Raw genomic sequence first — 230,686 nt, forward strand, 5'->3', positions numbered from 1 at the left:
ACAATAACAGCGGTTCTATTGTGGGAGGGAACGGAGGTTCGGGAGGAAATACCGGCAGCGCCACGGCGGCAGCAGATACAACCAGTACCGAAATAAGAGGCGGAAGCGGCGGCACTGGTGGTATCGGCGGCAACGGCGTTATGGCGACGCAGGGTGCCACTATTACTAATACTGGCTCGATTACCGGCGGTAACGGAGCAACCGGAGGCCTAGCGGCAAACGCTAACACGACGGCCAATGACGCCGTGACGGGTATCGGCGGTAACGGCGGGCTTGCTTCCAGAGGCGGTAATGGCGTGTTGCTCAGCGACACCAGCTCCATCACTAACTCAGGCTCTATCATCGGTGGTAACGGTGGCAACGGTGGCAATGGCGGTGCCGTTGTAGCGGGTAACGGCGCGGGGGTGATTGGTAACGGTGCGGCGGCGGGAAATGGCGGCAGCGGTATTTCTGTTGTCGGCAGCGGAACCATTGTTAACCAGAGCAATGGCCGAATTGTTGGCGGCAACGGCGGTACCGGCGGCGGAGGTAACTCCAGCAGCTCCGGACAAAACCTCAGCGGCGGTGATGGCGGCATGGGCGGTAACGGCGGCAGCGGCGTGAGGCTGGTAAACGGCGGCAGCGTCAATAACTTTGGCGCCATTTCGGGCGGTGAGGGCAACCGAGGCGGCGGCAGCGGCAGTTTAGTCACCTCGCGCGGCGGTGACTCCGGCGCAGGTGGGATCGGTATTGAAATCATTAGTGCAGGTAGCGTTGTCAATGAAGCCTCAGGCACTGTAACCGGCGGCAGCGGCGGCGATGACTCGGCTGGCGGTGGCGGTACTGGCGGCATTGGTGGTGACGCCGTCTCTATTTCAGGTCAGGGTACAGTGACTAACCGGGGGCGTTTCACCGGAGGTCGCGGTGGTAACGGTGCAAACAGCAATACCGATGGGGGAACCGGTGCCCAAGGGGGCAGCGGTTTGGTCATTCAGGGGCAGGGACGCGTATTGAATGACGCCGGAGCCACCATTGTCGGCGGCGTAGGTGGTTCTGGCGGCGGCGGTAATCCAAACAACCGTGGAGGCGATGGTGGTGCAGGCGGTAACGCTGTATTCATCAGTAACGGCGGTACTCTTACTAACCACGGTCGCTTAGCGGGCGGTGACGGTAACCGAGGCGGTGGCGGTGGCGGTGCCAACGGAGGAGCAGGCGGCGTTGGTGTGAACATTGAATCCGGTGGCGGCAGCATTATTAATACGGGCACGATTTCTGGCGGCACCGGTGGCAATGCCGGTACGGCCGGTAACGTTAACGGTACTGGTGCAGTCGGGCTCGGTGGTATCGGCGTTTACGGGCACGATATCACTATTGTCAACAGCGGTACGCTACAGGGCGGGAGCGCCTTTGACGGCAGCAGCACGGCTCAAGCCGTTAAGTTTACCGGTGGCGTTAACTCCCTTGAGCTTCAGGCCGGATACCGGGTGCTGGGCAACGTTGAAGCCAATAACAGCAATGACACTCTGATTTTAGGCGGAGCCGTTAACGCTCGATTTGATGCCAGCAGCATTGGCGATACGGCACAGTATCGAGGCTTTACTGCCTACCATAAAACGGGGCGCAGCGTCTGGGCGCTAAATAACACAACCAGTGCTAAAACCCCTTGGACTCTCTATGCTGGCATTTTGCAGATTAAGCAGGACGCCAGTCTGGGAAGTGCAGACGGTCAGCTAACGTTTAACGGCGGTACGCTTCAGATGGCCGATGAGTTCAATTTTGACAGCACCCGTGCGATTGTTCTTGAAAGCGCAGGCGGAACGCTGGACACACAGACCTTCAATACAACTCTCTCTCAGGGCATCACAGGAAGCGGTGGGCTGACAAAACTAGGTACAGGGACCCTGACGTTAACCGGTAGCAGCAGCTATACAGGGCTCACCACGCTGGCAGAGGGCAGCTTAGACGTTGTCGGCTCACTGTCTGGCGCGGTATTGGCAAAATCGGCCACAGTGCTTTCCGGCAGCGGAAGCGTCGGCGCGACAACGTTGGAAAGCGGCAGCACACTCAACGTGGGCAGCCCGACACAGCCTGACAGTAGCGCTTCACAGTTCACGATCAACGGTGGGCTGACAAATAGCGGCACTATCAATACTGGCCGCAGTGCCCAAACGGCTGGAAACAAACTGTTTGTTAACGGTAACTATACTGGCAGCGCTAACAGTCAAATCAATCTCAATACCGTTCTGGGTGACGACAGCTCTTTGACCGATCGCGTTTATATTCAAGCCGATACGTCGGGAAATACGCTGGTTTCTGTCACTAACGTCGGCGGTAAAGGCGCTCATACCGATCAAGGCATCGAAGTCATTAGTGTCGGCGGTGCGTCAAACGCTACCTTTACGAAAAATGGGCGTATTGTTGCGGGACCTTTGGAATATAGCCTTGTGAAGAAAGGGCAAAACTGGTACCTGACCTCGCTGGATGAAGGCCCAACCACCGAGCCACCTACCGGCGGTAACGGAGGACGACCGGTTTATCGCCCAGAAGCGGGTGGGTACCTGACAAACCACGCCGCTTCTAACACTATTTTTAACCTCACGCTTGACGATCGAGAAGGCGCAACGGAATACAGCCATCCGCTGAGCAAGCGCTCAGCGACAGCAAGCACCTTCTGGCTGCGTCAGGAAGGAGGGCAAAATCGTTCTCGAACCGCAGAAGAGCAGATCCGCAGCGTTGCTAACCGCTATGTGGCACAAATGGGCAATGAGTTCTTACACGGCGACTATCGCGAAACGGGACGCTGGGGCGCTGGGCTGATGGCGGGATACGGTAACGTATCGGGTACATCACGGTCATCCATCAACGGCTATAAAACCCTCTCGGATATGGACGGCTATAGCGTCGGCGCTTACGGTACCTGGTATCAGGACGCCGTTAAGCGTACGGGGTTCTATGCCGACAGCTGGGTAATGTACAACTGGTTTGATAACAGAGTGAAGGGTGAAAGCCTGCCAAGTGAACACTATAAGAGCCGAGGCGTCACGGCATCGATAGAAAGCGGCTACGGCGTGTTGTTGCATGAAAGTGAAAGACAGTCTGTCTATCTGGAACCTCAGGCGCAGCTTATCTGGATGGGCGTAAAAAGCAGCACGCTTCACGAGGCTAACGGCACCCGCATTCAGGACAGCGGCCAGGGAAATCTTCAGTCACGCCTTGGCGTTCGCCTGTATATGCGCGGCCACCGTACCGAAGATGATGGAAAAGGGCGCGAGTTTAAGCCTTATGTCGAGGCTGACTGGCTGCACAATACCCACGATTTTGGTGTACGGATGAACGACACGCTGCTGACTCAGCACGGCGCTAAAAATATTGCCCAGCTTAAGCTAGGGGTACAGGGGCAGATAAACCCTGCGCTGAACGTTTGGAGCGGAACGGCGGTTCAGATCGGCGACAGCGGCTATAGTGACGTTTCCGCCATGGTGGGAATGAAGTACGGGTTTTAATCCGCATTAAACCACACAGCGTGTAAACCATTGGCCGCAGCCGTGTCTGCGGCCAATTTGTTATCAAGCGAAGGGGAAGGCGCGCTTTATTTCCACATGCATTCTTCATCTAGACGAACGTGTTCGACAAGAAAGTCAATAAACGCCCGAACCCGCAGCGGCATGTGCTGCCCTTGGCCGAGGAACATAGCGTGGATATCTTCCCTATCATCAGCCGTATAGTTATCCAGCACGGTTTGCAGACGCCCTTGCTCAATGTCGTCTTTAACGCGAAACATCGCCTGTCTTGTTAGCCCGGCATGCTGAATAGCCAGCAGACGCAGCGTTTCACCGTCGCTGGCCGACAGAGCGCCGGGGCCGCCAATATGCACGACTTCACCGTCGATAATAAATGGCCAGCCGCTTGTGGAGCGAGCATAGTTCACGTGCAGTAGACTGTGCTTTTCCAAATCGTGAGGATGCGCAGGTGTGCCTCTCTGTGCCAAATACTGGGGGGAAGCAACAATCGCCATCTTCGCGCTGCCGATTTTACGCGCTCTGAGGCTGGAGTCCTTCAATGGCCCGGCTCGAACGGCAATATCGGCTCGAGTGTCCAACATGTCGACCACGGTATCGGTTAGCACCGTTTCCAGCGTAATGTCAGGATAGAGAGAGGAAAATATCGGCAGCAGAGGTATAAGGAAATGGTGACCAAACGTCACGTTGGCGTTGATCCTCAGATGACCGCTTGGCGTCGCCTGCCGACTAGCGCCGTTTTCTGCATCATGCAGGTCTGAAAGAATGCCGATGCCGCGCTGGTAAAAAAATTGCCCTTCAGGCGTCAGCTGCAGTTTTCGCGTAGAGCGATTGAACAAGCGCGATCCAAGTCTGGTTTCCAAACGGGAAATCAACTTACTGACAGCAGAAGGCGTCATACTGTGATGCCTAGCCGCAGAAGAAAAACTGCCGCTTTTCACCACCTGAATAAACACCTCAAGCTCACCAAATCGATTCGTTTCCATTTTTATCTATGAATTATGTTCACAAGTGTTTTGCATATTTTCAGTCTAGTTATGTGTTGTGATCTCGTCCACACTTTTCCCATCATCCTCATGACTGGAAAATATTGAATTATGACTCATCCATCGCGCATTCACCCCGGCGTCTATGTGCTGGCGATTACCGCCTTTGCTATTGGCGTTGCAGAGTTTTTAGTGGTGGGTATTTTGCCCTCCATTTCTGCCGATCTGAATGTTCCTATTGCTACAACCGGTGGTCTGGTAGGCCTGTACGCACTGGCGTTGGCTATCGGCACACCTGCTATTGTGCTGGCTTTATCACGCTTTAATAAAAAGCGGGTGTTGCTGGTACTGGTAGCGATTTTTCTGCTAGGGAATCTGCTTTCTGCCGTTTCAAGCAGCTACGCGTCACTCTTAACAGGACGCATGGTTACCGCGCTGGCCCATGGCAGCTTCTTTGCGCTTGGGGCGACGGTGGCATCGAATCTGGCGCCTAAAGGGCAGGCCAGCAAGGCGATTGCCATTATGTTTGCCGGCCTGACGCTGGCGATGGTAGTGGGCGTTCCCCTTGGTAGTTATCTTGGCAACAGCATGGGATGGCGGCTGCCGTTTTTCTTCGTCAGTGGATTAGCGCTACTGGCGTTTCTGGCAACGCTGTTTTGGCTGCCGTCGCTGCCCGGAAAACAGGGCGGTAGCGTTTTTGAACAGCTGTCAGCCTTAGGCAATCCGTCTATCTGGGCAATGATGGCCGTGACCATTTTCGGCTTTGGCGCCAGTTTCTCTGCCTTTACTTTTATTACGCCTATCCTGACGGACATTACAGGCTTTTCTTCCTCAACCGCCAGCCTGCTGCTCGTGGTCTTCGGTGTAGCTACGCTGGTTGGCAATTTATTGGGAGGGCGACTCGCTGATACCCTTGGCTGGCACAAAGCACTGAGGCTGATGTTCATTCTTTTGGCTATCGTACTGGCAATATTGGCCTTATCTCTGCACGTTAAAATGGCGATGGTCGTAGTGCTCTTCCTGTGGGGGATTCTGGCCTTCGGCATGACGCCGGGATTTCAGGCGGGGATGTTGGCAACTGCGGAACGGCATACGCCAAAAGCTGTCGAGTTTGCTTCAGGTTTAAACATTTCTGCCTTTAATTTGGGCATTACGCTAGGGGAAATGGCCGGTAGTTCACTGGTTGTGCATCATCATATGGCGTTAACACCGTGGGCAGGAGTTGTGGCTGCCGTACTGGCGCATCTGCCGTTAATTTGGTTGATTGGGCGCAATCGGCAAGAGACGTTATGCCCAGAAGCCGCGTGCGAGGCGTAAATGCGATAACGGCGCTGCGATTTCTTCTCTTCACTCATTCTATGCTAATGATAGAGGGCAATAGGGAAGAGGCACAGCGCCGACTAAGCGATTACCAGTAGGCGATGTCATAGGCCATGCTGACTGGCCGCGTTGACGGTTGGTTGCTCTGTTCAACGATGCTTTCAATAGAAAGCCAGTTTCCATATTGATCGCTACTCAATGGTGTTTCTGTTAAAGAAACGCTGATTGGATTAGCGTCACTGCCATAGGTTGTTGTGACAACCTGTTTTGATAGCGTCCCTTCCTGATAAAAAAACTGTACTCTGTTCTTTTCCTCTTCATCACCATACATTGAGCTATAGCTTGCAGTTCTGACTATTTCGACGAGATGACCGTCACTGTCGTAACTAAAAGTGGATGCCACCTTTTTACTTTTACTTCGGATGATCTGATTTTTTTTATTGTAGAAAAAATGAGTGGTGTCACCATTGATGCCATGGCTAATAATGATTCTTCCCGTTTCATCCGTTAGGTAGTTTCTTGTCTCGCTTGTCCAACCTCTGTTTGTTTTCTGAATTGACTGCACTACCTTATGGTCTTGTCCATAAATGGTCAGTGTATTAACAGAGCCGTCTTTATCAAAATAAACCTCACGGAGAGTGTCCATATCTCCTTGTTTGTTAGCCATTTTAATCTTTGCACTCTTCGCGTTTTTAACACGAAGAAAGTTATCACCCTCACCAAGGATCGTACTGTTTGAATACAGGATATTTTCCTGAAGCAAAGCTTTTTCTTCTGCCGTGGCCTCTTTGGGCATAAAGATAGTGAAAATGAATATGCCGATGACTAAAAGGGGACAAACAACATAGGCAAGGTATCGCTTTTTCATTCTTTTTCCTTGATTTCATCAAAATAAAGTCCCTGAGACGTTCAGTATATACGAGTGGAAAAGCGTTTTCCTTAATGTCACTGTAGTCGTATTCATTTTGGTGACTCACTGTAAAAGTGCTATTTATTTTGAAGAGAGGTGGGTGAAAAATGACGTTTTAATACCGTTGTAAATAATTAGTTAAATGGATTATTTAATAATTATTATCAGCATACGTTTTCGTACGAATGAGATATTCGGGGGATTAGATCGTCTGGAATGAATAATTCGACATTTTTAGCTAAATAATGGATGAAAATGGATCTAATGGTTTAAATTTCCGTTATTGTCGATCTAATATGTTGCATGATCGATATCAATTGGCATAATTGGCCGCATATTAAAGTACTGATCTCGCTGGGTTTTTTAGCCTGATTGACGCTCACAATGCTATTTAATCACAAGATTTCTAATTGATTGTTATCATGTGGTTATTGCTAGCAACCCATTTAAATGGGTTGTAAATCCATTAATAAAGAGCATTGAGCTGTAAGGTGGTTGGCGAAAGAAATTAAGGCGAAACTTTCATCAAGTAACACTTTTGTTTTTGTTAATAATATTCATTTAAGTATTTATAACGGATTGTTACTTTTTTATTTAGAAATGATTAGTTTTTCTATCTAAACGAGTGAATAAGGATATTACCCTATGCGTAAAAAGAAAGGGATATTGAATTCGGTAAAAAAGCCGCTAGTTGTTCTCGTGGGCGCTCTCTGCTGTAGCGCTTATGCTCACGCTGAACCTCGCAACTTTGTTGATCAGGTGACCTGGCTAGGCGGCACGAGTACGGACTGGCATGACGCCACTAACTGGGACAGTGGATTACCCACGAGTAGCGGTGTCGTTATGATACGAGACGGCGCGACGGTCGATATCACCCAACCTACAGGCTTAGTCAAACAATTCTATAGCAACGATGCCACTCTCAACGTCACTGCTGGCGGTGTTCTTCTTGTCGATAAAACCAGTAGTCTGGGGTATGAAGCCAATACTAAAACTACAGTATTAGTCAGTGGAGCAGGAGCAACCATCAGTTCTAATGGCTCCACTGGTAGCGGGTGGTAGATTGGTAGACAGGGCGAAGGCCTGATTGTTGTTGAGAACGGCGGGCAGTTGCTCCACAAAGGCTCAAACGCGAACCCTATTCATCTTAGTGATGCTGTTGGCAGCAAAGGCACCATTATTGCCAAAGGCGCTGCATTCGATATTTCAGGCAATAAGATCGCGGCTATTGATACCGATGCACTGATGCGCGTTGGGCAATACGGGCAGGGTTCACTGCAAATTTTGGATGGCGCTTTGGCGCATATAGAAACGTTACACCTTGGCCACTATTTGGGCAGTGAAGGGCATGTCCTGGTGTCCGGTCAGGGCAGTACGCTGAATACGGATAATGAACTTAAAGTCGGTTTTGAAGGGCTGGGAACGCTGACCATTGAGAACGGCGGCGTGGTGAATACCGGCGGTTTTGCCGGAATTGGCAATACCTATGGCGATCCAACTGCGGCAAATTCCTGGGCTCTCGTTACCGGAGCAGGATCGACGTGGAACGTGAGTGACGGCTTCTGGCTTCACTACGGTTCCAGTGCGGGCACTCAGCATCGATTGGACATTCGCGATGGAGGGGCAGTGAATGTCACCGGATATTTTATTTTCAACAATTTCAATACAGACAGTGATGCCATTCTAACTGTTTCAGACAGAGGCTCGGTGTTAAACGTGAACGATCCTTCATCAGGGATCGGTATATCTATTGGTAATGGCAACAAAGGATTCATGAGCATCACCAATGAGGGATTGGTTCACTCATCCTCAGCCTATGTAGGTACGAATACAGCAGGTATAGGCGACACCCTAGTTAGTCTATAGGGTGTCGTTTTTTATTCTATGAAGGACGCCTGCCCACTGCGATAGCCAAAGTATATTTCAGTACAAATTAACAATTTTTGGTCTTATCATTTAGTCATTCTAAATTTCATTATGATTAAATGATGATTGATACCCTTGATCTCCAATTTTTACTCGCCATCAAAACGCAGGGCTCACTGGTCGGCGCAGCCAGATTCCTTAACGTTACGCCTTCGGCCGTGACCCAGCGATTACAGCAGCTAGAGGCTCGGTTAAATATTCACCTGATTGACCGCACCGCCAGGCGACTTCATTTTACTGATGAAGGGGAGCTATTGTGCAGAAAGGGGGTGGTTTTACTGGAGCAGCATAAGGCACTATTTGAAGAGATTATGCAGCAGCACGGTAAACTGGTTGGAACGCTCAAAATAAACGCACCGTTCGGGTTTGGCCGAAAGTATATTACGCCCGTAGTGGCTCAGTTTTATCGCCAGTATCCACAGGTAGAAGTGATATTAAAACTTTCAGAACAGCCACTGCTGGAAGAACAGGATCGCTTTGATCTGGTATTACACATTGGTGAACTTGATAATTCTAACCTGATTGCCCACACCATCGCGCCGAATCATCGTTTTATCTGTGCGGCACCGGCGTTAATTGAACGCTGTGGAATGCCTTCATCACCGCAAGACTTGTTAAAATACCCCAGCATTGCGCTATTGGAAAACAACGAAGACACCACCCTCTGGAGCTTTGAGCAGAAAAATAAAAAGCAAACCATCAGAATTTCACCCGTGCTCAGCAGCAACGATGGCGATGTAGTTTGTTCATGGGCTAAATCGGGATTAGGCATCATTATGCGATCCCAGTGGGACGTTGCTGAAGCGCTTTCGCAGGGGCAGTTAACTCGACTTCTGCCTCAGTGGTCGCTGCCAGATGCGCCCGTTGTGGCATTAACCCATCGGCGTAAGGGAATACCTGAACGTGTCCATGCTTTTATGTCCTTATTAAAAAAGCATTTTACTCCAAATCCACCGTGGTAAGAGAGTGCTGAAAAGGCTAAAGACATTTAAGTTTTTATTAACAAAACAGTTAATAGTGCTTAATTTACTCTTAATTATCCACTCTCTATACTCGCTATAGGTTCGGGTAGCATCGATAAAATTCAAAATGGCTATCTCTGGCCAAAATATTGATTCTTTTACGCTAACTGTAGGAGTGAGTTATGACCCAGTCCAATTCGGGCAGCCTAACGGCCGAAGCCTGCCAGCACAAACCTAAAATTATTCTCTTTGATTTGCTGACCGCGCTCATCGACTCTTGGGAAGTCTGGAACGACACTGCCGGCTCGGAAGCCATTGGGAAAAAGTGGCGCATGACGTATCTGGCGCTCACTTATGGCTGTGGCGCATATCGCCCCTACGAAACCCTAGTCAGAGAAGCTGCCATAGCTTCCGGTTTAGAGGGCGCTTTGGCAGATCGGCTCGATCACAACTGGAAAAATCTTCGCCCGTGGGAAGAGGTCGGTTCAGTACTTCGTACCTTGAAGCAGGACTATCAGTTAGGCGTTGTCACCAACTGCTCAGAACGTTTAGGGCATATGGCTGCCGATCTGGTTGGTGTTCCCTTTGATATTGTGGTCACCTCCGACCGCGCAGGCTTCTACAAGCCTGACCCGCGCCCCTATCAGCTGGCTCTCGATTTGGCGGGGGTTAATGCACAAGAGGCCATTTTTGTGGCTGGCTCCGCTTACGATCTGATTGGGACAGCTGCGGTAGGCATTCCAACATTCTGGCATAACCGAATTGGCCTAACTGCGCCGGAACATGCGCCAGCGCCGATAAAAGAGATGGCAACGTTAACTGCGTTACCCGATGCAATCAGAGACTATATTGGCGCGTAAATAGGATAAAGTAGGTCATTCACGCTTTTACCCAAGAGCAAAAGGAAAGCCTCTGTATGACCGCTAACTTCTTCACCGATTTTCCTACGGATGCACAGAATGGTGCATCCGAAACCTTTGAAACCGTAGTAGCTCAGCCTAATGTGCGTATTGAGCGCATTATTTCAACGGGGCAGTCCAGCCCGCCGAACTTCTGGTATTGCCAAGCGCAAAGTGAATGGGTGATGGTCGTTCAAGGCTGTGCTGGCTTACAGTTTGATGAACAGGACGACGTCCTTATCTTACGCACCGGCGATTTTGTTAATATTCCTGCTCAACGAAAGCATCGAGTGGCCTGGACCGACTCTAGCGGCCCAACGATTTGGCTGGCTGTGCACTATGGAAATATTGAAAAGAAGGGTGTGTTCTAGGATCGTGACAGGGCTACCGTCTTTTTCAGCCACTGAGCTAGCCAAAAGTACAGATGGTTTATTGGACTGGTTTAAAAACACGGGAGCCAAACGTCTGGTTATCCATCTCGATCTTGACGCGCTCGATCCTCACTGGTTTAGATCGCTACTCTTTGCGCGCCCTGTACCTGAGGGGGAAGTTGCCTTACCCGGTGTACCTCATGGGCATCTACGGATAGAGACGCTGATTAAGATGCTGGAAGATATCGCTATGATTTCAGAGATCGTCGGTATCACTATTGCGGAACATACGCCCTGGGATGCGATAGCGCTTAAACAGATGTTGGAAAAACTGCCGCTAATGCGGTAGCTGGTTAAAAAAGCCAAATAGAAAAGGGAAGGCATTATGCCTTCCCTTGGTTTTTACATCAGACTAGAGCAGGAGATTAGAACCTGTACTTCACCCCCAGCGTCACGGCTGTGTCGCTGTAGCCCTTGTCGCCCAGCTGCTGCGCCACGTTAGTCCAGACGTTCAGGTTGCGGTTTAGCTGGCCTTCAGCACCCAGCTTCAGCTCGCCCACGTTGCGGCTACCCGCCTGACGAACAGTCACCCCGTCAAGGCGTGCCCCCGCCAGCTCGCTGTTGTACAGCCAGTTGGCTTCAGCATAGACCGTGAACAGCTTGTCGGTGCCCTTGTCAGCGTCGCTCACGCCGTCGCGGGAGATTTTCATCCCCAGACGCGTCTGCACATTGTCGCTGCCGGCTGATGTAACCTTGGTGCCGTTCGCCTCACGGTGGTTATCCGCGGTGATACCCGTCCAGGTCACCTGACCCTGCGGCGTCAGGTAAACGCTGCCGTTTTCGCCATGGTAAATCGGCATCCGGTAGCCCGCTTCCACCGAGGCGCTAAAGCCGTCCATGTCATAGCTTTCGCTAGCCGCACCTTGACCTTTCACGGTCGCATCCAGCCAGCTGTACTGCACCCAGCTGTCCACGTAGATACCGTTCAGGGTGGTGGCGGCTGCGCTAGAACGGGTGGTCATGCTGTCCGGCTTGCCGCCCACCAGTACCAGACCGTTCTCGATATCAATCAGCCCAGCAGCAACGTTGTCTCCATCAATCTGCACCGTACCGGTACCACGCTTGATAACCGTCCCGCTGCCGTGGACGTCGTTGGTCAATGCCCACAGGGAACTGGTGTCTAATCGGTGTTGTCGACCGTGCCTAGCCTCAAGCGGTAGGGTTCTTATCGTTCCACACTATTAATTGTCACCGCCTGAGAGGCTGCCTGATTAAAGCCGTTATCATCAATAAGCAGATACTGTAAGTCTAGCGTGCCGGTCGCGTTGCGCACAGCTGGGTGCTTAAACTCATATTCAGCCCGCTCAAAGGGCGGCGTCATCATATCCAGCTTTTGTTCGCTGGAATACTGCCTGCCAGAGATCTCCAGCTTAAGAGAAGCAAAAGAGGCAAAGTAGGGGGTTGGATTGGTACAGCGGATAACCAGCATATCTCCGCGACGAAACAGTGAAAATTGTAATTTACCTGCCCAGTCCTGTGGTTTTTCTTTCAGGCTTTTTGGGCGATAGAAAATCTTCATCTGAGTATTCATGGTCATTTTCACTTTGGGTGAAGATGCTGACTGTGCAGATTTGGTGGGAGGAACCTCATACAGGTTGAGCCAAAACACTGACTCACGATCGGTCGGTAAAGGGTGCTGGTTATAGATAATGCGCAGTCCCTGCATGGTATTTGGCTGCATACGAAATACCGCCGGCAAGGCAATATAGGGCGCATTGGCTTTTTCTGGGGTTCCGTCTATTTCACCGTTATCAACCCATGTTTGAACCATGACCGGATAGGGATTCGTGTTCGCCAGCATCAGGCTTTGCTCAGTAGTCCCTTCTTGATAAATAATGCGTGTTGACGACGGCATAATGCCTGCATTAGCCGGCGCTAATCCATAAACAGATCCCAGACCTAACAGAAGTACCAAGCCATATTTCTTCATGTGATTTACTCTGTCACTGTACTTTCACCAGCACATAGGCTGTAGCGTCCACTTTTCCGGCAGTGACCGTTTCTCCCGGTAGCTTTTCCAGCGTGGCCTGAAGGGTCGTGGTGTAGTTGTTATAACCGCTAGCGCTGCTACCGCTGTTGCTGGCTCCGGCTAATACCGGATACCATCCGGCACTGTCACCGCTTGGGCAACCGGAAGAGGTACAGGCATTCCAGCCAAGAAAATTCATTCTGACGCCGGTGCTGGCATTTTGTATTCTGATCCCTACACCGGTAGCGATTGAACTGTCAGTACCATAGCCGCGGGATAACAGATAGCTGACGCCTCCGCTGCTGTTAACTAAGCCTAGCTGCTGGGCGATGTTATAGCCTTCCAGAGACGTTTGTAATCCCATTGCGGTATTGCCGCTTGCTACACCAGAAACCGCCGCGTTACTGCATTCAACCGTAATATTCAGATTGCTTTGAACGGTCTCTCCGTTATTGAGCTGTGCTGCGGAGATCGTTGGGAAAAGCACCAACGGTGTCACATTGCGGGCGACGCAGGTTGCCGTATAGCTAATGGTTGACTGCGGTGCCGTTCCCATCCCCATCGCGTTCCAACGGCCAGTTCCCCAAGTACCGTACTCATCTGCGCTGTCTGTTCCGGGCGTTTGTGCCGCAATACCGGGGCCTGCAAACAGAATATAACCATTAGGCTGAATACAAGTATAGGTTGATGCCCCGGTGGTTGAGGCCATACCAGTGAGAGGGTTAGAGGCGGAATAGCCGCAGTAGTTACTTTTCCCTCTCCCCGGCAGTGTACTGATTTTAATTAAATCAGCGCGTACTGGGCTGAGGTCTCTCACTCGAATATTGATTTTGTTCCCAACAACTTCATAGCTAGTCAACGGCGCTGATTGCCAGGTGCGACTGAAAACAATACCTGAGTTTAAGTGAGTCAACTTAATCGCGACATAGGGAATATAGGTGGCGTAATATCCTGGATAGCCATCGTTAGTACCCTGTTCATAATACCCACCAACTCGATCGTCGCCGTTGGTAGCAAAAACTTCATAGATATCGTCTTTATCCGCAAGATCGCACTGATAGAGCACTTTATTGGGATCGGGGTATCTTGTTGCCGTAGTAAAATTAACCACTGAACTCCCCAATGGAGTGCCAACTGGCTGCAGGTAGTTATCAGTGATATTGATTTTACCCAGACCTAAGCCAAGCCCGCAGCTATCACACCCTGAATCAATATAGGGGGTAACTCTTGTACACTGAGCTTCAGATAGGTTTGACCACAGGACAGCGAGCAATGTGACCACAATAAGAGGGTATCTGGTAAATAGATAACGATGATTTTTCATAGTGGCTATTACTCTACTTAGAATCTGCTATTGGCACTGGCTGGTTAATACTATCAGCGGCCTGTCAGTATCCTGCCCTGATAGATCGTAGTGTAATCGGCACTGTTGGCCGGATTCTGTTCCCCAGCGGACAGTAAGATATCCATCAGTACTGTCTGAGCGAAGGTAAGCCTGATTACCCTGACCGACCATACCGATTATTGTATTCTGCTCGCTATACACATCAGCCCCCATAGGGATTGGCTCACGGCCTTCTGGCTGCTGTACGGTAATCAGCAGAGCGTATCCAGATACGGTTTTAAAATTCACTTTCACGGTAGCACCGGCGTAGGGAGCAATGCGCTTTTGGGCATCCCGCAGTTCGCTACGGCTGTCCATTCCTTCGGGATCCAAAGCAATCGTGTTGTAGCGATAGGGGGTCAATGCAGGGACTAGCGCATAGCCAAACGTATCGATCTTGGCGCCTTGCCCGCCCACTACGCTGGCGCCTTTGGCGCCTTTGGCCTCAACCAGTGCAAACGTATCTCCTACATAGGGACCTAGCGTGATACCCCCACTATGTAGCGCCATAGCCCCCTGAACGGAACCTGAAGCCTGCCAGTAGTCACTGGCGGTCGATGCAGAGGCCCCAAGTGTGGCAACGGAGGTGCGGGTCTGCAAGTTGCCATTCCACACGGTCTGGTGCTGGCGGCTGTCGGTTGAGACATTGAGACCATAGCTAATATCGCGCTGTTCTCCCAAAGTTCCGGATAGCGATGTTTGATAAGAGGTTCCCGAGTTGCCTGAGCGATTTAATGTTCCGGTAAGTATTGGCGCATAAGAACTGCGGCCGAGCGGAATTGAGATAGAAAAGGCGGTGTTAGTTTCAGACGTGCTCTTGTTATCGTACTGACTGTAGCTATAGCCGTCGTTATTCGTGTAGGGATTATTATAAAAACCACCGTTATGCGTTCGGGCGACTGACAGGTTAAACGACACGCCATTCTGGAAAACTTTAGAATAGCCAAGCTGTAGCTGTTTATCCCGCGCTTTTCCATTACGATAGTTTTGAGTTGAAGCAGAAAGATAGACATTGCCGGCCCAGTCGAGAGATTGGTTAATAGAACCTTCAAGGCGAGACTTCTGCATATAGGTTGATGACTCCCAGTCATCTCCCGATTTAGCCGACTGTCGAATGCCCAAGACATCGTTTAATTCACGATAGCCATTAGTGGAATATTGATATCCGCCAATGGAGAAGGTCGTACTGGTTGGACTGTAGGTTTTACTGTAGGAAAGGTGGAGCATCCAGCCGGATTGATCGTCGCTATTTGGTAGCTGTGCGCGAGAATAGGTGGTATCGAGCCCAAAAGCGCCTAGCTGACTGGTATAAACGCCCCCAAGCATGGCTGCCTGATAGCCATCGGCTAAACGGAACGCGCTGTTAGCGGTTATGGCATTACTAATACCGCGGCGATAGCTGGCTTCACCAAACAGATCGCTATCCCCAACGTATCGCGTTTTACCGACCAACAGAGAATAGCGTGAAATATTCGGTCGCAGTGACTCCGCTACAGCAGAAAAGGGCACTTTGAACGTACTGACGCTGCCATCGGCCTCCGTCACGCTAACGTCCAGATCGCCGGCATAGTTAGTGGCGTTTAAATCATTAATTTCAAAAGGCCCCGGCGCTACCGTTGACTGGTAGATAATATTTTCACCCTGGCGAATAATGACATTGGCATTGGTTTTGGCAATACCGTGTACCGATGGGGCATAGCCACGCTGTGATTCCGGCAGCATACGATCGTCAGACGCCAGTTCTAGTCCCCGATAGCCTAAACCGGAAAAATAGCGCCCGCTGGTAAAGCCTTCACCAACCATAACTTCACTGCCTAACGGAGCTATAGCTCGTTGAACATAGCGACGAGTTGTCGTAAAACGGCTGTCCTGACCTGTTTGGCTGTTATAAAAAGACTGTTGACGGTAGCGCCATAACCCTAGATTCGCACCCGCATTAATATTGACGTAAGTCGAGTCAAGATCCTTGGTGGCACTGTTTTTATAGGCGACGTGATACTGATTCAAGCTGTAGTTAATAAAACCAATAGTTTCTCCACTGGAAAGGGAGTCCGGGCTGATATATCCCCGCGGGCGATGGTTCATTAATTTTTTCGGTATGTTTAAATTCAGGCGTAACTCAGAAAACTGAAACTGGCTACCCGCGCCGTCAACCTGCTGTTCGAGAATAACGCAGCGACGTTCATCTGCACTATCCTGTGAGTTCGTGCTTATAGCTGAATCATAAACCCCGGTTTGAATTAGAAGCTCTCTAGATAGACAGGGTAATACTTTGTTATTGGTAGCATTAACAAAAGTCACATTATTGCTGCCAACAAACTCATTGTTGAGATAGATATCTACCTGATACTGCCCTGGGGCAATACTCTCCGCTTTGTTAAAGCGGGATATGTCTGGTATCGCTAAATGACTGCCCTTGAACAGAGATTCATCAAAGCTGTATTCATCGGCATTAATATCCACTGGTGGAACATTGGCATATGACGCATGTGTATATACCAACCCTGTTATCATCGATAGCAGTAGGCCACGATGTTTGAGCCAGTAAGTATATTGAGTGAAATAGTCCATCGTTTGTGTTGTTGAACAATCAGAACTGGTACTTCGTTTTAATTTCAACGCCGTAATCATTAACCAGCTTGTATTGAAGAATCGATGAACGATTAACACTAATAGACGATCTTATCGGCCAGGATACCTCTGATTTAGGGGCAACCATGGTGACATCCGGTACATTGACCGATTTACCTGCTGTTGTGATAGTGGCCTGAGTAAAACTGGCGTGATAGGCAGTAGGGTTATTGACCACCAGATGCGTTTTCCCTTGAATTTTTTTCACAGAGAAAGTGAGCTCATCACTGATTTTATCCGATGAACCGGGTAATGAATCAGGGCGATAAAAAACCTTGAGGCGATTGGAGACTAAAAGCAGTAACTTGTTTTTATCTTTATCTGATGACTTAACTGACGGGATCTGCTGAAAGTTAAAATAGAATACTGATTCGCGATCCTGCGGTAATCCAGATCCGGTAAATACCAGTCTGACGGCCTGACCCGAATTGGGTTCCATACGAAACACTTGTGGTGTGGCGACAAAAGGCGCATCGGCCGTTGATGGATTTGAACGTGGGTTATTTGTATCCAGCCAGATCTGTACCACATTAGGGTAGGGATCCTGATTGGTAAACTGCAGGGTTTTCTCTTTAGCTGAAGCGGAATAGATGATGCGGTTACCATTCATAATAACGCTGGCATAGCTATATTGGCTAACGACCAGGGTACACAGTAATAATGCGCTGCTGCGCTTTAGTAACTTGTAGAGTAACGACATTGCTTTGCTTCCAGTCAAGAAGTTCCTTGGTATTAACTCCGGGGACTATATTGAGAATAACACTGAAGGCGGCTCTCGCTATTTTCCCCGAAACTAATATTTGACGATCCGTTATGGATAAGTGATAGCGTATTGCGCGCTAGTAATCACCGAACCTGCGGATATAGAGCCACTCTCAGCATAGTACTTTGCAGTTAGCTCTTGAGATGTAGAGGTCGCACCGCTGGCCAATGTCATTTCTGATGTGGTAGCAAATCCAGAAGTGAAATCAAGAGGGGTAGAACCATCGGAGTCTAGCAGTCTAATGGAGACGTCAGTCGCACTGCCAGTATTGCCCAAGTTACCGTTGCTGGTCACGTTGTAACCCACAAAAACGGTTTTAACCGTTGTTGCGCTACTTTCTGACGTACAGCCGGTCAGATTTACCGTAAACGTCGTTTCACCAGCAGTTAGCCCCTGAGTTGATAATGAGCTGGCGGGAACAGTAGGTAGTAATACGATAGGATTACTTGAAACACCGTTGATGTCGACAGCACAGGTTTGAGTGCTGACTTCACCCATAAATTTAACGGTATTATTGGCGTTAGCGGCTGTTACGTATGAGAGTGAAAGTGTGGCTAAAGCGATAACTGTTATTTTTTTCATATTTGAAATCCTTTTACTTAGGCTGCTAATAATTTATTGATTAAATATGAGGTGGCTTCATTTTTAATATTAAAAGTAAAACCAATCTGTTTTTCTTGAAAAAAACAGATATTTCCCTTTAGTTTAATAGGGGATTAAGTCCACAGCATCTTTCAACAATTATTACATTGTCAATGGGTGTGATGGTGTTGGTAAAAAATAGTACACTAGGGTGATATGATGGGTCAAGGACTCTAATGTGTTGATACTGCATCACATGTAATATTCCCACCCAACAAGAGTGTCAATAGCCTTATTGTACATTTTATGGCAGGGGGATTAATATCCTACAGTCTTGTGCCAAATGTGTTTTTCACTCTTATATAGATAGACCTAATGATGATATAAATTTTCTAAATAATTTCTATATTTATTATCTTTTACCTAACATTATGATTTTGCTGAGTAATTTTAGTGAGACTTTTCATCAATAAACCTCTCTATTTCAATAGGAAATCGCCTGGCTTGATGCGCAATGAAAGCGTTGAAAAATAGGGCGATCGTGCCGAGAGGGCTCAGTTTAATCAATATCATGATAGTATTGCTTTAATACATCAAATGGGATAATAGACCAAGGCGCATATTTACAGTGACTATATCTGGCGACAGGCTTGGCCCCTACGTATAGTCCTTTATTAGTGAGATACCAGTTGCCAAATATCCAAAATTCGGGATTAGCATAGTCACAGTCGTTGGTAACCTTCATATGCTGTGGGTAGAGTCGCTGAAAAATCTCAACCAGTGTGGGGGCATATATTTGCTTTAGATAATCATCGCGCTGCATAGCGCTATTAGGCTGTTTGATTTCGGGTGTTACCCAAAAAATACGCTCAATCGGAACTTGCTCACCCGTTTTGGGATCGAGCGTAACGCCTAACGTGTTGGTATAGAGCGTGTCGCCACGCGGCGCACCGTCGAACAGACACTTATAGTGCAGGCTTAGGCCGTAGCTGACCCATTTTTCATTAAAGAAATAGGAAGAAACGGTCCAGCCTTTTGCACCCGAAAGCCCGTCATTACCGACACACTGAAGAACATCGTGTATAGCAATATAGTGCCGTATTTCCAGCTCCCGATTTAGCGTTGTCAGCACATCAGCAGGGTAGCCAGATATCACGCGAAACATTGTTAGCTCGGTATACGGATCGCTGTACCATTGGATGAAGTATTTCCCATTTACCGTCTCTTTTTTTCCGGGTATCAAGGCTACGTCGGCGAAGCGCAGCTTTTCATAGTCGCTGGATTTTGCGAAATCCAGAAGAGGGAGCGGATTTTTTACAGTTGAAGGCTGTACTTGGGTCAGCGTAACGGACAGCGGCTCTCCCGCTTTATTTTCGAATATTCCCTGATAGCCGTCTCCGTGGCGCTTTAACCAAAATTTATCGCCGGTTTCTTTAGAAGTAAGAGTTATATCATCATTTTTTGATGTTTCTGTACCTTTGGTTTCATGCCCTATCAGTAAGATATCCTGCTTAATGCGGGTATAAAAATATCGCCCTTGAATAGTTTCTGGGTCTCTGAAAGCAAAATGCATCACAACCGGATAGCGCCCAATGTAGCCTTGATATACATCCGCAAAGGCAAAGGGCTGGAAGGAAAAACAGCCACAAATAGCGAGAAGCATGAATACCGTACGTTCGATCATCGTAATAGTCCGTTATTTGAAACGTTCAGTGTGCTTTAGCAGATTAGAAGCGTGAAGCCAAATCTCTAAAAGCGGCTAACACATTTTAATCATGAAAAGCAGTGATAACCAGCACAATCAGAGGCCGGTGACTTTACCTCTAAGTAGGTGTTTTGGGGAATGAGCAATAATATATTCTATTTTTATAATTGTGATCATGTTAATTATTCCATAACAAATTCAACTCATTAATTTGATGGTCAACCTTTAAGGAAATTAGTGTTTTTTTCATTTAAAACCTCATTGGATACAGTATCAGTTCGATTAATAATTTGATCTAGAATAGATATTGCCGTATATTGGCAACGCTTTTATATCTTGGATTAATGATGCATTAGAAACGGATGTCGTTATGTTCTATTACAAAAAATTGTTTATTGCTATTGGGTTAGCTACAACACCGTTAGCTAGTCATTCAGCCTATGCGGCACCTCCGTATTATAATGATGTAGGAGAATTCAGCAGCGGATTATGGGACTGGAACAATAAAGGAAACGTCATTGGTGGTGGGGATGGAAACAGTGGCGAACTCACTTTACAGGGTTCTGCCAGTTACAATAATGCATTCACTGTTGGATATAATGGCGGTAATGGCACGCTAACAATTAAAGACAATGCTGCATTCATTGGTGATATTACCCACTTTAGTGTAGGAACGGCCGAGAGCCAAATAACGCAATCTAATGAAACAACCGGTGTTCTAAATCTCATCGGCAACAATATTGGACTCATTAACGCGACGGTATTGAAAGTTGGCGACACCTCAGTATATGACAGATATACTCAGCGAGATAAGAGTGTTACAGGAATACTAAATATTCTTGATGGCGCCCGCGTAAGCGTTGGCCCAGTATCCGGTTCACCTGGAAACGCTATGGGGGGTATTGTTTTGGGCCGGCAGCGGAAACTCCGCCAATAAAGGTATAATTAATATCAATGGAAAGAACAGCTCTCTTCATGTAAGAAATGAGATTATTGAGTCTAGTCCTTATATAGAAGATGGCGTCGTTGATGGTAATGTCTATTTGGGATATCTTGGCGATGCTGATGTCAATATATCTAATGGCGGCTCATTCATCACCGGTCGAATGATCGCATCGTTTGCCAGAAAAAATGATGATATTAATAGTTTAGTCAAAACGCCTACCGTCAATATCAACGTTACGGGTTCAGGCAGTAAGTTAGGCATTCAAAGCTTATTAGCGTTGGCTTCCAGTGAAGGCGGTAATGTTTTCAGTATCGACTTTCATGCCCAAACTAAAGGCGTGGGAACTGCGGTTCTAACCGTTGAGGACGGGGCCGAGGTTTACTTTGAGGGCAAAGCCTATATGGCCGCGGACGGATTTGGTGAGAGAACGTCAGGCCTATTCCTAGCGAGTGATTTAGGTTCTTCCGCCACCGTAAACCTCAATTCAGGCGGTACTATTTCCATCTCTGATAGCAGCCTATCTCCGACCAAAGACGGGATTGTCGCGGGCGATGGCTCATATGACTTCAATCTTAATGGTGGAACGCTTCGCGTTAATTCATGCGAGTACTGTGATAATAAACTCACCACCGCCGTTAACATGAATGTACTTTCTGAATCGGTACTGGAGGCAGATACCGACAAGAAAATGATGCTTAACGGTAATCTTGTAGGAAATGGCGGGCTGGTTAAGACCGGTGAGGGAACGGTTATTTTTTTCCGGTGAGAATAATTATACCGGAGGAACACGTGTAGAAGCCGGGGAGCTGAGATCGAATGCTTCCAAAGCCTTTGTTGATAATACGACTTATATCGTCAATGGTGGTCGATTAAATCTTAATCATCACGACCTCATTATGTCATCGCTCTCCGGCTCAGGCGGCGTAGTTGATGTCACGTCTGCAGACCTCACGATAAACCAAAATAATAACAGCTACTTTGCGGGCCAATTTGATGGCTCAGGGACGATTGCTAAGTCGGGAACGGCTCAATTAGCCCTTAGCGGCGATAGCCGTAACTATAGCGGAATAACCACTATTTACAGCGGTAACCTTGATTCAACCAACGCATTAGGCGGGCAGATAATCGTTAAACCTAACGCTCTGCTTTCTGCTACAGGATACTTGGGAGAGACTACGACAACGCCTGGCAGTACCCTTTTTGTAGGGAGCTTGTACCACGCCAATCAGCCAAGTTTATCAGCCCTGACCATTGATAATCATTTCAGCAATCAGGGAAATACCTATGTAGGTAGAGTAAACAACGACGCAAAATCGCTGGTAGGGAACCGGCTTTTGGTTAACGGCAACTATCAGGGGGGTGGTTCGCTTCACTTTAATACCGTTGCCGGTGATGATAATTCTGTCACCGATCGTATGACGATAATGGGTAATACCTCAGGAGAAACCAGCGTTTACGTTACTAACGTCGGCGGTATGGGGGATTACACAGAGAAAGGTATTGAATTGATTAGCGTCCGCGGCCAATCTGACGGCGTTTTCAATCAGGCTGGGCGTATTACCGCTGGAGCATATGAGTACTTCCTCAATAGAGGAAACGCGGAGAAGGGTGCTGATAGTAAAAACTGGTACCTGACTAACTATCGGCCAAATCCAAATCCAGCTCCAGAGACTTCTGAACCCACGATCAGGCCTGAAGCTGGCGGCTATATTCACAATATCGCTTCGTCTAATATGCTTTTTGTTCATCGCCTGCACGATCGTTTGGGTGAAACCTATTATACCGATGCACTTACTGGTGAAGAAAAGGTTACCAGCATGTGGATGCGTAACGTTGGCGGGCACACTCGTTCAAGAGACAGCAGCGGCCAGCTCAAAACCCAGGCTAACCGCTACATTCTCCATTTAGGCGGCGATGTGGCTCAGTGGAGCAACGATGGTCAGGATCGTTGGCACATCGGCGTTATGGGAGGGTATGCCAACAGCCACAGCAACACACGCTCATCAATAACAGACTACCGGGCGGATAGCTCTGTAAGCGGTTACAGTCTCGGCGGATATGGCACCTGGCAACAGAATAAGGGCGAAAATACGGGAGCCTATGTAGATACCTGGGCCCTGTATAGCTGGTTCGATAACCAGGTTAAAGGGCAGGGGCTGGCAGCAGAATCCTATAAGTCTAAAGGCGTTACCGCTTCTCTTGAAACGGGCTATACCTTTAAAACCGGTGAATATAGAGACAGTAAAGATGAAATCAACGAATGGTTTGTGCAGCCTCAGGCACAAATAGTTTGGATGGGCGTTAAGGCTGATTCATTCGCTGAAACTAACGGCACTCGAATTCACAGCAAAGGCGCGGGCAATATTCAGACTCGCTTAGGCGTTCGTACTTTTATTAAAGGGCATCATCAGTCTGATGAAGGTAAAGAGCGCGAGTTTGAGCCGTTTGTAGAAGCAAACTGGATACACAACACTAAAAAATTCAGTACGGAAATGGGAAATAGGCGCATCACTCAGGCTGGTGCTGATAACGTCGCCGAACTTAAGCTGGGCGTCGAAGGCCAGATAAATCGTCATTTCAACATGTGGGGAAACGTCGGCGTTCAGGTTGGTGACAGTGGATATAGCGATACAGCGTTCATGCTAGGCATTAAATATAACTTCGGGCAATCCTCAAAATAGCAGTCCGTAACGCAAAAAAAGCTGCCTAAGGCTTATGGTCTTTGGCAGCTTTTTTATTTCATCATTTAGGCCAAGAGTCTGTCTTGCATCGTGTCTGGAAGAAGTTAACGCGATGGCTGCCCTATGCTGATATCTCAGACAAAGGAGTGAATATCACTCAGCTGGAAAACAGCGTTCCTTCATACTAGAAATAATAAAAATCTTCATTTGTTAATATTCCATTAAAAAATAACGCGTTCGCCTTATAAAAAGACGTTATTTCTTACACCAAAAAATAAAAATATTTTATTGAAAATTCACTATTGCTCGATATTTTAGATCGCATCAAATATAAAAATATTTTATTGTAAAATCGCTATTGACCGATATTTTAGATCGTATACCATGGCAATAGATCAGGGAGAAAGGCAAAAATTAGTTCCCCATGGAAGGGTGACAATCACCGTTTCAACGCATAACTCCCCCAGCTAAAACCCAGAAGCCCTATTTTTTTAGCCTAAGAAACACTGTTTTTACACGTCAAAATGGAGAATATTTCAATGATGAAAAAAAAATGGAAGAAAGTCGTACCGATAATGCTAGGGAGCTCATTTCTTTGCAGCCCAGTCATGGGCGCAACGGAGTTAACCGATCGTATCTATACCACCAGCATGAGCAATGTTATTACCGGCGGTAGCTATACCGTAAGCAACGGCGACGTTCTTCTGGACTCCAGCGGCTATACGGGGCCTCTGGATGGCAGGAAACCTGTCATTAGTACGCTAAATGGGGACGTCAATATTGATATTAGCGAAGGTAATACATTAACCATAAAAGGTCTCAATAATAGAGGCGCGCTTGAGGCCGATGGAAGTAGTCTTCACGGGACGATAACCTTTAACGGCGGCAACCTGATTGTCAGTAATGAAGCGAATAATACGGCTGAAAATACTTATGGACTCTATGCCAACAACGGAGGTCAGCTTGATTTTAACAACGATGGAAATAATAAAATCAATTTGACCGTTTATATGCCGGGGGCTAACCGAGTTCAGGGTGGGTCTGCTGGTATCTATGTCGATAATAGTCTATTCAATTTTGATGGGGGGAACCTTACTGTCGATATTGATGGTGATAGACTTGCGGCTACAAGCTGGGCGGGTATAAGTACTCACCGTGGAAGCCATTTTATTTTTAATGGAGAAGATTTTACTGTCAACATGGGCAGTAATCGCGCAGAAGGCCTGAGTCGGCATGGCTTAAGGATTGAAACTAGTAGGTTTGACCTTGATGGGAAAAACTTTACTGTGAAGCTAGAGGGCAATCCGGATAGTGGCCTAATTCAGAATCAGGTAGGGATGTTTATCTACGACGGGAGCACCGTAGATATTCATGCTACCGAGCAAATTCTCATTGAGTCCGATGGCTATGCGTTACATATGGGTAAGTATGTACAATATGATCCGATTAATACGGCGAAATTTGAAGCTGATACCATTATTATAAAAAGTCGGGGTGGTATCCATGCTGGAAATCATGCCTATGCGGAAGGCATTTATGACGGTATTCGAAACACGCTCGAATTTACTGGCCATATGCTAATTGAATCCATAGCCCGAGGTGGAAACGATGATACATATCTACTGGAATCTAACGGTCAGGCTATTAGCGTTGTGGGGACGGATCTTACGTTTAACAGCAATCGCGGCGTGACGGTTTATAGTGAAAACCTTACGCCTCAAGGCGTTGATCCTTACGTTATCGGCTATTTAGATCCAAATGATCCCGTACCTTACTGGCTGCGCGCTATTACTCTTCGCAAAGATACGCAGCTAACGGCGAATACGGATTTCGCCGTAACGGTTAATGGCGGTTATAATAATACGGGATTATATGTTGGGGAGAGTCAGGCTAAATTTAATGGCAAAACCAGTATTACGGTGATGAATGGCATAGATACCGCGCGGGGAATATTTAGCTTCGGTGGATATTACGATAGACCGACCATCGCAGAATTTTATGATGACTTAACTATTTCATTAGCGGGCACTCAGGCTGATTACATTGCCGGTATAGAGGCTGAATCAGGCGGTAAAGTCGATATTAAAAAAGGACTATTCCTGAATGATAACGACAATATTTATTGGTCACTCAATGCCTATGATACAGGTAGCCAAATTGATGTTAACTCAGCGGGTACCGGCATGGTACAGGTCGTAGGTGATATCAGCGCTTATGACGGTGGTATAATTAATATAAAAATGAATACCCCGAACTCCTATCTAACGGCTACCAGCTATGCGAATGACAGCTACGGTGGCACGATCAACATGAACATTGCCAATGACGCTGTGTGGAACATGACGGGGAACTCTACCGTCACCAGCCTGACGACGGATCGCGGTCACGTTAACTTTATGGCACCGAGCAACAGTGGGGGGTTTAAAACCCTAACCGTTCATGGCGACTATGCTGGCAGCGGACTTTTGACGATGAACACCGTGCTGGGAGGCGATGATTCTGCCACTGATAAACTTATCGTTGAGGGCAGCACCACCGCGGGCACCACGGGCCTTATCGTTAACAACTACAACGGCACCGGCGAGCAGACCGTCAACGGCATTGAAATCATTACCGTTGCCGGCGAGTCAAACGGCGTCTTTGAGTTAAGAAACCGTGTGGTTGGCGGCGCCTATGAGTACAGCGTGACAAAAACGGGTAAAAACTGGTATCTGACTAATGCGTTAATCCCGCCGACACCGGAACCAGAGCCTGAACCTAACCCTAATCCAAACCCAACGCCAGATCCTGAACCCAATCCAACGCCGGATCCTGAGCCAACCCCGACTCCAACACCGGAGCCGGGAGGAGAGGGTGATGCTATCAGAGTGATCCGCCCTGAGACCGGCGCCTATATCGCCAACCTGGCGGCGGCCAACGCGCTGTTTGTGACTCGCCTGCACGATAGACTGGGGGAAACGCAGTATACCGATTTTTTAACAGGTGAAACCAAAGTCACCAGCCTGTGGTTACGTCAGGAAGGCGGTCATAACCGCAGCCGCACCCAGTCCGGCCAGGGGAAAACGCGGTTAAACCGCTATGTTGCGCAGATTGGCGGCGATCTGGCTCAGTGGAGCAATAACGGCCTCGACCGCTTCCATCTTGGCGCAATGGCTAGCTACGGCCGCGTTAATGGCAAGACCGACGCTAAGTACTCCGCCTACAGCGCTAAAAACAAAGTGGACGGCTATGCACTAGGCCTTTACGGTACCTGGTATGCCAACCAGGAAGACAAGTCCGGGCTGCATATCGACAGCTGGGTGCAGTACGCCTGGTTTGACAATACCGTTCAAGGCGACGGTCTGGCGTCAGAAAGCTATGACTCCAAGGGCTGGTTAGCCTCTGTTGAAGCCGGCTACAGCTTTAAGATGGGTGAAAACGAGCGCGCCAGCTACTGGCTGCAGCCTAAAGCGCAGCTAACCTGGATGGGCGTTCATGCTGATGCGCATCGTGAAGTAAACGGCACTAAAGTGACGGGTAAAGGCGATAACCTCTCTACGCGGTTAGGCCTGCGCGCCTATGCCCAAGGCCACAGCAGCGTTGATGATAATACCGGACGAGTCTTCCAGCCGTTTGTCGAAGCCAACTGGATTTATAACAGTAAAAACTTTGGCGTAACCATGAACGACGTTTCTGACTACCAGGCCGGCACGCGCAATATTGGCGAAATTAAAGTCGGTGTGGAAGGGCACTTAAACAAAAAACTAAACGTATGGACCAACGTTGCTCAGCAAATGGGCGACAGCGGCTATAGCGATACTCAGGCCATCGTTGGCGTTAAGTACAGTTTCTAACCGCACTTAATGAGGCTACTCCAAGAGGTTTTGGAGTAGCCTCATTCTTTAGATAAAAGCCTATCTTTCTATCTATAGCTACGCAAACCGTATGTTCTATAAGGTTCCTTATTAACATCTGGAATTAAAGACCATTACATCAGCACTGTAGGGAAAGGAAATATAAAAAGTGAGCTGGCCAACAGCGCACATAAATACATGAGGAATGAAAATTTTTTAAGTTCAGATATCGGATAGACGGTTCGCTACCGCGATATCAACGCCAAAGACAGCTGAGCCTTTAAATGAATGGAAACTCAAAAATGTATTAATGAATAAGGAACATAAGTGATGTTTAATAAAAGAATTGACTGTCGCTATTGTCAACAAACGGAATTTGTAAAAAAACACGGTGTCGCACGCTCTGGCTATCAACGCTACTATTGTAGCTCATGCAGGCGAACCTTTCAGGCAAAATATATTTATACCATTAATAAGAAAGAGGAAACGCAGAGCAGTCATGAAGTAAATAAACAGCAGCTAAAGTATAGCGACACTGCTGCGTTAACAATTTAGTCCCTATATATTTGAGGAAAATAGCAATGAAAAAAGAATTAAAATTTCTGCTGGCAGGGTTAATTATGATACCTACACTATTATTAGCCGGCTGCGGTGGTGATGAAAATAAATGTGAAAACGGCAATGTGCTTGATGGAAAAATTTGCATAACGCTACCAGCCGATTTTACCAAAATGCCAGAAGAAATGCTTAAGCAGAAATATCCGATGGCTCAGCGCCCTAATGAAGTTTGGTATATTGAAAGTGAAAAGGGCAAAGTATCATTGGCATTCAGTCAAACGTCTCAGGCCATGCGTGAGACTCAACTTGAGGCTTTTGCACAGGCTATGAAAAATCAGATGAACGCCTTCTCGCCTAAAGTGACTACGGCCACCGTTAATGGTAAGAAGACTGCTTTATTGGAAATCATTACGCCTGACAATAGTAATGCAGGTGGCCCGGCTATTATTAGCATGATGCAGATGTCCTCAGTGAACGATAAATTGCTGATAACCACATTTAGCGTGACAGAGGATATTAAAGACAAGTATTACCAGGAAGGAAAAACTCTGTTAAACACTCTGAGCTGGTAGTAAGTCAGGTCCTGTTTCTCTATTTGGTATTGCAGGCTGGCCAAGTTAACCTATTGGACTAGCCTGCATGCCGATATGAAGCATTAGAGAGCGGGAGTAATAGTAGTATGACTGGAATAGTGAAGTTATGAGTGATTTTTGATTATTTAACATAATATACATTATGCGAACAAAGGCATCGGAAATTACAATCTGAGGTTTTACGGGATGACTTATGCGGTGAGTTTCCATAAACCCACCGCACGCCGATCTCTAAAAACCTGCTATTTCTCTTTTTGCACATTCAGTCAGCTTGCATATCGTCTGTCGCATATCTTGCTCGGTGGCGTCAGGATGGATGGCGCAGATGCGAAGAACCGTTTTTCCATTAAGGTCGGTTGTCAAAACTGTCGCATAGCCGTCTTGAAGAAGCCGCTGGGAAATTGCCTTGTTCAGAGAATCAATCTGTGGCTTTTCCCAGCCCTCTGGCACATAGCGAAAATTGACGATCGCCAGCTGCGCCGGGCTGATAATTTCCCATCCGCGATGCTGCTTGAGTTCATCCTCCGCCCAGCGCGCCAGTTGGAAGCCGTGTTCAATACCATTAGCCATGGCAACGCTGCCCACGGTTTGAAGCGTTAACCAGAGTTTGAGACCACGAGCCGGTCGCGTGAGTTCGACGCCCATATCCCAGAAGTTAACTTGTCCCTCATTGGTCTCGGTATCGCGCAAATATTCAGGACGAGTATGAAACGACGACATCAAATGCTCTCTGTTGCGAACGATAACAACGCCGCAGCCGTAGGTCTGGAACAGCCACTTGTGCCCATCCCAGCTGATACTATCTGCGCTCTCTATGCCTTTTAACAGATGTCGATAGCGCGGTGAAATGGCGACAGATGCGCCGTACGCACCGTCTACGTGCATCCACAGGTTCTCCCTGTCGCAAATGCTGCGAATAATGGGTAAAGGATCGATACTCCCCGTGTTTGTTGTACCGGCGCTTGCGATGACGGCGAATGGGACGAGTCCCGCCGCCCTATCTTTAGCAATGGCGTCAGCAAGATCCTGTATATCTAGCTGAAAATGCTCATTGCATTTGATGCGTCTAATTTGCTCGGGAAGAAATCCAATAATTTTCAACCCTTTGGAAACCGAGGAGTGAGTTTGTTCAGACACATAGGCAACTCCCTTTGAGCGTTTTCCGACAGGCAACTTTTGGTCTCGGGCAGCGACCATCGCGGTCAGGTTCGCCATTGAGCCGCCGGACACAAACAACCCGCCACAGGACTCAGGTAACCCGAGATGCCCCGCCAGCCACTGAATCAGCTGGAGCTCAATGCAGCTCGGCCCCGAACTTTCAAGCCAGTTTCCCGCATGGGGATTATATGTCGCAGTCAGAAAATCACCGATTGCCGAGATCGGAGAGCTGGGCCCGGGCACAAAGGCAAAGAAGCGTGGATGATCTGCCTGTGCCCTGTGGTAGTAAACTTTTTCTACCATTTCCTCAATAACTTCATCAAGCGGTCGACCCTGCATAGGCACCGTCATTGTGCGCAGTTCATCTAGCTCTTCACCCACAGCCATGCGTATAACGCGTGGCTGTGGTGTAGTGCGAGATCTCAAAACCTGAAGTGCAGCAGCCTCCAAAATGCGTTCATTTACCCGAGTGGGCGTATTGATATCAGCTTTCATAACCAGTCCATTTGCCATAGAATATTAATTGTTTTAATCAATTTCATTTATAAAAAAAAGATAAATATTAAATATGACTAAAAATATGAATAACATTCAAGAGGAAGCCCGATCGGCCGCAAAGCTGGATAGCGTAGACCGAACGCTATTAGGCCTTCTCTCTCAGGACTGTTCTCAAAGCTATGCGCAGCTTGGTGAAAAATTGCACCTTTCAGCTCCCGCGGTTCACGAGCGCGTTAAGCGCATGAAGCGTCAGGGCGTTATTTTAGCCTCGGTCGCCAAGCTCGATCCCATTTCTCTGGGACGTCCGCTGTTGTGCTTTATTCACGTCATGACGAATACCATTGCACGAACCCGCGACATCGCCGCACAGACCAATCTGCCTGACGTAGAGGAAATACACACCGTGGCCGGAGACTACGGTTTGCTGATGAAGGTAAGGACGCGCGATATGAAATCACTGGAGGAGCTATTGGCAACGATCCACCGTGTTGACGGTGTTTCCGGTACGCGCACGCAAATGGTGCTGTCAACACTAATGGAGCGCGGTCCGAATGCGGAATTGACAGATTAGTAACCAGTTTACTAAACGTTTTTCTCTGCTGACTGAATTAGCGAGCAAAAATTAAACCGAGCAGAGGATTTTAATTGCCCCCTGCTCTATTTTTTAATACGCCTGTCAGGAGAGGCGATCAGCCATACCGCAAAACAGATGGCACAGGCACCAACAATAAATCCTTCGCCGATTTTCTCACCCAGCGCCAGATATCCCCACAGGCAGGCAAAAGGAGGAATAAGAAACGTGACTGTCAGCGTCTTCAGAGGGCCAATGTCTGCAATCAGTTTAAAATATAGAATATAGGCAACTGCAGTACAAAGCAGACCGACTGCAATAATACTTCCCCACGCATAGGGTTGAAGCCAGTCTATTTGTGGCTCTGAAGCAAAAGTCCAGCCAAAGAAAGGCAGTAAAAATAGTGTTGCTCCGGCCTGACTACCAAAGGCGACAGTGCGGGGATCGAGCCCACCCTGTTCAGTGATCCAGCGCTTTGTGAGAAAACCAGCAAGACCATAGCACCCAGTAGCAACCAGACAGGCCAGCGTTCCTTTGAGCAGGTTATGCATTGAGTCAGTGCTGCCTAAGCTGCTAATAATAATAATTCCCACTAGGCCCAGAACAATACCACTCAGTTTCTTTATCGTCAGAGTTTCTTTGAAGAAAACTGCACCAATAAGTGCTCCCATCATTGGTGCAGTTGCGTTAAAAACGGCGGAATAGCCCGCTGGCAACCATCGAGCAGCAATACAGTACATCAGAAATGGCAGCCCTGAATTAATGACGCCAAGCTGTAAGACTGCGGGCAGTTTTCCCCTGAAGGAAAAGAGTGAGCGGTAAAATAAGAGGATCGCCGCCAGTCCAATAAAACCAAAAAAGACCCTGAGAAAGGCCGTATTGACGGATCCGAATGCGGGAACGGCGACTTTCATAAATAAAAAACTTGCTCCCCATATTGCTGCAAGCAGGAGAAGTCGAACACAGTCAACAGTACGCATTTCTAATTTCCATCTGACAAAAGCGGATTAACATTGAATATAGCCGTTTGTATTTACGGTATATTTTTATACTATGTTACACGCTTCCACATTCCGTTTCTTGTTTTTAAAGTATCTTACTAGAGTTTACTCCTATGCTAACTTCAGGCAATAAAAAAGCCACTCCGCTGCTTTGGAGTGGCTTTCGCTTATAAACAGCTAACGCATACGGTTAGAAGCTGTATTTAATACCAAGAATAGCCTGTGTATCACTGTAGCCCTTATCACCCATCTGCTGAGCCACGCTGCTCCACAGGTTCAGGTTTTTACTTAAGTGCCCTTCCACACCGACTTTAATTTCGCCAATATTGCGCGTGCCGGCCTGGGAGTCAGACGTATCGTTCATCGTCACGCCAAAGCTCTTGCTGTTGTGGATCCAGTTGGCTTCCACAAACGGCTGGAAGACTCGACCAGTGCTATCGTCAACGCTGCTGTGGCCCTGGGCATAGGCGCGCAGGCCTAACCGCGTAGAGAGGTTATCGCCTTTACCCGTCACTTTAGTGCCGTTTTCTTCACGATGCGCATCAGCATGAACGCCCATCCAGGTTAGCTGCGCTTTAGGCTGCAGCCAGTAGCTGGCGCGCTCGTTTTCACCCATCTTAAAGCTGTAGCCGGCTTCAACAGAGGCCAACCACCCCTTGGAATTATACTTTTCAGACGCCAGACCGTCGCCCTGAACGGTATTGTCAAACCAGGCGTACTGCACCCAGCTGTCAATGTGCAGTCCGGACTTGTCTGCCTGATTGGCGTACCAGGTTTGCCTAACGTCATGACTCACACGCTTAAGTATTCGCCTCTTACCTGTAAATCCATAGCATCACCCTTCGCTATTCAGAAACCGTCTCGTGGCAATATGGCCATATCGTTTGGCCACATTGCCCATTCACGTCAATCTAAACGCGATATTAGCCGTGCCATATTTTCCTGCTCCCAGACCTCTATTTGCGAGTTGATAAAGGATTCAGAATCTGTTTTAAACGCCATTCCCGTCGCTTCAACAAAGTGAAGGTCTTTAATACCAATGACCTCTAACACCGCCCGCAAATACGGCCTAAAAAAGTCCGGCTGTATCGGTGGCTCTCTAAACATTGCACCACCTGAAGTTACCGCGCAGATAACCGGGCGATCGGCGAGTAAGCCAACTTTCCCTGTCTCTGTAGACTTAAAGGTGACATCGTTGCGAACAACGTGATCTATCCAATTCTTTAAAACGGCGGGGAGCCCAAAGTTGTGCACCGGAGTAGCAATAATAACCAAATTGGCCGCCTGCAGTTCCTTAATCAGATCGTCTGAATGTAATAGCTGCTCGCCAAAGCGAGCCTGAGCAAGCTCCGCGGGTATTAACAAAGATTCTGCATAAGCGGGCGACACTGCTGGCAAAAGCTGTTCAGCCAAATTCCGCGTTACCAGCGACACACGGTTGCCGAGCTGTTCCGTTAATCGGGATAACAGGTTGTCCCCCAAACTATGACTAGTCGACTGCTCACGGCGAGGACTGCATTTGATATAGAGAATATTTATAGGTGACATCGTAACTTCCTTATAGGCTATGTCGAATGCTTTACTGTGACGGCTAAACGAAAGGCGCCAGCGGATCGGCAATGCTCAAAACAACATCGCGATCGGCTTTGGGCGGATAAATAAGCTCATTAGTAATGGCAATTTTTATCTTCTTCGCTTCCTGCCTAACGCAGTTAACCTTCTGTTCCCAGCCTTCGGTATACACCGCACCCCATGCGCCTAAATCAAGGCAGGTCACATAGTTTTCCTGACGATACGCCAAGGGGGCAACACCCAACAGATCCGCAGCTACGTTATGCCCGGCAAACTTCCCTAAGGGAATGGCGTGCTGGCAGGTCATCAATGCAAGATTGTTTTTATCGTCCGTCAGGGCGTGAGCAACATCTCCAGTTGCATAGATATCACGCTGCCCGATAACCCGAAGGTTTTCATCAACTTTCAGGCGACCTTTGTCGTCACGCGGAGCTTCAATGTGCGCCGTCAGCGGACTGGCTTCAACCCCAACAGTCCAAATAACGGTTTTTGACTCAATAAAAGTCCCGTCTTTTAAAAGAACCCCTTCAGGCTCGATACGTTCAATACTGGCATTCAACAGCCATTTAACGCCAAGCTCTTCTGAGGCTTCCTTAATTACAGCCTGCATCTCAGCGCTGTAGCTGCTGCCAATACTCGCCCCTCTATCGATAACAATGACTTCAACTTCACAGCCTAATGCGGCTTTCAGTCTAGTCGGCAGCTCCATTGCCATTTCGATACCGGTAAAACCACCTCCGCAAACAACAACGCGATTTCTTGCTGCAGAATCCGGCTGTGAGGGTAAATCTTGTAAATGTCTTTCCAAGACCGCAGCGGACTCAAGCTGATCGAGGTTAAAGGTATGCTCTTTGATGCCAGGGACCAGATCTTGCTTAACGCGACTACCGCTGGCAATGACCAGACGATCGTAGTTTAACTGCCCTGCTTTACCTTCACAGTCCCGGTAAACAACCCGCTTCTGCGCTGAGTCAATCTGTTCCGCCGTTCCCTGAAAGAATTGGACACCAACAGAGTGATACAACGGCAACAGCGGACTCACCATTTGTCTTGCATTTTCTTCGTAAAGCCGAGGGCGAACACACAGTTCTGGCTTAGGCGCCAAAACGATAACATCAATGTCGTCCCTGTTATGTAAATGAATAAGTCTTGCCGCACTCAGCGCTGACCACATACCTGCAAACCCAGAACCGATAATGACTATTTTTTCTTTCATGATGTTTTCACTGTGGTGATGTTAATGGGCATCGCTTCTATGCCATGCCCTACGAATAGTGTGTGAAAACTATATCAGACGACTTTAACTAAGACAATATTAGTCTTAGTTAAGAAGTGAGAATTATCTAATACATTGAATAAAAATAAATTATAGTTAAAACATGTGAAATAACTCAGCATCCATTTATCCTAGATAGAAGAATTGCTATGATATTGAGATGTAAAATGAGGAATTAAAAATGGCCTTTTATAGTTCTGGCGTTGAATACGGCATTCACAGTTTAACCTGTATGATTGATGCAAAAGGCAATCGGCGTGAAATGACTGTCCGCGAAATTGCGCAACTACAGGGCGTGCCTTTTGACTATCTGTCAAAGATTTTTACCAAGCTCTCTAAGGCCGGTTTGATTGTTAGTACTGAAGGCAAAGGAGGTGGAGTTCAACTGGCTCGCTCACCGGAGCTTATCACCCTGCTAGATATTGCACTGGCCATTGATGATAAAAAGTCCATTTTTCAATGCAAAGAAGTGAGAGAACGCTTCGCCGTTTTTAATGATTCCCCACCTAAATGGGCCTGCTCGGGCGTTTGCGGAATACACGCCGTGATGAAAATGGCGCAGGATCGTATGGAAGAAGCGCTGGCGCAGTACTCTATTCTCGACATATCCCGCAGTATCTATGTAAAAGCGCCAGATAATTTCGCGATTGAAGTAGATGAATGGATCGATAAAAAGAGACAGCAGAGTTAAGCTCTGTTATCACAAAGCCAGCGATAAACAGACCGCTTCGGCTGCGACAGCGTTAATATCTTGTGCCACCTTTAGTGACATTGTCACAAAAAGCGAGAAATAACCGATGTCAGCACAAAATGAACTCAATCAGCTAAATGAAAAAGCGGATCCTATCCGCTATCTGCGGGCAACTTTGGAAGACTATGCAGATATTCTCACCGTCGCTGAACCTTTTTACCCTGAATCTAACGGACAGAATCAGGATCGGGGCTTTCTCGATAAGCGATTTACAGCCCCCATGCTGGCCTCAATTAACGACCGCTTAGGGCTGTTGATTGCTAAGGATCAGAATCAGACTCTGCTTGGATTCTTAGGATTGTCCCCCTTTTCTGCCGGTTCACCGTCTCCCGTTGTTGACGCTATGCTAAAAGCACTGTCAATCTCCCGCGCGCCTTTACCTTTCATATTTGGCCCAGTTTGCGTAGCGGAAAGCGCCAGTGGGCGTGGCGTTTTTAAAGGCCTTTACGCAGAAATGTGGCACTTTTTGCCCTCAACGCTTTACCAGACCGGCTTTGCCTTTATCAATGAAAAAAATCAAAAATCTCTCGATGTGCACCGAAACGCTCTGGGGGCTGAAGTCGTTGATTCATTTTCACACAGCAGTGAACGCTATTTTGTCATTCGCTATATCAGACCTGCATAACGGATCTGGCTCGGCCAGACAGTATAGTCATGTATTAACAATAAAAACCTGTAATATCAATTCACTATACTTTTTACATACAACTAAGCAGCATAATAAATACTATTTTGCTATAAGTAGTCACATCAATTAACTGATAAACTGCTCTCATCACGATTTTGCGTTTACCGATTGAACAATAAAAATTTTTCTGAGGTTGGGAATGAACATACCACTAATTATTAACGTCCTTGTTTTCGCAGTGCTTCTTATACTGCTGGCGCAAACGCGCCGCACGCAGTGGAGTCTGGCGAAAAAGGTTCTGCTTGGTCTTGTTATCGGTGTCCTGTTTGGGCTTGGACTTCAGTTTGTTTACGGCGTAGACAGTCCGGTTTTAAAAGAGTCTATCTCTTGGTTTAACATCGTTGGTAACGGCTACGTACAGCTGCTGCAGATGATCGTTATGCCTCTGGTTTTTGTCTCTATTCTCAGCGCGGTCGCCAAGCTGCATAACGCCTCTTCTCTGGGCAAAATCAGCTTTTTAACTATCGGGATCCTGCTGTTTACCACCATGATAGCCGCCTTTATCGGCATTATGATCACTCTGGCGTTCGGGCTGACGGCTGACGGTCTGGTTCAGGGCGCTCAAGAGACGGCTCGACTGGGAGCCATTGAATCGAACTATATAGGGAAAGTCGCTAACCTGAGTACGCCTCAGCTTATTCTTTCTTTTATTCCCAAAAACCCGTTTGCTGACCTGACCGGCGCTAACCCGACGTCGATCATCAGCGTGGTGATTTTCGCCGCCTTCCTGGGCGTGGCTTCTCTGCAGCTGCTTAAAGACGACGAAGTCAAGGGCCAGCGCGTGCTGACCGCCATTGACACTTTGCAGTCTTGGGTCATGAAGCTGGTGCGTTTAGTCATCAAACTGACCCCTTACGGCGTACTGGCGCTGATGACTAAGGTTGTAGCCTCATCAAACATTCAGGATCTGATCAAGCTAGGTAGCTTTATCGTCGCCTCTTATATCGCTTTGGGGTTGATGTTTGTTGTACACGGTATTCTGCTGAGCTTCACTGGCATTAATCCACTCAGATTCTTCCGTAAAGTGCTACCGGTGTTAACCTTTGCCTTTACCAGTCGCTCAAGCGCAGCCAGTATTCCGATGAATATCGAGGCACAAACCCGTCGACTGGGTGTTCCAGAAACCATCGCGAGCTTCTCTGCGTCATTTGGAGCAACTATCGGTCAGAACGGCTGTGCGGGTATCTATCCTGCTATGCTGGCGGTCATGGTGGCGCCGACCGTTGGTATTAACCCCTTTGACCCAATGTGGATCCTGACTCTGGTTGCCATTGTTACCGTGAGTTCTGCTGGCGTGGCAGGCGTTGGCGGCGGTGCGACCTTTGCCGCCCTTATCGTCCTACCGATTATGGGGCTGCCGGTCACTCTGGTTGCGCTGCTGATTTCCGTTGAGCCGCTGATCGATATGGGTCGTACTGCGTTAAACGTGAATGGCGCCATGACAGCGGGTACCATTACCAGCCAGCTGCTGCGGCAAACGGATAAAGACGTCCTTGAGTCCGATGAGGACGAAGCGTTAGCCCATCGCTAATTGCTTCGCTTAATATGTAAAGAAATGCAGCCAAGTCGGCTGCATTTTTTTCGTTTCATTACCAACCGCTTCACTCAAAGTACACACGTCTCTGCTAGTCTTAACTGCATATGGCAACAAGAATTGAGGAGCCTGTAATGAAAAAATCTCTCGCTATCACCCTCGCCACCCTTTTCACTGTCGCTCCACTGGCCGCGCTGGCCAATAACTGTGAAGAGATAAAGGCCGATATTGCACAGAAAATCGTTAGTAACGGCGTACCTGAAGATGGCTTTACGCTATCAACCCTACCGGTAGGCCAGAACGTTCCTGAGGGCGCGAAATCTGTAGGCGGCTGCGACAAAGGTCAGCAGCAGATTATCTATAGTCGTACCGCGCGCTTAACCGACGCTCAGCCTGACCAAACGCCAAAGGTCGAAGATACTGAGCATCCTGAACTTCAACCTCAAACCGAGCCCCAGACTGAACCGCAAACGCAGCCCTAGTCGTGCATACTAATGGCAGTATTACGCTATATAAATGCACGGCGAGATAGAAATGAATGAGAGAATAATTTGCATCTGTGACAATGTCACAAAAATTGTGTAAAAAAAGTTAAATCACCGTCATCCCTTCTGCTGCAAGGGATGACGCCACATCTCCCCTCCGCGTTAGCCACATTTATTCACGCCATAATTTGGACGTCTGGTTAGTATGATGTTATACCTTAAAAACCACGATAAGCCGAAGAAATGCTATTTCTCGTATTTTTATTGATATTTTTTGCTAGATAAACCCGCTTTTTTCACTGTTTAAACCAGCCTTTTTACAGGCTGCCGCTGTCTGAATCCACGAATTGATTTGTCCAAGCGCTTTTCATTCACACTGTTTTCCCGGAGGAAACATGCATAAATCGGCGTTAACAAAACGCGCACTGTTTGGGGGCTGCTGTTTATTGCCGTCATTGCCCTTATCGCTTACGGCATTGGCATCAATGCATTAAAGCAGCATCAGGAAGATTTGCTCTATCTTGGGCAGCGCCACCTTTATCTGGTTGCCTGTTCCATGCTTCTTGCACTGCTTGTTGGGCTTCCTAGCGGTATCCTTTTAAGCCGACGCTTTGCTGCTCGCTGGGCTGAGTCTGCGATGCAGATCTTTAATATTGGCAATACACTGCCGCCGCTGGCCGTTTTGGCGCTAGCTATGGTTGTCGTGGGCATTGGTGATAAACCTGCCATTTTCGCTCTGTTTTTGGCATCTCTGCTGCCCATCGTTCGCAATACCTATTCCGGACTCAAGGCGATTCCCCCTTCATTAATTGAGGCGGCCGACAGCATCGGCATGACGCCAGTACAGAGATTAATGAAAGTGGAGTTGCCCAATGCACTGCCGGTCATTATGACAGGAGTCCGCATTGCGGCCGCCATCAATGTGGGTACAGTTCCGCTAACGTTCCTTATTGGCGCCAGCAGCTACGGTGAGCTGATTTTTCCCGGCATTTATCTCAATGATGCGACGCTTCTTTTTCTTGGCGCAACGGCAACGGCCTCTGTAGCCCTGCTGCTGGATACGCTTCTTGCTGCACTGAGTTATGTACTTAGCCCTCAGTTAGCCAGATAAACAACAAACGGAATACCTCTATGATGACCTATATACTCCAAACGCGATTAATGCGTTGGCTACGCCCTGCGGCTTTCAGTACGCTTTGCGCAAGTTTGCTTTATTCCGCCACGACTTTTGCCGCTCCTTTGGTACTCGCCAGCAAGAACTTTACTGAGCAGCACATCCTGTCAGCTATTACAGTTCAATATCTGGCCACCAAAGGCATTGAAGTCACGCCAAAAACCGATCTGGCCTCCACGATTATCCGTACCGCTATGTTAAACAAGCAGGTGGATATGGCCTGGGAATATACCGGCACGTCGCTGATTGTTTATAACCAGATAAAAGAACCGATGTCGGCAGAAAAGGCCTACCAAACGGTAAAAACGCTGGATGGAAAAAAAGGCATCGTCTGGCTTGAACCGGCCGAGATGAACAATACCTATGCCTTTGCCATGCAAAGAGTGCGGGCGGAAAAAGAGAATATCCAGACCCTTTCTCAACTGGTGGAACGCCTTAATCAAATGCAGCAAGGTGATAAAAAGCACCTCTGGATGATCGGCTTTGACCCAGAGTTTGTGAACCGCTCAGACGGCCTAGCCCCTATGCAGCAAAAATATGGCTTAACGCTGGAACGCCCTCAAATCCGCCAGATGGATCCTGGTCTTGTGTATAACGCTATTCGCGATGGCTTTGTCGACGCAGGGCTAATTTATACCACTGACGGGCGAGTCAAAGGCTTCGATTTACAGGTGTTAGAAGACGATAAGGGATACTTTCCAAGTTACGCTGTCACTCCAACGGTCAGAGCTGACGTACTGGAAAAAACGCCAGGCTTAGCGGAGGCCTTAAACACACTCTCTCGCCTACTGAATAACGACGTTATTTCCACGCTCAATGCCAAAGTGGATATCGAACACCAGTCTGCTGAACGCGTCGCGACGCAGTTCCTGCAAGACAACGGCTTACTTTAAGGAGGCGACCATTGGAAACTCTGTCATATATGTGGCAAGACGCTGGCTACATTGCTGGGCTTACCGGTCAACACCTGCTGCTAGTCAGCATGGCCGTTGGAATGGCGATACTTATTGGTGTACCGCTGGGGGTGTTGATAGTACGCCACAAGTGGCTGGCTTCACCGGTATTAAGCCTAGCTACCGTGGTACTGACAATCCCATCCATTGCCCTGTTTGGATTGATGATCCCCCTTTTCTCGGCCATCGGTCAGGGGATCGGTGCCGTGCCGGCGGTAACGGCTGTCTTCCTCTACTCACTGCTGCCCATTGTGCGCAATACCCACGTTGCTCTCAGCAATTTGCCCGCGGGCCTGCGAGAGGCCGGTCGAGGAATTGGTATGACCTTTTGGCAGCGCCTGCGCTGGGTTGAAATCCCTATGGCTCTGCCCGTTATTTTTGGCGGCGTCAGAACCGCCGTTGTCATGAATATTGGCGTGATGGCCATTGCAGCCGTAATCGGTGCCGGTGGGCTTGGCCTGCTACTGCTGCACGGCATTAGCCGAAGCGACCCTCGCCTGCTGATTGCCGGTGCCGTCATGATTAGCGTATTGGCCATCGCGATGGATTGGCTACTACATCGCCTACAGATTGCCTTAACGCCTAAAGGAGTACGATAAGTGATTACATTAGAAAACCTGACTAAAGCCTTTAAGCAGAAAAACGGCCAAACCTTCAACGCCGTTAATAACGTTAACCTGCACGTTCCTGAAGGGGAAATGTGCGTGCTGTTAGGCCCTTCCGGCTGCGGTAAAACCACAACGTTAAAAATGGTCAACCGTCTGATCAAACCCACCAGCGGTCGCATTCTTATCGATGGTGAAGACACGTCGGGTATGGATACGGTTACCCTACGCCGCAACATTGGCTATGTGATCCAGCAAATTGGCCTGTTTCCCAACATGACGATTGAAGAAAACATCACCATTGTGCCCCGCATGCTGGGCTGGGACAGTAAGGCCTGCAAAGAGCGGGCTGCCGAACTGATGAACATGGTTGCCCTCGACCCTGGTCGCTTTTTGAAGCGCTATCCTAAAGAGATGTCCGGCGGTCAGCAGCAGCGCATCGGCGTGATCCGCGCGCTGGCCGCGGATCCTCCGGTTTTGCTGATGGATGAACCCTTTGGTGCTGTGGATCCTATTAACCGAGAGTCAATTCAAAACGAGTTTCAGGAAATGCAGCGTACGCTGAAAAAGACCGTCATGCTGGTAAGCCACGATATCGATGAGGCATTAAAGCTCGGTGACCGCATTGCCATCTTCCGCAAAGGGCAAATCGTTCAGTGCGCTACGCCAGATGAGCTGTTGGCCAAGCCGTCTGACGAATTTGTTGGCTCTTTTGTCGGGCAAGACCGTACGTTAAAGCGCCTGCTGCTGGTACAGGCTGGAGACGTGACCGACATGCAGGAAACGCTAACGGTTCGTCGTTCAACACCGCTGAGTGAAGCCTTCGCCATCATGGACGACAACGATATGCGCTCTATCGTTGTCGTAAACGATGATGAAAAGCCGCTGGGATTTGTTAAGCGCCGCGAGGCTCGAGGGGCTGACGGTGTGTGTGCAGAATTAACTCACCCGATCACCATAACCGCACGAGCAGAAGATAACCTGCGCATCGTGCTCTCTAAGCTTTATGAGCACAACCTTGTCTGGATGCCGATTGTGGATGAAGAAGGCCGCTACAGCGGTGAAATCTCTCAGGACTACATTGCTAACTACCTGAGCTCTGGGCGAACGCGCCGCAAAATTGCAACCCTTTCGTCATAATTAAGTGACGCGGTCACGTAATAAATGAAAAAGCGGCGCCTGTTTAGCGCCGCTTCAATTTTTCAGACTTAAAACGCCTGAGAGTTGGTGCACATCATCTCGTCTGTGTCGACCACGCCAAAACAGACAATGTCGTCTTTAAGCGGTAAAGGAAATCCATAAGTAGGCTTACCATTCAGCGTCGTTTCTTTAGTGTCGGGATCCATTTTGATCTCAACAACGTTACCGTTACTCCACTCCCACGTGCTAAAGAAGTAAGTATCGCTTGCAGCACAGGTCGTCACTTTACAGGCACTTTGGCTCTTCAGCTCGCCGCTTTTGTAATAGGAACACTGAGCCTGAACGTCTTCAGCACAGCCTGCCTTTGCAGCCGAGCTGAAAGTAAACAGAATAAGACCCCAAAAAATCGCTTTATGCATCGTTATTGATTCCATTCAGATGACAAATAGTCAACATGAAAACGGCGCTACAGCGCCGTTTATCTTCAACAGGTTAATCTAACTCTCAGGACGCCTTAACCACTTTCAACGGATTAAAGCTCTGCGTAACCGGCATCAGTTCAATTCGGTTAACATTAACGTGAGCTGGGAGAGTGGCAATCCAGAATACGCTTTCAGCAATGTCGTCCGCCGTAAGAGGATTAGCGCCGTCATATAGGCTAGCAGCCTTTTCGTCATCGCCTTTAAACCGCACATTAGAAAATTCCGTTGTGCCACACAGACCCGGCTCTACGTCGGTCACGCGAACGGCCGTTCCCGATAAATCAGCGCGCAGGTTTAGGCTAAACTGTTTTACAAACGCCTTGGTTGCTCCGTACACGTTACCGCCGGGGTACGGATAAGTACCTGCAATGGAGCCCAAATTAATGACGTGCCCGCGGTTGCGCTTAACCATCTGTGGCAAAATAGCGTGCGTGACGGAGGCCAGTGCGGTGACGTTCGTGTTAATCATTGTGGTCCAGTCCTGGAACTGTGCCTGATGCGCAGGCTCCAAACCTAGCGCCAGCCCTGCGTTGTTTACCAACAGGTCGATATCCTTGAACTCGTTGGGCAGTTGGCTCAACGTTTCCAGCAGCTTTTCCCGGTCACACACGTCAAGCTCAACCGGCAAAAAATGTTCACCCAGCTCAGTCTTAAGCTGCTGCAGGCGTTCAGCACGGCGCGCAACGCCAATCACGCGATGACCCTCTTTCACAAACCGCCTAACGATAGCTTGACCAAATCCGGCCGACGCACCGGTCACGAAAACAATCATGGCATCTCCTTTCATCTATTGAGCGCAGGGTTAACAGGAAAAATCACAACGATTTTTAGAGCGTACCACATTAATCAGGCTGGCACACCGTACACTAGTCGCACTGAATAAGGCTAAGATCGATAAAGCCGCTGAGGTCACGCTCTTCAGGGCGGGCAAGATAGGGTAACTCACCGATGCAGGGAGCAGAAATGTTCTGTTTTAACGCAGCGATAGTCTCTGCATAGTAGGCTAAGCCGGGGTTGATACGGTTAGCGACCCAACCGGCAATTTTCAGCCCGTCACGCTCTATGGCTTCGGCGGTTAAGATCGCATGGTTGATACACCCTAACTGAATGCCAACGACTAAAATCACCGGCATTTTTTCCTCAATCACCCATTCAGACAAAGGGCGCATGCCGTTAAGTAAAAAGCGCCATCCGCCAATACCTTCAACAATCACACAGTCGCTTTGAGCCTGTAACCGATGCAAACCCAGAGTCAGGTTTTCATAATCCAACGGGCTTTCGCCATAGGTTAATGCGGCATGGTGTTCGATAATGACGGGGTTGACATCTTTATAGGTAACGGCAACAGAAGACGAGGCCTGTAATACCAGCGCATCCTGGTTTCTCATGCCCTCTTCGGTTTCATGTGAGGCAATGGCTATGGGCTTATATCCGGCAACGCGCTTACCCTGTTTGATAAAAGCCTGTAACAGAGCGCGGGAAACAACAGTTTTACCCACTTCGGTACATGTCCCTGTTACAAAAAATCGATTTGGCATAAAGGCAGTCGCTCCGGAACCTACAATAAATAAATGGGCATCTGTAGATAGAGGTCTATCGAAAAAGGCGCCGCTAAACATCCTGCAGAACCGCCTTGAGCTGGCAGAGGCGTCACTGTATCAATGTCAAAAGTCTAGGCGATGCCCTGCTGCAATAGATTGCGTTAGCTCAATATTTAATGAATAAAGGGAAATTCATCGGGAAAACAAATCGTTGATAGCATCAAAGATCGCTATCCTTGAAGCAGCCCTAAAAGAAGAGAACCGTCATAGAGCGCCATTTTTACCAACGCAGAGGCAGGCATCGTACTGACGTTCACAAAGCGCGTCGGTTCAATGCGTAGAGAAAGGCTATAGTCCGGCATCGCGTGGTTTCGGATACTCTCTTCAAGAGCCGGATAAAGAATCGAAGAGGCTTTATTTAGCGGCGAGCCAATCAGGATTTTTTCCGGGTTAAACACATTAACCATCACAGCGGCAATTTTCCCTACGCGCAGCCCTACCTGCTGGACGATCTCTTTTGCCAGAGCGTCGTTCGCGTTGGCATAGCGACACAGGTTATCAATACTTAACGAGGAGAAGTTCAGCAGTGACTCAGGATGACTTTCCCGCAGCTCACCTGTGCGCGCTAGAATGCTGCCCATGCTGACCAGCGTCTCTAGGCATCCATGGTGGCCGCAGTAGCAGGCTTTATCGCAGCCCTCAACGCGCGTATGGCCGATTTCGATACGACGACTTGAGTCAGCGTGCAGAATGCGTCCACCGCTAATTACCGATGCACCAACCGTATCATCAATCACGATCTGAATAACGTTCTGGCAGTTCATGGCTGCGCCGTAAAGGGCTTCGCTCATTGTCCAGGCAACAATATCCTGCTGTACGTAAACAGGCAGTCCGGTTCGCTGGCTCAGGCTCGATGCCAAAGGCACTCTCTCTTCGTCATAAAACGGCAGTTTTTGCACCGTACCAGTCGCTGTATCAATCAGTCCCGGCACTGTGATAGCAATTGAGGTCAAACGCCCCAGCAGCGGCTGATGTCGCTCGAAGAAAGCCTCGATTTCAGCAGTAAAGCGCGTAAGCCAAGGTGCCGTTTTATCTACCGGAAAAGGGATCTGTTCTTCAATAACGAGATTGTTACTTAAGTCCTGAAGCGCCAGAGACAGGGAGCCGTAATGAATGCGCACACCGAGATAGTGCCAGCCTGAGGTATCCAACTCCACGCCGACAGCGGGTCGCCCTCGGCTGCCCGGTTCGCTCACTTCAGTTTCTTTGACCAGATGAGCATCCTGAAGCTCACGCACAATCTTGGTGATGCTGGCGGGTGCTAGTTGAGAGATCTTAGACAGCGAGATGCGTGAAATAGGGCCAAACATATCGATCAGACGATATACGGTTCCCGCATTCGCCTGCTTAATGTGGTCAATATGACCCGGTTGCCCTTCTCTATTCACTCTGCTGCCTCTTTTGAAATCCGCGAAATAATTGCTTTAGCTGCCGGAATTTATTCAACAAGCTATGTATAATTGTTGATATAAAAGCGCGAATCGTCGAATGTTGACTGCTGCAACACAAAGAATAACGCGGCTGGACTTTCAAGCCCAACGGCTGTGGATTATCGTTTAAGCCACTCCGTTTGTCATCCCTATCGGAGCTGAATTTCCCGCCGCAGGCCAATTTACTAAGGAACTGCCGTGGAACCCCGTGAGTCTGAATCTGAAGAAGATGCAGAGACAATGAGTGAATCTCAAATCAAGCAAGAGCCACCAGCCCAGACCACCACTAAAAACAGCCTCCGACGAACGCCCTTTATCGTGCGAGGAACGCCTGGGTTCGCCCGCGTTACCGCCGCGCTGTTCTCTGCAGGGCTTGCGACGTTTGCCCTGCTCTACTGCGTTCAGCCTATTCTGCCGATTTTATCCGCTGACTTTAACATCTCCCCCGCCAGCAGTAGCCTGTCGCTGTCTTTATCAACCGCGATGCTGGCCGTTGGCCTGTTGTTTACCGGCCCTATTTCGGATGCCGTTGGCCGCAAGCCGGTGATGGTAACGGCTCTGCTTTTAGCGGCGCTGTTTACTATCGCCAGTACGCTTACCACCAGCTGGCACGGCATCCTCATCACTCGCGCTCTAGTTGGCCTTTCGCTAAGCGGCGTGGCTGCTGTCGCTATGTCCTATCTGAGCGAGGAAATCGATCCGCAGTACGTTGCCTTTGCAATGGGGCTTTACATCAGCGGCAACTCTATTGGCGGCATGAGCGGTCGTCTTTTAACTGGCGTATTGACTGACCTATTCTCATGGCGCATTACTCTTGGCATTATCGGCGCTGTTGCACTGATTGCCGCGCTGGTTTTCTGGCGTATTCTGCCGCCGTCTAAGCACTTTCGTCCTTCTTCGCTTAGGCCTAAAACACTACTGCTTAACTTTCGCCTCCACTGGCACGACCGCGGCCTGCCTCTGCTATTTGCGGAAGGCTTTCTGCTAATGGGGAGCTTCGTCACTCTGTTTAACTACATTGGCTATCGTCTGATGGAAGCACCCTACTATATAAGCCAAACTTTTGTCGGCTTCCTGTCTCTGGTGTATATAACCGGGACTTACAGTTCGCCAAAAGCGGGGGCTCTGACGTTTAAATATGGTCGTGGTCCGGTCTTTATGGCATCTGTTGGCTTAATGCTGCTGGGGCTTGTTATCAGCCTTTTTTCACCAATCTGGCTGATCCTTATTGGGCTGCTGGCGTTTTCCTGTGGTTTTTTTGCTGCCCACTCTGTGGCAAGCAGCTGGATTGGGCAGCGTGCGAAGCGCGCCAAAGGTCAGGCGTCGGCGCTGTATCTGTTTTTCTACTATGCAGGCTCCAGCGTGGCGGGTACCTCAGGCGGCTTTGTTTGGTATCACTACGGCTGGTCCGGACTTGTGCTGTTTTTATCCCTGATGCTGGCCTGTGCGCTGTTTATCAGCCGCTGGCTGTCGCTTTTGCCCTCTGTCGGCAAAAAGAAAACTACCTGATGAGGGATACATAACATGCCTAGTAAGAACAATAAGCCAAGCCTACTCTCACGGATATTGAATGGGGTGGTTCAAAATGTGAGAGAGCACCTGATGATCTATCTGGTTATCTGGCTTATTGTGATGGCGCTGGATGTTTACTTTATCTGGTTCTATGAGTAGCGTCTGTATCCATTACACTAACAGATTTGAACCGTCATAAATGGCCAAGACCAGATCGTCCAAGAGTGGTTCATCGCCGATCTGATTGATAATCAAATCTTTGGCGTCCAAGGTATAACAGAATGCCAGCGTCGTAGTCTGCTGTGCTTTAGCCAGTGAGAACGCCACGCTATCGGATAAAAACTCAATGGCTGTCACCGTTGAGCCAACGATCTTAGCGCGGTCTTCATCTCCATCCTGAAAAGGCTTTCCGTTAAGTCGTGTATGCCTTTCACTGCTCCATAGACAAAAAATTATCCATGAGGGTGTTTCATCCTCATCACAATCCAGCTGAATGCCTAGAAATCCTGCCCCGCCCATTCCGTAAGTGCCAAAATAGGTTTCCAAACCGATAATTTTGCGACCCGTGTATTTCTCCTGCTCATCACACAAACGCAGCGGCATACCAATCAGGCTGATATCCCCTTCGTCAGCGCCGATCGTTGGAACAGCGTCACTGGAAATAAAGCCTCGTGCAGCCCAGCGCTGTTGCTCTTCTGCATTACTGACAAAAGTAAAATTGGCCTCTACGGTTCCCAGTTTCAGATCCTCTAAATTACGCTGCATCATCTTATTATTCTCCCTGACTGATACACTCAACTTCGACGAAAAAGGCGCCCGAGGGCGCCTTCATCATACCGCTTAAGGGCGTTTATTTCTTCATGCTGCCGACCATGTCTTCCGGACGAACCCACTCATCAAACTGGGCCTCCGTCAGATAGCCTAATGCCAATGCAGAAGCCTTCAGCGTCAGCCCTTCTTTGTGGGCCTTCTTGGCAATTTCTGCCGCTTTATCGTAGCCAATGTGAGTATTCAATGCAGTAACCAACATTAGAGACTCATTAAGCAGTTGATCGATGCGCTTTCTTACTGGCTCAATGCCGCTGGCACAGTGAACGTTAAAGCTATTCATGCCGTCAGCCAGCAGGCGTACGGACTGAAGGAAGTTATCAATAATCATTGGACGATAGACGTTCAACTCAAAGTTACCAGAGGCTCCGCCAATGTTAATAGCTACATCATTCCCCATCACCTGCGCGCACAGCATAGTCATGGCTTCGCACTGCGTTGGGTTCACTTTACCCGGCATAATGGAACTGCCCGGCTCGTTTTCCGGAATGGCAATTTCACCAATGCCGCAGCGAGGCCCAGAGGCCAGCCAGCGCACGTCGTTGGCAATCTTCATCAGAGATGCCGCCAGCCCTTTCAGAGCACCGTGACTGTGTACCAGTGCATCACAGGTCGCTAAAGCTTCGAACTTGTTAGGGGCCGTCACAAACGGCTGACCAGTTAGCGATGCAATCTCTTTCGCCACACGAACGGCATACTCTGGATGGGTATTGAGCCCGGTTCCCACCGCCGTCCCACCAAGCGCCAGTTCGCACAGGTGAGGCAACGAGTCTTCAATATGCTTCAGGTTATAGGCCAGCATTGCTGCCCAGCCAGAGATCTCCTGCCCCAGCGTTAGCGGTGTGGCGTCCTGTAGGTGAGTTCGGCCGATTTTAACAATGTCATGATAGGCAGAGGCCTTGTCTGCCAATACTTTATGCAGCGCTTTCAGTTCGGGGAGAAGGTGTTCACGAACGGCAATAACTGCCGCAACGTGCATTCCTGTAGGAAAGACGTCGTTAGAACTTTGGCTTTTATTCACATCGTCGTTGGGGTGAACCAGCCGGTCATTACCACGTTTTCCACCGAGGATCTCGCTGGCGCGGTTTGCCAGCACCTCATTCATGTTCATATTCGTCTGTGTACCGGAACCGGTTTGCCAGATAGCCAGAGGAAACTCGTTAGGGTGTTTATCCGCCAGCACCTCATCCGCCGCGCTGATAATCGCCTTGCCCTTTTTCTCATCCAGCAGCCCCAGCTGCATGTTAACCACTGCCGCAGAGCGTTTAACCTGAGCGAGGGCGTGAATAAGCGCTTTGGGCATTTTTTCCTGAGAAATGCGAAAATGCTCCAGTGAACGCTGGGTCTGAGCACCCCACAGGCTGTTCTCAGGAACCTCGATTGGGCCCATAGAGTCTTTTTCTGTACGCATAGCAACCATGACTTTCTCCTGATATCGATACAATAAGAACGGCGAGTTACGTTATACTTTACTCGCAGCGCTATACATCATCCCTTAACTATAGCGATGATTCTGTGACACTATCGCCGATAATGAGGATGAGACTCATTAATATCATTGAAGTAATACATTAGCCATTCTTATGTATTCTTCCCGACTGAGTCACAAAGCGCTTTTAACCCTAATTTTTGCCATTAGCCAGGCAGGCTTTGGTCATTCACTCAATAAACGATAAGGACTGCATCATGAAGAAATCGCTAGTTGCTATTGGAATACTGGCCGTTTTAGGGGGCGCCTGGGTTGGCGGTGCCTGGTATACGGGAAAACAAATCCAGTCTCAAATTGAAACTTCCATGGCTCAGGTGCAGACGCGGCTGGGAACATTAGACAGTCAGGTTGAGCTAAAGATGTCTGACTATCAGCGCGGTGTTTTCTCTTCTGTAGCCACTTACACCGTAACAGTAACAGAACGCGGTCAGCCCAGCACAATCTCTTTTTTACAAACCATCAGCCATGGCCCCTTCCCTTTGGACAAGTTTAGCCTGTCACCTAAGCTGGCCTATTCACAAATATCACTGATGGAGCAGGCTTCACTAAAAGAGTTGTTTACGCTCACAGAGGGCAAGTCTCCTATTACGGCAACCAGTTTGACCAGCTACAGCGGCGATAGCGATTTCAATATTTCTCTGCTCCCCCTGAAAGAAAAAAATGAAGGCGATATGGCATTTAGCGGCGCAACTTTTGACGGTCAGTTGCGCGTTGACGGTGGTAATAAAACCCTCACGTTCACTGGCTCACCTCTTGAACTCAGCGAGAACAACACCGCTTTCCGCTACGATGCACTAAAGCTCAATGTAGTGGTGGATAAAGACGATCGGTTTACCGTAGACGGAAGCTTGGGCAAAACTGTCATGACAGCGCCCAGTGACGATGAAGAGGCTTCTCAGGAACAGCTGCAGTGGGATGAGCTGACCATCAACAGTCAGGGCAAGTCCGGCTCTTTTGGTATGAATATGGGGCAAAGCGACGTTTCGCTGAAAAATATCAATATCAGTAGAAACGGCGAGCTCTATTCAACGTTGACGGGTTTAACGTTCAGCAGTAGCGCCCAAGAGAACGGTAAGTTTATTAACCAAACCGTGGATATAGCTCTTGATGCCCTTAGCGTTGAAGGCAAAAATCTAGGGTCTGGTTCAGCCAAAATCAAACTCGACAACTTTGATGGCAAGTCGCTGCAATACTTCAATCGCAACTCCAGCAACCTTATCTATATGATATATGGTGGAGGGACTAATCCAGTTCCCGTTCAGGAAATGAACGCAAATTTGATGTCCTTCTTAGGGGGCAATCCAACTATCAGTATCACTCCCTTTATCTGGAAAAACGATAAAGGCGAGAGCCAGCTGGATGCGTCAATTACGCTAATGACACCAAACGCCATCGATCCTGAGGCAGATCCTATTCAACAGTTTGTAGGACTCACTAAGTCATTCAGCAGTACCGTTACGCTTTCTGTCCCTATGATGATTGAACAAACTAGACTCACCAGCGAGCTTGAAGGCAACATTTCACAAGAAGATGCACAGGCTCAGGCATCTGAGTCTATTCAGCAGCTGATTAGTATGGGCGTAAGCCAGAAAATTCTGACCAAAACGGATGAAAATACTGCCACATTTTCATTCAACTACGCCGATGCGATGGTGGATTTAAACGGACAAAAGATGCCAATCAGGGACTTTCTTACCCTTTTCTTTGGCCCTGGTTCAAACTAGTTCATTCCGTAATCAAACGATGAAAAAATGAACGTTTCCGCTTGAAATAAATTGTTTCAAGCGGAAACGTGTCAGCATCTAAATATATTTAATTTTTTTAATTATTTTCAATTTAATATCAATGTATTAATTCAATAAACCTACCAGTTTACTCAAGAATTTTTGTTCAAATTCATAAGTTTCTTCAGCGTTTTTACTATTGTTTACCCTTCTTTCCTGTGATAAACACCATAACCATAATAAAAGTGATGGTTAACCCGATTGCAATAGCATTCCAGTCTAATGGAACATAACAGGAAGCGCTTATGAACCGCTTTGTCATTGCCGATGCGAAAGAGTGCATTGGATGCCGCGTTTGTGAAGTCGCCTGCGTGATGACTCACAACGGCGGAAAACATCCGGAAGTTCCGGAGCTTTATCTCCCCCGAATTAAAGTGATTAAGACCGCCGCCGTTAAAACGGCAGTCACCTGTCGACACTGCGAAGATGCACCCTGTGCACAAGTTTGCCCTAGCGGTGCGTTGGTTCAGGCCAACGACAGTATCCAGTTAAATAAAGATAAATGTATTGGCTGTAAAACCTGCGTTTTGGCCTGCCCCTTTGGCGCTATTGGTATGGTAGAAGAAAGCGTAACATTGACCAGCAGCGACTCAGGCCTTCGCACTACTGCGCACAAATGCGATCTCTGTATCGACGACGCAAAGAGCCCAGCCTGCGTAACGGCTTGCCCGGCGAAAGCCCTCAGGGTTGTCAGCGGTGAAACCATGCTGGAGCAGCAAAAGCAGAAGCTGAAGCTTGCCGCTATGCGTGAAGATCCAACAGGAGCCAAGCGTACTGTGGCTGTAGCACCCAGACCTTTGCTCGATCGACTATCAGGCCAAGTCACTGTCCCTCGCGGTGATGCGCATAAAATTGCACTGGCAGCGCGCAAGACAGAGTTTGTCGAAATCTATAAGCGTTTTACGCCGGAGCAGGTTGAAAGCCAGGGCGATCGCTGCATTTCCTGCGGTAATCACGCTTTCTGCGAATGGACGTGTCCGCTTCACAATCGAATCCCTCACTGGATTACTCTGGCTAAGCAGGGGCGAATTATTGAAGCCGCTGAGCTTTCTCACCAAACCAGCAGTCTGCCGGAAATTTGCGGTCGCGTATGCCCACAGGATCGCCTGTGTGAAGGCAGCTGTACGCTGAGCTCACTGGGTGGCGTCACCGTCGGCAATATTGAACGCTATATTACCGATACCGCTTTTGAAATGGGATGGCGGCCTAATCTCTCCCACGTTAAACCACTGGGTAAAAAAGTGGCCATTATTGGTGCCGGCCCCGCAGGCCTCGCCTGTGCTGACATTTTAGCGCGCAACGGTGTTGAAGCGGTGGTCTTTGACCGACACCCTGAAATCGGCGGTATGTTAACCTTCGGCATTCCTTCGTTTAAGCTTGATAAAGACGTTATGGTCAACCGTCGCCATATCTTCACTGAGATGGGCATCACCTTTCACCTCAATACAGAAATCGGTAAGGACGTCGAGTTTAGCCAGCTGGTTAACGACTATGACGCGGTGTTTGTTGGCGTTGGCACCTATCAGTTTATGCGCGCTGGATTAGATAACGAAGACTCACCCGGCGTTTATGACGCTCTACCGTTCCTGATCGCAAACACGAAAAAGGTTATGCGACTACCCGAGCTTAAAGAAGAACCCTATATCGATCTGTCTGGCAAACGAGTTGTAGTACTAGGCGGCGGCGACACAGCGATGGACTGCCTTCGCACTTCTGTGCGTCAGGGAGCCAGCGAAGTAACCTGTGCCTACCGTCGTGATGAAGCCAACATGCCGGGTTCAAAGAAAGAGGTTAAAAACGCGCGTGAAGAAGGCGTTGAGTTTATGTTCAACGTGCAGCCTATTGCCCTTGAGCTTGATGAAAACGGCTGCGTGTGCGGCGTTCGTCTGGTTAGAACTGAAATGGGCGAGCCTGACGCAGCGGGTCGTCGTCGGCCAAAAATCATCAACGGGTCTGAGTTTGTTCAGCCGACCGATGCTGTTATCAAAGCGTTCGGCTTTAAGCCTCATTCAATGCCTTGGCTAGCCGATGCTGATGTTGAAATTGACGACTATGGCGTTATCCTTGCGCCCCACTTAAAGCAGTTCGCCTGTCAAACCAGCAATCCGAAAGTGTTTGCCGGTGGAGACGTCGTTCGCGGTGCAGATCTGGTAGTAACGGCGATAGCCGACGGTAGGAAAGCGGCACGTAGCATTGTCAGCTACCTTACCGATGATGAGGAATGCCAGCAGGATCAAGTAGCGTAGTTAATTATCAAATTTCTACAAAATAAAACTCAATAAGGGCGCCAATGTTGACGCCCTTATTATTTTTACCGTTCGCCCCGACTTTCCAGAACGCGCTCAACGGTATCGACAATGGCCTGCGTTTGCGGGTCAATTTCAATGTTGACCGAATCACCCAGTCGCTTTGCGCCCAATGTCGTTCTCTCTAGCGTTTCCGGTATCAGGTGTACACAAAATCGCCCTTTCGACACTTCACCAATAGTCAGACTAATGCCGTCAATGCCGATAAATCCTTTGTAGAGTACATATTTCATCAGTGCGTCAGGCATCTTGAACCAGATCTGGCGGTTATTTTCCGATGTCAGAATTTTGACGATCTCCGCCTGACAGATGATATGGCCGGACATCAGGTGGCCGCCGATCTCATCACCAAAACTGGCTGCTCGTTCAATATTGACGCTGTCGCCGACCTTCAGATTGCCCAGATTTGTCACTCGCAGCGTTTCTTTCATCAGGTCAAAGCTAACGGTGTCTTTTTCTATTGCCGTAACCGTCAGACAGCAGCCGTTGTGGGCGACAGAAGCTCCGAGCTCAAGACCTGGAAGCAGCGCCTTCGGTAATTTCATTTTATGAACACGAAAGTTGGCTTTTTCTTCGATGGCGACAACGGACGCTGTCCCCTGAACAATACCGGTAAACATAAGCAAACCTCAGAACTAGAAAATAAACATGACATTGTCTTCAGGCAGTTTGACGCAAATTGTGTGAAAAACCAAATGCAGTTTTCACTCCTCTCCTGTTGGCTTTACCCAGCGTTGACAGGTAGAATCGTTATCCCACGCATTACGATGCCGCCGCAGAGTGACACTGTCGCGCCATTGATTCTTCGTTTTCAAAATATAGATAAGGTATATACGTGCAGAATTACATTAAAGAAGCGCGTAGTCTGTTGGTATTGGCTCTTCCCGTTATCGCGGCACAGTTCTCCCAAACGGCTATGGGCGTTGTTGACACCATTATGGCCGGCGACTACAGCGCCACCGACATGGCGGCCGTTGCTGTGGCTACCTCAATCTGGATCCCGGCAATTCTCTTTGGCCAAGGATTGTTAATGGCCCTGACGCCGATCGTCGCACAGCTAAACGGCAGCGGCCGGCGAGACAAAATAGCGCATCAGGTGCGGCAGTCTGTCTGGCTTGCGTTGTTTATCTCTTTATTGGTTATTGTGGTGCTGTATAACAGCCACTACATCATTGAGAACATGCATAACGTCGATCCGGCTTTGGCGAGTATTACGGTCAGATTCCTGCGCGTTATCATGTGGGGTGCTCCAGCCTACCTGCTGTTTCAGGTGTTCAGAAGCCAGTGTGACGGCTTATCAAAAACCAAGCCAAGTATGGTGATCGGATTTATTGGTCTAATGGTCAATATTCCTATTAACTACGTCATGATCCACGGTAAGTTCGGTTTTCCCGAGCTGGGTGGTGTTGGCTGTGCGGTGGCGACCGCATCGGTTTACTGGGTCATGTTTATTGGTCTGCGCCTGTACGTCTATACGGCGCGCTCACAGAAAGACATTAACGCCCATCGTAGGTTTGAGCTGCCCCGCTGGTCGACGTTAAAACGGCTGATAGGCCTTGGGCTTCCTGTCGCGCTGGCGCTATTTTTTGAGGTAACGCTGTTTGCCGTCGTGGCGCTGCTGGTCTCCCCCTTGGGTGTTGTGTCTGTCGCTGGTCACCAAATTGCGCTGAACTTCAGCAGCCTGGTTTTCGTTATTCCTCTGTCGCTGGGGGTTGCTACCTCTATTCGCATAGGTTTTAGTCTGGGGCAAAAAAAGGTGGATGAGGCTCAAACCGCTGCCTATACAGGGCTGGTTCTGGGACTTTTCTTCTCGGCTATCACAGCAATGTTGACGATTACTTTCCGTCACCCTATCGCCCTGTTGTATAACGACACACCTGCAGTTGTCATGATGGCTACCCAGCTTATGCTGCTGGCGGCGATCTATCAGTGTTCCGATGCGGTTCAGGTTATTGGCAGCGGTGTACTGCGTGGATATAAAGACACTCGCTCAATTTTCTTTATTACCTTTACCGCCTACTGGATTATTGGCCTCCCCATTGGCTATCTGCTGGCTCTTACAGATGTTGTCGTTCCCCGAATGGGGCCTGCCGGTTTCTGGACTGGCTTTATTATTGGCCTAACGGCCTCGGCGATTATGATGATGTCGCGCATGCGCTGGCTACAAAAGCAGCCTGAAGCCCTAATTTTAAAGCGCGTACAGAGATAGACAAATGACGGTGAACGCAGTGGCTTGAATAAAAAAACGGCGGACTGAACAGTAACTCATCAATTGAACGGGTTATTACAAGAAAATCGTTTTTTTCCCTTGCCAGTAAATGCGTTCACCGTTAATATTCGTCCGCACTGTTAGTGCAGCCCTTAAGAAGTTAGTTGTGCGTCCGTAGCTCAGTTGGTTAGAGCACCACCTTGACATGGTGGGGGTCGGTGGTTCGAGTCCACTCGGACGCACCAAATTAACTCATCTCATGATCCTCGTTTATCTCAATCATATTTCCAGTATCCTTATTTATTATTTAAATAACACATTTGCATCCCAATAAAAGACGTTCTTTTTACACCCTATTATTCCCAAAAAAGCCCATGTACTCAGCCTTTTAGACATTTCTACTAAATTCTTTCACTCTTTTCCTGATAATTTCGACATTTATCCATTTTCTTCCTGCATCATTCCCCTCTATAATAGGCAAATCCGTCAGGTGAAAGGTTTCAGCAAAACATCTAGAATCGGTTCCTGCTTCTCTGGAAGCCGCAGCAGAATGCGGATTTCTGGCAAAACGGGGGATGTTTCGCAATACTTAAGGTATTTCCAGCCGAAAGTGTCGGCCTTCACCATCTTCTCTCACAACCTATCGGTAGAAAGCGTCATTATGAAGAAAACTAAAATTGTCTGTACCATTGGCCCGAAAACTGAATCAGAAGAAGTGCTGGGTAAGCTCCTGAAGGCGGGAATGAACGTCATGCGCTTAAACTTCTCTCATGGTGATTATGAAGAGCACGGTCAGCGCATCAAAAATCTCCGTGCCGTTCAGGAAAAAACCGGCATGAAGGCAGCCATCCTACTGGACACGAAAGGTCCTGAAATTCGTACCGTTAAGCTGGAAGGCGGCAACGACGTTTCTCTGGTGGCGGGCCAAACCTTTACTTTTACCACTGACCTCAGCGTTATTGGTAACAAAGATCGCGTCGCGGTCACCTACAGCGGCTTTGCCGAAGACCTGAAGGTCGGAAATACTGTTCTGGTGGACGACGGCCTGATCGGTATGGAAGTTATCGAAATCAAAAAAGGCGAAGTTGTTTGTAAAGTGCTGAACAACGGCGACCTGGGCGAAAACAAAGGCGTTAACCTGCCGAACGTTTCTATCCAGCTTCCTGCCCTGTCTGAAAAAGACAAAAAAGATCTGGTTTTCGGCTGTGAACAAAACGTTGATTTCGTTGCCGCCTCTTTTATCCGTAAGCGCTCTGACGTACTGGACATCCGTGCCCACCTTAAGGCGCACGGCGGTGAACACATTCAGATCATCTCAAAGATTGAGAATCAGGAAGGCCTGAACAACTTTGATGAAATTCTGGAAGCGTCTGACGGCATCATGGTTGCTCGCGGTGACCTCGGTGTAGAAATTCCGGTTGAAGAAGTTATCTTCGCGCAGAAGATGATGATCGAAAAATGCGTCAAGGCGCGCAAAGTCGTTATCACTGCAACCCAGATGCTGGATTCCATGATCAAGAATCCGCGCCCTACCCGCGCGGAAGCCGGTGACGTTGCAAACGCCATTCTGGACGGCACCGATGCCGTTATGCTGTCAGGGGAAAGCGCCAAGGGTAAGTATCCGCTGGAAGCCGTTACCATTATGGCAACCATCTGCGATCGTACCGATCGCGTAATGCCTTGCCGCGTAGACGCGCTTACCACCACTGGCAAGCTGCGCATTACTGAAGCCGTTTGCCGCGGTGCTGTTGAAACGGCTGAAAAGCTAGACGCGACAGTCATCGTTGTGGCAACTGAAGGCGGTAAATCAGCTAAAGCCGTGCGTAAATACTTCCCGACTGCGCCAATTCTGGCTCTGACAACAAACGAAACAACGGCTCGTCAGCTGCTACTCAGCAAAGGCACTACGACGCAAATCGTTAGCCAAATCACTTCTACTGATGATTTCTATCGCATTGGTAAAGAAGCGGCTCTGGCCAGCGGTTTAGCGAAGAAAGGCGACGTGATTGTGATGGTTTCTGGCGCACTGGTACCAAGTGGCACAACCAACACCGCCTCAGTCCATACAATTTAACGTTTCAGACTGATTTATCTTACAAAGAGGCACCGCTTTTACGGTGCCTCTTTCATTTTGCACACTCATAAATCTTCATTTGTACCAATGGTGTAGCCTCTACCTGTTGTCATCATCAGCCTTCCCTATGCTTTTGTTAACATTAGGTAAGCACTTTCCCCATAGTATAAAATATTTTGCTCATTCTTTGACCAATCGAGCTAAATACTTTGCCATAAGTTAAAAATTTATTCTCATTCTAAAAAGGTTTGTGTAATACTTATGGGGCTACATGCAAAAAGTTAACTCAAATTGAGGGTGTAAATATGAACCGTACTAAAGTGGTACTGGGTGCAGTAATTTTAGGTGCTACTCTGTTAGCTGGCTGTGCAAAAAGCACTGATACCGCAACTAACAGCAAGCTGACTCAACTGATCAGCGATGTTGCTGCTTTACGTTCTGATGTACAAGTTGCTAAAGATGAAGCAGCTCGTGCTAACCAGCGTTTAGACAACATGACTCGCGGTTACAAGAAGTAATAGCTTCTCTGTAAGGAAAATGGCGCACTTAGGTGCGCCATTTTTTTTACCTTCATAGCGATCTTACCAATACTCCAATAAACCCTTATTTCCTCTCTTTCCATTCTTTATTTTTACCAACAAGAAATTAAAACGCTGTATAGACAACGCCTTCTTTTATTAAAAAATATAGGCAGGATGAGCCACCCAAATAGAAATGCCCGAGCTGGCGCTAAATGGAGCTTTGCCGCGTTTATTTGTAATGAACGCTTAGCGTGACGACTTAATGTAAAAACGCATTTAATCGCGTTCTAGGCAGTAAATATAAAAAAACGCGGCCACCATAAGCGACCGCGTTTTTTATTTTCTATTGCTGAGTGAAAGATTAACGATTCACTCTCAGAGGAAGCCCTGAACGGCGAGTAATCTCAGCGCGCATTTTCTCTGAATCCGTCCCGGCTTCATTCATAAATTCAGCGGCAGCAGAGTGCAAAACGATAGGCATGGTCTGCGGATCGTCCTGTTCCGATCTGGACAAAGGTTGGTGCACTTCAATATATCTTTTACCGTTGGGCTCAACAGTCACTTTAACCGGTTCATTGATGATTTGAACGCGAGTTCCGCTGGGAACAGTATTAAACAGCGCTTCAATATCATTAGGTCGCAGTCGGATACAGCCGGAGCTGACCCTCATACCAATACCAAAGTCAGCATTGGTACCGTGGATCAGATACGTACCTCCTGCAGCAGCCAAACGGAGGGCAAACAGCCCCATCGGGTTATCCGGCCCTGCCGGCACAACGCCCGGCAGAGTAATACCCTGAGCAGCATAGTGTTTACGAATATTTGCCGTTGGCGTCCAGGTTGGGTTAGCCCTTTTCTCTGTGATGGCAGTTACCATAACCGGCGTTTCGCGCCCCAATTGGCCAATGCCAATTGGGTAAACAATCACGGTATTGGTACCTTTCGGGTAATAGTAAAGGCGCAGCTCGGACAGGTTAATCACAATCCCTTCACGGGGAGTATCCGGCAGGATCATCTGTAAAGGAATAATCAGCTCTGAACCCGGCTTCGGTAGTAAGGGATCAACATCAGGATTTGCTTCCAGCATGGCAATGAGGCCGATCTGGTAGTCAGCGGCAATGCGCTCTAGAGAGCGGCCATCGTTCGGGACGATAAGCACTCGATTTTCGCCGATAATACGACTATTGGACGGCGGTAGAGGATACTCCATCGCCTGAGCAAGCGTTGCCTGCCCGATAAACACTAACGCCGCAATGGCTTTACATACTGCAAAAACACGGTTCATGCTTAGTTCCTAACCTTCTGCTTATTGATCGGTCACTGGCAGGTTCCCAATATTGGGCTGAATGAATAACCGCCGCAATTTACTATTATGTAGCAAAATAAGGCCGCTACCTAGTTCCAGTGCGGCGCAAACGATAAAAAAATGCGGTTATTATCTATTAGTGACCTGATTTTTAAAGAAAAATAAATCATCAATTTATCGTGATAAAAATCTATCTCAATGATAACGATAATATTGTGTTCAAAGGCTCGCCAATGGATTAAGATAAGGAAATGTTAATTAAAAGTAAAACATTCTGGAGAAAACCATGACTCAGACAGTCACCATGAAAGGCAACCCGGTCACCGTAGCAGGCCAACTGCCAAAAACCGGCGAACAGGCCAAGCCATTTACCCTAACAGCAAACGATCTTTCCGACGTCAGTCTCGATACCTATCGCGGCAAACGCAAAATCCTGAACGTCTTTCCAAGCATTGATACTGGCGTTTGCGCCACGTCAGTAAGAACCTTCAACAAGCTGGCTGCCGAAGCGAACAATACTGTTGTACTGTGCATTTCTGCCGATCTGCCTTTTGCACAAACCCGCTTTTGCGGCGCTGAAGGGCTTAACAACGTTGTCACCCTATCCGCTTTTCGCAGCGCTGACTTTAAGCAAGACTACGGCGTTGAAGTGCTTGATGGTCCACTGAAAAGCTTAACCGCTCGCGCGGTAATTGTGCTTGATGAGAACGATCGCGTCCTGCACAGTGAACTGGTAAAAGAAATCGCTACAGAGCCAGACTACGACGCCGCACTGGCTGCGTTAAAATAGTCGTTGTTCAAAATTAAAGAAAAAGAAAGAGAGGAAGCTCATAGCATCCTCTCTTCGTTTTTACCCTACCGCTCAGACTGTTTCGCCCTGAGCTATTCGCCTTCTGCCGACTTGGCCGGTTGGCTTAATCCATACTCTCTCAGCTTGTTGGCTATCGCCGTGTGCGATACTCCCAGTCGCTTCGCCAGCTTACGCGTACTCGGGTAACTGCCATAAAGCTGAGTCAATACAGCGCTCTCAAAGCGTTTACATATTTCATCCAATGAACCGTCCATGATGTCGTTATTGAGCATCATTTCTGCTGTCACTTCCGGCAAAACGACATCCTTAGCCTGTAGCTCATTCCCTTCCATCTGCGTTACCGCACGGTAGAGAACGTTCTTTAGCTGCCTGACGTTGCCTGGCCAGCCGTACTGAGTTAACAGTGGCGTCAAATCCGATGACAGGCGAGGCCGAGAGATCCCTAACTGATCGGCAAACAGCGTCACAAACTGCTCTGTCAGCGGCATAATATCGGGTACTCGCTCCCGCAACGGCGGTAGCGTAAGCGTCAGAACGTTTAAACGATAATAAAGATCTTCACGAAAGACGCCCTGACTCACCAGATTAAACAGGCTCTTTTGCGTTGCGCAGATAACGCGAACATCAACGTGAACCTCTTTATCTTCACCAACCCGACGGAAAGTACCGTCGTTAAGAAATCGCAGCAGCTTGCTCTGCATCTTTGGTGACATTTCGCTGATGTTGTCCAGCAGAACCGTTCCACCACTCGCCTGTTCAAAAAAGCCCTTTTTCGCCTCCTGCTGAGCGCTTCCTGCATGACCGTACAGCTCACTTTCAACGACATCATCAGGCAGTGAAGCACAGCTCAAGGCCAAGAAAGGTTTATCGCGCCGCCCACTGCGTATGTGACACGCCTGCGCCAAGACGTCTTTTCCGGTTCCGGTATCGCCGATAATTAACAGCGGCGCATCCAATACCGCTAAGCGATTAGCCTGCTCAACCAGCGTTTTCATTTTACTGCTGACAGACACCATATGACTGAATGCCTGATTATCCACCACATTCTTGTTTTGCAGCTGTCGACCAATCTTAACCGCAGACTTTAATACCACAACGGCACCGGTAGGCGTTTTCTCTGGCTCATCCTCATCGCTTTGATAAAGCGGCATGATGTCCATCAGGTAGTCCTGACCGCGAATAATCACTCGTTCAGAGTGCGGAGAAATACACTCTTCTTCTAAATAGCGCAGGAAAGGATAGCCGTTAACCAGCGTTGAAGCGGGCTGTGCCACGACTTTCTCTTCACTTTGACCAAACAGCGCCAGAGCGGCCGGATTGATTAAATCAATGCGCCCTTTTAAATCGAGGGACATCACGGGCTCCGGCAGCGAGTCAAACAGCGCCTTCAGGGCTCTTAACCGCTGTTCAGAAGGCATATAGGAGACGGTGCGCACGTCGATAACGCCCTTAATACGCCGAATGCTGACCATCAGTGCGCTAAAAACGTCAAAATCAATGGAGGAAAAATTCAGATAAATCTTACCGCTGAGATCAAGCTCAATGCCGCGAAGATCGAGATGACGTTCAACCAGCAGATCGAGAAGCTCACGGGTTAATCCCAGTCTGTCTTCACAAAGGACTTCAAGACGCATGATAAAAGCCTTCTACTGTGGACGCTGTAATCGGATGAAGCGCTATCATACTCGCAGAAGGCGGCCAAATGAAGATAAGTGTCACAAAAAGTTGACAGACCTAACATCCTACAGCTCGCTGGACAAAATTACAGCTCTTCTCGCTTATTGATTTCACGGCCAGAGTAAAACGAATTTTTAGTTCCCTTTCGATGAAAACAGTGATTAATTAACGTTTCCATAATAAATAACTCATTGAGACACAGCATGAAAGACGCAACGCTTGCCCTACATCACGGATTCCAATGCGATCCTGTCACCAAGTCTGTCGCCGTTCCGGTTTATCAAACCGTGGCTTACGAGTTTGATAACGCTCAGCACGGCGCTGACCTATTTAATCTGGCGGTTCCGGGCAATATCTATACCCGCATAATGAACCCCACTAACGACATTCTGGAAAAGCGCCTAGCGGCCCTTGAAGGCGGTATCGCCGGGCTGGTGGTTTCCGCCGGCAGTGCGGCAATTACTTACGCTATTCAGACGCTGGCTTCTGCGGGGGACAACATTGTCAGTACACCACAGCTTTACGGTGGCACTTATACCCTTTTTGCTCACATGCTGCCGGGTTTCGGCGTTAAAGTGAAATTTGCTCGCGACGACTCACCGCAGGCTATTGCTGAACTGATCGATGAAAATACCAAGGCCGTTTACTGTGAGAGTATCGGCAACCCGGCGGGTAATATTGTCGATATTGAAGGTCTCGCTAACGTTGCTCATGAGCACGGTGTACCGCTGATTGTCGACAACACAGTCGCCTCTCCAGTGCTCTGTAAGCCCATTCAATTCGGTGCTGATATCGTCGTTCATTCAATTACTAAATACGTTGGCGGGCACGGTAACTCCCTCGGCGGCGTGATTATCGATTCCGGAAAATTCCCATGGACAGAGCATAAGGACCGTTTCCCTATGTTTAGCACGCCAGAGGCCGCCTATCACGGTGTGGTTTACTGCGAATCTTTTGGCCCTGCAGCCTTTATTGCCCGAGCTCGCACTGTACCTCTGCGCAACTGCGGTGCCGCTCTCTCCCCGATGAACGCTTTCCTGCTGTTACAAGGACTAGAAACGCTGTCGCTACGAATGGAACGTCACGTTGAAAACGCGCGCCGCGTCGCCGAATACCTTCGCGATCACGACAAAGTTGCCTGGGTCAGCTACGCAGGTCTGCCGGATCACCCTCACTATGCGCTAGCGCAAAAGTATATGAACGGTACGCCGTCAGCAATCCTCTCCTTTGGGCTGAAAGGCGGATACGAGGCTGGAGTACGCTTTTACGATGCGCTGAAAATATTCAAGCGCCTAGTGAATATTGGTGACGCCAAATCGCTGGCCTGTCATCCGGCTTCAACAACTCACCGTCAGATGTCTGAAGAGGAACAGCGCCAGGCTGGTGTGAAGCCGGAAATGATCCGCCTTTCTATCGGTATTGAGGCAATTGAAGACATCATTGAGGATCTGAATCAAGCATTGAGCGCCTGAGGATAGTCTGAAACCAACAAGAAAAAGGCCGCGCTTGCGGCCTTTTTGCTATTTTTCCGTTCCCCCTACTTTCGACAGCTTGCTTTTAAGCTGGCCGATAAGCTGAGTTCGAAAATCCCCCAAACGGGGCTTATCCCCATCCAACCAGGGCAGTGGTCGGCACAGCTCCATAGCTTTAATGCCGAGGCGCGCGGTCAACAGCCCCGCCCCGATGCCCTGAGCGGCTCGGGTAGACAGTCGTGCCGTAATGTCCTGAGATAGCCAGTCCATACCTACTTCACGGATAAGCTCACTGGCGCCCGCAAAGGCAATATTCAACAAAACCAGCTTAAACAGGCGAATACGGCTAAAGTAGCCAAGCTCAATGCCGTAGATATTGGCAATACGGTTAATCAGGCGAATATTGCGCCAGGCGATAAACGCCATATCCACTAGCGCCAGCGGACTAACGGCAATCATCAGCGCCGATTCCGCCGCTGAGCTGCTGATCTCCCGACGCGCCTGCTGATCCAGTACCGGCTGTACTAGCCCAGCGTAGAGCGTTATCACTTCCCGATCGTTTTGCGTTTCATGCAGGGAAGCCTGCCAGCGACGCAGAGCCGGATGATTGTTATCCAGCCCCGCCTGTTTGGCTAAGGTTTCACAAAACGCCCGACCTTTGCCAAGTCCGTGACTTTGCAGCAGCTCCCGCGCCGTATCCCGTTCCTGTGCCCGCTCCCTTAAGCGATAGAGCCGTCGCCACTCAGTGGCCACAGAGCCCACGCCCGCAATGACAATAATCGCGCCTGCACCGTAAGCACCCAACGTAATCCATTCCTGCTGGGCAATAGCGTCGGAAATGCGATAAATCCCCTGAGCTACGGCACTAATCCCAAACAGCCCAAGCCCCAGAGTCACCAGCCTGCGCCACAGGCTCTTCTTGGGTCGGAGAGCATTCGCAACGAGCCCTTCCGCTTCACCTTCTATATCTTCAGCTTCAATCTCGGGGGAAGTGGGATAAAAGCGCTCCGCCAGTTCGTCATCAAACTGTTGATGATGGCGCAGTTCGGGCTCTTTTTCGTCAACCAAAGGCCTGTCGAATTCGATTCGCCCCTTTATGGGTTGGTTCATCTTAGTTTGTCTCCTAACAGGAACTCCATGACCGCATCCAAACGAATGTGTGGCAGTGGCGTATCAACGCTCATTGGTTTAGGTCGGAACGCATCAAAATGGAAGCCTTGCGTTTGCCAGAAAGAGGGATCCGGCAGCCGAGCTGGAACCTCTCCCGGATAAACGGTCAGAAGCTGTCCGTCGTCTAATCGATACCCTTTCAAAGCGGGAATTTGGCTTCCCTGATGCTCAATCATACCGCTGTCAGTTGCCTGTACCGAAGCCAGCCCCACGCAGTCCATAGAAATGCCTTCAAAAGCCGCGTTTTGCCAAGCTTCCTGAACCAACTGCTGAAGCAGAGAAACCAGATTAGCGTGCTGATCCGGCGTGATGTGATCCGCCTTGCTGGCGGCAAACATCAGTCGGTCAATGCAGGGAGAGAACAGCCGACGAAACAGCGAACGCTGCCCGTAGTGAAAACTCTGCATCAGTTGCGACATCGCCAGGCGCATGTCGTTAAAGGCCTGTGGCCCGCTGTTTAGCGGCTGCAGGCAGTCCACCAGCACGATCTGACGGTCGAAGTTCAGAAAGTGATCTTTATAGAACCCCTTCACAACGTGCTGGCAGTAGTACTCATAACGCGCTTTCAGCATGCCAAAATTGGTATGCTTATCGGCCTGTGCCAGCCGAGGCTCATTTCTCTCGTCAATTTCAGGCCAGGGAAAAAATTGCAACACCGGTGCGCCCGCCAGTTCTCCGGGCAAAACAAATCGTCCCGGCTGAATAAAGTGCAGCCCTTCCTGTTTGCACTTTTGCAAATAGACCGCGTAGGCCTCAGAAATTTCCGCCAGCAGGTTCTCATCGACAGGACCCAGCGGATCGCATTTGCGACACAGCGCCAGCCAGGGTTCTGCCCATTCGGCTCTCTCCCCTTGGCGAACGTCGTTCATTTGTCGGCTCCAGTCCAGATAGCTTTGCTCAAGCATCGGTAGGTCTAACAGCCATTCCCCCGGATAGTCAACAATCTCTAAATAGAGCGTCGAATGAGTAGTGAAATGGCGCATCAGGGAGTCATTGGAGCGAAAGCGCAGCGCCAGACGAATTTCACTTACGCCTCGAGTAGGTACAGGCCAGGTCGGGGGTGTACCGTAAAGGGACGCCAGCCCTTCATCGTAGGCAAAGCGAGAAATACCGAAGTCTCTTTGAGGAATACGCTTAACGCCGAGAAGCCGCTCTTCGCGTACAGCAGAAAACAGCGGCAGCCTGGCACCGTTGTTAACATTAAGAAGTTGATTGACAAACGCGGTAATAAACGCCGTTTTGCCACTTCGGCTAAGCCCTGTAACCGCTAGCCTTAGGTGGCGATCCAGCCCCCGGTTAACCAGCGATTGAATTTCATTCTTCAGTCGTTTCATTAGACGCCTTCTTCATACGGCGAGCTGCCAGCGACATGCCTTTTCTCAGCAAAGGCTCGCCGAACAGAACCAGCGCGGCTCTCGCTGGCCGCCACATTTTTCGTTTCAATAAGAATGATAACACGAACGCGGGCCCATAGGATTTCCCCAAAAAGAACAGGATCCCCGCCAGCGCCTGAACGACCGCCTGACGTTTAAAAGTATGCGTCATTATTTATCTTCCTGAAAAGAACCGTGCCGGTGTCGCACAGTGAGCTAACCGGCACAGAGTAATGAAGCGCCGCCGGAAAGCTACAGGCGACGGAAACGGCTTTCGACTTGAAACGTCTCAGAGGTCATATAGCGCTCAAGCTCACGCAGACGGCGCTCGCTGGCCTCCAATTCTAAGGTAGCCTGATGGATACGCTGCCTGACTGGAATACGACTGTGCAGCGAAGCCTCAGCTACCGGCGCGCTGTCTAAAAAGAACACCATCGTAAAGTACACTACGACAGTAATGAAGAAGAAGCCAAAAAACAGCGCTAGTACCGCTAAAATGCGGACAACGACAACCGGAATGCCCAGATAGCGGGCAATCCCCGCGCAAACGCCGCTAATCATGCCCTCTTCAGGAATACGATATAGCTTATTGTTCATTAACGCTGCCTCCAGTTTGGATGGTCTTCGTCTAAAATGGATTCCAACGCCGCAATGCGTTCTTTCATGCGCTGCGCCTGTTCACTCAGCGCCATGAGGCGTTGCATATCCTGCGAGTTAAGCTGTCCGCCGTTACTCTGCTTATTGCGATAGTGCAGCCAAAGCCAGATCGGGACAATAAACAGAATAAACAGCGTCAACGGTACGGCAAGTAAACCCATTAGCCAGCTCATTGAAAATCCTTACGTTTAGTTGAAACAGTGGTCGCTTATCCTCATTAAGATAAGCGACCCAATCACCCGACTATCAGGCTTGGTTATCTTTGTTCATTTTGGCTTTCAGAGCAGCCAGTTCATTGTCAATCGCCTCATTAACCTTCAGTTCAGTAAACTGCTGGTTCAGGCTCTTCTCTTTGCCAAAGCCTACGCTCTGCGCTTCTGCTTCCATATGGTCGATACGGCGCTCAAACTGCTCAAAGCGAGCCATAGCGGCGTCGACTTTACCGCTGTCTAACTGACGGCGAACGTCGCGAGATGATGCAGCTGCCTGATGGCGCAGAGTCATCGCCTGCTGACGAGCGCGGGTTTCACTGAGTTTAGCTTCAAGCTCAGTAATATCACTGCGCATACGCTCCAGCGTTTCATTAACCAGCGTCAGCTCTGACTCCAGTACGGCAACCAGATCGGCCACTTTTTGCTTTTCAATCAGGGCAGCGCGCGCCAGATCTTCTTTATCCTTACGCAGAGCCAGTTCCGCTTTTTCCTGCCACTCAGCCATTTGCGCAGTAGCCTGCTCAATGCGGCGAGTCAGCTGCTTCTTCTCAGCCAGCGCTCTGGCGGAGGTTGAGCGAATTTCTACTAGCGTGTCTTCCATTTCCTGAATCATCAGGCGAACCATTTTTTCTGGATCTTCCGCTTTCTCCAACAGGCTGCTGATGTTGGCGTTTACGATGTCTGCAAAGCGAGAAAAAATACCCATGATTGTGTTCCTCTCTGTTTACGGTCATTAATTTCAGTATTGGCACTATGCCTTCCCTATGGCTATATCAAGAAGCGTGCCAAGTTTTCATTTCTTCATAATACATTGATTTTTAATTAAATATATTTTCACTTGCTATTGAGGCATAAAAAATGGTTTGATGAAAAAAACCAACTAATGGCGAATTTAACCATGGAAAACGGTATTGATAACCTTATCGGCCAATCCAACAGCTTTATTGAAGTGTTGGAGCAGGCCTCACAGGTCGCTCCGCTCACTAAGCCCGTTCTTATCATCGGAGAGCGCGGTACCGGTAAGGAGCTTATTGCCCATCGCCTGCACTACCTGTCTAAACGGTGGCAAGGTCCTTTTATTTCCCTAAACTGCGCCGCGCTGAGCGATACCCTGCTGGATTCAGAACTGTTCGGCCACGAAGCTGGCGCCTTTACTGGCGCACAAAAGCGACATCTTGGACGATTTGAACGCGCCGATGGCGGAACCCTGTTTCTCGACGAACTGGCAAACGCGCCGATGCTGGTGCAGGAAAAGCTGCTGCGCGTGATCGAATACGGTCAGTTAGAGCGTGTTGGCGGCACCCAGCCGCTGCAAGTCGATGTGCGCTTAGTCTGCGCAACCAATGAAAACCTTCCAGAGCTGGCGCGGCAGGGTAAATTCCGCGCTGACCTGCTGGACAGACTGGCGTTTGATGTCGTCAACCTGCCTCCGTTGCGAGAGCGCCGTCCTGACATCATGCTGCTAGCCGAGCACTTCGCCATTCAGATGTGCCGTGAGCTTGAACGCCCCTTCTTTCCCGGCTTTACGCCTCAGGCAGTAGACATTCTGATGAACTACCGATGGCCGGGAAACGTGCGCGAACTGAAAAACGTCGTTGAGCGTTCCGTTTATCGCCATGGCGCAACTGACGAACCTTTGGACACTATTATTATCGATCCTTTTAATCAGTCAGTCATTCCGCTGGAATCTCAGCCGACTTTAGAGCACTCTTCGGCTGAATCGATGCTCCCTGACCTGCCCGTTGACTTAAAGCAGTGGCTATCGCAGCAAGAGCAGGCGCTGGTGGATCAGGCGCTAGTTAAAACCCAGTACAACCAGCGGCAGGCCGCCCGACTGTTGTCTCTCAGCTATGATCAGCTTCGCGGCATTTTACGTAAGCGAGAGCTTTCTAAAGAAGAGCCGTTGGATTAAAAGTCAGCCAGAAAGCGTGTGCCTTCCTGTTAAGGATTGGGATGGCGGCTATACTCTTGTATAATTATCCACTAACTTCCATAAACCAAGATCTTCTAAGATATGCGTGGGTTAAAATTAGGGGCACTGATTTGTGCCAGCACAGCACTGTTCGTTCAGGCTGCGCCAAATGACATATCTCCACAGGAAAAGGCGCCGACGGTCGATATTCGTCAAAGCGGCTTCGTTTACTGCGTCAACGGCGTTATCGACAGCTTTAACCCGCAGATCGCCAACGGCGGCGTCTTGGTGGATACTATTGCCGCGCAGCTCTATGACCGGCTGCTCGATGTCGATCCCTACACCTATCGCTTAACCCCTGAACTGGCCGATCGTTGGGAAACGCTAAATAACGGCTCAGTTTACCGTTTTCATCTTCGCAAAGACGTCGCTTTTCAAACCACCCCCTGGTTTACGCCGACTCGGAAAATGAATGCCGATGACGTGGTTTTCAGCTTTAATCGGATCTTTAACCCAGAATCGCCTTACCATGCCGTTAACGGCGGTCGCTACCCCTATTTTGACAGTATGCAGTTTTCAAATACGGTCAGCGAAATCCGAAAGATCGATCCCTATACGGTTGAAATCCGGCTTAACCAGCCCGACGCTTCCTTTTTATGGCATTTAGCAACCCACTATGCTCCTGTTCTCTCTGAGGAGTATTCCCGTAACCTGCTGAAAATTGGCAAGCAGGAGCGCATTGACCGGCTGCCTGTCGGCACTGGGCCGTTTCTCTTAAACGAATATCATCCCGGCCAGTTTGTACGTCTACAGCGCAACCAAAACTATTGGCGGGGCCTTCCCCTGATGCCACAGGTGGTGATTGACTTGGGCGCAGGCGGAACCGGGCGCCTGTCTAAATTGTTGACCGGTCAGTGCGACGTTCTGGCCTATCCGGCAGCCAGTCAGCTGTCTATTTTGCGTGACGATCCGCGCCTGAGAATCTCTTTGCGTACTGGCATGAACGTAGCCTATTTAGCCTTCAACACCAGTAAACCACCGCTGAATGACAAGCGCGTGCGCCACGCTATTGCGCTATCTATTAATAATCCCCGATTGATGCAGTCTATTTATTACGGCACGGCAGAAACCGCGTCATCCATTCTGCCGCGCACTTCCTGGGCCTATGACAGCGAATCGGAAATTACCGAGTACAACATCGAAAAGGCCAAACAGCTGTTAAAAGAGGCTGGCGTAGACGACTTGCGGCTTCATCTCTGGGTTTCTACCGCTTCTCAGGCCTATAACCCCAGCCCGCTGAAAACCGCGGAGCTACTGCAGGCGGATCTGGCGCGTATTAATATTAAAGTGACGATTGTGCCTGTCGAGGGGCGGTTTCAGGAAAATCTCCTGAGCGATGAAAACCACGATCTGACACTAGCAGGTTGGGCAACCGACAGTAATGACCCAGACAGCTTTTTCCGGCCGCTGCTCAGCTGTGCCGGTATCGATTCACAGACAAACTATGCTCGCTGGTGCCACCCTGAATTCGACAGACTGCTCAGTCAGGGCGTTATGGAACAAGATCTCTCCGCGCGCATGGCCATTTATCGTCAGGCACAGAAAACGCTAGCAGAAGAAATGCCGGTTCTACCGTTAGCCTCATCTCTGCGCATTCAGGCCTATCGTTACGATCTCAAGGGTCTAGTTCTCAGCCCTTTGGGCAACGTCTCTTTTGCTGGCGTGTACCGTGAACCCACGCATAAGGAGCAGAAATGATTATTTATCTGCTTCGTCGACTGCTGCTGTCGCTGATCACACTGATGATTCTGGTGGTCGTTGGGTTTAGCGTTTCTTACTATACCCCGCATGCTCCTCTGGCTAGTGAAGGAGTATTTACTGCCTTTATTCACTATGTGAGCGCCCTTTTACGAGGCGACTTTGGCGTTTCCGCCATTAACGGTCAGTCAATTGGTGAACAGCTAAAGTTTGTTTTCCCTGCCACCCTTGAACTGTGCGTACTGGCCTTTGCCATTTCGTTAGGCTTAGGTATCCCATTGGGCATTACGGCGACAGTGTTTAAACACAAGTGGCCGGACAACATCATCACCACAATCTCTCTGTTTGGGTTTTCCATTCCGACGTTTTGGCTGGCTTTACTGCTTACACTACTGTTTTCTTTGAACCTTGGGCTACTGCCCGCATCCGGGCGTTACGATCTTCTCTATCAAATACCGCCAGTGACTGGCGTAGCCTTAATTGACGCCTGGATATCCGATTCACCCTACCGAGAACAAACGATCGTCAGCGTGCTAACCCATCTGATTCTTCCAGTGATCACGCTCTCGGTAGCGCCGACGACAGAGGTTATTCGACTCATGCGGCAAAGCGTACTGCAGATTATTGGTCAAAACTACATTAAGGCCGCCGCAACGCGTGGGCTTTCGCGCGTTACGATTATTCGTCGCCATGTGCTTCACAACGCCCTGCCAATTATCTTACCCAAACTGAGCCTTCAGTTTTCCACCATGCTTGCTCTGGCGATCGTTACAGAATCCGTCTTTAGCTGGCCGGGGCTGGGACGATGGCTGATTATTGCAATCCGACAGCAGGACTTCGCTGTCATCTCTGCAGGCATCATTATTATGGGAACTTTGGCCATTGTCGTTAACCTGCTGGCAGACGTTTTTAGCGCCATGACAAACCCTTTGAAAAATAAGGAGTGGTATGCTTTCCGATAACGTATACCGCGAAAAAAAGATGCCCAGCGCACTGAGCTACGTTTGGCACCATATTCATCGCGACCTTCTGGCAACCCTTGGCCTGTACGGCATGCTGCTATCAGTTGCCCTGTGCCTGTTTGGCAATACCCTATCACCCTATCAGCTCGATCAGCAGTTTCTCGGCTATCAGCTATTGCCGCCGTCTTGGTCTCGCCACGGTGATGTATCTTTCTTCTTGGGTACTGACGATTTGGGTCGAGACGTACTTAGCCGCCTACTAAACGGTGCGGCTCCAACGGTGGGCTCGGCGATTCTGGTCACGCTTGCAGCAGCGCTAGTTGGTACATTCATGGGCGTTCTAGCTGGTGTGAGCCGCGGAATTCGCTCGGCATTCCTCAATCACATTTTTGATATTCTGCTGGCGATCCCTTCACTGCTGATCGCCATTGTAGTGGTGGCATTTTTTGGCCCACGGCTGGAACACGCCATGTTTGCCGTTTGGCTGGCGCTGCTGCCGCGCATTGTTCATACCATCTACCGTGCCGTGCACGACGAACTGGAAAAAGAGTACGTCATCGCCTCCCGTCTGGATGGTGCATCAACGGGCTATATCTTATGGAACGGCATGCTGCCGAACATTGCGCCAGTTTTAGTGACTGAATTTACCCGCGCGCTCTCCATGGCCATCATGGACATTGCCGCGCTGGGATTCCTAGGCCTTGGCGCTCAACTGCCATCAACTGAATGGGGAACGATGCTGGGTGATTCACTTGAGTTGGTTTACGTCGCTCCTTGGTGCGTTATGCTTCCCGGCGTTGCGATTATGACAAGCGTGTTGCTGGTTAACCTGCTCGGTGAAGGGATCTACCGCGCAATCACAACGGGTGATGAATAATGCCGCTTCTCGATATCCGCAACCTAACCATTGAGATTGTGACACCGGAAGGCCCGGTAAAGGCCGTTGACCGCGTCAGTCTAACTCTGACTGAAGGAGAAATTCGCGGCCTCGTAGGCGAGTCTGGATCGGGGAAAAGCCTTATCGCCAAGGCCATTTGCGGCCTTAGCAAAGACAGCTGGCACATTACCGCCGATCGTTTTCGCCTTAACGACATTGATCTGTTGAAGCTATCCCCTCGCCAGCGTAGAAAGCTTGTAGGTCACAACGTATCAATGATCTTCCAAGAGCCGCAGTCCTGTCTCGATCCAATGGAAAAAGTCGGCAGACAAATCATTCAAGCCATTCCCGGCTGGACCTACCGAGGAAAATGGTGGCAGCGCTTTAACTGGCGAAAACACCGTGCCATTGAGCTGCTTCATCGTGTGGGTATCAAAGACCATAAGGACATCATGAACAGCTATCCTTATGAAATTACCGAAGGCGAATGCCAGAAAGTCATGATCGCCATTGCGCTAGCCAATCAGCCCCGACTCCTGATTGCCGATGAGCCGACCAACGCGATGGAGTCCACTACGCAGGCGCAGATTTTCCGCCTGCTGGCAGCCATGAACCAAAACAGCAATACCACTATTTTGCTTATCAGCCACGACTTACAGATGATGAGCAAGTGGGCAACTCGCATTAACGTAATGTACTGTGGTCAAACGGTAGAAAGCGCCCCCTGTGAAGAGCTGCTGACGGCGCCTCACCACCCCTATACTCAGGCGCTGATCCGCGCCATGCCGGACTTTGAGCGCGCTTTGCCTCATAAAAGCCGACTGAATACGCTTCCCGGCGTAATCCCGTCGCTGGAGCATCTTCCTATTGGCTGCCGCCTTGGCCCACGCTGCCCCTATGCGCAGAAAAAGTGCATTGAAACGCCGCGCCTTCGCGACGTCAAAGGTCACAAGTTTGCCTGCCACTTCCCCCTTAACTATGAGGAACCGTCCTGATGGATACGCTGCTTGAAGTTCGCAACCTGTCCAAAACGTTCCGCTACCGAACCGGGCTTTTTCGTCCTCACGAACTGGAGGCGGTAAAACCCATCAGCTTTACGCTGAAAGAAAGGCAAACACTGGCCATCATTGGTGAAAACGGCTCAGGTAAGTCAACGCTGGCGAAAATGATTTCTGGCATGATAAAGCCCACGTCTGGCGACATCATGATTGGCGACCACAAGCTGGAGTTCGGCGATTATCGCTATCGCAGTCAGCACATTCGCATGATTTTTCAGGATCCCAATACCTCATTTAATCCACGTCAGCGGATTGGGCAGCTGTTGGACATCCCCCTACGTTTGAACACTGAGCTGGAAGCCTCCGAGCGGGAAAGACGTATTAACCTGACGCTGCGTCAGGTTGGTCTCCTGCCTGAACATGCCTATTACTATCCGCAAATGCTGGCCTCAGGGCAAAAGCAGCGAGTTGCTTTGGCTCGAGCCCTGATCCTTCAGCCTAAAATCATCGTTGCCGATGAGGCTCTGGCGTCGCTGGATATGTCACTGCGTTCACAGTTAATCAACTTAATGATGGAACTTCAGGAAAAACACGGTATATCCTACATCTACGTCAGCCAGCATCTTGGCATGGTGAAACACGTTAGCGATCAGCTAATGGTTATGCAGCACGGTGAAGTGGTTGAACGCGGCAATACAGCGGAGGTTATCGCCTCTCCGCTGCACGACATTACTCGAAGAATGATCAACAGCCACTTTACTGAAGCACTGACTGCTGACCACTGGCGTAAAGACGTCACTCATCTTTAACCGTTTGTGCGGTCTTTTACCCTCGCTGAACACGCCAAGCAAACGCTGTGGGTAAGCGACTGCACGGCGAGGCGTGACAAAGGCGCGCAATTTTTGCAACAGGCGTGATAGAATCGCATCGTTTTATTAACAGAGATCGTATCGGACACACTCCGTCGGTCTATATTGACTACAAGGATCATAGCTATGGGTTTTCTAACCGGTAAACGTATTCTGGTAACCGGCGTTGCCAGTAACCGTTCAATCGCCTTTGGTATTGCGCAGGCAATGAAACGTGAAGGCGCTGAGCTGGCTTTGACATATCAGAATGACAGGCTGAAATCACGCGTGGAAGAGTTTGCTGCTGAGCTAGGCGCAAGCCTCGTTCTACCCTGCGACGTTGCAGAAGACGACAGCATCACTGCCCTGTTTTCTGAATTAGCAAAATCCTGGCCAAAGTTTGACGGTTTTGTTCACTCTATCGGCTATGCACCGGGCGACCAGCTTGACGGTGACTATGTCAACGCCGTGACTCGTGAAGGTTTTAAAATCGCCCACGACATCAGCTCTTACAGCTTTGTCGCTATGGCAAAAGCCTGCCGTGAAATGCTGAACCCTGGCGCGGCACTGCTGACGCTGTCCTACCTTGGCGCTGAGCGCGCAATCCCTAACTACAACGTTATGGGGCTAGCCAAAGCCTCTCTGGAAGCCAACGTTCGCTATATGGCTAACGCTATGGGCCCAGAAGGCGTTCGCGTCAACGCGATTTCCGCAGGCCCTATCCGCACACTTGCTGCTTCCGGCATCAAGGATTTCAAAAAGATGCTGTCCCATTGCGAAGCCGTTACGCCAATTCGCCGTACAGTGACCATTGAAGACGTCGGCAACTCAGCCGCCTTCCTGTGCTCTGACCTTTCTGCCGGTATTAGCGGCGAAGTGGTACACGTTGACGGCGGCTTTAACATTGCCGCGATGAACGAGTTAGAATTGAAATAATTGACGATCGGTCATCGAAAAAGCGGGCTTGTTTAAGCCCGCTTTTTTTTGACTTACAGATAGCGGCAAAGATAGGCCGTCGACTCACAAACCTGAACGGTAAACTCACTCTTTCCAGGAACGAGGAACGAATCACCCACGCCAAACACAACCCATTCAGTCGCCCCCGGCAGCATCACGTTCAATGAACCTGCAATCACTGTCATTTCCTCTGGCTGTGCGGTGCTGAAGTTATATTCCCCTGCTTCCATCACGCCAACGCTGGAACGACCAAGGCTGCCGTTCTCAAAGCCAATGGATTTTACTTTTCCTGCAAAATACTCGTTTACGCTCAGCATATTTTTACGGTCCATTCTCAAGGCCTGCGCTTGTTCTTCCGCCGTCTAAACGGGGAAACGTGCAAACCGGGTTAATTATTAATAAAGCAGCCTTTACGTTCAGCCTCCGCTGAGACGCACTTCACTTGTAGCATATTTTGCACCGTAGCTCACTCATCAATTTATTCAATTAGCTTGCCCCCACGCGGCCTTTTGTGTAAAAAAGGCCATCATTAAATGCCCATTCACTTATCGCGAAAAATATGTTTCAAAATAACCCGCTGCTTGCCCAGCTTAAACAGCAACTCCACGCTACTGCGCCTCGTGTAGAAGGCACCGTTAAGGCTACGGAGAAAGGCTTTGGCTTTCTAGAGGTCGACAACCAGAAAAGCTACTTTATTCCCCCTCCGCAGATGAAAAAAGTCACCCACGGGGACCGTATTGTTGCCACGCTGCACACGCAAAATGGTAAAGAGCAAGCTGAGCCGGAATCGCTGATCGAACCCTTTCTGAGCCGTTTTGTCGCCCGGGTTCAGAAAAAAGGCGAGCGTCTTTTTGTACAGTCCGATCATCCGATGCTAAAAGAAGCGTTTCCCGCCAAAGTGAAGAGCAGCATTGAAACGCCGCTTAACGAAGGTGACTGGGTGGTGGCGGAAATGAATGGTCATCCCCTTAACGGCGAACGCGGGTTTAGCGCACTAATTACAGAATTTATTACCTTTGCAGACGATCACTATGCGCCATGGTGGGTGACACTATCACGACACCAGCTTGAGCGAGATGCACCTCAATGGACACCTGAAGAGATTCAGGACAACGGCATCGTTCGGCGCGATATCAGCCAGCTGCACTTTGTTACTATCGACGGTGAGTCTACTCAGGATATGGACGACGCCCTTTTCGTCGAGCGTTTAGACGGTGATTCACTCAAGCTGTTTATCGCCATTGCCGATCCGACTGCCTACCTTAGCGTTGGCAGCGAATTAGACAAAATTGCCCAAACGCGCGCGTTTACCCACTACCTGCCCGGGTTTAACATCCCCATGCTGCCAAGGGATCTGTCAGACAATCTCTGTTCTCTTCACCCCAATGAGCGCCGCCCAGCGTTAGTCTGTCAGGTATCCATTTTAGCCGACGGCAGCCTGGGTGAAGACATTGAGTTCTTTAGCGCCTGGGTAACTTCGAAGGACAAGCTGGATTACGATCGCGTTTCCGACTGGCTAGAAGAAAAAAGTGGTTGGCAGCCTCAGAGCGAAGCTTCTGCCGAACAGATCAAACTGCTTCATCAGGTCGCTCTCCGACGCATTGCGTGGCGTACGCAACACGCACTCGTATTTAAAGACCGCCCCGACTATCGCTTTATTCTGGGAGAAAACGGTGCCGTTTTAGACATTATCACTGAGCATCGCCGCATGGCTAACCGCATTGTTGAAGAGTCCATGATTACGGCAAACATTTGTGCAGCCCAAGTGCTAAAGCAGAAGTTAGGCTACGGCATTTTCAATACCCACGCAGGTTTTGATCCCGCACAGGTTGAACAGGCTGTAGAGGTTTTAAAAAATAACAATGTTGTCTTTGATAAAGACGAACTGTTAACGCTGGACGGTTTTTGTCGTCTACGGCGCATTCTTGACGAACGGCCAACCTCCTATCTAGACAGTCGAATCAGGAAGTACCAAACCTACGCAGAAGTGAGCACAGAGCCCGCACCTCACTTTGGTCTGGGATTAGATGCCTATGCAACCTGGACATCCCCAATCAGAAAATATGGCGATATCATTAACCATCGTTTGCTGAAGGCGCTTATTCACGGCCAACCTTCCAGCGCTCCTGATAGCAGCGTTATGCAGCCGCTTGTCGATCGCCGACGCGCTAACCGCCTGTCTGAACGCGATGTCAGCGACTGGCTATACGCGCGCTTTCTTCAGGATAAAGCGGGAAGCGGTGTTTGCTATCAGGCAGAGATTATCGATATTTCACGCGGCGGAATGCGCGTAAAACTGTTAGAAAACGGTGCCGTTGCCTTTATTCCTGCCCCCTTTATTCATTCTGTGCGCGATGAGCTGATCTGTAGTCCTGAAAATGGCACCATTCAGCTAAAAGGTGAGCCGCTTTATCAGCAGGGAGATACCATTAGCGTTACCATTGAAGAGGTTCGCATCGAAACACGCTCAGTCATCGCCCGTCCAGCGCCATCGTTAGCCTAACAGCATCTAGCAACAACATGTCGCCGCTCTTGCCTATTCACTTAGGCTCGAACGGTGATTAACAGACAATAAAAAACCCGCGTCAAGCGGGTTTTTGGCTGCTGCAGAATGATCTCTTACAGTGCAACAACGTCTGCGGCAGACGGGCCACGTGGGCTGTCTTGGATAGAGAATTCAACGTGCTGGCCTTCTGCCAGAGTTTTGAATCCTTCAGCTGCGATAGCAGAAAAGTGAACAAACACATCCTTGCTACCATCAGTCGGGGTGATGAATCCAAAACCTTTGCTTTCGTTGAACCACTTAACGTGACCAGTTTTCTTAGACATTACGGAAATTCCTATTGATATTTAACCTGCCAAAAAAGGCATAAGCGACCAATTTAGACCGACTGTAAGGATAAAAAACGCTCGGCACTCACTATCGCTATTCGTACTATTTGCTCTAGTGAAACCGAATATGATTACCTAAAGTGGCTCTCATTAATGGGTCAATTTCATTACCTCACATCTATTAATTTTAGGCAAGGTGTTTTCAACCACACAATTAAAAATTAGATCGAGAGCACAGAAATTATGCAGACTTTTTTCTCGAAACGGTTAAGCAAAGATTACTTCATTTCATCTCCTCTCATATCGCTTCATTGGTGAGTAAATAGCTTTGTGATAAGAAATAAGCTCACCGTGCGCGCCGGTTTTTCTCGTGGTAAAATAGCCCCGACTTCCGCAAAGCGATATATGAATTCATGAGTGAGTTACAATATTTAAACGGCTATCCCGAAGCGATTCAACAACAGGTTTACGCACTGATAAGAAGAGAAAAACTGGGCGCCCACTTGTTAAAACGTTACCCTGAGCCTCATGGTTACACGACAGATAAGTCGTTATATCAGTATGCGACTTTAATAAAAAATGAATATATGAGAAATTCGTTGCCTTTGAACAAAGTCTGCTATGACAATAAAATCCACGTAATTAAACATGCATTGGGGATGCACACTTCGATATCTCGCGTTCAGGGAAATAAATTAAAGGCAAAATCTGAGATTAGAATATCAAATATTTTTAAGCAGGCTTCTGAGTCCTTATTAAAGATGATCGTAGTTCATGAATTAGCACACTTAAAAGAAAAGTCACACAACAAAGACTTTTACCAATTATGCTGCCATATGGAACCTGAGTATCATCAGCTAGAATTTGATGCAAGACTCTATTTAACCTATCTGGACAAGTTCGGCCCCCTTTATTGAATTATCAGTAAAGGCGTTAGCCGTTCATCATTCCTCATCCCAGAAAGCGGCGCGCCCTTTGCCTGAGTGCTTCTCCCTAATTTCCTGAGCAACCCGAGCAATAGCCTCCCCACTTCCAACACCCTCAGACATAAGCTGCTGGATTTTCTCAACTGCCTTTTGCTGCTCTTCATGGCTTAACGCCGGAAAATCTGCTGAAAACATAACCGCCCTTTTTACTATGACATTCTTGTTACTATTACACTAAAAGCTCACCGCGCCGGTTTGCCCAGTAAGTCCGATAAAATCAATACGCACCTGACGTGAAGACGATTATACTCTCCTTTTTGCATTTACGGCGATCCTTCTGGCAATGAGACCATGAATAACGACATTCTCAACCTTTTTATACAGCGCTTTCAACTGCGTGCTCTTCCTGAGCCACTTTCCGGTCGGCAAACCCGACAGGCGGCGGTATTGATCCCGATTGTTCGAAAAGAAAATCCATCTATCTTACTGACGCGCCGCTCAAGCTCGCTTCGCCACCATCCCGGGCAGATCGCTTTCCCCGGTGGAGCCGCAGATATTAGCGATCTAAGCCTTAGTACAACAGCACTAAGAGAGGCCAATGAAGAGATCGGCCTTAATCCGAAAGACGTCAGCATTCTTGGTCAACTCTCCCCTCAGGACAGCATTAGCGGTTATCGCGTTACGCCGATTATTGGCCTTCTTCCCAGTGGGCTACAGTTTAAACAAAATAGTGATGAAGTTGATTCGCTCTTTGAAGTTCCACTCACTCATATTCTACGTCTGCAGAATTACCGAACGCTCAGCGTCTATCGACGTGGTAAAGAAAGTAATATTTACGCAGTTCCCTATGAAGAACACTTTATTTGGGGGCTTACTGCCTCGATTCTTCGACAGTTGGCTATTCAGACTGAGTTTCCCGCCTAAAATAGTCCATTTTCCAGCAGCGCACGTCATGTAAATGAGAAGAAAACGATTGCTTTAGTAATCGTCTATTTATATAGCCAATTCCACACCAAAAAGACTATAATTAGCGCATATTGTAAAACTAAATTTCAGCCATATCTTTATACTTAGGTCAATTACCTAATTTGATGATATGCATCATGCCACTTTTTATTTAACTTTATAGCTGGTTAAAGCTGGCTTTATTGAGGAATCCCGCGTGATTAGCGTTTTCGACATGTTCAAAATTGGTATTGGCCCTTCCAGTTCACATACGGTTGGCCCAATGAAAGCGGGCAAAGAGTTTGTCGACGACCTCTGTCAGAACGGTATGCTAGGCAACGTAAATCGGATCGTGGTTGACGTTTACGGCTCGCTCTCTTTGACCGGTAAAGGGCACCATACCGATATTGCCATCATTCTGGGACTGACGGGAAACCGCCCAGATACAGTAGACATTGACAGTATTCCTCATTTTATTCAGCGAGTGAATGAAACAGAGCGCCTATCGCTGGCAAACGGCCAGCACGAGGTCGACTTTCCTCGCGAAGGCGGTATGGTTTTTCACAGTGAAAACCTTCCCCGTCATGAAAACGGCATGAAAATTACGGCTTTTGCCGGTAGCCGTGCGGTGTATTCCAAAATTTATTACTCCATCGGCGGCGGCTTTATTGTCGATGATGAGCATTTTGGTCAAAAAGATAAAAGCGAAATCAGCGTCCCTTATCCCTTTACTTCAGCTGAAGCACTGCTGACGCACTGCAAAAACTATGGTCTCTCTATCTCTGGTCTGGTTATGCAAAACGAGCTCGCCATACACAGCGTGCAGGAGATTCAGGACTACTTTGCTGCCGTGTGGCAAACAATGCAGGCCTGTATTGAGCGCGGAATGAATACCGAAGGCGTTTTGCCCGGTCCACTACAGGTACCTCGCCGCGCCGCTCCCCTTCGTAGAATGCTGCTTTCGTCAGACAAGCTCTCCAACGACCCAATGAACATTGTAGACTGGGTCAATATGTTCGCTCTGGCCGTCAATGAAGAAAACGCCGCAGGAGGTCGCGTCGTTACAGCGCCAACAAACGGCGCCTGTGGAATAGTTCCAGCCGTACTGGCCTATTACGACCGTTTCATTCAGCAGGTTACCCCTGAAGCCTACACTCGCTACTTTATGGCGGCCGGCGCCATTGGCACGCTGTATAAAATGAATGCCTCTATTTCCGGTGCGGAAGTTGGCTGTCAGGGAGAAGTTGGCGTAGCTTGCTCAATGGCAGCTGCGGGTCTCACCGAGCTACTGGGAGGCAGTCCCCAACAGGTTTGCGATGCAGCAGAGATCGGCATGGAGCATAACCTCGGACTAACGTGCGATCCTGTCGCGGGCCAAGTTCAAGTTCCCTGTATTGAACGAAACGCTATTGCGTCAGTAAAAGCGATTAACGCTTCTCGCATGGCGCTTCGCCGCACCAGTGAACCAAGGGTATCGCTGGATAAGGTAATAGAGACCATGTATGAAACCGGCAAGGACATGAACTCGAAATATCGCGAGACGTCGCGCGGGGGTTTGGCGATTAAGGTCGTCTCCTGCGATTAATCAGGTAATAACTGAATCGACCGATACTGAAACGGCGCTAAAGCGCCGTTTTTCTTTTTAGGTTTTTTTAAGCTTTTCGATAAAGCCGAATGTAAAAATCAGCCTCACACTCAAAAACCACTTTGCTTTTCAAATCGGCTATCAGCGCTTCACTTGCGCGCCAGGCAAAGGGCGTCATCAGTAGAAGATCTGCCGCATCCACTCCTGTTAACGTCATGAAATAGTGTATTCGTTGCTGGCTGACAAAGTCGAACCCGTTAATCTCTTCTTGTACATCATCGTGCGGCTTCGCTTCGCGATATATCACCTCTTTGAGCTGAAAAAGATGACGCGGTGCGGGAACCGCCGTAACAATGATACCCTGCTCTTTAACGGTTCTTTGCAGTTCCTCATCGTTACAGGGAGCGTAAATACGCAGTACGCCGTCAATATCACCGTCAGTAAACGGCAGGCGATAGCTGGACGCCACAGAAAAATGTATTCCCCTATAGCGCTTTGCAGCGGCCCGTATTGCCTCTTTTGAGATATCTAATCCATAGACAGACATCTCTCGATGAGCGCTTAGCGCCTCTGCGATAAAGTGGGTGTAATACCCTTCGCCACAGCCAATATCCAACAAAGATATCGAGCCTTCTTTAGGTAACGCCTCGTCTAATTGCCTCATAGCTGCTTCGCGTAAAGGCTGATAGTGTCCGCTGTCTAAAAAACGCCGTCTGGCTTGCATCATCATTGCATTATCACCAGGCAGTTTAGACTTCTTATGCTGTACGGGCATCAGGTTGACATAGCCTTCTTTAGCGCAGTCAAACTGATGGCGATTCTCGCACAGCCATACTCTGCCGTTCAGCCGAAGGGGCAAACGACAAAGAGGACACTGATAGTGCATAGGGTTCCCTAATAAGCGAATAAAAATAAATGCGTGTCGTATAACAAACAAGAAGGAAGTATACCATTAACGCGGCGTCAGACCGATGATGCGTTAACGTATCTCTTCCTTCATTGTGCTACACGTCAATTGACGAATTAAAACGCAATAACGTCTGCAGCCGATGGGCCTCTTGAGCTTTGTTGCGTGGAAAATTCAACGTGCTGGCCTTCAAGGAGTAGCTTCGTTGTCGTTGCTATTGCATGTCGATCAACGTAAACGTCTGAAGAGCCGTCCAGGGGGGAAATTAAACCAAAACCATGGTCTTTATCAAACCACTTAACATATCCAGTTCTTAAAGTCATTGTGATACCTCTTACTTCAAAATTAGTTTCAAATAGTTGCGTTCCTTTTACAGTGAGTTCTAAAAACGTCTGTACATGGAGTCACAGGCAGTTATTAATGTCAAAAAGCGCTACATAAAAAAAACCCGCATCATGATGCGGGCTTCTCGTGATAACGAAGTGGCTAATTACAGCGCAACAACGTCACCAGCGGCTGGACCGCGTGGGCTATCCTGAATGGTATATTCCACTTTCTGGCCTTCAGCCAGAGTTTTGAAACCTTCACTCATGATTGCAGAAAAATGTACGAATACGTCTTTACCACCATCATCTTGCTCAATAAAACCAAAACCTTTGCTTTCATTGAACCATTTAACTTTGCCAGTTTTCTTGGACATCTTTAACTTACCTTTAATTTAGTTAACCTGCCATACATCATAGGGTATAGGCATTACGGCCAGATTCTCAGAGTTTACTTATGGAGGCACTAAGAAGATGTTCATCTAACAAGCGAAATCAAACGATAACGGCTTTTAAGAGGGAACTAGCTTTACTCTAATGTCGTACACATAAATAGGTCTGCAACACAGGCCGATTCACATTTACTCATAATGCCCACCATAACGCAAGCCTTTTCTTGTCTCTTTTAAAGAAAAGGAATGTTGCTACCATTTCAATAAATTAATACAGGGACACTTCGCCAGCCGGGCGCGTTTTAAAACGTCGATGCAGCCACATATACAGCTCCGGCGCTTTGAGTATCTCGTTCTCAACCACTTTGTTCATAAACGCTGCGGCTTCAGTTGTGTCATCCATTGGAAAGCCCTCTGGAGGCTCTGTCACTAAAACAGTATACCCACTGCCGTCAGCGTGTCGTTTTGGTGTAAAAGGCAGGATAGCCGGGTTCGCCCGCCGCATCAGAATGCTGGTCCCAACAGTCGTTGCTGCATGAGGAACGGCAAAGAAAGGTGCGAACACACTATTACGAGGGCCGTAGTCATGATCGGGGGCATACCACAATATTTCCCCTTTCTTTAAAACAGACACCATTCCCTTCACGTCGCGCCGATCGATAAACGCTTTATTGGAGCGACTGCGCCCACGAAACTGAACCCAGTCCATCAGCTTATTGTTATGCGGCCGATAAACGCCAATTCCTGGATTGTACATACCATAAATGCGACCACCCAGTTCCAGCGTCAAGAAATGGATCCCAACAAGAAGAACGCCTCGTCCGCCCTCCCGGATCCTTGACATAATCTCGAGATTATCGACCTTACACCACTTCTTGATTCGACGATCTGACCAAAACCAGGCCATACCGGTTTCAAACAGCCCCATCCCGAGAGACTCAAAGTTTTCAACCAGCATTTTCTCTTTTTCTTTTTCGCTTAGCGCCGGGAAGCAAAGCTCAATATTTCGCCGAGCGATATAGCGGCGCCGCGAAAGAAATCGCATAGACAGCCGACCAATGCGGGTACCAATAAAATAAATAACCGGATAAGGCAGCTGTACAAGAAGATAGAGTGTCGTTAATCCAAACCATATATGCCAATATTTGGGCATTAAGAATGAATAATGAAAACGAGGAGGCTTAATCACTGACATATATTTGCTCAACAAACACCACAACGGAAACAGACTGATAAACCATTGTTCAAAGAGCGATTAATGGGCCAGTAAACATCAGCGAATTAAAATGCCATTGATACAACGCTATTTGTCCCCATTATGACAGATAAAAAAAATAAAAGTTCTTTTATTCGCACTTAACGCCAATCGCACTCACCTGCATTTTCGGCGCCCATGCTTACTATAACCTATTAATATTCAATAAACTACAGTGGTCAAACCACTGGGACAGCATGCCGAATGACACAGCATTACAGAAAGATAATCCAGAGGCAGTGGTGAAGATTCACCCGCTGCTTTTCCAATCCGCAAAGAATGTTCGCTATTTGCTCTTAATTCAAAATAGTCTCAACAATTTATCTCTGATGTAATATGCAACGAAAATAACGCTTGCGCACTATTATCCTTCCCCTTCATCAACAATGATTTACTGAAGGTCGTTAACACATAGACTATCAGTAAAAGTGCCACTCTGTCCGTTTTATTCTGACGTCTTTTTGTACAGTATTCTGATAATAATCCTGATTAAACAGTATGCCTCCCGCTATTACCGCAAATCACACGACTCAACCAGTGAATGATACAAAAGGTAGCTGATGTCTCTGAATGATCGCCCTTTCTTACTCAACTCCCCCATAATTTTTGTCAAGAAAACGATATCGTTTGCTTTTTTCCATCTGTCTTTATGACATAATTCACTCTTTGCGCTATACGCCTCGCCTCACATGATGAACAGACAGGATCGTAAAAAGAATGGCATCTAAACCCTCATTACAACCAATCAGCGATATCGCTTTGCGCTATGGCATTTCCGCCGAGCACCTTATTTCTTACGGCAGTGACGCCGCCAAAGTCAGTCTGGCCCTTTTAAACAGCCGTCCCACCAAGGGAAAGTTGATTCTAGTTTCCAGCATTACGCCAACACCGCTGGGAGAAGGCAAAACGGTGACCACTATTGGCCTAAGCCAAGGGCTTAACGCCATTGGGCGCGATGCCATTGCCTGTATTCGTCAGCCGAGTTTAGGCCCGGTTTTCGGTGTCAAGGGCGGTGCTGCGGGCGGCGGCAACTCGCAGGTTTTCCCGATGGAAAAGCTGAATCTCCACCTCACAGGAGACATTCACGCTATTACGGCTGCACATAATCTTGCGGCTGCGGCCTTGGATGCACGGCTGTACCATGAACAGCGATTAGGCGATGCCTTCACAGAACAAACCGGCCTGCCCCGTTTGAATATCGACGTTAACCATATTCTGTGGAAGCGCGTTGTTGACCACAACGACCGCGCTCTTCGTCACATTGAAGTCGGCGTTGGCGGCGGCGTTAACGGCGTTGAGCGTTCAGACGGCTACGATATTACCGCGGCTTCGGAGCTGATGGCGATTCTTGCTCTATCTGAAAACCTACAGGATATGCGCCAGCGTATTGGCCGAGTAATTTTAGCGCATAACACTCAGGGAATGCCGATTACTGCAGAAGCGCTGGAAGTAGCCGGTGCGATGACTGTTCTCATGAAGGACGCCATTCAGCCAACGCTAATGCAGACAGGTGAAAATACACCTGTTTTAATTCACGCTGGTCCATTCGCCAATATCGCTCACGGCAATTCGTCTGTCATAGCTGACCGCATTGCGCTGCAGTTTGCCGACTATGTGGTAACCGAGGCTGGTTTCGGCTCTGACATGGGAATGGAAAAGTTCTTTAACATTAAGTATCGACAGTCCGGCATCAAGCCGTCCTGTGTGGTACTGGTCGCAACGCTGCGCAGCCTGAAGGCCAATAGCGGTAAATACGACATCAAACCCGGTCAGCCTCTGCCGCCGGAAATTGCCGAGAGCAACGTTGAACTACTGGCTCTAGGCTGTAAAAACCTCGGCTGGCACATCAACAATGCTAAACGCTACGGCTTACCCGTCGTTATCGCCATTAACCGTTTCCCCACTGACTCAGTGCAAGAGTTGGACTACCTGCGAGAATTCGCCCTTTCCTGCGGTGCCGCTGGCGTTGAAATCAGTAAAGCATTCGCTGAGGGCGGCCAGGGAACGGCTGAACTGGCTCGCGCGGTTGTCGCTGCCAGCCAGAATGCAGACGATGTCAATCTGCTCTATCCGAATGAAGCGTCTCTTCGTGAAAAGCTTCAGGCTCTCGTTAATACCTATGGCGCTGACGACTTGAATCTGACCGCACAGGCAGAGGCCGAACTGGCTGAGCTAGAAAAGCAAGGCTTTGGCCATCTCCCACTGTGTATTGCCAAAACTCCGCTCTCGATCAGCGCCGACCCATCGCTGAAAAATGTGCCAACAGGCTTTTCCGTCACGATTTCCTCTCTGAGGGTCTCCGCCGGCGCAGGCTTTATCCGTGCCTACGCCGGCAATATTATGACCATGCCGGGGCTCGGAACCCTACCCGCATACCGCAATATTGATATCAACGACGCTGGAGAAACGGTTGGATTAAGCTAAAATATCGAACAGCCTTTAATCAATAGAAGGCTGTTTCGAATAACCCTACTCTTACTATGTTGTGATTAAGCCGCCAATTACCGATAATACAGCGGCTTTTTTTCTTTTAGGCATCAAGATGAGCGACTATTTGCTACTTTTTGTCGGCGCCGTTCTTGTCAATAACTTTGTTTTGGTTAAGTTTCTTGGCCTGTGCCCCTTTATGGGAGTCTCCAAAAAGCTGGAAACCGCAATTGGCATGGGGCTGGCAACCACCTTTGTCCTGACGTTAGCCTCAATCTGCGCATGGATGGTGGAAAACTACATTCTTTCCCCTCTGGGGATGGGGTACCTGCGCACGCTAGCCTTTATCTTTGTTATTGCGGTTGTTGTGCAGTTTACTGAACTGGTAGTTCGTAAAACCAGTCCGATACTCTATCGGCTGCTGGGCATCTTTTTGCCGCTAATTACGACAAACTGCGCCGTGCTGGGCGTTGCCCTGCTCAACGTTAATCAGTCTCACGGCTTTATGCAGTCAACTATTTACGGCTTTGGCGCTGCTGTTGGATTCTCTTTCGTTATGGTGCTGTTTGCAGCGCTGCGGGAGCGTTTAGCGCTGGCTGACGTCCCTGCTCCGTTTAAAGGCTCCTCCATCGCTCTGATTACCGCAGGGCTGATGTCGTTGGCGTTTATGGGCTTTACCGGTCTGGTGCGACTCTGATGGCTTCACTGTGGTCTAGTATTATAGCTCTGACGCTGCTAGCTCTGGTGTGCGGTGCCATATTGGGCTTTGCCGCGCGTCGATTCCGCGTAGAAGCCGATCCTATTGTCGATAACGTGGAAGCCTTGCTTCCCCAAAGCCAATGTGGTCAGTGCGGTTATCCCGGCTGTCGCCCGTATGCCGAAGCCGTTGCCAATCAGGGAGAAGCTATCAACAAGTGCGCTCCCGGTGGCGAAAGCGTTATGCTAAAGCTGGCCGATACGCTAGGTATCGAACCACAGCCCCTAGATCCCGATCAGGTAGAGCTCAACCCCGCGCGTAAAATCGCCATTATTGATGAAGATAACTGTATTGGCTGCACCAAGTGCATTCAGGCCTGCCCGGTTGATGCCATTGTCGGCTCAACGCGCGCCATGCACACCGTAATAACCGATCTGTGTACGGGCTGCGAACTCTGCATTGCCCCCTGTCCAACAGACTGCATTGCTATGCGCTCGCTTCCCGAAACGCCCGCCAACTGGAAGTGGAACTTGCAGTCGATACCCGTCAAGATCGTTGAGATACATTCACATGTTTGATCTGTTTGCCCGATTAAAAAAAGATGCCCTGTGGGATTTTAAGGGCGGCATTCATCCACCAGAGATGAAGGATCAAACACGCCACATTCCTGTTCGACGGCTACCGCTTCCAGACAGGCTTTGTATTCCTCTCCAGCAGCACGCGGGACCAGGGGGGGAACTGCTTGTCAAAGAGGGTGACTATGTTCTTAAGGGCCAGCCGCTGACCACGGGTAAAGGCCGCACTCTTCCTGTACACGCTTCAACGTCAGGCACGGTGACTAATATTGGGCTATATCCCAGCACTCATCCTTCCGCGCTCCCCGAGCGAAGCATTCTGCTGTCGCCAGATGGTCTAGACAAATGGGGCGATCGCTCTTCGCTGGTTAACTACCGCGACTGTTCACCGGAACAGCTCATTGCCCATATTCATCAGGCAGGCGTTGCCGGTCTTGGCGGCGCGGTCTTTCCGACGGCCAACAAAATCGGCGGCGGCCTGAATAAAACCCGCACGCTAATTATTAATGGCGCAGAGTGTGAACCTTATATCACCGCAGACGATCGTCTGATGCAAGAATATGCTGACGAACTGATTCAGGGATGTGAAATCCTGCGGCATATTCTACAGCCAGAAGTCATCCTGATTGCCGTAGAAGACAACAAGCCAGAGGCCATTAGCGCATTAAAAAATGCGTTACAGCGTCACCAAAATAGCGATACTGTTGTTCGTACAGTGCCCACCAAGTACCCTTCTGGTGGCGCACGTCAGCTGACAAAGATCCTGACAGGAAAAGAGGTGCCTCATCACGGGCGATCGTCTGACATAGGCGTGCTGATGCAAAACGTAGGCACGGTCTACGCTATCAAGCGCGCAGTAATTAACGGTGAACCTCTATTAGAAAGAATTATTACCCTTAGCGGCGATGCGATGTCACAGTGCGGTAACGTCTGGGCGCTGTTAGGTACACCTATATCCTTCCTGCTCCAGCAGGGAGGATATACCCTACAAACGCCACCGCGCGTTATTATGGGCGGGCCGCTGATGGGTTTTACCCTGCCCGACCTCAGCGTGCCAGTGACAAAAATGAGCAACTGCCTGATAGCGCCTACGCAAGAGGAAATGGCCTTACCGGAGCCAGAACAGGCCTGTATCCGCTGCAGCCAGTGTGCAGACGCATGCCCCGCAGGTCTATTGCCTCAGCAGCTTTACTGGTTTAGCCGCGGTAAAGAACATGAAAAGGCCCGCACTTATAACCTGTTTGACTGCATTGAGTGCGGCGCCTGTGCCTACGTGTGCCCAAGCCATATCCCTTTAGTGCAATACTATCGTCAGGAAAAAGCTGAAATCCGAGATTTGGACGAACAGGCCGAGCTTGCTAAGCAGGCAAAAATTCGTTTTGAAGCTAGGCAGGCTCGCCTTGAAAGAGAAAAACAGGCGCGTCTTCTGCGTCATAAGCAGGCGGAAACCAAGCCCAGCAAGCGCGATAGTGAACTGATTCAATCGGCTTTGGCTCGCGTGAAGAAGCGTCAAGAGGCCGCACAGGTGCCAACCTCTCTGGTTATTACCTCGATTCGTCAGGATGACCTATCGGATAATACGCGAAACAGCACACAGCACAGCGTTCTACACAACAAAAGCATCATTGCGGCCAAAAGCCTCAAAAAAGCCTCTTATAGCACGGCTGAAACGTCGACTCCTGCTAAAAGTGAGAAAGTCGATACTCAGACAGACGATCGTCAAGCCGCTTTAGCAGCGGCCATTGCCAGAGCGAAAGCCAAGAAGGCTCAGTTAGCTTCAGCAACAGCGACTGAATCCACAGCTGAACCTCAAACGTCGATACCTGAAAAGCCGCAGAACGACAGGCAGGCGGCGGTGGCGGCAGCTATTGCCCGAGCCCGTGCAAAGAAGGCTGCTCTTTCTGAGGCGAGTTCCAGTCTCGAGCCGACTCAGGAAAATACCGCTCCTCAGGAGCCAGAAATCGATGAACGAAAAGCCGCCGTCGCTGAGGCAATAGCCAGAGTGAAGGCGCGTAAAGCACAGCAGGCCGCCGCATTGACAACAGCGAGTGAAAAATAGATGTCGTTTCGTATCTCCAGCTCCCCCTTTTCCCATACTCAGCAGTCCACACAGCGGCTGATGATGTGGGTTGTTCTAGCCTGCCTGCCGGGCATTGCGGCACAGTGGTATTTCTTTGGCTATGGGACGCTGATCCAAATCGCACTGGCTATTCTGGTGGCCCTGTTGTCTGAAGGTTTGGTATTAAAATTGCGCCACCAGCCGGTTAAAGAGCGGCTTGCCGATAACTCTGCGCTACTCACTGCGCTGCTGTTGGCCATAAGTATTCCTCCTCTCGCTCCCTGGTGGATTATTACCATCGGCACGCTATCGGCCATTATCATAGCCAAACAGCTCTACGGCGGTCTGGGGCAAAATCCGTTTAACCCGGCCATGGTGGGCTATGTCATTCTGTTGATTTCATTTCCCGTTCAAATGAGCAGTTGGCTGCCACCTCAGCCGCTTCAGGCAACAACCGTCACTTTTATGGATACTCTAAGCCTGATTTTCACCGCTCATACGCCGGGCGGTAGCGATATATTCAGCCTAATGTTGGGCGTTGACGGCGTCAGTCAGGCAACACCGCTGGATACGTTAAAAACCGGGCTTCGCGGCGGCCAGTCAGCCAGTGACATTATGCAACTGCCCATCTATGACCTTTTGGGCGGTGTCGGATGGCAGTGGGTCAACGCGGGTTTTCTCTTCGGCGGCCTGATCCTTTTGGCTAAAAAAGTTATCCGCTGGCACCTGCCCGTTAGTTTCTTATGCGCTTTGGGTATCGCTTCATTACTGGGCTGGCTTATCGATCCCAGCCATAATGCCTCCCCCTGGTTTCACCTGTTTAGCGGTGCCACCATGCTGTGCGCATTCTTTATTATTACTGACCCAGTTACCGCCTCTACAACCAATAAGGGCCGAATAATTTTTGGGTTACTGGTTGGCGTGCTGGTGTGGCTGATTCGCAGCTATGGCGGCTACCCTGACGGCGTTGCCTTCTCGGTGCTGTTAGTCAACATGGCGGTTCCTCTTATCGATCACTATACCCAACCCCGCGTCTATGGGCATCGGTGAGGTTACGCTATGCTGAATACGATGAAAAAACACGGACTCACGCTGGCGCTTTACGCAGCACTGTCGACAGCGTTAACGTCAGGTGTTTACTTGCTGACAAAAAACATCATTGATGAACAGGCCGCACAACAGCAAAAAGCGCTGTTTGACGACCTGCTTCCGCCATCGATTTACGATAATACGCCACAAAGTGAATGTTACATTGTCACCAATGAAGTCTTAGGTAATACAACCCCTCATCGGCTCTATCTGGCCAGTAAAGACGGAATACCCGTCGCTGCGATAGCTGAAGCAACCGCACCGGATGGCTACTCCGGCGCCATCCGACTGATTGTCGCCGCTGACTTTAACGGTACGGTTTTAGGCGTTCGCACGCTGGAACATCACGAAACGCCAGGGCTAGGCGATAAGATAGAGCTGAGGATTTCTGATTGGATCACTCGCTTCTCTGGCCAAGTCGTAAACGGAGAGCAAGATCCCCGCTGGGCAGTACGTAAAGACGGCGGCGAATTCGATCAGTTTACAGGGGCAACCATTACCCCCCGAGCCGTTGTTAAGGCCGTGAAGCAAACTGCTCTGTACATCCAGCAGCACCACGTTCAGTTTAACGCCTTGCCTCATTGCGAGATGAAAAAATGAGTGAAATAAGAAATCTGTTGAGCCAAGGGCTTTGGAAAAACAACTCTGCTCTGGTTCAGCTGTTGGGGCTTTGCCCGCTGCTGGCCGTGTCCTCTACGGCAACCAACGCGCTGGGGCTTGGGCTGGCAACAACGCTAGTGCTGATCTGTACTAACGTCTCCGTATCTGCCCTACGCCGCTGGGTGCCTCAGGAAATACGTATACCCATTTATGTCATGATCATCGCCTCTGTCGTGACGGTTGTTGAACTACTAATTAACGCTTACGCCTATGGACTTTATCAGTCTCTGGGCATCTTTATTCCGCTTATCACGACTAACTGCATCGTTATTGGGCGCGCTGAAGCATTTGCAGCCCAAAACCCCGTCTCTCTTTCTGCAGTTGACGGCTTTGCCATGGGAATGGGCGCTACCGGCGCACTGTTTATTCTCGGCGCTGTGCGTGAAATCCTCGGCAACGGCACCTTGTTTGATGGTGCAGACGCCCTGCTTGGCAGTTGGGCAAAGGCGTTGCGCATTGAGGTTATTCATTTGGATAACGCCTTTCTTTTGGCTATTTTGCCTCCAGGGGCGTTTTTAGGGCTCGGTTTTCTTTTGGCTCTGAAATATGTTATTGATACCAAAGTTAAAGCCTATAAAAGAAAAGCCATTGCAGCACCTGCGCTGCAGGTTTCTTCACAGGAAGGCCACCACCCCGTTCAGTAAGGACACAAGGTTTGAATCAGGCAAAACGCATAGAGATCCTCACCCGCCTTCGGGACAACAACCCTAGGCCAACGACGGAGCTGAATTTTTCAAGCCCGTTTGAACTGCTTATTTCCGTTCTGCTGTCTGCACAGGCAACGGACGTTAGCGTTAACAAAGCAACGGCTAAACTCTATCCTATTGCCAATACCCCTGAGGCAATACTGGCGCTTGGCGTCGATGGCGTAAAAGAGTATATAAAGACGATCGGGCTATTTAACAGCAAAGCGGAAAACGTGATCAAAACCTGCCGCCTGCTGATCGAAAAACACGGTAGCCAGGTGCCAGAAGACCGAGAAGCCCTTGAAGCCCTCCCCGGTGTAGGTAGAAAAACCGCCAACGTTGTGCTGAACACAGCCTTCGGCTGGCCAACAATTGCCGTAGACACCCATATTTTTCGCGTTTGTAATCGCACCCGCTTTGCGCCGGGAAAAACCGTTGAGCTCGTGGAAGAAAAGCTGCTTAAAGTGGTTCCTGCCGAGTTTAAAGTTGACTGCCACCACTGGCTTATTCTTCACGGTCGCTATACATGTATTGCCCGTAAACCTCGATGTGGCTCCTGTCTGATAGAAGATCTATGCGAATACAAAGAAAAAACAGAGGACTAGCATTTTCAATGCCAATGAAGCGTTCTCTTCGCTGCCCCTAATGAGCGGCTTCACTACAGCAGGTTTTTATTTTCGACAAAATAGGTCACATCAGCACGATATGCAATCGCCTCTGCACAATATTGCCTGAAGGATATAGATAACATCATTGGCTCTTTATCCGCTTAATGAAGGCACTATTATGAATAAGTTTTTGGGGTTTATTGCTCTTAGTCTGATATCCCTATCCGTTCACGCTCAAGAATTTCGCTTAACCAGCCCAGACGTTAAAAGCGGCGTTCAACTCTCTCCGGCAGAGATTTTTCAAGGGTTCGGTTGTGAAGGTGGAAACCGCTCTCCGGTACTCACCTGGTCCGGCGCGCCAGAAGGCACTAAGAGTTTTGCAGTCACCGTTTACGATCCAGATGCCCCAACGGGCAGCGGCTGGTGGCACTGGACATTAGTCAATATCCCTGCGACGGTAAACACGCTTGAAGCTGATGCCGGAAACAAAAGCGGCTCACACCTCCCTCCCGGCGCAGTGCAGGGCAGAAATGACTATGGCGATGCGGCTTTTGGCGGGGCCTGCCCGCCAGAAGGAGACAAGCCGCATCGGTACTATTTTAAAGTATGGGCGCTAAAAACTGACAGCCTGCCTATCGATGCAAATGCAAGCGGCGCACTGGTTGGCTTTATGCTCAACGCCAATAAGCTGGCAACCGCGGAAATGGTTCCCGTATATAGCCGCTAACTCAAGGAGAAAAAAGCCGTGCAGGTTGACGATTTGGACATTTCCCATTTGCGTTTACACATCATTCGCGCCTATCAGGTGCAAGATCTTCGCGGTATTAAGATGATGATGCCTGCACTGTGCCGAATTCGACGCGGAACCAAAGTCGTTCAATGGGGGGAGCATATCGAAAGTGCCGACATTGAGCAGCTGATCCTCTTTCCTAGCGGCTATGATTTGCGCGTCGCCAATCTTCCGGTGGGCGGCCGCTATCTTGCTGAGATTATCTACTTGCCGCCGGATCTCATTGAACGCTTTAAACAGCGCTATCCCTCAGCGGCGACAGAGGCTAAAGAAGCCCGCTTCTGCGTTCCATTAAACGCCGAGCTGCTCTACTGCTGGGAACATATGTCCTCTGCGATTCAACAAAAGCTCTCCCCACCGCTGTTAGAACACGCCATTCAGGGCGTATTACTGTCGCTCAAAAACGCTGGCTGGATCGACATTCTCTTACAGGAACGTTTCGATTCCACATTAAGCCGGTGCCAAAAGCTGCTGATGCTCGATCCCGCAGCCTCTTGGACGGCAGAAAAAGCCGCCCAAAAACTGCATGTCGCAGCGTCAACTCTACGCCGACGGCTGGCCGCAGAGAAAAGCAGTTTCAGAGAAATTCTTGATGATATTCGGCTAGGCAACGCCCTTAACGCCATTCAGACGACTAACGCTCCCATAGGGGAAATAGCCCGTGAAAACGGCTATCTTTGCCCTTCTCGATTTACTGCTCGCTTTCATAAGCGATTTCACATTACGCCAAGAGCGCTACGGCAAACCATGAAGAACTCTCAGCCAAAAGCTGAAGTAATAATGGAGTAACCAGAAAATCTGGTCTTTTCAGTTTCACAACAAATATCAAACATTTTACCAACCAAGTGGCTTATACTGATAAAGCTGACTTCGTTTACTGTGACGTTCAAAGTCGATACCTATCTAGGCGACCAACATGGTAATCACCGAGCGTCAGCGCGAACTCTCTCACTAACGGATCGTGGAGTATCACAATGAAGCTATTTTATAAACCGGGCGCCTGTTCCCTGTCTCCGCACATTATTCTGAACGAAATAGGCTTGAACTATTCCGTTGAGAAGGTCGATCTGGCCACCAAAAAGACCGAGCACGGAGATGACTTCCTTCAGGTTAACCCTAAGGGGCAGGTGCCGACGCTTCAGCTCAACGACGGCAGTATCCTCACGGAAGGCGTCGCTATCGTACAATATTTAGCACATCGGGCGCCGGCCAAGCACCTGCTGCCGACCGTAGACACCATGGACTATTATCACGCTATTGAGTGGTTGAACTACATTTCAACAGAGCTTCATAAAGGATTTAGCCCACTGTTTAATCCACAAACCCCAGAAGATTTTAAGCTGGTGACCAAAGACAGGCTGTTCAAACAGTTTAGCTACGTCAACAGCGTGCTGGAAAAGCGTCCACATATTTTGGGAGCAACATTTAGCGTAGCCGATGCCTATCTGTTTACTGTCACTCGCTGGGCTGCGGCGGTAAAACTGGATCTGAGCAGTCTTAAAGCACTGACTGACTACATGACTCGGATCTCAGAACGCCCTGCCGTCAAGGCAGCGCTGAAGGCTGAAGGCCTGAAGTAAGCAAGCCGATCACCGCGTAAAAAAAACGGGCCTCTGAGGCTAATGCCAGTCAGTTAAGCAACTGACTGGCAGTTTTTCTCCAGGCTTTACTGTATTTTTTTGGCCTTTCCTTTACCACTCTCGGGAAGGCTCGTTCTCTTCTCACTGGTAGCCTTACCAGTTGCCCCATGCTTTCAAGATCACGCATTAGCTCTGGGATACGCCCCGGCGAAGCGCCCTGTAGTGTCATCAGCATCCTCATCACCATTCCGCATGACTCCGAGAAGCTCAGTTGATTTGGCCAGTAACCTTTCAGGCTTCCTGCCATTTTAATCATCTGATATCTCACAAGATTATAGGCCAGCAACACACCCCACAGCTCCTGCTCCACAAGCTCTGGCTTTTTACTTCTCAGCGTTAGCCTGCTCAGTTGCATCGTCTGTTTTATCTCCCGGTAACCCAGTTCGATTTCCCACCGATGGCTGTACAGGTCTGCCATCTCTCCACCCGGGAAGCGCATTGCATCCGTCATTGATGTCAGGAGATAGCAGGTTTTTCCTTTGCGGGTGAACGTCAGCAGTCGGGCCGTCATTTCTTCTCCCAGCTCCGGCCATTTTTTTCGTGCCTGTGGACTGGTTTTCAACCTTACCAGATGGTCGCCTTTACCCAACTTTCTCACTTCTTCGTATTGCGCACCCTTTCTCAGCGGTATCATCCAGTGCCGGTGCTCTCCCGCCTGATTCCAGGCATTCAACAGGCCAAGCGAGTAATAGCCTTTATCAAGCAGGGTCAGCGTATTATCGCCGGTCTGCTCTATCAGTTGCTCTGCGAGGACATTTTCACTCTCTTTCATCGTGCCGAAGGCGGCAGCAGTAAGCAGATGGCTGGTCAGTTCCATCTGGCAGACCATTTTTACCTGAGGATACATCCCCGGTTGTCCCGCAAAAGTCTGACGCGGGAAGGCGATATCATTTTCGGGTGTATCCTGCGTTCGCCAGACCACGCCATCCAGGGCTAGCAGAGTTAGACCGCACCAGTGCGGGTGTGTCGTGGCTCCATGCCAGAGCTGCGCGGTTTGTGTGAACACACGGCGAACAGCCTCGCTTCCCAGGCGCTGGCGGGCCTGGATTACGGCACTGGGGGCGACAAAGGGACGGTTGCCCGGCAGCATGATATCCAGCCGATTGACGATTTGGTGAAGCGGTTCTTTGCGTTCGAGAGCCATACCGACAATGCACCAGACCATCATTTCGAGCGGGAGACGACGTTTGCGCAGAGTGACGGAGCCAGATTCGGCAAGGCAGCGGGAAATCAGTTCGGGGTCCAGAAAGTCACCCAGTGAAGTCATAGGGTTACGCAAAGAGTCGTAACGAGATACCAAATCAAGAGCCTGTCCGATGTGCATAAAAAATCCGGAAACGAGTGAACATTTCCGGATTCTTACACAACTACTGGAGCGGTCAATCGATCCTTAACTGATCAGCATTAGCCTCTGAGGCCCGTTTTCGTAAAGATAACCCTACACGCGTTAAAGGTGAACGGCCTGAAAACGATGTTCAGGGGCTACGATTTTGTCCTGTGCCGCGACGATTTGCAGTTCGTACTCCCCTCTGCGCTGGGTTTCCAACATAATTTCATAAACGGCAGCGGTTACGTGTTCAAGAGCCTGTGGCAGAGGCGTTTCCTGCAAGAGATTCACCAGCATCAGGCCGCTGGTAATATCACCGACGCCTACCGGCTGACGCGGTCCAAAATCTACCAGAGGTCGGCTAATATGCCAGGCATCGTCTGCGGTCACCAGCGCCATCTCAAAGCAGTCGGCACGATAGCCAGCGCGACTGAGGTGCTTAACCAAAACAACCTTGGGCCCTTTTGCACACAGTTCGCGGGCAGCAGCAACCACTTCCTCAACGCTGGTTATCGTTTTTCCGCTAAGCTGCTCCAACTCCAGCAGGTTCGGTGCCATCATATCGCTGACGGGCAGCGCTTCTGCGCAGAAAAACTCCGCAACGCCCGGCGCGACGATACAGCCTTTTTCAGGATGCCCCATGACCGGATCGCAAAAATACCAGGCGTCTGGATTAACGGCCTTCACCTTTGCGACAACCTCAAGAATTGTCTTTCCCTGCTCTGGAGAGCCAATGTAGCCACTCAAAACAGCATTACAGCGAGCAAGCTGATGGATTTCATCAATACCGCGCGCAATTTCTGCTATGTGTGCGGCTGGCATCACACATCCGGTCCATTGGCGGTACTGTGTGTGGTTAGAAAACTGTACCGTATTCAGAGGCCAAACGTTCACGCCCATTCTACGCATAGGAAACTCAGCGGCAGCGTTTCCCGCATGGCCATAAACAACGTGAGACTGGATAGAAAGAATATTTTTCATAGTTAAAACGCATATATGAGTGAAAACGCAATGGGATCATTGTGTCAGAAATTGCTACTGCAACGCTATGTATCTGGCTAAAAAATTCGGCCGCTAGGCGGCCGAAAAAATGGAACAGATTGTTGCCGGTTATTTCCACACAATCAGGCAATAGTATTTTTTGCCTCTGCGCAGCAGCGTGTAGCGGTTGTACAGTCGATCGCTGTCGCCAAAAGCGTATTCAGGATTAGACTGTTTCTCACCGTTGATCGTCACGGCATTGGAGCTAATCATCGTTCTTGCCTGGCCGCGAGACGGTACCAGCTCTGCGCTCACCAGCGCCTGTTGCAGATCGGCACCTTTTTCCAGCTCAATCACAGGCATACCGTCCTGCGCGAGTTGAGCAAAGTCTTGCTCTGTCAGATCCGCAAGGTTACCGGAGAACAGACTGTCAGTAATGCGCTGTGCAGCCTGAAGCCCAGCTTCGCCGTGAACCAGCTTGGTCACTTTTTCTGCCAGAACATACTGAGCGCGAGGCGCTTTACCGCTATTCTTATCCTCTTCCTCTAGAGCATCAATCTCTTCCAGACTCATAAAGGTGAAGAATTTCAGGAAGCGATAAACGTCCGCATCGGCGGTGTTAATCCAGAACTGATAAAACTTATAGGGGCTGGTTTTGTTCGCATCAAGCCATACCGCGCCGCCTTCTGTCTTACCGAACTTGGTGCCGTCAGATTTGGTGATCAGCGGAACAGTAAAGCCATAGGCCTGCTTTTGGTGCAGACGACGAGTCAGATCGATACCGGAAGTAATATTGCCCCACTGGTCTGAACCACCAATTTGCAGCTCAACCCCTAACGACTCGTTCAGGCAGGCAAAATCGTAGGCTTGAAGCAGGTTATAGGAAAACTCGGTAAAAGAGATCCCGCTGTCGTCACGGTTCAGGCGCTGCTTAACAGCCTCTTTATTGATCATGGCATTCACAGAGAAGTGCTTGCCGATATCGCGCAGGAAAGTCAGCACTTTCATGCCGCCAAACCAGTCATAGTTGTTGGCCATTGCTGCGCTGTTTTCACCGCAGTCAAAATCCAAGAACGGCGAAACCTGTTGGCGGATCTTTTCTACCCACTCGGCGACGGTCTCTTCCGTATTGAGTTTGCGTTCTGCAGCCTTAAAGCTAGGGTCACCAATCAGACCGGTCGCTCCGCCAACCAGAGCAACTGGTCTGTGACCTGCCAGTTGGAAGCGCTTTAAGCACAGCAGCGGAACCAAGTGACCCAAATGCAAGCTATCGGCTGTCGGATCGAAGCCGCAATAGAGAGTAATTGGCCCTTGCGCCAACCGCTCCGCCAGCGCCTCTTCGTCCGTAAGCTGGGCAACCAGCCCACGCTCTTGCAGTTGTTCAATCAGGTTTTTCGCCATCGATAGATAACTCCGTTGTTATAGTCTTCTCGGCCTCTGGCCGCGTTGGTAATGACACCTATTTTGTGGAATGGGATAGCATAAACGTCGTCACGAATAATGACCAGCACTTAAGGCGCTAAACGGTCGATATTCCAATGCGTTTGCGTCCTTTGATATAAAAAGCGGTCGTGAAGCCGGTTTATTCGCCCCTGCCAAAATTCAATTTCTTCAATACTGACGCGAAATCCGCCCCAGAAGCTGGGCAGCGGTACTTCACCCTGCAAAAACTTCTGCTTAAGCTCAAGAAACTTGCCTTCCAGCACGCTGCGAGCAGAAATGCGGGATGACTGCTCAGATACCCAAGCGGCAATCTGGCTCTCTTTGGGGCGCGAATGGAAGTATTTCACAACTTCGGTTGGTGACAGTCGCTCTGCTTTGCCGGAGACAATGACCTGCCGTTCAAACATATGCCATGGGAATAAGAGACTTACCTGATTATTTTGAGTAATTTCTCTCGCCTTTCGGCTGCCCAAGTTGGTATAGAAAACAAATCCCTTCTCATCGTAGTGCTTAAGCAAGACGATGCGCTGGGAAGGTCGCCCATGGGCGTCTACCGTCGCGACGCACATAGCCGTAGGATCGGAGAGCTGTGCCTCACAGGCCTGCTTAAGCCAAAGTTCAAAAAGGGAAAGCGGATCTTCAGGCAGATCCTTTCTGCGTAAGCCGCTCAGCGCATATTCTCGACGCAAATCGGCGATATCGTGTGAAGTAGGCATGATCAAAAGGCCTGTCAGAGTGTGAAGTAAAGCCCTATCTTGCACCCACTCAAACAGGATTTCAAACGCCTGCAGGAAAAAGCAGTGCGCTAATAGATATTAACAATGGCAATTGAGCGCATACGGAGAAAACGCCCAGACTCAGATGCATTTATTTACTGATAATGTGTTCATAAAAATGAACGCCTTTATGCGGCGCAAAAAAATCCCGCCGGAGTGTGGCCTGTGCCGCTCCGGCGGGATGCAAAAACGTCACGCGCTCTTCTACTGATTACTTAATCAAACTGCACTCTCTCAGCTGGATCTCTTCTCCACGCATCACAATAGCGCCATCCCCTTTAGACCAAAAGGTGTATTCTCCATCGCTATATTTGGCGCCCGAAGCTGAAATGACCTGTACTAGGTGACGAGCTTGTCCATCCATCATCAGCACAACAGAATCACCACCGTTGTTCAAAGCAACTGACAGCGTCTTGGTTTCACACTGGTATTCCAGCGTTTGCTCTGCATTGTCCTGATTTGTTGATGAAGCACTGCATCCGGCCATCAGCGCAGCCGCTGCCATCACCATCATAATTCTTCTATTCATTGCATTTACCCTCGTTAAAAGCGTTTTTTAAACATAGTCGCTAAATCACGGGGTGTAAACGGCACCTAAAACAGTTTGTTGGGAAGCGCCCGTAACTTCAGGAAGATTTCCCGGTTCACCTGACAGCGTTCTCGCAGCCAGCCAGGCAAATGCAATCGCCTCCATATCATCGCCGCTGATGCCATAGCTGTCTGTTGTATCAATTATCGATTCTGGCAAAAGCGTTGCCAAGCGTTCCATAATTAATGGATTACGCGCCCCGCCTCCGCAAACCAATAGCCGATGACATGCTCCTGCGGCAACTACCTGCTCAGCAATCGTTTGTACGGTAAACTCCACCAGCGTTGCCTGTATATCCTGAGGCATTAGAGAAGGGAAAGCCGAAATCTGCTCATGTAGCCACTGAAGGTTAAAGCGCTCTCTGCCAGTACTTTTCGGAGGGGGAAGTTGAAAATAACGATCGGACATCAGTTTGGCCAACAGCACCTGATTAACTTGCCCTTCTTTAGCCCAGCGGGCATCTTTATCAAACGACAGCCCTTTCTGTTCCTGAATCCAGGCGTCCAGCAGCATGTTACCAGGGCCTGTGTCAAAACCGCTTACCGGTCTGCCGGGAATGAGTAAAGACAGGTTAGCGATCCCGCCAATATTCAAAATAAATCGCCGTTCTTTTTCATTCGCCAGCACGGCCTGATGAAACGCGGGCACCAGAGGAGCCCCTTGCCCACCATATGCCATGTCTTTACGTCGAAAGTCACCCACGGTGACAACACCAGTCATCGCGGCAATGCGGTTATTGTCACCCAACTGCATGGTGAACGGTAGTTCACCTTCTGGCTCATGCCAGACAGTTTGACCATGGCAGCCTATAGCGACGATCTCTTTTGGTGAAATACCCTGCTGGCACATCAGCCCTAATGCGGCATCAGCAAACAAAATGCCCAGACGTAAGTCTAAGCGTCCTAAGTGAGAAAGCGTGACGTCTTGCCCCTGACAGACAGACAAAACGTTTTGTCGTATGTCATCAGGCATAGGATGGAAATAGCTGGCTTTTTGAATCACAGCCCCATCAGAAATTGACACTAGCGCGACGTCAACACCGTCAAGACTGGTTCCTGACATAATCCCGATATAGTCACCCGCTCTCATAGGCTTACTCCTGCACGCTTTTGCCAACATAATGGCACTATTAAAGCAAAAACGAGCCAGAAATTACCATATAAAAGAGCGGAAAGAGTAAAACACTACTACATTTTAGCTGTTTGACATATCAGCGATGTTTTTCTCAAATTTTCGGATAATTTCGGCAAACAGCGCCAGTTCACTAGCGGGAATATCTCGCTCAATGCCCTTGCGTACTCCGTCCACAACAGTATTGACCTGTTCCAAAATCGGCTTGGCCTGCTCTGTCAGATTTATCTGCTTAGCGCGACGGTCACAAGGGCACGGCTCTCTTTTTACATAGCCCATGCCTTCCAGCTGATCCAGTGTACGGACCAGTGACGGTTGCTCAATACCAATCGCTTTTGCCAACTGAATTTGTGACTGATTTGGCGGCAACCCATTTAAATAATAAAGCGTTACCCAATGCGTTTGAGTCAGTCCTATTGGCTTAAGCTGAAGGTCAATAATGCTGCGCCAGCTGCGAACTAAACGCGCAATATCGGCCCCCAAGGTATAATCATTCTTCGGATTCATAAGATAACCTGATAGATAGTATAAAACATCGATAACATTAATACGTTTACAATTATTACGTTTTTATGGGAAAAGGGCTAATAATTAAATCATCATTTTACGATTAATCGTTGCTAATATGAATTAATTTACAATCAAAGCGGCATTAAATAAAGAAAAAAATGACACAAAATGCCTCTTTACTTGAAATGATATTTTAATGTATTAATTAAACTACATTTAATGTTAATTAATAAGAAATCTAAATAAGTGCCAGCGCCGAGCGTTGGCACTTATTTTAAAACCAAATACTAAAGCGTTTTATTTACTTTATCACTCCACATGCAGCCCTAGCACCACCGCCGCCAAGAGCCTGAGGGTGATCGCTATGGTTGTCACCACCGGCGTGAACCATCAGCGCAAGCCCCTTGATTTGCTCAATGGACTTCAAGCGAGGAGCCAGTACTGGATAGGTTGCTTTACCTTCGCTATCGACAAACAGGGCAGGTAAATCCCCCAAGTGGCCTGTCGCATCAAACGGCCCCATGTGCTTACCGGTTTTTTCTGGATCGAAATGGCCACCAGCGGCTAGCGCAGCTACCGATTTGCCGTCTTTCATTCCAGCATCGCAGCTGCCTTTTTCATGAACGTGGAATCCGTGTACGCCCGTAGGTAAGGACGCCAGGCTTGGCGTAAATAGCAAGCCATATTCCGTTTCCGTAATTGTAATGTGACCAACAGATTGCCCGACTCCCTCAGGGGAAACACTATTCACAGGAACATCTACTGTGGCGGCCTGAACGCCAGCGCAGGCTACAAGTGCAGCTAAAGCGGTTAAATAACGTTTCATTACCTTATCCTTTTAAAAGTGCTTAATCATATAAGCATTTCTATTATGGTTGATTTACTGCCCTTCGTGCAGTTTTCCTATTGGATAAAGTGATCCACATCACCCTAGTTCTTTGTATAGTAAGAAATTTATTAGAAAATAAGATATAAGCATCCAGAGATGATTAGAAAAGAGAAGGCTGATTTTGTGGGTTATCGTCTTTTTCTGGCGCTCTTCTGTTTTTTAAAGCGTTTCTTTGCCTACACAAACGTAGAACATTTCTTTTTTCATCATCGGCCATACTTGTCCATCGAAATCGCTCTTCTCTACTTCTAAGACAGCCCAAACAATACCCTCGACTGTCTGACTGACAGATCCCACGACATGGAGAGGGAATTGTAAAAAACTCTAACTGTTGTGGCATAGCGATCCGTATAAAAACATGAATAATTAAACAAGTGATTATTGTAAGTTAATAGAGGCTGCTTGACTAAAAAGCAAGCAGTTTATTGATATTTATTCTTATCATTAATACACATCGTCTATTAACAACAAGAATAATCGTTCATTTAGATGGGCTCTCGGGTATACTTCATTACGGCTATTATTATTGCATTTTTTGTATTACGAGGACTGCACATGCGTTTACTTCACACCATGATCCGCGTAGGTAACCTACAGCGCTCTATCGATTTTTATACTCAGGTTTTGGGCATGCGCCTGCTGCGCAGCAGTGAAAATACCGAATACAAATACTCTCTCGCCTTTGTAGGCTACAGCGACGAAAGCCAAGGCTCAGTCATCGAGCTCACCTATAACTGGGGTGTCGAAAGCTATGACATGGGCTCCGCGTTTGGTCACATCGCGCTAGGCGTCGACAACGTTGCACAGACCTGCGAGCAAATCCGCAGCGCCGGGGGCAAAGTCACTCGCGAAGCCGGTCCGGTAAAAGGCGGCACAACGATTATCGCCTTTGTTGAAGACCCCGACGGCTATAAGATCGAGCTGATAGAAAACAAACAGGCCAGCAGTGCCTTAGGTAACTGATCGCTATTGAATGCACCTCAACTATCAGGCGTTTAGCGCCTGATAGTTTCTTTATCCCTTCTACAGCGCTTAGCAAGTACTACACAACGAACGCTGACAAAGAGATTACCGAGCAACCTGCACCATTTTTTGGCATAATGCCCCTTTTTCATCGTCCGTAAAAACAGGAAAGTATGGCTGAGACAAAAAGACAAAACGGCTTAAGTGAACGCTTTCGCGGTTTCTATCCCGTCGTTATTGATGTAGAAACAGCGGGGTTTGACCCTCATACCAATGCCCTGCTGGAAATCGCCGCCTTTACCTTAAAAATGGATGAACAGGGCTGGTTAATGCCCGATCAGAGTCTGCACTTTCACGTAGAGCCTTTTGAAGGGGCAGTTCTTTCCCCTGAAGCCTTAGCCTTCAACGGGATCGACCCAAGCAATCCGCTTCGCGGTGCCGTCAGTGAATACGATGCACTACACGCCATTTTCAAGATGGTGCGTAAAGGCGTAAAAGATAGAGAATGCAATCGTGCAATCGTAGTCGCCCATAACGCAGCGTTTGATCACGGATTTCTAATGGCCGCAGCCGAGCGGGCCGGGTTGAAGCGCAATCCTTTCCACCCTTTTGCCACTTTTGATACCGCTGCGCTTAGTGGTCTGGTTCTGGGGCAAACGGTCTTGGCAAAGGCATGTATTACCGCCGGCATTCCCTTTGACAGCAAGCAGGCACACTCAGCCCTTTATGACACAGAAAGAACCACCCAACTTTTCTGTGAGCTAGTCAACCGTTGGAAAAAGCTGGGCGGATGGCCTCTGCCTCAAGAATAGGAAAAGACCAGTAACAGGCAATAAAAATGCCGACCTTCTAATAAGAGGGTCGGCGTTTTTATTTAGCGCGTTTAAGCGTTATTACGCGTTATCACTGCTGTCTTTAGCAGCTTCCTTCAATAGAGTCTGCAGTTCACCGCGCTGGTACATCTCAAGAATGATGTCACATCCGCCAATCAGCTCTCCGTTAACCCACAGCTGCGGGAACGTTGGCCAGTTGGCGTACTTGGGCAGCTCTGCGCGAATATCCGGATTCTGTAAAATATCGACATAGGCAAAGCGCTCACCGCACGCGGAAAGTGCCTGTACAGCCTGGGCGCTAAAACCGCAGCTTGGCAGTTTCGGTGAGCCTTTCATATAGAGCAGGATCGGATTTTCCGCGATTTGAGCCTGAATTTTTTCAACTGTGGTCATGATTTGCTTCCTTAAGCAGACATTGCGCATTGACGACTGAACTATTGTAGCCTTGAACACGATGGGAAAAAACACTACTTTTCACAGGGTTTATCCCTCCCTGCCGGATGTTGCCGCTTCTTATGCGACTGTTGCTCGTTTTCCTTCCAACACATCCTCAGTGCTTTTTCATTTTTTCTCTTTTAATATAAGAAAAAGTTGATAGAATTACGCATTATAACAAAGTTACAACATTTTATTTTCAAGTGAGTCATGATTTTTTGGCCTTCAGCTCATTGGGTCATTCAATCAATGAACTCTACTTTTACAAAAAGGAGCAAATAATGTCGTTTGAATTACCCGCACTTCCTTATGCTAAAAATGCCCTAGAACCCCATATCTCTGAAGAAACGCTGGAGTTTCACTACGGTAAACACCATAACACCTACGTTGTTAACCTCAACAATCTGGTGAAGGGCAGCGAGTTTGAAGGTAAATCACTGGAAGAGATCGTCATGAAATCCTCTGGCGGCGTGTTTAACAACGCGGCTCAGGTCTGGAACCATACCTTCTACTGGAACTGCCTAGCGCCGAATGCCGGTGGCGAACCAACGGGTGCGCTAGCTGACGCTATCAACAAAAACTTCGGCTCTTTTGCTGCTTTCAAAGAGCAGTTCACTGACAGCGCAGTGAAAAATTTCGGCGCTGGCTGGACTTGGCTGGTGAAAAAAGCCGACGGCAAGCTGGCCATCGTTAACACCTCAAACGCCGCTAACCCAATGACTGAAGGCGACAAGCCTCTTTTAACGGCAGACGTTTGGGAACACGCTTACTACATTGACTACCGCAACGCGCGTCCTAAGTATATGGAAAACTTCTGGGCGCTGGTTAACTGGGCGTTCGTCGCTAAAAACCTGGGCTAAATTGCCCTGCGTTAACGCATAAAACAAACGCAAGAAAGCTGAAACCGCCCGATTTAAAACGGGCGGTTTTTTTATTTGTCATCCGTAAAGTAGACAACCTCATGTGCCTCATAGGATGCAGGCACCTCCAGCTTATCCAGCATTCGGGTTAAAACAGGCTCCGCTACGGGATATTGACGATCTGCATTCTGCATTTTCCAGCGGACAAAAGGCACTTCGATATAGACAATCTTGACCCTTGCCCGATAGGCAGTAAACAGCGATATCAGCTGCTGACGGAGGGACTGCGTTAGGTTTGTCGCATTCCAGATAAACGCCCGATTCTGCCGAAGCAGCTGTCTTGCCTGCTCTTTTGCCTGCTGAACAACCCATCCGTTAGACGTCTTGTCTCCGGGATCAATTCGATGCTGACGGCGAATGTCGTCTAGACTGACCACCGGTAAATCACTGCCGTGCTGTTTTAGGTAGCAGTCCTTTCCCATTCCGGGAAGGCCACAAAGCAGCGTGACGTCACTTCCATAATCACCATAAGGCTGATAGTCAGGCTGCCCACCTTCTTTTGAGAAGTAGACGAATCGAGCCTCCGTTGACGGAAACGATCTAGCCTGCTGCCAGCACTCTTGCTCATGGCAGTACAACTCAAAGAGTTCGGTACGCTCCAGCAACGATGCTCGATCGCGACACTCTCGTCCTAACACGTCGGCTTTAGCCAACATCGTCAAAAGTACGGTATCGCAGCGCAATGAGGCAGCAAACAGCGCTTTCTGAGGATCCGGCTTATCCATAATCCACAGGGGTAATCCATGATAGCGAACCAGCGCCGCGATTTCCTCGCGCAGGGTAAACGGCGTGGGTACATCCTGAAACAGGATTTTTCTCGCACTCAGTTCCCCTTTTCTTGCATGACCCGGAGAAACAAAACGACCGTTTTCATCACGCCGAGTAGTGCTTCTTTTCTCAACGTCGTGCAGTGCAGCGGCTGTCCAAACAGTCTCTTGGCGCAGCGGAGAAAGCGTCTGATACTCCGGTAGCGATACCAGTGCGTTAAGCACACGCTGAGTGTGCTCAGCCACGTCTCCTTCCGCGTGATGCTCAGGATCCTGCATCACTCCGTGCATATCAGCAAAAAAAGGGAAATGCTGGGTCAAAAATAGCCACGACCTGTCTTCACTAAATCGCCAGTTCATGTTCCCCTCCCTGTGACTGACGCTCATAGTAAAGCGGTGCCCGTTTCCAGTTTCGCTTCCAGTGTACGTCTGTCTTAACGTGATTTTTTCTCACATATTTAAAAACGTTATTCATAAACGCATCTACGGGATATTCATCCCGATTGCGGCTAACGATCCCTTCCATCGAACAGAGGAGATTCATCTGCGTATCCCACGACAAAAAACGACTCGGCTCACTGGCCTTTTCAACAATCAATTGACCAAATTCCGCCTTACTATCGGTCGTGGCTATCTCTAGCTCAGGTACCAGAGGGAAATCAAACAGTGCAGCATAAAACTTCACTTCTTCCCAGCTCAGCCAGCAATCTTTACAACGCACGGCAAAAACGAAAAAGTCATGCTCCAAGTGACGATATTCAATGGAATGAATGGCGTATAAATTCTCGCCAAAAAATCTCAATATCGTTCAGATCATTTTTGATTAATGCCCAGCGCTGACGTATTTTTTGCGTCCAGGCCGACTGTGTCGGCGCCGCGTGGGAACGGGCAAAAACCCCGTATCTGTTCAAACAGTTATTTTCACCATCTAGCTTTTCGGTATGCACCAGTCCCTCTATGAGGGAAACGTCGCTCCACCACTGGTCATTAATTCGGTCGTCACTGGTTGTACCGGGTGAAAACGGATAGTGATAAGTTCTGCCATATTTTCTTGATTGTCCATTCATCGCGTTGACTCCTATGTCAAACACGTGCGGTTTCTCTATGCGACAACAGCGCCCGATGAGTAATGGTCAAAAAAGGCGGTCGAACCTGAAACAGGCGCACGTTTTATCTAATAGGTGAAAAAAGCGTAAAAATGGAGGAAATTAAACGCGGTATTGGTGAAGGCGCGCGCATATTAACAGGATTGGCGCAAGATTGACAAGAGAGGAAAGCGAACGCTCTCCTCTCTTTTTTCGTTTATGGCAGCTCGACGTGAAAGAGCTGACGAAAGTTATTCGTGGTTATTTCAGCCAGCGTTTCAAGCTCAACGCGCTTTAAAACGGCCAGATATTCAGCCACGTCCCTGACATAGGCAGGTCGATTCTCTTTTCCCCTGTGGGGCACCGGAGCCAGATAAGGAGAGTCAGTTTCAATCAGCATACGGTCTAACGGGACATAGCGAGCGGCTTCCCGTAGGGCATCCGCATTGCGAAACGTCACGATCCCAGAGAATGAAATATAAAAGCCAATATCCAACAGCTGCTTTGCCGTTTCGCAGTCTTCTGTAAAACAGTGCAGCACACCGCCACAGTCCCTAGCCCCTTCTTCTTTCAGAATGGCTAGCGTATCTTTACGAGCGTCACGAGTATGTACAATAACCGGTTTGTTCAGAACGTTGCCAACCTGAATATGCTGGCGAAAGCTGGCCTGCTGCTGAGGCAGGTTGTCCTGCTGATAGTAGTAGTCCAGCCCCGTTTCTCCCAGAGCAACAACGCGCGGATCCTCTGCGAGCGCTTTAAGCTGCTCTACCTTATACGCTTCCTTAAGGTCGAGCGGATGAACGCCACAGGAAAGAAAAACGTTAGGATAGTGGGCAACCCGTTCACGGAGTGCCTGAAAGCCGGAAAGCGTTGTAGAAACCGCCAGAAACGCATGAACATCGCGCTGTGCAGCTCCGGCCAGAACGCCATCCAAATCAGTGCCCTGCTTGTCAAAATCCAGAGCATCAAGATGGCAGTGTGAATCAACTAAATACATAAGAAAGGTAACTCGAGAAAACTGATCCTAAGCCGCTTCGCGTTCCGTTTGGCTTAGCATATTGGTTAATAAAAGCTCACGATTGATGCCTGCCACAGTCATTAACTGATATCGGCAGTCAAGCCAGCGCTGTACTGTCAGATTAATCAATAAAGGCGACATGATGGCAGACAGGCGCTGAATAGCCTCCAGTGCATCCTGATTGACCACAAAAGCGCTGGCTCCCTGCTGCTGCTTCATAACGTCCAACAGCAGCGACACCGCCCAATGGATACGTTCTTCAGCATTATCCTGATTAAGCAGCGGCAATAACGCTAGCAAGTCTCGGCGCTCAAAAGATAAAGCTAGCTCTTTACATAGTTCCGCACGCGCAGCCCAGTCTCCAGAAGCCAGCATTGCCTGAGCAACGGGCGGTGCACCGTTGCTTAAGCGAAGCGCGGTACGTAAAACGTTTACCTCTGAAGGTACATTCCCCTGCCTGCGCAGCCATTCAATACCAAAGGCTTCATCTGGGCAGGAAAGCTGCCAGTGCAGGCATCGACTGCGGACAGTCGGCAGCAGCGGTGCAGAATCAGGGCAGGACAAAAGAAAGTAAGTCTGCTTGGGAGGCTCTTCGAGAGTTTTTAGCAGCGCATTCGCCGCCGCCTCACTCAGCCGCTCAGCGCCGCGGATCCATGCGACCTTCGAACCACCCTGCTGAGACATGTTATAGAGCGTTTCAGTCAGCTGACGCACGGCTTCAACACCAATCGTAGCCTTCCCCTTTTCTGGTTCAACGACGTGCCAGTCAGGATGAGTTTCCGCCTTCATCATATGACAGCTGTGGCAGACTCCACAGGTTTTTTCTCCCTGAGGATTTTCACACATCAGCCAGTATCCTAACGCCTGGATCAGGGATTCATCCCCGCATCCAGGTACAGACTGCAGCAACAGAGCGTGATGGCGACGCTCTGATGTGTACTGGGCAACAAGCTGCCTATAGGCAGGCGTCAGCCACGGATACCAAATCACGCCTGACTCTCCAGCCACTTCGTTACTGCTAAACGAATATCGGCGGTTACTTTGTCCAACGGCTGAGAAGCATTAATAGTGACGATCGAGTTATCCTGCTGCGCCAACGCTAAATAGCGCGCCCGAGTGCGTTCAAAAAATGCTAAAGACTCTTTTTCAATGCGATCGAGCTCGCCCCGCGCTCGTGCCCGAGCCAAGCCCTGCTCTGGGGGAATATCCAGATACAGCGTTAAATCGGGTCGAAAATCGCCCAGCACCGCGTCTCTTAGCGTGGTCATCAGTCCGGCATCAATACCTCGCCCTCCTCCCTGGTAGGCTTGAGACGAAAGATCGTGGCGATCGCCAATAACCCACTCCCCACGCGCTAGCGCAGGTTTAATGACATTCTCAACCAGCTGGATCCGCGATGTATACATAATAAGCAGTTCAGCTTTATCCGTAATGGGCTCGTCATGAACACCCTCTTTAACCAGAGTGCGGAGCTTCTCTGCCAGAGGCGTTCCCCCAGGCTCGCGGGTAAATCGAACGTTTTCAATCCCCCAGCGCTTCAGTTCATCAACAACAGTGTCCCGTGCTGTTGTTTTACCCGCACCTTCAAGCCCTTCAATAACAATGAATTTCCCCGATTTCATTACTGTTTTCCCGCCCGCAAGGTTTGCAAATACTGGCGCACAGCCTGATTGTGACTCTGCAGATTAGTGGTAAATGTATGCCCGCCTTTACCGTCGGCAACAAAATAGAGATAGTTAGTTTTTGCCGGATGCGCGGCAGCCTTCAGCGATGCCTGACCAGGCATGGCGATCGGCGTAGGCGGCAAGCCGTCAATGGTATAGGTGTTATAGGCCGTTGGCGTTGTTAAATCTTTACGGGTGATATTGCCGTTATACTGGCTGCCCATTCCGTAAATAACTGTTGGGTCAGTTTGTAGCTTCATACCGATACGCATTCGGTTAACAAACACTGAAGCCACCTTGTCCCGCTCCGAATCCAACGCGGTCTCTTTTTCAATAATAGACGCCATGATCATCATTTCGTACGGCGTTTTATACGGAAGATTCTCTTCGCGCCCGTTCCAAACTTCATCAACGGTTTTCTTCATTTTCTCGTGGGCGCGTTTTAGTAATGCTCGATCGGTAGTTCCTGCCGTATAGTTGTAGGTGTCCGGATACAGCCATCCTTCCGGATGTGCCGGATCGTTAATCGCTAATACCTCGGCGACCTTCTCTTCACTGGCTCCTTCTAGCGTATGTTTTACATAAGGCGCCTGTGCCAACAGCGGGATCCAGTCCTGCATGCGGGTTCCTTCAATAAAACGGATCGAGAACTGCGCTTCTTTGCCTGATCGAAACAGCAGCAGCATGGCCTTAATATCCATCTCCGGCGTTAGCTGATAAGTTCCTGCTTTAAAACCGCCAAGATCGGGCTGAAGACGCAATAGCCACGGTAGCGCTTTAACGTCACTAACAACGCCTTTTTCTACCAGAAGATTACCCAATGCAGCCTGCCCCGTTCCTGAGGGCAGCGTAAAATAGATGGGTTCTTTTAGGCTTAGCGGCCTTTGTGCATAATTTTGCAGCCACTGATACCCGGCAAAGGCTCCGGCGGCTCCGGCCAGAACTGCAACAGCTAAAATCCCTATAAGTTTCTTTTTCATTGCCACGGTCGCTTTATCGAGATGTCATTTAAAAATGCGGTTACTGTATGACAGTATGGTGCCAAATTCTATAAGCAAAACGGCCCGGTGAATATACCGGGCCGCTCTCATTGTTACTCTAGCGCCACCAACTAGGCGGCTCACTCACTTATATTTTACGAAACAAAACCGAGCCGTTTGTTCCACCAAAGCCAAATGAGTTACACAGCGCGTATTCCATGCCTTTCACCTGACGAGCTTCGTGAGGCACAAAGTCTAGATCGCAGCCTTCGTCAGGATTATCCAGATTGATCGTAGGTGGAATAGCCTGATCGCGCAGCGCAAGGATAGAGAAAATAGACTCTACCGCACCAGCAGCGCCCAGAAGGTGACCCGTCATGGACTTAGTTGAGCTCACCATCACGCGTTTAGCATCTTCTTTAAAAATGCTTTTAACTGCCTGAGCCTCTGCTTTATCGCCCGCATTCGTTGACGTACCGTGCGCATTAACATAGCCAACCTGTGACGGTGTCACGCCTGCATCACGCAGCGCATTTTCCATCGCCAAGGCCGCGCCCGCACCGTCTTCCGGCGGTGACGTCATGTGGTAAGCGTCGCTACTCATGCCAAAGCCAACAACTTCAGCATAAATTTTAGCGCCGCGCTTCTTGGCGTGGTCGTATTCTTCCAGCACCAGAATGCCTGCACCGTCACCCAGCACAAAACCGTCACGGTCTTTATCCCAAGGGCGACTGGCCGCCTGAGGCGCATCATTACGGGTAGACAGAGCGCGCGCAGCGCCAAAGCCGCCAACGCCTAATGGCGTGCTCGCCTTCTCACCGCCGCCCGCAACCATCACATCGGCATCACCATAGGCAATGATGCGCGCCGCGTGACCAATGTTGTGGACACCAGATGTACAGGCCGTAGCAATGGAAATGCTTGGGCCTCTGAAGCCGAACATGATAGACAAGTGGCCTGCGATCATATTTACGATTGTCGAAGGCACAAAGAATGGGCTTACCTTACGCGGGCCGCCTGTCATTAATGCGCCGTGGTTCTCTTCAATCAGACCAAGACCACCAATGCCAGAACCGATAGCGGCACCGATACGCGGTGCGTTTTCCGGCGTGATCTCAATGCCTGAATCGGCAATGGCCTGCATGCCGGCAACAATGCCGTATTGGATAAAGGGATCCATTTTTCTCGCGTCTTTACGCGAGATAAACTCATCAGAGTTAAAACCTTTTACTAAGCCCGCAAAACGCGTAGCAAAACCGCTGGTATCGAAATGGTCAATAAGGCTGATACCGCTCTGCCCGGCAAGAAGAGCCTGCCATGTAGTCTCTACAGTGTTGCCGACAGGGGATAACATGCCCATTCCGGTCACTACAACTCGACGCTTAGACACGTTGAATCCTCCAGAGGGGGGAATGACTTGTTATTAGAAATGAGAAAACTTAGGCGGTCGAATGACCGCCTAGATAGATATGTCTGATTACGCGTTAGCAGCCGTGATGTAATCAATTGCCGCTTGAACAGTGGTAATCTTCTCTGCTTCTTCGTCTGGAATCTCAGTATCAAACTCTTCTTCCAGAGCCATAACCAGCTCAACAGTGTCAAGAGAGTCAGCGCCCAGGTCTTCTACGAAAGAAGCGCTGTTCTTAACTTCGTCTTCTTTAACACCCAGTTGCTCAATGATAATTTTCTTAACACGTTCTTCGATAGTGCTCATACTCTTAAATTTCCTATCAAAACTCGCTAACGCGATGGTTTTCGTAGTTTATTCAATGTTGAAAAAGATGCAACCAAATATAGGCTGGCGGAACAAAAATTTTGAACTATTTTGCTAAATTTAGCGCAAATCGAACAAAATTTCAGCGTTCCTTTACAGCATATACATGCCACCATTCACATGTAAGGTTTCACCCGTAATGTATCCAGCTTCATCAGAGGCTAAAAAAGCAGCAGCGCTGGCAATCTCTTTTGCGTCACCCAAACGGTTTGCGGGGACCTGTGACAAAATGCCTGACCGTTGTTCATCTGTCAATGCACGCGTCATGTCAGTCTCGATAAAACCGGGGGCGATGACGTTAACCGTAATACCTCTTGAAGCAACCTCACGCGCCAGCGATTTACTAAAGCCTATCACGCCAGCTTTAGCTGCGGCGTAGTTAGCCTGCCCTGCGTTACCCATTGTACCAACAACTGAGCCAATAGTAATTATGCGACCACAACGTTTTTTCATCATTGCGCGCATAACAGCTTTTGACAGACGGAAAATAGAGGTCAGATTGGTATCGATAATGTCTTGCCACTCTTCATCTTTCATCCGCATCAGCAGGTTATCACGCGTAATGCCTGCGTTGTTGATAAGGATATCAATATCGCCAAACTCCGCACGAATTGCTTCAAGCGCTGTTTCAATCGATGCAGAATCCGTGACGTTCAGCGCCATACCTTTGCCCTGCTCGCCCAAGTATTCGCTAATAGACTGGGCGCCGCTTTCCGACGTTGCTGTACCGATGACGCGAGCGCCTTCAGCAGCCAGCTTTTGTGCGATAGCCTTGCCGATACCACGGCTAGCGCCGGTAACAAGAGCGATTTTTCCTTCTAACTTCATGCAGTTCCCCTTTAGGATAAATTTGGTTTTGCTTACCCTTCAAGCGCGGCCTGTAAGCTGGCAGGATCGTTAACCGCTGCAGCGGTCAGACTGTCTACAATGCGCTTGGTCAAACCGGTCAATACTTTGCCCGGGCCCATTTCCAATAGGTGCGTCACGCCCTGCGAAGCCATAAATTCGACGCTTTCTGTCCAGCGGACAGGGTTGTAGAGCTGGCGGATCAGCGCGTCGCGAATCGCATCGCCGCTGGTTTCTGCCTTTACATCTACATTGTTGATTACTGCGATTTCAGGCGCACTGAACGTAATGTCTTTTAATGCCTGAGCCAGTCTGTCAGCGGCGGGCTTCATTAACGCACAGTGGGACGGAACGCTGACAGACAGCGGCAGCGCCCGCTTGGCACCTGCGGCTTTACAGGCTGCACCCGCGCGCTCAACGGCTTCTTTATTGCCCGCAATGACAACCTGCCCCGGAGAGTTGAAGTTCACTGGTGCAACAACCTGCCCCTGCGCAGACTCTTCACACGCCTTGGCGATTTCATCGTTACCGAGGCCGATAATCGCGTACATGGCTCCAGTGCCTTCAGGCACCGCATCCTGCATCAGCTTACCGCGCAGCTCAACTAGACGAACCGCATCTTTAAATGCCAGTACGCCTGCGCATACCAGCGCAGAATATTCTCCCAGACTGTGTCCCGCCAACATGGCAGGCGCTTTACCACCCTTCTGCTGCCATACGCGCCAGACAGCCACCGACGCCGTCAACAGCGCTGGCTGGGTTTGCCACGTTTTGTTCAATTCGGCTTCTGGCCCCTGCTGAACCAGCTGCCACAGATCGTAGCCAAGCGCTTCTGACGCTTCTGCAAACGTTTCTTTTACCAGAGGAAACTCTTCTGCCAGTGCGGCAAGCATGCCGACAGATTGAGAACCCTGTCCCGGAAAGACAACGGCAAATTGACTCATAGTTTTATTATTCCTAATGCTATTAGAATCGAATTAACGCTGAGCCCCAGGTGAAACCACCGCCGAAGGCCTCAAGTAGAATTAGCTGACCGCGCTGAATACGCCCATCCCTCACCGCCTCGTCCAGTGCGGACGGCACCGACGCAGCAGATGTGTTACCGTGGCGGTCGAGAGTGATAACCACTTTTTCCAGGCCCATACCCAGCTTTTTGGCGGTCGCAGAAATAATGCGAAGATTCGCCTGATGGGGAACTAGCCAGTCCAGCTCTGATTTATCGATACCGTTCGCTTCAAGCGTTTCATCAACAATGTGAGCCAGCTCGGTAACGGCGACTTTAAAGACGTCATTGCCTTTCATTGTCAGAAAATCTGGTTTGTTGGGATCGACGCGGTCGTGATTAGGTAGCGTCAGCAGTTCGCCATAGCGGCCGTCAGCGTGAAGATGGGTCGAAATGATGCCCGGCTCTTCAGAAGCGCCAATCACCATCGCACCAGCGCCGTCGCCAAACAGAATAATCGTCCCGCGATCGGTCGGATCCAGCGTACGGCTCAATGCGTCAGAACCAATAACCAGCGCCGTTTTTACAAAGCCGGTTTTAATAAACTGATCGGCGACGCTCAGAGCGTAGGCAAAGCCGGCACAGGCTGCCGCAACGTCAAATGCGGCGGCGTCCTTAATGCCCAAATAGTTCTGAATTTCGCAGGCCGCGCTGGGAAATGCGTTGCTTGACGAGGTAGTGGCAACAATAATCAGGCCAATATCATTTTTGTCGATACCCGCCATTTCAATCGCTCTGTCCGCAGCGTGACAGCCCATTGTTGCTACCGTTTCATCCGGCGCGGCGATGTGGCGCTGGCGAATGCCCGTGCGTGACACGATCCATTCGTCGCTCGTTTCCACGATTTTCTCTAAATCAGCATTGGTACGCACATGTACCGGCAGGTAGCTGCCGGTACCGAGAATTTTTGTATACATGAAATGTCATTCACTCTTTGGTAATACCGCCTGAAGACGAGCGGCAATTTGCATGGGAACGCTGCGTTCCACGGTCTGTATGGCCTGTTCTATGGCAACGGCAAACGCCTGTTGATTTGCCGCACCGTGACTTTTAATCACCGTACCGCGTAATCCTAACAGACAAGCCCCGTTATATCGATCGGGATTTAGATGACCGAAACGTTTAGATAAGCGTTTTTTAAACCAATAGCTAAAAAGCTTCATCCACCAGGTAGGTTTCCGCTTTCCTGAGGACAAGAGCGACAGGAAAACGCGAATCACTCCTTCCAGCGTCTTTAAGGTGACGTTACCAACAAAGCCGTCGCACACCAGCACGTCCGTCTTTCCAGTTAACAGGTCATTCCCCTCAAGATAGCCAATATAGTTTATTTGCTGAATATTCTTAAGAATAGAGGCAGCAGCTTGAATATTATCAAGCCCCTTCGTCTCTTCCTCACCAATATTCAGCAGCGCAACTCGTGGATTCGCCACCTGTAAAACTTCTTCCGCCATGACGGCACCCATGACAGCAAACTGCACCAGCATGTCACCATCGCACTCTACGTTCGCCCCAAGATCCAGAACGAGGGTTGCTCCCCCCTGCTGATTTGGGATTGCTGACACCAGCGCCGGGCGGTTTATTCCGTCAAGGGGCTTTAGCGTCAGCTTTGCTAGTCCCATCAGCGCCCCCGTATTTCCTGCGCTCACACATGCCATTGCCGAACCGTTTTTCACCAGTTCCAGCGCAATACGCATTGAAGTGCCGCGGCTATTGCGGATAGCTTGAGATGGCTTAGCGTCGTTTGCAATAACGAGGTCTGCGGGAACAATTTCAAGACGCGAGAGAATATCGGAAGAAGCGGATTTGAGCAGAGGCTCAATTTCAGAAGGTAAACCCACCAGTTTGATAGAAAGAGTTGGGTTAGAATCCAGCGCCTGCAGAGATGCAGGCACTGTGACGCAGGGACCGAAGTCCCCGCCCATAGCATCTAACGCAATGGTTAGACTTGCCAAGGTATCACCTAAAATTACTTAGCGATTACCTTGCGGCCACGATAGTAACCGTTCGCGGTAACGTGGTGACGCAGATGGGTTTCACCTGATGCTTTATCCACAGATACTGCAGCGGTAGTCAGTGCATCGTGAGAACGACGCATGCCACGTCTTGAACGGGTACTTTTGTTCTGTTGTACGGCCATCGACCTTACTCCTCGGTTACTTTTGCTTTAAACTGGCTAATACGGCAAATGGATTTGGCTTTTCCGCCTCAGGAGGCAGTTCGCCAAACGTCATGTCCGCGTCGGACACTTCACAGTGTTCATGTTCATGCACCGGCACGAGCGGCAAAGACAGAATGAGTTCATCCTCTGTCAGCGCCAGCAGATCGATTTCGCCAAACTCGTCGACGTCGACCGGCTCGTAACCTGCCGGTAATGCCTCTGCCTGCTCATCATTTTTGACCGGGCTGAAACAATACGTTGCCTGAACGGTGTATGCATAGGGCTGATTGCAGCGCTGGCAGAGGAGCGTCACGGGAACCGTTGCCTCTCCGCGCAGAACGACCAAGCGCTGGTTGTCGATAAAAAACGACAGCTCAGCCTCAATGTCACCATCCACGCTCGCTACCGACTCAGCCAAACGCGTAGCCTGCTCTGCGGTGTAAACACCGACATAGTCTAGACTTTTTTGCGCCGCGCGAAGCGAGTCGATAGTTAAGGGTAATTTTACCTTTTGCATAGGGCGCGCATATTATCGCTGTCACGGCTTTTAGTCAAAGGAAAAGCGTGCAGTAAACATGCTTTTTAACATATTAGGCTCTTTATATGACGCACAGTTTAAAATAGCCGCCAATATTTCTCCACGACTATTACTTCGTGGCTATTAATAGAAAGGCCTTTTTCTTTATACAAACGGAATCATCTAAATAGCCTATTTTATTTTTGGGCCTGATAAAATAAACCGAGTACACTGCCGTTTTACCTTTGTTTCGGAATCCCTATGGCCTCGCTTATCCTTGCCTCTACGTCCCCCTATCGTCAGTCTTTGCTGGCTAAACTGTCGCTCCCCTTCACAGCAATGGCGCCCGATGTTGACGAAACTCCCCTTCCCGGAGAGTCCGCAGAGAATTTAGTGGTAAGACTATCGAAACTCAAAGCTCAGGATATTGCGCGTCAGCATTCCCAATCGCTGGTCATTGGTTCAGATCAGGTGTGTGTTCTGAATGGGCGCATCACGGGCAAGCCCCTGACGCGTGAAAACGCAGTTGCTCAGCTGACTCAGGCTAGTGGAAGCGCGGTAACCTTCTATACAGGGCTTTGCCTTTATATACCGCAAACAAACGTCTACCGTACTCTTTGTGAAACCTTCATTGTTCACTTTCGTCTTCTTAGCCAGTCTGAAATAGTGGCCTATATAGAAAAAGAGCAGCCGCTGTATTGTGCAGGCAGTTTCAAGTCTGAGGGTTTAGGCATTACTCTATTTGACCGCTTGGAAGGTCGCGATCCCAATACTCTCGTTGGACTACCGTTGATTGCTCTCAATGAACTGCTAAGAGAGGCCGGAGTTAATCCTCTGCTTGAACATAAGTGACATTGTCACCTATATCTACCTTGGATAGAAAACGTAAGCAAAAAATAAGGCCGCATATCAGTCAGCGGCCTTTTTCATTAAAAATCATCTAGGTTATTTTGCGTTTCGCAACACAGATAAACAGTGGCGTAACGTCTCGTCCAGCGGTGCTTCAACACGCACTGTCTCTCCTGTCGACGGGTGTTCAAAACGCAGCGCCGCCGCGTGCAGAAATAGCCTATTCAATCCCGTGCCGGCTAACGTTGCATCAAACTCTCGATCGCCATAGCGGTCATCAAACGCAATAGGATGGCCCGCGTGCAGCGTATGAACACGAATTTGGTGAGTCCTTCCCGTCACCGGGCTGGCTTTAATCAGCGTCGCTAAAGCAAAACGTTCTTCAACCTTAAAGCGCGTTTCTGAAGGCTTACCTTCGGCGTCAACGCGAACAATACGCTCGCCGCTTTGCAGCACGTTTTTAAGCAGCGGTGCCTGCACCACTTTGCAGTGAGACTGCCACTGGCCGCGCACTAGCGCCAGATAGTCTTTTTGCATAGTTTTCAGTCTGAGCTGCTCATGGAGTGAGCGCAGCGCAGAGCGCTTTTTCGCGACTAAAAGTACCCCAGACGTTTCTCTGTCAAGGCGATGAACCAATTCAAGAAAGCGGGCATCTGGCCGCAGAGCTCGAAGACCTTCAATAGCGCCAAAACTTAGGCCGCTTCCACCGTGCACAGCAGTTCCTGAAGGCTTATTCAGCACGAGCAGGTGCTCATCCTCAAAAATAATGCAGTGTTCCAATGCTGCCACCTTCTCCAGTTTGGCAGAAACAGCGTTTTCAGCCCTTTCTGCCACTCTGACCGGAGGAATGCGCAACATGTCCCCCGCCTCCAGCTTATATTCTGGCTTAACGCGCTTTTTATTCACGCGCACTTCACCTTTACGCAGGATTCGATAAATCATACTTTTTGGCACGCCTTTTAGCTGTGCAATCAAAAAGTTATCCACGCGCTGACCGGCCGTGTCGGCTTCAATGGTGACGATTTGTACTGTAGCTTGATGTGTTTTCATGGCGTCGATTCTAGCACGATCGCTTTTTGCTAAAAACGCCCCTATAAAATTGTTTTATGACTACACTTAAACATGACCCTGTTTACGCCATAAAACGAACTGAATTTTGTTGTGGACAAAAAATATCCCCCGGCGCAGATCGTAATCTGCGCGCGGTTTTCAACATCTTTTCCACAACTTTATGCTTAAGTGCAAAAGTCACCTTGCCATAATGCCTTGGGCAGTTAATAATGTGGCTGATTTTCTGCCCTGCCTCCTCTAAATTGAGAATGACGGGCAAAAAATGATATTTGCAGATAGCTCAAACGGTGCGGCAATGGCGTAAGACACGGTGAGTATCAGGCAATAAGCGAGCTGCGACGAGCGGCTTGGATGGTTATAGCGAAAATCGGTTGGGTTCAAGACAGTCTAGCGTCAGCCGCCGTTTTTCCTGATAAAAAGCGCCGTTTTTTGCAAAGCAGAAACGGGCTTACCGAGATAATGCGCCCCTGTGCAGGCGACAGCCGTGAGGTTGACGATCCTGCGATAAGACTCGGGGCCGTCGGTTCACGCCATCTCTTGACACCTCTCTCGCAGACTCAGTGGACAATAGAACAATGAGTATCTTTTAATGAAAAGAATGTTGATTAACGCAACTCAACAGGAAGAGTTGCGCGTTGCTTTAGTTGATGGACAGCGTTTATATGACTTAGATATTGAAAGTCCTGGCCATGAACAAAAAAAGGCAAACATCTACAAAGGAAAAATTACCCGCGTAGAGCAGAGTCTCGAAGCTGCCTTCGTTGACTATGGTGCAGAGCGTCACGGTTTCCTCCCCTTCAAAGAAATTTCTCGCGAATACTTTTCATCCGGCGTCGGCGGCCGTCCTAATATCAAGGATGCCGTTCACGTAGGCCAAGAGGTGATCGTACAGGTAGACAAAGAAGAGCGTGGCAACAAAGGCGCGGCACTGACAACCTTTATTAGTCTGGCGGGCAGCTATCTGGTGCTCATGCCGAACAACCCGCGCGCTGGCGGCATCTCTCGCAGAATTGAAGGGGACGATCGCCAAGAGCTTAAAGAAGCGCTGGATTCTCTAGAAGTGCCTGACGGCATGGGGCTTATCGTTCGCACCGCGGGCGTTGGCAAATCTGCCGAAGCGCTACAGTGGGATCTGTCTTTCCGCTTAAAACACTGGGAAGCCATTAAAAAAGCTGCTGAAAGCCGCCCTGCTCCGTTCCTTATTCATCAAGAAAGCAACGTTATCGTTCGCGCCTTCCGCGACTATCTCCGCCCTGATATTGGCGAGATCTTGATTGACAACATCAAGATTCTTGACCTAGCCAAAGAGCACATCGCTGCGCTGGGTCGTCCGGACTTTAGCAGCAAGATTAAAGCCTATTCAGGCGAAGTTCCGCTGTTTAGCCACTATCAAATCGAATCTCAAATTGAATCAGCCTTCCAGCGCGAAGTTCGCCTGCCTTCCGGCGGTTCAATCGTTATCGATACGACCGAAGCGTTAACCGCCATCGACATCAACTCCGCCCGCTCAACTCGCGGCGGTGACATTGAAGAAACGGCGTTTAACACCAACCTGGAAGCGGCAGATGAAATTGCTCGCCAGCTTCGCTTGCGCGACTTGGGCGGCCTGATTGTCATCGACTACATCGATATGACACCGGTTCGCCATCAGCGCGAAGTTGAGAATCGCCTGCGTGAAGCCGTTCGTCAGGATCGCGCCCGTATCCAAATCGGCCGCATTTCCCGCTTTGGCCTGTTAGAAATGTCTCGGCAGCGTCTTAGCCCATCTCTGGGCGAGTCCAGCCACCATATCTGCCCGCGCTGTAGCGGTACAGGAACTATCCGCGACAACGAGTCTCTGTCTCTGTCTATCCTTCGCCTGATTGAAGAAGAAGCGCTGAAGGACAACACCAGAGAAGTTGACGCCATAGTTCCCGTTCAAATCGCCTCTTACCTGCTTAACGAGAAGCGCGAGTCCATCAACGCTATTGAACGCCGTTCCGGCGGCAAAGTGCGCGTTGTTGTTGTACCTAACGACAATATGGAAACACCGCACTACGAAGTTATTCGCAAAAAACCTGGCGAAGAAAGTCAGGTGCTCAGCTATATGCTGCCACAGCTTCACGAAAGCGAAATCGAATCTGAAGAAGAAACCTATTTGGAGCGTAAAGCTCCTGAGCAGCCAGCCTTAGCCAGTTTCTCTATGCCAGCTGTCAGCGCGCCTCCGGTAGAAACCAAGGCACCACAGGTACCTGCTAGCGCCCCTGCGACTCCTGGGCTGTTCAGCCGTCTGGTAAGCGGATTGAAAAACCTGCTCGCCTCTCCAGAACCGGAAAAACCGGCTGCTGAAGTAACAAAAGAAAAGTCCTCTTCTGACCGCCCCGATCGTCGCAACGGACGTCGCAATAACGGTCGTAAAGAACGCAGTGAGCGTGGAGAGCGCAGCGATCGCGGTGACCGTAACTCAGAGCGCCCAGCACGCGATTCAAATCAGGACACGCGCCGTAATAATCGTCAGTCTACGGCTCAGGATTCTGAAACCGAGAACACCGAAAACCGTCGCGAGACTCGCGCCGAGCGTCAGCGTCGTCGTAATGAAGAGAAACGTCAACAGCAGGCCCTGAATCAGCAGAACGACTCTGTTTCAGAAAGCACAGCTGAAGACGCAACCTCCGAAGAAGAAAGACCAGCAGCGCCAACTCAGCGTCGCCAGCGCCGTCAAATGTCACAGAAGGTTCGTACTTCTACGACAGAGCGCAGCGCAGACGTCAGTGAAAGCGCACCGAGTCAGCCGTCTTCCGGTGAAGAGATCAAGCTGCTTCCTCAGCCAAGCAAGGCCGAGCGGGAAAATGATGCTGCGTCCGAAGGTACAGAGAAAAACACCTTCAACAACGGCGCTGATAACAACGGCATGCCTCGCCGCTCACGTCGTTCACCTCGTCACCTGCGCGTCAGCGGTCAGCGCCGCCGTCGCTATCGTGATGAGAAATACCCTACCGCTTCACCAATGCCTTTAGCTGCCGCAGCCGCGTCACCTGAACTGGCGTCAGGTAAGGTCTTTATCAACTACGCTGCACTTATCGCTCAGCAAGAAGCTGCCGCTCAGGCCGAAGATCGTGAACAGCAGGCTATTACCCCTGTTGACATTACAGCGCCTGTAGAACAGACAGCTCCTGCTGTAGAGGTCGTTGCTGCCCCTATTGCTCAGGCCGTCACGACTGCCGTAGAGAGCGTAGAGGTAGAAGTACCGTCTCAGGTATCTTTCGCTAAAGTGGAAGTCGTTGAGCCAGCCGCTGAAATAGCAAATGCTGAACCTGCCTCTGTAGAAGCAGAACCTGCCATTGAGAAAAAGACGGACGTTCTTACCTCAATTTCCACGCCAGAACCTATTCGCGTACCTAGCGGCATAGAAACTCTGCAAAGCGAAAGCTATAGCAGCGCGTCAGCCCCTGCAGCATCTCCGGCTCCGGTGGTACAGGAAGAAAAGCCTACGCCAGTAGCTGTCGCTCAAGTGGAAACCAAGACAGAAGATGCACCTGTTCAGGAATTCGCTAGCCGTGCGCAAAACGTTGCAAGCGCTCCGGCCTTCAAGCCTGCTGCGGTGCCAATGGAGGATTATTCGCCAGCACCTGTAGCGCAAGCGCATGTGGCTTCCCCTGCCGTCGTTGAGGCTGACGAACAGAGTTCTAAAGCTTCTGCTGGCGGCCATGCAGCTACCAACCGCGCTGCTGCACCAGCGGCAAGGCCTGCGCCTATCGACGACTAATCGTCAAGCGTGATACAAAAAACCCGCCAGTTGGCGGGTTTTTTATTACTTATTTGCTTTGCTAGTTAAACGACGTTATTCAGCCAGCGGCATCGGCTTTTACACCTCAGGCAAACTTAGTGCACTTTATGCATCAAGTTAATAACCAGTGATTCCACCTTACCTTTAGTGAACTGAGCAAAAGAAGTAAAGTGTTCAGACTGATTGTGCAGATCCAGCGCTTCCTGTGAAGCCCAGCGCTCGATAAAGACATATACCATCGGATTGCGATTGTCCTGGTGCAGATCGTACTGATAGCAGCCCTCTTCGGCTCTGCTGCTGTCTACAATCTTTTTCAGCGCTTCCAACAGAGGAGCCTGAAAATCGCTCTTAATTGTCAGCGTAGCCACAATCGTAATTTCGCTCATTATAAGATTTCCTTTACCGTAAAAGTGAACTCTAGCCTATTTTCACTCCTAATGAACTTTTTAGCCAGCGCCTTCTCTTTCCTTCACCCATGAATTTTATTCTCCCTGCATAAAGTCATTGACACATCGCTTCCGATCCAGTTAACTAGTTCACAAATACTTGGAGGCAATCTATGATTTCAGCAACGTTACGCACTCAGTGTGCAGCAACATTAGTGTGGTGGCCCGATACGCTTTAGCGGGTCACTCGGCTTTCTGCTGTTATCAAGACGACAAAAAGAATGCCTAAAGCCCGCACCTCAGCGGGCTTTTTAGTGCCCGTCGTTTAGTGAAAAATGAAACAACTACGGTGACAAACGCAATGCCTACACAGAAACCTTTTTTACAGCTTATGACGGTCGACGCGCCTTACCGAAGCGATCCTACCGCCATTTTTAGTCAGCTTTGCCATCAGCGCCCGGCGACACTGCTGCTTGAATCAGCAGAAATAGACAGTAAACAGAATCTGAAAAGCCTACTGGTTATCGATAGCGCCATGCGCATCACAGCTGAAGGCCAGCGCGTTACGCTCCAAGCATTGACAGAAAACGGCGACCGACTGCTCACGCTGTTAGACGCTCAGCTGCATAGTGACATCGTTAAAAATCGCTCACCGCGCCTCAGAGAATTAGTTTATCCTCGCCCCGATCCTGTACAGGATGAAGACGCTCGCTTAAAAGCTCTTTCCGTTTTTGACGCGCTTCGCCAGCTTTTATCTCTGGTTCAGTCTCCCTCTGAATCGAAGGAGGCCATGCTGCTCGGCGGCCTGTTTGCTTACGATCTGGTTGCCGGATTTGAAGATTTACCACAGCTCGACTGCGATCGCCGCTGCCCTGACTACTGTTTTTATCTGGCGGAAACGCTGCTGATCCTCGATCACCAAAACCGGGCTTCTCGTCTACAGGCCAGCCTGTTTGTGCCACACATCGATGATGCAGAAAAAGAGCGCCTACAGCAGCGACTGGATGAGCTTCAGATACAGCTGCGTGAACCGCCGTCTGATATCCACGCTGTAGCCCTTGATAGCATGCAGCTTAACTGCGATCGCAGCGATGAAGCCTACGGCCAAATCGTTAGGGAACTCCAGCAGTCCATCCGGCAGGGCGACATTTTTCAGGTTGTCCCTTCCCGACGATTCACGCTTCCCTGTCCCTCACCGCTGGCCGCCTATCAGACGCTGAAAGAAAACAATCCTAGCCCCTACATGTTTTTTATGCAGGATAACGACTTTACGCTGTTTGGCGCCTCTCCTGAAAGCGCCCTGAAGTATGACGCAGACAGCCGTCAGATCGAAATCTATCCTATCGCTGGCACTCGCCCCCGCGGTCGCTTTCCCGACGGCTCGCTGGACAGCGATCTGGACAGTCGCTACGAGCTTGATATGCGTACCGACGGTAAAGAGCTGGCAGAACACATTATGCTGGTGGATCTGGCGCGAAACGATCTGGCACGCATCTGTGAACCGGGCAGCCGCTATGTCGCCGATCTGACCAAGGTCGATCGCTACTCTTTCGTCATGCACCTTGTTTCTCGGGTGGTTGGTACGCTTAGGCAAGATCTGGACGCCCTGCACGCCTATCAGGCCTGTATGAACATGGGCACTCTAAGCGGAGCGCCAAAGGTAAAGGCGATGCAGCTTATCGCACAGTATGAAGGGGTGCGACGCGGCAGCTACGGCGGCGCGGTAGGCTATTTCACCTCCCACGGCACGTTGGATACCTGTATTGTCATTCGCTCCGCCTATGTGGAAGACGGCATCGCCACCATACAGGCTGGTGCCGGAGTAGTGTTGGATTCTCATCCCCAATCTGAAGCCGATGAAACACGCAATAAAGCCAGAGCCGTACTGCGCGCTATCGCCAGCGCGCACCAGGTTAAGGAGATGTTCTAATGACCGATATCTTACTTCTCGACAACGTCGACTCATTTACCTACAACCTCGTCGACCAGCTTCGCGTTAGCGGTAATCGGGTGAGCATTTACAGAAACAGTCTGTCTGTCGACTTTATCCTTCAGCAAATAGGCCGGATGAGCCAGCCTATTCTGATGCTGTCTCCCGGGCCGGGAAAACCTTCCGAGGCGGGATGTATGCCCGCGCTGCTGCGACAGCTCAAGGGAAAGGTTCCTATTATCGGCATTTGCCTCGGCCATCAGGCTATTGTCGAAGCCTACGGCGGTAAGGTCGGGCAGTCAGGAGAAATACTGCACGGTAAATCGTCCCCCATTACTCACGATGAGCTAGCCATGTTTTCCGGCCTTCCCTCACCGCTGCCCGTTGCCCGCTATCACTCGCTGGTAGGCAGTGAGCTACCCGATGAGCTTATTGTCAACGCACACTACCGTCAGGCGGTTATGGCCGTTCGCCACGATGTACACAGAGTCTGCGGCTTTCAGTTTCATCCTGAGTCCATTTTAACGACGCAAGGCGCAAAACTGCTGGATCAAACTCTCGCTTGGGCAAAGGCGTGAGCCTATTCACCATAAAAACAAACTTTTCCTGATAAAAAGATTGACAACATCACTTTAAACTAGTTTACTAGTACAAAGAGACGCGATACTAGATTTCGCAATAACATTGAAGGTACTTATGATGACAGCACACACTTTACTGACTCGTTGGTGGCGACCTCTCCCTTAGCGGGCGGTCTATTTGCACCTGTTTGTCATCAAATAACGCAATAGCCAAAAAGCCCGCTCTCAGCGGGCTTTTTTGTGGGTGCTTCCCACAGTACGGTAGAAAACATAACCTAGAGCGGCGAAAGAACATGGAAACACAAGATACCAAGCAGTCAATCCTTAATAAGCTTTATCGCGCACAGGCGCTGACTCAGCAAGAAAGTCAGGCTTTGTTCAGCGCTATCGCCAGAGGCGAGTTAGAGTCTTCACAGCTGGCTGCTGCGCTGATCAGTATGAAAGTCCGTGGGGAGACGCCGGATGAAATCGCAGGCGCCGCCTCGGCCTTTCTCGCAGACGCTCAGCCTTTTCCCCGCCCCGACTATGACTTTGCCGACATTGTCGGTACCGGAGGCGACGGCACTAACAGTATCAATATTTCTACCGCTAGCGCCTTTGTCGCTGCATCTTGTGGAATAAAAATTGCTAAACACGGCAACCGCAGCGTCTCAAGCCGTTCAGGCTCTTCTGATCTGCTGGCGGCCATGGGTATCAAATTGGACTTACCGGCAGAAACCTCTCGCAAGGCGCTGGATGACCTCGGCGTTTGCTTTCTGTTTGCCCCTCAGTATCACTCAGGGTTTCGCCATGCGATGCCCGTTCGCCAGCAGCTAAAAACCCGCACACTGTTTAACGTGCTTGGCCCGCTCATCAATCCGGCTCGTCCGAAAAAAGCGCTGATTGGCGTCTATAGCCCTGAGCTAGTGCTTCCCATTGCAGAAACCCTTCGCGTGCTGGGCTACGAACAGGCTGCCGTTGTACACGGCGGCGGCATGGACGAAGTAGCCATCCACGCGCCGACAGAAGTCGCTGAACTGCGCGATGGTGAAATTAATCTGTACCGTTTAAGCCATCGCGATTTTGGCCTAGAACAGCACGCTCTGTCCGATCTGGAGGGCGGTACACCAGAAGAAAACCGTGACATTCTGTCTCGCCTGCTGCAGGGTAAAGGAAAAATGGCTCACGCCAGCGCAGTTGCCGCTAACGTTGCGGTTCTGATGCGACTGTTTGGGCAAGAGTGCTTAAAAGAAAACGCCGAAAAGGCCATGGACATCATTCACAGCGGCGTCGCCTATGACCGCGTTCAAGCGCTGGCAGCGAGAGGATAAATCATGCAGGAAACCGTATTAACGCGCATCGTAAACGATAAACACCAGTGGGTTGCTGAACGACGCCAAAAGCAGCCGCTGGAAAGCTTCCGGCATAAAATAGAGCCCAGCAGCCGCAGCTTTTATCAGGCGCTAACCGACAACAAGGCGGTGTTTATTCTGGAGTGCAAAAAGGCTTCCCCCTCAAAAGGGCTTATCCGTGAGCACTTCGATCCTCGAGCCATTGCCGAAAGCTACCGCCCCTTTGCATCCGCCATTTCAGTATTGACTGACGAGAAGTACTTTCAGGGCAGCTTCGACTACCTCACCTTAGTCAGCCGTCAGGTACATCAGCCCGTGCTGTGTAAAGACTTTATCATTGATGAATATCAGATTTATCTGGCGCGCTTTTACCGCGCAGATGCCATTCTGCTAATGCTGTCAGTGCTCGATGATAAACAGTACAAGCAGCTGTCCGCTGTCGCACATTCGCTCAATATGGGCGTTTTGACGGAGGTGAGTAATGAAGAGGAGCGCGTTCGCGCCGTTGCCCTTGAGGCTCGCGTCGTCGGCATCAACAACCGTGACTTACGCGATCTCTCTATCGACCTTAATCGCACGCGTACTATGGCGCCGAAGCTGCCGTCGTCCACTATTGTTATCAGCGAGTCCGGTATTCACACCTATCAGCAGGTGCGAGAGCTAAGCCAGTACGCTAACGGCTTCCTTATCGGCAGCGCGCTGATGTCTGAACCCGATTTGGATCTGGCCGTTCGCCGTGTGATCCTCGGCGCCAATAAAGTTTGCGGCTTAACTCGCCCAGAAGATGCCGAAGCCGCTTATCGCGCCGGAGCCGTTTACGGTGGGCTGATCTTTGTAGGTAAATCTCCCCGCTACGTCGATCTGGCGCAGGCTAATAAAATCGTTCAGGCGGCGCCGCTACAGTGGGTTGGCGTATTCAGCAACGCTAAACAGGAGAGCGTCCTGCTGGCCGTTGAACGCCTGGGGCTCAGCGCCGTTCAGCTTCACGGCCAAGAGGACGATAATTATATCGCCCTGTTGCGCCAAAGCCTGCCTTCAGGCTGCCAAATTTGGCGCGCCAAAAGCGTCAGCGGCTCGCTTCCCTCTTTGGCCGCACCCCACGTTGACCGTATCTTGCTGGATAACGGTGCGGGCGGCACTGGGCAAACGTTCGACTGGGCACTGCTAGCCGACCTACCGCTAGACAACGTCATGCTAGCCGGAGGGCTCACCCCCGATAACGCAGCTAAAGCGGCCGCACTAGGCTGTAGAGGGCTGGATTTTAATTCTGGTGTAGAAAGCGCTCCGGGGGAAAAGAGCGGCGATCGGATCCACGCAGCGTTTTCTGCCCTGCGTCATTACTAAACGTATTTTATTGATAACCTAATAGATTATAACGATTCGAGACGTCCCTGATGTCGACAACAAAAGGATATAGCATGACATTACTTAACCCTTATTTCGGCGAATTTGGCGGCATGTACGTTCCGCAAATTCTTATGCCGGCGCTACAGCAGCTTGAAGACGCCTTTGTTAAAGCACAAAGCGATCCTGAGTTTCAGGCAGAGTTTCACGACCTGTTAACCAACTATGCCGGTCGCCCTACGCCGTTAACCCTGTGCCGTAACCTGACCGCAGGCACTAAAACCAAGCTGTATCTTAAACGAGAAGACCTGCTTCACGGCGGCGCGCACAAGACAAACCAAGTGCTCGGACAGGCTTTGTTGGCTAAAAGAATGGGCAAAACGGAGATTATCGCAGAAACCGGTGCCGGCCAGCACGGCGTTGCCGCCGCACTTGCCAGCGCGCTACTCGGCCTGAAGTGCCGAGTATATATGGGTGCTAAAGACGTTCAGCGTCAGTCCCCTAACGTCTTCAGAATGCGTTTGATGGGCGCGGAAGTGATCCCTGTGCACAGCGGTTCTTCCACGCTGAAAGACGCCTGTAATGAGGCGCTGAGAGACTGGTCTGCCAACTATGATAAAGCACACTACCTGCTCGGTACCGCTGCGGGGCCGCATCCGTTTCCAACTATTGTCCGCGAGTTCCAGCGCATGATTGGCGAAGAAACCAAAGCGCAGATGAAAGAAAAAGAAGACTGCCTGCCCGATGCGGTGCTGGCCTGTATCGGCGGCGGCTCTAACGCTATCGGCATGTTCGCTGACTTTATCGACGAACCGAGCGTTAGGCTTATTGGCGTAGAGCCTGCCGGACTCGGTATTGAATCTGGGCAGCACGGCGCACCGCTGAAACACGGCCGCGTCGGCATCTACTTCGGCATGAAGTCACCGATGATGCAGACCGAAGAAGGTCAAATCGAAGAGTCTTACTCTATCTCTGCCGGGTTGGACTTTCCGTCCGTTGGGCCTCAGCACGCCTATCTGAACAGCATTGGGCGCGCAGAGTACGTTTCCATTACCGATGACGAAGCGCTCGACGCGTTCAAACAGCTTTCACGTCATGAAGGCATTATTCCCGCGCTGGAATCCTCCCACGCGCTGGCCTACGCGCTAAAAATGATTGCAGCAGAGCCTGAAAAAGAGCAAATCCTGGTGGTCAACCTGTCCGGCCGGGGAGATAAAGACATATTTACCGTTCACGACATTTTAAAAGCGCGGGGAGAAATCTGATGGAACGCTATCAACAACTGTTTAGTCAGCTGAAAAGCAAAGGAGAAGGCGCTTTTGTTCCCTTCGTCACGCTGGGCGATCCCTCCCCAGAGCTGTCGCTAAAAATTATCGACACACTGATCGAAGCAGGTGCCGACGCTCTAGAGCTTGGCATCCCGTTCTCCGACCCGCTGGCAGACGGCCCGACGATTCAGAGCGCGACGCTGCGCGCCTTTGCCTCTGGAGTGACGCCGTCACTTTGCTTTGACCTGCTGGCGCAGATCCGTGCACGCCATCCTGATATTCCTATTGGCCTGCTGATGTACGCCAATCTGGTGTTTACCCGCGGCATTGACGCCTTCTACGCGCGCTGTGCTGAGGTTGGCGTTGACTCAGTGTTAGTGGCCGACGTGCCGTTCGAAGAGTCTGAACCGTTTCGAACCGCTGCAATGTGTCACGGCATCGCGCCGATCTTTATCTGCCCTCCTAACGCCAGCGATGAATTGCTGCGTCAAATCGCTACACACGGGCGAGGCTACACTTATCTGCTTTCCCGTGCTGGGGTAACAGGTGCAGAAAACAAAGCCCATCAGCCCCTTGAACACCTGATTCAGGCTTTAAACGAATACCATGCCGCACCGGCGATTCAAGGCTTTGGTATCTCTGAAGCCGCTCAGGTCAAAGCGGCACTCGACAGCGGCGCTGCGGGGGCAATATCCGGCTCGGCCATTGTCAAAATCATTGAAGAGTACCACTCTCAGCCGGATGAGATGCTGCGCAGACTGGCTGACTTTGTCGCTCGACTGAAGGCAGCGACAAAAAAGTAATGAGTGCATAAGCTATATAAGTGCATACAGAAACGGGCGCATCAGCGCCCGTTCTTTCTTCTTTCTTCTTTCTTCATCCCTATACTTCTACGCCGTTCTATACATCTCTACGCCTTCTCTTGCACACTCACGACCGCAGCAGTAGGTATCACGAAGCTAAACTCACTGCCTTTACCGAGCTGGCTTTCGATTTCCAGTCGAGAGTCGTGGTGGTTAAGTGCGTGTTTTACAATAGCCAGTCCTAGGCCGCTACCGCCAGTCTGCCGAGAACGGGAAGCATCCACGCGGTAAAACCGCTCTGTTAAGTGAGAGATATGCTGTGGTTCAATGCCTGGCCCGCTGTCTTTCACGCTAAACCGTGCGCCTTTTGGCGTCAGCAGCCAGTCAACCTGAATCGCAGTGCCTTCCGGCGTGTGGTTTACCGCGTTATACACTAGGTTAGACATAGCGCTATAGAGCTGTTCCTGATTGCCATAAACACAGAGCCCCGGAGCAATATTAAAGCGAAACGACTGTCGACCTGCGCTTAACACTTCGGCCTCGCGCGCCAGCGTCTCCAGCATGGCCGGCACGTTGATCTTTTCCTTAGAGACACCGCGCGGCGCGGCTTCAATTCGAGACAGGGTCAGCAGTTGATTAACCAGAAGATCCATTCGCTCTGACTGCCCTTTCATGCTGGCCACCGCGCGCTGGCGAATTTCAGGACGCGTGTCCTCATCGTCCAGCATTTCTAAATATCCTCGAAGGACAGTCAGCGGCGTTTTCAGCTCATGGCTGGCGTTAGTAAAGAACTTCCGTCTAACTTCTTCCAACTGCCTCACCTGTGAAACGTCACGGGCGGAAATCAACATCTGCCCTTCGTCATAAGGCACAATGCGAAATTCAATGTAGCTACCGTTGTTAAATTGAAGCGTTAACGGCTGGTCAAACTGCCGTTGATTAACAAAGTCAGTAAACTGCGGATAGCGAATTAAATTGAGAATATGCTGACCGTTATCCTCCGGCCAGCGAAAGCCCAGTATGCTTTGCGCCAGACGGTTACACCAAAAAATATGCCCGCTCTCGGTGCTGAGGATAACCGCATCCGGCAGAGACTCCGCACCGCTGCGAAAGCGCTTAATGAGCGACGTCAGCTCTCGTCGACGCTGTCGATTTCGATGCTGCATTTGATAAAGCCCGTAAAACAGCGGTTCCCAGCTGCCTCTGCCGGACGGCGGCATAATGCTGCGATCCAACCACAGCCAGTGGGAAAGCTTCAGCAAATTATAAAAATGCCAGCAAAGAGCAAGGCTGACGGAAATCAGCAACAGCAGCGTCAAGTGACCAAAAAAAATGCTGAGTAACAGCGCAGGAAGGCAGAAAAGAAACAGCTCTACGATGATTTTTTTCCACGACAGGCGTTCTAGCACAGGCGGTGTCCTAATTAAAAGCGCGTTGAAAAACGATAGCCAGAGCCGCGAACGGTTTGCAGCATTTTGTCGTAGCCGCCGCTTTCCAGCGTTTTACGCAGCCGCCGGATAAACACGTCCACGGTTCTGTCCTCGACGTAAACATTAGTGCCCCACACGTGATTTAGCAGCTGTTCGCGACTATAAACTCGCTCAGGGTGGCTCATAAAAAAGTGGAGCAGTTTATATTCGGTGGGTCCCATATCGAGCGGAACTTCATCTACCATAACTCGATGGGAGGACGGATCGAGTACCAGTCCGTTAAACGCCAGCGGTTCATGCTCTGTCACCGGGGACGTTCTTCTCATGACGGCCTTGATGCGGGCAATCAACTCTTTAGGTGAAAACGGCTTAGTGACATAGTCGTCAGCGCCGGACTCCAGCCCCTGAACGCGGTCGTCCTCTTCCACTCGGGCGGTTAACATAATGATGGGGATACTGCGCGTTAGTGCTTCTCGCTTCATTGCCTTAATCAGCTGTATTCCCGAGCCTCCGGGCAGCATCCAGTCAAGAAGCACCAGATCGGGAAACGGCTCTTTTAGCTGAGCCTGTGCACTGGCTAAATCAGCGGCTTCAACCGTCTGGTAATCGTGCTGTTCCAGCACGAGAGAAATCATTTCCCTGATTGGCGCTTCGTCCTCTACAACCAGTATGCGTTTCATCATAGGGCGTTGTGCTCTTTCGCTGTTCGCTGTCATAAGCACCGTGCGGCGCTCAGGTTCATCATTGCACATCAGTATGATACAGATATATGACAGTTTTATGACGTTAACAACCGCCAGCGTCAGAATTCACCTGAAATAAGTGAAAAAGACCGCCATTTAACCCTTGGCTGCGTATAATGGCGCAGCAACGTGACTGATACTGAGAGGATTCATGCGCATTATTCACACGTCTGACTGGCATTTAGGGCAGTACTTCTTTACGAAAAGCCGAGCCGCAGAACATGAAGCCTTCTTAGACTGGCTGATTGAACGCGTTCTTATCCACTCTGTCGACGCCATTATCGTTGCCGGAGACGTGTTCGATACCGCATCGCCCCCCAGCTACGCCCGTGAACTTTATAATCAGTTTATCGTCAAACTTCAGCCTACAGGCTGTCGTCTGGTGGTGCTGGGTGGGAATCACGACGCCGTCGCCGTGCTTAACGAATCCCGATCGCTGCTGGCCTGCCTCAACGTTGACGTTATTGCTGGCGTAGCGGAAGATCCATCTCAGTCACTTTTAGTTCTCACTAACAGTGCCGATGAACCTTCCGCTCTACTGTGTGCCGTTCCGTTTATTCGTCAGCGTGACATTGTCACTAGTCAAGCCGGGCAGTCTGCGGAAGAAAAACAGCAGGGAATGCGTGCAGCAATTGCAGCCTACTATCAGCACCTCTACGAGCTAGCGCTAGAAAAAAGAGAGGCAATCGGCCGCCCTTTACCCATTATTCTCACTGGCCACTTAACGACGGTTGGCGCATCAACGTCGGATTCCGTCAGGGAGATCTATATCGGTACCCTTGATGCCTTTCCCGCACAGGATTTCCCCCCTGCTGACTATATTGCTCTGGGCCACATTCACCGACCGCAAAAGGTGGCGAACAGCGAGTATATTCGCTATTCGGGATCTCCGATCCCCCTTAGCTTCGACGAAGCTGGTCAGGAAAAAAGCGTCGTTTTGGTGGAGTTTACGCCCAACGAGTCGACCAGCATCGAGCTGCTGCCCGTTCCGGAATTTCAGCCGATGCGCTTAATCAGTGGTGATATCGATACCGTACTCAATCAGCTATCATCATTCGACTCTCATCGTGAAGAGCTGCCTACCTGGCTGGACATTGAGGTCGATACCGCCCTTTACCTAAGCGATCTGCAAAAGCGCATTCAGCTAATGGCTGACACTCTGCCAGTCGATGTACTACTGCTGCGGCGCAGTAAGTCGATGGCTCACCGCCATTTGGTGCGGCAGGAAAAAGAAACGCTGTCTGAGCTGACGGCAAGTGACGTTTTCGAGCGCAGGCTGGCGCAGGAACAGGCACAGTCTCCCGATGAAAACGCTGCGCTGCGCTATCCTCGGTTGAGGGAGATGTTTAACGGTATTCTAGAAGACGTCAGGCTCGAACGCGAACAGCGCGCCAAGGAGGAGATCAAGTGAAAATTCTCAGCCTGCGCCTCAAAAATATTAATTCCCTCAAGGGCGAGTGGAAAATCGACTTTACCCGCCCGCCCTTTTGCGACAACGCGCTGTTTGCCATTACGGGCCCAACCGGCGCAGGTAAAACCACCCTGCTGGACGCTATTTGTCTAGCTCTTTACCACAAAACGCCTCGGCTTACCGTTAGCCCAACGCAAAACGATTTGATGACAAACTACACGGCCGAGTCGCTGGCCGAAGTCGAATTCGACGTTCAGGGCGTTGGCTATCGCGCATTTTGGAGCCAGCGTCGAGCCAAAGGCCTAGCTGACGGCAACCTGCAGGCACCCAAAGTAGAGCTGGCCTACCTGAGCGACGGAAAAATCATTACTGATAAAGTTCGCGACAAGATTGACGCTATCGCGCAAATCACTGGTCTTGATTTTGGTCGCTTCACGAAGTCCATGATGCTCTCTCAGGGAGAGTTCGCCGCCTTTCTGAATGCTGAACCCAACGAACGAGCCGAGCTTTTAGAAGAGCTCACCGGTACAGAGATATATGGGCAGATATCCGAGCGGGTCTTTCTTCGCCATAAAGAAGCCAAAAGCGAGCTGGATACGCTGTACGCGCGATTTGACGGCGTTCGCACGCTGAATGACGACGAACTAAGCCAGCTACACCAGCAGGAACAGCACCTGCGCCATCAGGAAAAAACGCTAAGCCAAGATATCCAGCGCCTAACTAACGACACTCAATGGCTAGCTCAACACGATGACAACCAGCAGCAGTTAACCTCAGCACAGCAGCGGCTTACTGCCGCTCAAGAGGCACTCCGGCATCACACAGCAGAGCTAACCCGGCTACAGCACAGCGAGCCAGCAGAAAAGCTGATGCCGCTTTATCGTGAACGCCAGCGGCTTCGCGATGAAACCCTTACACTCACTCATAGTGTGGCTCAGCTGAAAACAGAAGCCGCCAGTCTTCACCAAGTCGCTGAGCAGAGCCAGCAGGCCTATGAACAAGAAGAAAAGGCGCTGGCTACCCTTCTTGCTGACCATGAGCAAACCCGGGCACTGATTGATGAGAGGGTTACTCCACTTGATCTGCGTATCTCAACTCGACGCCAAGAGCTAGAACAGTGGACGGCTCAAAAGACAGATTTAACTGTTCAGCATCAAAATGCCGTTTCCGCCCATGGGGCATTGATCTCGCGATGTGCGACCGTAGAGCAGCGGCAGCGCGAGCTGAACGACTACTTTACCCAATACAGCACCTACGCCCAGTGGGGTGAAAATCTCCCTCTCTGGCAAAGCCAGCTAGAAGATTTGGCTCAGCAGAGCGCCGAACAGGATCGACTCCATCAGGATATTCACCAACGCCGCCAAGAGCTGGCTACCGTAGAGCAATCCCTGACTCAGGCGGCAGAGGAGCAGCACCTTGAACAAGAACGCCTCATTGCTCAGCAGAGCGCCCTTGAAAGCCTACAGCAGCAGTATCAGGCCTTAACGCTTGATGACGACCTGCCCTCACTTCGACAACAGCGACTCGCTTTAGCCAGCGCGCGAGAAAAGGTTCGCGAGCTATCCCAGCTACAGCTTCGACATTCGGAAACACAGGCAAGACGCATCAGCCTTTGTGAGCGAAAGGCCCAGTTAGCAGCCAGTATCGAACAGCAAAGGGCTCAGCAGCAAACCTGTCAGCGAGCCCTTGACGATAAACAGGCTCATCTGGCAGATCTCGATACCCTTCACCAGCAGGAAAGCCTGCTGGCTCGCTTCGCTCAGGAGAGAGCCCAGCTTCAGTCTGGGAGCCCTTGCCCCCTTTGTGGCGCAACGGAACATCCTCTTGGTGCAGAAAGCGATCCGCTCGTTCACAGCAACAGCACAGAGCGGCTCGCCGTATTAAAAGCAGAAGTACAGCAGTTACATGACGACGCTATCCGCTTAATCAGCCAGATCCACGCGCAGGAAGAAGAGGCTCAAAGGCTACATGTTGAAACCGCCTCTCTGGACAGCCTTCTTGCCGATCTCCAGAACCAGTGGCTCACCCTCAGCCAAGAGTCAGAGGCAGCATTCAGCATTGATGATGAGCACGGCCTGATTGAAAGCCTTAACACACTACAACAGCGCGAACAGCTCCTCGATGAGCGCCTTCAGGCGCTGGAGCGGGGAGAAAAGGCGCTTCAACAGCACCAGTCACTGTTAAGCCAGCAAACTGCCAGCCTGAAAGAGGCTCAGCTGCGTGTAACGCTGCTGACGCAGGACGTTGCCCACAGCAAACAGCAGTGCCAGCAGTCGGAAGATCTATTCAAAGCATTAGAACACACCTACCAGCATCGACTGACACAGCTCCGCCAGCAGCTGGAAACATTTACACTGTCCCTGCCTTCTGCCGAAAATGCGACCTCATGGCTTACATTACGCAGAAACGAGTGGCAACAGTGGCAGACAAACCGTGCAGAATTCACTGCGGTGGAACAGCAGGCAGCAGCGATAAATGCCGAAATAAGCGGGCTACAGAGCCAGCTATCGCTTATAGCAACGCGCCTGCATGACGTCGAAGCTCAATACTGTACCTGCCGTGATAACGTTGAGCGCCTCATTCAAGAACGCCAGCAGATATTTGGCGAGCAATCAGTAACTCAAGCCTTACGCCAGATGGCTGAAGCGCGTTCTGAACGTGAACAGTCCTTAACGCAGCGCCGTCAACTCGCCCAGCGCAGTCACAGTGAGCGTCAGTCCCTTATTGGGCGACTGTCGGCTCTCGAACAGCAGTTCCAACAGCACCAAGAGCTGCAACAGCGGCAGGAACAGCATTTTCATCAAGCTATTGTAGACAGCGCGTTTAGCGATGAGTCCGCCTTTTTAGCAGCTTGCCTCAGCGATGAAGAACGGCAGTCACTCAGTTTGTTAAAAGAACGCCTGACAACGGAGCTCACTCAAGCCTCCGCCCTCGCTCAGTCAGCCGAACAGCGTCTTCAGCAGCATCTAACGGCTCGCCCGGCGCATCTTGCTCAGGATGAAACGCGTCAGGAACTTGCTCAGCGCATTACTCTACTTTCTCAAGAGCTTCGCGCTAACGGGGTTCTTCAGGGGGAAGTAAAGCAAAAACTGGCTGAAGATATTCTCTCCCGCGAACGTCAGGGAGAACTACAGAAGCTTATCGCCCACCATCAGCAATCCTTGGACGATTGGGCGATGCTCAATGCGCTTATTGGTGCCAGCGACGGTGCCAAGTTTCGCCGCTTTGCTCAGGGGTTAACGCTTGATCATCTGATATATCTGGCTAACCGCCAGCTCGACAGGCTTCACGGGCGCTATCAGCTTCAGCGAAAAGAGGACGGCGCACTGGAAATGCAGGTGATTGACACTTGGCAGGCAGACAGCGTGCGCGATACTCGCACCCTCTCTGGCGGGGAAAGCTTTCTAGTCAGTCTGGCTCTGGCGCTGGCGCTCTCCGATCTGGTTAGTCATAAAACCCGCATCGACTCACTGTTTCTTGACGAAGGATTTGGCACGCTGGACAGCGAAACCTTGGACATCGCGCTGGACGCGCTGGACAACCTCAATGCCAGTGGAAAAACCATAGGCGTCATTAGCCATGTTGATGCCATGAAAGAGCGGATCCCAGTACAAATCAACGTGAAGAAGATAAATGGACTCGGCGTCAGTAAATTGGATGACAGGTTCAAAAATTAGCGGATTACGCCAAACTCAACGGTAAAAGTGCGGCACCGCACGCCACGATTGGGTATGATGGTAACCATGTTTATACAGAGCGCTGCTCTCTTTGAAGAAAATGGAAATAAGTATGTTGTGGTTTAAAAACGTTATGATTTATCGCCTCAGCCGTGATGTGTCTCTGTCAGCGGATGAGATGGAAAAGCAGCTCAAACCGTTAACCTTCACCCCCTGCGGCAGCCAGGATATGGCAAAAACGGGATGGGTTTCTCCTTTGGGTTCAGACAGCGACGCTCTGACACACACCGCCGGTAACCAAATTCTTATCGTCGCTCGCAAAGAAGAAAAGATTCTGCCTGCGCCGGTCATTAAGCAGGCGCTTAACGCAAAAATTGCCCAGCTTGAAGCAGAACAGCACCGCAAGCTGAAAAAGACAGAAAAAGATGCTCTGAAAGACGAAGTCTTGCACACTCTCCTGCCTCGCGCCTTTAGCCGCTTTAACCAGACCAGCCTGTGGATCGATACGGTAAACGGCCTGATCATGATCGACGCCGCCAGTGCCAAGCGCGCTGAAGATACGCTAGCGCTGCTGCGCAAGAGCCTTGGCTCACTGCCGGTTGTCCCACTCACGATGGAAAGCCCGATCGAACTGACGCTAACTGAATGGGTCCGTTCAGGATCGCTACCTGCTGGATTTACGCTACAGGATGAAGCCGAACTCAAAGCACTGCTTGAAGGCGGCGGCGTGATCCGCTGCAAAGCACAGGAGCTGGTCAGTGATGAAATCGCCGCCCACATTGAAGCGGGCAAATTGGTCACCAAACTGGCTTTGGACTGGCGCGAGCGCATCGAATTTATGCTGGCTGACGACGGCAGCCTGAAGCGCATCAAGTTTACTGAAACGGTCAAAGAGCAAAATCAGGACATTGATAAAGACGATCGCGCAGCCCGCTTTGACGCCGACTTCTCCCTTATGACGGGTGAAACTATGTCATTAATTAATGAACTCATTGAAGCATTAGGCGGAGAGCGTAAAGAATAACCGTATTTTTAAAATGGATTTAACACACTATGTTAACGCCGTTAAAAAATGCAATCAGTTAAAAATGGCAGGATAAATATATTTCTATCGCCGGCAGGAGTGGTAAACTACCCTCTTGCCGGTGTTGCATTATAATCAACATAATATGACATGCTTGTTCTAATATTACCGGTAGCTAAAATTTTTAAATGACTTAAATATAGTTTAAAAACCAATTTAAAAAGAGTGAGCGGGGTGAGCGTTTGCATAATTATATCATTAACGACCGGGTTCTTTTTAATACCCACACCGGTACGTTAAGCCGCCTTGACGACCCGCGGCAGATAAGCACGCTCGATAACCATACCAAGCGCCTGTTTCTGCACCTGATAGACAGTGGCTATCAGATTATTCCTTTCGAACAGCTGGCACAGGATATTCATCGCCAGCCTTCAGCTGAAACGACAGCGCTTCTGGTACATATGTTGGAAGGCATTTCCGAATCGTTTCAACACATTAACGAAATGGAACCCGTGCTCACGGCATACTCTTATGGAGCACAGCTTTCAACTGACGTTGAACTCAAGGTTGTAGCCAGCTACAGAACCTTTAATAATGATAGTCAGGAAAAGCCCTATATTGCAAAAAGGCCGTTAATTAATGCCACGCTGCTGTCAGAAAATACCAGCGTAAAAACAACGCCTAAAAATACCGTTGACCGCATCCTTTGGTACTACATCCGCGCGGCTCTACTAGTATCACTGTTTATTCTCCTGCTTTACGGCGCGCTGTCGCTGTTTACCAGCAAACCCAACTACTACGCTGACTATCACTATCAGGGCGACTACCGCAGCTGCCGCGTATTTATCCATAACCAAAAGCCGACGGATCTGGAACATCTTAAGATGCGCATCGATGAACTAGATATCGACTGTAGTTCGCCTAAAAACGTCTACTCCAGCTTCCCTGCTGACGACAGGCGAGAATCCTTTCAGGTTTGTCATGGCGATCCAGATAAAGATCGTACTCCCTGTCTTAACTACTATGTGGTGAAGGTAAAATGAAGCGTCGTTTAATCTTAACGCTCTCCGCTGCGTTCGGTGCAACGCTGGTGCTAGCAGCCTGCATTTATCTATTTTATGTTCGTCAACAGGAGTCGTTTAGCTGTGCCTCTCACACTACCTATCTTTTTGAGAAGTCAGATAAAAGCAACGAAGCGCTGATGATCTCCAGCATGAAATTTCGCTTTAAAAATGGCAAAGGCAAAAACGTCATGACTGGATATATAGAAACAAACGGCCAGCGATACACTATCGATAGAACAATTTCATTTGATTACTATAGAAATAAAAATAACGACTTCACGTTAAATACTACTAATGTTCTGCGCACCTCTCACGATACGCTGCCAAAAGATTTAGGAGAGCGTTATCTCTACCGTTTCAGCACAGAACTCCATGAATCTACCTATTTGCATATGATAGAAATGAGCAGTGGTAAAAGGCTTTTTTCCAGCGGAACGCTGCCCTATTTTATTTGTGAATAAGAAACAAAAGAGTAGTATTTTTAACGCGTAAAGAAAGTTAACGGAAAATTAACTTTTCATGACACAAGCTCCATATTTCTTTCATTCTTTTTATTAGCCTACGCTTTATACTAAGCGGCATTTCTCTCAGTGACGATGCGTCGCTGAAAATTGCTTTCCGTCATTCAGACGTTAAGCTACGGAGAATAGCTCACCGGACAGAGCTATTATGGTGAAGATTCCACATGACAAAATCCTCTATCAGTCTATCGCGCCCTTTAATTGTTACGATCGTTGTAGTCTGTACCGTTGGCGCGTTCTTTTTTTTCAAGCCCTTTTCCAGTGGTGAAGCCCCTGCGGTGACAAAATCTGGCAGCGCAAAAGCGCCAGCGCCTACCGGGCGACGTAATATGCCCATGCCGCCAGTTCAGGCGGCTACCGCATCGATACAGGACGTTCCTCGCTACCTGAGCGGCCTCGGCACTGTCACCGCGTCTAATACCGTTGTGGTTCGCAACCGAGTAGATGGTCAAATAATCGCAATTCACTTTACTGAGGGTCAGAACGTCAATGAAGGAGACCTGCTGGTTGAAATAGACCCGCGTCCTTTCGACATCCAGCGCGTTCAGGCTGAAGGCCAACTGCAAACGCTGCAGGCCACCTTGGCAAACGCCAAGCGCGATCTGGCGCGCTATCAGTCTCTGATAAAAACCAACATGATTTCGCGACAGCAGCTGGATGAACAGTCCTCACTGGTTAAGCAAACAGAAGGCAGCATCAAGGCCGCCCAAGGCACTTTGGACAACGCCAACCTTCAGCTTACCTACAGCAAAGTAACTGCGCCGATTTCAGGCCGCGTAGGTCTGCGTCAGGTTGACGTCGGCAACTATGTCTCCAGTGGAGACAGTACTGGTTTGGTCGTTATTACCCAAACAAAGCCTATCGACGTTTTATTCTCACTTCCAGAAGCCTCCCTCGACAATATCCTCCCCGCATATCGAGATGGCAAAGTACTGACCGTCGAGTCTTGGGATCGAGAAAATAAACGTCTTATTGCCACGGGAACACTCCTCAGTCTAGATAACCAAATTGATACCGCCACAGGTACCCTGCGCCTGAAAGCACGCTTTGATAACCAAGATGAACGCCTGTTTCCCAACCAGTTTGTCAATACAAAGATCCAGGTCGACACGCTGAAAGATGCGCTGATTATTCCCGCAGCGGCCGTACAAACCGGCAACGGGGAGAATTTTGTCTGGGTTCTCAGCGACGAAAATAAAGTGAAAAAACAAACCGTGACCATCGGCCTTCGCTACGGCGAACTGAGCGTTATTAACAGCGGCCTGTCGTCAGGGCAGCGAGTAGTGACTGACGGTGTCGATCGCCTTAAAGAAGACGTTCAGGTTGAGATTGTTACACCGGGAACGCCTAAAGAGAGTTCTCGCCGCGGGCAGAAGGCCAAATGAACGCAGAGCGCGCTCTTCCTTCAGGCGGAGGCCCGTCTCGCCTCTTTATTTTACGACCGGTGGCGACCACGCTACTGATGGTTGCCGTGCTGCTGGCGGGCATTTTGGGCTATCAAAAGCTGCCCGTTTCAGCACTGCCTGAAGTTGACTACCCTACCATTCAGGTCATTACCCTCTACCCCGGAGCTGGTCCTGACGTTACAACATCGGCCATTACTGCGCCGCTAGAGCAGCAGCTTGGGCAAATGTCTGGCTTAAAGCAGATGTCTTCACAGAGCTCGGGTGGGGCATCGGTTATTACCCTACAGTTTCAGCTCGATTTAGCGCTGGACGTCGCAGAACAGGAAGTTCAGGCCGCTATCAACGCGGCCACCAACCTGCTGCCTAACGATCTGCCCTATCCGCCGATTTATAGCAAGGTTAACCCTGCCGATGCCCCTATCCTGACGCTTGCTGTGACGTCAGATGCGGTTCCGATGTCGCAGGTGCGCGATATGGTAGAAACGCGCGTTGCACAAAAGATTTCTCAGGTGTCCGGCGTCGGGCTAGTGAGCCTGTCCGGCGGTGAACGCCCCGCCGTCAGGGTTAAGCTCAACCCACAGGCAATAGCGGCCTACGGTCTGGACAGCGAAACCGTTAGAAGCGCCATTACCAGTGCCAACGTTAACTCAGCAAAGGGCAGCCTCGACGGCCCAACCCGTTCTGCAACACTGTCCGCTAACGATCAGATGTGCTCGCCAGAGGACTACCGTCAGCTCATTGTCTTCTATAAAGACGGCTCACCCATTCGGCTAAAAGACATCGCTACTGTTGAAGACGGCGCGGAAAATACCCAACTGGCCGCCTGGGCGAATCAAAAACAGGCCATTATCCTTAACATCCAGCGTCAGCCGGGTGCTAACGTGATTACCGCTGCTGATAACATTCGCCAGCTGCTGCCCCAGCTAACAGACAGCCTGCCGCACTCCGTTAACGTTCAGATCTTGACCGACAGAACCGTTACCATTCGCACGTCCATTAACGACGTTCAACTGGAGCTTTTGCTGGCTGTTGCTCTGGTAGTGATGGTGATCTATCTGTTTTTACGTAATTTGCCGGCAACGATCATTCCCAGCGTCGCAGTGCCTCTTTCCCTGATAGGCACCTTTGCCGTTATCTACTTTCTCGGTTTTTCCATTAATAACCTGACGCTGATGGCGCTGATCATTGCCGCAGGCTTTGTCGTTGATGACGCCATTGTGGTGATCGAAAACGTTTCTCGCTATATCGAGCAGGGGGAAAAACCTCTTAATGCAGCGCTCAAAGGGGCAGGAGAAATAGGCTTTACGATTATTTCTCTTACTGTCTCACTGATAGCCGTGCTTATCCCACTGCTGTTTATGGGAGACGTGGTCGGCAGGCTGTTTCACGAGTTTGCCTTAACGCTGGCGATAGCGATCCTGATTTCCGGCGTTGTCTCCCTAACCCTGACGCCAATGATGTGCGCTCGCCTGCTAAGCCATGAGTCACTTCGCAAGCAAAACCGCTTTTCTCTGGCCTCAGAGCGCTTTTTTAACCGAGTTGTTGAAGGCTACGGACGCTACCTGACCGTAGTATTAAAACATCCAATAACGACCCTTGGCGTCGCAATAGGCACTCTAGCGCTGACCGTGGTTCTTTATCTAGCGATTCCTAAAGGCTTTTTCCCCCTACAGGACAACGGCCTGATACAGGGAACAGTAGAAGCGCCTCAGTCTATTTCGTTTACCGCCATGGCCAAGCGCCAGCAGGAAGTCACCGCGCTTTTGCTGAACGATCCTGACGTTGAGAGCGTCTCCTCATTTATCGGCGTGGACGGGAACAACGCCACCCTCAACAGCGGCAGGCTACAAATAAACCTAACGCCGCTGAGCCAGCGTGACGCACGCGCGCCGGAAATTATTGAACGCCTGTTAAATAAAGCAGCCACCGTCCCCGGTATTACTCTCTATCTACAGCCAGTACAGGACTTAACCATTGAAGACCGAGTGAGCAGAACGCAGTATCAGTTCACTCTTCAGGCCATGTCGCAAGAGCAGTTGACACAGTGGGTGCCAATTTTGCTTGAACGACTTAAGCAGGTGCCTGAACTGGCAGACGTCACCAGCGACTGGCAGGATCGCGGCCTGATGGCCTACGTCAACGTTAATCGCGATGATGCCAGCCGACTGGGCATTGACATGAGTGCTATCGACAACGCGCTGTATAACGCCTTTGGCCAGCGCCTGATTTCAACGATCTACACCCAGTCCAACCAGTACCGCGTCGTACTGGAACAGCAAGTCGATAAATCTCGCGTCATGGAGGCGTTTAACGATATCTACATCAAGAACGCCAGCGGGCAACCCATTCGATTAACCAATATCGCCACCGTTGAAGAGCGCTTTGCCCCTCTTTCCGTTAACCGAATTGCCCAGTTCCCGGCAGCTACCGTCTCGTTTAACCTTTCTCCCGGTATCTCACTGGGTGAAGCGACTCGCGCTATTACTGAGGCCGAGCAAGATCTTGACTTTCCAAGTGACATTGTCACTCAATTTCAAGGCGCTACCCTCGCGTTTCAGGCCTCGTTGATCAGCACGCTGTGGCTGATCCTTGCGGCAATAGTCACAATGTATATCGTATTGGGAGTGCTGTACGAAAGCTTTATTCATCCGGTGACTATCCTCTCCACGCTGCCCAGTGCGGGGGTTGGTGCCCTGCTGGCGCTGATGCTGTTTGGTCAGGAGCTGGATATTATCGCCATCATCGGCATTATTTTGCTGATAGGCATCGTCAAGAAAAACGCCATCATGATGATTGACTTCGCGCTGGCTGCTGAGCGAGAAGAAGGCAAAACCCCCTATGAAGCTATCTATCAGGCATGCCTGCTGCGCTTTCGGCCTATCCTGATGACCACCATGGCGGCTCTGCTCGGCGCTTTGCCACTGATGCTCAGTCAGGGCATCGGCGCTGAACTCAGGCAGCCGCTGGGCATCTGTATGGTGGGCGGCCTGCTGGTCAGTCAGGTTCTGACGCTGTTTACTACGCCGGTCATTTACCTTCTGTTTGACCGCCTGAGCCGAAATAATCGCCGTTCGATAACCGCCCGTCGTGAACCAGACGAGGTGGTATCGTGAGGTTTTATGCCCTGTTTATTCAGCGGCCGGTGGCAACCACCCTGCTAACGCTGGCTATTGTGCTCAGCGGGCTGCTGGGCTTTCGGCTATTACCAGTCTCTCCTCTACCACAAATAGACTTTCCGGTTATTTCCGTCAGCGCTTCACTGCCGGGCGCCTCACCGGAAACGATGGCAACCTCAGTAGCAACACCGCTGGAAAGGGCTCTAGGCTCTATTTCCGGCGTGAATGAAATGACCTCCAGCAGCTCACTGGGCAGCACCCGCATTATTTTGCAGTTCGATATGGATCGCGATATCAACGGCGCGGCCAGAGACGTACAGGCCGCTATCAACGCCGCCCAAAGCCTGCTTCCCAGCGGTATGCCTTCACGCCCCACCTACCGTAAGGCGAATCCGTCTGACGCCCCTATTGTCATTCTAACGCTCACCTCAGACGTCTATTCTCCCGGTGAGCTGTATGACTACGCTTCCACACAGCTGGCCCAGAAGATTTCACAGCTTGAGGGTGTGGGCGACGTCAGCGTCGGCGGCAGTTCTTTGCCCGCAGTCAGGGTAGAACTCAACCCGCAGGCGCTGTTTAATCAGGGGGTATCTCTGGATGACGTCAGAACCGCCATCAGTAAAGCTAACGTTCGCCGCCCACAGGGATTTTTAAACCTTGATGCACAGAACTGGCAAATTCAAACCAACGATGAGATCAAGGTTGCCGAAGGCTACCGCTCGCTGATTATTCACTATCAAAACGGGACGCCCGTTAGGCTACAGGACGTTGCCGACGTCGCTGACTCCGTACAGGACGTGCGCACCGCCGGGATGGCCAACGGTGTGCCCGCTATTCTGATCATGGTTCGCCGAGCGGCAGACGCCAACATTATCGAAACCGTCGATCGCATACGGGCAGAACTGCCGGAGCTTCAGTCCGCTCTTCCCAGCGCCATTACGCTATCGATTGCCCAAGACCGCTCCCCTACAATCCGCGCTTCTCTCAGTGAAGTAGAGCGCGCACTGGCGATTTCTATCGCTCTGGTGATCCTCGTCGTGCTGCTGTTCCTGCGGGAAGGCCGCGCTACGCTTATCCCTGCCGTCGCCGTGCCCGTTTCGCTTATTGGCACCTGCGCCGCTATGTACCTGCTGGGATTCAGCCTGAATAACCTGTCGCTGATGGCCTTGACTATCGCCACCGGCTTTGTCGTCGACGACGCCATTGTGGTACTTGAAAACGTCTCACGTCATATTGAAAACGGCCTGAAGCCCTTTGATGCCGCCCTCAAAGGCGTTAGCGAAGTGGGCTTTACTGTTCTGTCCATGAGCCTGTCTCTCGTTGCGGTGTTTATCCCTCTGCTGTTTATGAGCGGCCTGCCCGGGCGGTTGTTTAGCGAATTCGCCGTCTCGCTGTCAGTCGCTATTGGCATTTCGCTGGTTGTCTCCCTAACGCTAACGCCCATGATGTGCGCCCGCTTACTGAAAGCCCGCTCGCCTCAGCGCGAACGCGGATTCGGACGCTTTCTACGCGCGATTCAGGTGGGTTACGCGCGCTCTCTGGTGTGGATGCTCAACCGCGCTCCGCTGGTGCTGACGCTGTTTATCGCCACCGTGGCTCTGAACGTTTGGCTGTATATGAACGTGCCAAAAACCTTTTTCCCCGAACAGGACACAGGGCGCCTGATGGGCTTCGTTCAGGCTGACCAAAGCATCTCCTTTCAGGCGATGAAGCAAAAAATGAGCACTTTTATGAAAATTGTCAGCAGCGATCCAGACGTTGACAACGTGACGGGATTTACCGGCGGTTCACGCACAAACAGCGGCTCAATGTTTATTTCCTTAAAGCCCCTCGGCGAGCGCAAAGCCAGTGCCCAACAAACCATCGCCCGCCTACGGGGCAAGCTGTCGCAAGAGCCGGGAGCCAGCCTGTTTTTGATGGCTGTTCAGGACGTTCGCGTTGGCGGCAGGCAGGCTAACGCCAGCTATCAGTACACGCTGCTGTCCGACGATCTTTCTTCGCTCCGCCAGTGGGAATCCCGCATTCGCACGGCGCTGTCACAGTTGCCGGAGCTGGCGGACGTTAACTCAGACCAACAGGACAAAGGCGCCGAAATCGCACTGACCTATAATCGGGAAACCCTGTCGCGGCTCGATATTGACGTCTCATCGGTAAACTCCCTGCTGAATAACGCCTTCGGCCAGCGGCAAATCTCAACCATTTACCAGCCCCTGAACCAGTACAAAGTGGTCATGGAAGTTGCGCCTCAGTACGCGCAGGATCCCAGCGCGCTGGATAAAATGTTCGTGATTAACAGCGAAGGCAAGGCCATTCCCCTGTCCTACTTCGCCCAGTGGTATCCTTCTAACGCACCGCTATCCGTTAACCATCAGGGGCTTTCAGCCGCCTCGACTGTCTCTTTTAACCTCGCGGACGGCTATTCTCTCTCAGAGGCGACAGCCGCTATCGAGCGGGCAATGACCACGCTGGGCGTACCGCCGACCGTTCGCGGCTCTTTTGCCGGCACGGCACAGGTGTTTAAAGAGCTGCTGATGTCGCAGATTTTTCTTATTCTCGCCGCGGTAATCACCGTCTATATCGTGCTCGGCGTACTGTATGAGAGCTATATTCACCCGCTGACCATTCTTTCCACTCTGCCTTCGGCGGGCGTCGGCGCAATCCTCGCGCTAGAGCTGTTTAATACACCGTTTAGCCTTATTGCCCTAATCGGCGTTATGCTGCTCATTGGGCTAGTGAAGAAAAATGCCATCATGATGGTCGATTTTGCGCTAACCGCTGAGCGTGAAGGCCGACTGACGCCTAGAGAGGCTATCTATCAGGCCTGCCTGCTGCGTTTTCGTCCTATTCTGATGACGACACTGGCAGCAATCCTCGGGGCCGTGCCTCTGGCTTTAGGCAGCGGAGACGGTGCAGAGCTGCGCCAGCCGCTGGGTATTACCATTGTCGGTGGCCTTATCGTCAGCCAGCTGCTGACGCTGTACACTACGCCTGTAATCTATCTCTATTTTGACCGACTAAGCCGCTGGCTTGAGCGCCGCAAAGCGTCCCGCCGTGCGTACAGGTTACCGACTTAGGCTGGAGCGTCGAGCTATGACCAATAACGCTACGCACATTCGCTGGCAGCTGTGGATTGTCGCACTGGGCTTTTTTATGCAGTCGTTGGATACAACGATCTTGAATACTGCTCTGCCCACCATGGCCCATAGCCTTAATGAAAGCCCTCTGCGCATGCAGTCAGTGATCGTTTCTTACGTGCTGACAGTTGCCATTGGCCTACCTGCCAGCGGCTGGCTGGCCGATCGCATTGGCGTTAAGCGCGTCTTTCTCGCCGCCATTCTGCTATTTACCTTTGGCTCACTGCTGTGTGCACAGGCAGAAACCCTGTCTGAACTGGTTCGCGCCCGCATCGTCCAGGGAATTGGCGGCGCCATGATGGTGCCCGTAGGCCGCCTAACTGTGATGAAAATAGTCCCCCGAGAGCAGTACATGGCAGCCATGACTTTTGTCACACTGCCGGGGCAAATCGGCCCTCTAGTCGGCCCGGCTCTGGGCGGTTTTCTGGTTGAATACGCCAGCTGGCACTGGATCTTTCTCATTAACCTTCCCGTTGGTCTGATTGGCGCGCTGGCGACCTTTATCCTGATGCCGAACTACAAGATGCCGCCGCGCCGCTTTGACATTATTGGCTTTCTTTTGCTGGCAGTGGCTATGGCAACGCTTACTCTATCGCTGGACGGCCACAGCGGCCTAGGGCTTACCAGTGCGACGATCGCCCTGCTCTGTGCCTGCGGGCTCTCGGCTCTTGGAATTTACTGGCTGTACGCCCGCCGAGCCGAATCGCCCATTTTTAACCTGTCGATGTTCCGCATTCCTACTTTCTCTATCGGCCTGTCGGGCAGCCTGATTGCACGAATCGGCAGCGGAATGCTGCCCTTTATGACACCGCTATTTCTTCAGGTCGGTCTGGGATTCTCGCCCCTTCACGCCGGGCTAATGATGATCCCGCTGATTATCGGCAGCATGAGCGTCAAACGGCTGGTGGTTCGCATCGTTAACCGCTTCGGCTACCGTCAGGTACTTTGCCTGGCAACGCTGGCGCTGCCGATGCTCACTCTGCTTATCGCTACCTGTGGTATTCAGGGCTGGTTTTGGGCACTGCCGTTTATTCTTTACCTGCTTGGCGTTGCCAATGCGGTGCGCTTTTCCACCATGAATACTCTAACGCTGAAGGATCTTCCCGATGAGTTCGCCAGCGGCGGCAACAGCATGCTGTCGATGGTCATGCAGCTTTCCATGAGCCTTGGCGTCAGCATTGCCGGCATTCTGTTAGGGGTGTTTTCCGGCCACCAGTCAACTGTCGGCACACCGGAAATGCAGCAGGCGTTTTTATACACCTATTTTGGTGTGGCGCTGATCATGACCCTGCCAACCCTTATTTTTATGCGCGTGCCCCTTGATAATGCACCCAACGCCCAGCTAGCGCCCAAAAAGCGGCGCTAGTCGCCAAGGAGACCTTGAAGAATGAGAATCGGCATTACCGGCAAACTGTTCCTCGCGATCCTGGCGACCTGTATGCTCGTCCTTGTGACCATGAACTGGGGTGGCCGTCTGAGCTTTGAACGCGGGTTTACTGACTATATTCGCCAAGCCAATGAGCAGCGCTTTAACCTGCTGGCTACGTCACTGGCAGAACGCTACCGTTCCGAAGGCAGCTGGAACTTTTTACGCCACAACGAAAAGCAGCTCTATCGCCTACTGCTCTCCTTTGAACAGAAAGACAACGGTGAAGAAAAGTTGCCTCCTCAGGGCTGGCGCGTTCCCTTTTGGGTGTTTAATGCTGACAATCAACGAATTGCCGGATCGTCTCACCCCGTGCCGCGCGAAGCTACCCGCACCGCCATTACGTTGGATGGTAAAGTCATCGGTTGGATCGTCGCCGTTCCCAGTGAAAAACTGACGCGCCAGGCCGACATTAACTTTGCCCGCCAGCAAAGCCGTACCAGTTGGATTTTGGTGGCGCTTTCTATTCTTCTTGCGGCAGTGGCAACAATGCTGGTGTCTCGCGGTTTGCTTTCTCGCGTAAAAACGCTGGTGGGCGCGACCCACAAGCTGGCTGCCGGGGATTTCAGCGCCAGAGTGACGGTCACCCATAGGGACGAGCTGGGCACGCTGGCGAACGACTTTAACCAGCTGGCTCGCACGCTGGAGAAAAACGAGTCCATGCGCCGCGCCTTTATTGCTGACGTTTCTCACGAATTAAGAACGCCTCTGGCGGTACTGCAAGGCGAGCTGGAGGCGATGGAAGACGGCGTTCGACAGCTCACGCCTACCGCCCTTCAGTCTCTTAAGGCGGAAGTGCTTGCCTTAACCAAACTGGTTAACGATCTCCACCAGCTTTCACTCTCCGATCTCGGCGCGCTCAGCTACAAAAAGTCGTCAATAAACGCTCTTAGCGTATTGGAGCAGTCTATTGCCGTCTATCGAAGCCGCTTTGAACAAAAGGGACTGCATCTGACAGCAGAACTGCCCTCAGCCGCGCTGGTTTTCGGCGATCCCGACCGTCTTTCTCAACTGTTTAATAACCTGCTGGAAAACAGCCTTCGCTATACAGACGCCGACTCTGATGGGCTGCTTAAGGTGTCTGCCGTGGTGGATAAAGAAAATCTAACAGTGCGCTGGCAGGACTCGGCTCCCGGCGTCACGGATGAACAGATGGCGCGAATATTCGAACGTTTCTACCGCACAGAACTCTCGCGCAATCGCGCCAGAGGCGGCTCAGGCCTTGGCCTGTCTATCTGCTGGAATATTGTCAACGAGCACGGTGGACACATGAGCGCCCGTCATTCCCCTTTAGGCGGACTGGAAATTACGGTAACCTTACCCCTTATTTCTTCAGGCACAGCAGCGGTAGGATGACAGAACACAGTGAATTAATCGCAGGCGAGCTCTCGCCCATCCTGATCGTTGAGGATGAGCCCAAGCTGGGTCAACTGCTGGCAGACTATCTACAGGCTGCTGGCTACCAAACTGCGCTGCTCACTCAGGGAAATGACGTAGTTGAATACGTTCGCCGCACTCAGCCATCGCTTATCCTTCTCGATCTGATGCTGCCCGGCACCGACGGCATGGCTATTTGCCGCGAGGTTCGCCTGTTCTCTGATATTCCTATCATTATGATGACCGCAAAAACCGAAGAGCAGGACAGACTATCGGGTCTGGAAATTGGCGCTGACGACTATGTGTGTAAGCCCTATAGCCCCAGAGAAGTTGTCGCCCGTGTCAAAGCCCTGCTTAAGCGCAGCTACACCACGCCTCGAACGCCCCCCGCTTGGGAAGACGCGCTGCGACTTGATGAGTCCCAGCTCTGCGTTCACTATCGAGAAAAGCAGTTAGACCTCACCGCCGCTGAGTTTCGCCTGCTCAAAGTGCTGATGGCAAATGCCGGACGCGTTTTGACCCGTGAATCCCTACTCGACAACCTGTATGATGACTACCGCATTGTGACCGATCGCACTGTCGACAGTCATATTAAAAACCTGCGCCGTAAACTGGAAACGCTGGATGCCGAGCGAGTTTTTATTCGCTCCGTTTATGGATTGGGATACCGTTTTGAAGGGTAGCCTCTTACTTAGCATATGGAAAACGACAATGGAGTCTGCCGCTTAATGAAACTTCAGCTTAAGGGTGTGGCCGCCGCGATGGCGCTTTTCGCCGCGCTCTATGGGCATAATGCCGCCGCCGCTCCGGACGAATGCCGCGTTAGCGCTGCCGTCAACGCCAATAATCACCTTATTCTTTTAAGTTACCCCTACACGACGCCCGTTCGTCGGGTAGAAACCTTCACTGAGCGCGACAACACCGGCTCGGTGTTTTATTCAATCTTCAACTACGATCGCTGCGGGCAAGTTCTCGACATGCACTACCAGCTAGTGAAAAACGAGCGGCGTTTTGTTCTCGACTCGGAGTACGGCCTGACCCGTATGGATGACGGCTGGTTGAATAATTACAGTGTCACAATGTATAACACGACTGCCGCCAAGCAGCAGACGCTAACCTTCGCTCGCGAGGGCACAACCCGCTACCGAACTGACGCCAGCGGGCTTATCACAGGCTCAATAGAAAACTTTATTGCCGGAAGCAAAGAAAAAATAGACCGTGGAGAAACCCGCGGAAGCTACCTTCTGGACGGGAACCAGCGCATCACTAACGTCACCCTTCTTGGTACAGACACCGGAGAGAATCACTTTTTCTATCACGACAACGGCATGCCGCTCTCTTTCATCAGCCCCAGCACCCACATAATCTATCTGTATGACCAGCAGGGACGCCAGCACAGCTCATTGGAAATCGGCATGTCGTCTTTCTATCTTGGCAGTAAAAAGACGGACTGTATCGAGTGGAACAGCCACAACGACTGCACTCGAGCGACATCGGATGAGATAGAGCTGTTCCCTGGCTTCGCCATCTCCCGCAAAAGCGCCTTTCGCTCGACCTTTAGCTACTGGGACAAAGCACCGCAGGAGAACGCAAAACGATGATCGGGTATACATATAAAACCATTGCCCTCGGCGCTCTGCTCTTTTCTGGCATTGCCGCTGCGACTGAGTCCGAGTGCGATGACGCTGTCGTAAAATATAGCCAGTTAAACGCCAATATTTTAGGGACATCGCTTCCTTATGGACGGCCAAAGTCAGTCGAAACAAAAACAGTTGTCAGCGACTCAGGGATTTTTCTTTCTGCTCATATGACGTTTGATACCTGCGGCCAGCTTGAAAAACTGACAGAACGCTATCAGGAAGTTAACGAGCGTATAAAACTAGACACCCGCGGCGCCTCTCAGCTCTCACGAACGTCATCGGGCTGGGAGCAGCAGTATGACTTAACCATCACGAAAACCGACTCTGATACGCCCGTGGTTGTACAGGATGCAAAAGGAACCACTCGGTTTACGCTTAACCGTGAGGGTTGGATCGGCCGTTCAGAAAACACCTTAGCCACATTGGAAGATCCCAAAGGAACCGTTTCAACCACCCAATACCACCTGAATAAACTTGGCAAACTGGCTTTCACCAATACCAACGCCGGCCCAGAGAAAGGCGCAAAGCGCTATACCTATAACGCCAACGACAAGCTCGCGTTTCTGATTACGCCAACACAGCAGGATAGCTATATTTATGACGCAAATAACCGTCTCATCAGGTTTATTCGGTTCACTGTCTATCCTTGGAACATCAGTACGACAAAATTTATCTGTAAAACCTGGGACAGCCGCGATAACTGCACGCTCGTTGAATCAACAGAAACCAATCTGGGAAAATACGGCCAGCCATCAGAGAAATTTAGCGTACTGAGCCTGACGTATCGATATTGGGATGAGGGTTAACTCTTCGCGATCGTAAAGACTGCCATAGAAAAAACATGGCAAAAATAGCCGATTGGCTGCCGACAGCGCATCATCGCGTTGCCATCCCACATATGACAGTCTACAATCCCCGCCTTGGGAAAACGTTCCCAACGCCGCGCTAGCTGCGCGGCGCTGACCTGCGATCAGACAATACAGAGATAAATTATGTCAAAACCGGAACTCCTTTCTCCGGCCGGTACGCTGAAAAACATGCGCTACGCCTTTGCCTATGGTGCAGACGCAGTGTATGCCGGCCAGCCGCGCTACAGCCTTCGGGTGCGCAATAACGAATTTAACCACCAGAATCTACAGCTGGGCATCAATGAAGCCCACGCGCTGGGTAAAAAGTTTTACGTTGTGGTCAACATTGCCCCTCATAACGCCAAGCTGAAAACCTTTATTCGCGATCTTCAGCCTGTGGTTGATATGGGGCCTGACGCCCTGATTATGTCTGACCCCGGCCTTATTATGCTGGTGCGCGAAGCCTTTCCTCAGATGGATATTCACCTGTCTGTACAGGCCAATGCCGTCAACTGGGCGACGGTCAAGTTTTGGAAACAGATGGGGCTGACTCGCGTTATTCTTTCCCGCGAGCTCTCTTTAGATGAAATTGCTGAGATCCGCCAGCAGGTTCCTGAAATTGAGTTGGAAGTATTCGTTCACGGCGCACTGTGCATGGCCTATTCCGGTCGCTGCCTGCTTTCTGGCTACATCAACAAGCGCGATCCCAATCAGGGCACCTGCACTAACGCCTGCCGCTGGGAATATAAAGTTCAGGAAGGCAAAGAGGACGACACTGGCAATATTGTTCACATCCACGAGCCTATTGCAGTCAAAAACCTCGAGCCGACGCTGGGAGCAGGCGAGCCAACGGACAAGGTCTTTATGCTGGAAGAGTCCATGCGCCCCGGCGAATACATGAGCGCCTTTGAAGACGAACACGGCACCTACATTATGAACTCCAAAGACCTGCGCGCTATCCAGCACGTTCCGCGTCTGAGCGAGCTGGGGGTTCACTCTCTGAAAATAGAGGGCCGCACCAAGTCGTTTTATTACTGCGCCCGCACAGCGCAGGTATACCGCCGAGCAATAGACGATGCCGCTGCCGGCAAGCCGTTTGACGAATCTCTGCTGACAACGCTGGAATCTCTGGCTCACCGCGGCTATACCGAAGGCTTCCTGCGCCGTCACGTTCATGATGAATATCAGAACTATGACTACGGCTACTCTGTTTCCGATCGCCAGCAGTTTGTTGGTGAATTTACCGGAGAGTATCGCGACGGCATGGCTGCCGTTGATGTGAAAAACCGCTTCTCGGTAGGTGACAGCGTTGAAATGATGACGCCGCAGGGCAACGTTCACTTTGTGATCAAAGAGATGCGCAATCGCAAAGGGGAAGCCACTGACGTAGCGCCGGGCAATGGGCACGTGGTGTATCTGCCGGTTCCTGAAGACGTCAGTCTAGAATATGCCCTTCTCATGCGTAACCTTGGCGATGGAAACAGCACGCGTAATCCGCACAATGCATAATTTTCCTTTTTCGCCAGTTTAGTAGGTAATAAAACGTCATGATGTGTAAATTTTTAGAAACCGATCACATCTCTTAGGGAATAAATAGACTAACATCGCAGTCCTAAAGATTAATAACTAGTTGTGTTCCTATTATCTGTTTAATAGAAACCACCTCCTTACCAGTCCAATCTCCCTTGGGCTGGTTTCTTTTTTTATGCGTCCCCTAAATATCCCTCAACACTCTAAGCAGACATCCGGCTCATCTTTTTAAGAAACCAACGCTTGATATAAAATCCCTGTTTATTGGGCATAAAAAAGGCGGCTGTCTTGCACACGCCGCCCTGACTTCCCAACGAGAGAGTTACTTACTCTGCGCCATCTCTTCATGCATAGTACTTTGCATCTTCTGCCAGATAACACCACTGGCCTTGCCATAGTGACGCACACATTCCATAACCTGATCGTGTAGCCTTTCACGGCTAATGTGGGATAGGCGATGGTAGAAGTTCATCGCCAGCTGGCGAGCTTCCGGGTTTGAAAAATAGTAGCGCCCCACTCTCATATACAGCCCTTTAATACCATTCAAAATCAGGCCATAGATAGGGTTGCCAGAGGCGAACGCCAGCCCGCGGAAAATGCTGTAGTCTAGTTCTGTAAAGTTCTCTGGCCGATCTTCTATCAAATCAGCCTGAGCCAGAACTTCCTGTGCCTTTTCGGGGTTTTGGCGCACAGCGGCGCGAATAAATATGGCAGCAATATTGGTTCTTACCGCCAGCAGGTTGTCCATCAGCTGAGGCACGCTGCCGTGGTCTAAACGCGCCAGCGTTTCCAGCAGGCTTAAGCTCGACGTTTCCCAAAAGTTGTTTACTCGGGTCGGTTTGCCGTGCTGAATGGTCAGCCAGCCGTCTCTGGCCAAGCGTTGAAGCACCTCTCGCAGCGTCGTCCGAGTAACGCCAATCAGCTCAGAAAGCTCACGTTCCGCGGGAAGGATCGATCCAGGGGGAAAACGATTATTCCAGATGCTTTCAATCAGATACTCTTCCGCAAATCCAGCCGGACTCTGCGCCTTAATGACCATAGAAACGTTATTCCATTAGGAAACTCATTGATGAGTCGCATCATATCAGATGCGTATAGCCTGACATAGCAGCAATGCGCAGACTTTGAGATAAACTGTGGATTACGTTTAAAGAATGTGTCTTTTAAACGCTAACACACAAGAATAACGCGTCAGAAAGAATAGTTTCATTCAGTAGCGGTATTTCTTTATCAGAAATCGCATCGGGGAGATGGCTTTAACACAAAACTGGTTTAAACTAGCCCGATCAACAATAGCAGAATGCGTTAAAGTGGATGAATTATGTTATCTTTTCTTAATGGCTGTTCCAAGGGACGTGGTGCATGGCTGTTACTGGCGCTGAGCGTTATTATCTTTGAGGGCGTAGCCCTTTATTTTCAGCACGTCATGCTGCTTAATCCCTGCGTTCTCTGTATCTATGAGCGATGTGCGCTATTTGGCATCCTCGGCGCCGCGCTTATTGGCCTGATTGCACCATCATCAAGACCTTTACGCTATCTGGCCATCATTGTTTGGATTTATAGCTCTATCGAAGGCGTTCTGCTGACGTGGAAACACACTATGATCCAGCTTTACCCCTCACCGATGAACGTCTGTGACATTTTCGTCAATTTCCCGTCATGGCTGCCTCTGGATAAATGGGTTCCAGCCGTGTTTGTCGCCAACGGCGACTGTTCTGAAAAGCAGTGGTCTTTCCTGTCGATGGAAATGCCACAGTGGCTGCTAATTATTTTCGGCGTTTATCTCCTGATTGCCCTGCTGGTTGTGGTGGCGCAGTTCGTTAAGCCAAAGAGACGCTTCTTCTCTTAATTCTCCAACTATATTCTCTTCGACGGCGCCTTTTTGGCGCCGTTATGTTTTCCCCTTAACAATTCAAAATGAGACTGTTTCTATTTTCTCAGGGAGATGTTTATCTGCATTTTTATCCCCCTTGTCGAATAAACGGTCATAGGTAAGCTAATAGGTAAGACATCCGGCATGTTTTTACGTATTGATACATTTTAAGTGCTGTTTAAGCTAAGCCCTTGTCCTGATTTGCCGGGCAATTTCGTCTACACTTCGTGGAAAAATTTATCCGTCAGCCGTTTTGTTACGGCTATCGGCGTTTATTTTTTATGGCACTCGTTTAAGACAAGGGAAACACCATGTCCTGGCATGAATTTAAGCAACAGTACTTAATCAAATTTTGGGCTCCTCTACCGGCGGTGATTGCTGCGGGGATCCTCTCTACGTACTACTTTGGCATCACCGGCACATTTTGGGCCGTTACTGGGGAATTTACCCGCTGGGGCGGGCATCTCATGCAGATGTTTGGCGCCACCCCGGAAGAATGGGGATATTTTAAAGTCATCGGCCTACAGGGCACACCGTTGGATCGCATCGACGGCATGATGATTATCGGCATGTTTGGCGGCTGTATGGCCGCTGCGCTGTGGGCTAACAACGTCAAGCTAAGGATGCCCCAGCACCGCATTCGCATCGTACAGGCTGTTCTGGGCGGTATTATCGCGGGCTTTGGTGCTCGACTGGCAATGGGCTGCAATCTGGCGGCTTTCTTTACCGGTATTCCTCAGTTTTCACTTCACGCATGGTTTTTCGCGTTGGCTACCGCAGTGGGATCCTACTTTGGCGCCCGTTTTACCCTGCTTCCTATCTTTCGTATTCCAGTCAAGCTGAAGAAAGTCAGCGCCGCGTCACCGTTAACCCAAAAGCCCGAACAGGCTCGACGTCGCTTTAGACTTGGAATGATCGTCTTTTTAGCCGTTGTCGCCTGGGGAGCCTTTACGGTAATGGATGCACCCAAGCTGGGGCTGGCCATGCTGTTTGGCGTAGGCTTTGGCCTACTGATCGAGCGGGCGCAAATCTGTTTCACTTCAGCGTTTCGCGACCTGTGGATCACCGGACGAACCCATATGGCAAAGGCTATCATTTTGGGGATGGCTGTGAGCGCTATCGGCATTTTCAGCTACGTCCAAATGGGCGCTACGCCTAAAATCATGTGGGCTGGCCCCAATGCCGTACTCGGCGGCCTGCTGTTCGGCTTTGGCATTGTGCTGGCGGGCGGCTGTGAAACCGGATGGATGTATCGCGCCGTTGAAGGTCAGGTGCACTACTGGTGGGTAGGTTTAGGCAACGTCATCGGTTCAACTATTCTGGCCTACTATTGGGACGATCTGGCTCCGTCGCTGGCCGTCTCTTATGACAAGATCAACCTGCTGGATACCTTTGGCCCTTACGGCGGTTTACTTGTCACTTACTTACTGCTGCTGGCCGCATTCTTACTGGTGGTTATGTGGGAAAAGCGGTTTTTCCGCCCCAAGGCACAGCCCGTTATTCCCGTTAAGGAGAGCGTATAATGAACAAGCAAGAGATTATTCCCGACTACAGACTGGATATGGTGGGTGAACCCTGCCCCTATCCTGCTGTTGCCACACTGGAAGCCATGCCGTCATTAAAGCCGGGAGAGATCCTCGAAGTCGTCAGCGACTGCCCGCAGTCCATTAATAACATCCCGCTGGATGCCAAAAACCACGGCTACACTGTTCTGGATATTCAACAGGACGGGCCCACTATTCGGTATTTAATTCAGCGTTAATACCCCACCTTCCTCTATTTTAAAACAAATAGAGGAAGGATTATTTCCAAACATAAAAATCTTAACAAATCCTTATTTGAATAAAATTATTCATGAAGCAAAAATTTTAATAAAAAATAGTAATTTCAAAAGAAACAAATAGAAAGACAAAGATCACATTCAATTAATTACAAAGAAAAAAAGGCTGACGCCACTTATAAACCCTGTTATTATTTCAACACATTAACCTATGGATTATTTATCCCGATATAGTAAAATGGAATTTTAATGAAGAAATGTAATACAAAAACTAAGTCTCTTATTTTATTTGTCTTTATTATTTTAATCGGCTTTATATTTAAAGATAACATGATATATGCCTATAGAGCCGCCCTGAAAATGGGCGATCCGGCAAATAGTTTAATGCTTGAGAATTATCAAGCTGATATAGAAGCCAAGAAAATTTCCGGCATTGAAAAAAACATATCATCATTAACTTATTCAGCGAGTAGTGACACATTTTTCAGTACAACTAACTACCCTCCTACTATTGTAGAATTAAGCAAAAGCGGTGACTTAATCAGAACCATACCCTTAACGTTTATGAGAGATGCAGAGAGTATCGAACACATTGGGGGAAATACTTTCGTTCTGGCTGATGAAAAAGACTACACCATCTACCAGATCGAATTAAACGATACGTCAAACGTTACTGTGCTCAAAAAGTTAAAATTATCCTTGCAGGATTCGCCGACCAACAGCGGATTTGAAGGCCTCGCCTATTCACCAAACGAACAGGCACTTTATGTCTTCAAAGAAAAAAATCCAATTGCTATCTATAAAGTAAAAGGCTTTTTCAGCATAGGCAACCTGCACATTATTGATGATAAGTCGCTTCACAGTAGCTTAACGATAAAAGACATTTCTGCCGGTGACTTTTATGCGCCAAACAACACATTACTTATCGCCTCTCATGAGTCAAAGGTCATTAAAGAGGTCTCCCTATCGGGAACGATTATTGACAGAATGTATTTACGGAAAGGATGGCACGGTCTGAAAGAGGACATTAAGCAGGCGGAAGGTATCGCTACGGACGATAAAGGCGACCTGTACATCGTTGGAGAGCCGAATCTGTTCTATAAGTTCGTTAAGCAAGGCCGCTAACGTTCTCGTCCAATGAGCATTGACGCGGCCTGAAGCGCTTTAGGGGTAACCCTGATGTTTCTTTTAATCCAGCCACTCAGGCCGATTTAAAATATGATCCTGCCAGTCAATCACTTCGCTTTCAGGAACCGCCATATGGCGCACGGAAATGCGGGCGGCGTGCATTGCTGAATGTGAGCCTGCAAGCAGAGGGTGCCAAGACGCCAGAGGCTTTCCTTCATTCAGCATGCGGTAAGCACAGGTAGCCGGTAGCCATTCAAACGTCAGCAGGTTTTCACGCGTCAGCTTAATACACTCTTCTTCCAGATCGAAGCGGCGCTCATACTGGCGGCAGCGACAGGTTTTTATATTCAGCTGGTTACAGGCTACATTGGTGAAATAAACCTCATCGGTATCTTCATCCATTAGTTTATGTAAACAGCACTGACCGCACCCGTCACACAGGGATTCCCATTCTTCATCGTTCATTTCCGACAGCGTTTTAGCCTGCCAAAAAGGGAGCTGTTGATTCATATACCTGTTTCTCTGTCTGCAAAAACCTGAAAATAAAAAACAGCCGCCCGTAACTCACGCTACGGGCGGTATCTTAATGCATCTGAATGGATTATAGCACGCGGCTGTGAATTTCTTTACCGTTAAGCGCAACGGTGAAGCTATCGCCGTGATTCAGTGCCCCAACGCCAGAAGGCGTTCCCGTAAGCACGATATCACCGGGGCGCAGCGTAAAGAAGCGGCTCATATAGGAAATCAGCGGCAGAATAGGCAGGATCATGTCCCGCGTATTTCCGTTCTGGCGAACTTCATCGTTAACGATTAATGAAAGAGAAGCTTCTTGCGCATTGCCGAATTGGTTAACGGGGATAAAACCGGAAATAGGACAGGCGCCGTCAAAACCTTTAGCCTTTTCCCACGGTTCCCCTGCTTTTTTACATTCGGCCTGCAAGTCTCTAAGGGTCAGATCCAGCGCAATACCGTAACCGGCAATGGCGTTAACAACTCGACTTTCCTCGGCGTTTTTTAGCGGCAGACCAATCAGCACAGCCAACTCTACTTCGTGATGTACAGACCCCAGCCCGTCAGGAATGGCTACCGGTTGGCTGATATCGCACAGTGACGTTTCCGGCTTGATAAACAGCAGCGGCTGCTGTGGCGCAATTCCGCCCATCTCTTTAATGTGCTCAGAGTAGTTCTTGCCTACACAGACTACTTTACTTACCGGCAGTTCAAGCAGGTCGCCCTGCCAGTCGCGATGTTGATACATATTTCTGCTACCTCTTTAGCGCGTCCTCAGTCGGTGCGCCTGTTTTATCAGATGTTGTCGCTTATCAACCTGACTCTGCGTCGGCTGAACTGTTTTTATCGGTGAAGATACGGATAATAACACTATGTCGGTAACAAAAATCTAGGACAAGACTCGCAATTTTCCAAATCTATTCAACAAATAAAAGAAACAAACGCCTTCATCGACTTTTGGAGCGTTTCTAACACTATTTGACCGTTGAACTCAAAGCCGTAGACAAGCGCCTCCCTCTGCCAGACATTTATTTTTGCACAATGCTGTCTGCCAGCATGCCGACGTTAACGCCAAAGTAGGTTGAACGGTTCCAGTGCATCAGCGTGCGGAAGTTATTAAACACCATAAAGGTGCGCCCTTCTGCATCATCCGGCTGGATAATCCAGCCCTGCTGACCGTCAGGCAGCTTTACGGCAGTAACCGGTTTGATACCCAGCTTTTTCCACTGGCCGACGCTTTTTCCATGGGCGTCGGTTAATCCGACCCAGTCAGCCTGAACGCCGTTGGTCGCTGTAACTTCCACGCCCCAGCCTTCTTTCGCGTTCCAGCCCTCCGTCGCAAGGTAGTTAGCAATGGACGCGAATACGTCGTCCGTATTTTGCCAAATGTCGATCTTGCCGTCGCCGTCACCGTCTGCGCCGTACTTCAGAAACGAGGTCGGCATAAACTGGCTTTGTCCCATAGCGCCAGCCCACGAGCCCTTAAAACGATCCTGAGTAATATGCCCCTGCTGTAAAATTAGCAGTGCAGCCATTAGCTGTTCGGTAAAAAACGCTTCCCGTCGCCCCTCAAAGGCTAACGTACTGAGAGCCGATATAATGTCTTCTTTTCCCTGATAGCGCCCAAACCCGCTTTCCGATCCCCAAAGAGCCACAATGTAGTTAGCCGGTACGCCGCTGCGCTTGCTGGCGGCCGCCAGCTGTTTCCCATAGTCACGGTATGCAGTGCGAGCCTGTTTCACCTTTTTAGCTGACAGAGAACGACGCAGGTAGTCATCCAGAGTGAGCTTTTTTTCCGGCTGATTTTGATCTGCGGTAACCACGCGTTTGAGGTAATAGACATTGGTAAAAGCCTGCTCGGCCGTTTGCGGTGAAATACCCTGCGCCAGCGCCTTCGCTTTTAGTGTCTCTACATAGGCACTAAACCGCGCTTCCTCTTCAGCCTCTACAGATGAAGGCGGCTGCGCCCACGCGCAGCCTAACGCAGCGATGGTCAACAGCATTCCGGCGGCAGCCTGCCGCGCTCCCGATAGCTTCATGATCCCTTACCCTGAATGTTGTTTTTTAATCAAAGTGCCGTCCCAAGGGGCACTAGCCCCTCAGCAGCATTTACAGCTCGGTTTTTAACAGGCTTTCTACCGGCGGCGGCACCTGTAGATAAAACCCCTGCTCGGACAAAGCCTGTTTGACGCGTTCAATATTTGCCAAGGCCAGTTTCTCTTTTTTAGCGAGATCCAGCCGCATGGCCAACACAGGTTTACCGAAGGCCTGCAACAGCTCGTCCGGCACCCGTGAAAAGTCGTCCAGGGATTCAATGTAGAGATAGGTACTGTCTTTTTTACTGCTTCGATAAATGACGCACTGCATGCGTAATCTTCCAAATGATATTTAATTGATTATAGGGAGGCGCACGCGTTCAACTTTTTGAAAACACAGCCCAGGCCAATAAGCAAAATGCATTATTTAAACCTATCAACGCGCTACTCTTTCGATACGCGACGGGAATATGCTCAATTAATTCTTACAGCGGCTTGCCTAGATATGCCGCTAACTATAACATGCAGCCATGTATTCGTGTATTTTACAGACACGGCTCGCGAAACCACGTTTTCTTGAGCCTAAATTGAGTCAGAATAGATGTCACAATCGCCCGTTGAATTAAAAGGCAGCAGCTTCACGCTGTCTGTTATCCATTTACACCACTCTGAGCCCGACGTTATTCGCAACGCGCTGGCAGAAAAGGTAAAGCAGGCGCCCGCATTTCTCCAGAATGCGCCTGTGGTGCTAAACGTCGCAACGCTTGAACCCACTGCTGACTGGCTTGAGCTTCAGCGCGCAGTAAGCGATGCGGGGCTTCGCGTTGTGGGTATTAGCGGCTATAGGGACGATGAGCAAAAGCGTGCCATTCAACTGGCCGGCCTTCCCCTTCTGACTGAGGGGAAAAGCCCCAAGGCAGCGAAAGCCGCGCCTGCACCAGCTCCGGTTCAGCCTACGGCAAAAACGATGATTGTTGATAAGCCTATTCGCACCGGGCAGCAAATCTACGCCCGCGACAGCGACTTAATCGTTATCAGTCACGTCAGTGCCGGTGCTGAACTGATCGCTGACGGCAATATCCATATTTACGGCACGATGCGCGGCCGAGCTCTGGCGGGTGCCAGCGGCGATGCAAACTGCCAGATTTTCTGTACTCAGCTCGCAGCGGAACTGGTTTCTGTCGCGGGTCAGTACTGGCTCAGTGAACAGATCCCGAAAGAGTTCTATGAGCGCAGCAGCCGACTTTTTTTAAAATCCAATATACTCACCATTGAACCACTAAACTAAAGCCCTTTTACAAGGAACACGCTATGGCACGTATTATTGTTGTTACTTCCGGTAAGGGTGGCGTTGGTAAGACTACCTCCAGCGCGGCCATTGCTACCGGTTTAGCACAAAGAGGTAAGAAGACCGTCGTTATCGATTTCGATATCGGACTTCGTAATCTTGATTTGATCATGGGATGTGAACGCCGTGTCGTGTATGACTTTGTCAACGTAATTCAAGGGGACGCCACGCTGAATCAGGCGCTCATCAAGGACAAGCGTACTGAAAACCTGTACATCCTGCCCGCGTCTCAAACGCGCGATAAAGATGCATTGACCCGCGAAGGCGTAGAAAAAGTCTTGGCCGAGCTGGATGAAATGGGCTATGACTTTATCGTCTGTGACTCTCCTGCCGGCATCGAAAGCGGCGCGCTGATGGCGCTCTACTTCGCCGATGAAGCGGTTATTACCACGAACCCTGAAGTGTCTTCCGTACGCGACTCTGACCGTATTCTGGGCATTCTGGCCTCTAAGTCTCGCCGCGCAGAGAACGGTCAAGATCCGATTAAAGAGCATCTGCTGCTGACTCGCTATAACCCAGGTCGCGTTACCCGCGGTGATATGCTGAGTGTAGAAGACGTGGTAGAAATCCTGCGTATTCCTCTGCTGGGCGTCATTCCTGAAAGCCAGTCAGTTCTGCGGGCGTCAAACCAGGGTGAACCGGTTATTCTAGACGGTGAATCTGATGCGGGTCAGGCCTATTCTGACACTATCGACCGCCTGCTGGGTGAAGAAAAACCCTTCCGCTTTTTAACCGAAGAGAAGAAAGGTTTCTTAAAGCGTCTGTTTGGAGGGAACTAAAAGATGGCACTGTTAGATTTTTTCCTGTCGCGTAAAAAGCAGACCGCTAATATTGCTAAAGAGCGCCTGCAAATTATCGTTGCCGAACGTCGCCGCGGCGACAGCGAGCCGCACTATTTGCCGCAGCTTAAGCGCGATATTCTCGAAGTTATCTGTAAATACGTGCAGATCGACCCTGAAATGGTCAACGTGCAGCTGGAACAAAAAGGCGACGATATTTCGGTGCTGGAGCTGAACGTCACGCTGCCGGAAGCAGACGACAAGCGCAGCTAGTCTTCATTCTAAGCGCAGTCACAAAGATAAAGGGCGGTGAATTACCGCCCTTTTCTATTTTGAAGTCTGCTTTGAATGATGTTTAGAATTACCGGATTTACTCAGCCGTTGCCGCTGTGGTTTCCTTCGCCATAAACGACCTCAGTCTGTCGCCCATCAGCTCACCGCGCCACCCCGTTAGCAGCTCAGACTGGCTGGTACCTTTGCTCGGTTGCCAGTAAGACTTCAGCAGCTGATTAATCTGCCGCCGAGAGGCCAGCAGCTCAGCGTTAAGGCCGCACTCTGCGGACACTGACTGGATCAGCGTTTTGATGTCTTTAAAAATCCGCTTGTAGCTTGGGAAGTCGACGATGCGCACGATTTTTTCCGGCAGAGTTACGACATCTAATGCAGCACCTTCCGCTACCAGTTTCAACAGCGTACGCCCGTGAAAGCGGATCTCCGGGCCGCTTAGCCCCAGCGCTTCCAGCTCTCCCATTGACGACGGCTGGTATCGCGCCACCTGCCAAAGGCTCTCTTCTCTAACGACAAAGTTAACCGCCATATCTCGCTCGCGCGCATAGTTCAAGCGCCACGCCGCCAGTAGCTTCAACACGCCCAGCTGGCGTTCATTCAGCTGCCAGGCATTGTTAATTTCGAAATAGGCATCATCGGGGTTTAACGTTTCACGACGGCGGTTCCCCATCATAACGCACTCGTCTTTAGCGGCATCCAGCCAGCCGCGCTCTTGAGTTTCCTGCTGAATTTTCTCAGCGATAGGCAGCAGGTAATACACGTCAGCAGCAGCGTAAATACACTGTTTTTCAGTCAAAGGCCTAGCCAGCCAGTCCGTGCGGGATTCACTTTTGTCCAGCTCAACGCCGAGGTACTCCGCCACCAGCGTGGCAAATCCGGTAGACAAAGGCCGCTGATTAAAGGCGGCCAGAGCCTGAGTATCAATCATCGGTGTTGGGATTGTATTGAACTCGTGCAGAAACACCTCCAGATCTTCACTGCAGGCGTGGAGGTATTTTATCACCTGAGGATGGGTCAAAAGTGCAACAAACGGCGACCAGTCCTTGATATTCAGGGGATCAACTAAGGTGACATTGTCACCATCGTACATTTGTATCAGCCCAAGCTGGGGATAATAGGTTCGCGTGCGGACAAACTCGGTATCCAGCGCAATAAGGGATTTCTGTGCTGCCGCATCGCAGGCGGACTTTAACTGTTCATCGGTCGTTATCAGTTGGTAATTCAAATGGGTTCTCTTTCTACGGTGTCTTAACAGCAGCGCCGGATAAACCGGCGCGTTATAAATAGATGACTAAGCTGACTCATTTATGACTCAGCCTTGCCCGATGGCTTAACGACTTCATCCCGCAGCGCCTTGCGCAGGATTTTTCCCACGTTGGACTTCGGCAACGACTCGCGAAACTCGATAATTTTCGGCACTTTATAGCCAGTCAGCTCTTCACGGCAGTGCGCCAGCAGCTCTTCACGCGTCAGGGACGGATCTTTTGCCACAACGCATATTTTCACTGTCTCGCCGGACGACTCGTGAGGCACTCCGATAGCCGCCACTTCCAGCACTTTAGGATGATGGGCAACCACGTCCTCGATTTCATTCGGATAAACGTTAAACCCGGATACTAATATCATGTCTTTTTTACGATCGACGATCTTCATAAAGCCCTGATCGTCCATCATAACGATGTCGCCGGTTGCCAGCCAGCCGTCTTTCAGCACTTCTCGGGTTGCTTCCGGGCGCTGCCAGTAGCCTTGCATCACCTGTGGCCCCTTAACCCATAGCTCCCCGGCTTCCCCTTTAGGAACATCGTCACCGTTTTCATCCACCAAGCGTACGTCGGTAGAGGCTACAGGCAGGCCGATATTGCCGTCGTGCTCTTTTATGTCATAAGGGTTACCCGCTACCAGAGGTGAACACTCCGTCAGGCCATAGCCTTCCAGCAGGTGAGTTCCCGTCAGCTTGTGCCAGCGCTCAGCAACGCTGCGCTGTACAGACATGCCGCCGCCAACAGAGATGTGCATACGGCTAAAGTCCAGCTCGCGGAAATCCTCATCGTTAAGCAATGCATTGAACAGCGTATTAACCCCCGTTAGCGCCGTGAACGGATAGCGGGAGATTTCTTTTATCATGCCTTTGAGATCTCGCGGGTTAGTAATCAGCAGGCTGCATCCGCCAATCTCCATAAACAGCAGGCAGTTCACCGTTAGCGCGAAGATGTGATACAGCGGCAGCGCGGTGATCACCATCTCACCGCCGACAGTTAGCAGTGGGCCATAGTTAGCGCATGCCTGAGCCATGTTGGCCAGCAGGTTTTTATGGGTCAGCATCGCACCTTTAGCCACGCCGGTGGTGCCCCCTGTATACTGCAACAGCGCCAGATCGTCATGGGTCAACGGCGGCTTAACGTACTGCTGATAGCGACCCGCACGCAGCGCACGGCGAAAAGACACCGCGCCCGGCAGGCTGTATTTAGGCACCAGCCGCTTGATGTATTTCACGACAAAGTTGGTTATCGAACGCTTGCCCACGGCCAGCTGGTCACCCAAGCTGGTCAAAATAACGTGCTCGATCGCCGTGTTTTTCACCACTTTATCCAGTGTGTGGGCAAAGTTAGACACGATAACAATGGCTTTAGCACCGCAGTCATTCAGCTGATGTTCAAGCTCTCGCGGCGTATAGAGCGGGTTGACGTTAACCACCACCATCCCCGCTCGCAGTACCCCAAACAGCGCAACAGGATACTGCAGCACGTTAGGCATCATCAGCGCCACTCGGTCGCCCTTTTTCAGCCCCAGCGAGTTTTGCAAATAGGCCGCAAACGCTCGGCTCTTTTCCTCCAGGCGGCGGAACGTCATCACTTTGCCAAAGTTAATGTAGGCTGGCTGATCGGCAAAACGCCTGACCGAATTTTCAAACATGTCTGCCAGTGAGTTGTACTTGCTCAGGTCAATTTCCGCTGGAACGTCCTTGGGGTAGCGAGAAAGCCATATTTTATCCAATTCTTAACTCCTTCTTGGCTACGCCTCTTTACCTCTTTCCCGTTGTCGTTATCATCAAAGAGAAAAAAGAGTGCGTGACCTCATTGCGTTGTTTTCCTAGGAAAGCGGTAGTCACCGCCCTCTGCTGTGTTTACGGTACTGTGTTTACAATTCTGTTTCTACGGTAAAACTATTCACGCCCCGGCAGCTTTTTCCAAGCCACCTCATTACGTAAATAAACCGGTTCGATGTGCTCTGCGGACTGCACTTGCCCTTTTTTCCAGCGAGTGAGCGCCAGAGGCAGCATGTCCTGCGCCCGAGGGAACAGCACCTTTCCATCCCTCAATGCGACAGCGCTGCCGTCTCCCATAGTAGGGTAAGTTTGCCAGCCGGTGCCGACAGTGGCCCATTCGCCGCTCAGTGTATGAAGGAGTTCGCTAACGCGCTGTGGCGGCAGCACTTGTTCACTGCCAACAGCACCCCACTCGCCCTGCTCACTGCGCTCGTAGCAGCCCCAGTACACTTCACTCATTCGGGCATCAATGGCAGCCAGCACGCGGGTTTCACCCGCAGTACGGTAGGCGCCCTGCGCCATCACTTCGAGAGTAGAAAGACCTATCACCGGCAGCCCAGTGCCTAAAGCCAATCCTTGAATCGTTCCGATGGCAATGCGCACACCGGTAAAGCTACCGGGACCGTGGCCAAACGCCAATGCGTCGAGGTCTTGCAGGGTCAGTCCCGACTCATCAAGCACCTGCTGCACCATAGGCAGCAAGCGTTGAGCGTGCTCGCGCGGGCATTCCGCGTAAACAGAGTGCACTTCGCCGTCGTTCCAAACGGCGACGGAACAGGCTTCGGTAGCGGCATCAATGGCCAGAATTCGTGTAGACATAGAAAACCTTAGGCGGGACCTTCTTGTTGAACATGATTCAAGTGGGGGATAGTACCATATCGAGGATAACTGCACTCCCCCTCGCCTTTATTTATCCTCATTCAGCGGAGCTCCTTTGAGAAAGTCCATCGCCTTGTTGAGATCGCGTGTGCGCGGTGCAGGCGGCAGGCTGTTGAGAAAAATTTCACCGTAGGGGCGCATGACCAAACGGTTATCGCAAATAACAATCACGCCGCGATCCGTTGTGTCTCGAATCAGCCGCCCGACGCCCTGTTTCAGGGTAATCACCGCGTCAGGGAGCTGAACTTCCTGAAACGGATCGCCGCCGCGCAGCTGGCAGTCCTCTATACGCGCCTTCAGCAGCGGATCGTCCGGTGCGGTAAACGGCAGCTTATCGATAATCACGCAGGACAGCGCATCGCCGCGAACGTCAACCCCTTCCCAGAAGCTGTTCGTTGCCACCAGCAGCGCATTGCCTGAAGCAACAAACTCTGACAGCAGCTTGGCTTTACTGGTTTCCCCCTGCATCAACACCGGCAGTGTCATGGTTTCGCGAAACACTTCCGTCAGATCGCGCATCATCTTGTGCGAGGTGCAGAGAAAGAAACAGCGACCGTCGTTAGCCTCAATCAGCGGCCGAAGCATGTTTGCCAGCTGTTTGGCACCGCCGTATTGATTAGGAGACGGTAAGAACCGCGGCACGCACAGCAGCGCCTGATTGGCATAGTCGAAGGGGCTGGCCAGCAGCAGAGTCTCTGCTTTTGTCAGGCCAAGCCGCTGGTTGAAATGTTCCAAAGATTCATTAACGGACAGCGTCGCTGAGGTAAATATCCAGCTGCCCTTTTTGTCCTTCATCACTTCCTGAAACTTTTCCGCCACTGACAGCGGCGTCAGCGCCAGTATAAAGTGGCGAGCGGTACACTCATACCAGTAGCTGTAGCCGGGAATTGAGACGTCCTTCAGGCGAGTCAGCCTTGAACGATAGAGGGTCGCGCGCTCAAAGGCGGCGTCCAGCAGAGCCGAGCGCCCCAGCGCCATCTTGATAACGTCGTAGCACAGCGTCAGCGCGTCGTCGACCAGCAGCAGCGCCCGCTGAACCGACGCCTGTTCCAATAAGTCGCGCAGGTTGCCGCGAAAGCCCGGATCGCCGAGCGCTAATCGGAAATCCTGTGTGCTTTGCGTTAGGCGGTCGGCACTCTTTTGTAACTGCGCCATATCGCGCACTTCCGTGCGGTAGGCAATGGTGATGTCTTTTGCCAAATCCATCAGCTGTCGGCTGGAAAGCTGCTGACCAAAGTACTGGCTGGCAATATCCGGCAGCTGGTGCGCTTCGTCAAAAATCATCACGTCGGCATCGGGAATAAGCTCAGCAAAACCGGTTTCTTTAACAACGACGTCGGCCAAAAACAAATGGTGGTTCACCACCACCAAGTCGGCGTCCATCGCCTTGCGCCGCGCCTTAACGACGAAGCACTCTTTGTAGTTGGGGCAGTCGCCTCCCAGGCAGTTGTCGTTGGTACTGGTCACCAGCGGCCAGATAAAGCTGTCTTCCGCCACCTGCGTACAGGTGCTGATATCGCCGTCCACCGTACTGGACGACCAGCGTCTAAGCTTGACTAAGTCCTTAAGCGACGCGTCAGACAGTTCACCGCCGGTCATACTCTGCTGCTCCATGCGCTCCAGACACAGGTAGTTAGAACGCCCCTTTAGCAGCGCCAGCCTGCCGGTAAACTCCAGTGCGGTGGCGACCGTCGGCAGGTCGCGAGCAAACAGCTGATCCTGTAGCGCTTTGGAGCCGGTCGAGACAATCACTTTCTTTTTGGAGCGCAGAGCGGGAACCAAATAAGCATAGGTTTTGCCGGTGCCGGTACCGGCTTCAACCACTAGTTCCTGACCTTTTTTAATCGCGGCAGTAATGGCCTTAGCCATAACGCGCTGAGGCTCACGCGGCTTAAAGCCGTCAATCGCTTTTGCCAGCGCGCCTTTAGGAGAAAAATCGTCCGTCAAATCGGTTGTCCATCAGTGTGGCCGCCATCGTCTGACGGAAATAGAAAAACAAAACTGCGGCTATTATGCCAATCCTGCCCGCTCATCACCACTCGGATTTCTACTCGCCTCTCAGTGGGGCAGAATGTATTCCACTGGGAGGTTGTGTTACCCTTTTTGCCCTACAGGTTTTCTCTTAGTGTTAAACATTCCTTCAGGAGTTCCCTATGACGATCGAACGCATCAATCCCGCCAAGCGCTGGTCGGACGCCGTGGTTTATAACGAGACGATTTACTACACCAGCGTGCCGGAAAATCTAGACGCCAACGCCACTGAGCAGACCGCCAACGTGCTGGCCGATATCGACAGAATGCTGGCGCAGCTCGGTTCAGACAAAACCCGCATTCTTGATGCGACCATCTTTCTGGCCGATCGCCGCGACTTCGCCGCCATGAACGCTGCCTGGGACGCCTGGGTTATTGACGGCAAAGCACCAGTGCGCTGCACCGTTGAAGCGGCGCTGATGAATCAGAAATATAAAGTGGAAATCAAGATTATTGCGGCGAAGTAAGCATCAATCAACGCTGTACGATTCCGTACACCGATGATTAAGCAAGAAGCTGAAGAGTAGATGCGCCTCTAAGTAAAGAGGCGCTTTTTCATTCAGTCAATTGATAAGTCTAGGCACTGAATCAGGGACTGGATATTTTCCCGTAGAAATATCAAATGGAACAATCGCCCTTTCATTGATGATTTTCCCCTGCCAAACGCCAAAAGAGTGAATATACATTTTGGGATAGCTGCCTGATGATTCATCTTCATTTTCATAGGCAAATTCAACGTCCGAGTCTAGATAGTTGACAACGCAGTCTCTGTCTTCTACGCATCCCGGTTTATTGTCATAGTGGGCCATGATTGCGGCTATTTTCTTTACTCGATGCCTTTCGGCGGGAAGATAAAAGTCCTGAAAAACAATATCCTCACCCATTTTGGTAATGATAGACTCGGTAACAATGCCCCGATGTTTGCCAAGATATACAGTATCTGCAATCCCCGAAGTACCATATATCCCATGACTCTCTACAGTTTCTGCGCTGACTATCTTACCGTTGTTCAAGAACCAAAGGTCAAAATAGCCTATGGAAGCGCCACCCGTTGCCCTATCCGACTCACCGTCAGCGCACATCACTACAATATGCTCTTTTGCATCCGTTGGGCTATCCAAACAGAGGCGATAAATATAGCCTGGATTGTCTTTGCGCAACCAGACAGGCTGTTTTTCACTATCCACTGTAGGCTGATAATATGCTTCCAATACTGACGGTAAACTGCCCGCTGAAAATACCGGCAGGCTCATGCTAGCAATCGTAGCGAACAAGCTAATTCTTTTAATAAACGACATAAGTATTCCTCTTCCATAAGCGGCGAAATGCCGGCATCCTTTTCCTTTACGTTGTAGAAATAGCTTTCTATTTGATAAAACTTACATTGGATCCTGTATAAAGTGGGGAATATTGTATCGATTGTTTTTCCGATCGAACAAGACGACTTGCGTTACGTTAACGTCTTTACCTGCCAATATTCCAACGGAATGAATAAGCATGTTGGGGTAATCATCATTCGTATTCTCCTCAAACACGACCTGCGTATTTAACTCATCCCGTAAACAGTCCACATCGACATCGCAGGTTGCTTTGTTATCTAAATGGACCAATAGCCACGCAACTTCTGAGACTTTATTGCTTTTCGCTGGCAGATAAAAATGCCGATAGCGTATTTTAGCGCCCTGCCCGTCGGTACCGGACTCTGTAACAATCCCCCAACGCTTGCCGATTTTTACGACATATGCCGAACCTGACTCACCGTAGCGACCTTCACTTTTTACTCTCTCGGAGCTAACAACGCGATCTAACTTAAGAAACCAGAGATCAAAATAGCCGCTTTGAAAACCCGCATCGTTGCCGTTCACGCCATCACCACACATAGCAACAATACGCTCTTCTGGCCCTGTCCACTTATCTAAACAGAGGTTGTAGATAACATTGGGTTGCCCTTTTCGCTGCCAAGCAGGATAAGTACCTTCAATACCTGTAGGCTGATAGTATTCCTCTAATGCCAGCGGTAGGCTACTTTGTGCAAATACAGGCAAACTTAAGCAGCTGAAGAATAAAAAAGACATTTTTTTCTCATACTTCACCCTGTACCTCGTTCCACAGCACAATCGAACGAATAAAAATATCAATCCATTCAAAGCAATCCCCTAAAAAGCGTCAAAATAGTCCTCACCACCGTCATATATTAGTTTATATTCTAAATAAACCAACAACCACGCAAATTCTCTAGATATTTTTACCCGGTGAGATGATCAAGAGTAAATGAGTTATTCTTAATAATAAAACGAATGACATTAACAATATCCACACTGTTTGCGAACTTAAACAGTATAGCTATTTCAAGTAGAATATTGGTAGAATATTTCTATAGCAAAGGAGAAATAAATGGGCATAGCTACGTTAGTTATAATCATCACCTTAATATATGGATTATTTATGGCTGCTGCTATCTGGCTTTGTTTCAAAAGAGTAAATACTATCAGACGTTTTTTTCTAGTCTGGCTATTATCCAGTGTAATAATCCTGCTTTTTATCTTCTAATAATCCCTTTATGTAGAGAAGCGAAAAAACATTGCCTTTCGTGCAATCAATGCACATAGCCACACTACGATATTCCAATCCTGTCTACATATCTAAACAGAAATTACAACTTACGTTAAGTTGCTCTTTTTACGAAAAAATAGCCGAAGAATAAGGAAAGGTATTTTTTCTCCTATTTCGCTCTATTCGCCGCCTTTTTCACTTAACAGTTGTCTCCCTAATAATCTCCCGCTAGTCACGCTCTTCCTCTCCCAATAAAAACGGGCTCAGCGGCGAATGCTGCTTATAGTTTTCTGTCGCCAAAACGTGATTCGACGTTGCATAACAATATTTACAGCCGTGCAGGCAGGTATTGTAGGCGCCGATATCGACGCTTTTTATGCAGCCGCAGGCTTCGCGCTGTCCGCGATCTTTAGCGCTGCTGACGTCGATAGCAAACAGCTGCTTTAACAGCACGTCGTCAATGCACTTGCCGTGAGTAATGCCAAAAGCGGTTAAATCCATCGACTCAGCGCAGCTAGAGATCGCCATATTGTTGGCTCGGGCAATTTCGGCAAGCTCTCGCGCCAGCGACTGACAGAGGCTGACGTCCTTAGCAATATCGCTATAAATCAGTGAAGGCGTCTGCTTCAGGTTTCGAGCCGTTTTGGCATAAATATCGGCAAAGCTAATCACAACGCGCTCGCAGCAGCCGTTCAGGCTTGCGGCCAGTTTGCCAAACAGCCTCAGGTGTTCGTCATACGGCAGCAGGTTGGAGAGAAGAATGGGATCGTAACGCCAAATCACCTTTTCTCGCCCTATTTGGTCTGAAAGGCGTTGAAACACCTCAAGGCTTTTTAAGGGATGTAGCGTTTTGGCTTCCAGTTCGCGCGGGTAGCCAGTCAGCGTATATTGGAAATAGTAGCGGTAGCCGCGCTCATCCAATTCCGACAGGTAAGGCATCAGGCGTGCTGGGTTACGCGTCCAAAAGACGATAGCGTCGACGTCTGCCGGCATGAGAGAGATTCGACTAATCTGACGGGGATTAAACGGATTTCTATTCAATAAAAACCCCGCCCTGACGCGCTGGATAAACCAGTCGGCGTAAAAGGCGGGAATGTCCGTTCGGCGGCTTGCGCTGATAATCATGTCGGCTTCCTGTAAACTTACTGAAACCTTCAGCTATCCGGTAGCCGTGGCAGTAAAGCGAAAACGTCAGATAGCCACTTTAAGCATAATCATTCCGGCAAGCAACAGTATCAGCCCTGCCCAGCCCTTGCGGTTTAGCCGCTGACCAAACATGATCCAGCCAGCGGCCACAGTAGCAGCGATGCCAAATCCGCCCCACAGCGCGTAGGCAATGGCAAGATCCATTCCTTTTACCGCCTGAGCCAGAGCGCTAAAGGCACCCAGTACACAGACGAGGGAGAGCAACCCCATCCCCATACGCTTAAATCCGTTGGACAACTTCAAAAACACGTTAGCCACAATTTCTAATACAATCGCCAGCGCCAGAAACGCGATGTGATATATCTCAAGCTGCTGCATGGAGCACCTCTTCTTTTTCAACATCACTTTTTACTACTCGAGTCCCCTGTTTAATAAGAATAATACCCACCAGCAGTGTTGTCAGTCCCAGAGCCTTCATCATCGAAATAGCTTCGCCAAAAATCAGGGCACTAAATAACGTAATCAACAGTACGCCAATGCCTTCCCATAGAGCATAGGCCACGCCCAGCGCCACGCGCTTAACGGATATTGACAGTAAAATATAAGAAAGCGTTATCATCACATACATTGCGATATGGCCGTAAATATGCCCAGTTTCGCTGGCATATTTCATCGACAGCGTGCCGATTACTTCGGTAATAATGGCCATAAATAAAAATAACCAGTATTTCATTTTAATTTCTCCGTTTAATTTTTATATGCGCCGCTTTAATACAAAAAATTGACATGTTTATTTTTAAAAAATAAACAAAGGCCAATCGCTTTTGCGATAAAAAACGGACGTTGAATTATGAGTCTGCTAACAGACTACGGAGAAAGACGCTAACGCTTGGCGCTCCAGTTGAGCTCGCTGGCAAGGACAGAGGATATAAAGAAAACGAAGGTAGATGTACGTAATAAAAAACGTTGAATAGACGTCATAATGAATTGGTTGTCAGTCGTGTCAAAAACCACGATTTGCGCTTACCCCTCCTGTAATATGGTTCACGGTTCTATTTCTACCATAGGGAAATAGCGAAATCAAATAAAGAAGCGTTATTTATTTTAAAAACAACACATACTCACAAGGTAAATTTAATAAAAAACCTATTTTTATGCATAAAAAAACCGCCTAACATCAGCACAGGCGGTTTTCACTGAATAGAGAAGTGCCTATTAGCCTTTAGCGTGCGCTACGGCCTCGCTGGCAAGCTCGGTAATGCGCGCAAAGTCGCCTTTGGCGATGACGTCACCGGGAACAAACCAAGAGCCGCCGACGCACAGTACGCTAGGCAGAGCAAGGTAATCGCGGCAGTTGCCAAGAGTAATTCCTCCAGTTGGGCAGAAGCGGACCTGAGAAATCGCGCTGCTGATAGCCTGCAGTGCTTTAACACCGCCGTTGGCTTCGGCTGGGAAAAACTTGAATTCACGCAGACCATAGTCCATACCGAGCATCAGCTCAGAAACGCTGCTCACACCGGGGATTAGAGGAATATCGCCGTCAACCGCCGCCTGCAGTAGAGGCTCCGTCAAACCGGGGCTGATAGCAAACTGACCGCCAGCCGCCGCAACCTCTGCCAGCTGCTGAGGATTCAGCACAGTACCTGCACCAACAATAGCTTCAGGCACTTCTTTAGCAATAGCGCGGATAGCGTCCAGAGCACAGGCAGTACGCAGAGTCACTTCAAGAACGCGCACGCCGCCGGCAACCAGCGCCTTGGCTAAAGGAACAGCGTCCTTCAGTTCTTTAATAACGATGACGGGCACGACCGGCCCGGTGGACAAAATGCTTTCTGCGCTGGTTTTCCAGTTTTTCATTCGCTTCATTCTCCTGGTTGCCGGTCGATACCTCAGTATGCCGCGGCGATTAAAAGTAGCGCACAGCGAAACCGCCGCACGCGGGGTTTATGCATCAGGCCGACCAGAATACGTCGACCGATGCCTTGGTTTGGTGCAGCACGGCGCGAACCGGCATCTCCTGCACGTCGTCGCCACTTTGTGCCTGCTGGTAAACCGTGCGCTTATTCTCCCCGACCAAATGAAGGAAAATCTGGCGAGCGTTGAGCAGCGCAGGCAGCGTCAGCGTCAGTCGGTCAAGAGGAGCAGTTAGCGGGGTCATGCCAAAAACCAGGCGGTGTGATGACATATCCAACGCGGCTGAAAGATTTGTCGCACCGGGGAACAGTGAAGCCGTGTGGCCATCGTCTCCCATACCAAGAATAACGGCATCAAACGGCTTCGCTATTGCGTCAATCGCCTGTTCAACGTCCTCTACGCCATCAAACGGCGTAGCGCTGGCGTTTTTTAACGGTACAAAGTTTGCCGCTGCGGCAGCGCCACACAGCAGATTTTCGCGCACCAGCCTTTCATTGCTGGAGGGATCGTCCGCGTTTATCCAGCGCTCGTCGGCCAGCGTTACGGTCACCCGCGCCCAGTCCAGCGGCTGCTGGCTCAGCAACTTAAACAGCCCAAGCGGCGTTTTGCCGCCGGAAACGACCAGGCTTGCCTGCCCTTTTTCCGCTATGCCCTGCTGTAAGGCCGCGACAATACGCTGCGCCAGTCGGCGGTTAAGCTCCTCGGCGGAGGGAAAGCTAATGAAGTTTGCCACAGTGTTCACCCTTCTCTTTTTCTCTTCTCATTCACCGGATGCCGATAGCCTTTTGGCTACCGGCGCTTAACGCTACTCGAACTCACTCCATGAACGCCCGTCTCGAGTGATCATCGCCACGGAGGCAACCGGCCCCCAGGTTCCTGCCTGATAGGGCTTCGGCGGCTCATTGTCCGCAGCCCAAGCGTTCATGATTGAATCAACCCATTTCCACGCCTCCTCCACTTCATCGCGGCGTACAAACAGCGCCTGAATGCCGCGCATCGTTTCCAACAGCAGTCGTTCATAGGCATCGGCAACCCGCTGCTCGTGGAAGGTGTCAGAGAAGCTCAGGTCAAGCTTGGTGGTTTGCAGGCGGTGTTTATGATCGAGCCCCGGCACTTTGTTAAGGATCTGCACTTCGACGCCTTCATCCGGCTGTAGTCGAATGGTAAGCGTATTCGGCGGCAGCGACTGGTAGGAGTCTCTAAACAGGTTCATCGGTGGGTTTTTAAAGTAGATAACCACTTCTGTGCACTTAGTGGGCAGGCGTTTGCCGGTTCTCAGGTAGAACGGCACACCGGCCCAGCGCCAGTTGTCGATATCAACGCGAATAGAAACAAAAGTTTCCGTGTTACTGCGCTTATTGGCGCCCTCTTCGTCCAAATAGCCGGGTACTTTCTGCCCTTGAACAAAGCCTGCGGTGTACTGGCCGCGAACGGTCATTTCACGAACGTTGGTGTGATCGATACGTCTGAGAGAGCGTAATACTTTTACTTTTTCATCGCGAATGCGGTCTGCACTGAGATCTACCGGAGGCGACATGGCAATCATGGTCAAAATTTGCAGCAGGTGGTTTTGCACCATGTCTCGCATTTGACCAGCCTTGTCGAAATAGCCCCACCGGCCTTCGATCCCCACTTCTTCAGAAACGGTGATTTGAACATGATCGATAGCGGTGTTATCCCACTTGGCGGCAAACAGCGAGTTGGCAAAGCGCAGCGCCAGCAGGTTAAGCACGGTTTCTTTGCCCAGATAGTGGTCAATACGGTAAACCTGCGACTCGTCAAAATACTGCGCAACCTGATCGTTGATTTCCTGAGAGGACTTCAGATCTGTACCGGAGGGGCTTTTCCATCACCACTCGGCTAGGGAATTTACTCAACCCGGCCTCGCCAAGCCCACGACACACTGCACCAAAGGTACTCGGCGGCATAGCGAAATAGTTAATGGTGATTCGGTTTTCCTGATCGAGCATTTTACCCAGACGGATAAAGCCCTCTGCTTCATTAACGTCCAGATTGCAAAAATCCAGACGCTGGCTTAATCGCTGCCAAACCTCGGCGTCAACCGCATCCTTCATAAAGGTTTTCAGGGCAGTTTCAACCACCTCGGTATAGGCCGCCTTGTCCCACTCCGCTCGCCCAACGCCAATAATGCGAGTATCCGGATGAATATGCCCCGCTTTCTCTAGCTGATAAAGGGAAGGAATAAGCTTGCGTCGGGCCAGATCGCCCTTAGCGCCAAAAATAACCAAGTCACATGCCTGAGCGATTGAATCATCCACCATGACAGTCTCCTCAATGAACCGCATTTTCTTTTTTTGCGGTCTAAACGTTCATGTAATTTTATTACATAAGTAATGTACTCTTTTACTTTCGCGCCGTAAACAGCCAAAAGGAAAAGCGTCACTTATAAAATAAAACGCCGTTTCATTTGACTTAATTCGCTAAAACTACGGGAGTTTTGCCAAATATTCGTCGTATTTCTCATCGCCGCCCCGCTAAAATCAGACGTCGATCAAAGTTCATGAAAAAAAATTACAAAAAAGCGCGTTTAACGCGACGGGCGCTTTTGCGCCATAGTATATTTCCATAAAACCAAGATTGGTTTCTCCTTTAAATGTAATAGGCAAAAGAGCGCGAGGCATAAAAACGATGCTGGAAAGAATTCACCAATGTCGGAACTCCCTGAGTAAATCAGAGCAAAAAGTCGCTGATGCCATCCTCGCGGCGCCGCAAACGGCTATTCACTCCAGCATCGCCACGCTGGCAAAAATCGCTAACGTCAGCGAACCTACCGTTAATCGCTTTTGTCGACGGCTTAACACCAAAGGGTTTCCAGACTTTAAGCTGGCGCTGGCTCAAAGCCTTGCCAACGGAACCCCCTACGTTAACCGCAACGTCAATGAAAACGACGCCACGGATGCCTTTACCTATAAAATTTTCGACTCCGCCGTCATCAGTCTTAATATGGCGAAAAATAGCCTCGATATTGCCGCCATCAACCGCGCTGTTAATCTCTTAATTGATGCAAAAAAAATCTCGTTTTTTGGCTACGGCGCCTCTTCCGTTGTGGCTCACGACGCGATGAACAAATTCTTTCGCTTTAACGTTCCCGTTATCTACTTTGATGACATTGTACTGCAGCAGATGAGCTGCATGAACGCCAATTCCGGTGACGTAGTGGTGTTAATCTCCCACAGTGGGAGAACCAAAAATCTGGTTGAACTGGCGGAAATCGCTAGTAAAAATGGCGCGACTGTCATTGCCATCACCTCACAGGGCACGCCGCTGGCCAAGGCGGCTGACCTCTCTATTCTGCTCGACGTTCCGGAAGACACCGACGTCTATATGCCTATGGTCTCTCGGCTGGCTCAGCTCACCATTATTGACGTGCTGGCCACCGGATTTACGCTGCGAAATACTCAAGCCAAAGAAAGCCTTAAGCGAGTGAAAAATGCGCTTAAAGAGTCGCGCTTCGATAAAAAATAGCTTCTTTATGACACTCTGCATGACTTTATCCATGCGCCGTGAAACGAGACAGCCTCTGTTTGAGATGTCCGAGAGATAGTGGTATAAAGCCAGTCAGTAATTACATAGAGCCTATTTTAATAGGCCTGCATGTGACAAAAAGCAACAGCCTCAGGTATTACCCCTACCTGATTTTCTACCAACAGCTAGAAAATGGCGGTCGAAATCGATTCGGCCGTATAAATGGAGTTACTCATGTCCAGAAGGCTTAGAAGAACCAAAATTGTTACCACGTTGGGCCCTGCCACTGACCGCGACAATAACCTAGAAAAAATTATTGCAGCCGGCGCTAACGTTGTCCGTCTCAATTTCTCCCACGGCTCCGCCGAAGACCACCAGCTCCGCGCCAATAAAGTTCGAGAAATCGCCGCCAAGCTGGGCAAACACGTTGCCATTCTCGGCGACCTTCAAGGCCCCAAAATCCGCGTCTCCACCTTTAAAGAAGGAAAAGTATTTCTCAACGTCGGCGACCGTTTCCTGCTTGACGCCAACCTCTCTCTTGGCGACGGCGATAAAGAAAAAGTCGGCATCGACTATAAAGGCCTGCCTTCTGACGTTGTTCCCGGCGATATTCTGCTGCTGGACGATGGCCGCGTTCAGCTGAAAGTGCTGGAAGTTCAGGGCGTGAAAGTGTTTACCGAAGTGACCGTCGGAGGCCCGCTTTCCAACAATAAAGGCATTAACAAACTGGGCGGAGGCCTGTCCGCCGAAGCACTGACAGAAAAAGACAAAGCCGATATTGCTACCGCGGCCAAAATTAACGTCGATTATCTGGCGGTTTCTTTCCCTCGCACGGGGGAAGATCTCAACTACGCTCGCCGTCTGGCCCGCGACGCTGGCTGTAACGCCAAAATTGTTGCCAAAGTTGAACGCGCTGAAGCGGTCGCAACCGATGAAGCCATTGACGACATTATTCTAGCCTCCGACTCCATTATGGTTGCTCGAGGCGATCTGGGTGTTGAAATCGGCGATCCCGAGCTGGTTGCCGTACAGAAAAAGCTTATCCTTCGCGCCCGTCAGCTAAACAGAACCGTGATCACCGCAACCCAGATGATGGAATCAATGATCACTAACCCGATGCCTACGCGTGCAGAGGTGATGGACGTCGCTAACGCCGTGCTCGACGGTACTGACGCCGTTATGCTGTCAGCGGAAACCGCAGCAGGCCAGTATCCGGCAGAAACCGTAGCTGCCATGGCGCGCGTGTGTATCGGTGCTGAAAAAATGCCGCGTCTTAACGTTTCTAAGCACCGTCTTGACGTTCAGTTCGACAATATCGAGGACACCATTGCGCTGTCCACCATGTACGCAGCGAACCACCTGAAAGGTATTAGCGCAATCATTGCCATGACAGAATCGGGTCGTACGGCACTGATGATGTCCCGCATCAGCTCTGGCCTGCCGATTTTTGCTATGTCGCGTCACGAGCAGACGCTAAACCTGTGCGCTCTTTACCGAGGCGTCACGCCGGTGCTGTTTACCGGTGATTGTGATGGTTTGACCGCAGCAGTGGCCGCCACCAATCAGCTGAGAGATAAAGGCTTCTTGATGTCCGGCGATTTGGTGATTATTACTCAGGGCGACGTCATGGCTCTGGTTGGCAGCACCAATACCTGCCGCATTTTACGGGTTGAGTAAACCCAGACCGTGTCATAACGTACGCAGTAAAAAAGGGCCTTTATGGCCCTTTTCTTTCACCTGTTAATACCCTTTTCAGATATCCGTTTCGCTCACTACTTTTTCTTGCGCGGCCACAGATCTTTTCTCTTATAGGGCTGGATCTCGCCGTTGCGACGTGTCTTGATAAACTTCAGGATCCAGACGTACTGTTCACGGTTGGGCATCACCAGTTTTTCCAACTCTTCATTCATGCGGCGGGCGATCGTCTCATTGTCCGCTTCGGCTATGTCGTCCATAGGAGGATGGATGTAAACGTCCAAAATGCCCTCTTTGGCGCGATAAACGGGAAACAGCGGAACAATCGCCGCGTGGCAAACCTTCATCAGCCGCCCTACTGCGGGCATTGTTGCCTTGTAGGTGCCAAAAAAGTCCACAAACTCGCTGTGTTCGGCACCATGATCCTGATCAGGTAAGTAATAGCCCCAATAGCCCTGACGAACCGAGCTGATAAACGGCTTAATGCCGTCGTCTCGGGCATGCATCCGGCCACCAAAGCGGCGGCGGGCTGCGTTCCACATCCAGTCAACCAGCTCATTTTTTTGGTTATGGAACATTGCCGCCATTTTTTGCCCTTTGGCAGCCAACAGCATGGCGGGAACGTCAACGCTCCAGCCGTGGGGCACCATAAAAATCACGTTGCGGCCTTCAGCACGCATTGCTTCAATAATCTCTTCGCCGTGCCAGCGGGTTCTTTTCAGCAGAAACTCAGGGCTGCGCACCGCCTGTTCAACCATCAGCATCATAGACTGCGAGGCCGTAGCAAACATTTCGTCAATCAGCTCTTCACGCTCGCGCTCTTCCATTTCAGGAAAGCAGTAATAGAGGTTGATTCGCGCCCTGCGGCGAGCGTCTCCGGCATATTTACCGACCCATTTCCCCAGCAAGCCCAAGAATGGATTTCTGATCTTTGCAGGCACATAGGCCAGCAACAGCATAGCGCCAACGCCTAGCCAAACGCCCCAGTACTTGGGGTAAAAAAACGAGGCCTTAAAAACCGGAATAAACTCAATGTTTGAACGAGGTTGTTTCTTCTGCATGCCTAAGCTCATTTAGTTAACGAACGCGCATTCATCATTATTTAAAGGGGTATAGCGCACAAAAGAAAACGCTGCCAGAACCATTAGCAGCGTTTTCTCTTTTTGTGAGCGTTAGAACGTCAGCTGCGGTACGACGTCTTTCACCAGAGCAATATATTCGGAGCGATCTTTACCCGCCAGGCCGTCGGAACGCGGCAGCGTGGCCGTCAAAGGGTTAACCGCCTGCTCGTTGACCCACAGTTCATAGTGCAGGTGCGGGCCTGTTGAACGACCGGTATTCCCAGACAGGCCAATTCGATCGCCACGCTTCACTTTCTGACCGGGCTTAACCAGGATTTTATTCATGTGCATATAGCGTGTGCTGTACTGACGCCCGTGGCGAACGGCAACATAGTTACCCGCTGCGCCGCTAAACTTGGCCACCACCACTTCCCATCGCCGACTGCCAGCACTGGCGAACCAATAGGCATGGCGAAGTCAACGCCCTTGTGAGGTGCAACACGCCCGGTAATCGGGTGAAGGCGACGCGGATTAAACTGTGATGAAATCTTATACTGTTTCGTGGTTGGGTAGCGCAGGAAGCCTTTTGCCAGCCCTGCCCCCTCACGGTTATAGAATTTGCCGTCCGTAGAGCGGATCGCATAGTAGTCTTTACCGCCGCTTTGCATTCTGACGCCCAGCAGCTGACTCTTTTCGTTTTTCCCGTTGAGCTTCTCTCTGGAGAACAGTGCAGAAAAACGATCGCCCTTGCGCAGCTTGCGGAAATCCAGCTGCCACTGCAGCGCTTTCGTCACGGCGTTAATTTCACCGTTGGTCAAACCGGCTGCGCGAGCACTGGCAACAAAACTGCCGTCAAGCGTGCCGACTACCACATCGTTCTTCCATTCGCCCTTCAGCACGTTTACGGTTTCTTTAAATACGCCGTCGATGCGCTCATAGATCCGGGTTTCGCGGCGAGAAACGATCCAGGTCATAGTCTGAAGATCGCCTTCTTCGTTTAGCGTCCAGCTCAGCTGTTGACCAATTTTGAGGTTAGCCAGCGCGCTGTTTTTATTCGTCAGGAGATAAACGTCGGAAGAGTCGATACCAAACTGGGTAAGAATGCTGCTTAACGTATCGCCGTTAGAAACGACGTACTCGCTGGGCGCACCTGCGTCATCCAGTTCGTCTTTGGGAATTTCATCGTCCGGAGTGGGCTGATCCATAGGCTCAGAGTTATCCACGATAGACGGATCGGCAGACGCTCCATTAGGAATAGGGATCGTCGGCAATGGAATAAAGGTCTCGTTATCGGCATCAGGCTTATAATTCGCGGCCTGCCAGACCAGTGTACTCCAAGTGAGAAATAGAAGAGCCCCAAGAGTCAGCTTATGGGGCGTGGGCAAATTGTTATACTTCAGCGCAATCGAACGAGCTACTTGCAGCACTACGAAATTTCCTCATTGTTTCATTCCAGGCAGCTCGCAAACTGTTGGGATAGCTGAGTTAGAAGTTGTAAGTAGCTATCTTTACCTAACGTTATATTGCTGCCGAGCGGATCAAGCACGCCAATTCGGACATCAGTCCCTTTAGCGACAGCGTTGACGACGGCTGGCTGGAATTGTGGCTCAGCAAAAACGCATACCGCTTTATGCTCAACCAACTGTGTTCTTATACTATGTAAACGTTGCGCACCAGGCTGGATTTCCGGATTAATAGTAAAATGACCCGACTGGGTTAATCCGAATGCTTTCTCAAAGTAGCCATAGGCGTCATGAAAGACGAAGTATCCCTTACCCCGCAACGGTTGCATTATATTAGCAATATTTTCTTTTGTCTTCCCCAGTTCTTTTTCAAACTGTGCCAGATTAGCATCTAGTTTGTCTTTATTTTGGGGCATAAGTTCCAATAATTTGTCATGAATGATCACCGCTGAGCGCTGCGCAATCTCTGGTGACATCCAAATATGCATATCAACACCGCCATGATGATGCCCGTCGTCGTCGTCATGCTCTTTATTATCAATAGATTGAGTAACATGCTCATGCTCATGCTCGCGATCGTGGCTGTCTTCACCTCCTGACAGCAGAGGCTTAATAGTTTTCCATTCAGCCAGAGCAATTTTTCTTGATTCGTCTACCTGAGCCAGTGGTTTAGATAAAAAAGCTTCCATATCGGGCCCTACCCATACAACCAGTGAGGCAGATCGTATTTTCTGGACATCTGACGGGCGAAGCGCATAATCATGCGGCGAAGCGCCATCGGGAAGCAGCACTTCTGTTTGCGTCACTCCGTCCGTAATGGCGGCAGCAATAAATCCCAGCGGCTTCGTCGACGTTAATACAGTCGCCGAGGCGGCAAAACTCACGCCCGCAGTGCACAGCACGCCAGTGAGAAAAAGACGACGTAGCTTGCTGACTGTTGAAATTCGCTGCATGTGCTGCATAGGTAATACCCCACGGTAGGTTTCTGTTGTTTCTGCTATTGGTGAGTGACATTCAATCTTGATATGTTATAATATAACAAAATGAGCATTGTGCAAGAAAAATGAACTATGTCCAGTTTGCTTAAATTAGATCGCATCTCCGTCGTTTTCGGCCACCGCAAAGTCCTGTCTAATGTCTCCCTGAATCTGGACGCTGGGCGAATTTTGACGCTGTTAGGCCCCAATGGCGCAGGGAAATCAACGCTAGTGCGCGTTGTCCTTGACTTAATCAAGCCGACCTCCGGTACTGTCAACCGCAGTAAAAACCTGCGCATTGGCTATGTACCGCAGAAGCTGCACCTCGACCCTACCCTACCTTTGACAGTGTCTCGCTTTATGACCCTACGCCCCGGCGTAAAAAAGGACGATATTCTCCCCGCACTGGCGCGCGTACAGGCAGAACACTTAGTGTCTATGCCGATGCAAAAGCTTTCCGGTGGTGAAACTCAGCGCGTGCTGCTGGCCAGAGCGCTGTTGAACAAACCCCAGTTGCTTGTTTTAGACGAGCCCACGCAGGGCGTTGACGTTAACGGGCAACTGGCGCTTTACGATCTGATCGCTCATCTGAGAACCGAACTGAACTGCGCTGTTCTTATGGTTTCTCACGACCTGCATCTGGTTATGGCGAAAACCGATGAAGTCCTGTGCCTGAACCAGCATATCTGCTGCTCCGGAGCGCCAGAGGCGGTTTCTCATCACCCTGAGTTTATTGCCATGTTTGGCCAGCGCGGCGCTGAACGGCTGGCTATTTATCACCACCATCACAATCATCATCATGACCTAAAGGGTCGCATTGTGCTTAAGACAGGTCAGAATAAACATGATTGAGCTGCTCTTTCCCGGCTGGATGGCGGGCGTACTTCTGGCGCTGGCTGCGGGCCCTTTGGGATCGTTTGTCGTCTGGCGAAGGATGTCCTACTTTGGCGATACTCTAGCGCACTCCTCGCTGCTTGGTGTCGCTTTTGGCCTACTGCTGAACGTCAATCCTTTCTACGCCGTGATCGTCATTACTCTGCTGCTGGCTATTGGGCTGGTTTGGCTAGAGCGTCGGCCTCAGTTTGCCGTCGATACTCTACTGGGCATTTTGGCGCACAGCGCCCTTTCTCTTGGCCTTGTGACCATCAGCCTGATGTCTAACGTGCGGGTTGACCTAATGGCTTACCTGTTTGGCGATCTGCTTTCCGTGACTGGAGAAGACCTGTGGGCGATCGGCGCGGGGGTTGCTGTTGTTTTAGCTACGCTCTTCTGGCAGTGGCGCAGCCTTCTGTCCGTGACTATCAATGCGGAGCTGGCTCACGTTGACGGCATTAATCCAGAACGTACTCGGCTGCTGCTGATGCTGATTACTGCTTTAACAATTGGCGTCGCTATGAAGTTTGTCGGCGCGCTGATTATTACCTCACTGCTGATTATTCCCGCCGCTACAGCGCGTCGGTTCTCCAAAACGCCAGAGCAAATGGCGGGAACCGCTGTCCTCATCGGCATTATCGCCGTCAGCATGGGGTTGGCTCTTTCCGCCAACTACGATACCCCTGCCGGGCCGTCGGTAGTGTTGTGCTCCTGCTGTTTGTTCTTACTCAGTCTGATTAAAAAGCAGAGTGGGGATCTGTAGCAAATAAGAGATATAAAAGATCGCGCAGCACAAAGAAACAGGGCGTCAATATGTTGGCGCCCTGTTTTCTTATGTCATATTAATATCAGGCAAATTATGCCAAGCCAATAAAGAAGCCGGCTATCGTGGCACTCATTAGGTTAGACAGCGTAGCCGCTACCAGCGCTCTCAGCCCCAGTTTGGCAATTTCAGGCGTACGGTGTGGGGCAACGGCCGAAAATGCACCCACAACGACACCTATCGAGCCGAAGTTAGCGTAGCCACAGAGTGCAAACGATACGATGGCGATAGTCTTTCCATCCAGCGCGCCTGCCGTCTGCAAATAGGGAGAAAGGCTGAGATAGGCGACAAATTCGTTAACCGCCAGCTTTTGCCCCATCAGGCTTCCAGCAAACGACGCATCGCTCCAGTCTACGCCCATCAGCCAGGCCAGCGGAGCCAGAAGGTAGCCAAAAATCCCTTCCAGCGTAGCGCCATCAAAACCAAACCAGCCGCCAACGCCACCGATAATCCCGTTAATAAGCGCAATCATAGCAACAAAGGCCAGAACGACCGTTGCGACGCCTACCGCAATTTTCATCCCGGTTGTCGCGCCGCTGGCTACCGCTTCAATAGCGCTTTTCGGCGGCGTTTCGGTAAACGACAGGTTATCGAAAGTCACCTGGCTCTCTTCCATCGCCGGGCTCAGCATTCGGGCAAACAGAATCCCCCCAGGGATCGCCATAAATGACGCAGCCAAAAGATAGTCGATGGGTACGCCCAGTGCAGCATAGCCAATCATCGTTGAACCGCCGATGGACGCCATTCCGCTACAGATAGCAGTAAACAGCTCATTGCGATTTAAACGAGTGACAAATGGCTTCAAAATCGCCGGAATTTCGTTTTGCCCAAGGAAAATAGTCGTCACGGCAACAAAGGATTCAATTTTGCTAATATTGAGCGCTTTTTGAAAAATCCCACCGAGAATGCGGATAAGCACTCCCATGACGCCAATGTAATAAAGCAGGCTCACCAGTGCGGTAATAAAAATAATGGCGGGCAATACGCGAAAGGCAAAAATGAATCCAGCACCGTCAAACAGCTGTTCCATTTTTGGCCCGACGAGGGAACCAAAAAGAAACGCGCTTCCCGCGTCGCTGTAGGTCATCACCTTATGTACACCCAAGGCCGCCTGCTCCGCCAGCCACTTTCCCGGAGGGAAATAGAGCATCACGCCGCCAATGGCGATTTGTAATATCAGCGCGGCGCCAACAGTGCGCAGACTGATGCTTTTTTTATTCACTGACAGCAAGAAAGCGATGGTCAATAGCACCATCATACCCAGAACACTTCTCATTATATCCATAATGAAGATCTCGTTATGCCAGGCCTGATCCTATGAAGGGCACCTCTCTCTGCCCATCAAGCATGCGGCGACAGCGTCTCGCTCTCCCGCATGATCTAGACAGCGCGCAGCTATGTGAAGGATCAGATATACATCCGCACGCACTCTTCCACGAGGTTCCAAAACCACTTGGTGTCAATGGTAATGCCCACTTTCGCATTGGCCGGTTTTCCAAGAACGCCCAGCTCGTCGCACACGGTACGTCCATAGCACGGGCCGCTGTTCACATCGATTTCAACGTACATATCCTTCGTAGTGATGCCCTGTGGATGAATGAGGTATCCGATGCAGGTAGCATCGTGTACTGGGCCGCCCGCCAGACCATAGTTTTCGTATTGCGTTTTGAGGGTAAAATTCATGATGTCGCTGAATAACTGACCGGCGGGGCCGCCCGCCCTTTCCATTCGAGCGATAACGTCAGCAGTACAGACGGTTTGGTTGGTCAAATCTAATCCCATCATCACCAGCGGCACACCGGAGGTAAAGACAACGCGAGCCGCTTCAGGGTCAGCATAGATATTGAATTCTGCAGAAGGCGTAAAGTTGCCCGTACCGTAGGCTCCTCCCATCAGTACGATTTCACGAATCTTTGGTAAAATGGCGGGCTGCATGCGCATCGCAACGGCAATATTGGTCAGCGGGCCGACGGGCACCAGAGTAATATCACCGTCGCTTGCCATCAGCGTATCAATAATATATTTAACCGCGTGAGTACTTTCCGCTTCACGAGTGAGTGGCGCAAATACTGGGCCATCCAATCCTGATTCACCGTGAATATTATCCGCCACTATCTGCTGTCTCATGATGGGCTGCGGCATCCCGGCATAAACCGGCACATCAATATTCAACGTTTGGCACACGTTTAATCCATTGACTAAGGTTTTATCCAACGTTTGATTTCCAGCAACAATGGTGATCCCTAATAGGTCAATAGACGGGTGTTTTGCCGCCAACATGATGGCAATTGCATCATCATGACCCGGATCGCAATCCAGAATAATCTTTCTCTTTTCCATTTTTTATTTCCTCTGCTAGCTGTTACGTTATTTTCGTCTTATCAAAGAAAACTTAATCAGGTCGACGGTCGCAGCATAACAACAGAAAACCGATGCTAAATATGAGAAATCTCATATCAGGAAATGAACATGAAAGAAGTCCAAGATGACGTTCTCAAGCAGCAATTGATTAACGACTCTGGTTATAAAGCCCAGTTTTCTGTAGACGTTGTGCGTAATACTCGGCTGTTCTACATCGCAGCTGGAGACTACATCGTGAAGGAGGGAAGCCAGCCGTCCTATCTGTTTTACCTTGCTCGCGGCCGAGCCAAGCTTTACGCCACATTACCGAATGGCCGGATTTCCCTAATCGACTTTTTTTGCGCCCCCTGTTTTATTGGCGAGATAGAATTAGTGAATAAAGACCACGCCCCGAGAGCCGTTCAGTCTATTGAAGAATGCTGGTGTCTGGCGCTGCCCATGAAGCCGTTTCGGCCTCAGCTATTAAACGATGCAACTTTTCTGCGCAATCTTTGTGTCGCCTTGAGCCACAAGAACTACCGTAATATTGTCTCACTCACACAGAATCAGTCGTTTCCTTTAGTGAATCGACTGGCGGCCTTTATTTTGCTTACTCAGCACAGTGACCAATATCGCGAAAAACACACTCAGGCGGCGGAATATATGGGAGTTTCATATCGCCACCTGCTGTACGTTATCGCCCAATTCACGCGAGATGGCCTGCTGCTAAAGCAAAAAAGCGGCTATGCCATTATCAATAAACCCATGCTCACGGCGCTCGCCCTTGAGATGGATCCAGAGAATAACTTCACCGACCTGTTGTATCGCGTCACGCTCTAGTTGCCCTTATAGGGCAACTCTGAGGCTAATTCGTTGACTTTTTGTAAGGCTGCTCACACAAATTTCATCTCTTTTTTTTGTTATTGTTGCGAGTTCATCAAAACGCATATTTCAGGATGAATAGTGGCGCAATAAGATCTAAAATAGCCCCCTACGGTGAAAAACGTCTTGCTCCAGCCCGATAAAGACTCAGAGCAAGACGCTTTTTTATAGCGATGCTGTAAAATATTTCACTATTTAACCGCTGCGGACAACGTTGAAGTCAACACTGTGAATATCGATATTATTGGCCTGTTAAACAGCAACTACATATTGCTGCTGTTCGTCGTACTGGCTCTTGGCCTGTGTTTGGGAAAAATCCGTTTAGGAAGCGTTCAGCTCGGAAACTCTATCGGCGTACTGGTAGTGTCTTTGCTGCTCGGGTACTACCACTTTTCCATTAATACAGAAGCGCTGAACCTCGGCTTTATGCTGTTTATCTTCTGCGTCGGCGTCGAAGCGGGGCCGAACTTCTTTGCCATCTTCTTCAGAGACGGTAAAAACTACTTTATGCTGGCGTTGGTCATGGTCGCCAGCGCCCTGTTTATTGCTCTTGGACTGGGTAAGCTGCTCAAGTGGGATATTGGCCTGACGGCGGGTATGCTGGCTGGTTCAATGACGTCAACCCCAGTGCTGGTAGGTGCCGGCGATACGCTCCGACATACCGCCACCGACGCGGCAACGCTGGCCCAGGCGCAAGATCATCTGAGCCTTGGATATGCCCTTACCTACCTGCTAGGCCTTGTTAGCCTGATTTTCGCCGCTCGCTATTTACCGAAACTGCAACATCAGGATTTGCCAACCTGTGCTCAGCAGATTGCCCGAGAGCGCGGTCTGGATCATGACAGTCAGCGTAAAGTCTATTTGCCGGTGATCCGCGCCTATCGCGTAGGCCCTGAACTGGTTGCATGGGCTGCCGGAAAGAACCTTCGGGAATTGGGTATCTACCGTCAAACGGGCTGCTATATTGAAAAAATTCGCCGTAACGGCATTATCGCCAACCCCGACGGCGACGCTGTGCTTCAGCTTAATGATGAAATTTCTCTGGTCGGCTACCCTGACGCCCATGCACGCCTCGACCCAAGCTTTCGCAACGGTAAAGAGGTCTTTGAGCGCGACCTTCTCGACATGCGCATTGTCACTGAAGAAATCGTGGTGAAAAACAACAATGCGGTGGGCAAACGCCTAAGCCAGATTAACCTGACTGACCACGGCTGCTTCCTAAACCGCGTGATCCGCAGCCAGATAGAGATGCCTATTGACGACAACATTGTGTTGAACAAAGGCGACGTTTTGCACGTCAGCGGCGACGCTCACCGCGTTAAAAGCGTCGCTGATCGTATCGGGTTTATCTCTATTCACAGCCAGCTGACCGATCTGCTGGCGTTCTGTGCTTTCTTTGTCCTGGGACTGATGATTGGGCAAATTACCTTTCAATTCAGCAACTTTTCCTTTGGCATCGGCAACGCTGCTGGGCTGCTGTTCTCCGGTATTATGCTGGGCTTTATGCGAGCCAACCACCCTACCTTCGGCTATATTCCTCGCGGAGCGCTCAATATGGTCAAAGAGTTTGGACTGATGGTGTTTATGGCAGGCGTTGGCCTTAGTGCAGGCAGCGGCATTGGCAACAACCTTGGCATCGTTGGCGGGCAAATGCTGGGCGCTGCGCTTATTGTCAGTCTGGTGCCGGTGGTGATTTGCTTCCTGTTTGGCGCTTATGTGCTCAAAATGAACCGAGCGTTGCTGTTTGGCGCCATCATGGGAGCGCGTACCTGTGCACCCGCCATGGAGATTATCAGCGACACTTCGCGCAGCAATATTCCCGCGCTGGGCTATGCCGGAACCTACGCCATTGCCAACGTATTGCTCACACTGGCGGGCTCGCTGATTGTCATCATTTGGCCAAGTATTTTTTAATTTAATAAAAATCAATCTGATAGGAAATTTTTTAAAAAAAGTACCAAAAATCTATATTTATAGTGAACTATTTAAACTGTCCGGCGTCTTAACTAGTGCCACTGCTTTACTTTCAATCTTCCCTCATTGAGGTTGGCCCGATAAGCTCTTAATACGTTTCATGCTTATCGGGCTTTTTATTGCCCGTAATTTACCCAAAACACTTTTTCTTTAGGCATGCTTTCTCACAATATCATACAATAGAGAAATACCGCGTCCGGCTTGTGCCGTTAAACCTCATAGGGAAGCGTGACGTTATGTCATTAATCAAGAAAATCTTTATTGGCTATCTAGTCTGTTTTGCCATCGGAACTGGGCTGCTTTGCAGCTACTATCTTCCTTCCAGCCACATCGTAAAAATCACCGGTTCAGAAGTGAAGCGGGTTGATAACGACGGCCCTATTTCGGCTGAAAACCCCGCTGACGGCCCAACTCGCGACGTGTACTACATTTACACCATTGATGAAAACAAGAAGATCGTCGTTTACAGCAACGAAGATACTGGATGGAGCTTCCCTTGGTACTTCAAGTTCAACAGTGCTGACATTCAGGCTCAGGCCCAGGCCGCCAATGACGCAGGCCAAGTCACTCGCATTGTTTACTACGGCTGGCGTTTCAACATGCTCAACCTGTTTAAGAACATTGTTTCCGTTAAGCAGGTTGAGAGCTATGAGTCATCCACCTTTTCGTTTTATACCGTAATGAAAGGGCTGGGCTGGTTTGTCTGGCTGCTGCTGATCGTTCTTCAGGCGGCAATCCCTTCCCTATATACCAGTTGGCGGGAGCGGAAAGACTTCCGTCGCCCAGACGGTTCAGTTGTCAAATAACGCGTAACATCAGGTTTCAAACGGCGGCTTCGGTCGCCGCTTTTGTCTTCATCCCCCTACGCCCTTGTCTGTAACTCCGCTATCCCTTTGTGCTAAAATCCGCGCAGTTTTCCTTAATGAGTAAAAGATTTCATGAGTAACGCCCCGACTATCGGCTTTGTTTCCCTCGGCTGCCCCAAAAACCTCGTTGATTCTGAACGCATTCTGACGGAGCTTCGCGCCGACGGATATCAGATCGTTCCCCGCTATGACGGCGCCGATCTGGTGATTGTTAACACCTGCGGCTTTATTGAAGGCGCCGTTCAGGAATCACTAGAAGCCATAGGTGAGGCGCTGGCAGAGAACGGTAAAGTGATCGTTACCGGCTGTCTGGGCGCAAAAGAAAACCAAATTCGCGAAGTGCATCCCAAGGTTTTGGAGATAACCGGCCCCCACAGCTATGAGCAGGTGCTGGCTCACGTTCATACCTATGCGCCAAAGCCGGAATACCACCCGTTTACTAGCTTGGTTCCCGCTCAGGGCGTCAAGCTTACGCCGAAACACTATGCCTATCTAAAAATTTCCGAAGGCTGTAACCACCGCTGCACGTTCTGCATTATTCCTTCAATGCGTGGCGATCTGGACAGCCGCCCTATCGGCTCAGTGCTGGATGAAGCCAAACGCCTGGCGGATGCGGGTGTCAAAGAGCTGCTAGTAATCTCTCAAGACACTTCTGCCTACGGCGTTGATGTTAAACACCGCACTGGCTTCTGGAACGGGCAACCGGTCAAAACGGATATGGTCAGCCTGTGCGAACAGCTGGCGTCACTGGGCGTTTGGGTTCGACTACACTACGTTTATCCCTATCCGCACGTTGACGATGTAATTCCTTTGATGGCTGCTGGAAAAGTGCTCCCCTATCTGGATATTCCACTACAGCACGCCAGTCCTAAAGTGCTGAAGGCCATGAAGCGCCCCGGATCCGTGGAGCGCACGCTAGAGCGCATCAAGCGCTGGCGGGAAATTTGCCCACAGCTCACGCTGCGCTCAACGTTTATCGTCGGCTTCCCTGGTGAAACAGAAGAAGACTTTGAGATGCTGCTGGAGTTTTTAAAAGAGGCGCGTCTCGACAGGGTTGGCTGCTTTAAGTACAGCCCAGTTGAAGGGGCTGCCGCCAACGAGCTGGACGATCAGGTTCCCGAAGAGGTGAAGGAAGAGCGTTTCCACCGCTTTATGCAGTTACAGCAGCGCATTTCCACCGAACGCCTACAGGAAAAAGTGGGTCAGACACTTCCCGTTATTATTGACGAAGTGGATGAAGAAGGCGCTATCGGCAGAAGCATGGCCGACGCTCCTGAAATTGACGGTGTGGTTTATCTTAACGAAGAGCGCGGCGTAAAGCCCGGCGACGTTGTGATGGTGTTGATTGAAAACGCCGATGAGTACGATCTTTGGGGAAGTGTCGTTCGCTAACGTTCCCCCCACTACATGTGTTCTCAGATGTAAACTAACGCCCGGTAGCCTTTATCGCACCGGGCGTTTTTTATGTATCTGTTTAAGCCGATACGCTAGTGGCTATTTCTTTTCACGACAAAAGAAATTTTACTTGCTTCTCGATGACATTTGACTATATATTCATTTTATTCGATTTTTTAGTCAAAATATCTATATCTATCTGGAGCCTTCGTCATGAAAAAAGTTTTAGCCACCCTGTTATTCGCTAGCGTCGCACTGTCCGCACAGGCTGCTGAGACTATCCGCTTTGCATCGTCCGCCACCTATCCTCCTTTTGAGTATATCGATAAGGATAACCAGATCGCTGGCTTTGACATCGACCTTGCTAAAGCGCTCTGTCAGGAAATGAAGGCCGAATGTACCTATTCAAACCACCCGTTTGATAGCCTGATCCCCGCATTGAAATTCCGTCGTTATGACGCCGTGATTTCCGGCATGGATATTACCGCTGAGCGCAGCAAGCAGGTATTGTTTAGCCAGCCTTACTACGCTAACTCGGCTGTGCTTATTGTGCGTAAAGGCACCGTCACTTCCCCAGATCAAATGAAGGGGAAGAAAGTGGGCATGGAAAACGGCTCTACTCATCAAAAATATATGAATGAAAAGCACCCAGAAGTGAATACTGTTCCCTATGACAGCTACCAAACGGCGGTTATCGACCTGAAGAACGGCCGTTTAGATGCCGTATTCGGTGACACAGCGGCGGTCAACGAGTGGTTAAAAACCAACCCTGACCTTGAAACGCTGGGTGAGCATATCGCCGATCCGGCCTACTTTGGCTCTGGATTAGGCATAGCCGTTCGTCAGGACAACGCTGCGCTAATGGAAAAAATCAACGGTGCGCTGGACGCCCTGAAAGCCAACGGTGTCTATAAGCAAATTAACGATAAATGGTTCCCTAACTGAACCCATACGACAGACAAAACGGCCTCATCTTGAGGCCGTTTCTGTTTTCTGAGCGGCAGTGATAGGATAGTCACCTCGCCTTTTTGACAAGGATCTCCGTCATGTACCATGCCCTCTACGCGTCTCCCGTAGGTAAACTGCGCATTGTCGCCGATGACATCGCCCTAAAGCAGCTCTGGCTGCCGAATGAGGTTGAACGTCGCGCGCCGGATGCCGACTGGATTGAAAGCGTAACCCACCCGATTATCGCTTCGGTGATGCATATATTGACGGAATACTTCGCAGGTAACGCTGTGGACTTCAATACGATCCCCTGTGAGCCGGAAGGTTCAGAATTTCAACAGGCCGTTTGGCAACAGCTAAGGGATATCGGCTATGCTGACGTCGTCAACTACGGCACGATCGCCACCGCAGTAGGCCGCCCTAGAGGAGCACAGGCCGTCGGCGGTGCGGTTGGCGCTAACCCTATCGCTATCATTCTGCCCTGCCACCGCGTGTTGGGCAAAGACGGTTCGTTAACCGGCTACGCTGGCGGGTTAGACGTAAAAAAAGCGCTGCTGGCGCTGGAAGGCATTCCCTATAAAGAGAGCTATCAGGAGAAAATCTTAGAGCTGCCGCTGTAGCAATGTCAGCGTTTCATAGTGAGCGGTGTGTGGGAACATATCAAACAGCCGCGTCTTGACTATGCGATAATCAGTCAGCCAGCGGATATCCTGAGCCATGGTCACTGCGTTACAGCTGGAATACATAATATAGCGCGGAGCAGCTTCGCTGAGATAGTCACAAAGGGGTTTGCCAATTCCTCTTCTGGGCGGATTAACCAGCACCAGATCGGGCACCTTGAGGTTACTTTCTGCAAACGATGTAGAGTCCAGCGCGTCAAAGCGTATATCCCTTAATCCGATTGCTTTGGCTGAAAGCTGTGCGCACTCAATCGCCTGAGCGCTGATTTCTATGCCCGTCAGCGCTATCGTCTTTCCCGGTACCGACGCACAGTGAAGACCAAAACCGCCTACGCCGCAGAACAGATCCCACATGCTGTGAACATCAAGTTCCCCTACCCATCGCTGCGCTTCGGCATACAGCGCTTCACCAATATCAGGATTGGTCTGGAAAAAGCTTTGCGGACGAATAAACAGCGGGATCCCATTAAACCGCTCTTCCAGCGTTTGGCTTTCAGTCAGTGGGATCTCTTTTTCCCCTTCAAGAATGGCCATATGCACGGGCTGAATATTGGCAGACACGACGCGAAGCTGCGGCAACGCTACCAGAAGATCGGGCAAAGCCCGACGCAGCTGGGCCAGCTTATCCTCAGAGCGAAGGACAAAGCGCAGCATAATGCTTCCGTCAAACTGGCTTTGGGTGAGAAGAATAAACTTCAGCTCGCCTCGGCGGCGCGCCACGTTATAGGGAACCAGCCCCGCCGTAGCGATAAAGCGCTTAAGGTGTGAAAACAGCGGGCTAAACGATGACGGATAAAGCGGACAGCCACAAAGGTCGACAGCTTCCCCATCCTTTACCGGCAGCCCCAAAATAGGCCGTTCCACGCTGCCGCTGACAACCATCTTGGCTTTGTTTCTAAAACCCAACGTTTTACTAACAACAGTAGGCAGCGAATTGCCCACCGGTAGCCCTTCCAGCAGCCGATCCAGCTCGTGACGTTTATCCTGTAATTGCTGCTCATAGGAGCGATCGAGCCACTGACACGATCGACACCGTCCTGCGTCGTAAAGCTCACAGAGCGTCGGTTCTGTCGCGGTCATGTACAGTGGGGATCCTTGGAAAAGCGCCTACGCTTAGTGCAGCGTATGCGTGATGGTATGAACGGTTTGAATGTCCTCTTCAACCTCGCGCTCGCCTTCCGTGCCGGTTAGCAGCTCATTGGCTCGCGCTTCAAAAATGATTTGCGAGGTCTGCTCTTCGGCTTCTTGCAGTAAAAGCTGAAATTGTTCAATGGAGATCCCTGCACCAACGCTTAGTGACTGACAGATGACTATCTTGGGCAGATTATCATCCTGTACGTCAACAAACACCTTAGTGGTTAACGACGAGGCGTTGATTTGGCTAAGGTCAGCCACCAGAGGGATCAGCGCTACCGGGCGAATTTCTGCAACGGCAGAAAACAGGATCACACTGTCGAGCAGGTCGACTTTAGCGTCAAAAATCCCGCTGATATTTTGCAAGTGCGGCAAATGCAGCGCCTGGCAGGCGTCGCATTCAAAGAAAGAGATACCCAGTTGTCCTAGCCAATCGCGCATTACCGCTAAATCAGGGACACAAAGCTTAGCCATTATGGTATTTCCTCGATAGAATCAACAGATCGTGCAAATGCGCTGAGCATATTACCCTATTTCTGGCGCATTGCGGAAAGTTATTAGCAATTCTTGCAAGAGGCAGGAGAAATACATGCCGCTAAGCCGTTTCTCAACGATGGATCCCAATATGTTGCTGAGCATCGTCAATATGAAACTCAGAGACCAGTTCGACTCTCTCAATGAACTGGCCCTTAGCTATGACATTGATGCTGACGCGCTAAGCCAAAAGCTGCAGGAAGCGGGATATTACTATCAAGCAGCCAATAACCAGTTTGTCCAGATTTAGCGCTTAATCCAGCCCTGTTTATGCAGGTAGTCAAGCATAAACGGGCGGCTCTCTTTGCTCAGCGTTGCTGCAATCTGCCCACTCCAGTTCGCCTGCTTTTTGTTGTCGTTGCGCAAGGCGTAATAGTCCGCCATTTCCCTGTCGTAGGTTGCCAGTGCCTGTTTATCTAACAGGTGGTAGGCATTTTCATGAACGGTGATTTCTAAAGGCAGCCTGGGTTTACGTTCCGGATTCTGCGCAGCATATCCTAAACACAGACCAAACAGCGGGATCACCTGCTCAGGCAGCGCCAGAATCGTCGTTACGTCAGCAATGTGGTTGCGCAGCCCACCAATATACACACCGCCTAAACCAAGGGACTCTGCCGCAACGAGGGCATTTTGCGCCATAATGGCGGTATCGATACTGCCGAGCAGCAGCTGTTCTGCATAGCCAAGCTGCGCCTGAGGATACACTTCCTGATTGCGGTGAAAGTCCGCACAGAACACCCAAAACTCAGCGGCCTGAGCAACATAGGCCTGGCCTCCACTGCACGCAACCAGCTTTTGGCGCAACAGAGGATCGGTCACCCGAATAACGGATGAACACTGTAAAAAGCTAGAGCTTGATGCGCTTTGAGCGGCGCGAAGAATAGCGCCTCTCTGCTCTTCACTGATCGGCTGTTTCGTAAAGGCGCGGATAGAGCGGTGGGCGCATAAGAGATCGATAGTTGGGGTCATAGCATTTCCTCTTTTCTATGTCAGGCAGTAGCTCTCTATATCGCCATAGCGCATTGCTGCCCTTTCCTTAAATCAGATACTGGCGTCTATATTAGTCGCCCTTTCGTGTCGATGTGATAAAAATCGCTCGCGGAGTTCGCTAGCCGGACAAAATATTTGCACGGAGAAAATCGCTTTTTTGATCGCCTAGCGCTTCTCATCTTGTCTGTTGAAGAATAAAGATTCTCTTCCCTTTAGCCGTTGCGGATAGGCTCTATTTATTAAACCAACAGGCAAATCCTGCTTTTTTTTATCGCTGATTGCGGGCATAGTAACGGAAATTTTTCTTTATCATACGGCTAACGGCAATCCTGCCCATCGCTAAGGAGATTCCATGTTTGTAGTCATTTTCGGACGTCCCGGCTGCCCTTACTGTGTTCGTGCAAAAGAGCTGGCTGAAAAACTGAGCCAAGAGCGCGACGACTTCAGCTATAACTACGTTGATATTCACGCCGAAGGCATCACTAAGGCCGATCTGGAAAAAACCGTCGGTAAACCGGTAGAAACCGTTCCGCAAATCTTTATCGACCAGAAGCACATCGGCGGCTGCACTGACTTTGAAGCCTACGCCAAAGAGCATCTGGGGCTATTTACCAACTCTTAAGAGCGGGTAAACGACACAACAACGGCGCCTTTTGGCGCCGTTTCTCGTTTTTACTCTTCTTACAGTACTTCTACGTCTACTCTTCCCGGCTGATGCCAAAGTGACGATAGGCGTGCTGTGTCGCCATTCTTCCCCTCGGCGTGCGCTGAATAAAGCCCTGCTGGATCAGATAAGGTTCGATAACGTCTTCGATAGTCTCCCGCTCTTCGCCAATGGCTGCCGCGAGGTTGTCCAGCCCGACCGGGCCGCCCATAAACTTATCGATAATTGCCAGCAGCAGCTTGCGGTCCATAAAGTCGAACCCTTCGGCGTCAACGTCCAGCATGTCTAACGCGCGGGTCGCAACTTCTGCGTTCAGCAGCCCGTCAGCGCGCACTTCTGCAAAGTCACGAACGCGGCGCAGCAGCCTATTGGCGATACGCGGTGTACCGCGAGCGCGGCGGGCAATATGGTTTGCCCCTTCCGGCGACAGGTCCAGCGCTAGGCACTGTGCGCTGCGTGACACAATAGAAGCCAAGTCCTTCACCTGATAAAACTCCAGGCGCTGCACAATACCGAAGCGATCGCGCAGTGGAGAAGTCAGTGAACCGGCGCGAGTTGTCGCACCAATAAGCGTAAAGGGGGGAAGGTCTATCTTGATTGAGCGAGCAGCGGGGCCCTCACCGATCATAATATCCAGCTGGTAGTCTTCCATCGCCGGATAGAGAATCTCTTCCACCACTGGGGACAGGCGGTGAATTTCATCGATAAACAGAACGTCGTGGGGTTCTAGGTTCGTCAGCATAGCCGCCAGATCCCCGGCCTTTTCCAACACAGGTCCCGACGTGGTTCTCAGATTGACGCCCATTTCGTTGGCAACAATATTGGCCAACGTCGTTTTTCCCAGTCCCGGCGGCCCAAAGATCAGCAAGTGGTCAAGCGCATCGCCGCGCAGCTTGGCAGCCTTAATGAAAATCTCCATCTGTTCGCACACGTGAGGCTGACCTACGTACTCGCTGAGCAGCTTGGGGCGCATGGCGCGATCGATAGAGTCCTCTTCAGAGAACTGCTCGACGGGGGATATTAAACGATCCGCTTCAATCATGTTTTATCTCTTTCAACGAACGTCGGTCACTAAAATCTGTGTATAGCTATTATGGCAGCTACGGCATGACAGCTACAGCGCAGCACGCAGCGCCTCGCGGATCAGGGTTTCAGAACCGCTGCCCGCTTTAGCCACTTTACTGACCAGCCGGCTGGCTTCCTGTGGCTTATAGCCCAGCGCCACCAGTGCAGAAACGGCCTCGGCTTCCGCATCGACGTCTGCATTTTTTGCCGTCACGGTTGGCGGTAGTGTGCTGCCGCTAAACAGATCGCCATTAAGCCCTTTAAAGCGGTCTTTCATTTCGACAACCAGCCGTTCAGCCGTTTTCTTCCCCACACCCGGCAATTTCACCAGAATGCTAACCTGCTCCTGCTCAACGGCCTGCACAAACTGCTGAGCCGACATGCCGGACAGGATCGCCAAAGCCAGCTTAGGGCCTACGCCGTTGACTTTAATCAGCTCACGGAACAGCGCTCTTTCCTGTTTATCGTTAAAACCGTACAGTAGCTGAGCGTCCTCACGCACGATAAACTGAGTAAAAATCGTTGCTTCCTGACCGCGATCCGGCAGCTCGTAAAAGCAGCTCATCGGCATAAAAACTTCATAGCCAACGCCGTTAACTTCAATCAGCACTTCCGGCGGCTGTTTTTCCAGAATAATACCGCGTAAACGACCAATCACGATCTGAACTCCTTATTAGCCCGTCAGGGAAAATAGCGCGCTGCCTTGTTGAGAATATCCAATTCATAGCGTGTAGCGCACACTGTTATTTGCCTATTACAAACAAAAGCTGGATAAATATCCAGATAAATATCTCAGTTTGACGTTTTGTTTATATTTATCTGCATGCCCTTGCCCAAAATAGTGACGCTAGCAGCGCGCTTGGTTGAAAAACTACTCGGCTACGCGACCACGTGCCAGCGTTAATCGGCCGTTGCCCATACGCAAGGTATTTTGAAACAGGTGACAGTGGGTAATGGCGATCGCTAGGGCATCGGCGGCATCAGCCTGTGGGTTAGCGGGCAGCTTAAGCAGCGTTTTAACCATGTGCTGCACCTGCGACTTTTCAGCAGCGCCCGTACCAACCACGGTTTGTTTCACCTGCCTTGCCGCATACTCAAATACCGGCAAATCAACATTAACTGCCGCAACAATAGCCGCGCCGCGAGCCTGCCCCAGCTTAAGGGCTGAGTCAGCGTTGCGCGCCATAAATACGCGCTCGATGGCAAAATAGTCTGGCTGAAACTGGGTGATTATCTCGCTTACGCCGGCATAAACCAGCTTAAGGCGAGTGGGAAGATCGTCGACAGAGGTGCGAATGCATCCGCTGCCGAGATAGGTCAGGATTCGCCCCTGCTGGCGGATCACGCCATAGCCTGTGATCCGCGAGCCCGGGTCAATGCCAAGAATAATGGCCATTACAGCGTTGCCGCCACCTCGTCAGAGATTTCACCGTTGTGGTAAACCTCTTGAACGTCGTCAGAGTCTTCCAGCATGTCGATAAGGCGCAGCAGCTTAGGCGCAGTTTCAGCATCCAGTTCGGCTTTGGTAGACGGAATCATAGACACTTCTGCCGCTTCGGCAACCAGGCCGGCAGCATCCAGAGCGTCCTTAACGTCGCCAAAGCTTTCCGGTGTGGTAAATACGTCGATAGCGCCGTCTTCATAGGTCACAACATCATCTGCACCGGCTTCCAACGCTGCATCCATAACAGTGTCTTCACTGGTGCCGCTCGGATAGGAAATGACACCCTTTTTGGTAAAAAGATAAGAAACGGAGCCATCAGTCCCCAGATTGCCGCCGGTTTTCGTAAAAGCATGGCGAACCTCAGAGACGGTACGGTTGCGGTTGTCACTCAGACACTCAACCATCACAGCAGTGCCGCCCGGGCCGTAGCCTTCATAGATGATGGTTTCCATATTATCATCATCGTCACCGCCAACGCCGCGGGCAATAGCGCGGTTAAGCGTATCGCGCGTCATGTTATTGGACAGCGCTTTATCAATAGCCGCGCGTAGGCGCGGGTTAGAGCCAGGATCGCCGCCGCCAAGCTTGGCAGCGGTTACTAATTCGCGAATGATTTTAGTAAAAATTTTACCGCGCTTGGCATCCTGTGCTGCTTTACGGTGCTTCGTGTTGGCCCATTTACTATGACCTGCCATAAAAAATCTCCAATAGAAAGCTCTGTGGCTTCATCACTTAATCAACAACAAAATTCCTCAATCGCCTGCCGGTTGCTCCATGACTTAGTCATTGAAGCCGCCAGCCGCGCGTCCACCCATCGGTAAGCATCATGCTCTGACAGCACTATCTGACGCTCTGTCGGCAGCGCCAAACAGAACCAGTGCTCCAGATTTTGCGTCGTTCCCGGCGTATAGCGATGGCGAAATTGGGTAAAAATCTCAAACGTCACGCTACGCTGACAGTTGTGCAGCGTCAGTCGTTCCGCATCGATATCAATACCGGTCTCTTCCTTGACCTCACGACGCGCCGTTTGTTCCACGGATTCCCCGTCTTCTAGGCTTCCGGTAACCGACTGCCAAAAGTCAGGATCGTCGTGACGTTGTAACATAATCACCCGCCCCGTATTGTTGCAGTAGATAACAACAAGCACAGATTCCGGGCGCTTATAGACTCTCACACTACTTGTCCTGCTGAGGGATCACGCTGATAGCCAGCTCCTGCAGCGCAGCAGGGTTAGCAAAGCTCGGCGCATCCGTTAGCGGACAAGCCGCCGCAGTCGTTTTCGGGAAAGCGATAACGTCGCGAATGTTCTCTGTTCCGGTCATCAGCATTACCAGGCGGTCTAATCCAAATGCAATGCCCGCGTGAGGAGGCGTACCGAACTTCAGTGCGTCAAGCAGGAAGCCAAACTTCTCGCGCTGCTCCTGCTCATTGATGCCCAGAATGCCAAACACTACCTGCTGCATTGTCGAGTTGTGAATACGTACGGAACCACCACCCACTTCATAGCCGTTAAGCACCATGTCGTAAGCGTTAGCTACGGCAGACTCTGGATCGCTCTTAAGCTGCTCTGGCGTAAAGTCTTTCGCTGATGTGAACGGATGGTGCATCGCTGTCAAGCCGCCCTCACCGTCGTCTTCAAACATGGGGAAGTCAATCACCCACAGCGGCGCCCAGGTTTGTTCTTTTGTAATGCCTAAGTCACGTCCCACTTTCAGGCGCAGTGCGCCCATTGCGTCGGTGGCAATCTTTTTACTGTCCGCACCAAACAGCAGAATATCGCCATTCTTAGCGCCGGTACGCTCCAGCATGGCGCTCACTATTTCCGGTGTCAGGAACTTGGCGATAGGGCTCTGTACGCCTTCAATTCCAGCCTGAACGTCATTAATTTTCGCCCACGCCAGCCCTTTCGCGCCGTAGATAGACACAAACTGAGTGTACTCATCGATTTGCTTGCGGGTCAGCTCTGCTCCACCGGGTACTGCCATAGCAATCACGCGCCCTTTAGGGTCGTTTGCCGGGCCGGAGAATACCTTAAAGTCAACGTCTTTAACCAAATCGGCGACATCTACCAGTTCAATGGGGTTACGCAGATCGGGCTTGTCGGAACCGTAGCGACGCATGGCTTCAGCAAAGGTCATCACTGGGAAATCGCCCAGCTCAATGCCCTTTATCTCCAGCCACATTTCACGCACCATTTTCTCCATAACGGCACGTACCTGATCGGCAGTCATGAAAGAGGTTTCTACGTCAATCTGAGTGAATTCAGGCTGGCGATCGGCACGAAGGTCTTCATCGCGGAAGCATTTAACGATTTGATAGTAGCGGTCGAAGCCAGACATCATCAAAAGCTGTTTAAACAGCTGAGGTGACTGTGGCAGCGCATAGAACTTGCCCTTATGAACGCGGCTAGGAACCAGATAGTCTCGCGCTCCTTCCGGAGTAGCTTTGGTCAGCATTGGCGTTTCGATATCTAGGAAGCCGTTGCTGTCCATATAGCGACGCACAAAAGCCGTCATGCGGGCGCGCATTTTCAAACGAGCAGCCATTTCAGGACGGCGCAAATCCAGATAGCGGTACTTCAGACGCTGTTCTTCACTGTTGTTCTGATTAGCGTCAAGGGGAAGCGGCTCTGAGCGGTTAATGATATTCAGCGTTTGCGCAAAAATTTCGACACCGCCGGTGGCCATATCTTTATTTACTTGGCTATCCGGACGGGCACGCACAGTACCGGTAATTTGAATGCAGTATTCGTTGCGCAGTTCAGACGCCTGCTCAAACGCCGCCTTGCAGTCCGGATCGAAGAACACCTGCACGATACCGTCACGGTCGCGCATATCGATAAATATCAAACCGCCCAAGTCGCGACGACGGTTAACCCAACCGCACAGAGTAACTTCCTGCCCAACGTGAGACGTGTTGAGCTGACCACAATAGTGAGTACGCATAACGCTATCCTTTTATTCAGCCGAACCGGCCGCCGGGCAGTTGGCTCGGCAAACTTCGGCACAACGGGTATCTGATGGACTATTCTTACGGCGTTGCGGAGCATCACTCGCATACCAGCCGGAACCTTTTAGCTGAAAGCCTCCGGGGGAAATCAGTTTTTTTAATGCGGCTTCACCGCACTGTGGGCACTCTACCAGCGGCGCATCGGAAAACTTCTGTAGTTTATCCATGCGATGGCGGCAGACGCCACATTCATATTCATAAATCGGCATAATTATCGTTTTGAACGCAGATTATTGACGATCTGTCTAGGCGAACTGTTCAAAATCCAGCCTAAATCTTACCCAAAAGCCCGTTATTATAATAGAAATAATGACCGCAGATAAGAGTACATCGCCGCGTTGACGCAAGATGCGTTGCATTTCGTGATTAAATGAACAAAAAAACGCCACCTTTTGAGAAAACAAGGTGTTTCACTGCTTAATTCGCATTTTATCATCGAGAAAAAACGATAAAGCAAAGCGTTACAGACTGGCAAGCATTATGTTTTTTGTTTTATAAAACAAAAAATAACTCACTATCTTCGTTTTATAGCGGAAAAATTCCCTATTGAGGGTTATGATTCTATTGTAAAAATAGCGTTTAGTGAGGTAAACAGATGGTTAGCGCACTGTATGCAGTACTGAGTGCACTCCTCTTGTTCAAGCTGTCTCTGAATGTCGTCAAGCTGCGTACTCAGTACCGCGTTCCCTTTGGCGACGGCGGATTTTATGAATTGCAAACCGCTATTCGCCTGCACGGCAACGCCGTCGAAAATCTGCCGATCGCGCTGATCATGATGGTCATCATGGAGATGAATGGCGCTAACGTTTGGCTGGTGCACGTCAGCGGTATTATTCTGATGCTTGGTCGCGCTGCGCACTATTACGGCCTACACCATCACGACTGGCGCTGGCGTCGTTCCGGAATGAGCGCTACCTATATATCAATGACTATCATGGCGCTCGCCAACCTGTACTACCTGCCCTGGGAGCAGCTTTTTATCCTCTATTAATAACGTTATTAATAGCTTTCTGTTAAAAACAAACCGTGTTTGTTTTTTTCATTTCAGCGCCTGTGCCCAACGCTCGCGCTTTACAGACATTAGCCCCTCGCTCTGATAAACTATCGCCCCTGATTACTTTCTATCAACGCCATCACCGATATGCCAAACAGAGATACACTCTTTTCCGCCCCTATAGACAAACTGGGCGACTGGACCTTTGACGAGCGAGTCGCCGAAGTTTTTCCCGATATGATTCAGCGCTCCGTGCCCGGCTACTCCAATATTATCTCTATGATAGGCATGCTAACGGAGCGCTTCGCTCGCGCTGACAGCACCCTGTACGATCTTGGATGCTCTCTCGGCGCCGCTACGCTTTCTATGCGCCGCGGCGTCCGCGTGGAGAATTGCCGCATTGTGGCTGTAGACAACTCCCCAGCGATGGTCGAGCGCTGCCGCCGCCACATTGACGCCTTTCGCGCTACAACACCGGTAGACGTCATTGAAGCCGACATTCGCGACGTCGCCATTGAAAATGCGTCGATGGTTGTCCTCAACTTTACGCTCCAGTTTCTGGAGCCTGACGATCGACAAACGCTGCTTAACCGCGTTTATCAAGGGCTCTTGCCCGGCGGAGTATTGGTGCTATCAGAAAAATTCTCTTTTGAAGACCGCCCTATCGGCGAGCTGCTGTTTGATATGCACCACGACTTTAAGCGCGCCAACGGCTACAGCGAGCTGGAAATCAGCCAGAAACGCAGCATGCTGGAAAACGTCATGCTGACTGACAGTGTAGAAGCCCACAAGGCTCGACTGCACCGCGCCGGTTTTTCCCATGCAGAGACCTGGTTCCAGTGCTTTAACTTCGGTTCTCTTATCGCCGTCAAAGACGAGGCTGCACATGATTGACTTCGGTGACTTCTATCGGCTGATTGCCAAAAGTCCCTTAAGCCACTGGCTAGAAACCCTGCCGTCTCAGCTAGCCTCGTGGCAAAAAGAATCCCTACACGGTCAGTTCAAGCAGTGGATTAACGCCGTTGAATATATGCCGCAGGTCTCTCCGGAGCGACTGGATTTACTGCACAGCGTCACCGCACAAGCGGCTTCAGGAGCACTCAGCGAAGGCCAAATACAGGGTATCACCACTCACCTTCGCGCTCTGATGCCCTGGCGCAAGGGGCCGTTTCACCTCTACGGCATTCATATCGATACAGAATGGCGTTCAGACTGGAAATGGCAGCGAGTTGCGCCTCACCTTTCCTCACTGGTAGGCCGAACCGTTCTAGACGTCGGCTGCGGCAGTGGCTACCACATGTGGCGCATGGTCGGCGCTGGTGCACATCTGGCCGTTGGAATTGATCCTACCCAGCTGTTTTTATGTCAGTTCGAAGCGGTGCGCAAACTGCTCGGCGGCGACCAGCGCGCGCACCTTCTGCCGCTAGGCATTGAGCAGCTTCCCGCGCTAGGTGCGTTTGATACGGTGTTCTCCATGGGCGTGCTGTATCACCGCCGCTCTCCCCTTGACCACCTTTACCAGCTTAAAAGCCAGCTGGTCAGCGGCGGCGAACTGGTGCTGGAAACGCTGGTTGTTCACGGCGATGCACAAACGGTTCTGTTGCCGGGCGAGCGCTACGCTCAAATGAGAAACGTCTACTTCATTCCCTCTACGGAAGCGTTAGTTCGCTGGCTAGAAAAGTGTGGTTTTGTCGACGTTCGCGTGGTAGACATATGTCCAACGACCGTAGATGAACAGCGCCGAACCGAGTGGATGACCAGTGAATCACTGGCTGACTTTTTAGATCCTCGTGACGAAACCAAAACCTGCGAAGGCTACCCAGCCCCCGTCAGAGCCGTTCTTATTGCTAAAAGGCCTTAATCCAAAAGGACAAGGGAATGATCAAGACTCTGTTTGTTGGTGCAGCCCTGCTCTTTGTCAGCGGCTGTACGGTACAGGTTTCAAACCCGCAGGAAGATGTCTCCGCTCAGGGAAATAGCCTCCCCGTAGACATTCAGCTCCAGCGTATTCACTCCTACCCTGAAGGCGGTAGCCGGGTTATTCCAGCGTCACACATGAAAGCGGGTGATATTCTGCTGACATCCCCCTACGGGCCTACGTCTCTCGGTATTCGCCTGTTTAGTGGTTCTACCGTCAGCCACGCGGCTATTTACCTTGGTAATGACAAAGTGGTTGAAGCCGTCGGCGGCAGCGGCGTTCAAATCGTTACGCTGGAACAGGCGCTCAATCACAATTCAAAGATCGTCGTTATGCGCGTCCCTGGGTTGACAGAAGAACAGGCGCTTCTGATTCAAAGCTTCTCGGAAGAAAAGTTGGGGAAACACTACAACTATAACGGTGTTGCGCTGATGGCGCCGTTTATGATGACTCGACAGCTGTGCAGTTTGAACCCTTTTTCCGCAGAGTTTCGCAACGACTGTATCTCCATGATGGCTAAAATTCAGCTAGGCAATGACGATGACGCCAAAGGTAACTACTTCTGCTCTCAGTTTGTTATTGAAGCATACAACCGTGCCGGATTGCCGATAACCGAGTCTGCCCCCGTTTGGATTAGCCCGGTTGACCTTCTGCACATGCGTGAAGGCGATGTGGCCTTTTTCACGCCTAACGTCCCATTACAATACGTAGGGCATCTTAAGCGAGGGATGGTAGAAAGCACCACATTAGCTGTGCGGCAGTTTTTTCAAATAGATTAACCCTATAGCCTATTAGACATTAAAAAGCCGGAACGCACTGTTCCGGCTCTTTACATAAAGACCGCTCTTTTTATCGCAACGTTATACTCTAACGCCATACAGCGGAGAGCGAACTATCTCAGGGGCAAACATTGCCTTCATCGCCGCCACCATATCGCCGTCAACCTGAAAGCGTTCAAACTCGTCGCCTTCCCCGCCCAATCCAATATTTACACCCGCTTTGCGATAGCGCATGGGGGAAGCGACCACCAGTCCCGCAGAGGTATGCACTTCCCGTGCGCCCGCTCCGATAAACTTGTGAATATTAGTAAGCCGCACGCCGCCGCCGGGAACGATAACCGGCTTCTGGCTCTGCTGAATAAGGCGGCAGATAAGCGGCAAGCCAACCTCAGCCGTTTGCTGCTGACCCGAGGTCAAAATGCGGTCGACGCCCATGTCCGTTAACTGTGCTAACGCCAGAAGAGGATTGACGCACATATCAAAGGCTCGGTGAAACGTTACCGACATTCCCTGCGTCAATGACAGGATCTGCTGCATTCTCTCCCTGTCGATAGCGCCGTCTTCCGTCAACATGCCGATAGCGATGCCAGAAAAACCAAGCTCGCGAATGCGCGCGATATCGCTTTTCATAATACTGAATTCGCTGTTTGAATAGCAGAAGTCACCGCCTCTGGGGCGCACAATCGGATGTACTGGGATCGCGATATTCTGTGCAACCCACTCCAGCACACCGATACTCGGCGTTATTCCACCTTCGGTTTTACTGGCGCACAGCTCTATGCGATCCGCGCCTGCTCGCTCCGCTACCGCCGCACAGTCAGCGCTGTAGCAACACACTTCCAGCTTTGGCATCACCCCCTCCTAATCACCGAAAATCAAAACACCGCTTGAGCAAGTCGACGCATCTGACGTAGTCTACTGAAGACAAACTGCAATAACGGTGGATTAAGGATTTAAGTATGGCATCGAATTTTGATTTATATGTGGAGAGGCGTCACACAGATAGTGATAAGTGGCACAAATATGAAAATAAGGAGATTATTCCGCTATGGGTCGCAGATAGCGATTTCAAATCGCCCGATGCCGTTATTGATGCTCTACAGCGCCGAGTTGCTCACGGCGTGTTTGGCTATGGCTATCCGTCCCCCGAACTGATAGAGGTTTTCATCTCTCGGATGAAGTCCCTCTATAACTGGGACGTAAAGCCTGAGTGGCTGGTATTTCTGCCGGGGCTGGTTAGCGGATTAAACCTTTGCGTTCGCGCACTCACCACACCGGAACAGGCAACCATCGCACCGCATCCTATTTATCCGCCGTTTATGAAATCCGCTCGTTTGGCTAATCGTCAGCAAATTTCCGCCCCGGTGAAGCTTCAAGGCAAGCGCTGGGTGCTAGATCTTGATGCCGCAGAGCCACAGTTGACCGGTAGCGAAAAGCTATTGATGCTCTGTAACCCACAAAATCCCGGCGGCACTGTCTATCGTCGCCCCGAGCTGTTGGCTCAGCTTGATTTCGCACAGCGCCACAACCTGATAGTCTGCTCAGACGAAATCCACTGCGACCTTCTGCTGGAAGAAGGACTAGAACATATTCCCTTCTGCACCTTAAGTGAAGATGCTGCACAGCGCTCCATTACGCTAATGGCTCCGTCCAAAACCTTTAACATTGCCGGTCTGGGGGCCTCTATTGCGGTGATCCCTAACGCCGTGCTGCGTAACCGCTTTATTGAAGCGCGCACGGGTATTGTGCCAAGCGTCGATATCTTAGCCTATGTGGCGGCCACAGCGGCCTATCAGGGAGGAAGTGAATGGTTGGCAGAACAGCTGGTTTATCTGCGCGCTAACCGCGATCTGCTGCTGGAAAGGATTAACGCTATTCCCGGCCTGAAGCTGATGCCGATTGAGGCGACCTATCTGGCCTGGATTGACGCATCCGGGCTGCCGGTCAGCAACCCGCACGCCTTCTTTGAAGAAGCCGGCGTTGGCCTTTCTCCGGGAAGTGATTTCGGCAATCCTCACTTTATCCGCCTGAATTTCGGCTGCCGTCGGGAGCTGCTGCTTGAAGCGCTTGAGCGTATGGAGAAAGCCGTCGCTGCGCTGCCGATAGAAGCCTAGTAGACTCTTACGCCGTTGGGTGGTTTTGTCACTTAACGGCGTCGTCTTTTTCTGAATCAACTACGTCTCGAATACTGTAAGGATGCAGTTTTATCGTCACGCCATTGTCTGTGACTGCCAGCGTCGGATTCGGCAGCCTTTCTCCCTCCCCCGCCGGATTGTTGAATTTAAGCTTCAGTTGAGGCATCAGCAGCACTTCATCAGAAAATAGCCCAAGAGCCGTTTGATGAAAATCATCCTCGTTGGCGCAGGGTACCACCCACTCCACATGCTCCCAGCCTTCATGTGGATATAGCTTGCTTCCTGGATATGGTAACTCAACGCAGTCAATGTCCCACTCACCAACTTGCAGCGGCTCATGCAGGCTAAACAGGCAGATAGGCCGTCCATTAATCTCTTTTTCTGATATCAGCGTAGCGCACTGCATAAAGCCACTGCGCCACCTTTCTGCTGTAGCCTGCTGGAAACAGCGAACTGAGACATGATCCGCATGATAGTTGATTAAAGAAAGATCTAAACGAGTCAGTAATTCCTGAAGCCTTTGCTGAAAAGCCGGCAGATCCTGCTGAAGGTCCTGTAGCTCGGCAACCTGATGAAATGAAAGCACAGCGTTCTCCCGAATGCGATTGTTCAAGTCGGCCTAAAGTTGGCGGCGCTATTATTCACCATAAGTGCGCTGCGGCAAAGTGGCGCCTCTCTTTTTGTTCCGCTTTCAGCGCTACCGAACGAATGAAAAATCCAATGGGGGATTAGAATCGCTAAGACGACAAAATCAGCAGTACGTTTCAATCGTTGAGGATGATGTAAAAACACAAAGGCTCGGAAAACCGAGCCTTTTAGATACTGAATAGGTCGTGCATTAAAAGATATCTGTTAGCAGGTCAGAAAATATTAAAACGGTTGCTACCTTAAGCCCACTTCACGTTATAGATTCAATACAGTATCACCTAAGAACGCAAGAAGGCGTATTTCTGATTTATCGTTATCATACTTTTATTACAACAGATGCCATTATGTTAAGCGACAGAAATATTTCCAGTAACTCGACTCTGTAAAGTACTCTTAAGATAAATCATATCTCAAAATGTTTTTAGGATTCTGCAACTGCCGGTTCAGCTTCTTTGTAATAGGCTGAATAGACGTATTTCACCTGAAATGTCCGACTACAGTTCACGCAATAAAAGCGCTGATAACCTGCCCGCCCTTTTCCGTGTTTTCTTACAGACTGAGTATCATGACAATACCGACAGGGCGTTCTTTTCTTGAACATAATGATGACTCCTTAAAAATAAATACCACTGAGTAAACGGTTGACATAAATTAATCCATGTTATTGCTATCGTGTTATCCGAAAAGCGAAAAAGTTCCTAAAAAACTAGGCATTGGATTATTATTAACGTCTCATCGTCTAAAAAAACAAATGAAATAGGCTGTAATGCCTTAAAAAAATAATTAGATCCGATGAAAAAACTAAAGCTCTCCTCAGAAAAAGATCGTTGAATGAATCTTTCACTTATCTATCGCACGAACGTCCCGATCTCTATGTTGATTTCTCGCCAGCGTATGGCTGGGATATTCCCCAAATGTCTTACGATACTGTTCAGAAAAACGCGATAAGTGCTGAAATCCCCACCTTGTTGCAATACTCGACACAGAGCCATCAGTAGAAGCATTAAGCAGATCGCGAAGCGCTCCGTTTAGACGCAGATTGAGAAACCACTTTCCCGGCGGCATCCCGACTGAGTGACGAAAAATCAGCTCCAGCGCTCTTAGGCTATACCCAGTACGTTCGGCAATATTGATAAGCTTTATACTGGCAAATTCTCTTGCCATAACCAGACGTTCACTATCACCGATCAGATTGTTATGTCGTTGGGAAATAGCACTTTTCTTCTCTTCACCGCTTAAAACTACCTGACGGCACAGCATAGACACATAGTGATTGAACAACCGATTGTTAAGAGTATGAAAGGCACTTGCTTCTCGGGTGTGTGCTTCTGAGCCGCTATCCTGATCCTGAATGGCAGTAAAGTATTTGTCTGTCAGCCCTATCAACTCATCAAGTGCACTCTTTCCTACATAGAGTGAAACAATGCGATCTTGTGATAACGGCAGCGGCTTTCCACTATATGCGATAGCGGCCTGTTGTAGAACGTCACGCTCAACGCTGTACACTACCCATCGTGTGGGGCCTGACGTGTGATAAAGCAGCTCACACCCTTCAGGGTAAATCTGTACCTCGTCGTATGCGAGAGGCACAGTATTATATCTCGCCGCCTCGCTCCCATAGGCCATAAAACCGATGCAAAGTCGATTAAACGGCATTCTGCCTCGAACAATAACGGGAAAACTGTAGTTACTGGTTTCTAGGCTAGCGCCTTTCATCATCACTTTTTGGTGATAAAGGCTGAGTTGAGAAGAAGAGAGCAGACGATGTTCGAAATAGCCACCCGCGACGATATTCATCGCTTTAGCAACGTCTAATCCAAAATACACACGGCATTGATAAACGGGAAAAGATACCATTCAGAATAATGCTCTTATATCCATATTTCGTTTTTGGGATAACCAAAAAGTGAAAAATAAATTCTATATGATGAAATAGATGATGTGATTAACGATTCAGTGCTCATTGAAAGCCAAATTCGAAAGAGAATCCCTGAATAAAAAAGGATTAGCACCGAGAGCAGGTTCCATTAGCTGGGGTAAATCTCAGTCATAAGCAAGGTATCATTCGTTTAACATCTATTTTTTAAGAATTAGCACTATTACGTAGTGCTAAATAAATCCAGATCACATTAGCTGACTTTTAGAAAATGCGTTATCCAGAAAACGAAAAAATAGCCATAAAGACTGTATTTTTATAAAAAAATTGGAAATCGATTCCATTCAATTTAAAAAGTAGCCTCAATAAAATAATGAGAATAAACTCTCATTATTTCACAATACCAATAAACACTTCCGCTTCACTTAAAAAATTCATCATACATTTAAATTAAGTACTCTTTTAAATAAATGCATTAACGCATCGAATACGATAGATACTTCTTGATAATAAATAATCGAAAATATAAAAACCTTCTTTATGAAAAATGTGTTCTCCCATAGTTCTGTATAGAACTGCCCTTGTTTTTAAAATATCTCTAGAACCGACGTCATCCAATGATAAAAGTCCGCTTTCGGACATTCTTTCCATTTTTCATAAACAGGGTGCCATAAAAAAGGGCTCATCGCTTTTGATGGCCCCTTATGCGTATTTATTCGTCACTTACTTATCGCTTAACCGTCGTCCCGCCACTTTAACGTAACGGAGTCCCCTTCCGTTTGGTATACCGCACTCACCTGTTCATTCACCAGAGATGAGAATTCCAGCCCCTTCGCCAGTGAGAACGTTACGGCCATGCCGCAGTCTGCCGTCAACGCACGCGGCGCATCTATTACGCAATAGACAATGTCCCTTTCGGTAAGCGCCTTCTTCAATCGGATAACCCCCAGAGGCGTATGAAAAAGAAACAGATAATCCTGCTGCATTCTCTATTCCTCACCCAGTTCGGCTTCCAGCTCTTTTCTTGCCATCAGTGTATAAATCAGTCCAATGAGGAAGACAATTGTCAGCCCGGCAATCACCATTATTCTTCCGTTCTCAGTGGGGCCGGCGGGGCTAGAGGCCATCGCGAAGTTATGGGCAATAGCAGCACCAGTTAGCATGCCCAGCACGCTAACTGCGGCATCAGAACTTCCTTGCCCTGCACTCACCAGTTGACGCAGTGGACAACCGGTAATAAAAACACCGCAAAGTCCCACCAACGCCATAGACAGGAAATTCCACACGCCGTCAGAATGCGCAATAGGCTGGTTGTCAAAGCCGAGGGTGAATTTGCCAAGGTAGAGATTGCCCGCAGCCACTAGCAGAGTCAGAGCCAGAACCCCTAGAGCCATATTAAAATTTCGCGACATAAAGACGTTTTTCGCCATGCCGATAAAGCAAAAACGAGTTCTCTGAACGATAACGCCAATAATCAAACCACCAGCGATGGAGAGCCACACTGGCGCATGGCTGGCTCCAGGCCCTTTTTCACTGGCGCGGAACAGGCCGCTGTCCCATAAAAACAGCAGCAACAGACCTAGGCACAGAATGGGAAACAGCGCCCCTTCTATAGAAGACTGTCGATAGTTACGCGGCAAAGAAAAGCCGCGCTTAAGAAATAGGCTGCCTATACCAATTCCCACCACTAATCCCACCAGCCCCACAGCGGCATTGAGATCCCCTGCGCCGAGTCGAAGCACCATTCTTAGCGGGCAGCCTAAAAAAACCAGACATCCCAGCATCATGAAAAAACCCAAAGTAAATCGTACCAGTGGCGCAGAACCGGCCTTGGCTTTAAATTCTTTAAACAAAAGTGCTGCCGCAAACGCGCCAATCACAAAACCGACGATTTCAGGCCTGAAGTACTGCACCGTTGGGTTACTGTGTAGCCCCATGCTACCCGCGCTGTCGCGAATAAAGCAGGCAACGCAAACCCCCATATTTGGCGGATTGCCCGCCGTTCCCAGGATAAGCGCAAGCGCACCGATAACAATGCCGGAAATAACCAGTATCCACGTTCTGGACATATTTTGAGTTCCTCTGATGGCGGGATAAATCCCTACTAATAGACCTATTAAGTAACAGCAGATATTACCTACTGCGCGCCGTCATATCTCTGCCCATGGTCACAATGCTATGTGTTTATAAAGATTATTTTGGGTTAATCCTATTAAACCGATTTACAATTTATCTGTCGCTGCAGCATTAAAAAGGGTTCGGATTTTATGTTAAGGGGAGTATGTTAAAGGGGACTTTTCACTTCTTCTGATGGCTTTTAACCTTGCGGCTTTTACGCTTAAAATAACTTTATCGTGCGTTGTTGTGGACAGGCTGACTAACGTGAACAATGGATTTTTTAATCAGGGCCTTGCACTACCAGACCTGATCTTCGGTTCCTCTCTTTATTTTCCTCCCGTATTCAAAGCGCTGTTCTTTGGTTTGATTCTCTGGCTGCTGGTTCATCGTCTGCTGCGGGACTGGCTCTATTCTGGGGAGGTTTGGCACCCGACGCTGATGGCGCTATCCCTTTTTATTCTCTGCGTTTGCGGCTCACTGTGGGTGCTCACCCATTGGTACATATAGAATGAAGCATAATACGTTAAAATATTTCTCTACGGTCATCGTCTTCGCCATTGCTATCGTTTCCGGCTGGTGGCTTTGGAACTACTACATGCAGTCCCCTTGGACGCGAGACGGCAAAATTCGAGCGGAAGTCGTCAACGTCACGCCGGAAGTTTCAGGCCGGCTGGTTCAAATTCACGCCAAAGACAATCAGAGCGTCAAAAAAGGCGACCTGCTGTTTGCTATTGACCCAAGCGCCTACAAAATCGCCGTCGATAAAGCAGAAGGCGATCTGGCTAAGGCGCAGTCCGATCTGAATAAGGCCACTCACGAAGCAAACCGCCGCCGAGGGCTTGCCGCCAATATCATCTCTAAAGAAGAGTTAGACGACGCGAATCTCGCAGTAGAAGCCATGCAGGCTAACTACCGCGCCGCTCAGGCAACGCTTGAACAGGCGAAATGGAATCTCGAACACACCAACATCTATGCGCCAACCGACGGCTACCTCACCAACCTTCAGGCGCGGATCGGCAGCTATGCTTCAGCCGGAACGCCGCTGGTGGCGCTGGTCGATACCCATTCGTTTTACGTCATGGGCTATTTTGAAGAAACCAAGCTGGGTAACATTCGCCCCGGATTGAAAGCCAACATTACGCTCTACAGCGGCGGTATTGCCCTGAGCGGTGAAGTTGAAAGCATTGGTCGGGCTATTTATGACCAAAGCGTCGATCCGGAAAGCGGCATGCTGATGAACGTTAAGCCCAACGTGCCCTGGGTACGTCTAGCGCAGCGCGTCCCTGTAAGGATCCAGATTACACAGGTTCCCGACAACGCGCTGCTGATTGCCGGTACCACCTGTACTGTTTCTATTCAGCCGTAAGATCGCCGTGAACATTGCCTGGCTGGAATGGAAAAACACCCCGTGGGGAAAAGCTACTGCTGGCCAGTGGCGCTATGCGCTGCGCAACGCGCTGGCCATGTGCCTATCGCTGGGCATCGCCTTCTGGCTAAATCTCGATGAGCCCTACTGGGCAATGACCTCTGCCGCCGTGGTCAGTTTTCCCACTATCGGTGGCGTTATCAGCAAAAGCATTGGTCGCATACTGGGTAGCCTCTTAGGGGCACTGGCCTCCATGCTTATTGCGGGTGCCTGCCTGAACGACCCTTGGCTGTTTACCTTTTTTATTGCCGGATGGTTGGCACTGTGCACCTATATTTCTAATCACTATCAAAACAACGTCGCGTACGCGTTTGCTCTCGCAGGCTATACCGCCGCCATTATCGCCTTCCCGCTGATCGACAGCACCGACTCGCTGGATATCTTTAACGTAGCGCAAGCGAGAGTCTGCGAAGTGGTGACCGGCATTCTGTGCGGCGCCATGATGATGATGATCCTGCCTAGCACTTCAGATGGTCACGCCATGCTCGACTCGCTAAAGCGCATGCACGTCAAGCTGCTTGAGCACGCACAGCTGCTGTGGCAAGCGGGCACCTCTCCTCAGATGCGCACGGCTCATGAAGGGGTAATCAGCCAAATCCTGACGATGAACGTGCTGCGGATTCAGGCGGTTTGGAGTCACTATCGCCTAAGGCGCCGCAACAATATCCTGAACTATATGCTGCACCAGCAGCTTCGCCTAACCGGCATTATTTCCGGCATTCGCCGCATGATGGTGAACTGGCCTGAACGCCCTGAAGCGTTGACCGACGGCCTGCAAAGGCTGCTGGATGAGCTGCGCCAGCCGGACACCAACAAATACCGCTTGGCCAAAGTGCTCAAAGATCTCTACCCCACTGACGTTAACGACTATCGCCATATGGCCTTTTGGCTACGGCTTCGCCACTTTTGCTGGATGTATTTGCAATCCAGCCGCTGGCTCCGCCAGCTGGACGAGGCAGCTCCAGAAACGACGTTTCAGCCCCCAAAAGTCAATACGCTGGCGCAGCATACCGACACCGTTGAAGCGCTGTATAACGCCCTGCGCACTTTTTTATGCATCGTTATCGGCTGTGCCTACTGGATTAACACCCAATGGGACGCAGGAGCCTCAGCCCTCACGCTGGCGGCGATCAGCTGTGTGCTCTATTCCTCCACTGCGTCTCCCATTAACAGTATCGTCACGCTCAGCAAGGCGGTTGTTCTGCTGTCTATTGGCTGCTTCGTGGTGAAGTTTGCCCTGATGATCCAAATTTCAGACCTGTGGCTGTTTTGCCTGTTTTTGTTTCCCGTTTTGCTCACTATGCAGATGCTCAAGCTTCAGCACCCAAGCTACGCATCCTTGTGGGGGCAGCTGATCGTTTTTATGGGCTCTTTTCTCACCATAACCAACCCGCCGTCTTATGATTTTGACCTCTATATCAATGACGACTTCGGCAAGCTGACGGGTGTACTGCTGGCGGGGCTAGCGTTTCAAATCCTCCGCCCCAGTTCAGACAAGATTAAAAGCCACCGTTTGATTCGCGCGTTGCGGCGTGACTTTATGGATCAGCTCAGCGCCCGCCCCCTGCAAAGCGAAGAATGGTTTGAGTCCGTGGTCTACCATCGCGTTAGCCAACTGATAAAAAGTAAAGATGAGATTTCCCGCCTGTGGGTGCTTCGCTGGGGGGTGGTTTTGCTCAACTGTAGTCACGTCGTATGGCGGCTGCGAGACTGGCAAACGCGTTCTGACCCGCTTTCCGTAGTGCGCGAAGTGTGTATTCGATGCCTTAAGGGCATTATGACGGAGAAAGGCATCCAGCACCGCTCTCTGGAAGCTTCCCTTAACGAACTGCTGAGGATCTGCAACGCCCTTTCACGCCACCACGATCCGGCTGCCAAAGAGCTGGCGGGGCTTATCTGGCGACTGCACTGCTCTCTGTCTCCACTGCAAACTGCACCGGTTCCTCTCGAGGAGACAAAGCCCGCGCAGTAAAAACGGCCTCTCGCCGATAAACAGCGAAAGGCCGTAAGCTATAACTTACACATCTATAAAGGCTATTTGCCTTCTGACACAATGTCCTTCTTCAGCATCATGATAGCCAGCGCGCCCACAAGAGTCAGCACAGCCAACGTGAGAAGACCCGCCATCGAATTATTCATCACGCTTTCAGCCTTCACGCGGATAAGCGGTGCCAAGAAGCCACCAATGGCGCCAAACATGTTCACAAATCCGATGCCCGCCGCTAAAGCCACTCCAGACAGAATACCGGTTGGCATTGTCCAATAGATTGGCTGTACGGCAATAAAGCCCGCTGCGGCAAAGCACAGTGCAATAATAGCAATAACCGGAGAAGCAAAGGCAGAAACGCCAATACCGATCCCGGCTATCGCCAGAGTTAGCGCAGCCAGATTGCGACGATTACCCGTTTTGTCAGAATAGCGGGGAATGTAGTACGTACCGAACATGGCGGCAATCCATGGAATTGCGGCAACCAGCGATGCCTTAAAGCCTACGTTGGTGCCAATCAGTGCGGCAACCTGTGTCGGCAGGAAGAAAATAAGCCCGTAGACGCTGATTTGGATCAACATATAGATGATGGCCAAGTGCCAAACCTGCACGTTGGTCACCGCATCCATCAGACGTGAAGTTTGCTTCTGTAACTCTTCGCTGGAAATTTGGTCAATCAGCGCCCGGCGCTCTTCCGGCGTCAGAAAGCGCGCGTTTTCCAAGTTATCGTCCAGATACATGAAGGTCCATACACCGGCCATCACAGCCAGCGCGCCTTCAATCATAAACATCCAGAACCAACCGGGATGGCCGCCAAAACCGTGCATTTCCAACAGCGCCCCAGACAGCGGAGAGCCTAACGTCAGGGCCAGCGGCGCTCCCATATAGAAAAGCCCCATTACGCTGCCCCGAGTACGCTGTGGGAACCACTGAGAGGTCAGGTAAATCATACCCGGAAAGAAGCCCGCTTCCGCTGCACCTAATAGAGTACGAACTGCCAGAAACTTCCATTCTGTATCACAAAATGCCATCGCAGAAGACAGTACACCCCAGCACAGAGTGGTCAATCCAATCCACTTTCTGGCGCCAAACTTTTTCATCAGCAGGTTAGCCGGTGCCCCTAGGCAGGCATAGGCGATGAAGAAAATCCCCGCGCCTAGCGCATAAGCCTCGTTACTCAGGCCGGTATCTAACTGATAGGACTCTTTGGCAAAGCCGATATTGGCGCGATCGAGAAACGCTAAAATGTACAACGTCAGCATAAACGGCACCAGCCGCCAGCGTGTTTTAGTTACAGCCGTATTGAGAACCGTAGTCATGACTAGATCCTTATCGTATTTATCGTTTTTATGGAGCCCGCGCCGGGCGGGCTCCTATGATGAAACTAACGTGATGAACTCACGACGCAGTGTTAATGCGTATAAGGGCGCGTTAACTGGCACTCAGGGTTCAATTCCACGCCAAAGCCCGGCTTGTCCAGCACGGATTTGTGCATGCGTCCGTTAACCGGTACAGGTTCATCAAGCAGGACGGGGTCAAACTGAGGACGCATCGTCGAGCAGTCTGGGCTAGTCATCAGGAACTCACTGAACGGCGTATTGGTAAAGGTGATCACCGCGTGGTGAGAATAAACAGAGGAACCGTGAGGCACTACCAGCTGGCCGCGGGATTTAGCGATAGCCGCGATTTCCAGCAGCGTTGTCAGGCCGCCACACCAGCCGACGTCTGGCTGCATAATATCAATACCGGTTTCAGACAGGGTGCGGAACGACTGCACAGTACCGTGGTGCTCGCCAGACGTCACCATCATTCCCGGAGGTGCATTGCGCTTCAGCTCAGCGTAGCCTTCATACTGCTGAGGCGGTAAACACTCTTCGATCCACTTGAGGTTGTAAGGCGCGCAGGCGTGAGCCAGCTTGGTCGCGTAGTTGACGTCCTGGCTCATCCAGCAATCGAGCATCAGCCAGAAGTCTGGGCCGCACTTTTCACGCATGTCGGCGACCATTGCCGCATCCTTACGGATACCCGCATCACCGTCGTGCGGCCCCCAATGGGTTGGCATTTTACCGCCGATAAAGCCCATGCCTTTTGCCAGATCCGGACGCGCGCCGGTGGCGTAAAACTGAATTTCATCGCGAACAGCGCCGCCTAGCAGCTTGTATACCGGCAGGTCGACCACTTTACCAAACAGATCCCACAGCGCCAGATCGACACAGGAAATGGTGTTCATCACCAAACCACCGGAACCGGAATAGTACATAGTGCCGTTCATCATCTGATCGTGGATAAGCTTAATATCAGAAACGCATTTGCCTTCAATAAAACGGTTAAGGTGCTTTTCAACGATAAAGCAGCCCATTTCCCCGCCGGTCGATACAGCAAAGCCCTTCACGCCGTTATCTGCCTCAACCTCAACAATCAGCGTTCCCAGCACGTTAATGCCGAAAGACTGGCGAGACTGCTCGTACTCTTTGTACTTGCTCATCGGCGTAGCGATGTGGTCGTCAATCCAGTGGCTATTGCCCTGATCGTGGTAGTCTGCGCCGCCCGCCCCTTTCTTGGCGGTTGCGCCCCCCATAAAATACGCTCTGACCTGTTTGATTTTAGGTAGTTTCATGGTTATCCTCTGTTTCGCTTAGTTGGCAATCGTTAGAAGTTGTTGCAAGGCTTTCTCTAGTTTGTTTTTTATGGAGTTAGCCTTCTCTTTTACTGCATCAATCTGCGGGAACGGTGATTCCCCCATACTGAATCCTCTTATTTCCATTCCGAGCTTGTAGCCCATCGGGAAAGGCAGTGAAGCCATCATCATCATGACCGGCAGTGCAGCCATTTGTAGTGCCAGCGCCTCTTCGTCACGCCCGGCCTGAGTCAACTGGTAAATTTTGACCATCACTTCCGGCAGCACGCCTGACGTCGCCGTCATGCAGCCTTTTCCACCCGCTTTCAGTGAAGGGTAAAGAAACTCCTCTCTGCCCGTCAGGACACAAAACTGCGGATCGGCCTCCTTGCACAGTGAAAGCATCTGCATAAACTCCACAGCGTTACCGCCGGAGTCTTTAATGCCTACTACGTTCGGTAAACGGGCCAGCTCGGCAACCATCGCTGGCGTCAGGGCGTCGGCAAAGAACGGGATGTTGTAAAGGCTGACGGGCAGCGTCGTGCTCTCAATAATGGCTTTCATCGTCGCGACAATAACGTCCGGCGCGTGGCGATAGAACGTCGGCGGCATCAGCACCAGCCCCGTAGCTCCCTGCTCTTTGGCAAATTTCCCCAGCGCAATGCTCTCCTGTGCACAGCTAGAGGGAATGCCGCACCAGACGGGAACGCGCCCGGCAGCCTGATGAATAACGGTTTCCATCAGCGAGCACTTTTGTTCAAACGACATCAGCCCAGACTCACCGACAGAGCTGACCGGAAATAGCCCGCTAAGCCCGGCGTCAATCTGAAAGTCGACGATCTTTCTCAGCTCGTCTAAGTCGGGCTGCCCGTTCTTCCACGGCGTCAACATGGCGCTGTAGATACCTAAGGGTCGAATCATGCGTGTTTCACTCCTTCTCTTTATTAACGTGTAACGATACTCTGGGCTGCATTTCGCACCCCATTTCTCTGGAAATCAGCGCGGCGGCGTGCATCACTCTTTCCGCCAGCGCCTGCAGATTGCTTTCATTAACCTGCAGCGTAGTTCCTACCGCAGAAATAGCGGCAACCAGCCTGTTTGATGAGTCAAATACCGGAGCTGAAATACACTGTATATTCAGCAAATCTTCCTGATTGTCGAAACTCCAGCCACGCTGCTTAATCAGAGTCAGCTCGCGGATCAGATCCTCTTCACAGGAAAGGGTATAGGGCGTCATCACCTTAAATTCGATAGCTGACATCAGCTCTCTTTGGCGCTGAGGGCTTATCCACGCCAGCAGGCACTTGCCCAGCGCCGAACTGTAGAGAGAGACTCTCTTGCCCTCCCAAGAGCGCACCTGAATAGTGCTCTGAGAGTCAATTTTGAGTAAATAGATGGGGTCGTCACCGTCAAGGATCCCAAGATGGCATACCAGACCGGTATCCAGCATCAGGCGGGTAAGATGATCTTTAGCGATTTTTCTCAGGTCGAGCTGCTCCACCGAGCGGCTGCCTAGCTCCATCAGCTTCAGCCCTAGCCGCAGGCTACCGTCATCGCTTTGCGCCAACAGACGCAGACGCTTTAGCTCGTCGATCATTAGGTAAAGAGAGCTTTTTGGCAGCATCAGGCTTACTGCCACGTCGGTAATAAAACAGTGCCCGTTTTCTGCTACGAAGTTAAGAATGTCAATCGCTCTGGACAGCGCCGGAACTTTCGATTTTTTGTTATTTTCCATTATATTGGAATCCATTCTTTTATATTAGAAGCTATTTCTACCACTGTCGCAGCGATGAAAAAAACATCGATATCTCCAATCTGTGACCGTTCTCTCACGGCATCTGCGTTATCGCCTCCTGTTTCCAATCGGGTGGAAAAAAGCGCTTAAAAAGCAGAGAGATCTTGCAGTAAAGACAGGGCTATTTGGCGGGATTTACAACATCGTTTGCCAGCGTTGACGCAAAAAAACGGACGGTGATTAACCGTCCGTTTTAAGTCAGCGAAATGCTAGTAGTTGTTTAGAAGCTAAAGCGATAGCCACCGTTGACTTGGCGCTGATCGAACCGGTTGCCGGTTGAACTGTCCACTTCCAGATAGAGGGTGTGGGCCTTGTTGATCTGTGCACTGACGCCAAGACCGTTATTCCACCAGTTACCTTTGAAGCTGTGCTTCTCTTTAGAACCGTTCAGACGGTAGCTGGTATCACCGTCAAACTCCCTGACCAGACCGGTTTTCAGGTAAACGTTAACCTGGCTATTGCCCGCTGTTGTCTCATAGCCGAACAGCGCACTGGCGCGGCCCATCATCGAGCTGTAGCTGCCAAGGTCGATTTTCAGACCGTTACTGGCGTTAACGTGTGCCGCATCCTGATAGCCATAGGTAAACTGCGCCTGCGGCTCAATGTAGAAGCCGTTGCCCGGCTGATTCAGGCTGAACTTCTGCCCAACTTCCAGTGAAGCGCTAACTCCTGTTGAACTACCGTTTCCGCTCACGCCGTTGTTCTGGCTGTCAAGAACGCTGAACTTGTTCTTCAGGCGAGACAGCTTAGCGATGCTGTCCACGTAGAAGCCGCTGTCGGCCATATAGGTCGCGTACAGTCCCAGATGGTGCGACTGAACCGTACCGTCTCCGTGACGATAGTCCGGCGAACCGCGCGTCATGCCCATAAAAGTACCGATATACAGCGGTGTCTCGGGGGTAATACGCTTATCAAAACCGAGTTGAGTGCCGCTATAGCTCATGTCGAACCCACTCAATTTGCCGCCTGAGAAGGAGTCAAATTTACCGCCGAACCCTCTGATCCAAGCGTTGCCCTGCTCGCTGCTCTGGCGCAGATCGCCCATGCGCTGCATCAGCGTCTGCATTTCCGCGTAGTTCAGCAGGTAGCCGACGTTGAGGAAGTTACCACCGGCGTCAGCCGTACTGGTAATAGGCGGCTTGGGCTTCCCGCCTGGATTAGGATTCGGATCGGGGTCTGGATTCGGTTCTGGATCCGGATCTGGCGTTACCGGTGGCACATAGATGCCAGAGGAATAAAGCTCCCAGTCGTTACCGTTCTTACGCACGTTATACAGATAGCCGCCCAACTCTACTTCTGAGGTAGCAGAGAACGTCGCTGCACCGTCGGCGGTTTCGACTACCGTCAGAACTTCATTACCGGTTGTCGCTAGGCTGCCGCGGTTCATAATGGTTAACAGATGGCTACCGGCGCTTGTACCGGTTACCACCAGCTTGTCGCCAATATTGTTTACCCCATCGCCGTCACCAACGATATCGGTACGTAGAATGAAGGTACCGTTACCGCTCAGCTCAGCAACGCTCAGCGTTGAATAGTCGGCAGGAGTCAGTGCCTGAGACAGGTCGACAGTAGTATTGTTCAACACCAGCTTATCCAGATTGGAGTTGTCCGTTACGTTCCAACGACCATTGTTCATGGTGACGTTTAACAGCCCGCCGTTAACGTTGTCGCTGTAGGCGTCCCCTGTCCATAAAGAGCCGGAGGCCATGTCTAAATTAATCAATCCGCCCTTTGACCACACAGCGCCGTTAATCAGCATTTTGCCCGTTGCGTTAATTCGGCTGGCGGCGTATCCGTCATTGTGCTGGGTCGCAATGGCAATCTCATTAGCTGTCGCCATATTCACCGTCAAATCGCCCGTCAGATCGATTTGACTATTAGTCATCGCATAAACGCCGCGCGTTCCTGCACCGCCGGTAATAGTCAGGTTTTCACCGGTCATCACACCGCCGCCAAGAGCCCACATGCCTAGCGCCAGTGAACCGCCGCGGTCGATAGCAATATCAGTATTCTTCAGATTGATTTTTGCACCGGTAAACTGGGCTGATGCGCCGTAAGAGCCTCCAGCAGAAACCTTATTACGGTTGCTCGCTGTCCCAATATAGTTGATGGTTGCACTGTTCCCATTGGTGACCAGCGCACCACCCAGAGCCGCAGAAACTGAGCTGCCGGCACCGATATCTGCTGTTCCTTCGCGTATCTCAAGACCGTTGGCGCTATTGCCATGAACGTCTATTGTTAGCGCGTTTGCCTTAATTTTGCCAAAGCTCCAGATACCTGTAGAACCACTGCCTTCGGTCGTGATTTTGCTTCCAGTACCCAGATCAACCTCAGTATTTTTCTGAATGTCGATACCGTATGAGTTAATGCCCTTGGTCTCAATCGTCAAGTCGGTCGCAGTAAATTTTGCCACACCGTTAGCAGCAACGCCGTTCAGGCCAGCAACATATACGCCAAAGGCCTGACTGCCGTCAGTAGTGATTTTACTGCCGCTGCCCAAGTCTGCAGTAGAGCCGTAGTCATCAACTCGCAGGCCGATAGCGCTACTGCCCTTGGTTTCAATGGTCAAACGATCGGCTAATAGCGTTGAGGCGTTACCTAAATCAATGCCTGTCGCTAAGCCGGTGCCCGTTCCTTCAACTTTAATGACACTGCCTGAGCCCAAGTCTGCCTTGATTTTGTTATTGTTGAGATCTATCCCAACCGCGCTTTTTCCAAGCACTTCTACGTTCAGCCCGGTGGCAGTAAGAATGCTGTTTGCCCCCTGAATAACAATGCCTTTGGCATAGTGAGTCGGATCCGTCACGCTGACAGAAACGCCGCTGCCCAAGTTGACAGTTCCCGTATTGTTATAGGGATTCAGAACGCCGTAGAGACCACCGCCGCTGTCGGCAGTATCAGCAATGATTTTGTCCCCGTTATTAACGGTGATATTTGCTCCACTTTGACTACCGAGATCGGCTGCCTGCGCAGGCTGTAGAAAAGCGACCGCACTCAGGCTAAGAAGCCCTGCAACCGCCAGCTGGCACTGGAGAGAACGTTTGGAAAATTGAGAGAGACGAGTTCCCTGAAATTCCCTATTGTGCAGATTCATGTCCATAACATTCCTTTCAACTACACGATAACAACAACAATTCCTTTAGGCTTTAACCTAAAACCTTGAGCTAAAATAAAAAACCCCACAGATGAAAGAGTGCCATTCTTTGGCAATTATCATTAAAATTAAATTAAAATCGAAAATAATAGGTATTGAATAATAATAATCTTCGAGCATGTTGAATGTAATATGAACGATTACAAACAACAAATTGTTCCTTCCTTATAAAACACGCATTTTAATAGAAAGCACAGATTAAATAAATCAAATCGATCGAGAAAGATGATGTTAAAAGTAGAGAACACTCTATGCTCGACCCTCTTCTGACCAGAGAGGACAACTGCAACCAATTGATAGAATTGCAATAAAAATAATTCAACATTTATATATACTGCAATAATTCGTCAGTGAATTGGCAGCCCTCTTCCCACAACCTCGCTGCGACACTCGAACGAAGAAAATCAAAAAATAGTTTAAAAATGTAACAGCTAATTACTCTATTTATAAGCACGCTAACTAATCACATTAGATTTTACTCAATGTGTTTTTATTATCAATTTTTAAAAACCCAATAAGTTGTAAAAAAGCTCAGGGTGAGGCTGTGAATTATAAGAAGCATTTTCATTGGATACTCATGTATGCCACGTTGGTCAGAATCACCGGTTAACGCGTTTCCCCAGCGAATCATAGGTCATTGATAGCGGGTAAAAATTAGCCATAGGCTTGCGGACGATCAAAGAATTTGTGATATCTACCACCGAATTGCTTCATTCTATGCGAAGAAGAGTGGCTTCTTATTTTATACTTAGACTTTCCTTACACAAAAAACCGACCAAACAGCATAACGACAATGAAAGAGATGATGACAGCGGTAGTCATGGCGCTTGTTCTGTTCATGCAGGCACCCGCTCACGCGGAAAACTCTACCGAAAGCGGCGCCAGTGCGTACCACTTTGATGGGCACGATAGCTTTGTCGTCTTTTGGCAAGACCTCCAGCTCGCCGTTCAAAACGGCGACAGACACGCTGTTGCAAAAATGATGCTTTTCCCGTTCAGTGACTATGAACACTCCCCGGTCATTTTTCAAAATGAAGAAGAGTTTATCGCCCACTATGAAGAGCTTTTCGATCGAGAAATGGTTGAGCTTATCAAAAACAATCGCTATCGCCCCGGCGATCCCGATCCTCAGAATGACGTTATGGACGCCGCATCACCAGACGGCTATGTGATAGAGCATGAGAACAGTGACCTTGGCTATAATCTGGTAATAGAGAAAGTAGACGGCGTCTATAAAATCGTCCGAATCGCCTTTTACTCTTAGAGCGAAGCCCGCTCGCCGTTTGCGGCAGTCAATCTGAACATACTGCCGCGCACTCTTTTCCCCCTTCCTTCTCTTATTGCCTCTCTTGTAGATTGCTGAACCGCTTCATCTCATGATTTAAATCAACGTTCCTCCGCCGTAATGCCTTCATTTCGCCGAAGGTATCACAATTTTAATATGCGCTTTCTTTATGATAGGCGAACTCATCAGTATCGATACAAGAAAGTCGTTGAACAGCAGCTGGTTAAACAGCACCAGCAGGTTTTCAGCAAAACGGGATAGAAACAATGAGTGACGTGGCATTAACCGTAAGCCTTCTAGCGCTAGTCGCCGTTCTTGGTTTATGGATCGGTAACTGGAAAATACGCGGCGTAGGACTGGGGATTGGGGGCGTGCTGTTTGGTGGAATACTCGTCGGTCACTTCAGCCACGTCTACCAGATTTCACTGGATGCAAACATGCTTCACTTTATCCAGGAATTTGGCCTGATCCTCTTCGTGTATTCCATTGGTATTCAGGTTGGCCCCGGATTTTTTTCCTCTTTGCGCCGCTCAGGCATGAAGCTTAATGCGTTTGCCTGCCTGATGATTATTCTGAGCGGGTTAGTCACAGCCGCGCTGCACAAAGCTTTCGATATTCCCCTGCCGATCATTCTGGGCATCTTCTCTGGCGCCGTTACCAATACGCCGTCTCTCGGCGCCGGGCAACAGGTTCTGTCCGACCTGAGCGCACCCGCCGAACTGGTAAATCAAATGGGAATGGCCTACGCCATGGCCTACCCGTTCGGCATCTGCGGTATCCTGCTCGCCATGTGGACGATCCGCCTGCTGTTTCGCGTCAATATTGATAAAGAGGCTAAAGCGTTCGATAGGCTTTCCGGTGCCGAAGCGGATAATTTGCAAACCATGAACATTCAGGTTTGCAATACTAACCTTGTTGGCCTGCAGCTGCAGGATATCCCCATCGTTAAAGAAGAAGGCGTCGTTTGTTCACGACTAAAGCGGGGAAACCTGCTAATGGTGCCGTCCTCTACGACGCTCGTCGAACTGGGAGACCTTCTTCATCTGGTTGGCGATCGCCAGTTGCTCAATCAGGCCAAGCTGCTGATTGGCACAGAGGTCGACGTTGCGTTATCCACTCGCACCCGAGATCTGAAAATGGCTCGCGTGGTGGTGACCAGTGAAAAAGTCATGGGAAAAAAGATTGCAGAGCTTAACCTCCATCGCCACGACGTCGTTATCACTCGACTAAACCGTGCAGGGGTAGAGCTTGTGGCGAACAGAAGCCTTTCTCTACATTTTGGCGATATTCTTAATCTGGTAGGAAAACCAGAGGCGATCGACACTGTCGCTGATTTAGTCGGTAACGCCCAGCAGAGGCTTCAGCAGGTACAGATGCTGCCGGTCTTTATTGGCATTGCGCTGGGTGTGCTGCTCGGCTCAATTCCTCTGTATATTCCCGGCTTCCCCGCCGCACTCCGTCTGGGATTGGCGGGCGGGCCGCTGGTCGTCGCGTTAATCTTAGGGCGCATCGGCACGCTGGGTAAAATGCACTGGTTTATGCCGCCAAGCGCAAACCTGGCGCTGCGGGAGTTGGGTATCGTGTTGTTTCTATCCGTTGTCGGCTTTAAGTCGGGCGCAAGCTTTATTGATACGTTACTTAATGGTGACGGTGTCACGTGGATGGGATACGGTATTCTGATTACCATTGTACCGCTGCTGGTCGTCGGGATAGTCGCCTACGCTGTAACCAAAATGAACTATCTTATCCTCTGCGGACTGCTGGCTGGCTCAATGACCGATCCACCGGCACTGGCTTTCGCCAACGGTATGCATCCAACCAGCGGTGCTGCTGCGCTCTCTTATGCGACGGTTTATCCTTTAGCTATGTTCCTTCGCATTATGTCACCGCAGCTGCTGGCACTGATTTTCTGGGTTTAGTTACCCGCGCCGGTGGCGCTGTTGCGTCACTCGGCGAGCTTCTTCTGCCAAAAGACCGCCTGCCCCATTTCCGGATCCAGCTCATAGCCGCTAAAGCCAAATTTTCGATAGCTGCTTTGTGCGGTAAGATTGCCCTGTAGCACTTCCAAAGTCATCTTGCAGCAGCCCTTTTCTTTGGCTATCTCCTCAACTTTGTTCAGCATGTGCTGAGCAATCCCCTGACCGCGGAAGTCTGAACTTACCGCCACGTCGTGAATGTTGACCAGCGGGCGTGCAGCAAAGGTTGAGAATCCCAGAAAGCAGTTGACGAGCCCTGCCGCCTTTCCATCGGCATAGGCAATCACGCTAAAGGCATGGGGTAGCTTGGATAACTCTGCCACAAGGCGAGTCTTGTTTTCAGTCTCCAAAGCCTCTCCACCTCCCATAGGGTCTCTGGCATAGCCGTCCAGCAACTCCACTAGATCGTGAGCCTGTTTCTCATTGGTATAGTCAACTACAGCAACCTCTATCTTCATCGTCCCTTCCTGCCTGA

213 protein-coding genes, 1 tRNA gene, 6 pseudogenes and 1 other annotated feature (1 of these 221 cut by a window edge) are annotated in these 230,686 nt (G+C 50.1%); of the genes and pseudogenes, 111 read left to right on the forward strand and 109 right to left on the reverse strand.

Annotation, left to right across the window (positions count from 1 at the left end):
• A protein-coding gene (locus DQM29_RS08785; RefSeq protein WP_111740336.1) for an autotransporter outer membrane beta-barrel domain-containing protein crosses the window boundary here: on the forward strand, nt 1-3,482 show its 3' portion. It extends 568 nt beyond the left edge of the window; 3,482 of the gene's 4,050 nt are visible here — the last part of the coding sequence; its start codon lies off the left edge, out of view; the stop codon is at nt 3,480-3,482.
• A gap of 86 nt (nt 3,483-3,568) precedes the next feature.
• Here DQM29_RS08785 and DQM29_RS08790 read toward each other — a convergent pair whose 3' ends face one another.
• Nucleotides 3,569-4,483: a LysR family transcriptional regulator gene (locus DQM29_RS08790; RefSeq protein ID WP_111740337.1), complete on the reverse strand. Its 915-nt coding sequence runs from the start codon at nt 4,481-4,483 to the stop codon at nt 3,569-3,571.
• 111 nt (nt 4,484-4,594) lie between these two features.
• Here DQM29_RS08790 and DQM29_RS08795 point away from each other — a divergent pair, with 111 nt between their 5' ends.
• Nucleotides 4,595-5,800, forward strand: coding sequence for an MFS transporter (locus DQM29_RS08795; protein ID WP_111740338.1), 1,206 nt, complete (start codon nt 4,595-4,597; stop codon nt 5,798-5,800).
• A 91-nt stretch (nt 5,801-5,891) separates the two neighbouring features.
• Here the strand turns inward: DQM29_RS08795 and DQM29_RS08800 are convergent, their stop codons facing one another.
• Nucleotides 5,892-6,671 (reverse strand): hypothetical protein, encoded by a 780-nt coding sequence (locus DQM29_RS08800; RefSeq protein ID WP_111740339.1) that lies wholly within the window; start codon nt 6,669-6,671, stop codon nt 5,892-5,894.
• A 708-nt stretch (nt 6,672-7,379) separates the two neighbouring features.
• Between DQM29_RS08800 and DQM29_RS08805 the strand changes: the two genes are divergently transcribed.
• The 6 genes from DQM29_RS08805 to DQM29_RS08830 all read left to right on the forward strand — a co-directional run bounded on the left by DQM29_RS08805 (nt 7,380) and on the right by DQM29_RS08830 (nt 11,220).
• Nucleotides 7,380-7,775 carry a hypothetical protein gene (locus DQM29_RS08805; RefSeq protein WP_145960352.1) on the forward strand — a complete coding sequence of 132 codons (396 nt, stop codon included), beginning with the start codon at nt 7,380-7,382 and terminating at the stop codon, nt 7,773-7,775.
• Between the two features lie 48 nt (nt 7,776-7,823).
• Entirely contained in the window at nt 7,824-8,579 is a 756-nt protein-coding gene (locus DQM29_RS08810) for a hypothetical protein (protein ID WP_111740341.1), read from the forward strand.
• Between the two features lie 122 nt (nt 8,580-8,701).
• Entirely contained in the window at nt 8,702-9,601 is a 900-nt protein-coding gene (locus DQM29_RS08815) for a LysR substrate-binding domain-containing protein (protein WP_111740342.1), read from the forward strand.
• A 182-nt stretch (nt 9,602-9,783) separates the two neighbouring features.
• On the forward strand, nt 9,784-10,461 hold the full coding sequence (locus tag DQM29_RS08820; protein WP_111740343.1) for an HAD-IA family hydrolase: 678 nt from the start codon (nt 9,784-9,786) through the stop codon (nt 10,459-10,461).
• 56 nt (nt 10,462-10,517) lie between these two features.
• The gene (locus tag DQM29_RS08825; RefSeq protein WP_111740344.1) at nt 10,518-10,871 is read left to right on the forward strand and encodes a cupin domain-containing protein; all 354 of its coding nucleotides are present in this window, start codon (nt 10,518-10,520) and stop codon (nt 10,869-10,871) included.
• 61 nt (nt 10,872-10,932) lie between these two features.
• Complete coding sequence (locus DQM29_RS08830) at nt 10,933-11,220, forward strand: arginase family protein (RefSeq protein WP_145960353.1); 288 nt, start codon at nt 10,933-10,935, stop codon at nt 11,218-11,220.
• Nucleotides 11,221-11,296: 76 nt separating this feature from the next.
• Here DQM29_RS08830 and DQM29_RS08835 read toward each other — a convergent pair whose 3' ends face one another.
• The 7 genes from DQM29_RS08835 to DQM29_RS08865 form a co-directional block, all read right to left on the reverse strand.
• Nucleotides 11,297-12,031: an autotransporter outer membrane beta-barrel domain-containing protein gene (locus DQM29_RS08835; protein WP_232054886.1), complete on the reverse strand. Its 735-nt coding sequence runs from the start codon at nt 12,029-12,031 to the stop codon at nt 11,297-11,299.
• Nucleotides 12,032-12,096: 65 nt separating this feature from the next.
• Nucleotides 12,097-12,861, reverse strand: coding sequence for a fimbrial biogenesis chaperone (locus DQM29_RS08840; protein WP_206750037.1), 765 nt, complete (start codon nt 12,859-12,861; stop codon nt 12,097-12,099).
• A gap of 13 nt (nt 12,862-12,874) precedes the next feature.
• Nucleotides 12,875-14,224: a fimbrial protein gene (locus tag DQM29_RS08845; RefSeq protein WP_111740346.1), complete on the reverse strand. Its 1,350-nt coding sequence runs from the start codon at nt 14,222-14,224 to the stop codon at nt 12,875-12,877.
• A gap of 27 nt (nt 14,225-14,251) precedes the next feature.
• Nucleotides 14,252-16,798: a fimbria/pilus outer membrane usher protein gene (locus DQM29_RS08850; RefSeq protein ID WP_415270863.1), complete on the reverse strand. Its 2,547-nt coding sequence runs from the start codon at nt 16,796-16,798 to the stop codon at nt 14,252-14,254.
• A 76-nt stretch (nt 16,799-16,874) separates the two neighbouring features.
• Entirely contained in the window at nt 16,875-17,633 is a 759-nt protein-coding gene (locus DQM29_RS08855; RefSeq protein ID WP_232054888.1) for a fimbrial biogenesis chaperone, read from the reverse strand.
• 93 nt (nt 17,634-17,726) lie between these two features.
• Nucleotides 17,727-18,260 carry a fimbrial protein gene (locus DQM29_RS08860; RefSeq protein ID WP_111740349.1) on the reverse strand — a complete coding sequence of 178 codons (534 nt, stop codon included), beginning with the start codon at nt 18,258-18,260 and terminating at the stop codon, nt 17,727-17,729.
• A 559-nt stretch (nt 18,261-18,819) separates the two neighbouring features.
• Nucleotides 18,820-19,944, reverse strand: coding sequence for a hypothetical protein (locus DQM29_RS08865; protein ID WP_111740350.1), 1,125 nt, complete (start codon nt 19,942-19,944; stop codon nt 18,820-18,822).
• A gap of 328 nt (nt 19,945-20,272) precedes the next feature.
• Here DQM29_RS08865 and DQM29_RS08870 point away from each other — a divergent pair, with 328 nt between their 5' ends.
• The 6 genes and pseudogenes from DQM29_RS08870 (at nt 20,273) to DQM29_RS08895 (ending at nt 28,555) form a co-directional block, all read left to right on the forward strand.
• A complete protein-coding gene (locus DQM29_RS08870) occupies nt 20,273-20,902 on the forward strand; it encodes a hypothetical protein (RefSeq protein ID WP_145960354.1) in 630 nt (209 codons plus the stop codon).
• Nucleotides 20,868-21,677 (forward strand): hypothetical protein, encoded by an 810-nt coding sequence (locus tag DQM29_RS08875; RefSeq protein ID WP_145960355.1) that lies wholly within the window; start codon nt 20,868-20,870, stop codon nt 21,675-21,677. The genes DQM29_RS08870 and DQM29_RS08875 overlap by 35 nt, the downstream gene beginning before the upstream one ends.
• The gene (locus DQM29_RS08880; RefSeq protein ID WP_111740353.1) at nt 21,628-23,592 is read left to right on the forward strand and encodes an autotransporter outer membrane beta-barrel domain-containing protein; all 1,965 of its coding nucleotides are present in this window, start codon (nt 21,628-21,630) and stop codon (nt 23,590-23,592) included. The genes DQM29_RS08875 and DQM29_RS08880 overlap by 50 nt, the downstream gene beginning before the upstream one ends.
• A gap of 539 nt (nt 23,593-24,131) precedes the next feature.
• The gene (locus tag DQM29_RS08885; RefSeq protein WP_197708857.1) at nt 24,132-27,425 is read left to right on the forward strand and encodes an autotransporter outer membrane beta-barrel domain-containing protein; all 3,294 of its coding nucleotides are present in this window, start codon (nt 24,132-24,134) and stop codon (nt 27,423-27,425) included.
• 330 nt (nt 27,426-27,755) lie between these two features.
• Nucleotides 27,756-27,890: pseudogene (locus DQM29_RS18390) on the forward strand (transposase); the annotation flags it as partial.
• Nucleotides 27,891-28,006: 116 nt separating this feature from the next.
• Entirely contained in the window at nt 28,007-28,555 is a 549-nt protein-coding gene (locus DQM29_RS08895; protein ID WP_111740356.1) for a DcrB/PsbP domain-containing protein, read from the forward strand.
• A 252-nt stretch (nt 28,556-28,807) separates the two neighbouring features.
• Here the strand turns inward: DQM29_RS08895 and DQM29_RS08900 are convergent, their stop codons facing one another.
• A complete protein-coding gene (locus DQM29_RS08900; protein WP_170126516.1) occupies nt 28,808-30,229 on the reverse strand; it encodes a pyridoxal phosphate-dependent decarboxylase family protein in 1,422 nt (473 codons plus the stop codon).
• A gap of 73 nt (nt 30,230-30,302) precedes the next feature.
• Here DQM29_RS08900 and DQM29_RS08905 point away from each other — a divergent pair, with 73 nt between their 5' ends.
• Nucleotides 30,303-30,803, forward strand: a complete 501-nt coding sequence (locus tag DQM29_RS08905; RefSeq protein ID WP_111740358.1) for an Lrp/AsnC family transcriptional regulator — start codon at nt 30,303-30,305, stop codon at nt 30,801-30,803.
• Nucleotides 30,804-30,889: 86 nt separating this feature from the next.
• Here DQM29_RS08905 and DQM29_RS08910 read toward each other — a convergent pair whose 3' ends face one another.
• The 4 genes and pseudogenes from DQM29_RS08910 to DQM29_RS08925 all read right to left on the reverse strand — a co-directional run bounded on the left by DQM29_RS08910 (nt 30,890) and on the right by DQM29_RS08925 (nt 34,592).
• Nucleotides 30,890-31,783: a DMT family transporter gene (locus DQM29_RS08910; RefSeq protein ID WP_111740359.1), complete on the reverse strand. Its 894-nt coding sequence runs from the start codon at nt 31,781-31,783 to the stop codon at nt 30,890-30,892.
• Nucleotides 31,784-31,994: 211 nt separating this feature from the next.
• Nucleotides 31,995-32,579 (reverse strand): annotated as a pseudogene (locus DQM29_RS08915) (autotransporter outer membrane beta-barrel domain-containing protein); the annotation flags it as partial.
• A gap of 131 nt (nt 32,580-32,710) precedes the next feature.
• Nucleotides 32,711-33,352 (reverse strand): FMN-dependent NADH-azoreductase, encoded by a 642-nt coding sequence (locus DQM29_RS08920; RefSeq protein WP_111740361.1) that lies wholly within the window; start codon nt 33,350-33,352, stop codon nt 32,711-32,713.
• A 43-nt stretch (nt 33,353-33,395) separates the two neighbouring features.
• Nucleotides 33,396-34,592 carry an NAD(P)/FAD-dependent oxidoreductase gene (locus DQM29_RS08925; protein ID WP_111740362.1) on the reverse strand — a complete coding sequence of 399 codons (1,197 nt, stop codon included), beginning with the start codon at nt 34,590-34,592 and terminating at the stop codon, nt 33,396-33,398.
• 241 nt (nt 34,593-34,833) lie between these two features.
• Here DQM29_RS08925 and DQM29_RS08930 point away from each other — a divergent pair, with 241 nt between their 5' ends.
• The 8 genes from DQM29_RS08930 (at nt 34,834) to osmV (ending at nt 41,982) form a co-directional block, all read left to right on the forward strand.
• Nucleotides 34,834-35,343 carry an RrF2 family transcriptional regulator gene (locus tag DQM29_RS08930; protein WP_111740363.1) on the forward strand — a complete coding sequence of 170 codons (510 nt, stop codon included), beginning with the start codon at nt 34,834-34,836 and terminating at the stop codon, nt 35,341-35,343.
• 106 nt (nt 35,344-35,449) lie between these two features.
• Nucleotides 35,450-36,028: a hypothetical protein gene (locus tag DQM29_RS08935; RefSeq protein WP_111740364.1), complete on the forward strand. Its 579-nt coding sequence runs from the start codon at nt 35,450-35,452 to the stop codon at nt 36,026-36,028.
• A gap of 202 nt (nt 36,029-36,230) precedes the next feature.
• Complete coding sequence (locus DQM29_RS08940) at nt 36,231-37,622, forward strand: L-cystine transporter (protein ID WP_111740365.1); 1,392 nt, start codon at nt 36,231-36,233, stop codon at nt 37,620-37,622.
• Between the two features lie 137 nt (nt 37,623-37,759).
• Entirely contained in the window at nt 37,760-38,107 is a 348-nt protein-coding gene (locus DQM29_RS08945) for a DUF1161 domain-containing protein (RefSeq protein WP_111740366.1), read from the forward strand.
• Nucleotides 38,108-38,564: 457 nt separating this feature from the next.
• Nucleotides 38,565-39,221 (forward strand): ABC transporter permease, encoded by a 657-nt coding sequence (locus DQM29_RS08950; RefSeq protein WP_415270884.1) that lies wholly within the window; start codon nt 38,565-38,567, stop codon nt 39,219-39,221.
• 23 nt (nt 39,222-39,244) lie between these two features.
• Nucleotides 39,245-40,177 carry a glycine betaine ABC transporter substrate-binding protein gene (locus tag DQM29_RS08955; RefSeq protein WP_269472297.1) on the forward strand — a complete coding sequence of 311 codons (933 nt, stop codon included), beginning with the start codon at nt 39,245-39,247 and terminating at the stop codon, nt 40,175-40,177.
• Nucleotides 40,178-40,206: 29 nt separating this feature from the next.
• Nucleotides 40,207-40,836, forward strand: a complete 630-nt coding sequence (gene osmW, locus DQM29_RS08960) for an osmoprotectant ABC transporter permease OsmW (protein ID WP_415270885.1) — start codon at nt 40,207-40,209, stop codon at nt 40,834-40,836.
• Entirely contained in the window at nt 40,837-41,982 is a 1,146-nt protein-coding gene (gene osmV / locus DQM29_RS08965) for an osmoprotectant ABC transporter ATP-binding protein OsmV (RefSeq protein WP_111740369.1), read from the forward strand.
• Between the two features lie 68 nt (nt 41,983-42,050).
• On the opposite strand, the gene DQM29_RS08970 is transcribed toward osmV, so the two are convergent.
• From DQM29_RS08970 to mlc, 4 genes are all read right to left on the reverse strand, one after another.
• On the reverse strand, nt 42,051-42,401 hold the full coding sequence (locus tag DQM29_RS08970) for a hypothetical protein (RefSeq protein ID WP_111740370.1): 351 nt from the start codon (nt 42,399-42,401) through the stop codon (nt 42,051-42,053).
• A gap of 85 nt (nt 42,402-42,486) precedes the next feature.
• Nucleotides 42,487-43,236, reverse strand: a complete 750-nt coding sequence (locus DQM29_RS08975) for an SDR family NAD(P)-dependent oxidoreductase (protein WP_111740371.1) — start codon at nt 43,234-43,236, stop codon at nt 42,487-42,489.
• Between the two features lie 94 nt (nt 43,237-43,330).
• Entirely contained in the window at nt 43,331-44,002 is a 672-nt protein-coding gene (gene bioD, locus DQM29_RS08980; RefSeq protein WP_111742050.1) for a dethiobiotin synthase, read from the reverse strand.
• A 233-nt stretch (nt 44,003-44,235) separates the two neighbouring features.
• Nucleotides 44,236-45,453, reverse strand: coding sequence for a sugar metabolism global transcriptional regulator Mlc (gene mlc / locus DQM29_RS08985; protein WP_111740372.1), 1,218 nt, complete (start codon nt 45,451-45,453; stop codon nt 44,236-44,238).
• Nucleotides 45,454-45,735: 282 nt separating this feature from the next.
• On the opposite strand from mlc, the gene DQM29_RS08990 reads away from it, so the two are divergent.
• Nucleotides 45,736-47,004: an MFS transporter gene (locus DQM29_RS08990; protein WP_111742051.1), complete on the forward strand. Its 1,269-nt coding sequence runs from the start codon at nt 45,736-45,738 to the stop codon at nt 47,002-47,004.
• Nucleotides 47,005-47,019: 15 nt separating this feature from the next.
• The gene (locus DQM29_RS08995) at nt 47,020-47,166 is read left to right on the forward strand and encodes a DUF2770 family protein (protein WP_111740373.1); all 147 of its coding nucleotides are present in this window, start codon (nt 47,020-47,022) and stop codon (nt 47,164-47,166) included.
• Between the two features lie 12 nt (nt 47,167-47,178).
• On the opposite strand, the gene DQM29_RS09000 is transcribed toward DQM29_RS08995, so the two are convergent.
• The gene (locus DQM29_RS09000; RefSeq protein ID WP_111740374.1) at nt 47,179-47,775 is read right to left on the reverse strand and encodes a hypothetical protein; all 597 of its coding nucleotides are present in this window, start codon (nt 47,773-47,775) and stop codon (nt 47,179-47,181) included.
• 82 nt (nt 47,776-47,857) lie between these two features.
• Nucleotides 47,858-49,255, reverse strand: a complete 1,398-nt coding sequence (gene fumC / locus DQM29_RS09005) for a class II fumarate hydratase (RefSeq protein WP_111740375.1) — start codon at nt 49,253-49,255, stop codon at nt 47,858-47,860.
• A 266-nt stretch (nt 49,256-49,521) separates the two neighbouring features.
• Between fumC and DQM29_RS09010 the strand changes: the two genes are divergently transcribed.
• A complete protein-coding gene (locus DQM29_RS09010) occupies nt 49,522-51,048 on the forward strand; it encodes a YdgA family protein (RefSeq protein ID WP_111740376.1) in 1,527 nt (508 codons plus the stop codon).
• 305 nt (nt 51,049-51,353) lie between these two features.
• On the forward strand, nt 51,354-53,354 hold the full coding sequence (aegA, locus tag DQM29_RS09015; protein ID WP_111740377.1) for a formate-dependent uric acid utilization protein AegA: 2,001 nt from the start codon (nt 51,354-51,356) through the stop codon (nt 53,352-53,354).
• 65 nt (nt 53,355-53,419) lie between these two features.
• Here aegA and DQM29_RS09020 read toward each other — a convergent pair whose 3' ends face one another.
• Entirely contained in the window at nt 53,420-54,034 is a 615-nt protein-coding gene (locus tag DQM29_RS09020; RefSeq protein WP_111740378.1) for a riboflavin synthase subunit alpha, read from the reverse strand.
• A 215-nt stretch (nt 54,035-54,249) separates the two neighbouring features.
• Between DQM29_RS09020 and DQM29_RS09025 the strand changes: the two genes are divergently transcribed.
• From DQM29_RS09025 to DQM29_RS09040, 4 genes are all read left to right on the forward strand, one after another.
• Nucleotides 54,250-55,623, forward strand: coding sequence for an MATE family efflux transporter (locus DQM29_RS09025; RefSeq protein WP_111740379.1), 1,374 nt, complete (start codon nt 54,250-54,252; stop codon nt 55,621-55,623).
• Nucleotides 55,624-55,791: 168 nt separating this feature from the next.
• Nucleotides 55,792-55,868, forward strand: a tRNA-Val gene (locus tag DQM29_RS09030).
• 416 nt (nt 55,869-56,284) lie between these two features.
• Nucleotides 56,285-57,697 carry a pyruvate kinase PykF gene (pykF, locus tag DQM29_RS09035; RefSeq protein WP_111740380.1) on the forward strand — a complete coding sequence of 471 codons (1,413 nt, stop codon included), beginning with the start codon at nt 56,285-56,287 and terminating at the stop codon, nt 57,695-57,697.
• A gap of 305 nt (nt 57,698-58,002) precedes the next feature.
• Nucleotides 58,003-58,215, forward strand: coding sequence for an LPP leucine zipper domain-containing protein (locus tag DQM29_RS09040; protein WP_036023098.1), 213 nt, complete (start codon nt 58,003-58,005; stop codon nt 58,213-58,215).
• A 364-nt stretch (nt 58,216-58,579) separates the two neighbouring features.
• On the opposite strand, the gene DQM29_RS09045 is transcribed toward DQM29_RS09040, so the two are convergent.
• Nucleotides 58,580-59,503, reverse strand: a complete 924-nt coding sequence (locus tag DQM29_RS09045; protein ID WP_111740381.1) for a L,D-transpeptidase family protein — start codon at nt 59,501-59,503, stop codon at nt 58,580-58,582.
• A gap of 307 nt (nt 59,504-59,810) precedes the next feature.
• On the opposite strand from DQM29_RS09045, the gene tpx reads away from it, so the two are divergent.
• Complete coding sequence (gene tpx / locus DQM29_RS09050; protein ID WP_111740382.1) at nt 59,811-60,314, forward strand: thiol peroxidase; 504 nt, start codon at nt 59,811-59,813, stop codon at nt 60,312-60,314.
• 92 nt (nt 60,315-60,406) lie between these two features.
• Here the strand turns inward: tpx and tyrR are convergent, their stop codons facing one another.
• On the reverse strand, nt 60,407-61,969 hold the full coding sequence (gene tyrR, locus DQM29_RS09055; protein WP_111740383.1) for a transcriptional regulator TyrR: 1,563 nt from the start codon (nt 61,967-61,969) through the stop codon (nt 60,407-60,409).
• A gap of 246 nt (nt 61,970-62,215) precedes the next feature.
• Between tyrR and DQM29_RS09060 the strand changes: the two genes are divergently transcribed.
• A complete protein-coding gene (locus tag DQM29_RS09060) occupies nt 62,216-63,484 on the forward strand; it encodes an O-acetylhomoserine aminocarboxypropyltransferase/cysteine synthase family protein (RefSeq protein ID WP_111740384.1) in 1,269 nt (422 codons plus the stop codon).
• 48 nt (nt 63,485-63,532) lie between these two features.
• On the opposite strand, the gene DQM29_RS09065 is transcribed toward DQM29_RS09060, so the two are convergent.
• From DQM29_RS09065 to pspA, 6 genes are all read right to left on the reverse strand, one after another.
• Nucleotides 63,533-64,594, reverse strand: a complete 1,062-nt coding sequence (locus tag DQM29_RS09065; RefSeq protein WP_111740385.1) for a YcjF family protein — start codon at nt 64,592-64,594, stop codon at nt 63,533-63,535.
• Complete coding sequence (locus DQM29_RS09070) at nt 64,591-65,988, reverse strand: YcjX family GTP-binding protein (RefSeq protein ID WP_111740386.1); 1,398 nt, start codon at nt 65,986-65,988, stop codon at nt 64,591-64,593. Before DQM29_RS09070 ends, DQM29_RS09065 begins: the two co-directional genes overlap by 4 nt.
• On the reverse strand, nt 65,969-66,199 hold the full coding sequence (locus tag DQM29_RS09075) for a phage shock protein D (protein WP_111740387.1): 231 nt from the start codon (nt 66,197-66,199) through the stop codon (nt 65,969-65,971). Before DQM29_RS09075 ends, DQM29_RS09070 begins: the two co-directional genes overlap by 20 nt.
• Nucleotides 66,200-66,279: 80 nt before the next feature.
• Nucleotides 66,280-66,624: an envelope stress response membrane protein PspC gene (gene pspC / locus DQM29_RS09080; protein WP_111740388.1), complete on the reverse strand. Its 345-nt coding sequence runs from the start codon at nt 66,622-66,624 to the stop codon at nt 66,280-66,282.
• Nucleotides 66,624-66,857 (reverse strand): envelope stress response membrane protein PspB, encoded by a 234-nt coding sequence (gene pspB, locus DQM29_RS09085; protein ID WP_111740389.1) that lies wholly within the window; start codon nt 66,855-66,857, stop codon nt 66,624-66,626. The genes pspC and pspB overlap by 1 nt, the downstream gene beginning before the upstream one ends.
• Nucleotides 66,858-66,930: 73 nt before the next feature.
• A complete protein-coding gene (gene pspA / locus DQM29_RS09090; protein ID WP_111740390.1) occupies nt 66,931-67,602 on the reverse strand; it encodes a phage shock protein PspA in 672 nt (223 codons plus the stop codon).
• A 192-nt stretch (nt 67,603-67,794) separates the two neighbouring features.
• On the opposite strand from pspA, the gene pspF reads away from it, so the two are divergent.
• The 7 genes from pspF (at nt 67,795) to fabI (ending at nt 75,187) form a co-directional block, all read left to right on the forward strand.
• Entirely contained in the window at nt 67,795-68,808 is a 1,014-nt protein-coding gene (gene pspF, locus DQM29_RS09095) for a phage shock protein operon transcriptional activator (protein WP_111740391.1), read from the forward strand.
• A gap of 102 nt (nt 68,809-68,910) precedes the next feature.
• Nucleotides 68,911-70,566 carry an ABC transporter substrate-binding protein SapA gene (sapA, locus tag DQM29_RS09100; RefSeq protein ID WP_111740392.1) on the forward strand — a complete coding sequence of 552 codons (1,656 nt, stop codon included), beginning with the start codon at nt 68,911-68,913 and terminating at the stop codon, nt 70,564-70,566.
• Nucleotides 70,563-71,528, forward strand: a complete 966-nt coding sequence (gene sapB / locus DQM29_RS09105) for a putrescine export ABC transporter permease SapB (RefSeq protein WP_111740393.1) — start codon at nt 70,563-70,565, stop codon at nt 71,526-71,528. Before sapA ends, sapB begins: the two co-directional genes overlap by 4 nt.
• Nucleotides 71,515-72,405, forward strand: coding sequence for a putrescine export ABC transporter permease SapC (gene sapC / locus DQM29_RS09110; protein ID WP_111740394.1), 891 nt, complete (start codon nt 71,515-71,517; stop codon nt 72,403-72,405). The genes sapB and sapC overlap by 14 nt, the downstream gene beginning before the upstream one ends.
• Nucleotides 72,405-73,400 carry a putrescine export ABC transporter ATP-binding protein SapD gene (gene sapD / locus DQM29_RS09115; protein WP_111740395.1) on the forward strand — a complete coding sequence of 332 codons (996 nt, stop codon included), beginning with the start codon at nt 72,405-72,407 and terminating at the stop codon, nt 73,398-73,400. The genes sapC and sapD overlap by 1 nt, the downstream gene beginning before the upstream one ends.
• Nucleotides 73,397-74,212: a putrescine export ABC transporter ATP-binding protein SapF gene (gene sapF / locus DQM29_RS09120; RefSeq protein WP_111740396.1), complete on the forward strand. Its 816-nt coding sequence runs from the start codon at nt 73,397-73,399 to the stop codon at nt 74,210-74,212. Before sapD ends, sapF begins: the two co-directional genes overlap by 4 nt.
• A gap of 186 nt (nt 74,213-74,398) precedes the next feature.
• On the forward strand, nt 74,399-75,187 hold the full coding sequence (fabI, locus tag DQM29_RS09125) for an enoyl-ACP reductase FabI (protein ID WP_111740397.1): 789 nt from the start codon (nt 74,399-74,401) through the stop codon (nt 75,185-75,187).
• Nucleotides 75,188-75,240: 53 nt separating this feature from the next.
• On the opposite strand, the gene ppnP is transcribed toward fabI, so the two are convergent.
• Entirely contained in the window at nt 75,241-75,525 is a 285-nt protein-coding gene (gene ppnP, locus DQM29_RS09130) for a pyrimidine/purine nucleoside phosphorylase (RefSeq protein WP_111742052.1), read from the reverse strand.
• A 242-nt stretch (nt 75,526-75,767) separates the two neighbouring features.
• Between ppnP and DQM29_RS09135 the strand changes: the two genes are divergently transcribed.
• On the forward strand, nt 75,768-77,711 hold the full coding sequence (locus DQM29_RS09135; protein WP_111740398.1) for an exoribonuclease II: 1,944 nt from the start codon (nt 75,768-75,770) through the stop codon (nt 77,709-77,711).
• Between the two features lie 116 nt (nt 77,712-77,827).
• Here DQM29_RS09135 and cspE (DQM29_RS09140) read toward each other — a convergent pair whose 3' ends face one another.
• Nucleotides 77,828-78,037, reverse strand: a complete 210-nt coding sequence (cspE, locus tag DQM29_RS09140) for a transcription antiterminator/RNA stability regulator CspE (protein ID WP_111740399.1) — start codon at nt 78,035-78,037, stop codon at nt 77,828-77,830.
• A gap of 416 nt (nt 78,038-78,453) precedes the next feature.
• On the opposite strand from cspE (DQM29_RS09140), the gene DQM29_RS09145 reads away from it, so the two are divergent.
• Nucleotides 78,454-78,957, forward strand: a complete 504-nt coding sequence (locus DQM29_RS09145) for a YgjP-like metallopeptidase domain-containing protein (RefSeq protein ID WP_111740400.1) — start codon at nt 78,454-78,456, stop codon at nt 78,955-78,957.
• 27 nt (nt 78,958-78,984) lie between these two features.
• Here DQM29_RS09145 and DQM29_RS09150 read toward each other — a convergent pair whose 3' ends face one another.
• A complete protein-coding gene (locus DQM29_RS09150; protein WP_111740401.1) occupies nt 78,985-79,161 on the reverse strand; it encodes a YoaH family protein in 177 nt (58 codons plus the stop codon).
• A gap of 156 nt (nt 79,162-79,317) precedes the next feature.
• Here DQM29_RS09150 and DQM29_RS09155 point away from each other — a divergent pair, with 156 nt between their 5' ends.
• On the forward strand, nt 79,318-79,890 hold the full coding sequence (locus DQM29_RS09155) for a CoA pyrophosphatase (RefSeq protein ID WP_111740402.1): 573 nt from the start codon (nt 79,318-79,320) through the stop codon (nt 79,888-79,890).
• Between the two features lie 238 nt (nt 79,891-80,128).
• Nucleotides 80,129-81,496, forward strand: a complete 1,368-nt coding sequence (locus DQM29_RS09160) for an L-serine ammonia-lyase (RefSeq protein WP_111740403.1) — start codon at nt 80,129-80,131, stop codon at nt 81,494-81,496.
• Between the two features lie 67 nt (nt 81,497-81,563).
• Here the strand turns inward: DQM29_RS09160 and rlmA are convergent, their stop codons facing one another.
• From rlmA to lpxL, 4 genes are all read right to left on the reverse strand, one after another.
• Complete coding sequence (rlmA, locus tag DQM29_RS09165) at nt 81,564-82,382, reverse strand: 23S rRNA (guanine(745)-N(1))-methyltransferase (protein WP_111740404.1); 819 nt, start codon at nt 82,380-82,382, stop codon at nt 81,564-81,566.
• Nucleotides 82,383-82,519: 137 nt separating this feature from the next.
• A complete protein-coding gene (locus DQM29_RS09170; RefSeq protein WP_111740405.1) occupies nt 82,520-82,726 on the reverse strand; it encodes a cold-shock protein in 207 nt (68 codons plus the stop codon).
• Between the two features lie 167 nt (nt 82,727-82,893).
• On the reverse strand, nt 82,894-83,103 hold the full coding sequence (gene cspE, locus DQM29_RS09175; RefSeq protein ID WP_111740406.1) for a transcription antiterminator/RNA stability regulator CspE: 210 nt from the start codon (nt 83,101-83,103) through the stop codon (nt 82,894-82,896).
• Nucleotides 83,104-83,386: 283 nt separating this feature from the next.
• On the reverse strand, nt 83,387-84,304 hold the full coding sequence (gene lpxL / locus DQM29_RS09180; RefSeq protein ID WP_269472298.1) for an LpxL/LpxP family Kdo(2)-lipid IV(A) lauroyl/palmitoleoyl acyltransferase: 918 nt from the start codon (nt 84,302-84,304) through the stop codon (nt 83,387-83,389).
• Nucleotides 84,305-85,090: 786 nt separating this feature from the next.
• Between lpxL and DQM29_RS09185 the strand changes: the two genes are divergently transcribed.
• From DQM29_RS09185 to gstA, 11 genes are all read left to right on the forward strand, one after another.
• Nucleotides 85,091-86,797, forward strand: a complete 1,707-nt coding sequence (locus DQM29_RS09185) for a formate--tetrahydrofolate ligase (protein ID WP_111740408.1) — start codon at nt 85,091-85,093, stop codon at nt 86,795-86,797.
• A gap of 118 nt (nt 86,798-86,915) precedes the next feature.
• On the forward strand, nt 86,916-87,497 hold the full coding sequence (gene rsxA / locus DQM29_RS09190) for an electron transport complex subunit RsxA (protein WP_111742053.1): 582 nt from the start codon (nt 86,916-86,918) through the stop codon (nt 87,495-87,497).
• Entirely contained in the window at nt 87,497-88,075 is a 579-nt protein-coding gene (rsxB, locus tag DQM29_RS09195) for an electron transport complex subunit RsxB (protein ID WP_111740409.1), read from the forward strand. The genes rsxA and rsxB overlap by 1 nt, the downstream gene beginning before the upstream one ends.
• A complete protein-coding gene (gene rsxC / locus DQM29_RS09200) occupies nt 88,068-90,131 on the forward strand; it encodes an electron transport complex subunit RsxC (protein WP_111740410.1) in 2,064 nt (687 codons plus the stop codon). Before rsxB ends, rsxC begins: the two co-directional genes overlap by 8 nt.
• Nucleotides 90,132-91,181 (forward strand): electron transport complex subunit RsxD, encoded by a 1,050-nt coding sequence (gene rsxD, locus DQM29_RS09205; RefSeq protein ID WP_111740411.1) that lies wholly within the window; start codon nt 90,132-90,134, stop codon nt 91,179-91,181.
• Between the two features lie 9 nt (nt 91,182-91,190).
• Nucleotides 91,191-91,820 carry an electron transport complex subunit RsxG gene (gene rsxG / locus DQM29_RS09210; protein WP_111740412.1) on the forward strand — a complete coding sequence of 210 codons (630 nt, stop codon included), beginning with the start codon at nt 91,191-91,193 and terminating at the stop codon, nt 91,818-91,820.
• A complete protein-coding gene (locus DQM29_RS09215; protein WP_111740413.1) occupies nt 91,817-92,524 on the forward strand; it encodes an electron transport complex subunit E in 708 nt (235 codons plus the stop codon). The genes rsxG and DQM29_RS09215 overlap by 4 nt, the downstream gene beginning before the upstream one ends.
• Before the next feature lie 11 nt (nt 92,525-92,535).
• Entirely contained in the window at nt 92,536-93,171 is a 636-nt protein-coding gene (nth, locus tag DQM29_RS09220) for an endonuclease III (RefSeq protein WP_111740414.1), read from the forward strand.
• 181 nt (nt 93,172-93,352) lie between these two features.
• Nucleotides 93,353-93,901 (forward strand): kinase inhibitor, encoded by a 549-nt coding sequence (locus tag DQM29_RS09225; RefSeq protein ID WP_111740415.1) that lies wholly within the window; start codon nt 93,353-93,355, stop codon nt 93,899-93,901.
• Between the two features lie 18 nt (nt 93,902-93,919).
• The gene (locus DQM29_RS09230) at nt 93,920-94,753 is read left to right on the forward strand and encodes a helix-turn-helix transcriptional regulator (protein WP_232054889.1); all 834 of its coding nucleotides are present in this window, start codon (nt 93,920-93,922) and stop codon (nt 94,751-94,753) included.
• A 185-nt stretch (nt 94,754-94,938) separates the two neighbouring features.
• Complete coding sequence (gene gstA, locus DQM29_RS09235) at nt 94,939-95,544, forward strand: glutathione transferase GstA (RefSeq protein ID WP_111740416.1); 606 nt, start codon at nt 94,939-94,941, stop codon at nt 95,542-95,544.
• 49 nt (nt 95,545-95,593) lie between these two features.
• On the opposite strand, the gene DQM29_RS09240 is transcribed toward gstA, so the two are convergent.
• The 9 genes from DQM29_RS09240 to DQM29_RS09280 form a co-directional block, all read right to left on the reverse strand.
• Nucleotides 95,594-96,928 (reverse strand): IS4 family transposase, encoded by a 1,335-nt coding sequence (locus DQM29_RS09240; protein ID WP_111740417.1) that lies wholly within the window; start codon nt 96,926-96,928, stop codon nt 95,594-95,596.
• A 123-nt stretch (nt 96,929-97,051) separates the two neighbouring features.
• Nucleotides 97,052-97,912, reverse strand: a complete 861-nt coding sequence (pdxY, locus tag DQM29_RS09245; RefSeq protein ID WP_111740418.1) for a pyridoxal kinase PdxY — start codon at nt 97,910-97,912, stop codon at nt 97,052-97,054.
• A gap of 129 nt (nt 97,913-98,041) precedes the next feature.
• Nucleotides 98,042-99,313, reverse strand: coding sequence for a tyrosine--tRNA ligase (gene tyrS, locus DQM29_RS09250; RefSeq protein WP_111740419.1), 1,272 nt, complete (start codon nt 99,311-99,313; stop codon nt 98,042-98,044).
• A gap of 110 nt (nt 99,314-99,423) precedes the next feature.
• Entirely contained in the window at nt 99,424-100,071 is a 648-nt protein-coding gene (gene pdxH, locus DQM29_RS09255; protein WP_111740420.1) for a pyridoxamine 5'-phosphate oxidase, read from the reverse strand.
• A 271-nt stretch (nt 100,072-100,342) separates the two neighbouring features.
• Nucleotides 100,343-100,660, reverse strand: coding sequence for an MliC family protein (locus DQM29_RS09260; RefSeq protein ID WP_111740421.1), 318 nt, complete (start codon nt 100,658-100,660; stop codon nt 100,343-100,345).
• A gap of 45 nt (nt 100,661-100,705) precedes the next feature.
• The gene (anmK, locus tag DQM29_RS09265; protein WP_111740422.1) at nt 100,706-101,809 is read right to left on the reverse strand and encodes an anhydro-N-acetylmuramic acid kinase; all 1,104 of its coding nucleotides are present in this window, start codon (nt 101,807-101,809) and stop codon (nt 100,706-100,708) included.
• A gap of 105 nt (nt 101,810-101,914) precedes the next feature.
• Nucleotides 101,915-102,358, reverse strand: coding sequence for a transcriptional regulator SlyA (gene slyA / locus DQM29_RS09270; protein WP_111740423.1), 444 nt, complete (start codon nt 102,356-102,358; stop codon nt 101,915-101,917).
• Nucleotides 102,359-102,662: 304 nt separating this feature from the next.
• On the reverse strand, nt 102,663-103,187 hold the full coding sequence (sodC, locus tag DQM29_RS09275) for a superoxide dismutase family protein (RefSeq protein ID WP_111740424.1): 525 nt from the start codon (nt 103,185-103,187) through the stop codon (nt 102,663-102,665).
• Between the two features lie 163 nt (nt 103,188-103,350).
• Entirely contained in the window at nt 103,351-103,590 is a 240-nt protein-coding gene (locus DQM29_RS09280; RefSeq protein WP_111740425.1) for a DUF1289 domain-containing protein, read from the reverse strand.
• 215 nt (nt 103,591-103,805) lie between these two features.
• Here DQM29_RS09280 and gloA point away from each other — a divergent pair, with 215 nt between their 5' ends.
• Complete coding sequence (gloA, locus tag DQM29_RS09285; protein WP_111742055.1) at nt 103,806-104,213, forward strand: lactoylglutathione lyase; 408 nt, start codon at nt 103,806-103,808, stop codon at nt 104,211-104,213.
• A 173-nt stretch (nt 104,214-104,386) separates the two neighbouring features.
• Nucleotides 104,387-105,025 (forward strand): ribonuclease T, encoded by a 639-nt coding sequence (gene rnt, locus DQM29_RS09290; RefSeq protein ID WP_111740426.1) that lies wholly within the window; start codon nt 104,387-104,389, stop codon nt 105,023-105,025.
• A gap of 81 nt (nt 105,026-105,106) precedes the next feature.
• Here rnt and DQM29_RS09295 read toward each other — a convergent pair whose 3' ends face one another.
• Nucleotides 105,107-105,442 (reverse strand): Grx4 family monothiol glutaredoxin, encoded by a 336-nt coding sequence (locus DQM29_RS09295; RefSeq protein WP_172622642.1) that lies wholly within the window; start codon nt 105,440-105,442, stop codon nt 105,107-105,109.
• Between the two features lie 320 nt (nt 105,443-105,762).
• Here DQM29_RS09295 and sodB point away from each other — a divergent pair, with 320 nt between their 5' ends.
• Nucleotides 105,763-106,341, forward strand: a complete 579-nt coding sequence (gene sodB / locus DQM29_RS09300) for a superoxide dismutase [Fe] (RefSeq protein WP_111740428.1) — start codon at nt 105,763-105,765, stop codon at nt 106,339-106,341.
• Between the two features lie 71 nt (nt 106,342-106,412).
• Here the strand turns inward: sodB and DQM29_RS09305 are convergent, their stop codons facing one another.
• The 14 genes and pseudogenes from DQM29_RS09305 to yceD all read right to left on the reverse strand — a co-directional run bounded on the left by DQM29_RS09305 (nt 106,413) and on the right by yceD (nt 118,213).
• Entirely contained in the window at nt 106,413-107,528 is a 1,116-nt protein-coding gene (locus DQM29_RS09305; RefSeq protein ID WP_111740429.1) for an AAA family ATPase, read from the reverse strand.
• Nucleotides 107,512-108,235: pseudogene (locus tag DQM29_RS09310) on the reverse strand (RNA ligase family protein). Before DQM29_RS09310 ends, DQM29_RS09305 begins: the two are co-directional and overlap by 17 nt.
• Nucleotides 108,236-108,470: 235 nt before the next feature.
• A complete protein-coding gene (locus DQM29_RS09315) occupies nt 108,471-109,250 on the reverse strand; it encodes a metal-dependent hydrolase (protein ID WP_111740430.1) in 780 nt (259 codons plus the stop codon).
• A gap of 27 nt (nt 109,251-109,277) precedes the next feature.
• The gene (holB, locus tag DQM29_RS09320; RefSeq protein ID WP_111740431.1) at nt 109,278-110,261 is read right to left on the reverse strand and encodes a DNA polymerase III subunit delta'; all 984 of its coding nucleotides are present in this window, start codon (nt 110,259-110,261) and stop codon (nt 109,278-109,280) included.
• On the reverse strand, nt 110,258-110,893 hold the full coding sequence (gene tmk, locus DQM29_RS09325) for a dTMP kinase (protein WP_111740432.1): 636 nt from the start codon (nt 110,891-110,893) through the stop codon (nt 110,258-110,260). Before tmk ends, holB begins: the two co-directional genes overlap by 4 nt.
• Nucleotides 110,893-111,915: an endolytic transglycosylase MltG gene (mltG, locus tag DQM29_RS09330; protein WP_111740433.1), complete on the reverse strand. Its 1,023-nt coding sequence runs from the start codon at nt 111,913-111,915 to the stop codon at nt 110,893-110,895. Before mltG ends, tmk begins: the two co-directional genes overlap by 1 nt.
• Nucleotides 111,916-112,063: 148 nt before the next feature.
• On the reverse strand, nt 112,064-113,305 hold the full coding sequence (gene fabF / locus DQM29_RS09335) for a beta-ketoacyl-ACP synthase II (protein WP_111740434.1): 1,242 nt from the start codon (nt 113,303-113,305) through the stop codon (nt 112,064-112,066).
• An 87-nt stretch (nt 113,306-113,392) separates the two neighbouring features.
• On the reverse strand, nt 113,393-113,629 hold the full coding sequence (acpP, locus tag DQM29_RS09340; RefSeq protein ID WP_111740435.1) for an acyl carrier protein: 237 nt from the start codon (nt 113,627-113,629) through the stop codon (nt 113,393-113,395).
• 153 nt (nt 113,630-113,782) lie between these two features.
• A complete protein-coding gene (gene fabG, locus DQM29_RS09345; RefSeq protein WP_111740436.1) occupies nt 113,783-114,517 on the reverse strand; it encodes a 3-oxoacyl-ACP reductase FabG in 735 nt (244 codons plus the stop codon).
• Nucleotides 114,518-114,549: 32 nt separating this feature from the next.
• Nucleotides 114,550-115,479, reverse strand: coding sequence for an ACP S-malonyltransferase (gene fabD, locus DQM29_RS09350; protein ID WP_111740437.1), 930 nt, complete (start codon nt 115,477-115,479; stop codon nt 114,550-114,552).
• Between the two features lie 22 nt (nt 115,480-115,501).
• Nucleotides 115,502-116,455, reverse strand: coding sequence for a beta-ketoacyl-ACP synthase III (locus DQM29_RS09355; protein ID WP_111740438.1), 954 nt, complete (start codon nt 116,453-116,455; stop codon nt 115,502-115,504).
• 6 nt (nt 116,456-116,461) lie between these two features.
• A complete protein-coding gene (gene plsX / locus DQM29_RS09360; RefSeq protein ID WP_111740439.1) occupies nt 116,462-117,490 on the reverse strand; it encodes a phosphate acyltransferase PlsX in 1,029 nt (342 codons plus the stop codon).
• Nucleotides 117,491-117,504: 14 nt separating this feature from the next.
• Nucleotides 117,505-117,675: a 50S ribosomal protein L32 gene (gene rpmF / locus DQM29_RS09365; RefSeq protein ID WP_111740440.1), complete on the reverse strand. Its 171-nt coding sequence runs from the start codon at nt 117,673-117,675 to the stop codon at nt 117,505-117,507.
• Nucleotides 117,676-117,691: 16 nt separating this feature from the next.
• Complete coding sequence (yceD, locus tag DQM29_RS09370; protein ID WP_111740441.1) at nt 117,692-118,213, reverse strand: 23S rRNA accumulation protein YceD; 522 nt, start codon at nt 118,211-118,213, stop codon at nt 117,692-117,694.
• Between the two features lie 261 nt (nt 118,214-118,474).
• Between yceD and DQM29_RS09375 the strand changes: the two genes are divergently transcribed.
• Nucleotides 118,475-119,065: a Maf family protein gene (locus tag DQM29_RS09375; RefSeq protein ID WP_111740442.1), complete on the forward strand. Its 591-nt coding sequence runs from the start codon at nt 118,475-118,477 to the stop codon at nt 119,063-119,065.
• A 93-nt stretch (nt 119,066-119,158) separates the two neighbouring features.
• Here the strand turns inward: DQM29_RS09375 and rluC are convergent, their stop codons facing one another.
• Nucleotides 119,159-120,112 carry a 23S rRNA pseudouridine(955/2504/2580) synthase RluC gene (rluC, locus tag DQM29_RS09380; RefSeq protein WP_111740443.1) on the reverse strand — a complete coding sequence of 318 codons (954 nt, stop codon included), beginning with the start codon at nt 120,110-120,112 and terminating at the stop codon, nt 119,159-119,161.
• A 610-nt stretch (nt 120,113-120,722) separates the two neighbouring features.
• Here rluC and rne point away from each other — a divergent pair.
• Nucleotides 120,723-123,878, forward strand: a complete 3,156-nt coding sequence (gene rne / locus DQM29_RS09390) for a ribonuclease E (RefSeq protein ID WP_111740445.1) — start codon at nt 120,723-120,725, stop codon at nt 123,876-123,878.
• Nucleotides 123,879-123,994: 116 nt separating this feature from the next.
• Here rne and DQM29_RS09395 read toward each other — a convergent pair whose 3' ends face one another.
• The gene (locus DQM29_RS09395; RefSeq protein ID WP_111740446.1) at nt 123,995-124,285 is read right to left on the reverse strand and encodes a putative quinol monooxygenase; all 291 of its coding nucleotides are present in this window, start codon (nt 124,283-124,285) and stop codon (nt 123,995-123,997) included.
• 361 nt (nt 124,286-124,646) lie between these two features.
• Between DQM29_RS09395 and DQM29_RS09400 the strand changes: the two genes are divergently transcribed.
• From DQM29_RS09400 to trpA, 6 genes are all read left to right on the forward strand, one after another.
• Nucleotides 124,647-126,215: an anthranilate synthase component 1 gene (locus DQM29_RS09400; protein WP_111740447.1), complete on the forward strand. Its 1,569-nt coding sequence runs from the start codon at nt 124,647-124,649 to the stop codon at nt 126,213-126,215.
• The gene (locus tag DQM29_RS09405; RefSeq protein WP_111740448.1) at nt 126,215-126,793 is read left to right on the forward strand and encodes a glutamine amidotransferase-related protein; all 579 of its coding nucleotides are present in this window, start codon (nt 126,215-126,217) and stop codon (nt 126,791-126,793) included. Before DQM29_RS09400 ends, DQM29_RS09405 begins: the two co-directional genes overlap by 1 nt.
• A 142-nt stretch (nt 126,794-126,935) precedes the next feature.
• Nucleotides 126,936-127,038, forward strand: a sequence feature (Trp leader region).
• A 51-nt stretch (nt 127,039-127,089) separates the two neighbouring features.
• Nucleotides 127,090-128,106 carry an anthranilate phosphoribosyltransferase gene (gene trpD / locus DQM29_RS09410; RefSeq protein ID WP_111740449.1) on the forward strand — a complete coding sequence of 339 codons (1,017 nt, stop codon included), beginning with the start codon at nt 127,090-127,092 and terminating at the stop codon, nt 128,104-128,106.
• A 3-nt stretch (nt 128,107-128,109) separates the two neighbouring features.
• On the forward strand, nt 128,110-129,471 hold the full coding sequence (gene trpCF / locus DQM29_RS09415) for a bifunctional indole-3-glycerol-phosphate synthase TrpC/phosphoribosylanthranilate isomerase TrpF (protein WP_111740450.1): 1,362 nt from the start codon (nt 128,110-128,112) through the stop codon (nt 129,469-129,471).
• Nucleotides 129,472-129,545: 74 nt separating this feature from the next.
• Entirely contained in the window at nt 129,546-130,736 is a 1,191-nt protein-coding gene (gene trpB, locus DQM29_RS09420; protein WP_111740451.1) for a tryptophan synthase subunit beta, read from the forward strand.
• Nucleotides 130,736-131,542, forward strand: a complete 807-nt coding sequence (trpA, locus tag DQM29_RS09425) for a tryptophan synthase subunit alpha (RefSeq protein ID WP_111740452.1) — start codon at nt 130,736-130,738, stop codon at nt 131,540-131,542. Before trpB ends, trpA begins: the two co-directional genes overlap by 1 nt.
• Nucleotides 131,543-131,649: 107 nt before the next feature.
• Here the strand turns inward: trpA and phoR are convergent, their stop codons facing one another.
• Entirely contained in the window at nt 131,650-132,951 is a 1,302-nt protein-coding gene (gene phoR / locus DQM29_RS09430) for a phosphate regulon sensor histidine kinase PhoR (RefSeq protein WP_111740453.1), read from the reverse strand.
• A 14-nt stretch (nt 132,952-132,965) separates the two neighbouring features.
• Nucleotides 132,966-133,655: a phosphate regulon transcriptional regulator PhoB gene (gene phoB / locus DQM29_RS09435; protein WP_111740454.1), complete on the reverse strand. Its 690-nt coding sequence runs from the start codon at nt 133,653-133,655 to the stop codon at nt 132,966-132,968.
• 211 nt (nt 133,656-133,866) lie between these two features.
• Here phoB and sbcD point away from each other — a divergent pair, with 211 nt between their 5' ends.
• The 15 genes and pseudogenes from sbcD to trhP all read left to right on the forward strand — a co-directional run bounded on the left by sbcD (nt 133,867) and on the right by trhP (nt 155,868).
• Complete coding sequence (gene sbcD, locus DQM29_RS09440; protein WP_111740455.1) at nt 133,867-135,126, forward strand: exonuclease subunit SbcD; 1,260 nt, start codon at nt 133,867-133,869, stop codon at nt 135,124-135,126.
• A complete protein-coding gene (locus DQM29_RS09445; protein ID WP_111740456.1) occupies nt 135,123-138,803 on the forward strand; it encodes an AAA family ATPase in 3,681 nt (1,226 codons plus the stop codon). The genes sbcD and DQM29_RS09445 overlap by 4 nt, the downstream gene beginning before the upstream one ends.
• A 112-nt stretch (nt 138,804-138,915) precedes the next feature.
• On the forward strand, nt 138,916-139,827 hold the full coding sequence (gene rdgC / locus DQM29_RS09450) for a recombination-associated protein RdgC (protein WP_111740457.1): 912 nt from the start codon (nt 138,916-138,918) through the stop codon (nt 139,825-139,827).
• A gap of 242 nt (nt 139,828-140,069) precedes the next feature.
• Entirely contained in the window at nt 140,070-140,870 is an 801-nt protein-coding gene (locus DQM29_RS09455; RefSeq protein WP_111740458.1) for a hypothetical protein, read from the forward strand.
• On the forward strand, nt 140,867-141,352 hold the full coding sequence (locus tag DQM29_RS09460; RefSeq protein ID WP_111740459.1) for a hypothetical protein: 486 nt from the start codon (nt 140,867-140,869) through the stop codon (nt 141,350-141,352). The genes DQM29_RS09455 and DQM29_RS09460 overlap by 4 nt, the downstream gene beginning before the upstream one ends.
• Nucleotides 141,353-141,576: 224 nt before the next feature.
• A complete protein-coding gene (locus DQM29_RS09465; RefSeq protein WP_111740460.1) occupies nt 141,577-142,797 on the forward strand; it encodes an MdtA/MuxA family multidrug efflux RND transporter periplasmic adaptor subunit in 1,221 nt (406 codons plus the stop codon).
• Nucleotides 142,794-145,931, forward strand: coding sequence for an MdtB/MuxB family multidrug efflux RND transporter permease subunit (locus DQM29_RS09470; protein ID WP_111740461.1), 3,138 nt, complete (start codon nt 142,794-142,796; stop codon nt 145,929-145,931). Before DQM29_RS09465 ends, DQM29_RS09470 begins: the two co-directional genes overlap by 4 nt.
• Nucleotides 145,928-149,008 (forward strand): multidrug efflux RND transporter permease subunit MdtC, encoded by a 3,081-nt coding sequence (mdtC, locus tag DQM29_RS09475; protein WP_111740462.1) that lies wholly within the window; start codon nt 145,928-145,930, stop codon nt 149,006-149,008. The genes DQM29_RS09470 and mdtC overlap by 4 nt, the downstream gene beginning before the upstream one ends.
• A 16-nt stretch (nt 149,009-149,024) precedes the next feature.
• A complete protein-coding gene (gene mdtD / locus DQM29_RS09480) occupies nt 149,025-150,434 on the forward strand; it encodes a multidrug transporter subunit MdtD (RefSeq protein ID WP_111740463.1) in 1,410 nt (469 codons plus the stop codon).
• A gap of 21 nt (nt 150,435-150,455) precedes the next feature.
• A complete protein-coding gene (baeS, locus tag DQM29_RS09485) occupies nt 150,456-151,850 on the forward strand; it encodes an envelope stress sensor histidine kinase BaeS (RefSeq protein WP_111740464.1) in 1,395 nt (464 codons plus the stop codon).
• Nucleotides 151,847-152,228 (forward strand): annotated as a pseudogene (locus DQM29_RS18820) (response regulator); the annotation flags it as partial. The gene baeS and the pseudogene DQM29_RS18820, both read left to right, overlap by 4 nt.
• A 95-nt stretch (nt 152,229-152,323) precedes the next feature.
• Nucleotides 152,324-152,554: pseudogene (locus tag DQM29_RS18825) on the forward strand (winged helix-turn-helix domain-containing protein); the annotation flags it as partial.
• Between the two features lie 45 nt (nt 152,555-152,599).
• On the forward strand, nt 152,600-153,472 hold the full coding sequence (locus DQM29_RS09495) for a hypothetical protein (RefSeq protein ID WP_111740466.1): 873 nt from the start codon (nt 152,600-152,602) through the stop codon (nt 153,470-153,472).
• Entirely contained in the window at nt 153,469-154,317 is an 849-nt protein-coding gene (locus DQM29_RS09500; RefSeq protein ID WP_111740467.1) for a hypothetical protein, read from the forward strand. The genes DQM29_RS09495 and DQM29_RS09500 overlap by 4 nt, the downstream gene beginning before the upstream one ends.
• 186 nt (nt 154,318-154,503) lie before the next feature.
• Nucleotides 154,504-155,868, forward strand: a complete 1,365-nt coding sequence (trhP, locus tag DQM29_RS09505) for a prephenate-dependent tRNA uridine(34) hydroxylase TrhP (RefSeq protein WP_111740468.1) — start codon at nt 154,504-154,506, stop codon at nt 155,866-155,868.
• A gap of 343 nt (nt 155,869-156,211) precedes the next feature.
• On the opposite strand, the gene fadR is transcribed toward trhP, so the two are convergent.
• Nucleotides 156,212-156,928, reverse strand: coding sequence for a fatty acid metabolism transcriptional regulator FadR (gene fadR, locus DQM29_RS09510; protein ID WP_111740469.1), 717 nt, complete (start codon nt 156,926-156,928; stop codon nt 156,212-156,214).
• A 282-nt stretch (nt 156,929-157,210) separates the two neighbouring features.
• Here fadR and dsbB point away from each other — a divergent pair, with 282 nt between their 5' ends.
• The 4 genes from dsbB to DQM29_RS09530 all read left to right on the forward strand — a co-directional run bounded on the left by dsbB (nt 157,211) and on the right by DQM29_RS09530 (nt 160,667).
• Nucleotides 157,211-157,738, forward strand: a complete 528-nt coding sequence (dsbB, locus tag DQM29_RS09515) for a disulfide bond formation protein DsbB (RefSeq protein ID WP_111740470.1) — start codon at nt 157,211-157,213, stop codon at nt 157,736-157,738.
• A 335-nt stretch (nt 157,739-158,073) separates the two neighbouring features.
• Nucleotides 158,074-159,285 (forward strand): selenium metabolism membrane protein YedE/FdhT, encoded by a 1,212-nt coding sequence (gene yedE / locus DQM29_RS09520; RefSeq protein WP_111740471.1) that lies wholly within the window; start codon nt 158,074-158,076, stop codon nt 159,283-159,285.
• Nucleotides 159,285-159,524, forward strand: coding sequence for a sulfurtransferase-like selenium metabolism protein YedF (gene yedF, locus DQM29_RS09525; RefSeq protein WP_111740472.1), 240 nt, complete (start codon nt 159,285-159,287; stop codon nt 159,522-159,524). Before yedE (DQM29_RS09520) ends, yedF begins: the two co-directional genes overlap by 1 nt.
• Nucleotides 159,525-159,791: 267 nt before the next feature.
• The gene (locus DQM29_RS09530) at nt 159,792-160,667 is read left to right on the forward strand and encodes an SdiA-regulated domain-containing protein (RefSeq protein WP_111740473.1); all 876 of its coding nucleotides are present in this window, start codon (nt 159,792-159,794) and stop codon (nt 160,665-160,667) included.
• A gap of 63 nt (nt 160,668-160,730) precedes the next feature.
• Here the strand turns inward: DQM29_RS09530 and DQM29_RS09535 are convergent, their stop codons facing one another.
• The 4 genes from DQM29_RS09535 to DQM29_RS09550 all read right to left on the reverse strand — a co-directional run bounded on the left by DQM29_RS09535 (nt 160,731) and on the right by DQM29_RS09550 (nt 163,547).
• Nucleotides 160,731-161,180, reverse strand: a complete 450-nt coding sequence (locus DQM29_RS09535) for a YcgN family cysteine cluster protein (RefSeq protein ID WP_111740474.1) — start codon at nt 161,178-161,180, stop codon at nt 160,731-160,733.
• A gap of 91 nt (nt 161,181-161,271) precedes the next feature.
• Complete coding sequence (locus tag DQM29_RS09540; protein ID WP_111740475.1) at nt 161,272-161,928, reverse strand: fumarylacetoacetate hydrolase family protein; 657 nt, start codon at nt 161,926-161,928, stop codon at nt 161,272-161,274.
• Nucleotides 161,929-162,208: 280 nt separating this feature from the next.
• Nucleotides 162,209-163,219: a lytic murein transglycosylase gene (locus tag DQM29_RS09545; protein WP_111740476.1), complete on the reverse strand. Its 1,011-nt coding sequence runs from the start codon at nt 163,217-163,219 to the stop codon at nt 162,209-162,211.
• A 70-nt stretch (nt 163,220-163,289) separates the two neighbouring features.
• On the reverse strand, nt 163,290-163,547 hold the full coding sequence (locus DQM29_RS09550) for a YcgL domain-containing protein (RefSeq protein WP_111740477.1): 258 nt from the start codon (nt 163,545-163,547) through the stop codon (nt 163,290-163,292).
• Between the two features lie 270 nt (nt 163,548-163,817).
• On the opposite strand from DQM29_RS09550, the gene minC reads away from it, so the two are divergent.
• Genes minC through minE form a run of 3 tightly spaced genes read left to right on the forward strand, consistent with a single transcriptional unit; the run spans nt 163,818 to nt 165,616 of the window.
• On the forward strand, nt 163,818-164,504 hold the full coding sequence (gene minC, locus DQM29_RS09555) for a septum site-determining protein MinC (protein ID WP_111740478.1): 687 nt from the start codon (nt 163,818-163,820) through the stop codon (nt 164,502-164,504).
• Nucleotides 164,505-164,527: 23 nt separating this feature from the next.
• Nucleotides 164,528-165,343: a septum site-determining protein MinD gene (minD, locus tag DQM29_RS09560; RefSeq protein WP_111740479.1), complete on the forward strand. Its 816-nt coding sequence runs from the start codon at nt 164,528-164,530 to the stop codon at nt 165,341-165,343.
• Nucleotides 165,344-165,346: 3 nt separating this feature from the next.
• On the forward strand, nt 165,347-165,616 hold the full coding sequence (minE, locus tag DQM29_RS09565; protein ID WP_111740480.1) for a cell division topological specificity factor MinE: 270 nt from the start codon (nt 165,347-165,349) through the stop codon (nt 165,614-165,616).
• 97 nt (nt 165,617-165,713) lie between these two features.
• Here the strand turns inward: minE and rnd are convergent, their stop codons facing one another.
• From rnd to DQM29_RS09585, 4 genes are all read right to left on the reverse strand, one after another.
• Nucleotides 165,714-166,856 carry a ribonuclease D gene (rnd, locus tag DQM29_RS09570; protein WP_111740481.1) on the reverse strand — a complete coding sequence of 381 codons (1,143 nt, stop codon included), beginning with the start codon at nt 166,854-166,856 and terminating at the stop codon, nt 165,714-165,716.
• Nucleotides 166,857-166,936: 80 nt separating this feature from the next.
• Nucleotides 166,937-168,625: a long-chain-fatty-acid--CoA ligase FadD gene (gene fadD, locus DQM29_RS09575; protein WP_111740482.1), complete on the reverse strand. Its 1,689-nt coding sequence runs from the start codon at nt 168,623-168,625 to the stop codon at nt 166,937-166,939.
• A 169-nt stretch (nt 168,626-168,794) separates the two neighbouring features.
• The gene (gene tsaB, locus DQM29_RS09580) at nt 168,795-169,496 is read right to left on the reverse strand and encodes a tRNA (adenosine(37)-N6)-threonylcarbamoyltransferase complex dimerization subunit type 1 TsaB (protein WP_111740483.1); all 702 of its coding nucleotides are present in this window, start codon (nt 169,494-169,496) and stop codon (nt 168,795-168,797) included.
• A gap of 87 nt (nt 169,497-169,583) precedes the next feature.
• The gene (locus tag DQM29_RS09585; protein WP_111740484.1) at nt 169,584-171,503 is read right to left on the reverse strand and encodes a DNA repair helicase YoaA; all 1,920 of its coding nucleotides are present in this window, start codon (nt 171,501-171,503) and stop codon (nt 169,584-169,586) included.
• Nucleotides 171,504-171,709: 206 nt separating this feature from the next.
• Here DQM29_RS09585 and DQM29_RS09590 point away from each other — a divergent pair, with 206 nt between their 5' ends.
• Nucleotides 171,710-172,054 carry a RidA family protein gene (locus DQM29_RS09590; protein WP_111740485.1) on the forward strand — a complete coding sequence of 115 codons (345 nt, stop codon included), beginning with the start codon at nt 171,710-171,712 and terminating at the stop codon, nt 172,052-172,054.
• A 96-nt stretch (nt 172,055-172,150) separates the two neighbouring features.
• On the opposite strand, the gene DQM29_RS09595 is transcribed toward DQM29_RS09590, so the two are convergent.
• From DQM29_RS09595 to zwf, 8 genes and pseudogenes are all read right to left on the reverse strand, one after another.
• Nucleotides 172,151-172,885, reverse strand: coding sequence for a hypothetical protein (locus tag DQM29_RS09595; protein WP_111740486.1), 735 nt, complete (start codon nt 172,883-172,885; stop codon nt 172,151-172,153).
• Between the two features lie 81 nt (nt 172,886-172,966).
• Nucleotides 172,967-173,680, reverse strand: a complete 714-nt coding sequence (locus tag DQM29_RS09600; RefSeq protein WP_111740487.1) for a hypothetical protein — start codon at nt 173,678-173,680, stop codon at nt 172,967-172,969.
• A gap of 688 nt (nt 173,681-174,368) precedes the next feature.
• Nucleotides 174,369-175,265, reverse strand: coding sequence for a DUF1848 domain-containing protein (locus DQM29_RS09605; RefSeq protein ID WP_111740488.1), 897 nt, complete (start codon nt 175,263-175,265; stop codon nt 174,369-174,371).
• Between the two features lie 66 nt (nt 175,266-175,331).
• On the reverse strand, nt 175,332-175,664 hold the full coding sequence (mdtI, locus tag DQM29_RS09610) for a multidrug/spermidine efflux SMR transporter subunit MdtI (protein ID WP_111740489.1): 333 nt from the start codon (nt 175,662-175,664) through the stop codon (nt 175,332-175,334).
• Nucleotides 175,651-176,019 carry a multidrug/spermidine efflux SMR transporter subunit MdtJ gene (gene mdtJ, locus DQM29_RS09615; RefSeq protein ID WP_111740490.1) on the reverse strand — a complete coding sequence of 123 codons (369 nt, stop codon included), beginning with the start codon at nt 176,017-176,019 and terminating at the stop codon, nt 175,651-175,653. The genes mdtI and mdtJ overlap by 14 nt, the downstream gene beginning before the upstream one ends.
• A 482-nt stretch (nt 176,020-176,501) precedes the next feature.
• Entirely contained in the window at nt 176,502-177,143 is a 642-nt protein-coding gene (locus tag DQM29_RS09620) for a bifunctional 4-hydroxy-2-oxoglutarate aldolase/2-dehydro-3-deoxy-phosphogluconate aldolase (RefSeq protein ID WP_111740491.1), read from the reverse strand.
• Between the two features lie 94 nt (nt 177,144-177,237).
• Entirely contained in the window at nt 177,238-177,933 is a 696-nt protein-coding gene (gene pgl / locus DQM29_RS09625) for a 6-phosphogluconolactonase (RefSeq protein ID WP_111742056.1), read from the reverse strand.
• 72 nt (nt 177,934-178,005) lie between these two features.
• A pseudogene (zwf, locus tag DQM29_RS09630) lies at nt 178,006-179,482 on the reverse strand (glucose-6-phosphate dehydrogenase).
• A gap of 367 nt (nt 179,483-179,849) precedes the next feature.
• On the opposite strand from zwf, the gene DQM29_RS09635 reads away from it, so the two are divergent.
• On the forward strand, nt 179,850-180,686 hold the full coding sequence (locus tag DQM29_RS09635) for a MurR/RpiR family transcriptional regulator (RefSeq protein ID WP_111740492.1): 837 nt from the start codon (nt 179,850-179,852) through the stop codon (nt 180,684-180,686).
• 234 nt (nt 180,687-180,920) lie between these two features.
• A complete protein-coding gene (gene pyk, locus DQM29_RS09640; RefSeq protein WP_111740493.1) occupies nt 180,921-182,363 on the forward strand; it encodes a pyruvate kinase in 1,443 nt (480 codons plus the stop codon).
• A 95-nt stretch (nt 182,364-182,458) separates the two neighbouring features.
• Here pyk and lpxM read toward each other — a convergent pair whose 3' ends face one another.
• From lpxM to znuA, 4 genes are all read right to left on the reverse strand, one after another.
• Nucleotides 182,459-183,442, reverse strand: a complete 984-nt coding sequence (lpxM, locus tag DQM29_RS09645) for a lauroyl-Kdo(2)-lipid IV(A) myristoyltransferase (protein WP_111740494.1) — start codon at nt 183,440-183,442, stop codon at nt 182,459-182,461.
• Nucleotides 183,443-183,553: 111 nt separating this feature from the next.
• Nucleotides 183,554-183,871, reverse strand: a complete 318-nt coding sequence (locus tag DQM29_RS18725) for a peptidoglycan DD-metalloendopeptidase family protein (protein WP_415270864.1) — start codon at nt 183,869-183,871, stop codon at nt 183,554-183,556.
• On the reverse strand, nt 183,784-184,869 hold the full coding sequence (mepM, locus tag DQM29_RS09650) for a murein DD-endopeptidase MepM (RefSeq protein WP_415270865.1): 1,086 nt from the start codon (nt 184,867-184,869) through the stop codon (nt 183,784-183,786). Before mepM ends, DQM29_RS18725 begins: the two co-directional genes overlap by 88 nt.
• Before the next feature lie 20 nt (nt 184,870-184,889).
• On the reverse strand, nt 184,890-185,867 hold the full coding sequence (gene znuA / locus DQM29_RS09655) for a zinc ABC transporter substrate-binding protein ZnuA (protein WP_232054891.1): 978 nt from the start codon (nt 185,865-185,867) through the stop codon (nt 184,890-184,892).
• Nucleotides 185,868-185,975: 108 nt separating this feature from the next.
• Between znuA and znuC the strand changes: the two genes are divergently transcribed.
• Nucleotides 185,976-186,734, forward strand: coding sequence for a zinc ABC transporter ATP-binding protein ZnuC (znuC, locus tag DQM29_RS09660; protein WP_111740495.1), 759 nt, complete (start codon nt 185,976-185,978; stop codon nt 186,732-186,734).
• Nucleotides 186,727-187,518, forward strand: a complete 792-nt coding sequence (gene znuB / locus DQM29_RS09665) for a zinc ABC transporter permease subunit ZnuB (protein WP_111740496.1) — start codon at nt 186,727-186,729, stop codon at nt 187,516-187,518. Before znuC ends, znuB begins: the two co-directional genes overlap by 8 nt.
• A 94-nt stretch (nt 187,519-187,612) precedes the next feature.
• On the opposite strand, the gene DQM29_RS09670 is transcribed toward znuB, so the two are convergent.
• Both DQM29_RS09670 and rihB read right to left on the reverse strand, forming a co-directional pair.
• Nucleotides 187,613-188,863, reverse strand: coding sequence for a NupC/NupG family nucleoside CNT transporter (locus tag DQM29_RS09670; RefSeq protein WP_111740497.1), 1,251 nt, complete (start codon nt 188,861-188,863; stop codon nt 187,613-187,615).
• A gap of 122 nt (nt 188,864-188,985) precedes the next feature.
• Nucleotides 188,986-189,918, reverse strand: a complete 933-nt coding sequence (gene rihB / locus DQM29_RS09675; RefSeq protein WP_111740498.1) for a ribosylpyrimidine nucleosidase — start codon at nt 189,916-189,918, stop codon at nt 188,986-188,988.
• Between the two features lie 129 nt (nt 189,919-190,047).
• Between rihB and DQM29_RS09680 the strand changes: the two genes are divergently transcribed.
• The 6 genes from DQM29_RS09680 to DQM29_RS09705 all read left to right on the forward strand — a co-directional run bounded on the left by DQM29_RS09680 (nt 190,048) and on the right by DQM29_RS09705 (nt 196,603).
• Nucleotides 190,048-190,758: a transcriptional regulator YeiL gene (locus tag DQM29_RS09680; protein ID WP_111740499.1), complete on the forward strand. Its 711-nt coding sequence runs from the start codon at nt 190,048-190,050 to the stop codon at nt 190,756-190,758.
• Between the two features lie 270 nt (nt 190,759-191,028).
• Nucleotides 191,029-192,714: an aspartate:alanine antiporter gene (locus DQM29_RS09685; RefSeq protein ID WP_111740500.1), complete on the forward strand. Its 1,686-nt coding sequence runs from the start codon at nt 191,029-191,031 to the stop codon at nt 192,712-192,714.
• Between the two features lie 296 nt (nt 192,715-193,010).
• Nucleotides 193,011-193,580: a DUF1523 family protein gene (locus tag DQM29_RS09690; RefSeq protein ID WP_111740501.1), complete on the forward strand. Its 570-nt coding sequence runs from the start codon at nt 193,011-193,013 to the stop codon at nt 193,578-193,580.
• Nucleotides 193,581-193,712: 132 nt separating this feature from the next.
• On the forward strand, nt 193,713-195,032 hold the full coding sequence (rimO, locus tag DQM29_RS09695; protein WP_111740502.1) for a 30S ribosomal protein S12 methylthiotransferase RimO: 1,320 nt from the start codon (nt 193,713-193,715) through the stop codon (nt 195,030-195,032).
• A 216-nt stretch (nt 195,033-195,248) separates the two neighbouring features.
• Nucleotides 195,249-195,980 (forward strand): arginine ABC transporter substrate-binding protein, encoded by a 732-nt coding sequence (gene artJ, locus DQM29_RS09700; RefSeq protein WP_111740503.1) that lies wholly within the window; start codon nt 195,249-195,251, stop codon nt 195,978-195,980.
• A 101-nt stretch (nt 195,981-196,081) separates the two neighbouring features.
• Nucleotides 196,082-196,603, forward strand: a complete 522-nt coding sequence (locus DQM29_RS09705; RefSeq protein ID WP_111740504.1) for a methylated-DNA--[protein]-cysteine S-methyltransferase — start codon at nt 196,082-196,084, stop codon at nt 196,601-196,603.
• On the opposite strand, the gene rlmC is transcribed toward DQM29_RS09705, so the two are convergent.
• Together rlmC and DQM29_RS09715 are read right to left on the reverse strand one after the other, a co-directional pair.
• The gene (rlmC, locus tag DQM29_RS09710) at nt 196,586-197,743 is read right to left on the reverse strand and encodes a 23S rRNA (uracil(747)-C(5))-methyltransferase RlmC (protein WP_111740505.1); all 1,158 of its coding nucleotides are present in this window, start codon (nt 197,741-197,743) and stop codon (nt 196,586-196,588) included. The two genes, DQM29_RS09705 and rlmC, sit on opposite strands and share 18 nt — an antisense overlap.
• Nucleotides 197,744-197,776: 33 nt before the next feature.
• Complete coding sequence (locus tag DQM29_RS09715) at nt 197,777-198,271, reverse strand: YbjN domain-containing protein (RefSeq protein WP_111740506.1); 495 nt, start codon at nt 198,269-198,271, stop codon at nt 197,777-197,779.
• Nucleotides 198,272-198,386: 115 nt separating this feature from the next.
• Between DQM29_RS09715 and DQM29_RS09720 the strand changes: the two genes are divergently transcribed.
• Nucleotides 198,387-198,581, forward strand: coding sequence for a DUF4250 domain-containing protein (locus DQM29_RS09720; protein ID WP_111740507.1), 195 nt, complete (start codon nt 198,387-198,389; stop codon nt 198,579-198,581).
• Here DQM29_RS09720 and nfsA read toward each other — a convergent pair.
• On the reverse strand, nt 198,578-199,300 hold the full coding sequence (nfsA, locus tag DQM29_RS09725) for an oxygen-insensitive NADPH nitroreductase (RefSeq protein WP_111740508.1): 723 nt from the start codon (nt 199,298-199,300) through the stop codon (nt 198,578-198,580). The genes DQM29_RS09720 and nfsA overlap by 4 nt on opposite strands.
• Before the next feature lie 373 nt (nt 199,301-199,673).
• Here nfsA and DQM29_RS09730 point away from each other — a divergent pair, with 373 nt between their 5' ends.
• The gene (locus tag DQM29_RS09730; protein WP_111740509.1) at nt 199,674-199,943 is read left to right on the forward strand and encodes a GrxA family glutaredoxin; all 270 of its coding nucleotides are present in this window, start codon (nt 199,674-199,676) and stop codon (nt 199,941-199,943) included.
• Between the two features lie 76 nt (nt 199,944-200,019).
• Here the strand turns inward: DQM29_RS09730 and ruvB are convergent, their stop codons facing one another.
• The 7 genes from ruvB to DQM29_RS09765 all read right to left on the reverse strand — a co-directional run bounded on the left by ruvB (nt 200,020) and on the right by DQM29_RS09765 (nt 205,670).
• Complete coding sequence (ruvB, locus tag DQM29_RS09735; protein WP_111740510.1) at nt 200,020-201,027, reverse strand: Holliday junction branch migration DNA helicase RuvB; 1,008 nt, start codon at nt 201,025-201,027, stop codon at nt 200,020-200,022.
• 72 nt (nt 201,028-201,099) lie between these two features.
• Complete coding sequence (gene ruvA, locus DQM29_RS09740) at nt 201,100-201,708, reverse strand: Holliday junction branch migration protein RuvA (protein ID WP_111740511.1); 609 nt, start codon at nt 201,706-201,708, stop codon at nt 201,100-201,102.
• A gap of 213 nt (nt 201,709-201,921) precedes the next feature.
• Nucleotides 201,922-202,446 (reverse strand): crossover junction endodeoxyribonuclease RuvC, encoded by a 525-nt coding sequence (gene ruvC, locus DQM29_RS09745; RefSeq protein WP_111740512.1) that lies wholly within the window; start codon nt 202,444-202,446, stop codon nt 201,922-201,924.
• Nucleotides 202,446-203,189: a YebC/PmpR family DNA-binding transcriptional regulator gene (locus tag DQM29_RS09750; RefSeq protein WP_111740513.1), complete on the reverse strand. Its 744-nt coding sequence runs from the start codon at nt 203,187-203,189 to the stop codon at nt 202,446-202,448. The genes ruvC and DQM29_RS09750 overlap by 1 nt, the downstream gene beginning before the upstream one ends.
• Nucleotides 203,190-203,230: 41 nt before the next feature.
• Nucleotides 203,231-203,668: a dihydroneopterin triphosphate diphosphatase gene (gene nudB / locus DQM29_RS09755; RefSeq protein WP_111740514.1), complete on the reverse strand. Its 438-nt coding sequence runs from the start codon at nt 203,666-203,668 to the stop codon at nt 203,231-203,233.
• Nucleotide 203,669: 1 nt separating this feature from the next.
• Nucleotides 203,670-205,439 (reverse strand): aspartate--tRNA ligase, encoded by a 1,770-nt coding sequence (gene aspS, locus DQM29_RS09760; RefSeq protein ID WP_111740515.1) that lies wholly within the window; start codon nt 205,437-205,439, stop codon nt 203,670-203,672.
• Nucleotides 205,440-205,451: 12 nt separating this feature from the next.
• Nucleotides 205,452-205,670, reverse strand: coding sequence for an FmdB family zinc ribbon protein (locus DQM29_RS09765; protein WP_232054892.1), 219 nt, complete (start codon nt 205,668-205,670; stop codon nt 205,452-205,454).
• Between the two features lie 428 nt (nt 205,671-206,098).
• Here DQM29_RS09765 and DQM29_RS09770 point away from each other — a divergent pair, with 428 nt between their 5' ends.
• The 4 genes from DQM29_RS09770 to DQM29_RS09785 all read left to right on the forward strand — a co-directional run bounded on the left by DQM29_RS09770 (nt 206,099) and on the right by DQM29_RS09785 (nt 209,194).
• Nucleotides 206,099-206,494: an MAPEG family protein gene (locus DQM29_RS09770; RefSeq protein ID WP_111740517.1), complete on the forward strand. Its 396-nt coding sequence runs from the start codon at nt 206,099-206,101 to the stop codon at nt 206,492-206,494.
• Nucleotides 206,495-206,644: 150 nt separating this feature from the next.
• Nucleotides 206,645-207,391, forward strand: coding sequence for a carboxy-S-adenosyl-L-methionine synthase CmoA (gene cmoA / locus DQM29_RS09775; protein WP_111740518.1), 747 nt, complete (start codon nt 206,645-206,647; stop codon nt 207,389-207,391).
• The gene (gene cmoB, locus DQM29_RS09780) at nt 207,384-208,358 is read left to right on the forward strand and encodes a tRNA 5-methoxyuridine(34)/uridine 5-oxyacetic acid(34) synthase CmoB (RefSeq protein WP_111740519.1); all 975 of its coding nucleotides are present in this window, start codon (nt 207,384-207,386) and stop codon (nt 208,356-208,358) included. Before cmoA ends, cmoB begins: the two co-directional genes overlap by 8 nt.
• Before the next feature lie 17 nt (nt 208,359-208,375).
• Entirely contained in the window at nt 208,376-209,194 is an 819-nt protein-coding gene (locus tag DQM29_RS09785; protein WP_111740520.1) for a YaeF family permuted papain-like enzyme, read from the forward strand.
• Between the two features lie 81 nt (nt 209,195-209,275).
• Here the strand turns inward: DQM29_RS09785 and cutC are convergent, their stop codons facing one another.
• On the reverse strand, nt 209,276-210,046 hold the full coding sequence (gene cutC / locus DQM29_RS09790; protein ID WP_111740521.1) for a copper homeostasis protein CutC: 771 nt from the start codon (nt 210,044-210,046) through the stop codon (nt 209,276-209,278).
• A 107-nt stretch (nt 210,047-210,153) separates the two neighbouring features.
• Between cutC and DQM29_RS09795 the strand changes: the two genes are divergently transcribed.
• Nucleotides 210,154-211,308, forward strand: a complete 1,155-nt coding sequence (locus DQM29_RS09795; protein WP_111740522.1) for a MalY/PatB family protein — start codon at nt 210,154-210,156, stop codon at nt 211,306-211,308.
• Nucleotides 211,309-211,336: 28 nt separating this feature from the next.
• Here the strand turns inward: DQM29_RS09795 and DQM29_RS09800 are convergent, their stop codons facing one another.
• The 5 genes from DQM29_RS09800 to yedE (DQM29_RS09815) form a co-directional block, all read right to left on the reverse strand.
• Nucleotides 211,337-211,915 (reverse strand): VOC family protein, encoded by a 579-nt coding sequence (locus DQM29_RS09800; protein ID WP_111740523.1) that lies wholly within the window; start codon nt 211,913-211,915, stop codon nt 211,337-211,339.
• A gap of 483 nt (nt 211,916-212,398) precedes the next feature.
• Nucleotides 212,399-212,578: an IS1/IS1595 family N-terminal zinc-binding domain-containing protein gene (locus DQM29_RS18730; RefSeq protein ID WP_415270866.1), complete on the reverse strand. Its 180-nt coding sequence runs from the start codon at nt 212,576-212,578 to the stop codon at nt 212,399-212,401.
• 239 nt (nt 212,579-212,817) lie between these two features.
• A complete protein-coding gene (locus DQM29_RS09805; RefSeq protein ID WP_170126517.1) occupies nt 212,818-213,774 on the reverse strand; it encodes a helix-turn-helix domain-containing protein in 957 nt (318 codons plus the stop codon).
• An 813-nt stretch (nt 213,775-214,587) separates the two neighbouring features.
• Nucleotides 214,588-214,839, reverse strand: coding sequence for a putative Se/S carrier protein (locus tag DQM29_RS09810; protein WP_111740525.1), 252 nt, complete (start codon nt 214,837-214,839; stop codon nt 214,588-214,590).
• A 3-nt stretch (nt 214,840-214,842) separates the two neighbouring features.
• Entirely contained in the window at nt 214,843-215,922 is a 1,080-nt protein-coding gene (gene yedE / locus DQM29_RS09815) for a YedE family putative selenium transporter (RefSeq protein WP_111740526.1), read from the reverse strand.
• A 313-nt stretch (nt 215,923-216,235) separates the two neighbouring features.
• On the opposite strand from yedE (DQM29_RS09815), the gene DQM29_RS09820 reads away from it, so the two are divergent.
• The 3 genes from DQM29_RS09820 to DQM29_RS09830 are packed head-to-tail and all read left to right on the forward strand — an operon-like array spanning nt 216,236 to nt 219,369.
• Entirely contained in the window at nt 216,236-216,478 is a 243-nt protein-coding gene (locus DQM29_RS09820; protein ID WP_232054893.1) for a DUF1656 domain-containing protein, read from the forward strand.
• Between the two features lies 1 nt (nt 216,479).
• Nucleotides 216,480-217,337, forward strand: a complete 858-nt coding sequence (locus tag DQM29_RS09825; protein ID WP_111740528.1) for an efflux RND transporter periplasmic adaptor subunit — start codon at nt 216,480-216,482, stop codon at nt 217,335-217,337.
• A gap of 7 nt (nt 217,338-217,344) precedes the next feature.
• A complete protein-coding gene (locus tag DQM29_RS09830) occupies nt 217,345-219,369 on the forward strand; it encodes an FUSC family protein (protein ID WP_111740529.1) in 2,025 nt (674 codons plus the stop codon).
• Between the two features lie 62 nt (nt 219,370-219,431).
• Here the strand turns inward: DQM29_RS09830 and DQM29_RS09835 are convergent, their stop codons facing one another.
• The 5 genes from DQM29_RS09835 to DQM29_RS09855 form a co-directional block, all read right to left on the reverse strand.
• Nucleotides 219,432-220,703, reverse strand: coding sequence for an MFS transporter (locus DQM29_RS09835; protein WP_111740530.1), 1,272 nt, complete (start codon nt 220,701-220,703; stop codon nt 219,432-219,434).
• A gap of 92 nt (nt 220,704-220,795) precedes the next feature.
• Nucleotides 220,796-222,001: an L-rhamnonate dehydratase gene (gene rhmD / locus DQM29_RS09840; protein ID WP_111740531.1), complete on the reverse strand. Its 1,206-nt coding sequence runs from the start codon at nt 221,999-222,001 to the stop codon at nt 220,796-220,798.
• An 18-nt stretch (nt 222,002-222,019) separates the two neighbouring features.
• Nucleotides 222,020-222,922 carry a dihydrodipicolinate synthase family protein gene (locus DQM29_RS09845; RefSeq protein WP_111740532.1) on the reverse strand — a complete coding sequence of 301 codons (903 nt, stop codon included), beginning with the start codon at nt 222,920-222,922 and terminating at the stop codon, nt 222,020-222,022.
• 7 nt (nt 222,923-222,929) lie between these two features.
• A complete protein-coding gene (locus DQM29_RS09850; protein ID WP_170126518.1) occupies nt 222,930-223,736 on the reverse strand; it encodes an IclR family transcriptional regulator in 807 nt (268 codons plus the stop codon).
• Nucleotides 223,737-224,016: 280 nt separating this feature from the next.
• Complete coding sequence (locus tag DQM29_RS09855; protein WP_111740534.1) at nt 224,017-226,896, reverse strand: autotransporter outer membrane beta-barrel domain-containing protein; 2,880 nt, start codon at nt 226,894-226,896, stop codon at nt 224,017-224,019.
• A gap of 847 nt (nt 226,897-227,743) precedes the next feature.
• Here DQM29_RS09855 and DQM29_RS09860 point away from each other — a divergent pair.
• Nucleotides 227,744-228,214, forward strand: a complete 471-nt coding sequence (locus DQM29_RS09860; protein WP_111740535.1) for a hypothetical protein — start codon at nt 227,744-227,746, stop codon at nt 228,212-228,214.
• Nucleotides 228,215-228,501: 287 nt separating this feature from the next.
• Nucleotides 228,502-230,154 carry a putative transporter gene (locus tag DQM29_RS09865; protein WP_111740536.1) on the forward strand — a complete coding sequence of 551 codons (1,653 nt, stop codon included), beginning with the start codon at nt 228,502-228,504 and terminating at the stop codon, nt 230,152-230,154.
• A gap of 26 nt (nt 230,155-230,180) precedes the next feature.
• On the opposite strand, the gene DQM29_RS09870 is transcribed toward DQM29_RS09865, so the two are convergent.
• Entirely contained in the window at nt 230,181-230,669 is a 489-nt protein-coding gene (locus tag DQM29_RS09870) for a GNAT family N-acetyltransferase (RefSeq protein ID WP_111740537.1), read from the reverse strand.
• Nucleotides 230,670-230,686 lie beyond the last annotated feature (17 nt).

The sequence above is a fragment of the Leminorella richardii genome (assembly GCF_900478135.1).
Classification (GTDB): Bacteria; Pseudomonadota; Gammaproteobacteria; order Enterobacterales; family Enterobacteriaceae; genus Leminorella; species Leminorella richardii.

Excerpts from the sequence above, each read along its gene's own strand:
- DQM29_RS08790 (WP_111740337.1), bottom strand. The coding sequence starts at position 4,483 with ATGGAAACGAATCGATTTGGTGAGCTTGAGGTGTTTATTCAGGTGGTG.
- DQM29_RS08795 (WP_111740338.1), top strand. The coding sequence starts at position 4,595 with ATGACTCATCCATCGCGCATTCACCCCGGCGTCTATGTGCTGGCGATT.
- DQM29_RS08800 (WP_111740339.1), bottom strand. The coding sequence starts at position 6,671 with ATGAAAAAGCGATACCTTGCCTATGTTGTTTGTCCCCTTTTAGTCATC.
- DQM29_RS08815 (WP_111740342.1), top strand. The coding sequence starts at position 8,702 with ATGATTGATACCCTTGATCTCCAATTTTTACTCGCCATCAAAACGCAG.
- DQM29_RS08820 (WP_111740343.1), top strand. The coding sequence starts at position 9,784 with ATGACCCAGTCCAATTCGGGCAGCCTAACGGCCGAAGCCTGCCAGCAC.
- DQM29_RS08825 (WP_111740344.1), top strand. The coding sequence starts at position 10,518 with ATGACCGCTAACTTCTTCACCGATTTTCCTACGGATGCACAGAATGGT.
- DQM29_RS08840 (WP_206750037.1), bottom strand. The coding sequence starts at position 12,861 with ATGAAGAAATATGGCTTGGTACTTCTGTTAGGTCTGGGATCTGTTTAT.
- DQM29_RS08845 (WP_111740346.1), bottom strand. The coding sequence starts at position 14,224 with ATGAAAAATCATCGTTATCTATTTACCAGATACCCTCTTATTGTGGTC.
- DQM29_RS08850 (WP_415270863.1), bottom strand. The coding sequence starts at position 16,798 with ATGATAACAGGGTTGGTATATACACATGCGTCATATGCCAATGTTCCA.
- DQM29_RS08860 (WP_111740349.1), bottom strand. The coding sequence starts at position 18,260 with ATGAAAAAAATAACAGTTATCGCTTTAGCCACACTTTCACTCTCATAC.
- DQM29_RS08865 (WP_111740350.1), bottom strand. The coding sequence starts at position 19,944 with ATGATCGAACGTACGGTATTCATGCTTCTCGCTATTTGTGGCTGTTTT.
- DQM29_RS08880 (WP_111740353.1), top strand. The coding sequence starts at position 21,628 with ATGGCGGGCTGGTTAAGACCGGTGAGGGAACGGTTATTTTTTTCCGGT.
- DQM29_RS08885 (WP_197708857.1), top strand. The coding sequence starts at position 24,132 with ATGATGAAAAAAAAATGGAAGAAAGTCGTACCGATAATGCTAGGGAGC.
- DQM29_RS08895 (WP_111740356.1), top strand. The coding sequence starts at position 28,007 with ATGAAAAAAGAATTAAAATTTCTGCTGGCAGGGTTAATTATGATACCT.
- DQM29_RS08900 (WP_170126516.1), bottom strand. The coding sequence starts at position 30,229 with ATGAAAGCTGATATCAATACGCCCACTCGGGTAAATGAACGCATTTTG.
- DQM29_RS08905 (WP_111740358.1), top strand. The coding sequence starts at position 30,303 with ATGACTAAAAATATGAATAACATTCAAGAGGAAGCCCGATCGGCCGCA.
- DQM29_RS08910 (WP_111740359.1), bottom strand. The coding sequence starts at position 31,783 with ATGCGTACTGTTGACTGTGTTCGACTTCTCCTGCTTGCAGCAATATGG.
- DQM29_RS08920 (WP_111740361.1), bottom strand. The coding sequence starts at position 33,352 with ATGTCACCTATAAATATTCTCTATATCAAATGCAGTCCTCGCCGTGAG.
- DQM29_RS08925 (WP_111740362.1), bottom strand. The coding sequence starts at position 34,592 with ATGAAAGAAAAAATAGTCATTATCGGTTCTGGGTTTGCAGGTATGTGG.
- DQM29_RS08930 (WP_111740363.1), top strand. The coding sequence starts at position 34,834 with ATGGCCTTTTATAGTTCTGGCGTTGAATACGGCATTCACAGTTTAACC.
- DQM29_RS08935 (WP_111740364.1), top strand. The coding sequence starts at position 35,450 with ATGTCAGCACAAAATGAACTCAATCAGCTAAATGAAAAAGCGGATCCT.
- DQM29_RS08940 (WP_111740365.1), top strand. The coding sequence starts at position 36,231 with ATGAACATACCACTAATTATTAACGTCCTTGTTTTCGCAGTGCTTCTT.
- DQM29_RS08945 (WP_111740366.1), top strand. The coding sequence starts at position 37,760 with ATGAAAAAATCTCTCGCTATCACCCTCGCCACCCTTTTCACTGTCGCT.
- DQM29_RS08955 (WP_269472297.1), top strand. The coding sequence starts at position 39,245 with ATGACCTATATACTCCAAACGCGATTAATGCGTTGGCTACGCCCTGCG.
- osmW (WP_415270885.1), top strand. The coding sequence starts at position 40,207 with ATGTGGCAAGACGCTGGCTACATTGCTGGGCTTACCGGTCAACACCTG.
- DQM29_RS08970 (WP_111740370.1), bottom strand. The coding sequence starts at position 42,401 with ATGCATAAAGCGATTTTTTGGGGTCTTATTCTGTTTACTTTCAGCTCG.
- DQM29_RS08975 (WP_111740371.1), bottom strand. The coding sequence starts at position 43,236 with ATGATTGTTTTCGTGACCGGTGCGTCGGCCGGATTTGGTCAAGCTATC.
- bioD (WP_111742050.1), bottom strand. The coding sequence starts at position 44,002 with ATGCCAAATCGATTTTTTGTAACAGGGACATGTACCGAAGTGGGTAAA.
- DQM29_RS08990 (WP_111742051.1), top strand. The coding sequence starts at position 45,736 with ATGAGTGAATCTCAAATCAAGCAAGAGCCACCAGCCCAGACCACCACT.
- DQM29_RS08995 (WP_111740373.1), top strand. The coding sequence starts at position 47,020 with ATGCCTAGTAAGAACAATAAGCCAAGCCTACTCTCACGGATATTGAAT.
- DQM29_RS09000 (WP_111740374.1), bottom strand. The coding sequence starts at position 47,775 with ATGATGCAGCGTAATTTAGAGGATCTGAAACTGGGAACCGTAGAGGCC.
- fumC (WP_111740375.1), bottom strand. The coding sequence starts at position 49,255 with ATGGTTGCTATGCGTACAGAAAAAGACTCTATGGGCCCAATCGAGGTT.
- DQM29_RS09010 (WP_111740376.1), top strand. The coding sequence starts at position 49,522 with ATGAAGAAATCGCTAGTTGCTATTGGAATACTGGCCGTTTTAGGGGGC.
- aegA (WP_111740377.1), top strand. The coding sequence starts at position 51,354 with ATGAACCGCTTTGTCATTGCCGATGCGAAAGAGTGCATTGGATGCCGC.
- DQM29_RS09020 (WP_111740378.1), bottom strand. The coding sequence starts at position 54,034 with ATGTTTACCGGTATTGTTCAGGGGACAGCGTCCGTTGTCGCCATCGAA.
- pykF (WP_111740380.1), top strand. The coding sequence starts at position 56,285 with ATGAAGAAAACTAAAATTGTCTGTACCATTGGCCCGAAAACTGAATCA.
- DQM29_RS09040 (WP_036023098.1), top strand. The coding sequence starts at position 58,003 with ATGAACCGTACTAAAGTGGTACTGGGTGCAGTAATTTTAGGTGCTACT.
- DQM29_RS09045 (WP_111740381.1), bottom strand. The coding sequence starts at position 59,503 with ATGAACCGTGTTTTTGCAGTATGTAAAGCCATTGCGGCGTTAGTGTTT.
- tpx (WP_111740382.1), top strand. The coding sequence starts at position 59,811 with ATGACTCAGACAGTCACCATGAAAGGCAACCCGGTCACCGTAGCAGGC.
- tyrR (WP_111740383.1), bottom strand. The coding sequence starts at position 61,969 with ATGCGTCTTGAAGTCCTTTGTGAAGACAGACTGGGATTAACCCGTGAG.
- DQM29_RS09060 (WP_111740384.1), top strand. The coding sequence starts at position 62,216 with ATGAAAGACGCAACGCTTGCCCTACATCACGGATTCCAATGCGATCCT.
- DQM29_RS09065 (WP_111740385.1), bottom strand. The coding sequence starts at position 64,594 with ATGAACCAACCCATAAAGGGGCGAATCGAATTCGACAGGCCTTTGGTT.
- DQM29_RS09070 (WP_111740386.1), bottom strand. The coding sequence starts at position 65,988 with ATGAAACGACTGAAGAATGAAATTCAATCGCTGGTTAACCGGGGGCTG.
- DQM29_RS09075 (WP_111740387.1), bottom strand. The coding sequence starts at position 66,199 with ATGACGCATACTTTTAAACGTCAGGCGGTCGTTCAGGCGCTGGCGGGG.
- pspC (WP_111740388.1), bottom strand. The coding sequence starts at position 66,624 with ATGAACAATAAGCTATATCGTATTCCTGAAGAGGGCATGATTAGCGGC.
- pspB (WP_111740389.1), bottom strand. The coding sequence starts at position 66,857 with ATGAGCTGGCTAATGGGTTTACTTGCCGTACCGTTGACGCTGTTTATT.
- pspA (WP_111740390.1), bottom strand. The coding sequence starts at position 67,602 with ATGGGTATTTTTTCTCGCTTTGCAGACATCGTAAACGCCAACATCAGC.
- pspF (WP_111740391.1), top strand. The coding sequence starts at position 67,795 with ATGGAAAACGGTATTGATAACCTTATCGGCCAATCCAACAGCTTTATT.
- sapA (WP_111740392.1), top strand. The coding sequence starts at position 68,911 with ATGCGTGGGTTAAAATTAGGGGCACTGATTTGTGCCAGCACAGCACTG.
- sapB (WP_111740393.1), top strand. The coding sequence starts at position 70,563 with ATGATTATTTATCTGCTTCGTCGACTGCTGCTGTCGCTGATCACACTG.
- sapC (WP_111740394.1), top strand. The coding sequence starts at position 71,515 with ATGCTTTCCGATAACGTATACCGCGAAAAAAAGATGCCCAGCGCACTG.
- sapD (WP_111740395.1), top strand. The coding sequence starts at position 72,405 with ATGCCGCTTCTCGATATCCGCAACCTAACCATTGAGATTGTGACACCG.
- fabI (WP_111740397.1), top strand. The coding sequence starts at position 74,399 with ATGGGTTTTCTAACCGGTAAACGTATTCTGGTAACCGGCGTTGCCAGT.
- ppnP (WP_111742052.1), bottom strand. The coding sequence starts at position 75,525 with ATGCTGAGCGTAAACGAGTATTTTGCAGGAAAAGTAAAATCCATTGGC.
- DQM29_RS09135 (WP_111740398.1), top strand. The coding sequence starts at position 75,768 with ATGTTTCAAAATAACCCGCTGCTTGCCCAGCTTAAACAGCAACTCCAC.
- cspE (WP_111740399.1), bottom strand. The coding sequence starts at position 78,037 with ATGTCTAAGAAAACTGGTCACGTTAAGTGGTTCAACGAAAGCAAAGGT.
- DQM29_RS09145 (WP_111740400.1), top strand. The coding sequence starts at position 78,454 with ATGAGTGAGTTACAATATTTAAACGGCTATCCCGAAGCGATTCAACAA.
- DQM29_RS09150 (WP_111740401.1), bottom strand. The coding sequence starts at position 79,161 with ATGTTTTCAGCAGATTTTCCGGCGTTAAGCCATGAAGAGCAGCAAAAG.
- DQM29_RS09155 (WP_111740402.1), top strand. The coding sequence starts at position 79,318 with ATGAATAACGACATTCTCAACCTTTTTATACAGCGCTTTCAACTGCGT.
- rlmA (WP_111740404.1), bottom strand. The coding sequence starts at position 82,382 with ATGCACTATCAGTGTCCTCTTTGTCGTTTGCCCCTTCGGCTGAACGGC.
- DQM29_RS09170 (WP_111740405.1), bottom strand. The coding sequence starts at position 82,726 with ATGACTTTAAGAACTGGATATGTTAAGTGGTTTGATAAAGACCATGGT.
- cspE (WP_111740406.1), bottom strand. The coding sequence starts at position 83,103 with ATGTCCAAGAAAACTGGCAAAGTTAAATGGTTCAATGAAAGCAAAGGT.
- DQM29_RS09185 (WP_111740408.1), top strand. The coding sequence starts at position 85,091 with ATGGCATCTAAACCCTCATTACAACCAATCAGCGATATCGCTTTGCGC.
- rsxA (WP_111742053.1), top strand. The coding sequence starts at position 86,916 with ATGAGCGACTATTTGCTACTTTTTGTCGGCGCCGTTCTTGTCAATAAC.
- rsxB (WP_111740409.1), top strand. The coding sequence starts at position 87,497 with ATGGCTTCACTGTGGTCTAGTATTATAGCTCTGACGCTGCTAGCTCTG.
- rsxC (WP_111740410.1), top strand. The coding sequence starts at position 88,068 with ATGTTTGATCTGTTTGCCCGATTAAAAAAAGATGCCCTGTGGGATTTT.
- rsxD (WP_111740411.1), top strand. The coding sequence starts at position 90,132 with ATGTCGTTTCGTATCTCCAGCTCCCCCTTTTCCCATACTCAGCAGTCC.
- rsxG (WP_111740412.1), top strand. The coding sequence starts at position 91,191 with ATGCTGAATACGATGAAAAAACACGGACTCACGCTGGCGCTTTACGCA.
- DQM29_RS09215 (WP_111740413.1), top strand. The coding sequence starts at position 91,817 with ATGAGTGAAATAAGAAATCTGTTGAGCCAAGGGCTTTGGAAAAACAAC.
- DQM29_RS09225 (WP_111740415.1), top strand. The coding sequence starts at position 93,353 with ATGAATAAGTTTTTGGGGTTTATTGCTCTTAGTCTGATATCCCTATCC.
- gstA (WP_111740416.1), top strand. The coding sequence starts at position 94,939 with ATGAAGCTATTTTATAAACCGGGCGCCTGTTCCCTGTCTCCGCACATT.
- DQM29_RS09240 (WP_111740417.1), bottom strand. The coding sequence starts at position 96,928 with ATGCACATCGGACAGGCTCTTGATTTGGTATCTCGTTACGACTCTTTG.
- pdxY (WP_111740418.1), bottom strand. The coding sequence starts at position 97,912 with ATGAAAAATATTCTTTCTATCCAGTCTCACGTTGTTTATGGCCATGCG.
- tyrS (WP_111740419.1), bottom strand. The coding sequence starts at position 99,313 with ATGGCGAAAAACCTGATTGAACAACTGCAAGAGCGTGGGCTGGTTGCC.
- pdxH (WP_111740420.1), bottom strand. The coding sequence starts at position 100,071 with ATGCCTACTTCACACGATATCGCCGATTTGCGTCGAGAATATGCGCTG.
- DQM29_RS09260 (WP_111740421.1), bottom strand. The coding sequence starts at position 100,660 with ATGAATAGAAGAATTATGATGGTGATGGCAGCGGCTGCGCTGATGGCC.
- anmK (WP_111740422.1), bottom strand. The coding sequence starts at position 101,809 with ATGAGAGCGGGTGACTATATCGGGATTATGTCAGGAACCAGTCTTGAC.
- slyA (WP_111740423.1), bottom strand. The coding sequence starts at position 102,358 with ATGAATCCGAAGAATGATTATACCTTGGGGGCCGATATTGCGCGTTTA.
- sodC (WP_111740424.1), bottom strand. The coding sequence starts at position 103,187 with ATGAAACGTTATTTAACCGCTTTAGCTGCACTTGTAGCCTGCGCTGGC.
- DQM29_RS09280 (WP_111740425.1), bottom strand. The coding sequence starts at position 103,590 with ATGCCACAACAGTTAGAGTTTTTTACAATTCCCTCTCCATGTCGTGGG.
- gloA (WP_111742055.1), top strand. The coding sequence starts at position 103,806 with ATGCGTTTACTTCACACCATGATCCGCGTAGGTAACCTACAGCGCTCT.
- rnt (WP_111740426.1), top strand. The coding sequence starts at position 104,387 with ATGGCTGAGACAAAAAGACAAAACGGCTTAAGTGAACGCTTTCGCGGT.
- sodB (WP_111740428.1), top strand. The coding sequence starts at position 105,763 with ATGTCGTTTGAATTACCCGCACTTCCTTATGCTAAAAATGCCCTAGAA.
- DQM29_RS09305 (WP_111740429.1), bottom strand. The coding sequence starts at position 107,528 with ATGAACTGGCGATTTAGTGAAGACAGGTCGTGGCTATTTTTGACCCAG.
- DQM29_RS09315 (WP_111740430.1), bottom strand. The coding sequence starts at position 109,250 with ATGTATTTAGTTGATTCACACTGCCATCTTGATGCTCTGGATTTTGAC.
- tmk (WP_111740432.1), bottom strand. The coding sequence starts at position 110,893 with ATGAAATCGGGGAAATTCATTGTTATTGAAGGGCTTGAAGGTGCGGGT.
- mltG (WP_111740433.1), bottom strand. The coding sequence starts at position 111,915 with ATGAAAAAGAAACTTATAGGGATTTTAGCTGTTGCAGTTCTGGCCGGA.
- acpP (WP_111740435.1), bottom strand. The coding sequence starts at position 113,629 with ATGAGCACTATCGAAGAACGTGTTAAGAAAATTATCATTGAGCAACTG.
- fabG (WP_111740436.1), bottom strand. The coding sequence starts at position 114,517 with ATGAAGTTAGAAGGAAAAATCGCTCTTGTTACCGGCGCTAGCCGTGGT.
- fabD (WP_111740437.1), bottom strand. The coding sequence starts at position 115,479 with ATGAGTCAATTTGCCGTTGTCTTTCCGGGACAGGGTTCTCAATCTGTC.
- DQM29_RS09355 (WP_111740438.1), bottom strand. The coding sequence starts at position 116,455 with ATGTATACAAAAATTCTCGGTACCGGCAGCTACCTGCCGGTACATGTG.
- rpmF (WP_111740440.1), bottom strand. The coding sequence starts at position 117,675 with ATGGCCGTACAACAGAACAAAAGTACCCGTTCAAGACGTGGCATGCGT.
- yceD (WP_111740441.1), bottom strand. The coding sequence starts at position 118,213 with ATGCAAAAGGTAAAATTACCCTTAACTATCGACTCGCTTCGCGCGGCG.
- DQM29_RS09375 (WP_111740442.1), top strand. The coding sequence starts at position 118,475 with ATGGCCTCGCTTATCCTTGCCTCTACGTCCCCCTATCGTCAGTCTTTG.
- rluC (WP_111740443.1), bottom strand. The coding sequence starts at position 120,112 with ATGAAAACACATCAAGCTACAGTACAAATCGTCACCATTGAAGCCGAC.
- rne (WP_111740445.1), top strand. The coding sequence starts at position 120,723 with ATGAAAAGAATGTTGATTAACGCAACTCAACAGGAAGAGTTGCGCGTT.
- DQM29_RS09395 (WP_111740446.1), bottom strand. The coding sequence starts at position 124,285 with ATGAGCGAAATTACGATTGTGGCTACGCTGACAATTAAGAGCGATTTT.
- DQM29_RS09400 (WP_111740447.1), top strand. The coding sequence starts at position 124,647 with ATGCCTACACAGAAACCTTTTTTACAGCTTATGACGGTCGACGCGCCT.
- DQM29_RS09405 (WP_111740448.1), top strand. The coding sequence starts at position 126,215 with ATGACCGATATCTTACTTCTCGACAACGTCGACTCATTTACCTACAAC.
- trpD (WP_111740449.1), top strand. The coding sequence starts at position 127,090 with ATGGAAACACAAGATACCAAGCAGTCAATCCTTAATAAGCTTTATCGC.
- trpCF (WP_111740450.1), top strand. The coding sequence starts at position 128,110 with ATGCAGGAAACCGTATTAACGCGCATCGTAAACGATAAACACCAGTGG.
- trpB (WP_111740451.1), top strand. The coding sequence starts at position 129,546 with ATGACATTACTTAACCCTTATTTCGGCGAATTTGGCGGCATGTACGTT.
- trpA (WP_111740452.1), top strand. The coding sequence starts at position 130,736 with ATGGAACGCTATCAACAACTGTTTAGTCAGCTGAAAAGCAAAGGAGAA.
- phoB (WP_111740454.1), bottom strand. The coding sequence starts at position 133,655 with ATGATGAAACGCATACTGGTTGTAGAGGACGAAGCGCCAATCAGGGAA.
- sbcD (WP_111740455.1), top strand. The coding sequence starts at position 133,867 with ATGCGCATTATTCACACGTCTGACTGGCATTTAGGGCAGTACTTCTTT.
- rdgC (WP_111740457.1), top strand. The coding sequence starts at position 138,916 with ATGTTGTGGTTTAAAAACGTTATGATTTATCGCCTCAGCCGTGATGTG.
- DQM29_RS09460 (WP_111740459.1), top strand. The coding sequence starts at position 140,867 with ATGAAGCGTCGTTTAATCTTAACGCTCTCCGCTGCGTTCGGTGCAACG.
- DQM29_RS09465 (WP_111740460.1), top strand. The coding sequence starts at position 141,577 with ATGACAAAATCCTCTATCAGTCTATCGCGCCCTTTAATTGTTACGATC.
- DQM29_RS09470 (WP_111740461.1), top strand. The coding sequence starts at position 142,794 with ATGAACGCAGAGCGCGCTCTTCCTTCAGGCGGAGGCCCGTCTCGCCTC.
- mdtD (WP_111740463.1), top strand. The coding sequence starts at position 149,025 with ATGACCAATAACGCTACGCACATTCGCTGGCAGCTGTGGATTGTCGCA.
- baeS (WP_111740464.1), top strand. The coding sequence starts at position 150,456 with ATGAGAATCGGCATTACCGGCAAACTGTTCCTCGCGATCCTGGCGACC.
- DQM29_RS09495 (WP_111740466.1), top strand. The coding sequence starts at position 152,600 with ATGAAACTTCAGCTTAAGGGTGTGGCCGCCGCGATGGCGCTTTTCGCC.
- DQM29_RS09500 (WP_111740467.1), top strand. The coding sequence starts at position 153,469 with ATGATCGGGTATACATATAAAACCATTGCCCTCGGCGCTCTGCTCTTT.
- trhP (WP_111740468.1), top strand. The coding sequence starts at position 154,504 with ATGTCAAAACCGGAACTCCTTTCTCCGGCCGGTACGCTGAAAAACATG.
- fadR (WP_111740469.1), bottom strand. The coding sequence starts at position 156,928 with ATGGTCATTAAGGCGCAGAGTCCGGCTGGATTTGCGGAAGAGTATCTG.
- dsbB (WP_111740470.1), top strand. The coding sequence starts at position 157,211 with ATGTTATCTTTTCTTAATGGCTGTTCCAAGGGACGTGGTGCATGGCTG.
- yedE (WP_111740471.1), top strand. The coding sequence starts at position 158,074 with ATGTCCTGGCATGAATTTAAGCAACAGTACTTAATCAAATTTTGGGCT.
- yedF (WP_111740472.1), top strand. The coding sequence starts at position 159,285 with ATGAACAAGCAAGAGATTATTCCCGACTACAGACTGGATATGGTGGGT.
- DQM29_RS09530 (WP_111740473.1), top strand. The coding sequence starts at position 159,792 with ATGAAGAAATGTAATACAAAAACTAAGTCTCTTATTTTATTTGTCTTT.
- DQM29_RS09535 (WP_111740474.1), bottom strand. The coding sequence starts at position 161,180 with ATGAATCAACAGCTCCCTTTTTGGCAGGCTAAAACGCTGTCGGAAATG.
- DQM29_RS09540 (WP_111740475.1), bottom strand. The coding sequence starts at position 161,928 with ATGTATCAACATCGCGACTGGCAGGGCGACCTGCTTGAACTGCCGGTA.
- DQM29_RS09545 (WP_111740476.1), bottom strand. The coding sequence starts at position 163,219 with ATGAAGCTATCGGGAGCGCGGCAGGCTGCCGCCGGAATGCTGTTGACC.
- DQM29_RS09550 (WP_111740477.1), bottom strand. The coding sequence starts at position 163,547 with ATGCAGTGCGTCATTTATCGAAGCAGTAAAAAAGACAGTACCTATCTC.
- minC (WP_111740478.1), top strand. The coding sequence starts at position 163,818 with ATGTCACAATCGCCCGTTGAATTAAAAGGCAGCAGCTTCACGCTGTCT.
- minD (WP_111740479.1), top strand. The coding sequence starts at position 164,528 with ATGGCACGTATTATTGTTGTTACTTCCGGTAAGGGTGGCGTTGGTAAG.
- minE (WP_111740480.1), top strand. The coding sequence starts at position 165,347 with ATGGCACTGTTAGATTTTTTCCTGTCGCGTAAAAAGCAGACCGCTAAT.
- tsaB (WP_111740483.1), bottom strand. The coding sequence starts at position 169,496 with ATGTCTACACGAATTCTGGCCATTGATGCCGCTACCGAAGCCTGTTCC.
- DQM29_RS09590 (WP_111740485.1), top strand. The coding sequence starts at position 171,710 with ATGACGATCGAACGCATCAATCCCGCCAAGCGCTGGTCGGACGCCGTG.
- DQM29_RS09595 (WP_111740486.1), bottom strand. The coding sequence starts at position 172,885 with ATGTCGTTTATTAAAAGAATTAGCTTGTTCGCTACGATTGCTAGCATG.
- DQM29_RS09605 (WP_111740488.1), bottom strand. The coding sequence starts at position 175,265 with ATGATTATCAGCGCAAGCCGCCGAACGGACATTCCCGCCTTTTACGCC.
- mdtI (WP_111740489.1), bottom strand. The coding sequence starts at position 175,664 with ATGCAGCAGCTTGAGATATATCACATCGCGTTTCTGGCGCTGGCGATT.
- mdtJ (WP_111740490.1), bottom strand. The coding sequence starts at position 176,019 with ATGAAATACTGGTTATTTTTATTTATGGCCATTATTACCGAAGTAATC.
- DQM29_RS09620 (WP_111740491.1), bottom strand. The coding sequence starts at position 177,143 with ATGAAAAACTGGAAAACCAGCGCAGAAAGCATTTTGTCCACCGGGCCG.
- DQM29_RS09635 (WP_111740492.1), top strand. The coding sequence starts at position 179,850 with ATGCTGGAAAGAATTCACCAATGTCGGAACTCCCTGAGTAAATCAGAG.
- pyk (WP_111740493.1), top strand. The coding sequence starts at position 180,921 with ATGTCCAGAAGGCTTAGAAGAACCAAAATTGTTACCACGTTGGGCCCT.
- lpxM (WP_111740494.1), bottom strand. The coding sequence starts at position 183,442 with ATGCAGAAGAAACAACCTCGTTCAAACATTGAGTTTATTCCGGTTTTT.
- znuA (WP_232054891.1), bottom strand. The coding sequence starts at position 185,867 with ATGCAGCACATGCAGCGAATTTCAACAGTCAGCAAGCTACGTCGTCTT.
- znuC (WP_111740495.1), top strand. The coding sequence starts at position 185,976 with ATGTCCAGTTTGCTTAAATTAGATCGCATCTCCGTCGTTTTCGGCCAC.
- znuB (WP_111740496.1), top strand. The coding sequence starts at position 186,727 with ATGATTGAGCTGCTCTTTCCCGGCTGGATGGCGGGCGTACTTCTGGCG.
- DQM29_RS09670 (WP_111740497.1), bottom strand. The coding sequence starts at position 188,863 with ATGGATATAATGAGAAGTGTTCTGGGTATGATGGTGCTATTGACCATC.
- rihB (WP_111740498.1), bottom strand. The coding sequence starts at position 189,918 with ATGGAAAAGAGAAAGATTATTCTGGATTGCGATCCGGGTCATGATGAT.
- DQM29_RS09680 (WP_111740499.1), top strand. The coding sequence starts at position 190,048 with ATGAAAGAAGTCCAAGATGACGTTCTCAAGCAGCAATTGATTAACGAC.
- DQM29_RS09690 (WP_111740501.1), top strand. The coding sequence starts at position 193,011 with ATGTCATTAATCAAGAAAATCTTTATTGGCTATCTAGTCTGTTTTGCC.
- rimO (WP_111740502.1), top strand. The coding sequence starts at position 193,713 with ATGAGTAACGCCCCGACTATCGGCTTTGTTTCCCTCGGCTGCCCCAAA.
- artJ (WP_111740503.1), top strand. The coding sequence starts at position 195,249 with ATGAAAAAAGTTTTAGCCACCCTGTTATTCGCTAGCGTCGCACTGTCC.
- DQM29_RS09705 (WP_111740504.1), top strand. The coding sequence starts at position 196,082 with ATGTACCATGCCCTCTACGCGTCTCCCGTAGGTAAACTGCGCATTGTC.
- rlmC (WP_111740505.1), bottom strand. The coding sequence starts at position 197,743 with ATGACCGCGACAGAACCGACGCTCTGTGAGCTTTACGACGCAGGACGG.
- DQM29_RS09715 (WP_111740506.1), bottom strand. The coding sequence starts at position 198,271 with ATGGCTAAGCTTTGTGTCCCTGATTTAGCGGTAATGCGCGATTGGCTA.
- DQM29_RS09720 (WP_111740507.1), top strand. The coding sequence starts at position 198,387 with ATGCCGCTAAGCCGTTTCTCAACGATGGATCCCAATATGTTGCTGAGC.
- nfsA (WP_111740508.1), bottom strand. The coding sequence starts at position 199,300 with ATGACCCCAACTATCGATCTCTTATGCGCCCACCGCTCTATCCGCGCC.
- DQM29_RS09730 (WP_111740509.1), top strand. The coding sequence starts at position 199,674 with ATGTTTGTAGTCATTTTCGGACGTCCCGGCTGCCCTTACTGTGTTCGT.
- ruvB (WP_111740510.1), bottom strand. The coding sequence starts at position 201,027 with ATGATTGAAGCGGATCGTTTAATATCCCCCGTCGAGCAGTTCTCTGAA.
- ruvC (WP_111740512.1), bottom strand. The coding sequence starts at position 202,446 with ATGGCCATTATTCTTGGCATTGACCCGGGCTCGCGGATCACAGGCTAT.
- DQM29_RS09750 (WP_111740513.1), bottom strand. The coding sequence starts at position 203,189 with ATGGCAGGTCATAGTAAATGGGCCAACACGAAGCACCGTAAAGCAGCA.
- aspS (WP_111740515.1), bottom strand. The coding sequence starts at position 205,439 with ATGCGTACTCACTATTGTGGTCAGCTCAACACGTCTCACGTTGGGCAG.
- DQM29_RS09765 (WP_232054892.1), bottom strand. The coding sequence starts at position 205,670 with ATGGATAAACTACAGAAGTTTTCCGATGCGCCGCTGGTAGAGTGCCCA.
- DQM29_RS09770 (WP_111740517.1), top strand. The coding sequence starts at position 206,099 with ATGGTTAGCGCACTGTATGCAGTACTGAGTGCACTCCTCTTGTTCAAG.
- cmoA (WP_111740518.1), top strand. The coding sequence starts at position 206,645 with ATGCCAAACAGAGATACACTCTTTTCCGCCCCTATAGACAAACTGGGC.
- cmoB (WP_111740519.1), top strand. The coding sequence starts at position 207,384 with ATGATTGACTTCGGTGACTTCTATCGGCTGATTGCCAAAAGTCCCTTA.
- DQM29_RS09785 (WP_111740520.1), top strand. The coding sequence starts at position 208,376 with ATGATCAAGACTCTGTTTGTTGGTGCAGCCCTGCTCTTTGTCAGCGGC.
- cutC (WP_111740521.1), bottom strand. The coding sequence starts at position 210,046 with ATGCCAAAGCTGGAAGTGTGTTGCTACAGCGCTGACTGTGCGGCGGTA.
- DQM29_RS09795 (WP_111740522.1), top strand. The coding sequence starts at position 210,154 with ATGGCATCGAATTTTGATTTATATGTGGAGAGGCGTCACACAGATAGT.
- DQM29_RS18730 (WP_415270866.1), bottom strand. The coding sequence starts at position 212,578 with ATGTTCAAGAAAAGAACGCCCTGTCGGTATTGTCATGATACTCAGTCT.
- DQM29_RS09805 (WP_170126517.1), bottom strand. The coding sequence starts at position 213,774 with ATGAATATCGTCGCGGGTGGCTATTTCGAACATCGTCTGCTCTCTTCT.
- DQM29_RS09810 (WP_111740525.1), bottom strand. The coding sequence starts at position 214,839 with ATGCAGCAGGATTATCTGTTTCTTTTTCATACGCCTCTGGGGGTTATC.
- yedE (WP_111740526.1), bottom strand. The coding sequence starts at position 215,922 with ATGTCCAGAACGTGGATACTGGTTATTTCCGGCATTGTTATCGGTGCG.
- DQM29_RS09825 (WP_111740528.1), top strand. The coding sequence starts at position 216,480 with ATGAAGCATAATACGTTAAAATATTTCTCTACGGTCATCGTCTTCGCC.
- DQM29_RS09835 (WP_111740530.1), bottom strand. The coding sequence starts at position 220,703 with ATGACTACGGTTCTCAATACGGCTGTAACTAAAACACGCTGGCGGCTG.
- rhmD (WP_111740531.1), bottom strand. The coding sequence starts at position 222,001 with ATGAAACTACCTAAAATCAAACAGGTCAGAGCGTATTTTATGGGGGGC.
- DQM29_RS09845 (WP_111740532.1), bottom strand. The coding sequence starts at position 222,922 with ATGATTCGACCCTTAGGTATCTACAGCGCCATGTTGACGCCGTGGAAG.
- DQM29_RS09850 (WP_170126518.1), bottom strand. The coding sequence starts at position 223,736 with ATGGAAAATAACAAAAAATCGAAAGTTCCGGCGCTGTCCAGAGCGATT.
- DQM29_RS09855 (WP_111740534.1), bottom strand. The coding sequence starts at position 226,896 with ATGGACATGAATCTGCACAATAGGGAATTTCAGGGAACTCGTCTCTCT.
- DQM29_RS09860 (WP_111740535.1), top strand. The coding sequence starts at position 227,744 with ATGAAAGAGATGATGACAGCGGTAGTCATGGCGCTTGTTCTGTTCATG.
- DQM29_RS09865 (WP_111740536.1), top strand. The coding sequence starts at position 228,502 with ATGAGTGACGTGGCATTAACCGTAAGCCTTCTAGCGCTAGTCGCCGTT.
- DQM29_RS09870 (WP_111740537.1), bottom strand. The coding sequence starts at position 230,669 with ATGAAGATAGAGGTTGCTGTAGTTGACTATACCAATGAGAAACAGGCT.